This is a genomic window from Nesterenkonia natronophila, assembly GCF_003595215.1.
Classification (GTDB): Bacteria; Actinomycetota; Actinomycetes; order Actinomycetales; family Micrococcaceae; genus Nesterenkonia; species Nesterenkonia natronophila.
Genome location: NZ_QYZP01000001.1, coordinates 457,359 through 687,177 on the forward strand (window position 1 = coordinate 457,359; position 229,819 = coordinate 687,177).

Annotated in this window: 213 protein-coding genes, 4 tRNA genes, 3 pseudogenes and 4 riboswitches (2 of these 224 only partly in view); of the genes and pseudogenes, 128 read left to right on the forward strand and 92 right to left on the reverse strand. The window is 61.6% G+C overall.

What is annotated here, in order from left to right; translation table 11 throughout:
• Both D3250_RS02135 and D3250_RS02140 read right to left on the reverse strand, forming a co-directional pair.
• On the reverse strand, positions 1-350 hold the start of the coding sequence (locus D3250_RS02135; RefSeq protein WP_119901700.1) for a C40 family peptidase. Its footprint begins 2,206 nt before the window's first position; the window shows 350 of its 2,556 coding nt (coding positions 1-350); it begins with the start codon at positions 348-350; its stop codon lies beyond the left edge, outside the window.
• A gap of 400 nt (positions 351-750) precedes the next feature.
• Positions 751-1,116 (reverse strand): metallopeptidase family protein, encoded by a 366-nt coding sequence (locus D3250_RS02140; protein WP_119901701.1) that lies wholly within the window; start codon positions 1,114-1,116, stop codon positions 751-753.
• A 145-nt stretch (positions 1,117-1,261) separates the two neighbouring features.
• Here D3250_RS02140 and D3250_RS02145 point away from each other — a divergent pair.
• From D3250_RS02145 to D3250_RS02175, 7 genes and pseudogenes are all read left to right on the forward strand, one after another.
• Positions 1,262-1,334, forward strand: a tRNA-Glu gene (locus D3250_RS02145).
• An 86-nt stretch (positions 1,335-1,420) separates the two neighbouring features.
• Positions 1,421-1,494 (forward strand) — tRNA-Asp (locus D3250_RS02150).
• A 22-nt stretch (positions 1,495-1,516) separates the two neighbouring features.
• Positions 1,517-1,589 (forward strand) — tRNA-Phe (locus tag D3250_RS02155).
• Between the two features lie 620 nt (positions 1,590-2,209).
• A complete protein-coding gene (locus D3250_RS02160; protein WP_119901702.1) occupies positions 2,210-2,413 on the forward strand; it encodes a hypothetical protein in 204 nt (67 codons plus the stop codon).
• Positions 2,414-2,813: 400 nt separating this feature from the next.
• Positions 2,814-5,132, forward strand: a complete 2,319-nt coding sequence (locus D3250_RS02165) for an alpha/beta fold hydrolase (protein WP_119901703.1) — start codon at positions 2,814-2,816, stop codon at positions 5,130-5,132.
• Positions 5,133-5,535: 403 nt separating this feature from the next.
• Positions 5,536-5,958 (forward strand): annotated as a pseudogene (locus D3250_RS11880) (ISL3 family transposase); the annotation flags it as partial.
• A gap of 263 nt (positions 5,959-6,221) precedes the next feature.
• Positions 6,222-8,624, forward strand: coding sequence for a M64 family metallopeptidase (locus D3250_RS02175; RefSeq protein ID WP_158583042.1), 2,403 nt, complete (start codon positions 6,222-6,224; stop codon positions 8,622-8,624).
• A gap of 656 nt (positions 8,625-9,280) precedes the next feature.
• On the opposite strand, the gene D3250_RS02180 is transcribed toward D3250_RS02175, so the two are convergent.
• Complete coding sequence (locus D3250_RS02180) at positions 9,281-10,051, reverse strand: LamB/YcsF family protein (protein WP_119901705.1); 771 nt, start codon at positions 10,049-10,051, stop codon at positions 9,281-9,283.
• Between the two features lie 246 nt (positions 10,052-10,297).
• Between D3250_RS02180 and D3250_RS02185 the strand changes: the two genes are divergently transcribed.
• On the forward strand, positions 10,298-11,779 hold the full coding sequence (locus D3250_RS02185; protein WP_119901706.1) for an amidase: 1,482 nt from the start codon (positions 10,298-10,300) through the stop codon (positions 11,777-11,779).
• A gap of 331 nt (positions 11,780-12,110) precedes the next feature.
• Here D3250_RS02185 and D3250_RS02190 read toward each other — a convergent pair whose 3' ends face one another.
• Positions 12,111-13,001 carry a DMT family transporter gene (locus D3250_RS02190; RefSeq protein WP_119901707.1) on the reverse strand — a complete coding sequence of 297 codons (891 nt, stop codon included), beginning with the start codon at positions 12,999-13,001 and terminating at the stop codon, positions 12,111-12,113.
• A 322-nt stretch (positions 13,002-13,323) separates the two neighbouring features.
• Between D3250_RS02190 and D3250_RS02195 the strand changes: the two genes are divergently transcribed.
• Positions 13,324-14,838, forward strand: a complete 1,515-nt coding sequence (locus D3250_RS02195) for a DUF1538 domain-containing protein (protein ID WP_119901708.1) — start codon at positions 13,324-13,326, stop codon at positions 14,836-14,838.
• Positions 14,838-15,155, forward strand: coding sequence for a P-II family nitrogen regulator (locus D3250_RS02200; protein WP_119901709.1), 318 nt, complete (start codon positions 14,838-14,840; stop codon positions 15,153-15,155). The genes D3250_RS02195 and D3250_RS02200 overlap by 1 nt, the downstream gene beginning before the upstream one ends.
• A gap of 18 nt (positions 15,156-15,173) precedes the next feature.
• On the opposite strand, the gene D3250_RS02205 is transcribed toward D3250_RS02200, so the two are convergent.
• Entirely contained in the window at positions 15,174-15,977 is an 804-nt protein-coding gene (locus tag D3250_RS02205; RefSeq protein ID WP_119901710.1) for an exodeoxyribonuclease III, read from the reverse strand.
• 27 nt (positions 15,978-16,004) lie between these two features.
• Positions 16,005-16,832 carry an NAD(+) synthase gene (gene nadE, locus D3250_RS02210; protein ID WP_119902248.1) on the reverse strand — a complete coding sequence of 276 codons (828 nt, stop codon included), beginning with the start codon at positions 16,830-16,832 and terminating at the stop codon, positions 16,005-16,007.
• A gap of 98 nt (positions 16,833-16,930) precedes the next feature.
• Here nadE and pyrE point away from each other — a divergent pair, with 98 nt between their 5' ends.
• A complete protein-coding gene (pyrE, locus tag D3250_RS02215; protein WP_119901711.1) occupies positions 16,931-17,530 on the forward strand; it encodes an orotate phosphoribosyltransferase in 600 nt (199 codons plus the stop codon).
• A 24-nt stretch (positions 17,531-17,554) separates the two neighbouring features.
• On the forward strand, positions 17,555-18,190 hold the full coding sequence (locus D3250_RS02220; protein WP_225973087.1) for an MFS transporter: 636 nt from the start codon (positions 17,555-17,557) through the stop codon (positions 18,188-18,190).
• On the opposite strand, the gene D3250_RS02225 is transcribed toward D3250_RS02220, so the two are convergent.
• Positions 18,147-19,328, reverse strand: a complete 1,182-nt coding sequence (locus D3250_RS02225) for a MalY/PatB family protein (protein WP_119901712.1) — start codon at positions 19,326-19,328, stop codon at positions 18,147-18,149. The genes D3250_RS02220 and D3250_RS02225 overlap by 44 nt on opposite strands.
• 61 nt (positions 19,329-19,389) lie before the next feature.
• On the opposite strand from D3250_RS02225, the gene D3250_RS02230 reads away from it, so the two are divergent.
• Complete coding sequence (locus tag D3250_RS02230) at positions 19,390-20,070, forward strand: TrmH family RNA methyltransferase (protein ID WP_119901713.1); 681 nt, start codon at positions 19,390-19,392, stop codon at positions 20,068-20,070.
• Positions 20,071-20,101: 31 nt separating this feature from the next.
• Here D3250_RS02230 and D3250_RS02235 read toward each other — a convergent pair whose 3' ends face one another.
• Positions 20,102-20,398, reverse strand: coding sequence for an MGMT family protein (locus tag D3250_RS02235; RefSeq protein WP_119901714.1), 297 nt, complete (start codon positions 20,396-20,398; stop codon positions 20,102-20,104).
• Between the two features lie 70 nt (positions 20,399-20,468).
• On the opposite strand from D3250_RS02235, the gene D3250_RS02240 reads away from it, so the two are divergent.
• Positions 20,469-21,512 carry a diacylglycerol/lipid kinase family protein gene (locus tag D3250_RS02240; protein ID WP_158583043.1) on the forward strand — a complete coding sequence of 348 codons (1,044 nt, stop codon included), beginning with the start codon at positions 20,469-20,471 and terminating at the stop codon, positions 21,510-21,512.
• Between the two features lie 18 nt (positions 21,513-21,530).
• Here the strand turns inward: D3250_RS02240 and D3250_RS02245 are convergent, their stop codons facing one another.
• Positions 21,531-22,187, reverse strand: a complete 657-nt coding sequence (locus tag D3250_RS02245) for a glutamate racemase (protein WP_119901716.1) — start codon at positions 22,185-22,187, stop codon at positions 21,531-21,533.
• Between the two features lie 186 nt (positions 22,188-22,373).
• Between D3250_RS02245 and D3250_RS02250 the strand changes: the two genes are divergently transcribed.
• The 12 genes from D3250_RS02250 to D3250_RS02310 all read left to right on the forward strand — a co-directional run bounded on the left by D3250_RS02250 (position 22,374) and on the right by D3250_RS02310 (position 33,649).
• Entirely contained in the window at positions 22,374-23,126 is a 753-nt protein-coding gene (locus tag D3250_RS02250) for an AzlC family ABC transporter permease (protein WP_192892545.1), read from the forward strand.
• A complete protein-coding gene (locus D3250_RS02255) occupies positions 23,123-23,434 on the forward strand; it encodes an AzlD domain-containing protein (RefSeq protein WP_119901717.1) in 312 nt (103 codons plus the stop codon). The genes D3250_RS02250 and D3250_RS02255 overlap by 4 nt, the downstream gene beginning before the upstream one ends.
• Positions 23,435-23,681: 247 nt before the next feature.
• Complete coding sequence (gene fbaA / locus D3250_RS02260) at positions 23,682-24,704, forward strand: class II fructose-bisphosphate aldolase (protein ID WP_119901718.1); 1,023 nt, start codon at positions 23,682-23,684, stop codon at positions 24,702-24,704.
• A gap of 29 nt (positions 24,705-24,733) precedes the next feature.
• The gene (locus tag D3250_RS02265) at positions 24,734-25,531 is read left to right on the forward strand and encodes an HAD family hydrolase (protein WP_158583044.1); all 798 of its coding nucleotides are present in this window, start codon (positions 24,734-24,736) and stop codon (positions 25,529-25,531) included.
• A gap of 215 nt (positions 25,532-25,746) precedes the next feature.
• Positions 25,747-26,838: a phosphate/phosphite/phosphonate ABC transporter substrate-binding protein gene (locus D3250_RS02270; RefSeq protein ID WP_119901720.1), complete on the forward strand. Its 1,092-nt coding sequence runs from the start codon at positions 25,747-25,749 to the stop codon at positions 26,836-26,838.
• 93 nt (positions 26,839-26,931) lie between these two features.
• The gene (phnC, locus tag D3250_RS02275; protein WP_119902251.1) at positions 26,932-27,801 is read left to right on the forward strand and encodes a phosphonate ABC transporter ATP-binding protein; all 870 of its coding nucleotides are present in this window, start codon (positions 26,932-26,934) and stop codon (positions 27,799-27,801) included.
• Positions 27,798-28,874: a PhnE/PtxC family ABC transporter permease gene (locus tag D3250_RS02285; protein ID WP_158583045.1), complete on the forward strand. Its 1,077-nt coding sequence runs from the start codon at positions 27,798-27,800 to the stop codon at positions 28,872-28,874. The genes phnC and D3250_RS02285 overlap by 4 nt, the downstream gene beginning before the upstream one ends.
• Positions 28,871-30,052: a phosphonate ABC transporter, permease protein PhnE gene (gene phnE / locus D3250_RS02290; RefSeq protein ID WP_225973088.1), complete on the forward strand. Its 1,182-nt coding sequence runs from the start codon at positions 28,871-28,873 to the stop codon at positions 30,050-30,052. Before D3250_RS02285 ends, phnE begins: the two co-directional genes overlap by 4 nt.
• 44 nt (positions 30,053-30,096) lie before the next feature.
• Positions 30,097-30,522 carry a DUF3151 domain-containing protein gene (locus D3250_RS02295; protein ID WP_119901723.1) on the forward strand — a complete coding sequence of 142 codons (426 nt, stop codon included), beginning with the start codon at positions 30,097-30,099 and terminating at the stop codon, positions 30,520-30,522.
• Positions 30,522-31,175, forward strand: coding sequence for a thymidine kinase (locus tag D3250_RS02300; RefSeq protein WP_119901724.1), 654 nt, complete (start codon positions 30,522-30,524; stop codon positions 31,173-31,175). The genes D3250_RS02295 and D3250_RS02300 overlap by 1 nt, the downstream gene beginning before the upstream one ends.
• Before the next feature lie 257 nt (positions 31,176-31,432).
• Positions 31,433-32,719 carry an adenylosuccinate synthase gene (locus tag D3250_RS02305; protein ID WP_119901725.1) on the forward strand — a complete coding sequence of 429 codons (1,287 nt, stop codon included), beginning with the start codon at positions 31,433-31,435 and terminating at the stop codon, positions 32,717-32,719.
• A 36-nt stretch (positions 32,720-32,755) separates the two neighbouring features.
• Complete coding sequence (locus D3250_RS02310) at positions 32,756-33,649, forward strand: PfkB family carbohydrate kinase (protein WP_119901726.1); 894 nt, start codon at positions 32,756-32,758, stop codon at positions 33,647-33,649.
• A gap of 3 nt (positions 33,650-33,652) precedes the next feature.
• On the opposite strand, the gene D3250_RS02315 is transcribed toward D3250_RS02310, so the two are convergent.
• From D3250_RS02315 to D3250_RS02330, 4 genes are read right to left on the reverse strand one after another with little or no spacing between them, the layout of a single operon-like run.
• Positions 33,653-34,192, reverse strand: a complete 540-nt coding sequence (locus D3250_RS02315; RefSeq protein WP_119901727.1) for a CoA-binding protein — start codon at positions 34,190-34,192, stop codon at positions 33,653-33,655.
• Between the two features lie 4 nt (positions 34,193-34,196).
• Entirely contained in the window at positions 34,197-35,492 is a 1,296-nt protein-coding gene (locus D3250_RS02320) for an O-acetylhomoserine aminocarboxypropyltransferase/cysteine synthase family protein (RefSeq protein WP_119901728.1), read from the reverse strand.
• Positions 35,489-37,591 carry an acetate--CoA ligase gene (locus D3250_RS02325; protein WP_119901729.1) on the reverse strand — a complete coding sequence of 701 codons (2,103 nt, stop codon included), beginning with the start codon at positions 37,589-37,591 and terminating at the stop codon, positions 35,489-35,491. The genes D3250_RS02320 and D3250_RS02325 overlap by 4 nt, the downstream gene beginning before the upstream one ends.
• 6 nt (positions 37,592-37,597) lie before the next feature.
• Complete coding sequence (locus tag D3250_RS02330) at positions 37,598-38,137, reverse strand: flavin reductase family protein (RefSeq protein ID WP_119901730.1); 540 nt, start codon at positions 38,135-38,137, stop codon at positions 37,598-37,600.
• 7 nt (positions 38,138-38,144) lie between these two features.
• Positions 38,145-38,232: riboswitch (SAM riboswitch) on the reverse strand.
• A 135-nt stretch (positions 38,233-38,367) separates the two neighbouring features.
• On the opposite strand from D3250_RS02330, the gene mgrA reads away from it, so the two are divergent.
• Positions 38,368-39,438, forward strand: coding sequence for an L-glyceraldehyde 3-phosphate reductase (mgrA, locus tag D3250_RS02335; protein ID WP_119901731.1), 1,071 nt, complete (start codon positions 38,368-38,370; stop codon positions 39,436-39,438).
• Positions 39,439-39,468: 30 nt separating this feature from the next.
• Here mgrA and D3250_RS02340 read toward each other — a convergent pair whose 3' ends face one another.
• Positions 39,469-40,908 (reverse strand): LLM class flavin-dependent oxidoreductase, encoded by a 1,440-nt coding sequence (locus tag D3250_RS02340; protein ID WP_225973089.1) that lies wholly within the window; start codon positions 40,906-40,908, stop codon positions 39,469-39,471.
• An 83-nt stretch (positions 40,909-40,991) separates the two neighbouring features.
• A riboswitch (SAM riboswitch) is annotated at positions 40,992-41,081 on the reverse strand.
• Between the two features lie 124 nt (positions 41,082-41,205).
• Positions 41,206-41,293: riboswitch (SAM riboswitch) on the forward strand.
• 6 nt (positions 41,294-41,299) lie between these two features.
• Between D3250_RS02340 and D3250_RS02345 the strand changes: the two genes are divergently transcribed.
• The 13 genes from D3250_RS02345 to D3250_RS02405 all read left to right on the forward strand — a co-directional run bounded on the left by D3250_RS02345 (position 41,300) and on the right by D3250_RS02405 (position 54,402).
• Positions 41,300-42,208 (forward strand): methionine ABC transporter ATP-binding protein, encoded by a 909-nt coding sequence (locus tag D3250_RS02345; protein ID WP_119901732.1) that lies wholly within the window; start codon positions 41,300-41,302, stop codon positions 42,206-42,208.
• The gene (locus tag D3250_RS02350; protein WP_119901733.1) at positions 42,208-42,882 is read left to right on the forward strand and encodes a methionine ABC transporter permease; all 675 of its coding nucleotides are present in this window, start codon (positions 42,208-42,210) and stop codon (positions 42,880-42,882) included. The genes D3250_RS02345 and D3250_RS02350 overlap by 1 nt, the downstream gene beginning before the upstream one ends.
• A gap of 43 nt (positions 42,883-42,925) precedes the next feature.
• Entirely contained in the window at positions 42,926-43,810 is an 885-nt protein-coding gene (locus tag D3250_RS02355; protein WP_119901734.1) for a MetQ/NlpA family ABC transporter substrate-binding protein, read from the forward strand.
• 17 nt (positions 43,811-43,827) lie between these two features.
• Positions 43,828-44,703 carry a MetQ/NlpA family ABC transporter substrate-binding protein gene (locus tag D3250_RS02360; RefSeq protein ID WP_225973090.1) on the forward strand — a complete coding sequence of 292 codons (876 nt, stop codon included), beginning with the start codon at positions 43,828-43,830 and terminating at the stop codon, positions 44,701-44,703.
• Positions 44,700-45,935, forward strand: a complete 1,236-nt coding sequence (locus D3250_RS02365; protein WP_225973091.1) for an acyl-CoA dehydrogenase family protein — start codon at positions 44,700-44,702, stop codon at positions 45,933-45,935. The genes D3250_RS02360 and D3250_RS02365 overlap by 4 nt, the downstream gene beginning before the upstream one ends.
• Positions 45,936-46,021: 86 nt before the next feature.
• A riboswitch (SAM riboswitch) is annotated at positions 46,022-46,119 on the forward strand.
• A gap of 63 nt (positions 46,120-46,182) precedes the next feature.
• A complete protein-coding gene (locus tag D3250_RS02370; protein WP_119902254.1) occupies positions 46,183-46,965 on the forward strand; it encodes an ABC transporter ATP-binding protein in 783 nt (260 codons plus the stop codon).
• Between the two features lie 81 nt (positions 46,966-47,046).
• A complete protein-coding gene (locus tag D3250_RS02375; RefSeq protein ID WP_225973092.1) occupies positions 47,047-48,099 on the forward strand; it encodes an aliphatic sulfonate ABC transporter substrate-binding protein in 1,053 nt (350 codons plus the stop codon).
• Positions 48,096-48,899 carry an ABC transporter permease gene (locus D3250_RS02380; protein WP_119901738.1) on the forward strand — a complete coding sequence of 268 codons (804 nt, stop codon included), beginning with the start codon at positions 48,096-48,098 and terminating at the stop codon, positions 48,897-48,899. Before D3250_RS02375 ends, D3250_RS02380 begins: the two co-directional genes overlap by 4 nt.
• 11 nt (positions 48,900-48,910) lie before the next feature.
• Entirely contained in the window at positions 48,911-50,326 is a 1,416-nt protein-coding gene (locus D3250_RS02385) for an LLM class flavin-dependent oxidoreductase (RefSeq protein WP_119901739.1), read from the forward strand.
• 106 nt (positions 50,327-50,432) lie between these two features.
• Positions 50,433-51,149 carry a hypothetical protein gene (locus tag D3250_RS02390; protein WP_119901740.1) on the forward strand — a complete coding sequence of 239 codons (717 nt, stop codon included), beginning with the start codon at positions 50,433-50,435 and terminating at the stop codon, positions 51,147-51,149.
• 16 nt (positions 51,150-51,165) lie between these two features.
• On the forward strand, positions 51,166-52,326 hold the full coding sequence (locus D3250_RS02395; RefSeq protein ID WP_158583046.1) for a hypothetical protein: 1,161 nt from the start codon (positions 51,166-51,168) through the stop codon (positions 52,324-52,326).
• Between the two features lie 218 nt (positions 52,327-52,544).
• The gene (locus D3250_RS12165) at positions 52,545-53,180 is read left to right on the forward strand and encodes a DUF6318 family protein (RefSeq protein ID WP_225973147.1); all 636 of its coding nucleotides are present in this window, start codon (positions 52,545-52,547) and stop codon (positions 53,178-53,180) included.
• Positions 53,181-53,283: 103 nt separating this feature from the next.
• On the forward strand, positions 53,284-54,402 hold the full coding sequence (locus D3250_RS02405) for a PKD domain-containing protein (protein ID WP_147383460.1): 1,119 nt from the start codon (positions 53,284-53,286) through the stop codon (positions 54,400-54,402).
• A 30-nt stretch (positions 54,403-54,432) separates the two neighbouring features.
• On the opposite strand, the gene D3250_RS02410 is transcribed toward D3250_RS02405, so the two are convergent.
• The 6 genes from D3250_RS02410 to dcd form a co-directional block, all read right to left on the reverse strand.
• A complete protein-coding gene (locus tag D3250_RS02410; protein WP_119901744.1) occupies positions 54,433-54,795 on the reverse strand; it encodes a hypothetical protein in 363 nt (120 codons plus the stop codon).
• Between the two features lie 81 nt (positions 54,796-54,876).
• On the reverse strand, positions 54,877-55,011 hold the full coding sequence (locus tag D3250_RS12085; RefSeq protein WP_264080514.1) for a hypothetical protein: 135 nt from the start codon (positions 55,009-55,011) through the stop codon (positions 54,877-54,879).
• A gap of 87 nt (positions 55,012-55,098) precedes the next feature.
• Positions 55,099-56,295, reverse strand: a complete 1,197-nt coding sequence (locus D3250_RS02415) for a CynX/NimT family MFS transporter (protein WP_119901745.1) — start codon at positions 56,293-56,295, stop codon at positions 55,099-55,101.
• A gap of 47 nt (positions 56,296-56,342) precedes the next feature.
• A complete protein-coding gene (locus D3250_RS02420; RefSeq protein ID WP_119901746.1) occupies positions 56,343-58,922 on the reverse strand; it encodes an HAD-IC family P-type ATPase in 2,580 nt (859 codons plus the stop codon).
• Between the two features lie 11 nt (positions 58,923-58,933).
• Positions 58,934-59,983, reverse strand: coding sequence for a hypothetical protein (locus tag D3250_RS02425; protein ID WP_147383461.1), 1,050 nt, complete (start codon positions 59,981-59,983; stop codon positions 58,934-58,936).
• Entirely contained in the window at positions 59,980-60,561 is a 582-nt protein-coding gene (gene dcd, locus D3250_RS02430; RefSeq protein WP_119901748.1) for a dCTP deaminase, read from the reverse strand. Before dcd ends, D3250_RS02425 begins: the two co-directional genes overlap by 4 nt.
• Positions 60,562-60,671: 110 nt before the next feature.
• Here dcd and D3250_RS02435 point away from each other — a divergent pair, with 110 nt between their 5' ends.
• Complete coding sequence (locus D3250_RS02435; RefSeq protein WP_119901749.1) at positions 60,672-61,631, forward strand: AEC family transporter; 960 nt, start codon at positions 60,672-60,674, stop codon at positions 61,629-61,631.
• On the opposite strand, the gene D3250_RS02440 is transcribed toward D3250_RS02435, so the two are convergent.
• Complete coding sequence (locus tag D3250_RS02440) at positions 61,628-63,073, reverse strand: MFS transporter (protein ID WP_119901750.1); 1,446 nt, start codon at positions 63,071-63,073, stop codon at positions 61,628-61,630. The genes D3250_RS02435 and D3250_RS02440 overlap by 4 nt on opposite strands.
• Positions 63,074-63,140: 67 nt before the next feature.
• Here D3250_RS02440 and D3250_RS02445 point away from each other — a divergent pair, with 67 nt between their 5' ends.
• The 7 genes from D3250_RS02445 to D3250_RS11760 are packed head-to-tail and all read left to right on the forward strand — an operon-like array spanning position 63,141 to position 70,188.
• Positions 63,141-66,173, forward strand: a complete 3,033-nt coding sequence (locus D3250_RS02445; protein ID WP_119901751.1) for a Na+/H+ antiporter subunit A — start codon at positions 63,141-63,143, stop codon at positions 66,171-66,173.
• Positions 66,170-66,694 carry a Na(+)/H(+) antiporter subunit C gene (locus tag D3250_RS02450; RefSeq protein ID WP_119901752.1) on the forward strand — a complete coding sequence of 175 codons (525 nt, stop codon included), beginning with the start codon at positions 66,170-66,172 and terminating at the stop codon, positions 66,692-66,694. Before D3250_RS02445 ends, D3250_RS02450 begins: the two co-directional genes overlap by 4 nt.
• A complete protein-coding gene (locus D3250_RS02455) occupies positions 66,694-68,448 on the forward strand; it encodes a Na+/H+ antiporter subunit D (protein ID WP_119901753.1) in 1,755 nt (584 codons plus the stop codon). The genes D3250_RS02450 and D3250_RS02455 overlap by 1 nt, the downstream gene beginning before the upstream one ends.
• Positions 68,448-69,077, forward strand: a complete 630-nt coding sequence (locus D3250_RS02460) for a Na+/H+ antiporter subunit E (protein WP_119901754.1) — start codon at positions 68,448-68,450, stop codon at positions 69,075-69,077. Before D3250_RS02455 ends, D3250_RS02460 begins: the two co-directional genes overlap by 1 nt.
• Positions 69,074-69,625 carry an MrpF/PhaF family protein gene (locus D3250_RS02465; RefSeq protein WP_119901755.1) on the forward strand — a complete coding sequence of 184 codons (552 nt, stop codon included), beginning with the start codon at positions 69,074-69,076 and terminating at the stop codon, positions 69,623-69,625. The genes D3250_RS02460 and D3250_RS02465 overlap by 4 nt, the downstream gene beginning before the upstream one ends.
• Positions 69,622-70,008 carry a monovalent cation/H(+) antiporter subunit G gene (gene mnhG / locus D3250_RS02470; protein ID WP_225973093.1) on the forward strand — a complete coding sequence of 129 codons (387 nt, stop codon included), beginning with the start codon at positions 69,622-69,624 and terminating at the stop codon, positions 70,006-70,008. The genes D3250_RS02465 and mnhG overlap by 4 nt, the downstream gene beginning before the upstream one ends.
• A 9-nt stretch (positions 70,009-70,017) precedes the next feature.
• Complete coding sequence (locus tag D3250_RS11760) at positions 70,018-70,188, forward strand: hypothetical protein (protein ID WP_158583047.1); 171 nt, start codon at positions 70,018-70,020, stop codon at positions 70,186-70,188.
• Positions 70,189-70,190: 2 nt separating this feature from the next.
• On the opposite strand, the gene D3250_RS02475 is transcribed toward D3250_RS11760, so the two are convergent.
• Complete coding sequence (locus D3250_RS02475) at positions 70,191-70,463, reverse strand: DUF4235 domain-containing protein (RefSeq protein ID WP_225973094.1); 273 nt, start codon at positions 70,461-70,463, stop codon at positions 70,191-70,193.
• A 94-nt stretch (positions 70,464-70,557) separates the two neighbouring features.
• Between D3250_RS02475 and D3250_RS02480 the strand changes: the two genes are divergently transcribed.
• On the forward strand, positions 70,558-71,379 hold the full coding sequence (locus D3250_RS02480; protein ID WP_119901756.1) for a carbon-nitrogen hydrolase family protein: 822 nt from the start codon (positions 70,558-70,560) through the stop codon (positions 71,377-71,379).
• A gap of 5 nt (positions 71,380-71,384) precedes the next feature.
• Here the strand turns inward: D3250_RS02480 and D3250_RS02485 are convergent, their stop codons facing one another.
• The 3 genes from D3250_RS02485 to D3250_RS02495 form a co-directional block, all read right to left on the reverse strand.
• Positions 71,385-73,790, reverse strand: coding sequence for an ATP-binding cassette domain-containing protein (locus D3250_RS02485; protein WP_119901757.1), 2,406 nt, complete (start codon positions 73,788-73,790; stop codon positions 71,385-71,387).
• A 1-nt stretch (position 73,791) separates the two neighbouring features.
• Complete coding sequence (locus D3250_RS02490) at positions 73,792-74,436, reverse strand: ECF transporter S component (RefSeq protein WP_119901758.1); 645 nt, start codon at positions 74,434-74,436, stop codon at positions 73,792-73,794.
• A 181-nt stretch (positions 74,437-74,617) separates the two neighbouring features.
• Positions 74,618-75,550 carry an aminotransferase class IV gene (locus D3250_RS02495; RefSeq protein ID WP_119901759.1) on the reverse strand — a complete coding sequence of 311 codons (933 nt, stop codon included), beginning with the start codon at positions 75,548-75,550 and terminating at the stop codon, positions 74,618-74,620.
• Positions 75,551-75,607: 57 nt separating this feature from the next.
• Here D3250_RS02495 and cls point away from each other — a divergent pair, with 57 nt between their 5' ends.
• The gene (gene cls / locus D3250_RS02500) at positions 75,608-77,116 is read left to right on the forward strand and encodes a cardiolipin synthase (RefSeq protein WP_119901760.1); all 1,509 of its coding nucleotides are present in this window, start codon (positions 75,608-75,610) and stop codon (positions 77,114-77,116) included.
• Between the two features lie 48 nt (positions 77,117-77,164).
• The gene (locus D3250_RS02505; protein WP_147383462.1) at positions 77,165-78,046 is read left to right on the forward strand and encodes a hypothetical protein; all 882 of its coding nucleotides are present in this window, start codon (positions 77,165-77,167) and stop codon (positions 78,044-78,046) included.
• Between the two features lie 13 nt (positions 78,047-78,059).
• Here D3250_RS02505 and D3250_RS02510 read toward each other — a convergent pair whose 3' ends face one another.
• Positions 78,060-80,834: an MMPL family transporter gene (locus D3250_RS02510; RefSeq protein ID WP_119901762.1), complete on the reverse strand. Its 2,775-nt coding sequence runs from the start codon at positions 80,832-80,834 to the stop codon at positions 78,060-78,062.
• Between the two features lie 104 nt (positions 80,835-80,938).
• Positions 80,939-81,562: a TetR/AcrR family transcriptional regulator gene (locus D3250_RS02515; RefSeq protein WP_119901763.1), complete on the reverse strand. Its 624-nt coding sequence runs from the start codon at positions 81,560-81,562 to the stop codon at positions 80,939-80,941.
• A 12-nt stretch (positions 81,563-81,574) separates the two neighbouring features.
• Here D3250_RS02515 and D3250_RS02520 point away from each other — a divergent pair, with 12 nt between their 5' ends.
• Both D3250_RS02520 and D3250_RS02525 read left to right on the forward strand, forming a co-directional pair.
• On the forward strand, positions 81,575-82,945 hold the full coding sequence (locus D3250_RS02520; RefSeq protein WP_158583048.1) for an anthranilate synthase component I family protein: 1,371 nt from the start codon (positions 81,575-81,577) through the stop codon (positions 82,943-82,945).
• Between the two features lie 72 nt (positions 82,946-83,017).
• On the forward strand, positions 83,018-85,948 hold the full coding sequence (locus tag D3250_RS02525) for an FAD-binding and (Fe-S)-binding domain-containing protein (protein ID WP_225973095.1): 2,931 nt from the start codon (positions 83,018-83,020) through the stop codon (positions 85,946-85,948).
• Here the strand turns inward: D3250_RS02525 and D3250_RS02530 are convergent.
• From D3250_RS02530 to D3250_RS02540, 3 genes are all read right to left on the reverse strand, one after another.
• Positions 85,900-86,712, reverse strand: a complete 813-nt coding sequence (locus tag D3250_RS02530) for an HAD-IIA family hydrolase (protein WP_119901765.1) — start codon at positions 86,710-86,712, stop codon at positions 85,900-85,902. The genes D3250_RS02525 and D3250_RS02530 overlap by 49 nt on opposite strands.
• A gap of 346 nt (positions 86,713-87,058) precedes the next feature.
• On the reverse strand, positions 87,059-87,415 hold the full coding sequence (locus tag D3250_RS02535) for a non-heme iron oxygenase ferredoxin subunit (RefSeq protein ID WP_119901766.1): 357 nt from the start codon (positions 87,413-87,415) through the stop codon (positions 87,059-87,061).
• A gap of 15 nt (positions 87,416-87,430) precedes the next feature.
• Positions 87,431-87,817 (reverse strand): RNA-binding S4 domain-containing protein, encoded by a 387-nt coding sequence (locus D3250_RS02540; RefSeq protein WP_119901767.1) that lies wholly within the window; start codon positions 87,815-87,817, stop codon positions 87,431-87,433.
• Between the two features lie 746 nt (positions 87,818-88,563).
• Here D3250_RS02540 and D3250_RS12170 point away from each other — a divergent pair.
• Positions 88,564-89,268, forward strand: a pseudogene (locus D3250_RS12170) (M23 family metallopeptidase); the annotation flags it as partial.
• 11 nt (positions 89,269-89,279) lie between these two features.
• Here D3250_RS12170 and D3250_RS11895 read toward each other — a convergent pair.
• The gene (locus D3250_RS11895) at positions 89,280-89,516 is read right to left on the reverse strand and encodes a hypothetical protein (RefSeq protein ID WP_225973161.1); all 237 of its coding nucleotides are present in this window, start codon (positions 89,514-89,516) and stop codon (positions 89,280-89,282) included.
• Between the two features lie 55 nt (positions 89,517-89,571).
• Here D3250_RS11895 and D3250_RS12215 point away from each other — a divergent pair, with 55 nt between their 5' ends.
• Positions 89,572-90,048: a transglycosylase family protein gene (locus tag D3250_RS12215; RefSeq protein WP_438830129.1), complete on the forward strand. Its 477-nt coding sequence runs from the start codon at positions 89,572-89,574 to the stop codon at positions 90,046-90,048.
• On the opposite strand, the gene hisD is transcribed toward D3250_RS12215, so the two are convergent.
• On the reverse strand, positions 90,045-91,352 hold the full coding sequence (gene hisD / locus D3250_RS02550; protein ID WP_119901769.1) for a histidinol dehydrogenase: 1,308 nt from the start codon (positions 91,350-91,352) through the stop codon (positions 90,045-90,047). The two genes, D3250_RS12215 and hisD, sit on opposite strands and share 4 nt — an antisense overlap.
• A gap of 30 nt (positions 91,353-91,382) precedes the next feature.
• Here hisD and D3250_RS02555 point away from each other — a divergent pair, with 30 nt between their 5' ends.
• Positions 91,383-92,861, forward strand: a complete 1,479-nt coding sequence (locus D3250_RS02555; protein WP_158583049.1) for a mechanosensitive ion channel family protein — start codon at positions 91,383-91,385, stop codon at positions 92,859-92,861.
• A gap of 122 nt (positions 92,862-92,983) precedes the next feature.
• A complete protein-coding gene (locus tag D3250_RS02560; RefSeq protein WP_147383464.1) occupies positions 92,984-93,757 on the forward strand; it encodes an AMIN-like domain-containing (lipo)protein in 774 nt (257 codons plus the stop codon).
• A gap of 46 nt (positions 93,758-93,803) precedes the next feature.
• Here the strand turns inward: D3250_RS02560 and D3250_RS02565 are convergent, their stop codons facing one another.
• Complete coding sequence (locus D3250_RS02565) at positions 93,804-94,628, reverse strand: SDR family NAD(P)-dependent oxidoreductase (RefSeq protein ID WP_119901772.1); 825 nt, start codon at positions 94,626-94,628, stop codon at positions 93,804-93,806.
• Positions 94,629-94,717: 89 nt separating this feature from the next.
• Between D3250_RS02565 and D3250_RS02570 the strand changes: the two genes are divergently transcribed.
• Complete coding sequence (locus D3250_RS02570; protein ID WP_119901773.1) at positions 94,718-95,140, forward strand: hypothetical protein; 423 nt, start codon at positions 94,718-94,720, stop codon at positions 95,138-95,140.
• Here D3250_RS02570 and D3250_RS02575 read toward each other — a convergent pair.
• On the reverse strand, positions 95,137-95,925 hold the full coding sequence (locus tag D3250_RS02575) for an MBL fold metallo-hydrolase (protein WP_158583050.1): 789 nt from the start codon (positions 95,923-95,925) through the stop codon (positions 95,137-95,139). The genes D3250_RS02570 and D3250_RS02575 overlap by 4 nt on opposite strands.
• A gap of 73 nt (positions 95,926-95,998) precedes the next feature.
• On the opposite strand from D3250_RS02575, the gene D3250_RS02580 reads away from it, so the two are divergent.
• Together D3250_RS02580 and D3250_RS02585 are read left to right on the forward strand one after the other, a co-directional pair.
• Complete coding sequence (locus D3250_RS02580; RefSeq protein WP_119901775.1) at positions 95,999-97,117, forward strand: glutathione S-transferase family protein; 1,119 nt, start codon at positions 95,999-96,001, stop codon at positions 97,115-97,117.
• An 82-nt stretch (positions 97,118-97,199) separates the two neighbouring features.
• Positions 97,200-97,991: an SGNH/GDSL hydrolase family protein gene (locus D3250_RS02585; protein WP_119901776.1), complete on the forward strand. Its 792-nt coding sequence runs from the start codon at positions 97,200-97,202 to the stop codon at positions 97,989-97,991.
• Between the two features lie 7 nt (positions 97,992-97,998).
• On the opposite strand, the gene D3250_RS02590 is transcribed toward D3250_RS02585, so the two are convergent.
• On the reverse strand, positions 97,999-99,276 hold the full coding sequence (locus D3250_RS02590) for an aspartate aminotransferase family protein (protein WP_119901777.1): 1,278 nt from the start codon (positions 99,274-99,276) through the stop codon (positions 97,999-98,001).
• Between the two features lie 167 nt (positions 99,277-99,443).
• Between D3250_RS02590 and D3250_RS02595 the strand changes: the two genes are divergently transcribed.
• The 7 genes from D3250_RS02595 to trmB all read left to right on the forward strand — a co-directional run bounded on the left by D3250_RS02595 (position 99,444) and on the right by trmB (position 108,245).
• Complete coding sequence (locus tag D3250_RS02595) at positions 99,444-100,919, forward strand: NAD-dependent succinate-semialdehyde dehydrogenase (protein ID WP_119901778.1); 1,476 nt, start codon at positions 99,444-99,446, stop codon at positions 100,917-100,919.
• 279 nt (positions 100,920-101,198) lie between these two features.
• Positions 101,199-103,064: a molecular chaperone DnaK gene (gene dnaK, locus D3250_RS02600; RefSeq protein ID WP_119901779.1), complete on the forward strand. Its 1,866-nt coding sequence runs from the start codon at positions 101,199-101,201 to the stop codon at positions 103,062-103,064.
• A 13-nt stretch (positions 103,065-103,077) separates the two neighbouring features.
• Positions 103,078-103,902 carry a nucleotide exchange factor GrpE gene (locus tag D3250_RS02605; RefSeq protein WP_119901780.1) on the forward strand — a complete coding sequence of 275 codons (825 nt, stop codon included), beginning with the start codon at positions 103,078-103,080 and terminating at the stop codon, positions 103,900-103,902.
• A gap of 54 nt (positions 103,903-103,956) precedes the next feature.
• On the forward strand, positions 103,957-104,916 hold the full coding sequence (locus D3250_RS02610) for a DnaJ C-terminal domain-containing protein (RefSeq protein ID WP_119901781.1): 960 nt from the start codon (positions 103,957-103,959) through the stop codon (positions 104,914-104,916).
• Positions 104,917-104,998: 82 nt separating this feature from the next.
• A complete protein-coding gene (locus D3250_RS02615; RefSeq protein WP_119902258.1) occupies positions 104,999-105,424 on the forward strand; it encodes a heat shock protein transcriptional repressor HspR in 426 nt (141 codons plus the stop codon).
• Positions 105,425-105,474: 50 nt separating this feature from the next.
• Positions 105,475-107,400, forward strand: coding sequence for a penicillin-binding transpeptidase domain-containing protein (locus D3250_RS02620; protein WP_147383465.1), 1,926 nt, complete (start codon positions 105,475-105,477; stop codon positions 107,398-107,400).
• A gap of 11 nt (positions 107,401-107,411) precedes the next feature.
• Positions 107,412-108,245 carry a tRNA (guanosine(46)-N7)-methyltransferase TrmB gene (trmB, locus tag D3250_RS02625; RefSeq protein WP_119901783.1) on the forward strand — a complete coding sequence of 278 codons (834 nt, stop codon included), beginning with the start codon at positions 107,412-107,414 and terminating at the stop codon, positions 108,243-108,245.
• 46 nt (positions 108,246-108,291) lie between these two features.
• Here the strand turns inward: trmB and D3250_RS02630 are convergent, their stop codons facing one another.
• On the reverse strand, positions 108,292-108,615 hold the full coding sequence (locus tag D3250_RS02630) for a winged helix-turn-helix domain-containing protein (protein WP_119901784.1): 324 nt from the start codon (positions 108,613-108,615) through the stop codon (positions 108,292-108,294).
• 204 nt (positions 108,616-108,819) lie between these two features.
• Between D3250_RS02630 and D3250_RS02635 the strand changes: the two genes are divergently transcribed.
• The 7 genes from D3250_RS02635 (at position 108,820) to D3250_RS02665 (ending at position 115,853) form a co-directional block, all read left to right on the forward strand.
• Complete coding sequence (locus D3250_RS02635) at positions 108,820-110,265, forward strand: hypothetical protein (RefSeq protein ID WP_225973096.1); 1,446 nt, start codon at positions 108,820-108,822, stop codon at positions 110,263-110,265.
• Between the two features lie 91 nt (positions 110,266-110,356).
• Entirely contained in the window at positions 110,357-110,578 is a 222-nt protein-coding gene (locus D3250_RS02640; RefSeq protein WP_119902259.1) for a heavy-metal-associated domain-containing protein, read from the forward strand.
• A complete protein-coding gene (locus D3250_RS02645; RefSeq protein WP_264080516.1) occupies positions 110,575-112,881 on the forward strand; it encodes a heavy metal translocating P-type ATPase in 2,307 nt (768 codons plus the stop codon). Before D3250_RS02640 ends, D3250_RS02645 begins: the two co-directional genes overlap by 4 nt.
• A 28-nt stretch (positions 112,882-112,909) precedes the next feature.
• Positions 112,910-113,797, forward strand: a complete 888-nt coding sequence (locus D3250_RS02650; protein WP_147383466.1) for a DMT family transporter — start codon at positions 112,910-112,912, stop codon at positions 113,795-113,797.
• Positions 113,798-113,806: 9 nt separating this feature from the next.
• Positions 113,807-114,310, forward strand: a complete 504-nt coding sequence (locus D3250_RS02655) for an RES domain-containing protein (protein WP_119901787.1) — start codon at positions 113,807-113,809, stop codon at positions 114,308-114,310.
• A 168-nt stretch (positions 114,311-114,478) separates the two neighbouring features.
• Positions 114,479-115,402 carry an EamA family transporter gene (locus tag D3250_RS02660; protein ID WP_119901788.1) on the forward strand — a complete coding sequence of 308 codons (924 nt, stop codon included), beginning with the start codon at positions 114,479-114,481 and terminating at the stop codon, positions 115,400-115,402.
• Between the two features lie 13 nt (positions 115,403-115,415).
• Positions 115,416-115,853, forward strand: coding sequence for an NUDIX hydrolase (locus tag D3250_RS02665; RefSeq protein WP_192892546.1), 438 nt, complete (start codon positions 115,416-115,418; stop codon positions 115,851-115,853).
• Here the strand turns inward: D3250_RS02665 and D3250_RS02670 are convergent.
• Positions 115,846-116,469: a LysE family translocator gene (locus D3250_RS02670; protein ID WP_225973097.1), complete on the reverse strand. Its 624-nt coding sequence runs from the start codon at positions 116,467-116,469 to the stop codon at positions 115,846-115,848. The genes D3250_RS02665 and D3250_RS02670 overlap by 8 nt on opposite strands.
• Before the next feature lie 42 nt (positions 116,470-116,511).
• Entirely contained in the window at positions 116,512-117,915 is a 1,404-nt protein-coding gene (locus D3250_RS02675; protein ID WP_158583051.1) for a GntR family transcriptional regulator, read from the reverse strand.
• 125 nt (positions 117,916-118,040) lie between these two features.
• Between D3250_RS02675 and D3250_RS02680 the strand changes: the two genes are divergently transcribed.
• On the forward strand, positions 118,041-121,580 hold the full coding sequence (locus tag D3250_RS02680; protein WP_119901790.1) for a proline dehydrogenase family protein: 3,540 nt from the start codon (positions 118,041-118,043) through the stop codon (positions 121,578-121,580).
• Positions 121,581-121,593: 13 nt separating this feature from the next.
• On the opposite strand, the gene D3250_RS02685 is transcribed toward D3250_RS02680, so the two are convergent.
• From D3250_RS02685 to D3250_RS02700, 4 genes are all read right to left on the reverse strand, one after another.
• Positions 121,594-122,577 (reverse strand): AraC-like ligand-binding domain-containing protein, encoded by a 984-nt coding sequence (locus tag D3250_RS02685; protein ID WP_119901791.1) that lies wholly within the window; start codon positions 122,575-122,577, stop codon positions 121,594-121,596.
• A 175-nt stretch (positions 122,578-122,752) separates the two neighbouring features.
• Complete coding sequence (locus tag D3250_RS02690; RefSeq protein ID WP_119901792.1) at positions 122,753-124,162, reverse strand: aldehyde dehydrogenase family protein; 1,410 nt, start codon at positions 124,160-124,162, stop codon at positions 122,753-122,755.
• A gap of 108 nt (positions 124,163-124,270) precedes the next feature.
• Complete coding sequence (locus tag D3250_RS02695; protein ID WP_119901793.1) at positions 124,271-124,915, reverse strand: TetR/AcrR family transcriptional regulator; 645 nt, start codon at positions 124,913-124,915, stop codon at positions 124,271-124,273.
• On the reverse strand, positions 124,858-125,367 hold the full coding sequence (locus D3250_RS02700; protein WP_119901794.1) for a hypothetical protein: 510 nt from the start codon (positions 125,365-125,367) through the stop codon (positions 124,858-124,860). Before D3250_RS02700 ends, D3250_RS02695 begins: the two co-directional genes overlap by 58 nt.
• Before the next feature lie 309 nt (positions 125,368-125,676).
• On the opposite strand from D3250_RS02700, the gene D3250_RS02705 reads away from it, so the two are divergent.
• From D3250_RS02705 to D3250_RS02740, 8 genes are all read left to right on the forward strand, one after another.
• Positions 125,677-127,635: a primary-amine oxidase gene (locus D3250_RS02705; RefSeq protein ID WP_119901795.1), complete on the forward strand. Its 1,959-nt coding sequence runs from the start codon at positions 125,677-125,679 to the stop codon at positions 127,633-127,635.
• Positions 127,636-127,814: 179 nt separating this feature from the next.
• The gene (locus D3250_RS02710; protein WP_119901796.1) at positions 127,815-129,296 is read left to right on the forward strand and encodes an APC family permease; all 1,482 of its coding nucleotides are present in this window, start codon (positions 127,815-127,817) and stop codon (positions 129,294-129,296) included.
• A gap of 194 nt (positions 129,297-129,490) precedes the next feature.
• On the forward strand, positions 129,491-130,963 hold the full coding sequence (locus tag D3250_RS02715) for an amidohydrolase (protein ID WP_119901797.1): 1,473 nt from the start codon (positions 129,491-129,493) through the stop codon (positions 130,961-130,963).
• Positions 130,964-131,041: 78 nt separating this feature from the next.
• Complete coding sequence (gene rlmN, locus D3250_RS02720; protein WP_119901798.1) at positions 131,042-132,382, forward strand: 23S rRNA (adenine(2503)-C(2))-methyltransferase RlmN; 1,341 nt, start codon at positions 131,042-131,044, stop codon at positions 132,380-132,382.
• 29 nt (positions 132,383-132,411) lie between these two features.
• Positions 132,412-133,581 (forward strand): pyridoxal phosphate-dependent aminotransferase, encoded by a 1,170-nt coding sequence (locus D3250_RS02725; protein ID WP_119901799.1) that lies wholly within the window; start codon positions 132,412-132,414, stop codon positions 133,579-133,581.
• A 76-nt stretch (positions 133,582-133,657) separates the two neighbouring features.
• A complete protein-coding gene (locus tag D3250_RS02730; protein WP_119902263.1) occupies positions 133,658-134,455 on the forward strand; it encodes an ABC transporter permease in 798 nt (265 codons plus the stop codon).
• 152 nt (positions 134,456-134,607) lie between these two features.
• On the forward strand, positions 134,608-135,429 hold the full coding sequence (locus tag D3250_RS02735; RefSeq protein WP_119901800.1) for a SurA N-terminal domain-containing protein: 822 nt from the start codon (positions 134,608-134,610) through the stop codon (positions 135,427-135,429).
• Positions 135,430-135,479: 50 nt separating this feature from the next.
• The gene (locus D3250_RS02740) at positions 135,480-136,178 is read left to right on the forward strand and encodes a Pr6Pr family membrane protein (RefSeq protein WP_119901801.1); all 699 of its coding nucleotides are present in this window, start codon (positions 135,480-135,482) and stop codon (positions 136,176-136,178) included.
• 30 nt (positions 136,179-136,208) lie between these two features.
• Here D3250_RS02740 and purB read toward each other — a convergent pair whose 3' ends face one another.
• Positions 136,209-137,618: an adenylosuccinate lyase gene (purB, locus tag D3250_RS02745; protein WP_225973098.1), complete on the reverse strand. Its 1,410-nt coding sequence runs from the start codon at positions 137,616-137,618 to the stop codon at positions 136,209-136,211.
• A gap of 205 nt (positions 137,619-137,823) precedes the next feature.
• Between purB and D3250_RS02750 the strand changes: the two genes are divergently transcribed.
• The 3 genes from D3250_RS02750 to D3250_RS02760 are packed head-to-tail and all read left to right on the forward strand — an operon-like array spanning position 137,824 to position 139,862.
• A complete protein-coding gene (locus tag D3250_RS02750; RefSeq protein WP_147383467.1) occupies positions 137,824-138,306 on the forward strand; it encodes a hypothetical protein in 483 nt (160 codons plus the stop codon).
• A 43-nt stretch (positions 138,307-138,349) separates the two neighbouring features.
• A complete protein-coding gene (locus tag D3250_RS02755) occupies positions 138,350-139,171 on the forward strand; it encodes a hypothetical protein (protein WP_119901804.1) in 822 nt (273 codons plus the stop codon).
• A complete protein-coding gene (locus tag D3250_RS02760) occupies positions 139,152-139,862 on the forward strand; it encodes an alpha/beta fold hydrolase (RefSeq protein WP_119901805.1) in 711 nt (236 codons plus the stop codon). The genes D3250_RS02755 and D3250_RS02760 overlap by 20 nt, the downstream gene beginning before the upstream one ends.
• 1 nt (position 139,863) lies before the next feature.
• On the opposite strand, the gene D3250_RS02765 is transcribed toward D3250_RS02760, so the two are convergent.
• On the reverse strand, positions 139,864-140,253 hold the full coding sequence (locus D3250_RS02765; protein WP_119901806.1) for a phage holin family protein: 390 nt from the start codon (positions 140,251-140,253) through the stop codon (positions 139,864-139,866).
• A 15-nt stretch (positions 140,254-140,268) separates the two neighbouring features.
• On the opposite strand from D3250_RS02765, the gene hisC reads away from it, so the two are divergent.
• From hisC to D3250_RS02785, 4 genes are read left to right on the forward strand one after another with little or no spacing between them, the layout of a single operon-like run.
• Positions 140,269-141,402, forward strand: coding sequence for a histidinol-phosphate transaminase (gene hisC / locus D3250_RS02770; RefSeq protein ID WP_119901807.1), 1,134 nt, complete (start codon positions 140,269-140,271; stop codon positions 141,400-141,402).
• 12 nt (positions 141,403-141,414) lie between these two features.
• On the forward strand, positions 141,415-142,572 hold the full coding sequence (locus tag D3250_RS02775) for a thiamine pyrophosphate-dependent enzyme (protein ID WP_119901808.1): 1,158 nt from the start codon (positions 141,415-141,417) through the stop codon (positions 142,570-142,572).
• A 56-nt stretch (positions 142,573-142,628) separates the two neighbouring features.
• Positions 142,629-143,612 (forward strand): alpha-ketoacid dehydrogenase subunit beta, encoded by a 984-nt coding sequence (locus tag D3250_RS02780; RefSeq protein WP_119902264.1) that lies wholly within the window; start codon positions 142,629-142,631, stop codon positions 143,610-143,612.
• The gene (locus D3250_RS02785; RefSeq protein WP_119901809.1) at positions 143,612-145,042 is read left to right on the forward strand and encodes a dihydrolipoamide acetyltransferase family protein; all 1,431 of its coding nucleotides are present in this window, start codon (positions 143,612-143,614) and stop codon (positions 145,040-145,042) included. The genes D3250_RS02780 and D3250_RS02785 overlap by 1 nt, the downstream gene beginning before the upstream one ends.
• Positions 145,043-145,098: 56 nt before the next feature.
• Here the strand turns inward: D3250_RS02785 and D3250_RS02790 are convergent, their stop codons facing one another.
• Entirely contained in the window at positions 145,099-145,788 is a 690-nt protein-coding gene (locus D3250_RS02790; RefSeq protein ID WP_119901810.1) for a GerMN domain-containing protein, read from the reverse strand.
• A gap of 109 nt (positions 145,789-145,897) precedes the next feature.
• On the opposite strand from D3250_RS02790, the gene D3250_RS02795 reads away from it, so the two are divergent.
• The 3 genes from D3250_RS02795 (at position 145,898) to D3250_RS02805 (ending at position 148,793) form a co-directional block, all read left to right on the forward strand.
• The gene (locus D3250_RS02795) at positions 145,898-146,743 is read left to right on the forward strand and encodes an HpcH/HpaI aldolase/citrate lyase family protein (protein WP_119901811.1); all 846 of its coding nucleotides are present in this window, start codon (positions 145,898-145,900) and stop codon (positions 146,741-146,743) included.
• 49 nt (positions 146,744-146,792) lie between these two features.
• Complete coding sequence (locus D3250_RS02800) at positions 146,793-147,896, forward strand: enoyl-CoA hydratase/isomerase family protein (RefSeq protein WP_119901812.1); 1,104 nt, start codon at positions 146,793-146,795, stop codon at positions 147,894-147,896.
• 129 nt (positions 147,897-148,025) lie between these two features.
• Entirely contained in the window at positions 148,026-148,793 is a 768-nt protein-coding gene (locus D3250_RS02805; protein ID WP_119901813.1) for a winged helix-turn-helix transcriptional regulator, read from the forward strand.
• Positions 148,794-148,826: 33 nt separating this feature from the next.
• On the opposite strand, the gene D3250_RS02810 is transcribed toward D3250_RS02805, so the two are convergent.
• From D3250_RS02810 to D3250_RS02825, 4 genes and pseudogenes are all read right to left on the reverse strand, one after another.
• A complete protein-coding gene (locus D3250_RS02810; protein ID WP_158583052.1) occupies positions 148,827-149,942 on the reverse strand; it encodes a hypothetical protein in 1,116 nt (371 codons plus the stop codon).
• A gap of 62 nt (positions 149,943-150,004) precedes the next feature.
• On the reverse strand, positions 150,005-151,009 hold the full coding sequence (locus D3250_RS02815; RefSeq protein ID WP_119901815.1) for an aldo/keto reductase family protein: 1,005 nt from the start codon (positions 151,007-151,009) through the stop codon (positions 150,005-150,007).
• A gap of 89 nt (positions 151,010-151,098) precedes the next feature.
• Positions 151,099-151,230: pseudogene (locus D3250_RS11910) on the reverse strand (IS481 family transposase); the annotation flags it as partial.
• An 18-nt stretch (positions 151,231-151,248) separates the two neighbouring features.
• A complete protein-coding gene (locus tag D3250_RS02825; protein WP_119901817.1) occupies positions 151,249-151,989 on the reverse strand; it encodes an alpha/beta fold hydrolase in 741 nt (246 codons plus the stop codon).
• A 73-nt stretch (positions 151,990-152,062) separates the two neighbouring features.
• On the opposite strand from D3250_RS02825, the gene D3250_RS02830 reads away from it, so the two are divergent.
• The 4 genes from D3250_RS02830 to D3250_RS02845 all read left to right on the forward strand — a co-directional run bounded on the left by D3250_RS02830 (position 152,063) and on the right by D3250_RS02845 (position 155,337).
• Positions 152,063-152,761, forward strand: a complete 699-nt coding sequence (locus D3250_RS02830; protein ID WP_119901818.1) for a helix-turn-helix transcriptional regulator — start codon at positions 152,063-152,065, stop codon at positions 152,759-152,761.
• A gap of 151 nt (positions 152,762-152,912) precedes the next feature.
• Positions 152,913-153,836 (forward strand): DUF4031 domain-containing protein, encoded by a 924-nt coding sequence (locus D3250_RS02835; RefSeq protein WP_119901819.1) that lies wholly within the window; start codon positions 152,913-152,915, stop codon positions 153,834-153,836.
• A gap of 154 nt (positions 153,837-153,990) precedes the next feature.
• Positions 153,991-154,548 carry an acyl-CoA thioesterase gene (locus D3250_RS02840; protein WP_119901820.1) on the forward strand — a complete coding sequence of 186 codons (558 nt, stop codon included), beginning with the start codon at positions 153,991-153,993 and terminating at the stop codon, positions 154,546-154,548.
• A gap of 69 nt (positions 154,549-154,617) precedes the next feature.
• On the forward strand, positions 154,618-155,337 hold the full coding sequence (locus D3250_RS02845) for an MOSC domain-containing protein (RefSeq protein ID WP_119901821.1): 720 nt from the start codon (positions 154,618-154,620) through the stop codon (positions 155,335-155,337).
• Here the strand turns inward: D3250_RS02845 and D3250_RS02850 are convergent.
• From D3250_RS02850 to D3250_RS02870, 5 genes are all read right to left on the reverse strand, one after another.
• Positions 155,329-156,018, reverse strand: coding sequence for a TVP38/TMEM64 family protein (locus tag D3250_RS02850; protein ID WP_119901822.1), 690 nt, complete (start codon positions 156,016-156,018; stop codon positions 155,329-155,331). The two genes, D3250_RS02845 and D3250_RS02850, sit on opposite strands and share 9 nt — an antisense overlap.
• 41 nt (positions 156,019-156,059) lie before the next feature.
• Positions 156,060-156,296, reverse strand: coding sequence for a TM2 domain-containing protein (locus D3250_RS02855; protein WP_119901823.1), 237 nt, complete (start codon positions 156,294-156,296; stop codon positions 156,060-156,062).
• 89 nt (positions 156,297-156,385) lie between these two features.
• The gene (locus tag D3250_RS02860) at positions 156,386-157,075 is read right to left on the reverse strand and encodes a GntR family transcriptional regulator (protein WP_119901824.1); all 690 of its coding nucleotides are present in this window, start codon (positions 157,073-157,075) and stop codon (positions 156,386-156,388) included.
• Positions 157,076-157,137: 62 nt separating this feature from the next.
• Positions 157,138-157,878, reverse strand: coding sequence for a maleate cis-trans isomerase family protein (locus tag D3250_RS02865; protein ID WP_119901825.1), 741 nt, complete (start codon positions 157,876-157,878; stop codon positions 157,138-157,140).
• A complete protein-coding gene (locus tag D3250_RS02870) occupies positions 157,875-158,765 on the reverse strand; it encodes a maleate cis-trans isomerase family protein (RefSeq protein ID WP_158583053.1) in 891 nt (296 codons plus the stop codon). The genes D3250_RS02865 and D3250_RS02870 overlap by 4 nt, the downstream gene beginning before the upstream one ends.
• Before the next feature lie 80 nt (positions 158,766-158,845).
• On the opposite strand from D3250_RS02870, the gene D3250_RS02875 reads away from it, so the two are divergent.
• Genes D3250_RS02875 through D3250_RS02885 form a run of 3 tightly spaced genes read left to right on the forward strand, consistent with a single transcriptional unit; the run spans position 158,846 to position 161,789 of the window.
• Complete coding sequence (locus D3250_RS02875) at positions 158,846-159,847, forward strand: D-2-hydroxyacid dehydrogenase (RefSeq protein ID WP_119901826.1); 1,002 nt, start codon at positions 158,846-158,848, stop codon at positions 159,845-159,847.
• Positions 159,844-161,265 (forward strand): amidase, encoded by a 1,422-nt coding sequence (locus tag D3250_RS02880; RefSeq protein ID WP_119901827.1) that lies wholly within the window; start codon positions 159,844-159,846, stop codon positions 161,263-161,265. The genes D3250_RS02875 and D3250_RS02880 overlap by 4 nt, the downstream gene beginning before the upstream one ends.
• A 2-nt stretch (positions 161,266-161,267) precedes the next feature.
• Positions 161,268-161,789, forward strand: a complete 522-nt coding sequence (locus tag D3250_RS02885) for a DUF3830 family protein (RefSeq protein WP_119901828.1) — start codon at positions 161,268-161,270, stop codon at positions 161,787-161,789.
• Between the two features lie 21 nt (positions 161,790-161,810).
• Here D3250_RS02885 and pstB read toward each other — a convergent pair whose 3' ends face one another.
• The 4 genes from pstB to pstS form a co-directional block, all read right to left on the reverse strand.
• Positions 161,811-162,590, reverse strand: a complete 780-nt coding sequence (gene pstB / locus D3250_RS02890; protein ID WP_119901829.1) for a phosphate ABC transporter ATP-binding protein PstB — start codon at positions 162,588-162,590, stop codon at positions 161,811-161,813.
• A gap of 39 nt (positions 162,591-162,629) precedes the next feature.
• Complete coding sequence (gene pstA / locus D3250_RS02895) at positions 162,630-163,838, reverse strand: phosphate ABC transporter permease PstA (RefSeq protein WP_119901830.1); 1,209 nt, start codon at positions 163,836-163,838, stop codon at positions 162,630-162,632.
• Positions 163,838-164,731, reverse strand: coding sequence for a phosphate ABC transporter permease subunit PstC (gene pstC / locus D3250_RS02900; RefSeq protein WP_192892560.1), 894 nt, complete (start codon positions 164,729-164,731; stop codon positions 163,838-163,840). Before pstC ends, pstA begins: the two co-directional genes overlap by 1 nt.
• Before the next feature lie 248 nt (positions 164,732-164,979).
• Positions 164,980-166,200: a phosphate ABC transporter substrate-binding protein PstS gene (gene pstS / locus D3250_RS02905; protein ID WP_318778939.1), complete on the reverse strand. Its 1,221-nt coding sequence runs from the start codon at positions 166,198-166,200 to the stop codon at positions 164,980-164,982.
• 213 nt (positions 166,201-166,413) lie between these two features.
• Between pstS and D3250_RS02910 the strand changes: the two genes are divergently transcribed.
• The 12 genes from D3250_RS02910 to D3250_RS02965 all read left to right on the forward strand — a co-directional run bounded on the left by D3250_RS02910 (position 166,414) and on the right by D3250_RS02965 (position 177,252).
• Complete coding sequence (locus tag D3250_RS02910) at positions 166,414-167,790, forward strand: FAD-dependent oxidoreductase (RefSeq protein WP_119901832.1); 1,377 nt, start codon at positions 166,414-166,416, stop codon at positions 167,788-167,790.
• Positions 167,791-167,924: 134 nt separating this feature from the next.
• The gene (locus tag D3250_RS02915) at positions 167,925-168,539 is read left to right on the forward strand and encodes a potassium channel family protein (protein ID WP_158583054.1); all 615 of its coding nucleotides are present in this window, start codon (positions 167,925-167,927) and stop codon (positions 168,537-168,539) included.
• 350 nt (positions 168,540-168,889) lie between these two features.
• Positions 168,890-169,126 (forward strand): 50S ribosomal protein L28, encoded by a 237-nt coding sequence (gene rpmB, locus D3250_RS02920; RefSeq protein ID WP_119901834.1) that lies wholly within the window; start codon positions 168,890-168,892, stop codon positions 169,124-169,126.
• Entirely contained in the window at positions 169,126-169,293 is a 168-nt protein-coding gene (gene rpmG, locus D3250_RS02925) for a 50S ribosomal protein L33 (RefSeq protein ID WP_022872124.1), read from the forward strand. Before rpmB ends, rpmG begins: the two co-directional genes overlap by 1 nt.
• A 2-nt stretch (positions 169,294-169,295) precedes the next feature.
• On the forward strand, positions 169,296-169,601 hold the full coding sequence (gene rpsN / locus D3250_RS02930; protein WP_119901835.1) for a 30S ribosomal protein S14: 306 nt from the start codon (positions 169,296-169,298) through the stop codon (positions 169,599-169,601).
• 237 nt (positions 169,602-169,838) lie between these two features.
• Positions 169,839-170,123, forward strand: coding sequence for an HU family DNA-binding protein (locus tag D3250_RS02935; protein WP_119901836.1), 285 nt, complete (start codon positions 169,839-169,841; stop codon positions 170,121-170,123).
• 112 nt (positions 170,124-170,235) lie between these two features.
• The gene (locus D3250_RS02940) at positions 170,236-170,433 is read left to right on the forward strand and encodes a hypothetical protein (protein ID WP_119901837.1); all 198 of its coding nucleotides are present in this window, start codon (positions 170,236-170,238) and stop codon (positions 170,431-170,433) included.
• Entirely contained in the window at positions 170,414-172,486 is a 2,073-nt protein-coding gene (locus tag D3250_RS02945; protein ID WP_225973099.1) for a bifunctional copper resistance protein CopD/cytochrome c oxidase assembly protein, read from the forward strand. The genes D3250_RS02940 and D3250_RS02945 overlap by 20 nt, the downstream gene beginning before the upstream one ends.
• Positions 172,487-172,575: 89 nt before the next feature.
• The gene (locus D3250_RS02950) at positions 172,576-174,522 is read left to right on the forward strand and encodes an NHL domain-containing thioredoxin family protein (RefSeq protein ID WP_119901839.1); all 1,947 of its coding nucleotides are present in this window, start codon (positions 172,576-172,578) and stop codon (positions 174,520-174,522) included.
• Positions 174,523-174,677: 155 nt separating this feature from the next.
• The gene (locus D3250_RS02955; protein WP_119901840.1) at positions 174,678-175,154 is read left to right on the forward strand and encodes a flavodoxin domain-containing protein; all 477 of its coding nucleotides are present in this window, start codon (positions 174,678-174,680) and stop codon (positions 175,152-175,154) included.
• Between the two features lie 12 nt (positions 175,155-175,166).
• Positions 175,167-176,384 carry a cysteine desulfurase-like protein gene (locus D3250_RS02960; RefSeq protein WP_119901841.1) on the forward strand — a complete coding sequence of 406 codons (1,218 nt, stop codon included), beginning with the start codon at positions 175,167-175,169 and terminating at the stop codon, positions 176,382-176,384.
• 13 nt (positions 176,385-176,397) lie between these two features.
• On the forward strand, positions 176,398-177,252 hold the full coding sequence (locus tag D3250_RS02965; RefSeq protein ID WP_225973100.1) for an aldo/keto reductase: 855 nt from the start codon (positions 176,398-176,400) through the stop codon (positions 177,250-177,252).
• Positions 177,253-177,281: 29 nt separating this feature from the next.
• Here the strand turns inward: D3250_RS02965 and purL are convergent, their stop codons facing one another.
• The 4 genes from purL to D3250_RS02985 all read right to left on the reverse strand — a co-directional run bounded on the left by purL (position 177,282) and on the right by D3250_RS02985 (position 180,895).
• Positions 177,282-179,609 carry a phosphoribosylformylglycinamidine synthase subunit PurL gene (gene purL / locus D3250_RS02970; RefSeq protein WP_119901842.1) on the reverse strand — a complete coding sequence of 776 codons (2,328 nt, stop codon included), beginning with the start codon at positions 179,607-179,609 and terminating at the stop codon, positions 177,282-177,284.
• Positions 179,606-180,382, reverse strand: a complete 777-nt coding sequence (gene purQ / locus D3250_RS02975; RefSeq protein ID WP_119901843.1) for a phosphoribosylformylglycinamidine synthase subunit PurQ — start codon at positions 180,380-180,382, stop codon at positions 179,606-179,608. The genes purL and purQ overlap by 4 nt, the downstream gene beginning before the upstream one ends.
• Positions 180,383-180,388: 6 nt before the next feature.
• Positions 180,389-180,643 (reverse strand): phosphoribosylformylglycinamidine synthase subunit PurS, encoded by a 255-nt coding sequence (gene purS, locus D3250_RS02980; protein WP_119901844.1) that lies wholly within the window; start codon positions 180,641-180,643, stop codon positions 180,389-180,391.
• Between the two features lie 78 nt (positions 180,644-180,721).
• Positions 180,722-180,895 carry a ribbon-helix-helix protein, CopG family gene (locus tag D3250_RS02985; RefSeq protein ID WP_119901845.1) on the reverse strand — a complete coding sequence of 58 codons (174 nt, stop codon included), beginning with the start codon at positions 180,893-180,895 and terminating at the stop codon, positions 180,722-180,724.
• A gap of 152 nt (positions 180,896-181,047) precedes the next feature.
• On the opposite strand from D3250_RS02985, the gene D3250_RS02990 reads away from it, so the two are divergent.
• Positions 181,048-181,701 carry an NADPH-dependent F420 reductase gene (locus D3250_RS02990; protein WP_119901846.1) on the forward strand — a complete coding sequence of 218 codons (654 nt, stop codon included), beginning with the start codon at positions 181,048-181,050 and terminating at the stop codon, positions 181,699-181,701.
• On the opposite strand, the gene D3250_RS02995 is transcribed toward D3250_RS02990, so the two are convergent.
• From D3250_RS02995 to D3250_RS03030, 8 genes are all read right to left on the reverse strand, one after another.
• Entirely contained in the window at positions 181,698-182,612 is a 915-nt protein-coding gene (locus tag D3250_RS02995; RefSeq protein ID WP_192892547.1) for a 3-methyladenine DNA glycosylase, read from the reverse strand. The genes D3250_RS02990 and D3250_RS02995 overlap by 4 nt on opposite strands.
• 190 nt (positions 182,613-182,802) lie before the next feature.
• Entirely contained in the window at positions 182,803-184,086 is a 1,284-nt protein-coding gene (locus D3250_RS03000; RefSeq protein WP_119901847.1) for an aspartate kinase, read from the reverse strand.
• 86 nt (positions 184,087-184,172) lie between these two features.
• Complete coding sequence (ehuA, locus tag D3250_RS03005) at positions 184,173-185,006, reverse strand: ectoine/hydroxyectoine ABC transporter ATP-binding protein EhuA (RefSeq protein WP_438830124.1); 834 nt, start codon at positions 185,004-185,006, stop codon at positions 184,173-184,175.
• A complete protein-coding gene (locus D3250_RS03010) occupies positions 184,990-185,667 on the reverse strand; it encodes an amino acid ABC transporter permease (protein ID WP_119902269.1) in 678 nt (225 codons plus the stop codon). Before D3250_RS03010 ends, ehuA begins: the two co-directional genes overlap by 17 nt.
• A 38-nt stretch (positions 185,668-185,705) precedes the next feature.
• Positions 185,706-186,560: an amino acid ABC transporter permease gene (locus D3250_RS03015; RefSeq protein WP_119901848.1), complete on the reverse strand. Its 855-nt coding sequence runs from the start codon at positions 186,558-186,560 to the stop codon at positions 185,706-185,708.
• Between the two features lie 86 nt (positions 186,561-186,646).
• On the reverse strand, positions 186,647-187,627 hold the full coding sequence (locus D3250_RS03020) for a transporter substrate-binding domain-containing protein (RefSeq protein ID WP_158583055.1): 981 nt from the start codon (positions 187,625-187,627) through the stop codon (positions 186,647-186,649).
• A gap of 331 nt (positions 187,628-187,958) precedes the next feature.
• Positions 187,959-188,555 carry a recombination mediator RecR gene (gene recR, locus D3250_RS03025; RefSeq protein ID WP_119901850.1) on the reverse strand — a complete coding sequence of 199 codons (597 nt, stop codon included), beginning with the start codon at positions 188,553-188,555 and terminating at the stop codon, positions 187,959-187,961.
• A gap of 11 nt (positions 188,556-188,566) precedes the next feature.
• Positions 188,567-190,957, reverse strand: a complete 2,391-nt coding sequence (locus D3250_RS03030; RefSeq protein WP_119901851.1) for a DNA polymerase III subunit gamma and tau — start codon at positions 190,955-190,957, stop codon at positions 188,567-188,569.
• 180 nt (positions 190,958-191,137) lie between these two features.
• Between D3250_RS03030 and D3250_RS03035 the strand changes: the two genes are divergently transcribed.
• Positions 191,138-191,632, forward strand: coding sequence for a CinA family protein (locus D3250_RS03035; protein ID WP_119901852.1), 495 nt, complete (start codon positions 191,138-191,140; stop codon positions 191,630-191,632).
• Between the two features lie 100 nt (positions 191,633-191,732).
• Here the strand turns inward: D3250_RS03035 and D3250_RS03040 are convergent.
• A tRNA-Ser gene (locus D3250_RS03040) sits at positions 191,733-191,821 on the reverse strand.
• A gap of 108 nt (positions 191,822-191,929) precedes the next feature.
• On the opposite strand from D3250_RS03040, the gene D3250_RS03045 reads away from it, so the two are divergent.
• The gene (locus tag D3250_RS03045; RefSeq protein ID WP_225973101.1) at positions 191,930-193,732 is read left to right on the forward strand and encodes an FAD/NAD(P)-binding protein; all 1,803 of its coding nucleotides are present in this window, start codon (positions 191,930-191,932) and stop codon (positions 193,730-193,732) included.
• On the opposite strand, the gene D3250_RS03050 is transcribed toward D3250_RS03045, so the two are convergent.
• Both D3250_RS03050 and D3250_RS03055 read right to left on the reverse strand, forming a co-directional pair.
• Entirely contained in the window at positions 193,725-195,119 is a 1,395-nt protein-coding gene (locus D3250_RS03050) for an FAD-binding oxidoreductase (RefSeq protein ID WP_119901854.1), read from the reverse strand. The genes D3250_RS03045 and D3250_RS03050 overlap by 8 nt on opposite strands.
• Positions 195,120-195,152: 33 nt before the next feature.
• Entirely contained in the window at positions 195,153-195,950 is a 798-nt protein-coding gene (locus tag D3250_RS03055; RefSeq protein WP_119901855.1) for a thioesterase family protein, read from the reverse strand.
• Positions 195,951-196,141: 191 nt separating this feature from the next.
• Between D3250_RS03055 and D3250_RS03060 the strand changes: the two genes are divergently transcribed.
• From D3250_RS03060 to D3250_RS03110, 11 genes are all read left to right on the forward strand, one after another.
• Positions 196,142-197,512, forward strand: coding sequence for an MFS transporter (locus tag D3250_RS03060; protein ID WP_119901856.1), 1,371 nt, complete (start codon positions 196,142-196,144; stop codon positions 197,510-197,512).
• Between the two features lie 45 nt (positions 197,513-197,557).
• On the forward strand, positions 197,558-198,625 hold the full coding sequence (locus D3250_RS03065) for an ABC transporter substrate-binding protein (protein WP_119901857.1): 1,068 nt from the start codon (positions 197,558-197,560) through the stop codon (positions 198,623-198,625).
• Positions 198,622-199,566: an ABC transporter permease gene (locus tag D3250_RS03070; RefSeq protein ID WP_119901858.1), complete on the forward strand. Its 945-nt coding sequence runs from the start codon at positions 198,622-198,624 to the stop codon at positions 199,564-199,566. The genes D3250_RS03065 and D3250_RS03070 overlap by 4 nt, the downstream gene beginning before the upstream one ends.
• 3 nt (positions 199,567-199,569) lie before the next feature.
• Positions 199,570-200,361 (forward strand): ABC transporter ATP-binding protein, encoded by a 792-nt coding sequence (locus tag D3250_RS03075; protein WP_119901859.1) that lies wholly within the window; start codon positions 199,570-199,572, stop codon positions 200,359-200,361.
• 169 nt (positions 200,362-200,530) lie between these two features.
• On the forward strand, positions 200,531-202,006 hold the full coding sequence (locus D3250_RS03080) for a fumarylacetoacetate hydrolase family protein (RefSeq protein ID WP_119901860.1): 1,476 nt from the start codon (positions 200,531-200,533) through the stop codon (positions 202,004-202,006).
• A 17-nt stretch (positions 202,007-202,023) separates the two neighbouring features.
• Complete coding sequence (locus D3250_RS03085) at positions 202,024-202,680, forward strand: GntR family transcriptional regulator (RefSeq protein WP_119901861.1); 657 nt, start codon at positions 202,024-202,026, stop codon at positions 202,678-202,680.
• Between the two features lie 31 nt (positions 202,681-202,711).
• A complete protein-coding gene (hpaE, locus tag D3250_RS03090; RefSeq protein WP_119901862.1) occupies positions 202,712-204,217 on the forward strand; it encodes a 5-carboxymethyl-2-hydroxymuconate semialdehyde dehydrogenase in 1,506 nt (501 codons plus the stop codon).
• Between the two features lie 31 nt (positions 204,218-204,248).
• Entirely contained in the window at positions 204,249-205,364 is a 1,116-nt protein-coding gene (gene hpaD / locus D3250_RS03095) for a 3,4-dihydroxyphenylacetate 2,3-dioxygenase (RefSeq protein ID WP_119901863.1), read from the forward strand.
• A 10-nt stretch (positions 205,365-205,374) separates the two neighbouring features.
• Positions 205,375-206,160: a 2-oxo-hept-4-ene-1,7-dioate hydratase gene (gene hpaH, locus D3250_RS03100; RefSeq protein ID WP_119901864.1), complete on the forward strand. Its 786-nt coding sequence runs from the start codon at positions 205,375-205,377 to the stop codon at positions 206,158-206,160.
• Positions 206,145-206,957 (forward strand): HpcH/HpaI aldolase family protein, encoded by an 813-nt coding sequence (locus D3250_RS03105; RefSeq protein WP_119901865.1) that lies wholly within the window; start codon positions 206,145-206,147, stop codon positions 206,955-206,957. Before hpaH ends, D3250_RS03105 begins: the two co-directional genes overlap by 16 nt.
• A 9-nt stretch (positions 206,958-206,966) precedes the next feature.
• Entirely contained in the window at positions 206,967-208,862 is a 1,896-nt protein-coding gene (locus D3250_RS03110) for an FAD-binding monooxygenase (RefSeq protein ID WP_119901866.1), read from the forward strand.
• A gap of 97 nt (positions 208,863-208,959) precedes the next feature.
• On the opposite strand, the gene D3250_RS03115 is transcribed toward D3250_RS03110, so the two are convergent.
• Genes D3250_RS03115 through pdhA form a run of 6 tightly spaced genes read right to left on the reverse strand, consistent with a single transcriptional unit; the run spans position 208,960 to position 215,463 of the window.
• Positions 208,960-209,817 carry a 3-hydroxyacyl-CoA dehydrogenase family protein gene (locus D3250_RS03115; RefSeq protein WP_225973103.1) on the reverse strand — a complete coding sequence of 286 codons (858 nt, stop codon included), beginning with the start codon at positions 209,815-209,817 and terminating at the stop codon, positions 208,960-208,962.
• On the reverse strand, positions 209,814-210,605 hold the full coding sequence (locus tag D3250_RS03120; protein ID WP_119901867.1) for an enoyl-CoA hydratase/isomerase family protein: 792 nt from the start codon (positions 210,603-210,605) through the stop codon (positions 209,814-209,816). Before D3250_RS03120 ends, D3250_RS03115 begins: the two co-directional genes overlap by 4 nt.
• 8 nt (positions 210,606-210,613) lie before the next feature.
• Positions 210,614-211,813: an acetyl-CoA C-acyltransferase gene (locus D3250_RS03125; RefSeq protein WP_119901868.1), complete on the reverse strand. Its 1,200-nt coding sequence runs from the start codon at positions 211,811-211,813 to the stop codon at positions 210,614-210,616.
• Between the two features lie 14 nt (positions 211,814-211,827).
• The gene (locus D3250_RS03130; RefSeq protein WP_119901869.1) at positions 211,828-213,216 is read right to left on the reverse strand and encodes a dihydrolipoamide acetyltransferase family protein; all 1,389 of its coding nucleotides are present in this window, start codon (positions 213,214-213,216) and stop codon (positions 211,828-211,830) included.
• Between the two features lies 1 nt (position 213,217).
• The gene (locus tag D3250_RS03135; protein ID WP_119901870.1) at positions 213,218-214,252 is read right to left on the reverse strand and encodes an alpha-ketoacid dehydrogenase subunit beta; all 1,035 of its coding nucleotides are present in this window, start codon (positions 214,250-214,252) and stop codon (positions 213,218-213,220) included.
• Positions 214,249-215,463, reverse strand: coding sequence for a pyruvate dehydrogenase (acetyl-transferring) E1 component subunit alpha (gene pdhA, locus D3250_RS03140; RefSeq protein WP_119902271.1), 1,215 nt, complete (start codon positions 215,461-215,463; stop codon positions 214,249-214,251). The genes D3250_RS03135 and pdhA overlap by 4 nt, the downstream gene beginning before the upstream one ends.
• 148 nt (positions 215,464-215,611) lie before the next feature.
• On the opposite strand from pdhA, the gene paaZ reads away from it, so the two are divergent.
• Positions 215,612-217,723, forward strand: a complete 2,112-nt coding sequence (paaZ, locus tag D3250_RS03145) for a phenylacetic acid degradation bifunctional protein PaaZ (RefSeq protein WP_119902272.1) — start codon at positions 215,612-215,614, stop codon at positions 217,721-217,723.
• A gap of 67 nt (positions 217,724-217,790) precedes the next feature.
• Here paaZ and D3250_RS03150 read toward each other — a convergent pair whose 3' ends face one another.
• The 11 genes from D3250_RS03150 to D3250_RS03200 all read right to left on the reverse strand — a co-directional run bounded on the left by D3250_RS03150 (position 217,791) and on the right by D3250_RS03200 (position 228,054).
• On the reverse strand, positions 217,791-218,972 hold the full coding sequence (locus D3250_RS03150; protein WP_119901871.1) for an NAD(P)-dependent malic enzyme: 1,182 nt from the start codon (positions 218,970-218,972) through the stop codon (positions 217,791-217,793).
• A 294-nt stretch (positions 218,973-219,266) separates the two neighbouring features.
• Positions 219,267-220,037 (reverse strand): enoyl-CoA hydratase/isomerase family protein, encoded by a 771-nt coding sequence (locus D3250_RS03155; protein WP_119901872.1) that lies wholly within the window; start codon positions 220,035-220,037, stop codon positions 219,267-219,269.
• Between the two features lie 36 nt (positions 220,038-220,073).
• Positions 220,074-221,252 carry a 1,2-phenylacetyl-CoA epoxidase subunit PaaE gene (gene paaE, locus D3250_RS03160; protein ID WP_119901873.1) on the reverse strand — a complete coding sequence of 393 codons (1,179 nt, stop codon included), beginning with the start codon at positions 221,250-221,252 and terminating at the stop codon, positions 220,074-220,076.
• On the reverse strand, positions 221,252-221,788 hold the full coding sequence (paaD, locus tag D3250_RS03165) for a 1,2-phenylacetyl-CoA epoxidase subunit PaaD (protein ID WP_192892548.1): 537 nt from the start codon (positions 221,786-221,788) through the stop codon (positions 221,252-221,254). Before paaD ends, paaE begins: the two co-directional genes overlap by 1 nt.
• Positions 221,789-221,802: 14 nt before the next feature.
• Positions 221,803-222,648: a 1,2-phenylacetyl-CoA epoxidase subunit PaaC gene (gene paaC / locus D3250_RS03170; RefSeq protein ID WP_119901874.1), complete on the reverse strand. Its 846-nt coding sequence runs from the start codon at positions 222,646-222,648 to the stop codon at positions 221,803-221,805.
• Positions 222,645-223,001: a 1,2-phenylacetyl-CoA epoxidase subunit PaaB gene (gene paaB / locus D3250_RS03175; RefSeq protein WP_119901875.1), complete on the reverse strand. Its 357-nt coding sequence runs from the start codon at positions 222,999-223,001 to the stop codon at positions 222,645-222,647. The genes paaC and paaB overlap by 4 nt, the downstream gene beginning before the upstream one ends.
• 43 nt (positions 223,002-223,044) lie before the next feature.
• On the reverse strand, positions 223,045-223,962 hold the full coding sequence (paaA, locus tag D3250_RS03180; protein WP_318778941.1) for a 1,2-phenylacetyl-CoA epoxidase subunit PaaA: 918 nt from the start codon (positions 223,960-223,962) through the stop codon (positions 223,045-223,047).
• A 205-nt stretch (positions 223,963-224,167) separates the two neighbouring features.
• Positions 224,168-224,818, reverse strand: coding sequence for a TetR/AcrR family transcriptional regulator (locus tag D3250_RS03185; RefSeq protein ID WP_119901877.1), 651 nt, complete (start codon positions 224,816-224,818; stop codon positions 224,168-224,170).
• Positions 224,819-224,884: 66 nt separating this feature from the next.
• Positions 224,885-226,276: a phenylacetate--CoA ligase family protein gene (locus D3250_RS03190; protein ID WP_119901878.1), complete on the reverse strand. Its 1,392-nt coding sequence runs from the start codon at positions 226,274-226,276 to the stop codon at positions 224,885-224,887.
• Complete coding sequence (paaI, locus tag D3250_RS03195) at positions 226,273-226,749, reverse strand: hydroxyphenylacetyl-CoA thioesterase PaaI (protein WP_119901879.1); 477 nt, start codon at positions 226,747-226,749, stop codon at positions 226,273-226,275. The genes D3250_RS03190 and paaI overlap by 4 nt, the downstream gene beginning before the upstream one ends.
• 96 nt (positions 226,750-226,845) lie before the next feature.
• Positions 226,846-228,054: an acyl-CoA dehydrogenase family protein gene (locus D3250_RS03200; RefSeq protein ID WP_225973104.1), complete on the reverse strand. Its 1,209-nt coding sequence runs from the start codon at positions 228,052-228,054 to the stop codon at positions 226,846-226,848.
• A 294-nt stretch (positions 228,055-228,348) separates the two neighbouring features.
• Here D3250_RS03200 and D3250_RS03205 point away from each other — a divergent pair, with 294 nt between their 5' ends.
• Positions 228,349-228,855, forward strand: coding sequence for a MarR family winged helix-turn-helix transcriptional regulator (locus tag D3250_RS03205; RefSeq protein ID WP_119901880.1), 507 nt, complete (start codon positions 228,349-228,351; stop codon positions 228,853-228,855).
• Between the two features lie 9 nt (positions 228,856-228,864).
• Here the strand turns inward: D3250_RS03205 and D3250_RS03210 are convergent, their stop codons facing one another.
• A complete protein-coding gene (locus D3250_RS03210) occupies positions 228,865-229,641 on the reverse strand; it encodes an enoyl-CoA hydratase-related protein (RefSeq protein WP_119901881.1) in 777 nt (258 codons plus the stop codon).
• Positions 229,641-229,819: the final stretch of a 3-hydroxyisobutyrate dehydrogenase gene (gene mmsB, locus D3250_RS03215; RefSeq protein WP_119901882.1), read on the reverse strand. Its footprint extends 760 nt past the window's final position; only the last 179 of its 939 coding nucleotides appear in the window; the start codon falls outside the window, past its right edge; its stop codon occupies positions 229,641-229,643. The genes D3250_RS03210 and mmsB overlap by 1 nt, the downstream gene beginning before the upstream one ends.

Genomic DNA, 229,819 nt, shown 5'->3' on the forward strand with positions numbered 1-229,819 from the left:
GCGGCTTCCTGGAGACGAGCCTGGGCCAGCGAGTGCTGGCGCATCAGCTCAAGTTCAAGTTCGTCTGCGCGGTCCACGGCCTGATCAATGCGTCCCACGATATCGACCATCATTCGGTCTCGTGCGTGCTGTGACTCTCTGGCTGTGGAGATATCGTCTGCCGAGGGAACCTCGGGAAGGTCGGTCCGGACCAGAGTCTCGGAGGAGAGGGCTTGGTCGGTGCCCTGTTCGACGATCGAGTCATCGGAAGTACGATCGGCGACCAGGCCGGGCAGGGTGGTTCCGACAAGCGCTGTAGTCACGACGGCGGCGGTGACGGCCGCCGCCGCAAGATTGCGGCGGTGCTTCACGGTAGTTCCTCACTTCTTCTCTTGGGCGCGAGTGCCACGTCAGCCTGCCCCGTCTTGGGAGGGGCGGGTTGTGGATCCGATCCAGACGCGGACGCTCATATCCCGGGACAAGAATTGTCCCTTCGTGTGAACGGCTGAGATGGGAAACGCGTCTGACAAGAACCCTTCGCGGTGCTGCTGGCGTTCACGATAATTGCGAAAAGGTCACGGAAGCAATAGGCCGTGTCGTTTCTGTGACGAAGCTGTGAGGCCATGATCCGCATGTTTACGGGGATCGAGGCTCATAATTCAGCATCCTTCAACCTTCAAGTAGGTTGAAGGTTGAGGCTCCACAACTTCGGCACAGGGTTGTGCTAAGCCGGTTGGAGAGAGCCGTGATCGGGGAACCTGCCGTCCGTTATTAGCCCCAGCCGAGCCGGTGAAGTGTCTCATCTCCGATGCCGAAATGGTGGGCTACCTCATGGATCACCGTGATGGTGACCTGGTCAACGACGTCCTGCCGGGTTTCGCACATCTCCAGGATTGCCTCCTTATAAAGGATGATCCGATCGGGCATCGCCCAGGGTTCGCCACCACGTTCGGTAAGTGGGATTCCTTCATAGAGTCCCAGCAACACGGTCTCGGGGTCCTCCCAAGGTTCGGGTTGGTACTTCTCCTCTGCGAATATGGCGACGTTCTCAATTCTTGCAGCGAGCTCCGCGGGAATCAGGTCCAGGGCATCCGCAACGGCGGCATCGAACTCGTCATCGCTCATCTCCGCGGGCATTGAATCATTCTAGGGGGAAGGAGGCGGGCGAGGGGTCGGAATACTGCCTACTGCCGTCGCAACGAAACTTGCCGCGCTGAGGGATGAGGAACTAGACTCTTACAGGTTCCCCTGAAGGAAGTTGCGACTTGCTCACAGGGTTCGGGCCCCCATCGTCTAGCGGCCTAGGACACCGCCCTTTCACGGCGGCGGCACGGGTTCGAATCCCGTTGGGGGTACTTGCTCCGACACTTTGCAAAGTGGCGGAGTTGGAGAAGCTTTGATAAAGTTTCTCCTCGTGCCGATTCGGCACTGCAACACATAAGGCCCTGTGGCGCAGTTGGTTAGCGCGCCGCCCTGTCACGGCGGAGGTCGCGGGTTCAAGTCCCGTCAGGGTCGCAGGACATCGGTTTTCAGGCTTGGCTCTGTAGCTCAGTTGGTAGAGCGTTCGACTGAAAATCGAAAGGTCACCGGATCGACGCCGGTCGGAGCCACGAAAAGCCGGTGTCTCGGCAATGAAACCCCTGGGAAACCAGGGGTTTCATTCGTTTAACGGCAAAGTCTCGAAAGAGATAAGAGTCGGTAACCCCGAATAAACCTCGCACTTTTGATCAGACTGCCAAGCTGCTCCTGCATGACCTGACCGGCGCGAGTGTGCGTGAGTGTCTGCGCGAGCACGCGGTCGACTTTTTTGTTGGACGGATCTGAGAAATGGCAGCACACGGGGGACTCCTCATCTCAGGGTCGAAGACTCGGCCTGTGCCTGCTGATCCGAGCTGGTTCAGGTGCGCACGTGAGCAGGTCGCTCAGCTATTGTGTGCATCAGGTCGGCTTCTCCCCATCGTTGGTAGTTCCATGCCGGCCAGCCTCTTTACGGGGGCCGCTGTCTCACGGTTCAGTTCTTCGTTGAAGGAGACCATGACACGGGCAACTAGGATCTCCCGGCGCAACCGGTTTTGAGCGTGAGCTGCTCCAGTCACGCGAGGCGCTTCTTGGCTTTTCATCCCACCCTCCTGATCGGACCTATTGTCAGCGATCGGTCAATAGACGTCCAAGTGAAGGGGACTGTTGTCTGAGGCGTTGATGCCTTGCCGTAGCGTGGTGCGAGACTCAGATGCCCATCGACGAGGCGCACGGCAACCTCACGTTCTGCGAAACCCAGGATCGTGATGCGCTCATTCAATGGCTTTGGCGGGAGGCAGCCCCAGAAGGGTATGAGGGGACGCAGTGGCTGTCCGTGGTCTTCTACGAGGATTCTCACTTGAACGTAGTGAATTCGTTGTGCCTCCGTGAGGTACTACTGGGCGCCCCTGAGTAGGCAGCTTTCAGGCTCAGTTTGAAGCTCCTGAATCAGCCTCGTCGATGTCTCTCGTCGAGACTGCAGGAAGACGACATCTTAGAAGTTTCCGACGACGTGCGCCGAATGCGCAGCTCCGGGTCCAAGGCGTCCAGTCGATGCGAAGTTAAGGCGATTTGTTACCAAGAGCCAGAGGATCGAATCAGAAAACTCTGCACCTCGAGTCTGGGGCCTAGCCTCAGCGGCTTTCAGTCGCTGTCATCGCTATCGCAGGGCTAGTGTCCCAGTCGAAGGTCCGGTCAACCGCCGTGCTGTTGCACCGCATCAGCATGTGGATGCATTGGTGATCGGCCGTGGAGGAGTGACTAGTCCGTCTTGGTCGCTGCATACTGAGTTGACGTGCGTGAGAGAGGATCGGCCGATGACTGTCTTACCTCGAACTGCGGTCGTAGTGGTCCACGGAATTGGCGAGCAGAAGCCTCTGGACACTCTGCGCGGTTTCGTGGGTAAGGACGATGGTTCAGAAACCCGTGGTGAGTCGGGGATCATCCGGAAGGACGACTTCGAACATTCATATATAGGGCCTGATCGTTTCACAGGGCGGACGTACTCGCGTCGGATAGTTTTAGACCATACGCACCGACTTCTTGGCACTGCGGGTTTAGATTCGGTGGAAAGCCGCCGTTACAACCGGCTCACGGAGTTCTATGAGTATTACTGGGCGTACCGCTTCCGTGACACCGCTTGGCATCACTTGCCAGGGTTCTTGCTCCGACTGCTGCGGGCCCGGCGTAAGGATTTGCCGGACGGGGCGATGAAGGGCGGGACTGGCCCTCGGACGACATTGATTCGCTGGGGAGTGGCGGGAATCAGCTTAGTAATCTTCGCTGCAAGTACCTTCATTGCCTACGGGGTGACCCCAGGGGCCTCCCGGAACCTCTTGCCGTGGTCTGCAGCGTGGCACCCGTGGGTCCTAGGGGCCGTCGTAATGGCACTTTTTCTGCTTACCTATTGCGCCATGTCCTGGGCGCTTAAGTGTGGTCTCATCACCACCGCACGGTCGGTCGCTGTCGTTCCAATTGCCATATTGACGGGTGCGTCCTCTGGGCCCGTCATCGCCAGGGTGGGTTTCGATCAGGACGAACCCTGGGTGCTCGTATCTTGCATACTTGCGTTTCCCACGATAGCCATCGCTGCAATCCTTTGGCTTGTGTGCCGCCCCAAGGCGAAGCTTCTCGTTTTGGTGGGTGTCGTGGCGGTGGTGGGTGCCGGACTTATTGTGTTTGCTGTGTCACAGACTCCCGGCGGACTCGACTCCATTGTTCAACCTGCGAGGTCAATTCTCGTCGGAGTGTGGGCGGTGGTGCCGTTGATCTTCGGCGGATTCGCCTTGTACACGCTAGGTGACGCTGCACGGTATTTTTCGAATAGCCCCTCTGATGTCGTCGAACGAGAGCATGTGCGCAGCGGGTTGATGGATCTGTTGAGAGCCCTTGAAGAGCGCCGAGACCCGGTGACGGGCAGACACGTGTACGAACGTGTGGTGGTGGTGGGGCATTCACTGGGAAGCGTAATTGCCTACGATGCCCTCACGTCGCTGTGGGCCGAAGTCAACCAATCCATCGATTTTCCCGCCACCGAGGACGAAGCCGACCCCGCTGAGCTTTGGACTGTGGTCGCGAACCTGGAGGGCGCCCAGTACAACGAGTACACCGAGGCCGATGGTCCAAATGGCGCAGAGAGTCTGGATGGTAACGGCCTGTTCAGGAATGCCCCAGGACTTCGCAAGAGGTGGCGAGATGACCAGCGGTCTTTGCAGGCTGCCCTCCGAGCTGAAGAGCGGATCAGTGGTAACACCACTAGTCGCGTGCCAGCCCGTTGGATCGTCAGTGACCTGATAACGGTTGGCTCCCCGTTGGCGCACGCGGAAGTTCTCTTAGCGGACTCGACCGCCGGTCTCTTGACCGCACGCAAGTACCGCCTCCTCCCAATCAACCCCCCTGCACGGCAATGGAACTCGGAGGCGGAAGAAAAAAACCCGTACCGTTATCTAGCCTGGAGAGGGCCCTCCTATAGCACCAGGCTCCATCATGGGGCCCTCTTCGCAGCGACCTCTTGGACAAACTTGTACTTCGAGCATGACCTCATCGGCGGCCCCCTAAGTCAACGCCTCGGCGGTGCCATCGAGGACATAGAGCTACAAGGGGCAAAGGCCGGACTTTGGGGACTGATTCGGGCTAATCCCCATTCGAGCTACTGGCGAGCAAAGAACGACAAGAATGCCCGCGGATCGCTAGAATCACGGCAACAAATGGCCGAAATTATTATCCAAGAATCCCCTGTGTTTCTCGTCACTGGCAAGCCTTCACAACTGGGCGCGTTCCGTGCCAAGTTAGTCGCCAACTTAGACGCATTCACGAGAGACGTGCCGGCTTCCACAGAGTTTTTTGAACTTCGAGTGTTGCGGCAAACCGCTGAGGGATCCCCGACAAGGGCGTGGACGTGGTTGGCACTAGACCCATGGCTCCCTCTGCCCGCGCTGTCTCAGGTGGCCGAGATCGCGCTGAAGCTTCGCCTTCGAGTCACGTTCAGCGATGGTGCGAGCCCGAGTCGCGGCGATGCTTCTGCCGAGTCCCAGGTGACGCCGGAGCCGAGTAATGGCGTTGAAAGGAGCGATGACGGGACCGCTCCGGAGTTCACCGATATCTTTATCGAGCCCGCGGAGCAGCCCACCATCTAGCGCCACTGGGGGCTGATGTCACCGTCGTGCGCTGATCTTCGCCTACTGGCCCTGAGGTTTCGGTCCTCGGAACCACCGATAGGGTGAAGGGGTGCCTCGTCGCCCATTGCCTCAGTCGCCCAGGGAGCAGTCTTGCGCCCTGGGACGACATGAGGCTCAAGCCCGACCTAGGACCGGTGTTCGATGAGTCGCTGCCGATTGTGGCCCTGATTCCCTTCCGCGCTACCTGTTCTGGATACCTTCTTATTGGCGAGCCATTGGGTGCAGACTCGCGGTGCGTCTAATTAACGGGCTCTCTGCAGTTGAAGGTGTAGCAATTGCTGGGAAGTAGCGGTGCGCAGATAGGCATCGAGGCCTTCCGAAGATGGAGTTTCCTCTACTGCTCATCTAGAAAGACCTCGACGTGGCCAAGCCTACTTTCACCACCCCTGACCTCGATAGTTTCTGCCTGGTAGACAGGCTCGGACTGACCGTGACCGGTCAGCGTCTGGAAGGACGCAGAGCCATGTTGGGATGTCGTGTTCGGGAACCTGATCCTCGGCGCCAAGATACCTGCGCCGCAGCTGCACCATGAGCACGACTCTCGCGCCGTGCGGTGCTCTGGGCACTGAAATCACTGGTCATCGACCGCATGTCGATCACGAGGATCACCGCCGGGCTCGGGACTGCTTGGCACACCCTCAACGACCCCGTCCATACTGCCGGCAGGGATCTGTTGATCGAGGACTCGGCACGCTTCAACGGAGTCGAATTCTTGGGCGTTGATGATCACTGCTGGCGTCACACCGGTTGGGGCGGCCACTTCGTCACCGTGATCATCGATCTGGGGCGGACCTTCCCCATCAATAAATCGACGCCTCCTATATATGGACAAGGCTGGGAGTCTTTCGGTAGGGTATGACACCCCAAGCGCCCTGGGGTGATCATTCACCAATACACGCGCGCCGCGGTAGGCCACTCGCTGGGCTGATTTCGGTCCCCGGCGGTTGGTAACCGTTGTCATAGGGGGTTCGCGTCCTCCGAAGGTCGTATCGGTTAGAAATGCGATCATCGCGCAGACCGCCCCGGGTGCCAGACCCGGGAGGTCCGATGTCCACCCAGAGCCAAGACATCCAGTGGTTGAACGGTTTCCTGCACTCGTTGTGGCCGGCGGCCTCCGAGCTTATCGGGGCTGAGTTCACTCATGCGGCAGTCACCGGATTTAATCACCCAGAGGATGATGACGACACAGAGCCGGCCCCAACTCCAGAACCACCGGGACCAGGGCCGGTGCCACCACCGGATCCCGACAACCCATTCCCGAAACTCACCGACCTTGACCCGGTAGAGCAAATCACGCGCACATACCGCAGGATCATGACCCTACCGTTTAGGAAATTGGCGAAGGGCCTTAAGTGGGTCCTGGAGAGCACACTGCGAATGAGCCCGTCGAGCACCTGGGTCGACTTGAGCCGACCACCGGGGGTTCGAGCAGCCGGCCCCGATGCGATTACTGCATACTTTCCGCCCATGAACGCCGATCGCCACCAGTTCCGGACCAGGATCAGCACCCTGGGAAAGGTCGGTGGCGCCCTTGGAATCAGTGTGCGGGTGGATGTGTACCTGCGACTGCGGGCGAAGTTTTCAGCGAATGAGAAACCTGATCCGGAGATCGACGAGCCGCATCTGGATACGAACCGGCGAGGCGAGATCTTTGAGTCGCTGTTGAAGTGGAAGGACGAGGTTGACGGCGAGCTCGCTGACAGCGATTTGCGGGATGAACTTGGCTTCCTCAGTACGGCTCGTTACAACCGGGAGGCAGCGCGAACAGCCACACCGGAACGCCTCGTTCCGACCCGCGAGGTATTGCCTGACGGGATTAACATCGTCTTAGTGCCCGACGGTTTTGATCCAACCGACCTCGATGAGTTCGACGAGTATGTGCAGGCCGCCCGCGACCGCCTGTATCAGCCGGACGAGAAACGAGTAAACGAACCGTTCCACAGTTTTAAGTCCGTGCTGCATCTCTGGGAGCTGCGGCCAGAGCAGAGCCGGGATGGAGATTTTGTCGTCGGCGCACATCGGGACGGTTCAGGGTACAGGGCTAGCCTGGGCAACTTGGCCCGCCTGGCCGCGATCGGCAGGTCGGCCGAACAGGCGGCCTCGGGTACCACAATCCTTGTCTTCATCGCCCACCGAGAAGCTCAACAGTTCGAGGAGGCGCGTGCTGATAGCAGACGTGTACGAGCGATGGCGATGGGCAACGTGGTGCTGTTGCCATTGCGCGGTGACCAAGACGGTGACAAAGACTTAGAAGCGTTCACCAACCTGCTCCTGCATGAACTCGGCCACACCGTGCTGGGTAATCTTGCCGACGAATACGACCAGAACAACGAGGACACATACCGTGGCCAAGAGCGGCTCGCCGCGAATCTGGAGAGCCAACCAGTCCAAGCGGGCGCCCTCGGCAGGGTTGGTGCGGCTTTGAGGTTTCCACGATGGGACCGGTGGATCCGCAATCCCGATCATCTGCCGTCGTGGAACCAGCACCCAATCACCGGCGTCGAGGGCGGAGGGTACTTCGGGCGAGGCATCTGGCGCCCCGCGCAGGATTGTGCAATGAACTCACTGCCGCACGATAACCACATGGCCCAGTTCTGTGCGGTCTGTCGGGAGCAACTGACCCGGACCACGCGCGGACTGCTTGAACCAGGACGTTTCCTTGTCAGGATCGGTGATGCGAGTGGTGAGGCTGAGTTCCGCACCCTCGAACCTGAACGCCGCGGTCGAACCCTGATCACCGAGCAACTCCGGGTCTCTCCTGGGACGACCACCGACATTCAGGTCAGCGTGGTGGCGGGCACTTTGGCCGAGCCGTGGGAGGTCGAGGCGCGTTTGGACGGGGCCGGCAGGCTGCAGAGCCCGCGAGACCGGCGGTTCATCGAGGGCAGACCGACACCACCGCGGGCATGGTCGTTCCAAGCCGAGGCCGGAGACGTGCTGACCATCGAGATCGACTCCGGCTGTCCGTTTACGCCATCAGACGATATGCCGCATTACACAATCGAACTGGACTGCGTCCCGGACCCCGACACTGTGGAGCCACCCGCTAGACCGACCCAGCTCACTGCCACCCAGGTCGGCAACAACCCAGTCGGTACCCAGCAGCAAGCCCGCCTGCGCGCGAGCTCCGCCGACCCGAACGGTCAGGACCTGCGGCTGCTATTCGAGGTGGTTCGCGAGGGGGAACCGTTCTTAGGTCGCAGCACTGAACAGACTGACTGGATCCCGGCTGATCCCACCGGTAAACAGGTGAGCGGCCAAGCCTCGTTCCGTGGACTCGATGGCACTTACCAGATACGAGCCGCGGCTCGGAACCGATCGGGACGGTCCTCCCGATGGTCTGCCCCGGTGAATCTAGTCCTGCACATGACTCCGCCAGATAACGGAGGCGACGGAAACGTGGGGGGCGGGAACGACGGCTCCCGACCCCGTCCACCATTCACTCCGTAAAATCAGCCTCCGCATCAAGTCCTGATCCTCAGTCACGATGCCGGTACTGTATAGAGACGTCGGTTTTACGGGTTCAATTGGGGGAGTACGGTAGGATACTCCCGCGGAAGACGCAGCTGCCCCTGCGATTGAAGCGTTGAACCAGGCCCAGGGTTCCGGGTAGTACTGGTGGGAGCCTGTACCATTCCTTCATCTAGGAAGTGGAAGCCTTCGGCACCGAAGGCATATGGAGACTCTGGTCAGCCTCCAGCATCCGCGTCGTCGGTTCAGGCCTCTCAGGGGATGACTTCCTGACCTTCTCATCCCAACTTTTTGGGACCGCACGACGCGACCAGGAGAACCTTTTCGACCGCAGTTCAGCGGGAGACAATTCTAGAAGTCTCCGAAAGCGGGTCTATACCGCGGCCGAGTTCTGCTGTCGAGCTCCGGCAACGCAACACGGCTAGTGAAGCTACCCCATTTCGCCCAAGGGGCTATCCCGATGACATCGATGCTTCTGTGAACTGCTACGCGTTCAAACCAGCAGGACGACTCACAGTGACCGGGTAGGCCGGTGCGCGCCGCTCCATAGTGGACGTTTGTCACCCCAGACTCGGTGTTCTTTAGAGCTTCGTAGAATGAAGCACAGACGCCCTCCGGTACCTTGCTCGGCTTGTTTATAGATTCGTGGGGTCAAGAGCTCGAATGGTCATTCCTGAGTTCCTGATCGCTGCGGCAACTGCCCGGGCGTTATCCTCTGCGCCGGGTCTGTCAGAGTGTAGGCAGATAGTGTCTGCCTGAATAGGCGTCTCGATTCCGTTAGCAGATCGGACAGCCCCAGCCAGAATCTGGCGGGCACGGTCGGCGCACCATTGAGGGTCCCTGCGCTGGTTTTGAGGATCGATGAGAATGTGGCCCTGGTCGGTGTATTCCAGGTCGGCGAAAGCCTCCGCGGCGACTCTATGACCACGGGTCCGCTGTCGCTCAGCAGTCTGCCCGGCCTCGAGAACTAGGATGAGTTCAGGGTCCATCTCGCCGACCGCATCGGCGACGGCGTCAGCAATGTTGTCGTCCCTTATCATCATTCCGTAGAGACTGCCGTGGGCCTTAACGTGGCGCAGCGGAGCCCCCTGCTGATCAGCGAGGGCCCGCAGTGCCCCAGTTTGGTAAATCACTGCTTGCGCCGCTTCAACAGGGGAAAAAGCCATTTGTCGGCGTCCGAACCCAACGAGATCAGGGAAACCAGGGTGTGATCCAAGCGCGAGTCCATGGTCTTTGGCTAAACGGATTGAATCGCTCATGGTGGCCGGGTCGCCAGCGTGCCAACCGCAGGCGACATTTATTGAAGAGGCCAGCGGAGCCAGGGCCTCGTCGGCACCTAATTGCCACCGGCCCAGGCTCTCCCCGCCGTCGATGTTGAGATCGATGGTTCGGTCGTGCTGGCTCATCGGAGGCTTCCTTCCTTGTCACCCCGAGCATACCTGTGTCCCCTGCAGTCGTCCCCTGGCTCGTGTGGATGTAGAGCTACGGTCTTGGCGCGTACTGCACCGAGCCCTCACCAGGTACTCTGTGTAGAGTGATTTAGGTCATATCCATGGCAGCCAGTCTAGGCGGCCAGTTTGCGCCTTCCGCAAGGCGTCGGTTACTGACCGAGATGTCGTAGGGCGGCACGCCCCTTTAAGGAGATCAAACTGATGTCTGCATCACAATTTTCACTAGACGAGATTTCGATCGCCACGTTGCGTGAGGCGTATTCTTCTAAAGAGCTGACCGTTAGGGCAGTGGTGCAAGACTATCTGAAGCGTATTGACGAGATCGATAAATCGGGGCCCAAGCTCAACTCGATTATCACCACGAACGAGGTTGCCTTGCATCGTGCTGAAGGGCTTGATGAGCACTTGCGGAAGACTGGCGAGCTCGCTGGCCCCCTTCATGGTGTGGTTGTGGTGGTAAAGGACAACATCGACACCGCAGACATGGACACCACCTGTGGCAACGAGGCGCTACTGGGATTCCGGCCCGAGCAGGACGCGGTAGCAGTTGCCCGGTTGCAAGAGGCTGGAGCAATCATCATTGCCAAATCGGCTTTGCCAGACTTCGCGACATCGTGGTGGTCTTACTCTTCAGTCAGCGGAGAGACCAATAACCCCTACAAACTTGATCACGACCCTGGCGGGTCCAGCGCAGGGTCAGCCGCTGCGGTGGCAGCGAACCTGGCAGTGGCTAGTCTAGGCACCGATTGCGGTGGCTCAGTTCGAATTCCAGCTTCCTTCTGCAACTTGGTTGGTATCCGCTCAACCCCCGGGGTCGTGCCACGCTCTGGTACTGGGTTCCTCGTGGCTTTCCAGGACACCGTCGGCCCAATGGCTCGGTCGGTCGAGGACGCTGTCACAGTCTTCGACGTCATCGCCGGGTACGACAAAGGCGACCCATACTCTGTTTCGGCAACCTTGGGTAGCCCCCCCGCTTCATATCGAGAGTCACTGAGCGGCGGTATGCAAGGAGCCCGTATCGGATTGGTTACGAACGCACTCGGTGACGAGGAAGACCCCCGAGGTGCCGCCATGAATGCGCTGACACGTAGGACGGTAGACGATCTAAAGACCGCCGGCGCTGAAATAGTCGAGGTCCAGATCCCCGACCTTATGGAATATCTGGTCGACACTAGCCAATATGTAGCTTGTTCTCGACACGATATCGACCTCTACCTCAAAGAGCGCAAATCACTTAGTCACCTGCGCGTCGCGGACATCGTTGCGGAGGGCAGGTATCACAAGCAATTAGACCTGCTCGAAGCTGTCGTAGAAGGCCCTGAAGAACCGGAGAATGACCCTGACTACACGCGCCGGTATGTAACACGGGATGAGTTCACTAGGGTGATCCTCGACATTATGGCCCAGCATTCGTTGGATGCACTTACCTACCCAGTAACTCGCGTTCCTGCACCTTCGAACAAGGAACGCGATGAGTGGACGGTACTGAGCTTCCCGACGAACACCTTGATCGCCTCACAAGCGCTGCTCCCGTCTATCACAGTGCCAGGCGGTTTCACCGACGAAGGCGTCCCAGCTGGAGTGGAACTCGTGACACGCCCGTACGATGAGGCGACTGGATTCAGGTTGGCAGCGGCACTAGAAGCACAAAACAAGCGACGGCGGGCTCCGGAACTGAGCTGACCCGCAAGCAGTCCACGCTCTCGTTCAGAGTTACCGAAGAACCTGACAGCCCGCAATAACTCTTGATATCGGCTCATTCTTGCTCGAAAGGTCACCGGATCGACGCCGTTCGGAGCCACGAAAAGCCGGTGTCACGGGACTGAAACCCCTGGGAAACCAGGGGTTTCAGTCGTTTAAATGGAGGATCTCTCCGGGGATGGGTACTGGGTCATAAACGTGTTGCTGATTCGGGCGCTATTCTCTTCGAGTCCGCGGTGATGGCTCCAGATACCGGAATACGCTGATTATTCGATACACCATCCGCATTGTCCTGAACGCCCAGATACTTGGGTCATGGTCGTTTCCGTGCCACACGCGTGGTCAAGAGGACTCCGGCGATGACCAGACTTGCACCGGCGATCTGGGCCGCAGCAATGGTCTCGGAGAGGAAGAGAGTGGCACCGATCATTGTGACCACTGGGAGAAAGTTCAGGAAGACCGAAGCCTGGGATGCCCCCAGCACCCGTACTGCCCGGTTGTACAGGAGGAGCGCAATGACGGAGGGAAAGATGCCCAGGTAGGCTAGACCCGCCCAATGGGCCCAGTACCCAAACTCTGGGACTCCCATCACGGTCCACTCCATCGCCACCAGTGGCGCGAGTAACCCCACTGACAATGAAGTCATGACGAGCAGGGTGCCGTATTCGGGGAATAGGTGTATGTATCGCTTGACGGCGATGGAGTACAAAGCCCAGGACACGATTGCGCCGACCATTACGAGGTCTCCGACGTTCCAGCCTCCAAACAGGTGGTCAGTGACGCTGCCCATGACCACCCACAGAGCTCCAATGAATGAGACCAGGACACCGGTCCACTGCACCAAGCGCAAGCGTTCGCGCAGCAACCACGCGCTCAGCAGTGCGGTGGCCACAGGGATGACTGCTTCCAGCACCGAGACGTTGGTAGCGGAAGTGAACTGCAAGGCTGTGTAGATGAAGGTGTTGAAGAAGGTCACACCAGTAATGGTCAGCAGCAGCAGCGGGCCGAGATGCCGGCGAAATGCCGACCTATATCGCCACGCTGACTGCCATCCCAGGGGCAATAGCGCTACCGCGGCGATAAGCACTCGGAAGAATGCCACGGTGATCGGAGGAAGCTCATTGAGCGCGCTGCCAACAAGGATGTTCCCCGAATAGAAAAACACCACAAATAAGCATGCGATATAGGCATGCGTCCTCGTCATTGCGCTCCAACCCTCCATATTCCGGATACCCCAGACTCAGTGAGAGGCAGGGTGGTCGATGAACTTGACCGAGATGGCTCAACCTCGCTGACCCTAGCCCATATTCATTCGCGACGCTGCCGTGGTGCACCCGGTTGTCGCTCTTGATGGCCATCGTCTTCGGCGCCATGCATGGAGATTCGTGTGTCGCATGAACATAGGGAAAGGCATGGCAAGGCGTATGGCCGAAGGTCGCAAAGGCGCAAGAGGCCACATCTGTGGTTGAGCCCCACTTATCCTGGTAGAGCGAGAAGCGAACAGTCGATGTGCAGCAGTTGCGCAGATGGGAGCTGAGGTGAAGCTGCTGCACTCCTTGCGGCGCAGATTTGTCCATGCGCTCAAAGCATTAGCGCCGATTCTGGCCGTAGTAGTCCTCTTCCAGGCCGCGGTCTTCCGGCAAGTTCCTGAGGGTGCCCTCTCCATCCTCTTAGGGCTGCTGGTCGTGGCGGTAGGCATCGCGCTCTTCCTCGAGGGATTAGAGCGCAGCGTCTTTCCTGTGGGGAAGTCCATCACCAACAAATTGGTAAGAACCGCTTCGCTTTGGAAGCTGCTGCCTTTCTGCTTCGGTATCGGGTTCGCCGCGGTCATTGCGGAACCTGCGCTCATCTCGGTCGCAGACCAGGCGGAGCTTGTCAGTTCAGGACGGATCAACAGCCTGATGCTTCGGTTCGTGATCGCACTCAGCGTGGGTGCGGTGATGGTGCTCGGAGCCATACGTGTCTTTGTGGGTTGGCCTCTGCACCGAGTACTTCTGGTCGGCTACGGTGTAGTTCTTGCGCTGACGCTGGTCTCACCTCAGGAGGTCGCCAGCCTCGCCTATGACTCTGGCGGTGTGACCACAAATGTCGTCACCGTGCCACTGATAGCCGCGATCGGTATCGGGATGGCCACTTCGATACGCGGCAGAAGCCGCCTTGCAGACGGGTTTGGGCTCGTAGCGCTGTGCGTCATGGTGCCCATGATCAGCGTGCAGCTCTACGGAATTGTGGTGTACCAGTTTGCTGAGCCGACGGCGCTGACGACGACGGATGCTCAGGGCAGTGAGCTCCAGTGGCTCAATATCGTGGTTGGGTTGATGACCGTGGTCCGCGACGTGTTGCCTGTGATCGCGGTGGTGCTGTTCTTCCAGTACGTGGTGCTGCGCAGGCGACTGGGCAACCCGATCGGGGCCACAGTGGGATTTGTGTTGGTGGTGCTGGGTCTCTACGGTTTCATCATAGGGCTGGACTTCGGACTTCTTCCCATGGGGCGTCAGATGGCAGAGCAGCTCATCGACACAAATCAAGTGCCGCTGGTCATTCTGTTTGGCGTGCTTATCGGGTTCGCCACCACCTTGGCAGAGCCCGCTTTGATGGCTATCGGCGATGAGGCAGAGGAAATCTCCGAGAAACGCCTCCGGTCAAACGTACTTCGTCTCTTAGTGGCCTGCGGCGTCGCTGTAGGTATCGGTATCGGGGTGCTCAGAATCCTCACCGGCGGCTCGTTTGTCGCCGTCATCATAGCCTTGTACCTGCTAGCAATGCTTCTGATGCTTATGGCTCCCAAAGACTTGGTTCCGCTGGCCTTTGACCTGGGAGGTGTGACGACAAGTGAGATCACGGTCCCCCTAATCACGGCCCTGGGCATTGGTCTGGCAGCTGCGGTTCCTGGACGGGATGTGCTGATGGACGGTTTTGGCCTCATCGCCTTTGCTTCCGTAGGGCCGGTGATCGCTGTGCTTAGCTATGCTTGCATTGTGAGACTCACTGCCGTGGGCTCAGGGCCCTCATCAGCCTCCAATCTCCCCCAGGAGTCATAATGGCGCACAGCGTGGTGTTCGTGGTGACGCCCGACGACCAAGAGGAAAGGACGATCACGCTCGTCGAGGACGCAGGGGCCACCGGTGTGACCGCGCTATCGGCTCGAGGTGTCGGCTCTCACGCTCGCCGAACCATTTTCGGAGTGCGCTTCACAGGGGCCCAGTCGCTGCTCATGATGGTGGTGCCGACAGAGAAGGTGGAGTCCCTCATGGACTGCGTCCACGATGTCATCTTCGACGGTGAGGACTCTCACGGAATCTGCTTCTCCGTGCCGGTGGACCAGGTGTCACTTCCCGGGCACTTCGACACCACGTGATCCCCGATAACTGAAATGCTAGGCGAGCTCCATGACGACCGGTGCGTGGTCGCTGGCGCCCTTTCCACGACGCTCGTCCTTATCCACATATGCGTGCTTGACCCTTGCTGCCAGCGCTGGCGAGGCTAAGTGGAAGTCGATACGCATACCTTGGCGCTTCTGGAATCGCAGACTGGTGTACTCCCAGAAGGTATAAACCCCGGGCCCTGGTGTGTGTGGGCGGACCACGTCAGCGAACCCGGCTTCCTCGAACTCCTGAAAGGCTTGCCGCTCGGGCTCAGTGACGTGCGTCAGCTGATTCTTCTCAAAATAATCGATATCCCAGACATCCTCATCCCCTGGGGCGATGTTCCAATCCCCAGCTAGGACGATCTGAGCCTGAGGATCTTCAGCGAGCCAAGACTCTGCGTTCTCGCGGAGGTGACGTAGCCACTGCAGCTTGTAGTCCATATGTTCGTCATCGCGGGCCCTACCGTTGGGGACGTAGAGGCTCCACAAGCGCACCCCGTTGCAGGTAGCACCAATCGCTCGGGCTTCCTGGACCGGATCCGTGCCGTTCTTTCCGAACGCAGGTTGGTTAGGGAAAGTCCGTTCAACATTCTTCAGCCCGACCCGAGAGGCTATCGCCACACCGTTCCACTGGCTGAATCCGAAGTGGGCAACCTCGTAGCCATTCTGCTCGAAAAGCTCCCAGGGGAAGTTGTCATCCCGGCACTTGGTCTCCTGAATAGCCAGGACGTCCACGTCCGACTTCTCCAGCCAGGCCTCCACTCGGTCTGCCCGGGCCCGCATCGAATTCACATTCCATGTCGCGATTCTCACGCGACCAACCTACCAGGACAAGCTCACTCAGCCAGTCTTCCACCAATCGTCCAACAGGCTCACCGGAACTGTGCGTTTGTGCCGCGTGGAGAGGTAGTGGCGTTCGAGGCGCGCGGCGGCGTCGTCGTCGATATGCTGACCTTCAAGGTAGTCGTCAATCTCGTCATAGGTGATACCCAGCTCAGTCTCATCGAGCTGTCCCGGCGTATCGTCCAGCAGGTCCGCGGTGGGCGCCTTGGACCAGATATGTTCATCAACCCCGAGGTGCTGCAGAATCTGCCGGACCTGCCGCTTGTTCAGCGTGAAGTTCGGCAGGATGTCCGCCCCGCCGTCGCCGAACTTCGTGAAGAACCCGGTGACCGACTCCGCAGCGTGATCGGTCCCGATCACCAGAGCGTTGTTCTCGCCTGCCACTGCGTACTGAACTGTCATACGCAGCCGAGCCTTCACGTTGCCGCGGTGATAGTCAGCCAGTCTGTTGCCGAAGGCCTCCCGGTAGGCCACGTCCACGCCAGTGACTGACTTCTCGATATTGAAAGTGTGCACCTGATCAGGGCTGATGAAGTCCAACGCCAGCTGGGCATCATCCTCATCATGCTGGACTCCGTGCGGCAGCCGCATGGCATGGAACCTGGCGTCGGTTCCCCGATTGCGCAGAGTCTCAGCAGCTTGCTGTGCCAGGTAGCCGGCCAGTGTGGAGTCCACCCCGCCGGAGATGCCCAGAACGAATCCCTCAACACCGGCATTCGAGGCGTAGTCGGCGAGGAACTCCACGCGACGGTCGATCTCGTGGGTCGGATCAATGTGTGGTTTGACGCCCAATTCCTCAATAATGACTTTCTGAAGCTCGCGCATACTGGCCAGTCTAGCCAGGGCCATGTCACCGCGAGGTGAACTCAGGCTGGAGATGTCCTTGGAGTTTGGTCTGACGGGGCACCTCAGACACACATAGGATGGGGTCCATGACGCCCTCTTCTTACGCCTCTGCTGCCCAGGAGACTGACCGGGATGTCAGCCGCCTGCGCGAACTCATTGACCACCACGCTGTTGTCCGCGGACGTGTGACGCTCTCCTCCGGCAAAGAAGCCGACTACTACGTGGACCTGCGGCGGATCACGCTGCATCATGAGGCTGCTCCATTGGTGGGCCGTGTGATGCTGAAGATGCTCGACGACGCCGGCATCGACTACTCAGCGGTCGGCGGACTCACCATGGGAGCAGATCCGGTGGGTACAGCGATGCTCCATGCGGCCGCTGCCGATCGGAGGGACCTGGACGCCTTTGTAGTGCGCAAGGCTTCCAAGTCTTATGGAATGGGCCGCCAAGTGGAGGGTCCCAGCGTGGAAGGGCGCAAGGTGGTGGTCCTGGAGGACACGTCCACCACCGGGGGCTCCGCGCTCCAAGCCGTGGAAGGCGTAAGAGCTGCCGGCGGGGACGTGCAAGCGGTAGCAGTGATCGTGGACCGTGACACCGGCGCTAAGGAGAAGATCGAGGCCGATGCGGGAGTGCCCTGCTTCTACGCCTATTCGAAGACAGACCTGGGGCTGGAGTGAGTTCCGAGCGGATTCTGAGCCCGAGTGAATCAGGACCGCCCTGCGCTTCCGGTCATCCTGGCGGGGCTGTGCACCACGCAGATCGTCGCATGGGGAATCCTGTATTACGCGTTCCCCGTTCTCTCAGCACGCATAGCTGAAGACACCGGGTGGACCACCACTTCCGTCACGGTGGCGTACTCCGCGAGTCTGGTGGTCTCCGCGCTGCTAGGCATTCCGGTGGGAAAGATTCTGGATCGGAGTGGTCCACGACTGGTGATGACGGTCGGTTCGGTCCTGAGTGTGCTGGCCCGGCACATGTGGATTTACGGTCTGCTGGCTGTGAGTACGGCGGCCCTTGCGGTGGATGCCACCAACTCGGTGTGGCTGATCATGATTGCCATGGTCGCGGGCGTGGGAAGGGGCATCGCCACCCTGCTGAAGGCCACAGCCGTCCCCGATCGGTGGGGACCACGAGCATATGGGCGGCTGTCTGGAGTGTTCAGCGCCCCGGTGATGCTGGGTGCGGCCGTGGCTCCTGCGTTGGGTGCATGGCTGGCGGAGCTGCTGGGCAGTTGGGAGCTCATGTACCTGGTGTTGGCCGGCATGGGGGCCCTCGCCATGGTGGCGCTGCTGTTCAGCGTTCCAGAGAAGCGCCCAGGCGCTGGACGGCCTCGGTGAGGACCGCTTGGTTGGTGGCGAAATTCAGCCGCGCGCGACGCTCTCCGCCGGTGCCGAAAGCGTGTCCGGGGGTCAGTGCGAGGTTCGCCTCGGAGAGCAAGTGTTTAGCTGGGCCCATCAGCGGGGTCTCGGCTCCACCATTGGGCTCATCGTCAAACCCGTATGCGGAGAAGTCCAACCATGCCAGGTAGGTGGACTCCGGGGGAGAGGCCTTCACCTCAGGTGCGGCCTCGGCCAGAAGGCGCATCAGCAGCGCACGGTTGTCTTCCAACCCGGTGAGTGCGGCGTCGAGCCAGTCCTGACCTTCCGCGTAGGCGGCCGTCTGGGCGATGACTCCGGCATGGCTGGGACCCAGAGTCGTTTCTGGGGCCAGTTCGTTGAGCTCCGGGGCTGCCTCTGCGCCTGCGATCAGCAGTCCGGCTTTCAACCCGGCCAGGTTCCACGCTTTGGAGGCTGACATGACTGAGTAGCCGCGCGGGTCCACCGAGATGTAGGGGGTGAACGTCGCTTCAGAATAGACCAGCGGGGCGTGGATCTCGTCCGCGACGACGCGGACTCCGTAGTCAGCCGAGAGCTGGGCCAGTCGCTCCAGCTCCTTCTTGGTGTGCACCACTCCGGTGGGGTTGTGCGGATTGCAAAGCAGGTAGGCGGCCTGCCCGCCGGTGGTGCGCAGATTGAACGACTCCTCCAGCATGTCGAAGTCCAGTCGGCCGTCGGCGCCTAGGGGGGCCTCCACCACACGCCGCCCGGCGCTGACTGGGTGCGTGAAGAAGGGCGGATAGACCGGAGAGGACACGATCACGGTGTCCCAGAGTTCGCCGACCAGCTTGAGTGCCTCAACCACCCCTGTCATCACATCACGGACGGGACTGACCTGGTCTGCAGTGAGAGTCCAATCCCAACGTTGCTGCGCGAAGTGCAGGAACGCTTCCACATAGGGCGCGGTGTGCGGGTATCCGGTATCACCGAGGTCGATCATTTCCCGCAGCGCGTCCGCCACAGGCTCGGCCAGCGGGGTGTCCATCTCCGCTACCCACAGTGGCAGAACCTCGTCGCCGAAGGCCCGCCACTTCATAGATTTTCGGCGTCTCAGCTGGTCGAGACCCAGGATTTCCAGAGGATTCTGCACATGACCCATGCCATGAGCTTATCGAACTGAGCCCAATCGAGCAGATCCGCCACCGGAGTAGGGTGATCAGGTGGATCAGACCAGCTCAGAAAACGACGAGGCCGCGGGCGCAGGTGCCCGCCCCAATCCTGACATCGAGGGAGCAGAGCGTGAGGTGGGGGTCGGTCCCTGGGAGGGGCCGTGGCCGGAGGATGATCGTTTCGACCCGGAATTTCTCCGTCATGGGGACCGCCGCAATGTGATTGACCCCTACCGTTATTGGAGTCACGAGGCAATCGTGGCGGACTTGGATGCCAAGCGGCACGGCTTCCATGTGGCTATTGAGAACTGGCAGCACGATTTCAATATCGGCACAGTGGTTCGAACCGCTAACGCATTTCTCGCACAGGAAGTGCACATCATCGGCAAGAAGCGGTGGAACCGACGCGGCGCCATGGTGACAGATAAGTATCAGCACATCAGGCACCACGCGACAGTGGATGAGTTCCTGGCGTGGGCAAACACTGCCGGCGTCGTCGTCCTGGGTATTGATCTTTTTCCGGACTCAGTCCCGCTGGAGACATACCCACTGCCGGAGCGGTGTGTGCTGGTCTTCGGCCAGGAGGGCCCCGGGCTCAGTGATCCGATCAGGCGGGCGGCGCATGCGACCCTCTCGATCGCCCAGTTCGGCTCCACCCGTTCCATCAATGCGGGCGTGGCCGCGGGAATCGCAATGCATTCCTGGGTTCGGCAGCACGCCGCACCGCGGTAACCTCATGCGTTCGGGGGGTTCCGGCGAGAGACTATTCGCGATTCGGATCCCATCGATACCGCTTCAGATCGATCCGAAAGTCCACGGCAAGGACCCCTTCAGCGCGCAGACGCTCCAACTGTTCTGTGAGCAGATGTGGTGCCGGGACTCCGTTGGCACGAATGATCCGGTGCCAGGGTAGGTCGAAGCCATCCTCGCGCAGAATCCGTCCTACAATCCGGGGAGTGGCCAGGCCAGCGATTGCGGCAATGTCTCCGTAGGTCGCGACTCTGCCGGGTGGCACCGCGGCTACGAGGTCCCGCACCCGCTCATGAGTCTGTTCGTCCACAACAGCACCATAACGCAGCAAGTAATATCGTCAGACCCAACACATTGAGGGGGCGATTTCGAGTGTGGAGGTGACGAGTTCTGCGGACGGTGCCGGCAGGAGTGCCCGTCGTGTGCTGGTACTGCTGAATCCTGGTACTGGTCGCCAAACCTGGCTGCCGAGCACACTGAAGGACCTTCGTGCGCGCGGCGGCCCCAACCTGGGCTTGGTGGTCCCGGACCCGACTGACCAGGAAGAGCAGCTGCGCGAAGCCAAAGCTGTGGTGGAGCAGGGTGTCGACGCCGTGGTGGTCTTCGGGGGAGATGGAATGGTGGGGCTCGGCGTGAATCTGGTGGCCCAGCGGGAGATCCCGCTTGGAATCGTTCCCACTGGAAGCGGCAATGACTTTGCTCGGGCCGCGGACATCCCGCGGCGGCATGCACATGCGCTCCACCGGGTGCTACAGGCCCTGACACAGCATGAACTTCCGGTCCGGAGGGTCGATGCTATGCGGCTGAAGGTCTCGCGCGCCCGATCGAGCCAATCAGACACCGGCCCCAGCGCCGATTGTATCGAATCGGCCGATGTGCTGGAGCGGAACGACAACCCTGTCCGCGTCCTATGGGTCGCCAACTCGGTGAACATCGGTTTCGACGCGCAGGTCAATCAGCGGGCCAACGCCCAACGCAGGGTACCCCGGAAGTTGCGGTATCTCGTGGCTTTGGCCCAGGAGGTGCCGCAGTTCCGCGCTGTGGAGTTTGTGCTGCAGCTTGACTCCGGTCCGGGAGTGCGCCAGAAGTCTTCCCTTGTCTGCATTCAGAACGGCAGTTCGATCGGTGGAGGCATCCCACTGGCTCCTCGTGCAAGGATTGATGACGGCTGGGCCGAGGTTTCGCACATTGAGCCGCTGAGTCGCGCAGGGATGGTGACGCTTTTTCCGGTGTTGATGCTGCGGATGCATCGCTTGCTGAAGCCCCTAACCACTCGGCAAATCCGTCACGTCCGCGTTGAAGTCCCTCCGCAGGTGCCGGTCTTCGCTGACGGTGAGGAGCTTCACTCCGAACGGTCTTCCGTTGCAGTGGGCACCGTGGTGGAGGCCACGCTCATTCCCGGGGCGGTTCTGATTGTTGACTGAGTCGCGAGTACAGGGCGGTCAGTGACCTCTTATTGCTGAGGTGATGCGGCGGATTTGCGCAGCGATGGCATCAGAGGGCTCCAGCACCGTGACGTGAGAGCCAACAGCGCTTTCTACTTGGAGTTTGATCCAGTGGTAGTGGGTGCAGGCCAGTACCACGACATCCGCAGCCTCACGCTGCACAGCCCTGATGACCGGATCCAGATCCACCTGGTCGGCTCTTCGGGTCTCGATGATCTCGGCCCAGACCGAACAGTCCGGTTCGATTACGGTGATGCCTGCAGTCCAGTCCCGCTTCAAGCGCTGGTACCGCTGGCTAAGAAGGGTCGCTGGAGTTGCGCAGACCACGATTGTCTTCGACGCTGAGAGAGTGCTCGCCGGCTTGACCATGGGCTCCAGGCCTACAAAGGCAGTATTGGGGTAATCGACGCGCAGTCTGTCGATCGCCGCTGCGGTGGCTGTATTGCAGGCCAGGACGATCACTGCGCAGCGGGCGCTGAGCAAAGGTTGAATGGCCTGTTTGGTCAGCCGGTAGACCTCATCCTCCGAACGGCTGCCGTAGGGCACGTTGGGGTGATCGTGGGCGGTGACCACGTGGGCCTGCGGCAGCAGCTCGCGCAGCCTTGCGGCAACGGCCTCTCCGCCGATTCCGGAGTCGAACACACCTACATGCACAGGGGTACGCTAGCGCATCAGGCTGAGGGTCGGGGGGTTCAACCTTTCTGCCGCCGGGCATCCGACCTGAATTCGGCAATGACCGCGCAGTCCAGGTCCATTGAGGGTGTCTTTGTTGGGCATGTTGACCTTCCAGCCTCTTTGTCCGGGAACTTGGTCGGGCAGTATCTTCACTAATATTGCTGTGTGGGCAACGATGAGGAGGCGCTGTTTCGGTCCAGTCCGGCCGCGAAGACCGGGTTGGCGATTGCCGCGGCCATCTCCTTGTACGGCGTTTCGTTCGGCGCACTCTCGGTGGCGTCGGGGCTGACGCTTTGGCAAACCGTTGCGCTGAGCGCACTCATGTTCACTGGCGGTTCGCAGTTCGCGTTCATCGGGGTGGTGACAACGGGCGGGGCCCCGGCGTCGGCCTTTGGTGGTGCGACTCTGTTGAGTCTGCGCAACACCATCTACGCGGTCCAACTCAAGGCGCTGCTCAACCCCCGGGGTTTCAAGAAGTTGGTCGCTGCCCAGCTGACCATTGACGAGACGATGGCGACATCCACTGTGCAGGAAACTGCCGCTGAACAGCGGCGCGGTTTCTGGATCACCGGAATCGCGTGTTACCTCGGGTGGAACGTAGCCACGGTGGTCGGCGCCGTGCTGGGTGACTTCATCGCAGAACCTGAGGCACTGGGGCTCGACGGAGCCGTCGTCGCTGCCTTCTTGGGTCTACTCTGGCCGCGGTTGCGATCGCGTGAACCGTGGGCGCTCGCTGTGTTGGCGGCCCTGATCACCGTGATCATCATGCCTGTGGTGCCCGCAGGTGTACCAATCCTCGTGGCCGCTGCGGTGGCGGTGGGGTGGGGGCTCATTTCAGCTCGCAGGGAGCGCTTCAGCCCCTCGCCGAGGCGGCCCGGACTCCGCAAGTCCGCTGCTTGTGGAAGGAGTCATCGGTGAGTCTTTGGACATGGGTGCTGCTTGCCTGTGCCGTGGCCTACGCCACCAAGCTTGTTGGCTATCTGGTGCCGGGTAGCTGGCTCAGCCACCCGTTGGTGACGCGAATCTCGGGCACGATGACAGTCGCCCTGCTGGCCGCCCTGGTGGCGATGAACACCTTTTCCGAGGGTGCGGGGATTCTGTTCGACGCCCGTATCGGGGCCTTAGCTGCCGCCGCTGCAGCACTGCTCCTGCGCGCTCCTTTCATTGTGGTGGTCATCGCCGGGGCTGCTGCCGCCGCCGGACTGCGCCTGCTCGGGCTGCCGTAACGCAGACGGATGGCCCACGTCGAGGCGGCCGCCCACGTCCGTGGTGCCAGCTGTTGCGCAACCGTGGCATGTTCGATCGTCGCGCCTCAGAGTCGAGGACTCTGACAAGCTGCGCGGCCTGCCATAGGATGGAGGACAGCAGCGCTGCGACCTCACTTCTCCATGTCCGGCGGGCTCATGGCACCGCCCAGAGGGGAGGCCAGCTCGCCGCGCTGCGCCGTCAGACTCAACGTCGAAGGAGCTCAGCGTGGCCATTGCAACCCCTGACAAGTACAACCAAATGATCGACTCGGCCAAATCCGGTGGCTACGCCTACCCAGCGGTCAACGTCACCAGCTCCCAGACACTCAACGCAGCCCTCAAAGGATTTGCTGACGCCGAGTCAGACGGGATCATTCAGGTTTCCACCGGGGGAGCGGCCTACTGGTCGGGTCCCTTCATGAAAGACATGGTGGCTGGTTCGCTCGGTTTCGCCGCCTTCGCCAAGGAGGTCGCGAAGAACTACGGCGTGAATATTGCACTGCACACTGACCACTGCCCGCAGGACAAGCTGAATGACTTTGTCATCCCGCTGATGGAAGCCTCAGAAGCTGAAGTCAAAGCGGGCCGTGACCCAGTTTTCAACTCCCATATGTGGGACGGCTCCGCTGAGACCCTTGAAGAGAATCTCCGCATCGCCGCCGAGCTGCTGCCGCGCAGCGCCGCCGCCAAGCAGATCCTTGAAGTAGAGATCGGCACGGTCGGTGGGGAGGAGGATGGTGTGGAGAATGAGATCAACGAGAAGCTCTACACCACCGTCGACGACGCCATCGCCACCATCGAGGCCCTCGGCCTGGGGGAGAAAGGTCGGTACATCACGGCGCTGACTTTCGGCAATGTGCACGGAGTCTACAAGCCCGGAAACGTGAAGCTGCGTCCTGAGATTCTGAAAGACATTCAGGAGCAGACCTCGGTGAAGTACGGCAAGGAGAATCCCTTCGACCTTGTCTTCCACGGGGGCAGCGGCTCTACCGAGCAGGAGATCTCCGACGCGGTCAGCTACGGGGTCATTAAGATGAACATCGACACCGACACTCAGTACGCCTTCACCCGGCCGGTGGCTGACCACATGCTGAAAAATTATGACGGTGTGCTTAAAGTCGACGGTGAAGTCGGAAACAAGAAGACCTACGATCCGCGCGTTTGGGGCAAAGCCGCCGAGGAGAACATGGCTCACCGTGTGGTCGAAGCGGCGCAGCGTCTCGGTTCGGCCGGCCAATCCATCAAATAACCGGTCGAACTGGAGGCGAGACCTCAGCTGTGACATCGCACAGGCTGCTGCTGCTGGACTTCGACGGCACACTCTGCCTCGGGGACGACCCCGTCTTGGCCTATGCGGAACAGGTCGACGAACTCCTGGAGCAGCGCACCCAGGGCAGCACCCGGGAGCGGACGGTGCGGGAGGCGGTCACGGCCGCCTTCGCACAGAACCTCCTGTTGGTGGAGGATATTCAGTATGACGCCGCTGGCACCCCAGCTGCAGTCAGCACTGACCCGGCCCCGAGTGTCGGTAAGGCGCACCCGGTCAGCTGGCCCCTGCAGGACGGATACCAGCTGGTTCAGCTGTTGGCGACTCAGGCAGGACTGACCAATGAGGACACCGGCCTCGCTTTTCGGCAGGCGCGTCGGAACCTACTCGCAAAAGGCTTGGACAACACAGACGTGCACGCCCCACCCGAAGCTGCCGCCCTACTCAAGGAACTGCGCGGGTCCGGTCTGAGCGCCGTGTTGGCCACGAATGCTCCTGCGGAGGGTTTTGACGTGTGGCTGGAAGCACTGGGTCTGCAGAACAGCTTCGACGCGGTCATCAATTCTGCACAGAAACCGTTCGGTATGCCGCAGACGATTGAACAGGCTCGCCGCGCTGGTCCGCATCCGGTTCCCCAGACTGAAATTCTTTCTGTGGGGGACATCTGGGCCAATGACTTGGCTCATGTGGATGCATTGGGCGGAGCCACCGTACTCATTGATCGGTTCAGCACCGGTCTCGGTGATCCCGACCACCGAGTGTGGAGCTTCGAGCAGTCAGCACCGATCATTTTCCGCTGGGCCGGTTGAAGGCCCTCAAACCGGCTTCCCGGCTGCTGGAGGTTAACTCTGAATGACACCTGCCCGAAAAGCACGCTTTCAGGTTGTGGCCAGGTTCGGCGCAACTTAGAGTGAGGTGAGGCTTCCGGGCACTGCACCCGGAGACTGTTCCGGGCGGGGGCTGGTACGGCTTCGCCTCGGCACCCGCACCCGCACTTTGACTGATCTTCGAAGGAACCACCTACATGCGTATGAACACCAAGTCAGCCTTTGCGCTGGCCAGCGTCTTAACCCTCTCTCTCGCAGCCTGCGCCGGCGACCAGGACGATGTCACCGGCGATGATGACGACGACGATGTCACTGACGTGGATGATGCTGAAAATGGTGCCGACGGAGGCGACGACGGTGATGAGTCAGGTGAAGCTGCCGGTGAGATCGAATCCGTCGACTCCATCACCATTGGTCTGGTACCGGCCACTGACTCCGCTACTGAGGCTGAGGAGGAGAACGCCCAGGCTTTGGCAGAGCAGCTTTCTGAGGAGCTGGACGGCTTCCCCGTCGACATCTTCTTCGCCGACAGCTACCTGGGGGTCATCCAGGGAATGCAGTCAGGAGATGTGCAGCTGTTGATGTCCGGACCGATCGGCATGATTCAGGCCGAGGATGAGGCTGGCGGCACCCCTATCCTCCAGTCGCTGCGCTTTGGCTCCGACACGTATGTGACCCAGTGGTTCACCAATGATCCCGATACCTACTGCTTGGACGACGAACCCGTCGCTGACGAGGACGGCTTCCTGTTCTGCAACGGCATCCTCGACGAAGAGTCCGGTGAACTGGCCGATTACGGTCCCATGGGGGAAGAGGCCCTGGAACTCATTGAAGACGGGACCCCCATTGCCTTCGTGGAAGAAGGCTCCGCTTCCGGATTCTATTTCCCACAGACCCAGCTCAACGAGCTCGGCGTTGAGGTTGACGCCCAGTTTGCGGGAGGCCACGATCAAGCGGTCGAGGCGGTCTACAATGACGAATTCACCATCGGAACCTCCTTCGACGATGCGCGAGGAAACATCGTTGACGACAACCCGGATGTTGGGGAAGAACTTGTGGTCTTCGCCTGGGCGGGGCCAATCCCCAACGACGGCATTGTGGCCTCTGACGAGTTCACCGACGAAGAGCTCGAGCTGCTGGTCGACGCATGGCTGAGTTTCGCTGAGTCCGGTGACCTGGAGGAAGGTGACCCCCTCTATGACGTCTACGAGATCAATGGCCTGGTTCCCGCTGACGAGGAGGCGCTCGACGTCGCGCGCCAGGTCTATAACGACTTCGGCGACCAGTGACCCGGCCCCTGACCTGAGAGGAACTGCCAGCTCTCTGGGGTGGGCCTCCGGGCGCCCCTGGGACCGCACCGCAGAGAGCTGGACTTCGCCACTATGATCAAGTTTGAGAACGTCGACGTCGTCTACCCCAACGGGTTCAGGGGGCTCAACGACATCAACCTGGAAATCCATCAGGGCGAATTCGTGGCCATCATCGGACTCTCAGGGGCCGGAAAATCCACACTGATACGGGCAGTCAACGGACTTGTGCCCTATACCAATGGCACGCTGACCGTCGGTGACACCGTGGTGGACCCCAGGAACAAGTCCAAGCTGCGGAAGCTGCGCTCCAAAGTGGGTATGATCTTCCAGCAGTTCAACAACGTGGGGAGGATCAGTGTTCTCAACAACGTGCTCATCGGGCGCTCGGCCTTCACCCCCACCTGGCGCTCCCTCATCGGGTGGTACGGCAGCCACGACAGAGAAGTGGCCTTCCAGTCCCTGGAACGGGTTGGCATCGTGGAGAAGTCCTATAACCGGGCAGCAGCCCTGTCAGGCGGACAGCAGCAGCGTGTAGCTATCGCCCGAGTGCTGGCCCAAGACCCTGAGGTGATCCTGGCGGATGAACCGGTGGCCTCGCTGGACCCTCCCACGGCACGCAAAGTTCTGGGCGACCTGCGCACCATCCAGCGAGATTTGGGCATCACCTGTGTGGTGAATATGCACCACCTGGACCTCGCGCGAGACTACGCGGACCGGATCATCGGAATGCGCAACGGCGAGGTCGTATTTGACGGGGCAACGCAGGACGCCACGGAGGATGTGATCGCCGATGTTTACCAACGTCCACGCTCAGCCGACGACGCTACCCAAGTACAGGGGGGAGCCGGTTTGAGAGAAGACGCAGAGAATGCAACTGAAGCTGACCTCAACGGCCCCGTGACAGGTTCAGGCAACGACAGTGAGCGCAAGGACATTGCGTGAGCACAGCTGTCTCAAGGCGCTCGACTGCCCCAACACCTGCACAGGAGCGTAACCGCCCGAAGCCTCCCACCCCCCAAATCCCGCCCTACCTGGGTCTTGCAGTCTTGGCCGTTGCTGCCTTCTACTTCTTCTTCTGGACGTGGGAAGGCAACGCTGTCCTGTTCTTCCCACTTGGCGACACCCTCCTGTGGGTGCCTCGCGACCCGATGATCGGTCTGATCCTCATGTTGGTGGCGCTTCTGGTCTGTTGGAAGCTCCGGGTCAGCCCGATGGGAGCCTTCGGGGGTTTGGCGATCATCGCGATCACCTACTGGGCCGGTTCGAACATTCATTTCGTCGACCGCATTACGGAGGTACCTCGTCGGTTGACCGGCGGCAACACCCGTGATCAGCTGGTGGGTTATTTCAACCCAGACTGGACTTATCTCCTCTTTCACAATGTGGCCGGGACCTCCCGACCCATCTGGGGAGAGTGGCTGATCACTCTGTGCATGGCTGTGGTGGCGACAATCATCGGTTGTTTCATCGGGCTGCTGCTGGCCATGCTGGCCTCTCCCGTCTCTAGTCTGAACAGAGGCACCAGCCAGACTGTCAAAGCGATCAACTCGGTCGTGCGTTCCATTCCCGATGTCGGGTGGGCGCTACTGTTCGCCGCCTTTCTCGGCGGCACCGCCTACGGGCTCGGTGCCCTGGCGGCTGTTCTGGCGCTGATCATGTTCAACATCGGCATTGTGGCCAAACTGCTGAGTGAATCAATCGACGCAGTGCAGCCCGGACCGTTGGAGGCCGCCGATGCCGCCGGTGCCAACCTGATTCAGCGGGACCGTGTCGCTGTCCTTCCAGCCGTGATGCCCAGTTTCATCTCCTACAGTCTCTACGTCTTTGAACTCAACATTCGGGCTTCCGCAGCCCTGGGCGTGGTCGGCGTGGCAGGCATCGGGGGAGAGCTCAGTCGACAGATCGGACGTATGTCCCAAGGTTATGAAAACGTCGGAGCCATCCTGTGGGCCCTGGTGTTGGTGGTGCTCATGGTGGACCTGCTGTCGCTGTGGATTCGTAGGAGGCTGCTGTGAGCCACGGGTACAAAGTCGCGGCCGCATTGGTGGGCTCGGTGCTTCTGGCTGCCGGGGGCTTTCTGGTCACCTATTCCCCAGCAGCCGAGTCCTCGGACGTCTTTTCCCGAATGATGTGGGGAACAGTGATCGGGGCTGGCGCATTGGCGGCCGCCCTGGCCATCTATGGCCTGGCCTACTTGGGCACCAGAAAACAGCGAGCGGCAGAGCGGCAGCGCATCGTCGCTGGCCATAAACCGGGAGGCTACACCCCCGACCGCTTGGATATGCGTCCCATTAGGCCCGCCAAATTCTGGTACAACATGGCTCTGATACTCATCGGCGTTGTGTTCGTCTCATCAGCTGCAGGGACAGGCATGACGCTGAGCGCGCTGCTGGAGATGCCGGCCCGGGTCTGGGACTCTTCCCTCCAGATGATCGGCGGTGTGGCCCAGGTACCCGATGAGGACGCCCGGGGGGACTGGTCCTCAGCCTTCGACGCGATGCTCGAATCGGTCGCCATCGCGTGGATCGGAACTCTGGTCGGCGCGATCTTCTCGCTGCCCTGTGGCATCCTCGCCGCCCGGAACCTGACACCGCTCGGGACCTACATCCCTATGCGATTTCTCCTTTCTGTCATCCGTGCCGTGCCAGAGATCGTGTTCGCCGTCGCCATCTTTATACCGCTGCTCGGTGTGGGACCGGCTGAACGAGGTGGAGCCATGGCGGGCGCCTTCGCTCTGGGCATCAGCTCGATCGGAACGCTGTCGAAACTCATTTCGGAGTCTATCGAGGGAGTCGACCAGGGCCCGTTGGAGGCCTCCCGCGCCTCGGGTGCCAGTCATGTGCAGATGATCCGCTGGGCGGTTCTTCCGCAGGTCCTGCCAGAAGTGCTGGCCATCTGGCTGTACCGGTTTGAGGTCAATATCCGAGCCTCCGCCATCCTGGGGGCTCTCGGAGCTGGTGGTATCGGACGACTCATCAGCCCGCCCAATGGGCTCTTCGGTCAGCGACCCTACGACTGGGAAGCCATCGGGATCACCCTGTTTGTGATTATCGCCATCACCATGGTGGTGGATCAGGTTTCCGGGTTCGTTCGGCATCGAGTTATCCACGGCAAGACCGTGAGACGCCGGTCGAGGAGAAGGCCTGAGGCCTCCGCCCCACCAGAGGGACCGCCCAAAGCCGTAGCCGTCTGACCCCATCGCGTGCTCACGGTGCTGCCGCAGTTAGGATGAACCTCATGAGCATTCTCGGCAAGAACCTTATGGAACCGGAACCCACCCTGCTGCCGCCCGAGCCAGAGGTGGTCGAGTCCTTGGCGATGGGTGAGGAACCTGTTGACTTGGCAGCCCAGCACCCTACTTCGTCCTTGGTCTGGGCCCTTTTGGCCGAGGAGGCTCTGGACGCCGGTTATACCGTCGAGGGATACGCCTACGCCAGGGTGGGTTACCACCGCGGACTGGACACGTTACGGGCCAACGGCTGGCGCGGCCAGGGTCCGGTCCCTTGGGAGCACGAACCCAATCGAGGCTTCCTCCGCTCATTGGCCGCTCTGGGGCAGGCGGCTGTGGCCATCGGTGAAAGCGGCGAGGTCGAACGCATCGGCGCGCTGCTCAACGACTGTGATGCCACCGCTGCCGAGAAGATCAGCACCCTGCGGAGCTGATGGCGAAGCTGTACTTCCGTTACGGTGCGATGAACTCTGGCAAGTCCACCGGGCTGCTGCAGGCAGCATTCAACTACGAGGAGCGTAGCCAGCGGGTGCTGGTGGCCAAGCCGGGTGTGGACACAAAGGGAGATGATCAGATCGTCTCTCGCTTGGGAGTCTCCCGCTGTGCTGACTTCCTCATCGCGCCAGAGGCTGAGCTCAGGCCCCTGTACCATCGCCATGCCACAGCGGATCCCACCGGTACTCTGCTGGAAGGGTTGGGCGAGAGCGATTCCCCCACAGCCGCAGCAGAGGTCAAGCCCGTGGCCTGCCTGCTGGTGGATGAGGCACAGTTCCTCACCCCACCTCAGGTGGATGATCTCTTGCGCATCGCGGTTCTGGACGGAGTGCCAGTGCTCGCCTACGGCATCCGCACAGACTTCCGCACGCACGCCTTCCCCGGTTCGGCCCGCCTGATGGACCTTGCCCATGCGCTGGAAGAACTGAAAACCATCTGCAGCTGCGGACAGAAGGCGGTGTTCAACACTCGAAGGCAGGGGGACACTGTGCTCTTCGACGGTGATCAGATTGCCATCGACGGCTCCGATGTCTGGTACGAATCGCTCTGCGCCTCGTGCTACCTGGACCTCTCGGAAGGCAAACTGGGCTAGTTGCTCAGAGCATCACCGGCTGTCTGGCTTTCGCTTCCGGCCCAGGAATGCCTTGAGCATCCGGTACCCCAGCCAGAGCAGAACGACCTTTGGAAGCGCCAGCTTCGTCAGAATCCGCGTTTTGAATGCGATAATAATGAGCTTTTTGATAGCTGAGAACATGCCAAGAACGTTACTCAGGCGTCCTTGGCGCACGCTGGATGGACCGTTGGTAGACTCAGTGAGGCTCAACACCCGCCTCGGAAGGACTCCCGCTCATGCCAGCCATTGTCATTGTCGGTGCCCAGTGGGGTGACGAGGGGAAGGGCAAAGCAACTGACCTGCTCGGTTCCAGGGGGGACTACGTGGTCAAGCCCAACGGCGGCAATAACGCCGGGCACACTGTGGTCGTGGGGGGCGAAAAGTTCGAACTCAAGCTCCTGCCTGCCGGCATCCTGTCTCCCAACGCCACTCCGGTCATCGGCAACGGAGTCGTCGTCAACTTAGAGGCGCTCTTTGAGGAGATCGACGGGCTGGAGGTTCGCGGAGCCGACACCTCCAAATTGAGGATTAGCGCCAACGCACACCTTGTGGCCCCTTACCACCAGACAATGGACAAAGTCACCGAACGCTTCCTGGGCAAGCGCGCCATCGGCACCACCGGCCGCGGAATCGGCCCCACGTACATGGACAAAGTCGGGCGCTTGGGCATCCGAGTCCAGGACATCTTCGATGAGTCCATTCTCCGTCAGAAGATCGAAGGTGCCCTGCGGCAGAAGAACGAGCTGCTGGTGAAGCTCTACAACCGCCGCGACATTACGGTCGACGAGATCGCTGACTACTTCCTGGGCTTCGTCGACCGTCTGCGGCCAATGGTCGTGGACAGCACGATCCTGCTCAACGACGCCCTGGACCGTGGTGAGGTCGTACTGATGGAGGGTGGACAGGCTACTTACCTGGACGTGGACCACGGCACCTACCCATTCGTGACATCATCGAATCCCACCGCAGGTGGTGCCAGTGTCGGTTCAGGTATCGGGCCCACTCGTATCACCCGGTCTGTGGGCATCATCAAGGCGTACACCACCCGGGTAGGGGCGGGTCCGTTTCCCACGGAGCTGTTCGACAGCTGGGGAGAGTTCTTGCAGAAGACCGGTGGTGAGTTCGGAGTGAACACTGGTCGACCGCGCCGGTGCGGTTGGTACGACGCCGTCATGGCCCGGTATGCAGCTCGCATCAATGGGTTTACCGACTTCTTTCTGACCAAGTTGGATGTGCTCACCGGCATCGATCAGATCCCCGTCTGCGTAGCGTACGAAGTGGACGGTGTCCGCTACGATCAGATGCCGATGACGCAGACCTCGTTCCACCATGCCAAACCGATCTTCGAGAACTTTCCCGGCTGGACGGAGGACATCACCGGGGCGCGCACCCTGGAAGACCTCCCGCAGAACGCCCGAAACTATGTGCTCGCTCTGGAGAAGATGTCAGGCGCAACATTCTCCGCTATCGGTGTCGGGCCCGGGCGTGATCAGGTGATCCAGGTTCGCGACCTCATCAACTGAACCTTCGGGATTTCGCAGCAGAAAGGGACGACGCTGATGACGGAAGAGGCTTCGAAACTCTTGGTGTTCGGCTCTGTCAATCAAGACATCGTGCTTCGTGTATCAGAGTTCCCCGAGCCCGGTGAGACCGTCACCGCGCTTACCGTCTCCCGAGCCACCGGAGGCAAAGGCGCTAACCAGGCTGCCGCCGCCGCGCTTCAGGGGACGGTGACCCGCATGATCGGCGCCATCGGAGACGACTCTGGTGGCGCGGAGGCCAGGGCATCTCTGGAATCGGCGGGGGTGGACACTGCTCAGCTGTGGGTGTGCCCTGATGTGGGCACCGGCACCGCGTACATCAATGTGCGCACGGACGGGGAGAACACCATTGTGGTGGAATCCGGGGCCAACGCTGAGCTGAGCGGTCAAACCCCCGGCGATGACGTCTTCGCTGGCGCAGGGTGGCTCCTGCTGAGCCTTGAGGTGCCAGAGGGTGAAGCTCTGCGGTTCGCGGCTCGGGCGAAGGGGCGCGGGGTGAAGGTGGCGCTCAATGCCTCTCCCACACTCGCTGAGCCGCTCACTGAAGGTCTGGTCGACCTGCTGATCGTCAACGAGGTAGAGATCAGCGGCTTAGCCGGATTTGGATGGGAGCAGACTGCAGACCTTGCTACAGCGGTCGGAGTGGATTCGGTGGTCGTCACCCGTGGCGGGGCAGGCGTGCACCTGTACCGGCGGGGACAACCGGTCCTGCACGTCCCGGCTGAGCCAGCGAAGGTCGTGGACACCACCGGGTGCGGTGACGCGTTCGCCGGAGTCATGGTGGCTGCCCTGGCACGAGGCGCTGGGTACCAAGATGCGCTCAGCCAGGCGACGGGCTTCGCCGGCCGTGCAGCTGAGCATCCAGGCGCGATGGCCGCCTACTTCCAGATCTCGCCCACTGCGGGGCAGTGAGCCTCAGCGGTCCACAATCTGGCGCTTGGCGCTGATCACGCCGGTGTCGAAGCCTCCAAGGTGCAAGTTGCCGTGGAACCGGCCGTGCTCAATCTTGATGCACCTGTTCTGCACGGCATTCAGCCCCAAATCCGTTGCACGCTGCATCGCTTCATCAGACTCCAAGCCCAGCTGCACCCAGAGGGTCTTAGCACCGGCGTCAGCAGCCTCTTGGGCCAGCTCAGGCAGGTCCTCCGGTTTGCGGAAGGCGACCACCACATCTGGGGCCTCTGGGAGCTCAGCCAGCGAACCATAACCCGGTTGACCGAACACAGTCTTACCCACCAGACGTGGGTTGACGAAGTACAGCCGGTAGCTGGAGTCGGAGGCGAGGTAGGTCGCCACAAAATAGCTGGCACGGGACGGTTTGTCGCTCATTCCAATGATTGCCACCGAATCGGCGCTGCGCAGCAGCTGCAGTCGCCGGGCCGGACCGGGTTCCTCCCACACCCCGTGCTGGTGCTCGTTTGAAGTGGTCTCAGTGGCTGATGGCGTCGTCGTCATCTCTTCACTCTCCTTTGGTGGCGATCTCCAGGGCCTGATCCAGGTCCCAGATGATGTCTTCAACGTCCTCAAGTCCCACAGAAATCCTGATCAAATCGGCAGGAATTCCGCCAGCCTCCAACTGCGCCTCACTGAGCTGCTGGTGAGTGGTGGAGGCCGGGTGCAGGATGAGCGTGCGAGCATCGCCGACGTTGGCCAGGTGGCTGGCCATCTGCAGCGACTCGATGAACCGGACCCCATTGTCCCGCCCGCCAGCAATCCCGAAGCTGAAGACCGAGCTCACACCGTGCGGCAGCAGCTCCTTGGCCCGCTCATGGTGCCGGTGGCTGGGCAAACCGGAGAACTTCACATAGTCGACCCGTGGATCGGCCTCCAGCCATTCCGCCACTTGTTGAGCATTCTGGGTGTGCTCGGTCATGCGCTGCGGCAGCGTCTCCACACCCTGGATAAGTTGGAACGCGGCCTGCGGTGTCAAGCTCGGTCCGAAGTCGCGCAGCTGCTCGGCCCGCAGCTTGGTGAGGAAACCGTACTCGGCGAAGTTGCCCCACCACGAGAGACCCCCATAGGAGCCCACTGGCTCGGTCATCTGCGGGAACTTGCCGTTGTCCCAAGGGAACCGACCCGATTCCACGACGACGCCGCCCAGGGTGGTGCCGTGCCCGCCCAGGAACTTGGTCACCGAATGGGTCACGATGTCAGCCCCGTGTTCCAGGGGACGGAAGAGGTAAGGAGTGGTCAGCGTCGAATCAACCACCAGTGGTATCCCATGCTTGTGAGCCACTGCAGCCAGTCCCGGAAGGTCCACGACGTCGGAGGAGGGATTAGAGACCACTTCGGTGAAAACCAGTTTGGTGTTCTCCTGCAGCGCATTCTGGAAGTCTTCGGCCTCATCGGAGTTAACGAACGTGGTCTCAATGCCGAATCTGCGCAGTGAGACATCCAGCTGAGTGATGGTTCCGCCGTAGAGCTTGGAGCTGGCCACAATGTGATCGCCCTGCTGGCAGAGTGCCGCAAAGACCAGGAACTCTGCGCTCATGCCTGAGGCGGTCGCGACTGCGCCGATCCCACCCTCAAGGGAGGCCAGCCGCTCCTCGAGGGCAGCCACGGTTGGATTGCCGATGCGCGAGTAAATGTTGCCGTACTTCTGCAGTGCAAAGAGATTAGCGGCGTCGTCGGTGTCCTTGAATACGAAGGAGGTGGACTGGTGGATTGGGACTGCGCGGGTGCCGTAGGTGGCGTCGGGAACTGCACCGGCGTGCAATGCACGGGTGCGGAAACCGAATTGGTGGTCGCTGGTCATACTGATGTGTTCTCCTTCGCGGGTGCGGTTCTGCGAGTCTGACACATCTGTTTGATCTGCGGCACGCAGGGCTCGTTCTGAAGACTTGTGGTGTCACCGAGTGGTTCGCCGTCGTGCAGCTGAGTAAGCAGTCGCCGCATGATCTTCCCAGAGCGGGTCTTGGGCACCTCCGGCACCGGGATCACCGACCGGGGCTTGGCGACTGGGCCGATGGCCTGTCCCACGTGGTTTCGCAGCACGTGCAGCAGCTCTGATTCGGCTGCACTGTCCTGCTGGGTGCGCACGTAGGCCGCTTCGGTGAGCACCACGAACGCCACCGGCGCATGTCCGGAGGTGGCGTCATAGGCGGGAGCCACGCCGGCCTCCACCACATCCGGATGGCTGACCAGTGCGGATTCGATCTCAATGGTTGACAGCAGGTGCCCGGAGACATTGATCGCATCATCAGTCCGGCCCAGAATCCAGATGTCCCCGTCTGCATCGCGCTGCCCGGCGTCCCCGGCGAGGAACCACCCTTCATCGGCGTACTTCTCCCAATAGCTGGAGTAGTAACGCTGCGGATTGCCCCACACGGTGCGTGCCATGGACGGGCCGGTGCGAGTGATCACCACATGTCCCTGTTCCCCAGGAACCGTGGGTGCACCGTGATCGTTGACGACGTCCACTTGCCAACCGGGCATTTCCTGAGCCACGCTGCCGGGCTTGTGGCGAGTCGATTCAGGCCGTGGGCTCAGGACTGCGGACCCGGATTCAGATTGCCACCAGGTGTCGACCAGCGGCAGCGCCGGTTCCCCGTCAGGAGTGCGGGTCTCCCGGCCGATCTGCGTTCGGAGCCAGGTTGCAGCCTCAGGGTTGACAGCCTCGCCGACGGTGCCCGCGACGCGGAGGGAGCTCAGATCGAACTCTGCCGGGACCCCATCGGGGAACCAACCCATGAGGGAGCGCACCAAGGTCGGAGCGGTGTAATAACTGGTGACCCGGTGCTTCTGAATGATGTCAAAGTGCCGCCCGGCGTTTGGGACATTGGGCACGCCTTCGTAGATCACCTGGGTGGCGCCGGCCGCGAGTGGCCCGTATATCTCGTAGGTGTGGGCGGTGACCCAGGCGAGGTCTGCGGTGCACCAGTGAACATCATCTGCCCGACGGTCCGGGTTGGGGTGGGCGAAGAGGCGCAAGTGGCTGAACAACGCGCCTGTTAAATATCCCCCGGTGGTGTGCACCAGGCCTTTGGGCTTACCGGTGGTCCCCGATGTGTACATGATGAACAGGGGGGTTTCGGCGTCAAAGAACTGAGGTCGGTGCTCGGCTGAGGCGTTTCCGACAATGTCGTGCCACCACAAGTCACGACCCAGACCATCGCCGTTGAGGTCAGCATTGCTCCAGCTGACGGCGGAGCCGGTCCGGCGGACCACAAGGACGTGCTCCACTGTGCCTCCGGCCTCAGCAGTGAGACCGTCAACGGCGGCGTCGGCGTTGGACTTCACCGGCACAGCAGAGCCCCGTCGGTATTGGCCGTCGGTGGTGACCAGCAGCTTGGCCCCAGTGTCCTCTATACGGAACTTCAGCGCCTCGGCGGAAAACCCCCCGAAGACGAGCTGATGGACCGCGCCGATGCGGGCACACGCCAAAGTGATCACAATTGTCTCCACCAGCACCGGCAGGTATATCACCACGCGGTCTCCGGCTTCGATTCCGAGGCCTTCCAGAGCGTTAGCGGCCTGACTGACCCGTCGCTTCAGATCCGCGTATGTCACTGACTCCGCATCTCCGGGCTCACCTTCGAAGTGCAGGGCAACCTGATCGCCCCGGCCAGCGGTGATGTGTCTGTCGACGCAGTTCACCGCGGCGTTGAGCCGCCCCCCTTCGAACCAGCGGATTTCAGGTCCGCGGCGCTCCTCCTTCTGCGGCGGAGTCCACGAGTGTGTGGTGTGCCAGGGGGTGTGCCAATCCAACAGGCCGGCAGCCCGGTCCCAAAAGTCGAGTCGTTCGGCTTCAGACGATCGGGTCGTCGGTTCAACCCACTGATGGATATCCGCCGCAGCCGGGCCGGTGGAGGTCCTCAGGACAGACTTGTGCTCACCGGGGGAGAGGTCGCTCATGGACGTTCAGGCCTCGTGAGTGGGTAGTGGTGTGAAGGCACTCTGGTGAAAGACCAGTCCGTTGTGCGCCGGGTCGGCTGTCAGGTCGAGGATCTCAAGCACCACAATGTCGTGATCACCAGCGGTGAACTGGTTGTAGATCCGCGTCTTCAGCCACAGGGGAGTTTCGGTGAGCACTAGGGCTCCGTCCTCGTCAGTTGTGTAATCGACCCCCTTGAAGCGTTGGGTTCTGTCCTTTGAAGCGATCTGTCGGCATAGACCCTGCTGTTCAGCGCCAAGCACCGATACGCCTAGATGGGAGGCCTGGTCACGCAGCAGCGGCCAGGTCCCGGAGGTGTGTTGAACGGCGAAGGTCACCAGCGGTGGTTCCAATGACACTCCCACTGTGAAAGTGGAGGCGACCAGACCTTGAGGGGTCCCTTCAATTTCAGCGCTGATCACGACGATTCCCTGGGGGAATTGCGCGAAGGCGGCTCGGAGCTCCAATGGATCCAGTGATCCGCCTCTCACCGAGCGTCTCGCGAGGGTTGCTGCAGACAAAGTCATGGAAAATCTCCCATCGGACCTGGCGGTAGCACCCGGCAGGTTCCGGGTTGCTGCGGCGTCATTGAGCCAGATCTCTCGGCCGCTCGGGATGGACCCTTTCACCGTACGCCTCCACGCAGCGACCCGGCAAAACATGTGTCATATTTCGAGATCCTCCCTGCCTCGAGTCTGAGCAGAGCCTGTCTCGGTAGAGTAACCACCAGAGATCCCTGCGCTGAGAAGGAGAACCAATGAGACAGTCGGTGGATGTATCCAGGTGGGGGCGAGAAACGCACACACCCTACGCGGCGGCCCATGATCGATATTCGCAATTCAACTACCGGCGCGTCGGTCGCAGCGGCCTGCTGCTGCCGCCGATCTCACTGGGGCTGTGGTGGAACTTTGGTGATGCCACTCCGTTTGCCGATCAGCGGAAAATCATCAGGCACGCCTTCGACTCCGGGATCACGCACTTCGACTTAGCCAATAATTACGGTCCGCCCTATGGGGCCGCCGAGGAGAACTTCGGTCGGGTTCTGGCCAAGGACCTCAGGCCATACCGCGATGAGCTGATTATTTCGTCGAAGTCCGGTTGGGACATGTGGCCCGGTCCCTATGGCAACTACGGCTCTCGCAAATACACGCTCGCCAGTTTGGATGAAGCACTAGGGCGCATGGGCCTGGACTACGTGGACATTTTCTACTCCCATCGTGTCGATCCCGACACCCCTTTGGAAGAGACAATCGGGGCTCTCGATACAGCGGTGCGTTCCGGAAAGGCTCTCTATGTGGGACTGTCTTCCTACTCAGCGGAGCGAACCAGGGAAGCCTCACGTATCGCAAGTGAGCTGGGGACGCCCCTGGTCATTCATCAACCCGCCTACTCACTGCTGAATCGATGGGTCGAAGATGGACTGTTGGATGCTTTGAAGGAGACGGGAATGGGGTCGATCGCCTTCACACCTCTCGCACAGGGGCTGCTGACAGACAAGTACCTTAAAAACCCGGAGGCCAAGCCTTCAGGGGGCCGATCCTCATTGTTGAGTCACCATCTCAGTGAGGACAACCTTGATCGACTGCGTCAGCTCAACGATCTCGCCGCAGCACGAGGCCAGACCTTGGCTCAGTTGGCTATATCGTGGCTGCTGCGCGATGGCGGTGCTACCTCGGTTCTGCTGGGGGCCTCGTCGACTAGTCAGTTGGATGAGAACCTTGCAGCGGTGCAGAACACTGTGTTTGCGCAGGAGGAGTTGGACTCTATTGATGAGATCACGCAGGGCGATACGGGTATCAACATCTGGTCGGTATCCTCGGACCTTTGAGAGAAGATGACTCTGCCCCGCCTCGAACACTCAGCCGTTCAAGACTTCGTCTTTGGGGATCTCGGTCGCGGCCGCAGTGAGGTGCGTGAAAGCTCCGCGATAGGCGGCGGCAGGGTGGGAGTTGGGAAGCCGGTCTGATCCGGTCACCTGAGCTCGGAGACTCGTGGTCGACCTCATCTGCTCAGGCGCTCGCGCGAGACCGCGCTCGCGCAGCAGCGGCAACACATGGTCAATGAACTCGTCGTAGGAGCCTGGGATGGTGGAGTTCATGACATTGATGCCGTCAATACCAGCCTCTTGCCATTGCTTGAGCTCCTCGGTGACCTGCTCCGGGGTCCCTACCACGCGTGTTGACCGAGCCCGAAAGTGCGCCAGATCGCGGAGTGTGACACGGCCATGGGGCGCAATCTTCTTGATCTCCGCGAGGTGACCCTGGGCACCTTCGGTGTGCTCCAGGTCGTCCAAGGGCGTATCGATCGGCAGGTGCCCTACGTCCACGCCGAGACTTCCCGCCGTGTGGGCGATCAGGGCGTGATCGTCAATAGCGTCATCCAGATCGCGGGCTCTCTGCTGGGCTTCGGCCTCTGTGGAACCGATGACAAAGGACAGTCCCTGGATGAACTTGACATCCTCCGGCCTACGGCCGAACTTCGCGGTACGTTCGCGAACGTCCTGAGCGTGGGCGGCAGCAATCTCTCGCCGCGGCGCCATCGAGAAGGTGGCTTCCGCATGGGCTGCAGCCAGTTCCCGGCCACGGTCCGAGGAACCGGCCTGAAACAAGTACGGGGTGCGCTGAGGTGAGGGAGAGGAAAGATGCGGCCCTTCGACCGAATAGCGTTCGCCCCGATGACAGATCTTGGCAACTTTGGCCGGGTCCGCGTGGAGGCCACGCCCGCGCTCATGATCAACGGTCTTGTCCTGGAGGAGAGCCCCGTCCTCCCACGAGCCTTCCCAGAGCTTGTAGCAGACATCGAGGTATTCCTCAGCCCAGGCATACCGGTCGTCGTGCTTGGCAAGGCCACTTGCCCCGAAGTTCTTGTGTGCATTCTCTTGAGCATTAGTCACAACGTTCCATCCCACCCGGCCTCCTGAGAGGTGATCTAAGGTGGAGAGCTGCCGAGCGAAGGTGAACGGGTGGGCTTGGATCACCGAGGAGGTCATGGCCAGTCCGATCCGGTCGGTGACAGCCGCCAGCGCGGATAGCAGCACTAGGGGATCGTTGGACGGTACCTGGAGCCCTCGACGCAGGTGTGAAGCCCAGCCACCTTCATGGTCGCCATAAAGACCGACCACATCTGCGAAGAATGCGATGTCGAAACCTGCATCTTCAAGTTTCCCAACCAGGGAGATCCAGTGGGGGAGCTCATTGAAACGGTGTTGCTGGGCCTCCTCGCGTCGCCATGCGCCACCAATTATGTGGCTGGTGGTGTTCATGAGAAATGCGCTGAGGATGAGGGGCTGGGGGGACAAACTGACCTCCGGGGACTCTGTATGCGGGTAGGGGAAGAGGCTGAATTAACTCACGCTGAGAAAAGGAAAAGAACGTAGATTGTCTCCCATCGTTCCTGGCGGTAGCACCCGTCAAGAACACCGGGTTGCTGCGGCTTCACTGAGCCAGATCTCTCAGCCGCTCGGGATGGTCATCACGAAACAGTACGGCTCCATTGAGGCAAATATCAACCAACGCTCCCCAGCGTTTCCTGAGGTGACGATTTATTAACACGGCTTGACGGGGGAATATGTTCACCACGTAGAGTGCGTTGCTGTACACCATCCAGAGCGACCGAGGGATCTGGCCCGAAGACGTCGCAGCAACCGGCCGCAGGGCAAGGTGCTAACGCCAGAACGATGGAGATAGACCATGATTTCGCTACGCCATGTGTCCACCACGTTTGCTGATCGTAATAAGAAGCCTATTGCGGCAGTCGACGATGTTTCTTTAGAAATCGCAGCAGGAAGTATTCAGGGGATTATCGGCTTCTCTGGTGCAGGAAAATCGACACTTCTGCGAAATATCAATCTGCTCGAAAGGCCCACATCCGGGCAGGTATGGATCGGGAACACTGAGATTACAGAGCTGAATGCAGAAGATCTGCGCCAAGCTCGCCATCAGATCGGCATGATTTTTCAAGGCTTCAACCTGGTCAACAACCTCACAGTTCTGCAGAACGTAGAGCTTTCGCTGAAGTTCGCTGGTGTCAAAGATAGGCAGGATCGTCGCCGTCGAGTAGCCGAGGCGTTGGAGATCGTCGATATCACCGACAAGACCCAGAACTACCCTGCCCAGCTCTCCGGCGGGCAGAAGCAGCGGGTGGCGATCGCAAGGGCGCTGGCCACCAAACCGCAGGTTCTGTTGTGTGATGAGCCCACCTCGGCCCTCGATCCGTTCACCACGGCCAGCGTTCTGCAATACCTGGCGGATATCAATACGGAATTCGGCATCACCGTGGTAGTCGTCACCCATGAGATGGAAGTCATCAAGGCGCTGGCTGACAATATCGCCGTGATGGAAGCCGGCAGCGTCGTCGAGCAGTTCCAAGCCAGTGATCTTCGCCGTGCGGCGTTCTCTCCTAGGACCTCGATCGGAAGATACCTGGTCTCTGACGGCATCAGCGTCCGGCGAGCCGGGCAGCCCGGAACTGGGGAAGGGTTCGATCCCGCCGCGGAAAGTTTCCACGACTATGATCAGAAATTCGAGCCTGCGCGTCATGACACTGCTGAACCACGCGGACACAAGATCTTCGCAGCTGTCGAAGGTGGTCTGCGCTGATGAGTTTCGAAATCCTCCGGGACCGCCTTCCCGAGATCAACCAGGCCATGCTCGAAACCTTCGCCATGATAGGGGTGGCCATCCCGCTGGCTGTGCTGCTCGGGACGCCACTGGGAATCTGGCTCTGGAGTCACGCTCCAGCGGGCCTGAACCCCACACCAAGGTCGCACGCCGTGGTCTCTGCGGTGGTCAACATGGTGCGGTCGTTCCCGTTCCTGATCCTGCTGATCGCCATCATCCCTTTTACCCGCCTCATTGTCGGGACATCGGTGGGCACCGCGGCGGTGATCGTTCCTCTCACGATCAACGCGATTCCCTATTTCGCGCGGTTGGTCGAGCAGAACATCACTCAGTTGGGCACCGGCGCCGTTGAGGCTTCACGTGCCATGGGTGCCACCCGCTGGCAGATCATTGGCAATGTGCTGCTTGTAGACGCCAGGCCCGCCATCATCGGATCCATCACCATCACCACCGTCAGCTTCATCTCCTACTCCGCCATGTCCGGATTGGTCGGCGGCGGTGGTATAGGCGATCTCGCCATCCGCTACGGCTATTACCGGTACGAGACCGAGACCATGGTTGTTGCCTGTGTCCTGATGGTCATTTTGGTGACCGTGGTCCAGTACGGGGGCACTCGCGCCGCCCGCTGGACCGATAAGCGCGTTTCCGCCTGACGCGCCTCCTGTCCTACTTCATCCAGACCAAGAAAGATTCACTATGAACGTTCGACGACGCCTGCTCACTTCCACCGCCGCACTCTCCGGGATTGCGCTTGCCGCCACCGGCTGCGGCTTGGCCGGCCAAGATGGAGAGACCATCAGCATTGTGGTCACCGAATCCGCACCGTTCCAAGAGCCCGCAGAGATCGCCTCTGATCTGCTGGAGGAACAGGGTTATGAGCTTGACATCACCTACGTCACCGATATCAATCAACCCAACCAGGTGGTCAACTCCGGTGAGTATGAGGCCAATTACTTCCAGCACCTGGCATACCTGAACAACTTCAATGGAGCCAATGAGACGGAAGTTGAACCCCTGTTCTCGGTCTACTACGCACCCTCGGGCCTGTTCTCTTTGGAATACGACGACGTCGACGACGTCCCGGATGGGGCTGAGGTGAACCTGCCAGTGGACCCGTCCAATAATGGGCGGGCACTACAGCTGCTTGCCGATGCTGGGCTGATCGAGATAGATGAAGATGTACCGGTCATCGAGCTGACTCAGAATCATGTCACCGAGAATCCCAGAGATCTCCAGTTCGTTGAGACCGACCAGCAGTCTGGAGCGCAGGTGCTTCCAGATGTGGACCTGGGGTTCGCCTTCGTTCGGCTTGTCGCTGAAGCGGGTTACGAGGTGGAGGACACATTGGTCCACTTGGAGGACGGGCGTGACGAGGTCCGGACACCTTTCACTTGCGTGGTCGCCGTCGGGCCTGGCGGAGTGACAGACGAACAGGCAGGGGCCCTCCAGGATGCCTTCCAATCCTCTGAAGTGGAGGAGTGGTTCAACGAATACCAGGGTGGAGTAATCGACTTCGCTGACTTCATCACCTTGGACAACGCTGATGAAATCTGGACCGAATTCACTGAGGGTGACGTATGAGGGAATGGAGCCGAACCATGAGACACACACGTATCTCGCAGGATTGGTTGGCCGCTGCCGCAGCCGGCGCGTCCGCTCTGGCGCTGACAAGCTGTGGACTCATGCCCGGCGGAGGGCAGGGTGAGACGATCAGCATGGTTGTGACCGAGAACGCGCCGTTCCAGGAACCCACCGAGATTGCCAAAGACCTCTTAGAAGAGGACGGGTGGACCTTGGACACCACGTATGTCACCGACATCCTCCAACCGAATTTCACGGTCGACAATGGCGAGTACGACGTCAACTTCTTCCAGAACCTCACCTACCTCTGGCAGTTCAACCAGGACCACGATCTTGACCTCGAACCCCTCTTCTTCATGTTCGAGCAGCCCTCAGGGATCTACTCCAAGGAGTACGACGACCTGGAGGATCTCCCCGACAGGGCTCACATTGCCCTTCCCGTGGATACCGCGAACAACGGTCGAGGCATTCAGCTGCTTGCTCGCGCTGGACTGATCGAGGTCGACCAATCGAAGAATACGTCAGAGCTGAGTGTCAACGACATCACCGCGAACCCCAAAGATCTGGAGTTTGTGGAGGTGGATCAGCAGTCCGTCGGCACGGTCTATGACGACGTCCACGCGGTGTTCGGTTTCGCCAGGCTCTTGGCGGAGGTAGATGTCATGCCGGAGGAAGCACTGATTATCGAGACACAGGATGAGGCGCTGCCGTTCGCTATGACGATCGTCGCCCAGCCGGGGTTCCGGGAGACTGAGCCGGAGAAGTATGACGCATTGCAGAGCGCGTATCATTCCGACGAGGTTCGTCAGTGGTACGGAGAGTACCTCGGTGGTCTGCTGACCCCGGCGTTTGACCGTGACGTGGATGCCGCATGGGAGGAGGCGAACCGATGAAGACAACCGCAGACCAGCACACTCTCCTTCCCGGCGACCTCCTCGAAACCATCGCCAGCGGGGCGGTGGAGCGCGAGCTTCACCGGATTCTGCCCTTTGAGGAGGTCAGACTTCTGGACGAGTGCGGTTTCGGGGCGCTGCGCGTGCCCACCGAACATGGCGGCCCAGGGCTGAGCGTCGAGCAGCTCATTGGCGAGGTCATCGCTCTGGCCCGGGCCGACTCCAACATCGCCCATCTCTACCGGGGCCACTTCGGATTCGTGGAGTCTCTGAGATTTCAACCCCCAGAGATCCAAAAAGCTTGGTATCCGAGGGTGCTGAAGGGGAAGACCGTGGGCAACGCCTCGACGGAAAGGGGTGGCAACGCTCTGGGAACACTGAACACCACTCTCACGGCAGGAGAAGACGGCTGGGTCCTAAATGGTGAGAAGTTTTACTCGACCGGCACTATCTTCTCCGACTACACACGGGTCTCCGCCTCGCAAGAGGATGGCGACAAAGGCCGACGGTTTGCTGTGGTGCCGCGCGATGCTGCCGGCGTGACTGTAGCCGATGATTGGGATGGGTTCGGGCAGAAGCTCACCGGTACTGGCACTACCGTTTTTGAGGATGTGGTGGTCTCCCCGCTGAGCTTGCTGAATCGCTCCTACGGTTCGCATGAGGCAGTCCATGAAGCTGCGTTCTTCCAGCTCTACTTGCTTGCGGTCCAAGTAGGAATCGCCCACGCAGCAGTCCGTGACGCGGCAAACCTATTGCGCAGGCGCACCAGAACGTTCAATACCTCAGCAACGGGTGCAGCCTTCAAGCAAGACCCTTTGATCCAACAGGTAGTCGGTCGCATGTCCGCTAAGGCGTTCGTTGCTCAGGCTGCAGTTGTCGAGGTGGCTAGGATTCACGACCAGGCCCTACGGAGCGGGCTTGCGGCAGGAACACAGAGGGCCAGCCACCGGGGTGAGCTGCCAGCTGACGTCTACTCTGCAGAGATCGCCGTCCAGCAAGCGCAGGTGACAGTGCCGGACCTCGTACTGGCCGTGACCCAAGAACTTTTCCAGACCGTAGGAGCATCTGCAACGCTGCGGTCCAAAGCGCTGGATCGTCACTGGCGCAACGCGCAGACCATCGCTACACATAACCCGATCGTGTTCCGTGCGCGGTCAATTGGCGATTATGAAGTCAATGGAACTCTCCCTGAGGGGCTCAACGCCATCGGTGAATCAGGAGCCTCACGATGACCCAGGAATCTTACGACTTGTGACGCGCTCACCATGGTTTTTTGCGGATCACAGTAATGAACACTTACAGTTGACTTCAGCTGTACAAACCATCCAGAGCGACTGAGGGATCTGGCCCGAAGACGTCGCAGCAACCGGCCGCAGGGCAAGGTGCTAACGCCAGAGCCGATGGGAGTGATGATTTTCCGTGACGTCTGCACCTGCTCTTGAGCACCCGCTGCGCACTACTGTGTCTGATCAGCTCGAGATGCCTCCACCGGTTGTGGCGCCGGAGTCGCTCTCCGTCACCTTCAATGAGGTGGGACGCGCCTTCGGTGGCAGGACCGTTTTGCGCAACGTGACCATGACGGTCACTCCAGGGGAAGTCGTCGCGATCCTGGGCGCATCCGGTTGCGGTAAGTCAACTCTCCTGCGGGCCGTCGGCGGTTTGGATAGTGGGTTCACCGGTAGCCTCCTCATCGGTGATAGCGCTGTTACTCGCTACGACGAACGCACAGCAGTCGGTTTCCAGGAGCCTCGACTGCTTCCCTGGCGCAGCATCCGAAAAAACATTGAGCTTGGACTTCCCAAAGACCTCAGTAAGTCTGAGGGTCAGTCCCGCGTGGACGAGCTTCTGGAGCTTGTCGGTCTCTCCGACCGTGCCCACTTGCGTCCCCGCGAAATCTCAGGCGGGATGGCGCAGCGGGCGTCCCTTGCCCGAGCGCTGGCCCGCCAGCCAGGGGTCCTGTTGCTGGATGAGCCGTTCGGTGCGCTCGACGCACTGACTCGGTTGAAAATGCAAGACCTGCTCCTGGACGTGCACGCCAAGACCGGAACCACCGTGCTCCTGGTAACCCACGATGTCAATGAAGCATTGCAGCTTGCCGACCGCATTCTGCTACTCGGTCGCCATGAGTCGGACCCGGTTGAGGGAGCCGCTGTTAAAGCACTCGTCTCAGTTCCGGGCACCCGGCCTCGGGACCGTGCGGCCACAGACTTGGCGCCTCTGCGCGCTGAGCTGTACGCCGGCCTCGGTGTGGACTCTCGCTGAAACTGTAGGCCGCGCCGCGGCCCCCCTGAAGCCACACTGACTGCTCACTCCTCTGCTCGATTCACCATGAAAGGTCCTCACGTGCCCACTTTTCTCCAGACCAGGCTCAAGTCCGCGATTGCTGCCTCAGCAGCCGCGACGCTCCTAGCCACCGCCGCCTGCGGCGGAGACGATGAGCTGGACACCCTCAACATTGACTTCGCCACCTACAACCCGCTCTCTCTGGTGATGCTGGAGCACGGCTGGCTGGAAGAAGAGCTGGAGGACCATGGTGTGGACGTGGAATGGATGCAGTCCCACGGCTCCAATCGGGCCAATGAGAACCTCCGGGCCGGCAACATTCACATCGGCTCCACGGCAGGCTCGGCTGCGCTTCTGAACCGAGCGGTCGGTGCTGACACTCACACCATCCTCATCGAGTCTCAGCCCGAATGGTCGGCCCTGGTCACCCGGGAGGGTTCGGGCATCGACAGTGCAGACGACCTCGAAGGCGCTACCGTTGCAGCCACCCTCGCGACCGATCCGTTCTTCTTCCTCGCCCGGACTTTGTCTGAACATGGCCTCTCACTTGACGACGTTGAAGTTCAATCTCTTCAACACGCTGACGGACGTCAGGCTCTCGACAACGGTGATGTAGACGCCTGGGCGGGGCTAGACCCCATCATGGCAAGCGCTGAGGTTGATGGCGCGGAACTGGTTTACCGGAATGTCGACTTCAACACATACAGCGTCGTCAACGCCACCGGTGATTTCCTGGAGAACCACCCTGAAATCGCCCAAGTAGTCATCAACGTCTACGAACAGGCGCGTCAGTGGGCGGAGGACAACCCTGAGGAAACAGCCGAGATTCTTGCCGAATACGCAAGCATCGACGGCGACGTCGCGGAGCTCGTGCTGAGCGAGCGGGTCAGCTTCGACATCGATCCAGTCCCCGGCGAAGACCTGCACGCCGCGCTGGAACCCGTCGGGCCCTTCTTTGTGGAGAACGGCGACGTCGATAGCCAGGATGCCGTCGACGAGGCGTTGGAAACGCTCTTCCGGTCAGACTTCGCAGAAGACCGCGAAGCCACTGACGCCCAGGGGACTGAGGACGCCGCCGATGAGGCCACCATTACCGAGGACGAGGATCAATGACCACCACACTCGCAGCACAGGCCGCAGCTCCCGGGCGGGCGAAGTCCCTGCCCGGTGGACGCATACTTCTCGGCGCCGCAGTTCCAGTGTTCATCATCGGGTTGTGGTGGTTGGTCACGGGGCCGCTGGATCTCTTCACCCCCACGCAGCTGCCAGCTCCCCAGAGCGTCCTAGATGCGGGGGTGGGCCTGTTTGAGGGTGGAGCGCTGTTCGCCCACGTGGGTATCTCCGTCCAACGCGTGCTGCTCGGATTCCTCTTTGGCGCAGGAGTCGGCCTCCTGCTTGGTTCACTGCTGGGCCTGTCGAGGATCGCCGACGGCCTGCTCCACCCCACCGTGGGGGCCTTCCGGGCCGTACCTTCCCTGGCCTGGGTCCCGCTCATCCTGCTGTGGGTGGGCATCGGCGAAGACGGCAAAGTGCTGCTGATCGCCATCGGCGCATTCTTCCCCGTCTTCACTTCAGTCCATTCAGCTCTGCGCCATGTCGACCCCCATTTGGTGGAAGCTGGCCGCGCTTTCGGCTACCACGGCACCCGGCTGCTGACCACAGTGCAACTTCCTGCCGTGGTTCCTCCGGTGTTCTCGGGTCTGCGACTGGCGTTGGCCCAGTCCTGGTTGTTCCTGGTCGCCGCTGAGTTACTCGCCTCATCCGAAGGGCTGGGATTCTTGCTGATCGAATCGCAGAACAATGGACGGGTTGACCGGTTGCTGCTGGCAATCGTCCTGCTCGCCATTCTCGGAAAAATTACCGACACCCTGCTCGGCTTCATCGAACGCAAAGCACTGAAGACTTGGGCTTGAGAGAGAAAACTATGAGCTATCCCACAACCCCCTCCGGTCATCGAGAGATCTTATTCAACGCCTTCGACATGAACTGTGTGGTGCACCAGTCCCCGGGACTCTGGCGTCACCCTGAGGACCGAGCCCGAGATTACAACACGCTCGCGTACTGGACCCATATCGCTAGGACGCTGGAGAACGGCCTCTTTGACGGGCTCTTCATCGCCGATGTGCTCGGACCCTATGATGTTTTCGGAGCCAGTCCTGAGGCAGCGCTGCGCTCGGGGGCCCAAATCCCCCTGCAGGACCCCTTCCTGCTGGTCTCCGCCATGGCTGCCGTGACCGAGAACCTCGGCTTCGGCATCACCGCGGGTACCGCCTATGAACACCCCTACGCATTCTCCCGTCGCCTCGGCACATTAGATCACCTGACCGGAGGTCGGGTCGGGTGGAACGTCGTCACCGGATACCTGCCCTCAGCTGCCCAGAACATGGGACAGGAAGACCAGATGGAGCACGACCAGCGCTACGATCACGCTGATGAGTACATGGATGTGGTGTACAAACTGCTGGAAGGTTCATGGGAAGACGACGCGGTGGTCGCAGACAAAGAATCGGGGGTCTTCACCGATCCCACGAAAGTCCACCGCATTGAACACCAAGGCGAATATTTCAAGACCCCTGGGATCGGCGTCGTCGAACCGTCACCGCAACGCATGCCGGTGGTCTATCAGGCAGGTGCCTCCAGCCGAGGACGTGCATTCGCCGGCAAACATGCCGAAGCTGTCTTCATCAACCCGCCGACTAAGGAACTCGCTCAAGCCTCGGTGCAACGGATTCGCCGGGCGGTGGCTGACGCTGGGCGAGACCCCTATGACGTTCGGATCTTCGCCATGCAGACGATTGTTACGGGTCCCGACAGCACCTCAGCGCAAGCCAAATACGATGACCTGACTCGATACGTGGACGCCGAGGGAGGGCTGGTACTGATGTCGGGGTGGATGGGTATTGACCTTTCCCATTTCGACCTCGATCAACCTATCGGCGAGGTCGAGTCAAATGCTATTCAGTCCACCGTCGAAACGTTCCAGAAGGCCTCCGGCCGTGAAGATGAGGTTTGGACGGTGCGGCAGCTGGCGGAGTGGGTCGGTGTCGGAGGCTTCGGCCCGGTCATCATCGGCGATGGGCCCACCGTGGCACAGCAGCTGATCGAGTGGCAGGAAGAGACTGACATTGACGGTTTCAACCTGGCGTACCACATCACTCCGGGCACCTTTGAAGACATTGTGGAGTACGTGGTGCCCGAGCTGCAGGGGCTGGGCCGCTACAAGACCGCATACACCCCGGGAACTCTCAGGAACAAACTCTTCGGCCAAGGGGACCATCTTGCGGAGACTCATCACGGTGCCCGGTTCCAACTCCGGCGGTCACAGTTAACAGGGGGCTGAACCTGCCGAGGCAGGACGCGATACTCAAAGCAGACACCGGCTGGGGAGGACCACCGCAGGCGCATTTGGGGTTTAGAGCCTCGCGTGGGGATATTCTTGAGTGGCTATGCTCCAGCTGCTCAGTCTCCTCGAACCATTGCGCGCCCAACAGGCACAGATAAACGCAACCCGTCCGGATCCCCTGCTCGGGGATTCCCAACTGCTGGCTGCGGCGCTGGCGAGCCGGAGCGTGACTGCCAAACGCATCACCGAAGGCCGGTGGGTCTTCGAATTCCGCGGACACGTCATTGGCGGATTCGCCAATCGAGTGACCACCTTAGTCAGTGCGCACTCGCGCCGACTCCTCGGGGATCCTGCTCAGCTGCGTGCTCACCTGGACCTCATGGAGGTTCCGCACGCCATTGGCGCCGACGACGCCTCCGAGCAGTTCCAGCCCATGCTCCCTATCGAACTGGAGGAGCCTGAAAATGAGCAGGATCATCCGGCTCTCCTCCAGGCCTACTGTGTCGGAAAGTCCGTTGTCAGCATGATCGGAGTGATGCCAGACCCTGAGGGTGGCGGAAGGACTCTGACTATAGACGTCACGGACCGTGTGGATGAGGGCATCTCTCAGCTTGCGGTCAACGGTTTGTGCAGCGTTCCGGGGTTGTTGGCAGGAGCCGTCAACATGCAGGTGAGCTCACTGGACACGGCTGAGGGTGGCGTAGTGATCGGTATTGATGAGACCGCCAGCACGGTTCCTCACCACTATCCAGACCTAGGGCCTGGGCGGGGTGTCGCGGAGGCCGTGGCTGAGCATATTCTTTTTACTGCTGCGCTGTGAGGCTATGGTGAATTCCATGCCAGAGACTTACTTTCCCTCTCCCGGTCAGGGTGTTGGGCGCAGGCAGGCTCCTCCGCCGCCACCGGCTGATGCGCCGAGGAGTGAGCGCGCTACGGTGCAGCTGGGGAAGAATCCGACAGCTACTACTCGTTTCATCGCAGAGCACGTGGAGCCGCAGTACGCGCAGTTGCGGCGCTGGAACTCCACTCTCTCTCACGACGAGCTGCTTCAGCGAGCAGCCCGCCGCAAGCGGATGACCATCAAGAAGATCACCGAGTCGAACCAACTGTTTTTCCTCTCGGGAGTGCTCGTAGGGGGAATGGATGGGGTGATTACGTCCCTGGTCAGCCATCAGGCCAGACGGGTTTCCCGTTCCAAGGCTATGACCAAGCGCTACCTCAGTTCGGCCGAAGTGCCGACTCCTAAGGGCAAGGCGATCAATCCCACTGATTTTGCGCGGGCGGTGAAGTACATGAAGGCCCTGGGCAAGCGTGTGGCAGTGAAACCCTCAGCTGGTCGGGCAGCTAGGGGCATCAGCGTCAATGTCACTAAGGAGTCGGAGCTGCGCACGGCCTGGCAGGCTGCGATGGCTGCCCGCTCGGCCACCTCGGAGTCGCGGTATCTGATTGTGATTGAGGAGTACACTCCGGGACTGGATGTTCGGTGCTATGTGGTTGGTGGGCGTGTCGTGGGTGCGGTGGCCCGACTGCCGCTCTACGTCGTTGGTGACGGGGTCTCCACGGTAGGCAAACTGGCTGACCAGGAGCTTGCCCCTCGCCGACAGAACGAGTATCTGAAGAGCCGCCAGCCCGACGTCAGTGATTCGTTCTTGGCGGCTGTTGGAGTGAGCCGTGAGAGCGTGCTTCCGGAAGGCAAGCTGCAGTATCTGACGTCTATCGCTGACACCGGGCGGGGAGGCGGCATCGCGGTGGATGTGCTGGACCTGCTCAGTGTGGAACTCAAGGACTTGGCGGTGGATGGGTTGTGGGCTATCCCGGGTCTAGGCGCTGCTGCTGTTGACTTGCTGGTTCCGGATTTGGGGACCGCTGAGGGTGCTGTGGTGCTAGAGGTCAACCCTTATGCCAACATCATGCAGTTTCATTACCCCAGTTATGGGGAGCCGCGGAAGATCAACGACGCCGTGATGGAGGAGATCCTCGAACGGGCCTCACGCTAGCCGGTTGGAAGTTTTCCACAGATCCTGGTGAGCGTCTGGTGCCAGGGAGTAAGTCTGGTTAGGCTATGTGGCACAGTCCTTACTTCTTGATGAGGGCTGAGCACGTGTATGGATTCGCGGTGCTGCAGGGGGACTCCGCCGTGCCGCGCAAAGGCGCGAACGGGTGACCAATGGTGATAGAGCTCAGAGTTGTGGGGACCGCTGCGGCTGCAGCGCTGATGACTGCGTTGGCAGGGTGCGCGGAGGGGACAGAGCGGGCTGAGGCTGAAGAGGCCCAACCAACCGTCCTAGAGTCTGCGGCCGATAAGACTGCGGGAAGGGACGTCGAGTCATCTCCGGAAGGTGGGGAAGACGGTCCAGGCGATGGCGCGGCGGAAGCATCGGACCCAACCCCCGTTCCGGCCTCCTCTGAGGGGCCAGCTCAAGACTGGCCTGCTCCCGAACCCCCAGAGGAAATCTACGCACCGACAGAGGAAGGCGCAGAGGCTCTCCTTCAGTATTGGTTCGACGCTCGGCACTATGCCCGAATCACTGGGGAAACTGCGCCCTTGGAAGAAGTCTCCCATGAGGATTGTGAAATGTGCCGAGCGGAACTTGAGTTGGTCCGAGACGTATTTGCCAATGACGGCTGGTACGTAAGTGACAGTGATGTTGTGAAGGACATCCATGTTCGATTGGAATCCTCCAAGATTGCGAGTGGTTTATTTATTTTGAAGGAATCAAAATTTGAGTATTACTGGAACCAAGAAAAACAAGGAATAAGCAGACATAACAAGGTGGGGGCTTACCAATTCAAGTTTAGGTATGTAGGCGACCAATGGCGAGTGATCCATTCAAATAATATCGAACTATAGGTGAACTCGAGTCGTCAACTCGTGGCAGAGGTGTCGTATACGTTGAACGCAGCTGAATTTACATCAGTAGTGTTTAGGTTTAAATGAAGAAGGTTTAGTTATTATGGCTTTCATCACCAACTCTTTATTTATTACTATTCTTAGCGGGATTATTTTGGGTCAGCATGACGACTCCTCAGATGTTGAACCCAGGAGTGACTTAGGTATTAGTTTTGGAGAGCGCGGGATCGCGATGGAACTCGAGACTCGTCACCCGTCGAACGATTTGGAAGAACTGACACGAGTGCCTCGACCTGAAGCATCCCCTAACGAGTCTCGTTCGGGTGCGCCTAGCCGAGACCCTGGTGCCCGAATCAACCAGGAGAGCGGGTCCACCGGCGAGACCTCGCTCTATTGCATGGAAGACGACGGGGAATTGGACACTGACTGTCTCAATTTTGCCGCTGCGCTGACAAACCATGCCACAGGCGGTGAGTGCATTTTAGTTCGGGGGAATGGACAGTTTGGTGCGCCCAGGTGCGCAGAGGAGGCCCCGCCGCCGGCTGCGATAGATCAAGTACTTACAGAAGAAGTGCCCGAGGAGTCCGACTCAGATTGGGAGCTGATCCTCACGCAGATACCCGGCGAAGTGGAACGGGCCTTCTTAAGTCTGCCGATTGATGGTGGCACCGTTTCTTTCGACGAGGAGCTCCTTGGTTTTGGCTATATCAACCAGCACACCAACGTATTTGCCGAGGTCGAGCCCCAAACGTTTAGTGAATCGCTACTTGGGATCGACGTAGACATCCGCGCTATCCCAGTTAATTATCGATTCGACTTCGGCGATGGAACCAGCCGTTCATCTCTTGATCCTGGCGGTCCCACGACTCTATACCTCCCTGAGGAACGTGATATCCCCGCATTGGATGTGGAGACACCGACTTCTCACATTTACCTAGACACAGGGGTCTACCAAGTTGAGGTCACCACTACTTTCATTGGTGAATACCGGCTCCCTGGCGCGGACTGGAGTCCCATCAGCGGCGCTGTCGATATCCCAGCCACCCCGGGGGAAGCGGATATCTGGCGCCCCAGCCACAGACATGTCTCAGGTGCATGCAGGGAAGCGAGGCACTGGGGCTGCTCCGGACCTGTTGAAATCGGGCCAGGCGACCGGCCCCCAAAGGTTTTCGCCGAGGAATACGACAGCAATGGGCGGCACATCGGGTCCCAGCACCCGTAGGCGTGGACAGGGGCCCTGGTTCTTCCAAGACTAGTTGGCGCTACCCGAGTCCTTCTCGTCGGTGAGCTTCTGTGCTTTGTCCTCCACAGTGTCCTCTGCCTCGTCTACGACGTCGGCCATCATCCCCTGGGCCTCGTCAGCTTTGTCTGCGGCCCTTCGCAGAGCCTCTGACGCGGACTTGGCGGCTTTCTTGGCGCTTTCCGCAACCTCGTGCGTGACCCTCGTCGCCGTGTCAGATGCCATGGAGACGAAGTCCTGGACCTCCTCGCGCTCCCAGATCTCCTGCGCCGACTTCTTGGCGTGCTCAGCCCCTTCATCGACCCTGTTCTTGCCCGTTTTTGTGCCGATCAGGTAACCGATGGCTACACCGGCGCCCAGTGAAAGCAGTCCCATAATGTGCTCCTTATCCCTTACTCGCGAATGTCGTTCCGGATCTCCCAACTTAGCGGGACGGTCGTGCCTCTGTCACGGGGTTCATGCCCTTACTCTGCCCTGATACGGCCCTGATTTTTTCGCGGTTGACTCAAAGAAGGTGTTCTCTACGTCGCGCTGTTTGAGTGGCATCCCGGCGTGGCCCAGCAGCTCAGCGTCCACCGTGACGGAGTCCACGTGGGGCAAACCTGCGTATTTGACTGTGGTGCGACAGACCTTCCTGATGCCCTCCGGTCCTACCGTGTCAATCGGCTGAGTCTCCCGTCATTCCACCTGCACGTCCCGGCCGGCGAGGTGGCCCAAAACCCCTTGCGCAAGTGCCACCACCATGGCGCACCAAAGCACCGGCGTCCACGACTCTACTGACTGGTAGAGAGCTCCCGCAAAGACCGGTCCCGCAGCAGCCAACAGATAGCCGACGCCTTGTGCCATCCCTGAGAGTTTCCCCACCTGGCGCGGGCTGCCAGCCCGCAGTGAGATGAACGTCAGCGCTAGGAGCAGCGAACAGCCAGTCGAAGTGCCCGCGCACAGCGCCCAGAGCGGCATGAGCTCAGGTGCTGTGATGATGCCCAACAGAGCCACCAACATAAAAGCGATCACGACCGCAGAGATGCCTCGCTGATCCGGGGTGCGCTGCATGACCTGACCTACGATGAGACTTGCAACCACGCCCGCCGCTTGGAACAGCCCGAGCCAGAGTCCCGCCGAGGCTTCGTTGATTCCGTGTGAGGTTTGGATCGCCGGGAACCACGTGAGCAGGGTATAGAACAAAGTGGACTGAAGGCCGAAGTAGAGCGTCACCTGCCATGCCAGAGCCTGACGCCACAGCGTAGTCGGCAGTCCGCCGCCCGATAAGCGTGGGGCGGAGGTCTTGGGCGCGTCAGACGCCGGCTGCTTCCGCAACGACCAACCGGCAGCAGCCAGCAGGGCGAAGATAGCTGGAACGGCGAAAGCAAGCTCCCATCCCAAGGCGTCGGCCAACGGCACGGCCGCCCCCGAGAACAAAGCAGCCGTACCGACCAGCGCAGCAGTGTACACACCGGTCATCAGCGGAACCTGCTCGGGAAAGTCGCGTTTGACCACCGCAGGAACCAGGACATTACCCACACCAATCCCGGCGGAGAGGATCGCCGTCCCTGTGTACAGCGTGACGGCTTGCGGTATCGCCTCACCACCCGGCACTGAACGCAGCAGCGTGCCCCCAGCGAGGACCAATAGGGAGATCAGAATGGTCCGCTCCAGCCCGAACCGCCTACCCATAACGTGCACGAACGGCGCAACCAGTCCGAAGGCCACGATGGGGACCGCACCCAAGACACCCAGTGACAGCGGGCTCAACCCGGTATCGGAGCCGATACGCTCGATCAGCGGCCCCACCACAGTGATCGCTGGCCGCAGGTTCGCAGTGACTAACAACACGGTCGCCAATAGCACCAGGGTGCTAGAGGCGCGCGAGGACATGCGCTCCACTTTAGATCACCGCTCTCCTCACAAGGTCCGAGCGGAGCTCACCTTGCTGACGCTGGTGTGGCAGGCGAAGCATTGGTGGCACTGGACTTCTCCACCATGGCGGTATACCCGCGGTGCCCTAGTTCCACGAGGCCGCAGCCAAAGAGTGAGGCCACGAACGTGACAGCCAGCAACTCTGCTGTCGGCAGTGCGAAGAGATGATACTGCTGAGAAATGGGTGTCAGCAGCACCAGGCCCAGTACGAGGTACATCGCCCCGATGAGTGTCACCCGGGGACCAGTCATCGGTCGAAGAGCTGTAATGAGGACCCAGAGGCCGACCAGTGTCAAGCAGATGAAGCTGGCAGTCTGAATCTCCGCCGCAGTGTCGCCGAACCTCCGCCCGAAGGCCGAAACCACAATGAGGCTGGTGACGATCGCAACAGCGGGCGGGATGGCGAACAGGGCGGATCGTCTCAAGAACCCACGCCGGTAGCGCTGAGCGCTGGGCATCACCGCCAACACGAACGCGGGCATACCCAACATGATGAAGTCTGCGGTGGAGAACTGTCGGGGCAGGAACGGGAAGTGCCAGAAGGCAACAGCGAAGAAGAGGCCCAGCAGGATGGCATAAGCGGTCTTCGCCAAGAACAGATTGGCCAGCCTCTCTGTGTTGGCGATGACCTTACGGCCTTCCTCCAGCACCGAGGGAAGGCGGGAAAACTTCCCGTCCAACAGCACCATTCGGCTCACAGCTTTGGTCGCCGGAGCGCCGGATCCCATCGCAATCCCTAGGTCTGCCTTCTTCACCGCCAAAGCATCGTTGATTCCGTCACCAGTCATGGCCACCACGTGCCCATTGGCCTGCAGCGCTTCAACCATGGCGGCCTTCTGCTCTGGCGTGACGCGGCCGAAGACCTGGTGAGTCGCCATTGCGGAGCGCAACACCTCAGTATCGGAGGAGAGTGTGGAAGCGTCGATGCCGTCTCCGTCGAACTCCAGGCCCACTTCCCGGGCCACCGCTGCGACAGTCTTGGGATTGTCCCCAGAGATCACTTTGAGACCGACCTGCTGCTCGCGGAAGTACTCCAGGGTGGTGCCGGCGTCGCGGCGGACGTTCTCCTTGAAAGTCACCAGTGCCACCGGCTTCAACTCCGGTGGCAGCGCCTGGCCGCGGCGCAGCGGAATTGTGGTTGCCTCATCCAATGGACCCCTGACGGGAGCGTGCGCCAGCAGCAGGGTGCGCAAGCCCTGGGCGGCGATTCCATCGGTGTGGCGCAGCAACTGCTGGACATCAACATCTGAACTGACCTGTGCGTGCTTCAGAATCTCTGGTGCCCCCAGCACCCAGTGCCCGGCCAGACTGTCTGCGTGATGACCAAAAGTGACAGCAGACCAGCGGCGTACCGAAGAGAACTGTACTGAATACGCGGGACGATGAGCCGGACGAACGGTAAACGGAACAGTGAGTGCAGCGGCGGTCGGGTTCGCAGCCTCATCGTGCCCGAAATGGGCCAGCACCTGCTGCCAGGGCTCGATTGCGTGAGTCGAGTGCACTGGCTGGGGGTCGGTGTTGCGTATCCCTTCAAAGGGTAAACCTGCCGCGTCCAATGAGGTCGAGCCGTGAAAGACGATCGTCCCGTCCGTGAGCGTCCCGGTCTTGTCCAGGCACACAACGTCTACGCGCGCCAGGATCTCCACCGCTGGCTGCTCCTGGATGAGCACCTGATGACGAGCCAATTTCACCGCCGCGACGGCGAAGGCGATAGTGGTCATCAGCGCCAACCCCTGCGGGACCATGGCGGTCACTGACGCGACTGCGGTGACCAGCGCTTCCCGCCACTCCCCAGTGGCCCAGGCTGCCCTCCATCCGCCGTTGGCGAGCATCTGACCGTTGAAGACCAACGCGGTGACGGGGATGAGAATGATGGACAGCCAGAAGGCGATGCGCTCCAGGGCGCGGCGGATCTCAGAATTGATCTTGAGGTACTTCTTAGCTGCCGTGGTGAGTTTGACCGCGTGCGCCCTTTCGCCGACCGCTGTGACGACCACCCTGCCGGAGCCAGCGATCACTGCGGTCCCGGACAGGGCGGGATCACCCCTGCGCTTGGCCACAGGGACGGCCTCACCGGTCAGCATCGACTCATCCAAGTCCATGTCATTGCTTGAGAGGACCACGCCGTCCGCCGGAACTTGGTCACCCCGGCGCAGCTCCACCACATCGTCCAGCACGACCTGCTCACGGTGGATCTGAATGATCATGCCGTCCCGCAGGACCCGGATGCGGTCTTGATGCAGCAGAGCAATGCCATCGAGCTTCCGTTTAGCGCTGTACTCCTGGACAAGCCCGATCACCACGTTTCCCACCGCCGCAATTGCGAACAGCAAGTCCAACCAACGTCCAAGAAGGACAATGATCAGCGCACAGACTCCAATAATGAGATTGAACAGGGTCATCAGGTGGGTGCGAAGAATCTCAGCGATCGATCGCGAAGTCGTACGCGGCTGCACATTGGCCAACCTGAGCTGAAGCCGCTCCGAGACTTGGACGGAGTTCAGGCCCTTGGCTTCGAGGATCGCCGGGTCCGGCGCCGACCGCAGTTCCGCGGGATCGCGGTCTTCGGTCTTTGCTCTAGCCACGGGGCATAAGTCTAAGGCGTTGTTCCGTCGATCGACACCACCAGGTCGTCACCACTGGCACCGACCTGGAAGTCCAGTTCAAACGGAACCTCTGCCGTCTCGCTCACCTGTTCACCGGTGTGGTGGTGGATCGCATCAAAACTGACCTCCGCCACCAAGTCACCATGAGTGACTTCCCAGCTCTCGGCGTCGAAAGTCAAGGTGAACGCCTCAGCCTCAGGAAAGGTCCAGCTGATCGTATCGGGGTCGACCCGATTCGATGTGGTTGTGCCTACCGGGCAGCCAGCCGGCATCAGCACCTGCTGATCGCAGTTCTCGAAGTACGAGCTGAGCTCATCCTGGAAGACGCGGGCAGCTTCCTCGGACGCCTCAAGTTCGAGGGTCACGCGCTCGGCGGACGACTCTTCGTCTTCGTCCGCGGAGGCGACCACATGGGTGGCTGAACCGCTCAGCCACTGAGAATCGATGCTGATCTCTGCCACGGTCGGCACATATGCGGACAACCGGGCCGTCTCTTCATCCAAGTTAACCGGCTCGCCGTTGACCTGAACCTGGCCAATCCCGCCTTGTGGAGCACCTGGGACATCCACTTCGAACCAGGTGATGGCAGAGGACGCTATCTCCCATGTGTCGAAGAATCCCCAGGTGGATCCGGTCCGTGCCAGTGGAAGCTCGGTGCTGTAACTCTGGTCAGCAGCTGTGAAGTCGAGCTCGGCGCCGCCATCTGTCTCTGTGATGTCAGCGGAGTCGATCAGCTCGGCGGAGTGCATGAGCGGTGGGCCGGAGAGTAGTACATTGTCGACTTCTCCGTCTTGGGTGAATTCCGGGACGGAGTGGAAAAGCCCCAGAGCTTCGGAGCCATCTCCAGAACTGAGCGACTCCCAATATGTCTCAGCTGTCGCCTCCGGTGCGTAGAGCTGCTCATTGACCTGCCACACCGCGACCACTGCGGTGACTGCCGCTACCACGAGCGCCACGGCCCAACCGATCACTGGGGCATACCTGACGTCAGTGGTGTCTGCGCGGTGGGATCCACCACTTTGTCGCGAGGACTCGCTCATGTGCTGATGATCGTGCGGTGGAAATTCTCGTGGCTGCGCGATGCGGTGGGTCCGCGCTGCCCTTGGTAGCGCGACTGGTGCGCCGCCGAACCGTAGCCGGTCGAAGCGGGGGAGGAGAGCCGGAAAAAGCACAGCTGTCCAATCTTGGACCCCGGCCACAGTTTGATGGGCAGGGTCGCCATATTGGACAGCTCCAGAGTGACCTGCCCGGTGAAGCCTGGGTCGATGAAACCGGCAGTGGAATGAGTCAGAAGCCCCAAACGCCCCAGGGACGACTTGCCTTCCAGGCGCGCAGCGACGTCGTCCGGAAGGCTCACCACCTCGTAGGTGGCCCCAAGAACGAACTCCCCAGGGTGGAGCACGAAAGGCTCGTCGGGATCAGCCTCCACCAGTCTGGTGAGGTCGTTCTGCTCCACAGACGGGTCTATATGCGCGTACTTGTGGTTGTCGAACAGTCGGAACATGCGCTCCAGCCGCACGTCTACGCTGGAAGGCTGAATCATCTCCTCCTGAAGCGGATCCAGCTGAATGCGACCGGCGTCAATCTCGGCGCGAATATCATTATCGGAAAGCAGCACGGACCCAAATTACCAGCAGTGGCGGAGTCTGGGGCAGGCGTATGGTGGTGCAGGGCCACGTGTGCGGGGCCCTCGACCCTGTTTGATGCCCTGACCGGAGGAGAGTGTGCATGGCGGCAGTGCTGTCCGGATTCGCAGTGGTCTGGCTGATCATTGCGGTGGGGTATCTGCTGGGCCGGATCCAGGTCCTCGGACCCGAGGCGAGGGTCGTGCTTTCCCGCGTGGCGTTCTTCGTGGCCTCGCCCTGTCTGCTCTTCGTCACGATCTCCGAATCGCCCATTCGGGAGGTGCTCGGCCCTCAGTTCGCCGTGGCCGCTGTCAGCGCTTTCGCGATGCTGGGGCTGTTCTTAGTGTTCGGCAAGTTCGTTCTGCGCGGACGTTCGGGGGCTGACCTGGTCATCGGTGGGATGAGCGCCTCTCTGGTCAACTCCGCCAACCTGGGTTTTCCTATTGCAGCCTACGTCCTAGGTGACATTAGTCTCGCTGCGCCGGTCGTGATGTTCCAGCTTGCACTCTATACACCCCTGTATGTGGGCCTCCTCGATCAGCTGACGGCGGGCCGGGGAGACAGAGCACGTGTGCGACCACGTCCCCGCACTGAGGCTCTGCGTCGATTTGTTCAGACTTTGGGCAATCCGATGATCGTTGGCTCTGCCTTGGGGCTGCTCTTCTCGTGGCAGAACTGGAGGCTGCCGGGGCAGATCCACGAATCGGTGGAGCTGTTGGCCGGAGCATCGATCCCCCTGATGCTGTTGGCTTTCGGGTTGTCGCTGGTCGGTTCCCACCCGCTCGACAAAGCATCAGGACGTCGCCGTGATGTGCTGCTCGCAGCCGGAATCAAACTGTTGCTGCACCCGCTGCTGGCCTACGTGATCGCGGCATTCGTCTTCGGCATGGATGGGTTGATGCTCTTGGCGGCCGTGGTCATGGCTTCATTGCCGACCGCGCAGAACGTTCTGGTGGCTGCGGTGCGCTACGGCACCGGGGAGACAATTGCCCGGGACACGGTGCTGGTCACCACTATCTTGGGCATTCCCTCCATGGCCATAGTTGCGCTGCTGTTCACTTAGTGTGCTTTGGAGTGTTCGTGCATCTTAGCCGGCCCGGCGGGATCGCGGACTTTCACCAGCAGCAGCACCAGGCCAAGAGTCAGCACGATGGCGATACCAGGTATTGCCATCACCTGCCCGCCGAAGACAAATATGAGCAGCCCGATCAGTGCGGGTGTCACGAATGAGAAGCCACGGCCGGCCGTGGCGTAGAGGCCGAACAGTTCGCCAGCCCGGGACGGTGGGGCCAGGCGGCCCAGGAAAGCTCGCGAAGAGGCTTGCGCCGGTCCCACAAACAGACACAGCAGCAGGCCGAAGAACCAGAACGCTCCCACCGGGGACAGCGACACCGGACCAAGCTCCCGCGGCTCCACTAGAATCCAAAGGAACAGCGCGATCCCCAGCAGGCTCACCAGACTGAAGGCGATGACCCGCCGAGGCCCGAGGCGGTCATCGAACCAGCCTCCGATGAACGCACCAATTGCAGCCACCACGTTGCCGGCCACTCCAAAGAGCAACACACTGCCGGCGATCTCGGTGAAGGGAATGTCAGCGTCTTCGATCCGGTACACGTGCACACCCAGCACCGCACCCCAGACGAACACTGCTGAAAGTCCATCGCGGTAGATCGCAGAAGCAAGGAGGAACCACAGGGTGTTTCTGTCCTCTCGCCAAAGTCCGGCGATCACCCGAAAAAGCCTGCGGTAGGACTCAGCGACAGAGACGCTGTCCTCCACCTCAAGACTATCCGCGGTCTTCAGGCGAGTCAGCAGCAGCGGCAGAGCGAACAGCAGATGCCAACCGGCGGCCACCAGCGCGACGGCCCGGATGTTGACGGCGTCGTCGCTGCCGATTCCCAGCCAGTCTCCTTCGATCATCGCGACATACACCAGTAGCAGCAGCACGATGCCGCCCAAATACCCTGCACCCCAACCGATCCCCGAGACTCTGCCCATCCGCTGGTGGTCGGAGATGTCGGTGATCATTGCGTTGTAATTAAGATTGGCGAACTCATCGAAGATCCCCATCAGCGCCATCAGGGTGACCCCCAGAAGCAGGTAGCCCTCTTCAGGTCGGACGAAGAAGCACAGAGCGACCATGGTGATCACCATGACGGTGTTCAACGTCAGCCCCAGTCGTCGGCGCCCCGCCTTATCAGTGCGTTGCCCGATCACCGGAGCGGTGAGCGCCACGACGGCGCCGGCTATTGCAGTTGCTACGGCCAAGTACTGCGCGCCGCGGTCTCCGGGGCTGTCGCCTTCAGGGAGAACGGCAGGGTCAAATACCGGTGAGGTGAGATAGGTGCCGAACACAAAGGTCGTCATCACCGCCGAGACCGTGGCGTTGCCCCAGGACCACAGGCTCCATCTTGCAATGATTGATTTGTTCAGCGGCGGCAGCTCGGAAGCCGAGGCGTCCTCACCACGTGGTGTGTGATCAGCAGGCTCTGTGACGCGGCTCATGGGCGAATGCTACTCCCTGCCTGTTAAGATGAGGGGATTCGATACGGATGAAGGGTAGGGTCGGCCTGTGATCATCGTGCTCGCTGTGCTGTTCGCAGTGAGCATCCTGACCCCCGTCCTTTACACCTGGTGGGGACGCCGCACATTCTATGTGCTGGCCGGCGTCCTGGGAGCTGCGTTCCTTTGGACGTTCCGCTACCTGCCTGAAGTGATACCGGCGGAACAGAGCGCCCGAATCGGATCCCCCAACGCACCACCGGCCGAGGTCATCTCATGGATTCCGCAGCTCGGCGTGGAACTGGCCTTCCGCATGGACGCATTGGCCCTGGTGATGTCAATGCTGATCACAGGTGTCGGAGCGGCCGTCATGCTCTACTGCGCCCGGTACTTCCCCCCTGCCGAACGAGGCGCTGGCCCGTTCGCTGCTCAGCTTTTCGCTTTTGCGGCATCCATGCTGGGCCTGGTTCTCTCCGATGACTTGGTGATGCTGTTCATCTTCTGGGAGCTCACCACTGTCCTGTCGTTCCTGCTCATCGGCTACTCCGCCCACCGAATCTTCGCCCGGCGGTCTGCCATCCAAGCCTTGGTGGTAACGACCTTCGGCGGGCTCATCATGCTGGTGGGGCTGCTCTGGATTGGCGAACTCGCCGGGTCATACAGACTCTCCGACATCCTGGCCTCATCCAGTGAACTTAACGGCACCGCAGTAGACGCCGCGATGGTGCTGATCCTCATCGGAGCTGTCTCCAAGTCCGCCCTGGTGCCGTTCCACTTCTGGCTCCCGGCTGCAATGGCCGCACCGACCCCGGTGTCGGCCTACCTACATGCGGCCGCCATGGTGAAGGCCGGGATCTACCTGGTAGCTCGCTTCGCCCCAGGATTCCACGACACCGCCTTCTGGCTCCCGCTTGTGCTCGGACTGGGACTGCTCACGATGCTCATCGGCGCCTACCGGGCGTTGCGGCAGACTGACATCAAACTTGTCCTCGCCTACGGCACAGTCTCCCAACTGGGTTTCCTCATCATGGTCAACGGCCTCGGAACTGAGGATGCGGCGCTGGCCGGAATAGCCATGCTGCTGGCTCACGGGCTGTTCAAGGCTGCGCTCTTCATGGTGGTCGGAATCATTGACCATAAGACAGGAACACGCGATCTCCGAGTCCTTTCAGGCATCGGCGCAGCCCAACGGCCCCTGTTGATCGTCTCGATCATCGCAGTGGCCTCGATGGCGGGCCTGCCTCCGCTGTTCGGATTTGTCGCCAAAGAGGTGGTCTTCGAGTCTTTCTACGGGTATGCCGAGATCCACGGGTTATGGGGTTGGTTGGTTCTCGGTGGCGTCGTGCTCGCCTCCGCGCTGACGGTGGCGTATTCGGCGAGGTTCCTGTGGGGCGCCTTCGCCACTAAACGTCACCCTGCGGAACACCCGGCTGCTGGTGCAGCTCTGCCGCCCACCAAATTCCACGGCAGGCCCGATGCAGTGTTCATTGCGGCCCCGGCGGTGCTGGCTGCTGCCACGGTCGTCTTCGCTATGACTACGCAACCCCTCCAGTATGTGATCGAGCCTTTCGCAAGTATGTTTGAACCGGCTGACCCAGAGGTCGAGCCCACGTACCTGGCACTGTGGCACGGTCTGACCCCGGTGCTTGCGCTATCTGCGCTGACTTGGGCGATAGGGCTGGGGCTGTTCTGGCTGCGCGGCCGCGACGGCAGGTCGCTGCGCGCAATTCCGGCCGCTTTGGATGCTGAGCGGAACTACCGTGCCAGCATCCGCAGCCTTGACGACTTCGCCGCCTGGGTTACGTCCAAGACTCAGCGTGGTTCGTTGGGCTGGTACCTGTTCATCATCATGGCTGTGGCCACCGGTGTTCCCGCAGGGGTGGTCGCTTTCACCGGCCATACAGTCCCCGGTCACATCATCTTGGCTGAGGGTCCGATGCAGTTGGTGCTGGGGGTACTGATCATCGCCGGTGGTCTGGGTGCTGTCTGGGCGCCCAAACGATTCATGGCGGTGCTCATGGTCAGTTTGTGCGGTTGGGGTATCGCCGGACAGTTCGCGCTGCAGGGGGCCCCAGATTTGGCGCTGACTCTGCTGCTGGTGGAGTCCATCATTCTGGTGGTCTTTGTGCTGGCGCTGCGCACCCTTCCTGCCGGGATCTGGACGCAGAATCCCACCCGCTTCAGGCTTGGCCGGGCGCTGCTCGGTGCCGGATTCGGTCTGGTCATCATGATCGCGGCGGCAATCGCCATGGACCGTCGCGTGGCGGAACCGGTCAGCGTGGAGTACCCATGGATGAGCTACGACGTCGGCCACGGGACAAATATCGTCAACGTCACCCTGGTCGATATCCGGGTCTGGGACACCTTCGGCGAAATCACCGTGTTGGCCGCTGCGGCTACTGGAGTGGCCAGCCTGATCTTCGTCAAACGCCGTGATGTGCAGCGCCGGCAGCTTCACGAGGTGCCGACAGGGTCAGTGGGACGGGTGCTTTCTGACAAGGCGCTTTCCCCCAGGCAGGCCAAAGAGATTCAGGTGGCCCGCAGCTTCGCCACTGTGGCACGTGAAGCATGGCTGGTGGCTGGCCGGACCCTGGCACCGGAGCACCGGTCGATCATCTTCGAAGTCGTCACCCGGCTGATGTTCCACGCGATCATCCTGCTGTCGGTCTACCTGCTGTTGGCCGGTCACAACACCCCTGGTGGAGGATTCGCCGGTGGCCTCTTGGCTGGTCTTGCGTTCGTGCTCCGGTACCTGGCGGGGGGCCGCTACGAGCTGGAAGCGGCTATCCCTTTCTCAGCCGGAGCACTGATGGGGTGGGGACTGGCAGTGGCGTGCTTCACTGGCTTGACCCCCCTGATCTTTGGAGGGCAGGCGTTCCAAAGCTTCGTGGTCGATCTCCAGCTGCCCATTCTGGGTGAGCACCACCTGGTCTCATCGGTGCTGTTCGACGTCGGCGTCTACTTGGTAGTCATCGGACTTATTGTTGATGTTCTGCGCAGTCTTGGTTCCGAGATCGACGTCCGCAGCGAGCAGGAGCACCGGCAAGACTCCACATTGGGTCACAGCATTCACTCCCAGACGTCCTTGGGGGTGGCAAGATGACTGTCAACCTCACCCTGCTGGTAGTCATGGGCGCGATGCTGGCAATCGGCATCTACCTGATACTTGAACGCTCGCTGACTCGGGTCCTGCTGGGCATTATTCTGATTTCAAATGGAGTCAACCTACTCATCCTGCAGACTTCCGGCCGCGCTGGGGAGTCCCCCATAGTGCGGGATGGGTTGGACTCCGGTGACTATCTGGACCCGCTGCCTCAAGCTCTCCTGCTGACCGCTATCGTGATCGCGTTCGCGATGGTTGCCCTGCTGCTGGCTCTGATCTACCGCTCCTGGGTCCTCGCACGCCAAGACGAGGTCACCGACGATGAGGAGGACCGTCGAGTAGCCACAACGATCGGCGCCCGCGACCCAGAGGAAGACGACGATGTCAGTACCGAGACTTCCGAGTTCATCGACGCGGTGGACCCGGCTACCGGCACCACTCGCACGGTGAGCCCTGCGGAGCGCAATAGCGAGAGCGACGCTCCGACCATCGAAGATCTCCATCAGGCAGGTGAGAGCTGATGCAGTTCGACGTGGTGGACTTCGTGCCACTGACGGTGCTCATACCGTTCTTCGGCGCCGCATTCGCGTTCGCTTTCTACCGCAACCAGGGGACCCAGAAAGCCATCACCATCGGGGCTCTCATCATCACCGTGATCCTGGAGATCGTGCTGTTATCGGAGGTGTGGCACGGAGGAACACATGCCGTACAGCTCGCCGGTTGGCCGGCACCGTTCGGGATATCTATGGTGATTGATCGGTTTGCCGCTCTTATGCTGGTGGTCTCGTCGATCATCACCCTGGCGGTCTTGCTCTACGCGGTCGGTCAGGGCGCGGCCGAGGAGAGAAACGATTCGGGTCCCGTCTCCATCTTCTACCCGACCTATCTCATTCTGGTGGCTGGGGTCTCCAACGCGTTCCTTGCCGGGGACCTGTTTAACCTCTACGTCGGTTTCGAGATCTTCCTGACCGCGTCCTACGTGCTGCTGACTCTCGGCGGTGGTGAGGCGCGCATCCGCGCCGGTGTGACCTACGTGGTGGTCTCGATCCTGTCCTCCATGCTTTTCCTGATCACCATCGGCCTGATGTACGCAGCCACCGGTACGGTGAACCTGGCTGACCTGGCAGTGAAACTCGCGGAGCTGGACTCCGGGACGCAGCTGATGCTGCATGTGATGCTGCTCGTGGCATTCGGCATTAAGGCCGCGGTGTTCCCCCTAGCGTTCTGGCTCCCTGATTCCTACCCCACCGCGCCAGCACCGGTGACCGCAGTGTTCGCCGGACTGCTGACCAAGGTGGGGATCTATGCCATGATCCGCACCGAAACCCTGTTGTTTCCGGGGGAGCGGATCAACACTGTACTGATGATCGTTGCTGCCCTGACGATGATTGTCGGCATCCTCGGCGCGCTGGCGCAGGCCGATATCAAGCGGATGCTCTCGTTCACCCTGATCAGTCATATCGGGTACCTGGTCTTCGGCCTTGCGCTGAGCAGTGTCATCGGGATGGCTGGAACTATCTACTATGTGGCCCACCACATCACCATTCAGACCACCCTGTTTCTGGTCACCGGGCTCATCGAACGGCGCGCAGGCACCGCCAATGTGGACCGACTGGGCGGGTTGGCGCGTATCTCTCCGGTGCTCGCCGTGCTGTTCTTCTTGCCAGCTATGAACCTTGCAGGAATACCCCCTTTCTCCGGTTTCGTGGGGAAACTTGGCATTATGCAGGGCGGTATCGCGGAGAACACCTGGATCACATGGACTCTGGTCTCCGCCTCGGTGCTCACCACGCTGCTGACGCTGTTGGCCGTCTCCCGCATCTGGGCCCGGGGGTTCTGGCGCAAGGCTGAGGATGTGGAGAATCCCGAACGTATCCTGCTGCAGAAATCGCAGGTGCATGCTCGGGCGGCGAACAAGCGTCTGCTGCCCAGCGCCATGGTGGCACCCACAGCTCTGCTGGTCGCTCTGTCATTGGCCTTCACCGTCTTCGCCGGCCCACTGATGAACTTCTCCCGTGCGGCCGCGCAGGACATGTACGAACGCACTCCCTATCTGGAAGCCGTCCTGGGGGAGGATCGTGTGGAAGGTGTGCGGGAGGAATTGGTGGAGTTCACCACCGGCTATGTGGTCGACTTAGACACCGACGACGATGGGGCCGCCGAATTTGCCCCGGTGCGGACCTCACTGCAACCTGATGTGGAATCTGACGAGCGGGGATCCACCAGCGTCGACGTGGAAGAGCAGGACGACGAAGCTGAAGGAGGGGGTCGCTGATGCGCCGACCCAAGACCCCCCTGATGCTGGAGCTTCCGCTGATACTTTTCCTCGGCGTCTTCTGGATGGCGGTCTGGCAGAGCTTCGAGCTGGGAACCTTCATCATTGGTTTGGTCTACGCCACGATAATTGTTCGGGTTTTCTATCTGCCGCCGCTGCGCGGTACAGGCCGGTTGAACCCGTTCTGGGGTCTGGTCTTCCTGATGCGTTTCCTAGCCAAAATGGTGTTAGCCAGCTTTCAGGTCTCTTGGTTGGCCGTCGTGAAGGGACCGCGGATCAGAAACTCCATTATCGCCATCCAGCTGCGCAGCCACGATGATCTCCTGATCACCCTCACCGGGCACTCCCTGGCTCTGGTGCCGGGCTCTCTGGTGCTCGACGTCGACCGCACAACAGCGACGCTGTATCTGCACGCGCTCAACGTGAGGGATGACCACGCCGCAGAAAAAATCCGGCAGGACGCCTTGCGGACCGAGGCACTGCTGATTCGCACACTGGGCAATCGCTCCGATCTTGCGGTGGTGAAGGCTGAGGCCCGCCTGGGCCGCGTCGCTGGGCTCTCCAAGACCCAGCGAGATACCCCGGTCGCTGCCCCGTCGGCGGAGCCGCGGGAGGAGGAGACATCGTGAGTCTGCTCGACTACGCCTACTGGATCACACAGTTCCTGCTGGCTCTGGGGGTGCTCTGCGCGGTGTACCGCGTATACAAGGGCCCCTCTGTGTTGGATCGGGTGATCAGTGTCGACGTCATTCTGATCATCGTCGGCTCAGTGATGCTGGTTGAGATGGCGTACAGCGGGTCTACCGACTACATACTCTTCGTGGTGGTGACAGCGGTCATTGGGTTCCTGGGTGCCGTGGCCATCGCCCGTTACGTTGCGGTCCGGGAACCTGATTCAGAGGGCCGGGTTCGCCGGGCAGAGGCAGAGGCGAGGGCGATCACAGGGGAGCCAGCTTCTGAACCCGAGACCCCAAGATCTCCATGGGGGACCGGGGCGCAACCCCATGGAGGCACGCTCATTGAGGACGAATCAACCTCCTGGTTCACAGCCTTGGCGCGATCGGGTTTTGTGCCTTCGCGGAGTAAAGATCGTTCCGCCACGACAGATTCGGAGACGACTGAAGAACGTCGCGATCAAGGGTCTGACAACAGCTCTGAACCAGGAGGAGCCAAGTGACGCTCGACACCGTGCTAGACGGAACTGCGGCGCTGTTTCTGGTGGTTGGTGGGCTGATGTCTCTGGCTGCCGGCATCGGACTCGTCCGCTTCCCGGACCTCCATTCCCGGATGCACGCGGCCACTAAACCGCAGGTCCTGGGGCTGCTGATGCTCGTCCTGGCGGCGGCGATCATGTGGCGCTCCTGGTCATGGGTGGCCATAGCGCTGCTGGCCTGGGGGCTCATGATCCTGACCGCGCCTGTAAGCGCCCACGTCGTAGGGCGGGCCGGGTACCGGACCAAGCATATGCGCGCAGACTTGCTCGCCGATGATGAGCTGGCCACTGCAGTTGACCGCGTCTCCCGGCACGGCGGGGTACGCAGGGAAGTCAAAGACGACTAGGGTGGAGACATGATTCTGAAACTCGCCTTCGGAGGCATCGCAATTCTTGCGACCGTGGCTGGCATCGTCGCGATCACGGGTGAGCCCGTCGTTGCTGCGGCCTTCGCTTTCGGCAGTGCGGTGCTTTCCGGCATCAGCCTGGCCTACCTCCTTGGCCGTGACGGAAAGAAGTCGCCCTAGCTTCAGACCTCGGACTTTGCGCCGTAGGACTTGCTGAGTTTGCGGACACTTGCGCGAGCCCCTCGCTGTGAAAGCACCTGCACCGCCGCGCTGACTGCGGCGGAGGTCACGCCAAAGACCAGGGCGCGTTTGATATCAACTGCATCGACCTCGTCATTCTTCGGTGGCTTTTCGCCGGTGATCTGCTCCCAGGCGAAGTCGAAAGCCTTAGAGGCCGCAAAACCGGCCCCCAGTGAAATCGCGACAGTGAGACCCTTCTCCATCAGTTTGTCCATGGTGCAGCTCCTATAGGTGAGGTCAAGAACGGGAAAGCTGAACCCACACTATCGGAGTCGACGGAGCAGGGGCCAGACCCCATAGAGTGAAGCTATGAGAATCGCTGTCGCACAGATCGTCACCGGTGAGGACCCTCAGCAGAATCTGCGGCTCGTTGAGACCTGGACTGCCAAGGCCGCAGAGGCCGGAGCTGAGCTGGTGGTCTTCCCCGAGGCCACCCAGCGTGCCTTCGGGTACTCCTTGGATCCCATCGCGGAGGAGGTGACCGGTCCATGGGCGGATGAGGTGCACAGAATCGGCAGGGAGTACGGCATTGTCATCATTGTGGGAATGTTCACCCCAGGGGAGCCAGCGGCTGAAGATGACCGCCCGCGGGTGAAAAACACCCTTCTGGCGGTCGGCCCCTCCGTTTTCGTCAGTTATGACAAGCTCCACCTCTATGATGCTTTCGGCTTTCAGGAATCGCGAACCGTGGAGCCGGGAGAGCGCGAGGTCCGATTCAGTGCTGCAGGCCTGAAGTTCGGGTTGGCCACCTGTTATGACATCCGGTTCCCCCAGCTCTTCCGCTCCCACGCCGTCAACGGGGCCCATGCCACGATCCTTCCAGCGTCATGGGCTCCTGGGCCCGGCAAAGTCGAACAATGGCGAACTCTGGCCATTGCACGTGCCCTGGACTCCACGCAGTATGTGATCGCCTGCGGCCAGGGTCTGCCCGGCGCCGCGGGTGTGAAAGCTCCGGAGGGGGCGCCCAGTGGGGTGGGCCACTCGCTGATCGTCTCACCCACCGGTGAGATCTTGGCTTCGGCCGGCGACGCGCCGGAGCTGCTGATCGCCGACATAGACTCAGAGACAGTGGAGCGGGCCCGCGAGGTGCTGCCCGTGCTGACGAACGCCCGTCAGGATCTTGGCCTCTGAGGAACCTACATCCACACCAGGTTCCAGGTGTCCGCAATGACCGCAAGAGTGGTCGCTGACCCTGCGACAAACACCCCACCCAGTACGACGCCGCCATCAGCAGTGGTGAACCGCGCCGCGCGCGACCATGTGCGTTCCCCAGCCCCGAAGCCACGTGACTCCATCGTGACCGCCAGACGGGTGGCTATTCGGATGGCCTGCACCAGAAGGCCGAACGCCTGAGAAAAGAAACGCGCGCCAAGTCCACGTGCCCGCCGCGCATGGCCGAGCGTCGTCCAGTGAGCGGCCATCAGCCCCAGCAGGCGCATCCCAGCCAAGGCCCCAAGCACGAAACGGGCGGGCAGCTTCAGCTGTTGGGCCAGTGCATCCGCCAAGTCAGTGGGATCTGTAGTGGAGAAGATCAACACACTCGGCAGCACGATCGCGAAAGCACGGGCTCCCAAAGACAGTCCCATCTCCAGGGAACCGGTCGAAACTGTGGTCACCCCCAGGTCCAGCAGCACCCTTCCTGACTCCTCGGCGGCAATCGCCGCACCCCAGACGGCCATCACAGCGGCGACCGCAAAGATCCAGATTCGCTTCAGAAAGGTCCCCAATCGGATGTTCGCCAGAGGCAGCAGTGCGAAGCTTGCCGCCGCTACCACGGTCGCAGAGACCGGGTCGATGGTGGAGATCAGGGCCAGGGTGATGCAGCATAGAGCAACAAGTTTCGCCAAAGGTCCGCGCTGACCCAGCCAAGAAACGTCCCGTACTGCGGAGAACAGGGGAGTGCTGCTCACCCTGGAATTGCCCGATTCAGGTGCAGGTGACCGGTGAGGTTCTGCGCCGGTGACCTGAAAGGTCCGGGCGCTCAGCGCGCGGAGAAAGTGCTGGTCATGAGTGACCGCAACGACTGTGCCGCCCGAGTCCAAGTGCTCCCTGAGCAGCCCGACGAGCTCCACAAAGGTGTGAGCATCCTGACCGAACGTCGGCTCGTCGAGCATCAGGACCTCAGGCCCGGCGGCCAAGGCCGTCCCCACCGAGAGTCGACGCTTCTCACCCCCGGAGAGGGTAAACGGGTTCACCGCAGCAAGATGGGTCAGACGCAGTCGGTGCAGCAGCTGGCTGACCCGATCCGCCACCTCATGATCTGTGAACAGCGGCTTTTTGGTGCCGGGAATCCTGGCCTGCTCTGCGGAGAGCCGCAGCTCATCTGCGACAGTATGCCGTACGAACTGATGCTCCGGCTCCTGAAAGACGGTGCCGATGCGCGAGGTCAGATCTGCCGAACGCCACTCATGGGGGGAGTCCGCTAACTGGTCACCGTGGCCTCCCTTCAAGAGCGTGCTCGCCGTGATGCTCCCTGCATGAGGAGCCAGCAGCCCGCCGAGAGTCAGGAGAAGGGTGGATTTTCCTGCACCGTTGCGCCCGGTAATACCCGTGGCCACTCCGCTGGAGAGAGTGATATCAACCTCATCGAGCACCGGCTGCGGCGGAAGAGCTTTGCGCCATGACCGACCGGGGCTCTCACGGCTGACAGCAAGCCCCTCTCCGACGAGCAGGGGCAGCACGGCCGACCCCTCGGTGTGGGAGCGCCGATCGGGAGAGACCCAAGTGGGCAGTGAACCCAACGCGTCGTGATGGGGGACCCACAATCCCGCGCTAATCAACTCGGTGCGCAGCGCCTGATCCTGATAGAGGGTGTCTGCCGGAACTCGATGCCGAATGCCACCACCGGGCTCGAGCACCACCAGCGTGTCGACCTCGTCGAGCCAGGCCTCAAGGCGGTGCTCGACCACGATCATGGTGGCACCGGTGGCTTGGGCTGCAGCTAGAACCGAATCACGGACCTGCTCGGCACCCTCGGGGTCGAGATTCGCGGTGGGCTCATCGAGGAGGAGCAGCCCCGGCCGCATAGCCAGGATGCTGGCGAGCGCGAGCCGTTGTTTCTGTCCACCGGAGAGAGCGCCCGTTGAATGATCCAACCTCAAGTGTCCCAGCCCCACCGCCTTCAGCGCGTACCGGCAACGGTCGGGAATCTCCGCTGGAGGCACCGCGAGGTTTTCACAGGCAAAGGCCACATCGTCTCCGATGCGGGAGAGCACCACCTGAGACTCAGGATCCTGCTGCATCAGACCGGCGCGTCCGCGGGCTTGTTCAGGGTGGAGTCCGTCCAGCCGCAACTCTCCGGCGGAATCGGCGTCGTCATCCTGCAGCACTCCGGCGATCGCGTGCAGAAGTGTCGACTTCCCCGCCCCGGAGGCACCTGCCAGGAGGACCTTTTCCCCGGGGGCGATGTCCAGGTTCAGCCCAGCGAAGGCGGGCTGGCTGCGGTCAGCGTGATGGTAACTGAAGTCGGCGGCCGTGACCCTGACTCCCGCGACTGCAGCCTCAGTTGGTGGCTGGGGCTGGTCGGGCGTCGTCGTGCTCATCTCAGGAAGTGGAGGTGGCGGTCGCACGATTCCGAAGGCCGAATGCGGACTCCCGGTGGGCCTTTCGTGACCTCAGCGGTGCCAGCACCCCGGTCGAGGCGAGTCCACGCGTAGCCATCCACGGCAGCACGCCGGCGATCAGGGCTCCGGAGATGGCGAATCCGGCAATGTGGGTCAGGGTGCCGACGGCGTCGTACTGGTAGTAGCTGGCTATCCAGTTTTCGTTGATGCCTCCGGCGAGGCCTGCGGCAGCTCCGGCGAGGACCGCGACGTCGAATGTGAAACGACGGTAGAGGAACAGAAGCAGGATCAGTTCTGCACCGAGTCCCTGCACGAATCCGGAGAGCAGCACACCCAGCCCCCATTGCGAGCCGAGGAGCGCTGACACGGCTGCGGCCACCATTTCGCAGTAGATGGCGGCTCCGGGTTTGCGAATGATGAGCGCGCCCAGCACGGCAGGAAAGAGCCACATTCCGGCCACCAGTGACGCAGTGGGTGGATACACGATGAAGAGCGTACTGACCGCGTGGTAAGAGAGATTCCACCCCCAGAATATGACGCCGGAGGCGACAGCCAGGGTGGATGCCACGACGATGTCGCTGACGGTCCAGCGTTGACGAATGGGTGCAGATGCAGATGTGTTCACAGCGACTTCCTTCGCAGGTTCTAACCTGGGCAGGTTCAAGGGTCTGGGCCGTTAGCCCACTCTCAGCGCCTGTGAGCCGGTGATGGCTCTGCTGCGGACGCTCCCCTGTCGGACGGGTTGGTGTATTCAGTTATCGGGTATTGGGCGCCAGCCTAACACTGGCGGGCCTGCTCCTTCACCCTCACCCGGACTGGGTGAGAAACTCCAGCAGTGCGCTGGTCAGCTCCGCATCGACTGCGACCTCGTGATCGTCGATTCGGCCGATGGGGGAGACGAGTTTCACTGACCCGGTAAGCCATAGAAACTGTGCGGCGTGAAGATCGGCTATGGTGACGGGCCCCGCAGAGGTCTTCCATCCGGCCTGCTCGGCCGCCCGGAAGATTGTGGCTTGAGTGGTGCCGGGCAGAATGCCGGCCTCTGCACTCGGGGTCATCAGCTGGACCTGCCCGTCACTGGTGCGGTGCCCCAGCAGAATGGACGATACCGGACCTTCCAAGACGTACCCGTCTGAAGTGGTGAAGATGACGTCGTCGTGCCCGTGAGCCACCGCCCAGCGCAGTGCCGCCATATTCACCGCATAACTGAGTGTCTTCGCTCCAAGGAGCAGCCAAGGGGCGCGTTCGGAGGCGGTCGAATCGTATCCACGGTCTAGGAGGGTCACGCTGATGGGGCGGCCGCGAGACTTCTTGACCTTCTCCGAGACCGGAGTCAGCAGCGCCCAGTAGGTCCCTGAGTAGGCCGGGTCGTCGCTCGCCGGCTCACCGTCAACACCCCGGGAGGCAGTGATGCGAACGGCGAGCTCATCGGGAAGGCCTCCGCGAGTGCGGAATTCCTCCAGGCCCAGCTCCACTGCCGCTCGCCATGATGCATGAGGAGGAATGGCGATATCTGTGATGGCGGCTGAACGCTGCAGCCGTTCCAGGTGGGCTGAAAACTTCCGGACATGCCCTTGGACGGCCAACATAGTCTCGAAGATCCCGTCGCCGCGCACCGCGCTGAGGTCCGTGACCCGCAGCTGGGGCTGGTGGGGGTCGAAGATGATTCCTTCTGGGTGTTCAGCGTCGATTCGCACGCCGACAGCGTGCAGGGCATCTTCATCAAAGCGTTCAGCCATACGTTCAGCTTATACCCGGCATAGGATTGATTGGATGAAGAGGATCGGGGGTGCTGAATGCTGTGGCCGCTGAGCGGACTGGGCATAGACGGCCTACCGTATTGGATCGTCATCATAGTGGTGGTGATCGAGGTCGGTATCCGAATAGTCGTCCTCGGCATCATTCCGGACAACCGCCGACCCAACACTGCGATGGCATGGCTGTTGGCCATCTTTTTCATACCGATTGTGGCCCTTCCGCTGTTCCTGCTTATTGGCCGGAACAAGCTGTCATCGCGCAGACGGCAGCGGCAAGGAGCCATCAATGAGGCGCTGCTGGAAGCGACCAGCCATTTGCATCTGTCCGACCAGCTGCGTGACTATGATGAGCAGCTCAGCGCCACGGCTACACTGAACCGCAATCTCGGAGCCTTTCCCCTCCAGGAGGGCAACCACATCACACTGATCTCCGGTTACCAGAACTTTTTCATACGGCTGGCCGCGGAGATCGACGGAGCCGAAGAATATGTACACGTCATGTTCTACATCGTCGGTGAGGACCCTGACTACGCAGGACCGGTGCTCGACGCCATGGAGAGAGCGGCTGCCCGAGGTGTCACCGTCAGATTCCTCTTCGACCACTTAGGAACCATGCGGGTGCGCGGTTATGGCAGACTGCGCCGCCGACTCAAGGAAGCATCCCGGAAGTGGCCGCATTTTCAATGGCGCCGGATGCTGCCGATCCAACCCCTGCAGCGACGATTCTCCCGGCTCGATCTGCGAAATCACCGAAAAATCGTAGTAGTCGACTCTCAGGTGGCGTTCACCGGTTCTGGGAACCTTATCGAACCGCACTACCAGCGCCGATCCGCGCAGCGAATGGGGCGCCGCTGGATTGAGATCAATGCGAAGGTCACCGGTCCCGTGGTGACTGGCTTGGACATCGTTTTCGCCTCAGACTGGTATGCCGAAACTGGTGAAAACCTGGGAGCTAAGCTGTTGGTTGACCTGCAGGCCGACGAAGAGGCAGGAGGTGGATCGCTGGTCCAAGTTGTGCCCTCCGGTCCCGGCTTTCCGGAGGAGAACAACCTCCGGCTCTTCAACGACCTCATCTACCAGGCCACCCACCGGCTGATCATCTGCACCCCGTATTTGGTCCCTGACGATTCGCTGCTCTATGCAGTGACCAATGCCGCGCACCGGAATGTGGATGTGATCGTTCTCGTTACCCGCAAGGCAGACCAAATCACCGTCCAACATGCGCAGCAGTCCTACTACCAAGCACTCCTGGAGGCAGGGGTCCGGATTTTCCGATACCCCGAGCCTTACGTGATGCACTCAAAGTTCATGCTCGTAGACGACAACGTGGCAGTTCTGGGGTCCTCCAACATGGACATGCGGTCATTCTCACTGAACCTGGAAGTCACAATGATGATCGTTGACGACGTGAAGGTCATTGAACTGGTCGACATATTCGAGCAATACCGCAGCGTCTCAGACGAGCTTGATCTGGGCGAGTGGGCCGCGAGACCGTGGGGCACACGGTACCTGGACAACGTATTCCGACTCACCTCAGCTCTTCAGTGATTGTCAAGAGGCTGCAAAGTTCTGAAAATTTCCTCTATCCTGGTGCGCGTGCTTTTGCCGATTCTCAGGTCACCTACCCGGAACAGCCCCCGGGGCGTGGTGTCAGTCTTCGCAGTCGCCGCTATCGGCCTTCTCACCGGCTGCGGGGGGTCAAGCCCAAGTGATGCAGAGGTGGAGCAGCAAGGGACCCAGGGGGCTAACGGGGCCACAACCGGAGCGGAAGAACCTGCCACGAGTCAGGAAGATGCGTCTGGGCGTTCGACTCAGAATGGGGAAGAGGACGCGGAGCCCCATGCGCTGACCGACGAAGAAAAGCTCGAGGTTCTGCTCAGTACGGCTGACATGCCTGTCTCGCCAGAGGGTCATTCCACCTACGAGAGTCTCTCCTACTTCCAGGAGAGCATCGCAGTGGAGTACACGCTTTACCAGGAGACCTTCGACGAATCCGAATGCTCTGCGGTGATGGACCGCATCAACATTGACCTCATCGGAGAGGAACCGCAGAGCGGGCTGGCGCACGCCTACACGTTGCCGGCCGAGGAGGGTTCAGACGAGGACTACCGACCACACATCTATGTGTGGGTGCTCAGCTACGACCGCGGGGTCGACACTTCCAGTGTGTGGAACCACGTTCATGAACACTGCACAGGTGGGCAGTTGGCTTCCGGCACTGAAGAGGTGGAGATTGCACCTTTCACCTTGGAGGACAGCGCGGAGCTTCGCACCGACGGTATCTCGATGGTTATTCACCGTGACGGCGAACCGATCGCTTCACCAGCAGCCGTCCGCCACTCCATGACGGTCGATTTCGGCGACAACCTAGTAATGCTCTCTGCCGTGGGTCTGGACGATTCAGAGTTTGCTGAACTGGCCGCCGTCCAGGCTCAGAAGCTGGCCGACCACGCTGAGACGCTCGACGAGGAGGCCTGAGGAGTCGCGATCCTCAGGAGCGGGAAGCTGCCGGGACGGGAGCGTCCTCTGCCGCTCCGGATTCTGATTCCAGAACGCGTTCGAGCTTGGCACCCTCCACATCGACATTGGGAAGGATCGAATCCAGCCACTTCGGCAGCCACCACGAAGCCGGTCCGCACAGGTGCAGCAGCGCCGGCACAAGAAGGAGCCGGACGATGAAGGCATCGAGCAGAACTCCGACCGCCAGGCCCATTCCGATAGCGGCGACCATGGGGTCAGGGGTGAAGATGAACCCTGCGAAGACGCTTGACATGATCAGTGCTGCGGCGACCACTACGGAGCGTCCAGCGTGGAGGCCTTGCCGAACGGCCAGCCGGGGAGCGGACCCGTGGACGTAGGCCTCTCGCATCCCGGAGGCGGTGAACAGCTGATAGTCCATTGCCAAGCCGAACAGGATTCCGATCATGATGACCGGCAGGAAGGTGACGATCGGACCTGGGTTGGAAATGCCGAAGATATCGGACAACCACCCCCATTGGAAGACGGCCACCACGCTGCCCATGGCCGCAGCCACTGAGCCGATAAAGCCGAGTGTGGCGATGATGGGAAGAAGCAAGGAGCGGAAAACCATCACCATCAGCACCAGGGATAACCCCACGACCAACCCCAGGTATAGCGGCATGGCATCGGCGATATGATCCGAGATGTCAATGTTGGCTGCTGTCAGCCCTGCGACGGAAAGCTCAGTTTGCTCCGCGAGGTCACCGGAGAGCACCTCGCCCTCGCGGAACTCGTGCACCAGCTCTTCCACCGATTCGGAGGCTGGCCCGTCTTGCGGGATGACCTGATACACCGCGATCGTCTGCTCATCATTGGCCCCGGCCTGAACGGCGGCATCGATGTGCCGATGCGCACTCAGCTCCTCGGCTAGATCCAACTGCAGATCTTCAGACTCCTCCGCAGAAAGGTCAGGTACCAGATCAGCTACGACGATGAGCGGACCGTTCATGCCTTGACCAAAGGCCTCCTCTGTCGCGGCATAGGCCTGGTAACCGGTCGAATCCTCAGGCTCAGTACTCGCGTCAGGCAGACCCAGGCGCATGGAGAGCGTCGGCACGGCCATAACAGCCAACAGCACCAACGCGCCAGCGGCAATGAGCACGGCCTTTCCGGTGGGCATGGGGGTGGTGATGCGCTGGTGTTCCTGCATGCCGATGTAACGCCGTTCCGGACGCCGCAGGATTCGGTGCCCCACTAGGCTCAGCAGGGCTGGGGTCATCGTCACAGCGATGAGCACAGCGATCGCCACACATGCAGCCGCCACAGTGCCCATCAGGGCGAGAAACGGCAGTCCAGAGACGTTAAGCGCCAACAGGGCGATCACTACCGTCGCTCCTGCGAAGACCACGGCGTTGCCGGCTGTTCCGGTCGCCAAAGCGATGGACTCTCGCAGCGGTGTCCCTGCCTTCATCTGCCTGCGGTGCCGGTGAATGATGAACAGCGAATAGTCGATGCCTACGGCAAGGCCAAGCATGAGACCGAGGATCGGAGTCATCGACATCATCTCCACAACTGCGGAGAGCGACAATGCTCCGGCTACACCAATACCTACGCCGACCACAGCGTTGAGCAGCGGAAGACCGGCGCCCACGAAGGTGCCGAGCATAATGACCAGCACGGCTGCGGCAATCATCAGTCCGATAGCCTCCGCGACGGAGAAGAGGTGGGGAAGCTCCACATTCAGGTCGCCTGAGGGCAAGATCTCCACCCCATCAATATCGGCGGCCATCAGCTCGGCGGAGACCGCCTCCAAATCCTCAGTTCCTACCTGCTCGAGGGGAACCTCGAAAGTGATCACCGCGACCGCGGTGCCCTCGTCTTCAGACACCATGCTCGCGCCTTCCGCAAGCGCTAACGCACGCTCGCCGCGCTCTACCGCCTGCGCCGGATCATCGCCGTCCAGGCTGTCCTCCAGCTGGGCCAGCTCCTCCTCAGCGGCCTCTAGCTCCGCACGCCCCTCATCGAGTTCAGATTCGGCAGCCTCCAGTTCCGCGACACCCTGCTCGGCCTGCTCCACCTGGGCCAGTGCAGCCTGAAGCTGTTCGCGCTCGGCCACCACTTCGGCGCGAGCGCTGTTGAGATCATCTTCCACCGCGGGCCAGTAGCCCCCGGCGAGCGCCTCATCCACCTGCGCGTCGAGCTCTTCGTCTGCTTCATCCAGGGCCGCCAGGCCACCTTCGATCTCCCCGCGCGACTCAGCTAATGCATCCAGGCTCATCCCGCCAGCCGCCAGCCCGTCCTCCAGCTCCTCCCATCCAGCCTCAACCTCCGCGCTAGCCTGCTCCAGCTCTTCGCGGCCCTCATCAATATCCTGACGTGCGTCTGCGACGCTGAAGTCCTCCGGGAGCTCCTCCAATTGCTCGCGGGCCTCTTCCAGCTCCTGACGACCCTCGGCAAGCTCCGTCTCTGTTGCGAAGGGGCTGGTGGTGGACTGGATGATGTCATTCTCTTCAACGTCCCGGAGGAGGTCCTCGGTCGCGTTAATCTGCCCCTCGGTGAAAGGCTCACCGTCGGAGGTGCGGAAGACGGTGTTCGCAGAGCCGCCGGACATTTCTGGCAGTTCTTCAGCCAGTCGGTCTGCTACCCGAGTCGTCTCCAATTCCGGCACACTGATCTGGTCAGTGAGCTGTCCACCGAATCCAGCAAAGGCAGCCACCGCTGCCAGCAGCATCACGAACCAGGCGGCGATGACTGTCTTCGCGCGGCGGGCGGCGATCGTGCCGAGGCGGTAGAGCATCGTGGCCATAAATCAGGGGTCCTTCGAAAGTCAGAAGATCGCGGACAACAGTGCCATCATATATGGAACGTCGCGTCTCGTTATTAGTTTGAATGTTTCAGAGGAAGGTCGCATCAGCGGCGCAGGACGCCCCTCAGCACTATGTCAACCTGTGTTTGCAACCACTGGTGGTCAGGCTTCCCCACTGTCAGCAGTCGGATAATGAAGGGATCCATGATCGCTGAGGCCACGGCGGCCGGGTTGACACCTTCACGCAGTCCACCTGCTGCAGCCTCCTGCCGAATGCGCTCTGTCAGCTCCATGTCATCCCAGACCGAACGCTCCTTGAAGAGTTGTCTGGTCTCCTCACCTCCCGTGACCAAGGCGCCCATCAGGCTCCGAGCCATCACCTCAGTGTCATGCATCTGAGACCTCTCTAGCTCGCAGTCCAGCCACGTCGTGAGGTCCGCGCGCAGGTCTCCGGTATTCGGGACGCGTTCGAAGCTCAACTTCAGTCGTCCGGTCATCAGCGATTCCAAGACCACGGCCGCCTTGTTCTTCCACCAGCGGTATATGGTCTGCTTTCCGACACCCGCCTCAGCTGCGATCCGCTCGACGGTGAGCTCCTCGTAACTCTGCCCCTGGTCATCCAGCAGCCGGGCCACAGCATCGAGAACGGATTGGTGCGCTTCTTCGCTGCGCGGCCGCCCCCGTCGCGAATCTGCCTCAGCTGCCATGAGCACTATGGTACGACTCATAGGATGATCACCATGTCGTCAACTTCGCTCTGGCCTACGGTGAAGCTGCCCGTGGCAGAGGATGCGGCCGCCTTACTTTTCAGCGCCCTTTGGCAGCGTCTGGGTGCACATGTCTGCGCAGCGTTCTTGGACAGCAGCGACCATGCGCGCACTCCAGCTCCAGCACGCAGCCGTTACAGCGTCCTTGCCTTTTCCTCCGCTGAAGGACAGAGCGTCGTCCTCAGCTCTGCTGCGTTCGAATGGTTGGAGCAGAATTGGCCTCATGAGGGCGTGCAGGCAGCCGACGGCGCCAGCTCGTCTGCACCGTTCCAGCTCGGGTGGGTGGGATGGATCGGTTATGAGAACCAAGCCCGCTTCTTCGCTGCGGACCGCGCGGTCGTCGTCGACCACCACCTGGGAACAGCCGAAATTCAGGGTGCGGGAGAGGACAAGGAATGGCAGGACTTGGTTCACTCAGCAGCAGGAGCACTTGACTCCGCTCCTTCTGCTGCGCCGCCGGTTCAGCTGAGGGGCCTCACGGTGCGCGATTCCCGGATGGCATACCTCGCCAAGATTCGCGCCGCGCAGACAGAGATCCGGGATGGGAACTCCTACGAAGTCTGCCTCACCACAGCAGTCAGCGGGCGCTTGCGAGGTAGCCCCTGGGACGCATATTGGGCGTTGCGAGAGCGCAATCGAGCTCCCTTCACGCAGTTTCTGCACTTTCCGGAGGTTCAAGGGCATGATGCCATGGCGATACTGTCCACTTCCCCCGAACGGTTCGCCTCCATCGCTGCCGACGGGAGGATCCGCTCGGAACCTATTAAGGGAACCCGACCCCGCGGTGCCACGGCTGAGGCGGATGTTGCGGCACTGCGGGACTTGCAGAGTCACCCTAAAGATCGGGCGGAGAACGTCATGATTGCCGATCTGGTGCGTAATGACCTCTCAGTCCACGCAGAACCCGGTACCTTGCGCACGGAACGTTTATGCGCGGTGGAGAGTTATCCGACTGTGCATCAAATGGTCTCTACCATCAGTGCGACACTCGAGCCCCACGCGAAGCGTTCCCGGGCACTTGCCGACGCGTTTCCGCCGGGTTCCATGACCGGAGCGCCGAAAACATCCACGATGAACATACTCGCTGAGTTGGAGACCGGCCCCCGGGGGCCCTATTCGGGGGTGGCCGGATGGTTCAGTTCTACAGGGGCCTGTGACCTGTCGGTGCTGATCCGCACAGCAGTGCTGCGGTCGACCAGCAGCGGCGAGGATGCCGATGAATGGAATTTCCATCTCGGCTTGGGTGGTGCCGTCACCGCTGATTCGGATCCAGATGCGGAATGGGAGGAAGTCATTACCAAGTCACGCGGAGTCCTGAACGCCCTGGGAGCAGAGTTTCCGTAGACCCAGGCCGCCCGGTACAGTGCAACTCACACCAGGGTTGCAGATTGTTGACAATGTGGGAGGCCGTTGAAGGTGACTATCACCGCTGATTCCGCCACGACCGCCAGGGGTGACTCCGTGGAGCTTATTGCCGCGCTGCGACGGGCGGGGGTCTCCCGCGTCGACGGTTCAGAGCTGGCTCGGGGCATGTATTCCGCTGATGCCAGCCTCTACCGTGTAGTCCCGCAGGTGGTGGCCCGGCCTCAGCATGTTGACGAGCTTCATGCAGCCCACCAGGTCTCGCGTGAACTTGCTGTCCCGCTGACCCTGCGTGGTGCCGGGACCTCAATTGCAGGCAACGCTGTCGGCGAAGGGATCGTGCTCGACACTCGGGATCTGAAGAAGATCATCGACATCGATCCAGGGTCCCAGACGGCGCGGGTCGAACCCGGTGTGATCCACGCTGACCTGCAGCGAGCCGCAGCACCGCAGGGCCTGCGCTTTGGCCCAGATCCCTCCACCCACTCCCGTTGCACTATCGGGGGGATGATCGGCAACAACGCCTGCGGATCTCGTGCCCTAGGGTACGGCCGCACCGCGGACAACATCGAGGCGGTTGAGGTCCTCTTCGGCAATGGGGAGACAGCTCGGCTTGATTCCGGCTCCGACTCGGCATCGGGCTCCACAGCGGGTCGACTGCTGCAGCTCGCCGAGCAGAACCTGGCCCACATTCGCACCAACTTCGGCCTTTTCGGACGGCAAGTCTCCGGGTACAGCCTGGAGCACCTGCTGCCTGAGAACAGAGGGCGCATTGAACGTTTCTTCGCAGGTACCGAAGGAACTCTCGGGACCATTCTGGAAGCCACCGTGAACCTGGTGCGCGATGACCCACACCGGCGGCTGATGGTGCTGGGGTTCCCTTCCGTTGCCGAAGCCGCCGACGCTGTCCCGAATATCCTGACCGCCGGCTCAGGCCAACTCATCGCCTGTGAGGGCATGGACTCCCGGTTGGTCGCCCTGGTCCGCGGGGCGGGACGGCGCGTCCCCACACTCCCAAGAGGCGAGTCGTGGCTGTTTGTGGAAACAGTCGGTCAGGATGCCCTCGAGATTCTGAACGAAGTCAGAAGTGCCTCCGGTGCGCTGGGATATCGCCTGATTGAAGACTCCGATGAGGCGGCTGCCCTGTGGAGAATCCGTGAGAACGGCGCCGGGTTGGCGGGCATCAGTTTGGCCACCCCGGCCCACTCAGGGTGGGAGGATGCCGCTGTGCCGCCTGAGCACCTCGGTCGATGGATGAGGGAGTTTGAGGCCCTCATGACGGAGTTCGGTCTCCAGGGCTACCCGTATGGCCACTTCGGTGACGGGTGCATCCACTGCCGCATCGATTTCCCCTTCAAGCACGGCGATCCAGGAAGCACCGGTGTCTTCCGGGAGTTCTTAGCAGCCTGCGCAGAACGGCTGGCCGCCTACGGGGGGTCCCTGTCTGGGGAGCACGGTGACGGACGGGTCCGCTCCGAACTGCTGCCGACGATGTACAACGAAACCTCGATGGCCTTGTTTGCGCAGGCGAAAGCCATATGTGACCCCGAAAACCTACTTAACCCGGGGATCATTACCGCCCCTGATGGCCGCTCCATAGCTTCGCAGACCGCGCACCTGAAGCCAACCCAACCTAAACAGGACCTGCCCTGGCCGGGAATGCTCATGACCCATGACTCAGGAGACTTCGGAGCTGCCGCCCATAGATGTTCCGGGGTGGGTCGTTGCGTGGCCCCCAAGACCAACGGCGTGATGTGCCCGTCCTACCTGGCGACCCGAGAAGAGAAGGACTCCACTCGAGGGCGTGCACGAATCCTGCAGGAAGCTATGGACGGAACGCTCATCAAGGGGCTGGCCGATCCCGCGGTACACGAGGCGTTGGACCTCTGCCTGTCCTGTAAGGGCTGTGCCAGTGACTGCCCGGCCGGAGTGGACATGGCTGCCTACAAGGCAGAAGCGCTTTACCAAACCTATGACCGAGACAAGGACGGACAGCCCAAGCGGCGACTGCGGCCGCGCAGTCACTACATCCTGGGTAGGCTTCCGTTCTGGGCAAAGCTCGCCAGCCCGCTGGCGCCGGTGGCCAACGCCACCATGAAACTGCCTCCTGTAGCGGCACTTGCCAAATGGGTCGCCGGCATTGACCAGCGTCGCAGCGTACCGAAGTTCGCCGCGAAGACGTTTCGGCGCGCATCAAGGTCCACCCAGGCAGCGGTCGGCCAGCCCGACGTATGGGTGTGGGCTGACTCCTTCACCAATCACTTCTTTCCGCAATCCGGTCTCGCTGCGCTCGAGTTCCTCCGCGGTCAGGGACTCGATGTGCGGGTCATTGAAAAACGAGGTTGCTGCGGGCTGCCGTGGATCAGCACCGGGCAGCTGGACCAGGCCAAGAAGCTCATCGAGCAGGCTGCGTCCGTTCTGGAGCCCTATGTTACCTCTGGCGTCCCTGTCATCGGATTGGAACCCAGCTGTTTGGCCACGTTGCGCTCTGACGCCGTAGAGCTCTCGCCGGCGCCGGAGGCGCGAACAGTCGCGGACGGAGTGCTGACCTTTGCGGAGCTGGTGAATCGCCTGGTGGATGAGGGGCGCATCGAACTGCCGGACCTCAGCGGAGTCGATGTCGTCGCCCAGCCGCACTGCCACCAGTCGTCGATCATCGGGTGGGATGTGGATGAGGCGCTGCTGAATATGGCCGGAGCCGAGGTGACCAAAGTTGCCGGTTGCTGCGGGTTGGCCGGGAACTTCGGGGTGGAGAAAGGCCACTATGAAGTTTCAGTGGCCGTGGCCGAAACAAATCTCCTCCCAGCGGTGCGCAGGCAGGCTTCAGGTGACGCCAGAGGTAAGCGAAGGGTGGTCTTGGCTGACGGCATGTCATGCCGGATCCAATTGGACGACCTGGCCGATGTGCCAGCCATCCACCTCGCTGAACTGCTGGCTCAGGCTTCCGAGGCGTCGGCAACCAACGGCTCATCCAGAAGCTCATAGACTCCGTCGATGATGCGGTGCGGCCGGAACGGGTATTGGGAAATGCTCGCCTGTGACGATACTCCAGACATGACCAGAATCGTGTGCATACCAGCTTCCATGCCCGCAACGATGTCAGTGTCCATACGGTCTCCAATCATTGCAGTCTGCATAGAGTGAGCACCAAGGTGGTTGAGCGCCGAGCGGAACATCATGGGGTTGGGCTTGCCCACCACATACGGGTCTGACCCAGTAGCTTTGGTGATGAGCGCGGCGATCGCACCGGTGGCCGGTAGGACACCTTCCGGGCTGGGGCCCGTGGCGTCAGGGTTGGTCACAATGAAGCGTGCGCCATCGTTGATCAGACGGACCGCCTTAGTTATGGCCTCGAAGCTGTAGTTGCGAGTCTCGCCGACGACCACGTAGTCCGGGTCTGTCTCGCTCATGATGAAGCCCGCCTCGTGAAGCGCGGTGGTGAGGCCAGCTTCTCCCACCACATAAGTGCTTCCGCTGCCTTGGCTGGCGTCAGCCTGTTGGGCGAGGAATGTGGCAGTGGCCAATGCCGATGTCCAGATCCGATCCTCGGGGACTACAAGACCTGAATGGCGCAAACGGGCTGAGAGATCCCGAGCTGTGTAGATCGAATTGTTGGTCAACACAAGGTGGGGCAGGTCCTGGCGGCGCCATTGCTCCAGAAGCTCGGCGGCACCAGGGAGTGCTTCATGTTCGCGGACTAGTACACCGTCCATGTCGGTCAACCAGCATTCGATGTGCTCAGCGCTCATCTCTCTATCCTAGGCTGACGCGCCCGTAAGGAAGCTTGACGCCCTGATCGTTCCCTGCAACCAATGATGGAGGTTAGCTCTTGGGGCAAGGATGGCCAGCGCCTAATGTCGCTGCGCACGAGAAAGCTCCCCAGGTGGCCGCGTGAGGGGACGCATGATGGCCAACCGGGGAGCTTCAATCACTCGCACCTTGATGAGGTACTAACTAATATAGGGCTCTACCTTAAAGAACCCCCCGGTGTTTGCTGAACATTATCTGTGAGTTTCTCGCGAGATTTCTGCGAAAGCACAGGCTCAGATGTGGTGCCGAGCCCGGGCGAGCGCAGTTGATCGATGAGGGACGCGGTTAGGACGAGGGATCCGCTTCGGGGTGCGGGACCCCAGGGTGCAGAATGAGGTGCCCGCCCTCAACAGTGACCAAGTGCGTCTTCACGGGTTCGAAGGCCGGGGGAGTCTCAGGGACGCCGGTGCGCAAGCAGAAAACTGCGCCATGCATGGGGCACTCCAGCGTCTCATCTTCTACGAAGCCCTCTGACAGTGCCACCGACTCGTGAGAACACTCGTCATCGACGGCGTAGAAGCCCCCGTCTTCGGCGTGAACTACGGCAATGTCACCCGGGGTGCCGGCCTGCTTGGCTGGGACCTGCAATACCTGGCGCTCTGGAAGTTGGTCTGCTGGGCCAAGATCTACACGTTGTGTCATGGGTCTAGCCTAGCGTCACTCGTTCTTGGTGTAGCCTCGCAGCAGCTCGAGCTGACGCCGCTCCCGCTTGGTTGGGCGCCCGGTGCCGCGCTCGCGTCGGGGTAGGCCCACGTCACGCGGCTTAATCTGCTGCGGCGAAAGATCACGATAGGCCCGTTGGGCTACCGGGGCCCCAACGCGCTTGGCATAAGTATGGACAACTTCCAGAATCACCACATGACCCGGCCTGCTGATACTGACCCGTGTGCCCGGCATGATTTTCCCAGCTGGCTTAATGGTTTCACCCTCGATTTTGATCTTTCCGGCACGGCAGGCGCTGGTAGCGGCCGAACGCGTTTTGAACATGCGAACCGACCACAGCCATGCGTCGACTCGCACGGGTGAACGGGGGCCCTCAGTCATGCCACCAGTCTAGACACGAGAAAGCTCCCCGGGTGGCCGCGTGAGGGGACGCATATTGGCCAACCGGGGAGCCTGAATCACTCGCACCTTCAAGAGGCACTATCTAAGTTACGCAGCATTCTGAACGGAATGCCCCATAGCGACTGGATTTTTCCTATGAGTTTTCCACGCTCCTCAGTAACGGTCTGGTCACAATCTGATGGTGTCGGCGTTGGCGCGGCGAATCTCGAGACTTTCGTTGAAAGAGTAAGGAGCTCAGGGGGCAGCGCGCCGGGCGGGGTGTCCTGCGGTAGTGGCATTCCGCCCTTCAAGCTGCGTTGCCCCCTGATCTCATTCTGCAGTTTTGCGAAGCTGACGCGCGCATGAGTTGACGTCACAGGTTCAGCACAGCTTCAAGCTGGGGTCGAACGCCGCCCTGCCGCGGGCTGTGACCAACTTGTTAACCTGGGCGCGAGCTGACCGGGGGACACGCTCTAGAGTTCCCATCGCTAGCTTCCCCACTTGTGGGCGGCCCCGGACACTCCCACCCGCCCCACCGGCCAGGTGGTGCGAGCAAGGAGTCGTGGCATTCGACTAGTGAGGATTTACTCGTGCCCAAAAAACTACCTGCGGCTGCAGTCGGCGCTTTAGCCGCCGGCCTGACGCTGCCATTCACCGCCGCCGCTGCGGACGCGGCGCCCCACTCTCCCCAGTCCCAACCACTGACGGGCACTGCGGCCCAAGGGTCTGCGTTGTCCAACGGGACTGTGATTACTGCCTCTCGCAGCGCTGGACAATTCGTCCAGCCGCTGACGGGCACCTTCACATTCAGCAGCCCGTTCGGACCGCGGTGCAGCCCGAACCCCGGGGCCTCTAGCTACCATCTCGGTCAGGACTTGGTGGCGCCGGAGGGCACGCCGTTCCGATCGATCGCGGCGGGCACCGTCGTCAGTACCCAACACGGCACCGCCAGCCGAGCCGGACACGTTATGGTTCGGCACAACATCGGCGGCAAGACCTACCACTCGAGATATCTGCACGTGTGGAACGGCACTTCTCACGTGCAAGTGGGTGACTCGGTCCGAGCAGGTCAGACCATCGGTCTGGTGGGGAATTCCGGCGTAAGCTCGACGCCGCACTTGCATCTGGAGATCTGGGAAGGGGCCTGGCACTCTGGCACCGCCCTGGACCCGCAGGTTTTCCTTGCAGAGCGAGGAGTGGACATGCGAGCAGCCGCTGCGCGTGAGTTCCTCCCCAGTGTTTGCGGTGACTCATCCGGATCTGGCGGAACGGGTCCCGCTGGCGGTAGTTCCTCGTCGGGTAGTTCTTCTTCTGGTTCTTCGTCGGGGTCGTCGTCTTCTGGTGGTGCGCGGGTGACTTCGGGTGTGAATATGCGTTCGGGTCCGGGTATGAGTCATAGTGTGGCGCGGATGCTCTCGGCGGGGACTTCTGTGGATGTGCTGGATTCCCGTGGGGGTTGGTATCAGGTGCGTGCTGGTGGGAACACCGGGTGGGTGTGGGAGGACTTCCTGGATGTGCGGTCTTCGTCCTCCTCCTCGTCTGGTTCTTCCTCTTCTGGTAGCTCTTCGTCGGGGTCGTCTTCTTCTGGTAGTTCCTCTTCTGGTTCATCGTCGTCGGGGTCGTCGTCGGGTAGTTCTTCGTCTTCGGGTACCTCCGGGTCGGGTGGTTCAGGGAGCCCCTCGGGCAGAACTGGTCCCACCAGCGGGCAGCATGCGCAGAGTTCACATGGTCCCTACAGCTCGGCCTGGGACCGCTTGGCGCAATGTGAGTCTTCAGGAAACTGGTCGATCAACACCGGCAACGGTTACTACGGCGGACTCCAATTCTCCGCGAGCTCGTGGCGTTGGGTCGGTGGCAGCGGACTGCCCCACCAGGCATCGAAGCAGGAGCAGATTGAACGTGCCTACCAGCTCTGGCAGCGGCAGGGCTGGGGTGCTTGGCCGGCGTGCTCACAGCGCTTGGGACTCACCGGCAACCCCGGAGGGTGGGGTGATTCGTACTTCGACGCCCACGCAGTCACTCAGACAAGTTCCGCTTTCACCTCCGCCGATCAATGGCGAGCGAGCTATTCGGTGCCGCTGCGTGAAGGGCCCAGCTCGAGCGCCGACAAACTAGCCCAGATCCCACGCGGGGAGGTGCTGCGCACCGGCGAACGCCGCGGTTCATGGGTACAGGTGGAGCACGACGGTGACCTAGGGTGGGTCAACACCGCGTACGTGATGAGCGTCTAGGAGTACCTCGCCCGCACCGCTTGGCCGTGTGCGGGCAGGTGCTCGGCCTCCGCCAACGCCATGACGTGCTCGGCCACCTGGGCGAGTCCCTGACGTCCATAGCGGATCACCTGCTGAGAGCGCATGAAGCTTGTGACGTTCAGGCCCGATGAATAGCGTGAGGCTCCGCCAGTTGGCAGTACGTGGTTGGACCCTGCGCAGTAGTCGCCGAGCGAAACGGGTGTGTATGCGCCAAGAAAAACGGCCCCCGCATTGTGGATTCGATCGGCGAGAGCGTCGTCGTCGCTGCTCATGATCTCCAGGTGTTCAGCACCGTAGGCGTTGGCCACATCGACCGCGACGTCCATCGAGTCCACGATTAGCACCGCTGACTGCCTTCCGGCCAGGGACTTCCTGATGCGGTCAGCGTGCTTGGCCGCGTCCGCCTGCTCGCGCACCTGCGTCACGACGCGTTCGGCCAGCTCAGGGGAATCAGTGACAAGCACAGCCGCGGCGAGCTCGTCGTGTTCGGCCTGGGAGACCAGGTCCGCGGCAATAAGGTGCGCTGACGCTGTGTTGTCGGCCAACACCATGATTTCTGTAGGCCCGGCCTCCGAGTCGATCCCCACGGTGCCCTGGACCGCGCGTTTAGCTGCGGCAACAAAGACGTTCCCCGGACCGGTGATCAAAGACACGGGTGCCACATCAACATTGCCGTCATTGCCCCCTGCGCCGAAGGCGAACATTCCTACTGCCTGAGCGCCCCCGACGGCGTAGACCTCTTCTACACCCAGCAGGTGCGCCGCGGCAAGGATCGTCGGGTGCGGCCACCCGCCGAAGTCCCGCTGAGGCGGCGAAGCGATTGCCAATTCTGCCACTCCGGCCACTTGGGCGGGCACCACATTCATCACCACTGAGGACGGGTACACCGCCTGGCCGCCGGGCACATAGAGTCCTACCCTCTGCACAGGCACCCATCGATTGGTTACCCGTGAATCAGGGCCCGGCGAGACCTGCGATGCCGCCGGGAGCTGCGCTGAGTGGACCTCCCTGGCGCGCAGGATTAACGCATCCAATGCCTGACGCACTGAAGGATCCAGGTCAGTGAGCGCTCGTGCCAGAATCTTCGGAGGAACCCGCAACGCTTCGGGGCGGACCCCATCGAACTTCTGGGAGAGATCGAGTAGAGCCTCTACTCCTCCGGTCCGGACCTGAGCCAAGATTGGTGTGACTTTCTCCAGAGTCGCGGTGATGTCCTGTTCGGCTCGCGGCAGAGCATCAGCAACATCCAGTGCACGGCCCCGCAGATCGATGGTAGTCAGCATGGACTCTATTGTTCCCTGTCGTGTGGGGAAGTGACCACACATGACGAATCTCGCACACTGGGAGCTGGCCGCCGGGCAACTGAGCGTGCCACAATTTCGGCCATGATCAGCTCCCCCTCTCAGGCAGCGGCCGCGCCCGTGGCCACCCTCACCACGGATGTGGACGAGCACATACCGGAAGAGTTCGAGACGATGGTCTCCGCAGCGGGCCCCTATATGGGAGTCCTCATCGGGGTGAGCTTCTCGGCCCTCGTTGCGCTCATCATCGTCATGGTGGTCTCCACCCTTCTGAAACAGATCTTCCGCCGCAGATCTGTGGTCCGCCGCTCCATCAACCGGACCCGCGCTCCAGGTTTCTGCGTGGTGCTGCTGGCCGGCACCGCGCTCAGTGTTCGCTACGCTGTGGACACGGAGCTGTGGTGGCAGGGCCCAGTCTTTGTGCTTCTGAATATCGCGGTGATCGTCTCCATCGCGTGGTGGGCGCTGCGGGTTGTGAAGATCGTCGAGGCCGTCATTCTGTCCAAGTACATAGGCCAGGGTGAACCCGGTGTGGAAGACCGACGCGGCCGTCGAGTGCAGACCCAGGTCGACTTGATTGGACGTATCCTCGCAGCTGTCATCATCACTGTGGCAGTAGCAGCGGTGCTTCTGCTTAATGAGAGTGTCCGGGGTCTCGGCGCGGGCCTGCTGGCATCAGCAGGCCTCGTCTCCGTGGTGGCCGGCCTTGCGATGCAGTCGACCCTGGCGAATCTCTTCGCTGGGATCCAACTCGCCTTCACCGATTCAATTCGCGTCGGTGACGTAGTGGTCATCGAGGAGAATTTCGGCACCGTCGAAGAAATCACGCTATCCACAGTGGTCATCAAATCGTGGGATGGTCGACGGTTCATATATCCCAGCGCACACTTTGTGGCGACCCCGTTTGAGAACTGGACCCGAGTCGGCACTGAGCTGTTGGGAGTCGTGGAGTTCGATGTCGACTGGAGAGTCCCCACCGAGGCGCTCCGGGGCAGGCTGAAACGCCTGCTGCTCACCACGGACCTCTGGGATGGGCAGACCTCCAATCTGCAGATCACTGAGGCCACAGGGGGTCATGTGCAAGCGCGTGTGGTCGTCTCGGCACGCGATTCCGGGGAGCTTTGGGACCTGCGCTGCCTGATCCGCGAAGACCTGGTCAACTTCCTCCGAGCTGAACACCCCTATGCGGTCTTGACCCGACGCATGCTCATGACCAATGAAGAAGCTTTAGCAGGCGGACCGGAGTCCATCGCCACCGGCCAGGTCAACACCGTCTCAGCGGCTCCGCAGCAGCGCGTCACGGACAAAGGGGCCCAGCACGCCCAGCGGTCGAGCACCGAGCTTCCGCCGAAGGCAGCGGGGCCGTCCACGCAGTTCCCCGTGGAGGAGGGGCTCTTCACCGGATCCATCTCCGCTGTTGAGCGGAATCGTGAGTTCTCCGGGCCCGGCGAGGAAGCCTACCGAGAGCGTAAGGACCGCCAGAAGGACTGATAACAACCCTGCAACACTTCGGTTGCAATGTGGCTACAGTCGTTGATCTGACTGTCGGGTCAGCGCAAGTGCCATTACCGTATGCAGGCAGACCTATGTCAGCCATATGAATGGATCTCCCCGTGGACGACGCACCGCAGAGGACCGTGCCACCTGCCGCTTTCGCCGCAGCACTGGCGGCGTGCCTGCTCGCGGCGGGCTGCACCGGTGACGGGGCCGAGGAGCCCCCGGACGCGCAGGAGGCTGCTGCCACCGTAGAACAGCCACCGCTCGATGAGCCGACCGGCGAACCCCTCCCCACAACCGCAGAGGACCAGGCCGCCACAGTAGAAGGCGAGGAAGAGGAGCTTCCTGAGGCATCAGCCTCTGAGACCCCGGAGGAAAATGCGGAGCAGGGATCGGATAGTGAGCAGGATGTGCTTGACGTCACTGAGTTCTCCGCTGAACCGCTTCAATCATATGGATTCCCCGACTTGCTGACAGAGGTTCCCGAAGATTCACATCTCCTGCTGCAAGAAGTGCGTGTGGGGATCCATGAGGGATATCACCGGATAGTGTTCGACCACGCGGGAGCGGGGGCGCCCGGCTGGTCCGCCGAATACGTAGGTGAAGCGGTGGAACCTGGGTCTGGCTTTCCCATTGAGATGACTTCCGACGCCCTCCTCTACATTGGAGTGGTCGGGTTAGAACCCGGTAACGCAGGCGAAGAGCAGGGGCAGCTTGAAGTGGCAGATTGGATTGACTCGCAGGGCACTGTCTTCTCCGAGGTGGTCACCACATTCGTACATCACGGCACCGCCAGCTATTACGTCGGTCTCGACACTGAGCGTGAGTACCGGGTCTCCGTGTGGGAGCATACGGATGGGCCACGGCTGATTATCGACGTTCTGGTCTGATCCCCGGGGCACGCAGCGGCTTTGGCTGGCCCCCAACGCCCCCTTCTCAGGTTCTCGCGTTAACCGCTGCGGCGCCGGAGGCCTCATTCTCGACCTCGGGACCGGGGAAGTTCGCGCGTCGGTCGGTGGCCCACTGCACTACTGAACCGGGCATGTACTTCAGTCCCGCCGATAGTGCACGGTACTGGGCTGACGGAATGCACACCGCGGCTCCTTGCGCATTGGCGGTCAAGCCCTGGCGAACCACATCCTCAGCGTCCAGCCACATCCACTTCTTGGCCCCGCTGATTGTAATGCCCGAGCGTTCGTGGAACTCCGTCCGGACCAGGCCAGGACACAGTGCCGTCACCGTGACCCCCTCGGGCTTCAGCTGAGCGTGCAACCCTTTGGAGAAGTTCACCACCCATGCCTTGGCTGCCGAATAGGTGCCGGTTGCAGCGAATCCGGCCACCGAAGCGACGTTGATGATTCTCCCAGCGCGTTGGGCCGTCATAGCGCGGGCAGCTGTGTGGCAAAGCTCCATGGGGGTCTGCACATGCAGTCGAAGCAGATCACGCTCATCCTGCAGAGTGGTGTCGAGAAAGCCGCCGGCCAGCCCGTGACCCGCATTGTTAATCAGCAGGTGTACCGGGTAAGCGGGATCAACAAGTCTTTCCTGAACGGCGCCCACCCCATCGTCAGTGGTCAGGTCGGTGACCAATGTCTCGGCGCGAATCCCGTACTGGGCTTCCAACGACTCTGATTGGAGTTCCAGGCGGTGTTCGGTCCGGGCGGCCAGCACCAGGTCATAGCCCTGGGCAGCCAATTGGCGTGCGAAGGCAGCCCCCAATCCTGCTGTGGAGCCGGTGATTACTGCGGTATGGGTTCCCATAGGAATATCGTAGAGGTCCAGGAGTACTGGCAGCGACTAAAACACTCAGCCCAAGTTCAGACGAATGTGGGAATGGCGGAGGAGACACAATGCGGTGGAGCAGACGGGGTGAATGGGGACCGGACCTCTATGGGGGACCCCGACTGCGCCCAGACCAGTGGGCGCCTCTGGAGGCTCGAATTATCGCAGCGGATATTGACGCAGCCGAACGCGCGGTCGAAGAGCTCACCGGTTTTATGGACTTCTTCAGGGAGGACATAGACGGCACCCCCATAGCCGGCGTCACCGATGGACAGTTGGCCGTGACGCATTCTGCCGAGACGGACAGCTTCGGCCGCAAAATGCTGCGGGTGTGGTTCTTTGCCGGCGGTCCCGTGGGACATACCGTGCCGGACGCCTTTGAGCGGCTCCGGAAGGCAGCTAGTTCCCTGGTGGATGAGTTCAACGCCGACGGAATCGAGATACATGAGATCCGTTGGAATGAGCACCCTTACATCAGGCGACCCTTCTAACCGTGCCGGTTGAGGTGGTCTAACTGCGCAGCGGCGATCCGGGTGATGATGCTTGGGTTCAGGCCTGTCCGTTCGCGGTACATCAGTTCTCCGAGCTGCTCGGCCGTCAGCTCACCGTGTTCTTCGAGCAGGGTGCGCGCTTGGTCAAGACGGCCCTGACGGTGGTCCAGGTACGACTCAACCACTGGGCCCAGCCGCTGATGCGCCGGCCCGTGAGCCGGCAGCAGCATGGCGCCGTCGTAGTCGGCTAGCATCTCTAAGGAGTTCAGATAGTCCGTCAGAGTTCCATCAGGGAAGTCCAACATGGTGGTGCCGCGACCGAGCAGTGTGTCACCTGTGAGCATTGCCTGCGCCTCGGGCAGCCAGAAGCACACTGAATCCGAGGTGTGACCGGGGGTGTGCAGGACAGTCAAAGTGGTGCCGCTGCCGGTGATCTGCTCGCGGTCACTCAGCGGGAGTACGGTGCCCTCACCGCCAGGAAGGCAGACATCGGGGTCTGTGCCGCGCACCTCGGCTCCAGTCACGGAAGACAGCAGCTTGGCCGCACCTAGATGGTCCCGGTGGCGGTGAGTGACCAGGATCTGTGCCACGGCTCGTCCAGCCGCGACATCCATGATGCTGCGCACATGTTCCGGATGGCCCTCGGGACCTGGATCCACAACGATCACACTGTCAGCCGCTGGGTCTCCGAGAAGGTAAGTGTGTGTGCCCTCCAGTGTCATCGGGGAGGGGTTGTCACAGGTGACCACTTGCACTGCGGAGGGTAACGGCATCGGTGTCGTCATGCTCCCCAGCTTATGCCCGGAGGCTAGCGCTACGCTGGTCACGACGTGGTTCCACGACGGAAGAGAGCTGAACATGAGTGACCCGCAGAAGAAGTCTGAGCCCGAACACTCCACCAAGGGTGCATATGTCACGGGCGGGGAGTTCACCCGTGACACCAACTACATCGAAGATCGTGTGGTCGCTGATGTGGAGGCAGTGCGGAGGGCTCCGCGGGAAGAATCGTCGAACATCGGTGACCCGCGCATCGCAGGACTCACCGAGAACGCAGAGGCCTGGCCTGTTGAGGCTGGTCGGTACCGACTGGTGGCCGCCCGAGCGTGTCCCTGGGCGCACCGGACCATCATCGTTCGGCGCCTTCTCGGTTTGGAGGAGGCGATCTCGCTAGCAACCCCGGGTCCGGTGCACGATGCGCGCTCGTGGACCTTCGACCTCAGTCCGGACGGACGCGACCCAGTGTTGGGGACTGAGCGGCTGCAGGAGAACTACTTCCAACGATTCCCCAACTATCCCCGTGGAATCACCGTCCCCGCGTTGGTAGATGTCTCATCGGGTGGGGTCGTCACAAACAATTACCCTCAGCTGACGTTCGACTTGTCCACGCAGTGGCAGAAGTACCATCGCTCAGGGGCACCGAATCTGGTGCCCGGTGATCTGGTCGACGACATGCTCCCAGTGATCAAGAGAATCTTCACTGAAATTAACAACGGGGTCTACAGAACTGGGTTTGCCGGGTCCCAAACGGCATATGAAGAAGCCTACGGCCGCTTGTTCGCAGCGTTGGACTGGGCGGAGGAGCGGCTCGCGAACAGCCGGTATCTCATGGGCGATCACATCACTGAACCGGACATTCGTCTGTTCACCACGCTGGTGCGCTTCGATCCGGTGTACCACGGCCACTTCAAGTGCAATCGCAATAAACTGACCGAATTTCCGAATTTGTGGGCCTATGCCCGCGACCTGTTCCAGACTCCGGGCTTCGGCGATACCGTCGACTTTGACCAGATCAAAGACCACTATTACGTGGTGCACGAAGATGTGAACCCAACGCAGATCGTGCCGCTGGGCCCGGACCTGCAGAACTGGGTCTCTCCGCACGGTCGCGAGAAGCTGGGCGGGTCTCCTTTCGGTGCCTCCACTGCGCCCGGCCCACTCTCTGCTGAGGAGACGCCCCCTGGCGCCAACCCGATGTAGAAGCTCTGCACCTGGCTAGAGCAGTTTTGCCCACGCGCGGTACAGTGGCGGAGGTATCGACGTACAGGAGGATTACGGGGTCATGGCAGCACACGATGAGCTCGACGGGCCGTTCGCGAAGCGGTACGTCGCTCTGGGGGACTCATTCACTGAAGGAGTGGGCGACATTGATCCGTCCAGTCCCAATGGAGTGCGCGGTTGGGCGGATCGGGTTGCCGCGCAGCTGATCGAAAATGACGATTCCTGGGGTTACGCCAATTTGGCGATCCGGGGCAAGAAGTTTCAGCAGGTCCTCGATGAGCAGCTCGATGCTGCTATCGCGCTCAGTCCCACACTGGTCACGTTCTACGCAGGGGGGAACGACATCCTGCGCCCGGTGGTCAACCTCGACGGGATCATGGAACGTTATCGGTGGGCCCTTCAGAAACTGGTCGATTCGGGAGCGCGAGTAGTGGTCTTCACCGGCTTCGATTCAGGCAAAGCCCCAATGTTCCGCGCCACCCGCGGCAGAACTGCGATCTACAACGAGTACGTGAGAAAGTTCGTAGAGGACCTGGACCTGGACTTGGTCGATTTCTGGCACATGAAGCAGTTTCAGGACTGGCGATACTGGGACCCGGACAGGATGCACCTCGGCATCGAAGGTCATATTCTCATGGCCAAGGAAGTGCTCAAAGTGCTCGGGGAGAAAGACGGCATAGACGAGCCGGAGCTTCAGGATCCTCCTGTCTCGTCCTTACCCGGGCGGATCTTCGCGGAAGCTGTGTGGACCAAGGATTACTTCTATCCCTGGGTCAAGCGCCGAGTGGCTGGCAGGTCTTCTGGTGACAATATGTCGAACAAATACCCCAAGCTCACCCATCGCATCTGGTGACCCGGAGCTAGCCGAGGACTGAAGCTACAGCGTCTGAGAATATCCCTGCAGCGTCGTGAACCTGCTGCTCAGTCACGACCAACGCGGGAATGAAGCGGACCACCTCAGTCCACGGTCCGCAGGTCAGCAGCAGCAGTCCGCGCTGGGCCGCTGCCTTCTGGACGGCTGCAGCGGTGGCGGCGTCAGGGCGGCCCTCAGAGTCAGCAAACTCCACCCCGATCATCAGTCCCAGTCCCCGGACATCGACGATGTGTGGATAGTCAGCGGCAATCCCGCGCAGCGCTGCTCGCAGCTGCTCACCGCGTGCGTCTGCGTTGGCCACCAGGTTCTCTTCAGCGATGACGTCAAGCGTGGCCAGCGCGGCGGCACACGCCACAGCATTCGCTCCGTAGGTTCCGCCCTGGGATCCTGGCCATGCCTCCTCCATGATCTCGGTGCGCGCGGCAATCCCGGAGATGGGGAAGCCGGAAGCGATGCCTTTGGCGAACATCTGAATGTCCGGGGTGATCGGCGCGTCCTCTCTCCGGAAGTGGTCCAAACCCCAGAACTTGCCGGTTCGGCCGAAGCCGGTCTGCACCTCGTCCACTACGAGCAGTATGCCGTGTCTGTCCGCGCGCTCCCTGAGTCCGGCGAAGAACCTCTCGTTACCCGGAACATAGCCACCCTCGCCTAGCACAGGCTCGATGAGGAACGCTGCGGTGTCGGCGGGGCTCGACTGAGTCTGCAGCACCAGGTCCAGCTGCTGGAGGGCAAAATCGGTGATCTGCTCCTGATCCCAGCCCAGGTTTCGGTACAGCGACGGGTTCGGGAATGGGGAGACGACGACGCCTGACATCAGCGGTGAGAACCCGGCCTTGAACTTGGTGCCGGAAGTTGTCATCGACGCAGCAGCCACGGTGCGTCCGTGGAAACCGCCTTGAAACACGACAATGTTGGGACGCCCCGTAGCTTGACGCGCCAGTCGGAGAGCCGCTTCGGCTGCCTCTGAGCCAGAGTTCGCGAAGAAGAGTGAGTCCAGGCCTGCTGGCAGCACCTCACCTAGCTTCGCGGTGAGCTGCTGCAGCGGCTTGTGCATGATCGTCGTGTACTGGCCGTGAATCAGGTTCCCCACCTGACGCTGAGCAGCCTCGACCACCTTGGGGTGGCAGTGTCCGGTGCTGGTGACGCCGATGCCGGCAGTGAAGTCCAAGTGACGTGTGCCAGCTTCGTCGTAGAGGTAGACCCCTTCTCCGTGGGTTGCCACCACGGGTGTCGCCTGCTTCAACTGCGGGGAGAGGTGAGCCACGGAGTACTCCTTTTCGGATTGTTGACAATCTTTATCCTGGACTAGGCTACCTATCAAAGCACGCAATGTCACAGGGTGCGCAGCCGATGCCGGTGAAGCGCCTTCGGTCACCGCAGCGGTTCATTGTCGGCTGCTGAGTTCATCGTCAAAATTCAGGAGGAAGTTCAATGTCTTCAGCGTCCCAGGAGCGTGAAGCTCGCGTAGTCGATGCCGCGCCGAAGCAGCTCTACATCAACGGCCAGTGGCGGGACGCGCGCCAGGGCCGGGTGCTTGAGGTCCGCGATCCATCGACCGGGAGTCTGCTGTGCACGGTAGCCAATGCCTCGCCTGAGGACGGCCGGGACGCGCTCGAGGCCGCGCAGGCTGCCCAGCAGGGCTTCGCCGCAATGCCTCCTCGTCAGCGTGCCACCATCCTCATGCGAGCCTTCGAGCTGATGCACGAACGCAAAGATGACCTGGCGCTGCTGATGACCCTTGAGATGGGCAAGCCATTAGCTGACGCAGCCGGAGAGGTGGTCTACGCTGCGGAGTTCTTCCGTCATTTCGCCGAGGAGGCCACGCGCATCAGCGGCGGCTACCAGGATGCCCCCACCGGGAACGCACGATTCCTGATTCGGCAGGAGCCGGTGGGGCCATCGCTGCTCATCACCCCCTGGAACTTTCCGCTCGCGATGGGAACCCGAAAGCTTGGTCCCGCTATTGCCGCCGGCTGCACCTCGGTCCTCAAACCGGCCGAGCTGACGCCGCTGTCTATGTTGGCCCTTGCCCAGATCCTCGAAGACGCTGGAGCACCTCCTGGTGTAGTGAACATTGTCGTCACCTCCACCGCGGGCCAAGTGATGGAACCGCTGATCCGCTCAGGAATCGCCCGGAAGCTCTCCTTCACCGGGTCCACCCAAGTGGGCAAGAAGCTGTTGGAGCAGTGCGCTGACAAGGTGCTCCGGACCTCCATGGAGCTCGGTGGGAACGCCGCCTTCGTGGTTTTCGAGGATGCTGACGTGGATAAGGCAGTTGACGGAGCGATGCTGGCGAAGATGCGCAATTCAGGGGAGGCCTGCACTGCGGCCAACCGGATCTTCATTCATCGAAGCGTCCTCCAGGAGTTCTCTGAGAAGCTGGCCCAGCGCATGGGGGAGCTCAAGGTCGGTCGCGGTGTCGACGAGGGTGTCCAGGTAGGGCCCATGGTGGACGCCACTCAGCTGGACAAGGTCAAAGAGCTGGTCGATGACGCGGTGGGGGCCGGTGCCGAGGTTGTCGTCGGCGGCGAGGTTGCTCCCGGCGACGGTTACTTTTACCAGCCCACCGTGCTGCGCGACGTGCCTCGGGAAGCACGTATGTGGACTGAGGAGATCTTCGGCCCAGTAGCGCCGCTGACGCCCTTCGACAGTGAGAAGGAGGTGGTCGACCTGGTCAATGACACTGAGTACGGCCTGGTGAACTACGTATACACCAATGACCTCAACCGGGCGCTGCGGGTGGCTGAAAGCATCGAGTCGGGCATGGTGGGGCTCAATCAGGGGGTCGTCTCGAATCCGGCCGCGCCCTTTGGCGGCATGAAGGAGTCCGGACTGGGCCGCGAGGGCGGAGATACCGGAATCGACGAGTTCCTCGAGACCAAGTACATTGGCATCGCGATGGCCTGAATGAACCTCCGAATCAGGGTCCTGTTGAGGTGTCCGGACACTCTAGGACCCTGATGCCGCAACAGGGTTCTGAAGTCTGGGTGAGAGTGAGGAAACCGCGCGAAAGTGGGCGTGGGAATAGCCGCGCTGGGGTCGTCGTTGGAATGCCTGAAAAGCAAAGTTGAGCGAAGTTGACTCAAGTCGGTTTGACAAGGGTCAGCTCAAGTTCCAGACTTGAGTCGAACTCGCTCAACAGCGAGATGCATTGCTTTCAAGGAAATCCTCACGAAAGGAGCCCGGATGTCCCGCGCAGTCGGAATCGACCTCGGAACCACAAACTCAGTAGTCACCGTCCTCGAAGGCGGAGAGCCCACTGTCATTGCCAACGCTGAAGGCGCCCGCACCACACCCTCAGTCGTGGCCTTCTCCAAGTCCGGCGAAGTGCTCGTCGGTGAAGTGGCACGCCGTCAGGCGGTGTCCAACCCGGACCGCACGATCGCCTCTGTCAAGCGCCACATGGGCACTGACTGGGAGACCGAGGTCGACGGCAAGAAGTACACAGCGCAGGAGATCTCCGCTCGTACACTGATGAAGCTCAAGCACGACGCCGAGTCCTACCTGGGCGAAGACGTCGCCGAAGCCGTCATCACCGTTCCTGCGTACTTCAACGACGCAGAGCGTCAGGCGACCAAAGAGGCCGGTGAGATTGCCGGCCTGAAGGTCTCCCGCATCGTCAACGAGCCGACCGCTGCGGCGCTGGCTTACGGGCTGGAGAAGGGCAAGGAGGACGAGCAGATCCTGGTGTTCGACCTTGGCGGCGGCACCTTCGACGTCTCCCTGCTGGAGGTCGGCAAAGATGAGGACGACTTCTCCACCATCCAGGTGCGCTCCACCGCCGGCGACAACCGGCTCGGCGGTGACGACTGGGACCAGCGCATCATCGATTGGCTAGTCGCCCAGGTCAAGCAGAAGGAAGGCGTTGACCTGTCCAAGGACAAGATCGCCGTCCCCCGCCTGAAAGAGGAAGCGGAGCGCGCCAAGAAAGAGCTCTCCTCCACTTCCACCGCCAACATCAATATTCCCTACGCCACCCAGCATGATGGTTCACCGGTGCACGTCAATGAGACGCTTTCCCGGGCCAAGTTCGAGGATCTCACCTCCGATCTGCTGGACCGGACCAAAAAGCCGTTCAACGATGTCATTCGAGAAGCAGGCATCAAGATCTCCGAGATCGATCACGTGATCTTGGTCGGTGGCTCGACCCGCATGCCCGCTGTCGCCGACCTGGTCAAGCAGTTGGCAGGCAAGGAAGCCAACAAGTCCGTCAATCCGGATGAGGTTGTCGCAGTCGGCGCTGCCCTGCAGGCTGGTGTGCTGGCCGGTGAGCGCAAAGATGTCCTGCTGATCGATGTGACTCCGCTGTCCCTTGGCATCGAGACCAAGGGTGGAGTGATGACCAAGCTCATCGAGCGCAACACCGCGATCCCCACCAAGAAGTCGGAGGTGTTCTCCACAGCTGAGGACAACCAGCCGTCCGTGGCCATTCAGGTTTTCCAGGGCGAGCGCGAATTCACCCGCGACAATAAGCCGCTGGGGACTTTTGAACTGACCGGCATTGCACCGGCGCCGCGCGGAATGCCGCAGATCGAAGTCACCTTCGACATCGACGCCAACGGCATCGTCCACGTTTCCGCGAAGGACAAGGGCACCGATAAGGAACAGTCGATGACCATTACCGGGGGCACCTCCCTGGAGAAGGAAGACATCGACCGCATGGTGGCCGACGCTGAGAAGCACGCGGAAGAGGATAAGAAGCGCAGGGAGGCCGCCGAGCGTCGAAATGCGGCTGAGGCTTCGGCATACTCTGTGGACAAGCTGCTCAAGGAAAACGCCGAGAAGCTGCCTGAGGACGTCAAGAATGAGGTACAGGCCGATGTGGACGCCCTCAAGCAGGCCTTGGAGAACACCGACAATGAGGATGAGGTCAACGCAGCCTATGAGAAGCTGCAGGCTTCCCAGGTCAAGATCGGTGAAGCCCTCTATGCTCAGGGTGCAGAGTCCACCCCTGGTGCCGAGGAGGCACCTGCCGGTGAGGCCGGCGGCGAAGACGAGGACATCGTTGACGCCGAGGTCGTGGACGAGGACGACGACGCCGAGAAGAAGTAAGGAGTCCTAGTCGATGGCCAAGGACAGGTACAACCCTGAAGCGACAGAACCAGCTGAACCTATTCGCTTCACCGACAAGCGTCGGTTCGACCCCGAGACCGGCGAACCCCGCCAGCCGGCTGAGGGCGAAGCCACCGTGGAGGATCGCGAAGCCGCGGCGGCGGACCCCTCAGCGGATCCGCTAGCCGAGGCTGAGCGCATTCTGGCTGACGCTCCGGACGAGTCGCATGAAGCACCGCACGCTCATGAGGAGCCCGCCGGTGAGGACCGCGACCACGAGCCGGCGCTTGAGGGGGCTCCGGAGGTTCTTGAGGACCCCGAGCTTCGCGAAGTGCCCTTGGGTGAGGCGATCGGCGGCGGGGAGACCGAGCCGGCAGAGCGCATTCAAGCCGCCGAGCAAGCACTCGAGGACTCAGGATATGACCGAGAGGCAGAACTGGAGGACGGCCTCCGCCGAGTGCAGGCTGAGTACGTCAACTACCGGCGGCGCGTCGAGCGTGACCGTTCCGTCGAGAAGGAACGCGTCAAAGGTCAGCTCATCTCCGACCTGATGCCTGTCCTCGACGACATCGCCGCGGCCAGGCAGGCCGGGGACCTCGAAGAGGGTCCCTTCGCCCATATCGCTGGTCGCTTGGAGCAGATCCTGACTCATCAGGGTCTCACCCCGGTGGGCGAGGTGGGGGAGGAGTTCGACCCCAACGAGCACGAGGCGATCATGCAACAGCCTCACCAGGAGGTGGAGGCGGACCGGATCGCTATCGTGGTCCGAGCCGGCTACCGCTTCAATGACCGGCTGCTTCGCGCAGCTCAGGTCATCGTGTCCGCAGGTCCAGAATAAGCAGGAGAGAGGAGGGAGACGCCGACCTGAAAAGGTAGGGGGTCACACAGAACCATGGCTTCACAGGATTGGATGAACAAAGACTTCTACAGCATCCTCGGCGTCTCCCAGGACGCGACCGCCGAAGAGGTGAAGAAGGCCTACCGCAAGTTGGCCCGCCTGCATCACCCAGATAAGAATCCGGGCGACGACGCCGCTGAGCAGCGCTTCAAGGACATCTCTGAAGCGCACTCGGTGCTCTCTGACCCGGAGGAGCGGCAGCAGTACGATGCCATCCGGGCAATGGGTTCGGGAGCCCGCTTCTCAGGCAGTCCAGGGGGCAACGGCGGCGGTTTCGAGGACATCTTCGGCGGGCTCTTTGGCCAAGGCGGTTCACCCGGCACTGCCGGAGGACGCTTTGGAGGTGGTTTTGAAGACATCTTCGGCGGCATGGGCGACCGATTCGGCGGACGCTTCGGGGGCGCATCCCCCAAAGGCGGCGACCGGACGGCCAAGACCACGATCTCCTTCAAAGGGGCGGTGCGCGGAACGACTGTTGGGTTACGCGAAGCCTCTGGCAATGTGATTGACGTACGAATACCAGCTGGCATCCGGGAGGGGCAGAAGGTCAGGGTCAAAGGCAAAGGGCAGCAGGGCCCAGGAGGCGCTGGTGACCTGCTCGTGGAGGTCTCAGTGCAGGACCACCCGTTCTTCGAGAGGGACGGAGACCACATCCGCATTCATCTGCCGGTCACCTTCGATGAGGCCGCCTTGGGCGCGACTGCTGAGGTTCCCACAATCCACGGGGAGAAGGTCAAGATTCGAATCCCCGCCGGTTCCAGCACCGGTAAGACTCTGCGGTTGAAGGGACACGGCATTCGCCGAAAGAAAAGCTCCGGGGATATGCGCGTTGTAATCGACGTCGTCGTCCCGCAAGAGTTGAACGAAGAGGCCGAGGCTGCTGTTCGATCCTTCGCTGAGGCAACACGCGGGGTGAACCCCCGGGAAGGCCTGGAGGCTAAGGCCGCGTTGTAATAGGTGAAGGGAGGTGGAACACGTGTCATATGGCAAAGTGCGCATCCGGGAAAACGTTGCTCAGTACGGTGACGACCCGCGAATGCTGACTGCCACACATCGCCACGATCCGCTCTTCGTCATCTCTGTGGCGGCCGAGCTTGCAGATATGCACCCGCAGACTCTTCGCCAATACGATCGGTTAGGACTGGTCACCCCGCGACGTCAGGGCGGGCGGCATCGTCGCTATTCCCCGTACGACATTGAACAGCTGCGACAGATCCAACAGCTGAGCCAAGAGGGGGTCTCGCTCGAGGGCATTCGCAGGGTCATCGCCCTGCAGAATCGCGTCGAGGAGCTCGAAGAGCAGGTCGGTGATCTGCGCCAGGCGCTGCGTCAGGCTCACCGTGAGTCCGGCCGTTCCCGCGTCTTCGCTGTGGGCTCTCGCGGTGACGTGGTTACTGTCGCTCGAGGTCAAAGGCCTCGCCCGAGCGGGCGGGAACTCATTGTCTGGCGATCCTCCAGGTAGTGTTCTGTGCCGGTCCGCGACGTCTCAGTACCAGCCCGTAAACTTAACGGGTGAAAAATTCCAGGTGGGGAGGGGCCCTCGCGGGCAGTGCTGCCTTGATTCTGCTTGCTGGTTGCGGCGGTGAAGAGGAACGGGCAGACATCTCTGGCGCAGCTGAAGCCGCAGCTGAAGCCATCGCCACCGGAGACTTCACAGATGTGCACTTCGGATCCGGTCAGGCGCAGACCCTCGCTGACGCGGTCGAGAACCTGCATGAGCCCTTCGGTGAGCTTTCACCTGAGGTCCGGGTCTCGGAGACTGAGGTGGAGGAGCCGGCGGAGGATTCTGTGCGCCCGCCGCGTGCGGAGGTGACTTTCGAACACCGCTGGGACCTCGAGGAGATCGGTGTCGAGGCAGAGCAGTGGGGGTATTCCACCAAGGCTGACTATGTCTACGACCAAGAGTCGGATACTTGGCTTCTGGAGGGAGACACTGACCTTGTCCTTCCGGACTATGCGGGGCACGAGTCGGTGAGCATCTCCACCACAAATGCAGATCGTGGACGCATCATGGACGGCAGCGGCCGCGCCATAGTCTACAACCGTGAGGTGGTGCGAATCGGGCTCGATAAGTCTCAGCTGGAGTCCGAGGAGAGTCAGGCTGAGGCGGCCACGGAGCTGGCGGACGTCGTGGGGATCGACTCCGGGGGCTATGAAGAGCGAGTGCTCGCCTACGGTGACGAGGCATTCGTCGAAGCCATCGTGGTGCGCACCGACGGCGGGCATGTCACCGCAGCCGACGTTGAGAACATACCGGGTGTTCACCTGGTCTACGATGAGATGCCACTGGCCGAAAGTTCGGACTTCGCCCCCCAGCTGCTGGGCCGGGTGGGAGACGTGACAGCTGAGCATCTGGAGAGCGACCCCGCGCTCAACATTGGCGATACGGTCGGTCTGTCTGGCATCCAGTCAGTCCACGAGTCGACCCTTCGGGGGAGTCCCGGCATCAACATCACGGTAGGGGACGCTGTTTTGTACTCCGTAGATCCCCAGCCTGGCGATGACGTCCACACCGGGATTCTTCCCAGACTCCAAGACCTGGCCCAGGAGATCGTTGATGAGCAGGACGTTACGACAGCTCTGGTAGCCATCCGCCCCTCGGATGGAGCGATCGTCGCCTCCGCCACCCATAACCCAGAGGCTCCTCAGGTCAACACCGCCGTCGAGTCCACCTTCGCTCCCGGCTCTACCTTCAAGATGGTCTCAGCCCTCGCCATGCTTCGTGATGGGCTCTCTCCGAGTTCGAATGTCCCGTGCCCCAACTCCGTCACAGTCCATGGTCAGCAGTTCCACAACGTGTCAGGTTTTCAGGATCAGTACGTCGGCAACATCCCGTTCGACACAGCGGTGGCCGTATCCTGCAACACCACCTTCGCTGCGGCGTGGAACGATGTGACCTCTGCAGACCTCGCTGAGGCCGCCCGCGACTTAGGCATGGACAACGACGTCGGAATCGGTGTCCCGGCGATCAAGGCTCAGGTTCCAGAAGACGCTGATCAGAACCTACATGCGGCCAATCTCTTCGGTCAGGGCACTGTGGAGACCTCAACCCTCGGCATGGCCGCTGCCGCTGCATCGATTGCCGACGGGCGCACTGTGCACCCCTGGCTGGTGGAGCGTGAGGACCACCCGGACAGTGGCAACCTCACGGAGGATGAGGGAGAACAGTTGCGCGAATTGATGCGCGGCACGGTGGACTACGGGACGCTGCGTGACCTTGACCCCATTTCTGGTCCGCATGTGTACGCCAAGACCGGCACGGCAGAAGCGGGGTCGGGAGACGATACCTACTCCCACACCTGGGTCATCGGATCGCAAGCGGACCTGGCGGTGGCGGTGTTCTTGGAGGAGGGGGAGTGGGGTTCCTCGACCAACGGGCCACTTATGCGTGAGTTCCTGGTGGGGGCCCGGGAGATTCTGGCTGACCAGGGGAGCTAAACTCACACCTTATGGCTGAGAAGCATTTCCGCAAACCATTGTCCTTTGTGCGCCGCAGCAACCGCCTCAAACCCAGTTATCAGCGAACATGGGATGCAGCGCTGGGCCGCGAGCTCCTTGATGTCCCGCACGGAGACCGGGATACCTCAGTCGCAGAGGGCTTCAGCATTGATTGGCGCGCCGAGTATGGACGGATTGCCCCGCTGATCCTGGAGATAGGTTCAGGGTCCGGAGAAGCTGTGGCAGCCGCGGCCGCGGCCAACCCGGAAACCGATTTCTTAGCAGTCGAGGTCTACCGCCCGGGAGCAGCTCAACTCGCAGCCCGTCTCCGCAGGGAGGGGCTGACTAACGTGCGGATCGCCTGTCTGGACGCCGTCGAGGTCATGGACAAATTGCTGCCGGACAACATCCTGTCCGAACTCTGGGTCTTCTTTCCCGATCCCTGGCACAAGTCCAAGCACAAAAAACGGCGACTCATCCAAACCTCCTTCGCGGAGAAGGCCACCCGGGTCCTGGCGCCGACCGGCGTCTGGCGCTTGGCTACCGATTGGTCAGATTACGCAGTCCAAATGCGCGAGATCATCGGCTCCTCATCAACGTTCCGGAACCCTCATGTCGGTCAGCGGGCCGGGGAGCACTCTCCTCTGACCAAGGTGCGCATGGGAGATCTCGACGCCGCCAGTCTGGGCAAAGAGACACACCCCATGCCACTGGAGGAAGCCCTCGACACTGAAGGGGGCTGGGCGCCCAGATTCGCGGCAAGAGTGGCCACAGACTTTGAGCAGAAAGCCCTGCATGCTGGCCGGATGATCTTCGACCTCAGTTTCATCCGCCGGCCATCATGACTGCTTACGCTCCGCCCGCGGCCAACGATGTCGTCCGCATCCAGCGTTAGAGGGCCAGCCGGTATCCGCGCTTGACCACAGTCTGCACAGTGTCGGGATTCGGCAGCGACTGACGCAATCGGGAGATCCACATCTCAAGGCCGTGGACGGAGCCGCATTGTGGCAGCACCCACAGGAGGTGTTCACGGGAGATGACTGCTCCCCGAGCTTTGACCAGCGCGCGCATCACTGACATCGGTCCTGGAGCCAGACGGACCGGCTCGGCACCAGGCAGATGAACAACACTGCCGATGATCTCCACCGTGCCGTGCGGCATGCAGACGCAAAGATAGTGGTCGTCCCCCAGTACGTCATCTGCCGGCTCTGCCATTACCGACCTCCTTGCTGATCAGCGTAGGCCTGAGCGGTTACTGGGCTTTATCGGTTGTGTGAACCAAGCATGTCCGACTTCTCACACTGCTGCCTGGGACCCTCCAGACCTCGCATCCACAGTCAGCTCAGAATGTTGCGAACGATTTGCAATTGCTGCAGAGGGTTGTTGATAATAATTCACATGAACATAAAGATGAGCCCCTTGACTTCGCTTGTCCTAATCTCGGCATTGGCGCTTTCCGCATGCGCCGATGAGAACGGAGGCGCCGAGGACCCTGAAGCTGGCGACACAGAGGCCGTTGCAGCTGACGACACCGACAACATTGACGACGACGCCGCCGACGGGGACGCCGAAGATGACGACGAGGCGGAAGAGGCCGAACCGGTTGAGCCTTCTGCTCGAGAGACCCACCAGGCAGGAGGCCCAGAGCCCCGACTAGTGGTCACCTATGACGGTGGCGTGGCGGTCCTGGATGGGGTCAGCACAGAGGTTGTCGGTGAGTTCGATGTCGAAGGCTTTGTGCGAGTGAGCCAAGCTGGCGACGGAAGACATGCGTTCTTGGCGGAGGGGGAGAGCTTTCGGCTCATGGACGTTGGGACGTGGGGGGCACCGCACGGGGACCACAACGACTACTTCACCACCGATCCGCTTCTGACCGACGTGAGTGTGGAGGGTGACACGCCAGCCCGTGTAGTCTCACACGAGGGCGTAGGCACGTTGTTCTTCGACGGATCCGACGAGTACCACTGGTTCGATTTGGAGGATCTCGACGCGGAATCTGAGATCGAGACCGAGTCCGCAAAAAGTGAAGGACAACACGACGGCGTTGCCGTCGTTCTTGAAGACGGTTCCCGCTTCGAAACCCTTAAGGGCAGCTCCGGTGCACGGTTCGTTGACGCTGCTGGCGACGAGGTCGCTCGCAACGAGGATTGCCCGGGAGCTGATGGCGAAGCTGCGGGCCCTGACGGCATGATGGCCATCGGGTGCGAGGACGGAGTGTTGATGTGGGACGGCGACGACTTTGAGAAGCTCGAGACCGGTGAGGATTACTCCCGAATCGGGAATCTCTTCTCAGCCGAAGGCTCCCCCATCTTCTTGGGCGACTACCGCACCGACGAGGACGGTGAGGAGCCGATGACCGAGGTTGCCCTGGTCAACACAGACTCCGGTGAGATCACGACCACGAGCGTGGACTCACCATACAACTTGCGCAATCTGCAGCGCGGTCCTGAAGGTGAAGCGCTGGTGCTAACCGAAGACGGCCAATTGCACATCATCGATGAGGAGACTGGTGAGCACCTGAATCACCTGCAAATCTTGGATGAGTGGACTGAGCCTGAGGACTGGCAGGAGCCGAGTCCTACTATTCGCACCAGTGGAGACTTGCTGTACGTCACTGATCCTGAGGCGCAGCAGATCCACATCGTCGATCTCAGTGAGGGCGAGACACTGGTGACTGGCGATCTGGACTTCATGCCGAACGAATTTGTGGTCATCGACGGTCGCCCCATAGAGGGAGTCTCCGAGGAGTACGACGGTGATCATGGCCACGACGATGAAGAGGGCCACGGCCATGAGGACGATCATGGCCCCGACGAGGACGATGATCACCATCACGAGGATGATCACGACCACCACGATCACTGAGCGGTACTGAGCTCCCCTTTCACAGGTACCCCCAGGCATGTCAAGGTGGCGCTCCGGGAAGATGTCGGGGTCACGCTGTGTTGTGCAGACTATGTCTGAAACGCGCTTATACACAGTGACTGGAATGACCTGCGGCCATTGCGAGGCCGCTGTCCGCAGCGAGCTGACAGAGGTGGTCGGAATAGAGAGCGTCAGCGTCTCGGCTGAGAGTGGGGCGCTGACTGTCGACATAGCTGAAGGTGTGGATCTCGCAGATCAGACCATATATAACGCCGTCGATGAGGCGGGATACTCTGCAGAGCGCGTCCGGTGACCCAAACTCTGCCGCACCCCCGCCCAGAAGACGCCGAGCCAGCACGTATTGAACTGGCCATCGGCGGGATGACGTGTGCCGCCTGCGCGCAGCGGGTCGAGAAGAAACTGAACAAGCTTGATGGCGTCACTGCCAGCGTCAACTACGCCACGGAAAAGGCGTGGGTCAGTGCAGAGAACCTCGCCGATCGTGAAGAGTTTGTAGGTAGACTCATCTCCACAGTCCAGAAGACCGGCTACACAGCCGAGGTCCCGCAAGACGCTGAGGATGAGTCCGGTGAAGATCTCGGCTCCCGAGACCTGAGGGCGTTGCGCACCAGACTGATCATCGCCGGCATACTGACGGTTCCAGTGGTGCTCTGGGCGATGGTCCCGGCAACCCAGTTCGAGTATTGGACCTGGGTTTCGCTCGTGCTGAGTGTTCCCGTGGTGCTCTGGGCAGGTTGGCCATTTCACCGAGCCGCGGCTCTTAATGCCCGTCATGGCACGGCCACCATGGACACTCTTATTTCTTTGGGCACACTGGCTGCTCTGGGTTGGTCTCTCTACGCCCTATTTTTCGGCCATGCCGGGGACCCATCCATGCGACACACATTCACACTCTTCGATGAGCCCTACTGGATGTCAGGGCATTCTATGGGCTCCGCCAATGTCTACTTCGAAGTGGCGACGGCCGTGACGACGTTCTTGCTGCTGGGACGCTACTTCGAAAAACGGTCCAAAGCCTCCGCGGGAGAGGCCCTGCGTTCATTGGCGAATCTAGGCGCCAAGGATGTGGCCCTGCTCAAAGGGGAGCGTGAGGTCAGAATCCCCATCAAGGAGCTGTCGGTCGGCGACGAGTTCATCGTCCGCCCAGGAGAGAAGATCGCCACCGATTCGGTCGTGGTCTCAGGCGCATCGGCGGTCGATATGTCGATGCTGACCGGTGAGTCGGTGCCGGTGGAAGTCGCTGAGGGAGATTCAGTGGTCGGTGCGACCATCAATGCTTCAGGTCAATTGGTTCTCCGTGCCACCAGCATTGGAGCCGATACCCAACTGGCTCAGATGGCGAAACTCGTAGAGGAGGCGCAGTCCGGCAAAGCCGAAGTCCAGAGACTCGCCGACCGAATCTCCGGGGTCTTTGTGCCAGTGGTTCTGCTGGTGACAGTCATCACCTTGGGGGCATGGCTGTTTCTCGGCGCACCAGCGGAGGCGGCGTTCACCGCAGCTGTCGCCGTGCTGATCATTGCCTGCCCCTGCGCACTGGGTCTCGCAACCCCCACCGCCCTTCTTGTAGGTACTGGGCGTGGTGCGCAGCAGGGGATCCTGATCAAAGGCCCGGAGGTGCTTGAAGCTTCCACCGGCATAGATGCCGTAGTGCTGGACAAGACCGGGACCGTCACTACCGGCGCAATGCAACTCACCTCATTGCTGTCCGCCCGTCAATGGGGAGGCGAGTACGAAGACACTGACCTGCTGCGCCTTGCTGGAAGCCTCGAATCTGCCTCTGAGCACCCCGTAGCGCACGCCATCACCAACGCCGCACGCGAAGCACTCGGCTCTCGAAGTGGCTCGCTTCCGCGGCCGCAGGACTTTCGCAGCCACGCGGGAACAGGAGTCTCCGGGGAGGTCGAGGGCCATCATGTGCTCGTCGGTCGACGGCGGCTCATGGAATCCTCCGGGATAAAGCTGCCCAGCGAGGTGCGTGAACTCGTCACAGAGGGGGAGGCTCACGGAAGTACCGCTGTACTCGTGGCGATCGACGGTGAGTTCTCCGGCATTCTCACAGTTTCAGACACGGTGAAAGAGACTTCAGCTGAGGCCCTCGCGGAACTCAGGAGACTGGGTATGGACCCGCTTCTGCTCACCGGCGACAACGAAGGTGCCGCCCGTCGAGTCGCTGAGGAAGTCGGCATCAGCAATGTGGTGTCTGATGCCCTCCCGGAAGACAAGGTGGCCACGATCAAGGGCCTGCAGTCGCAAGGGAAGACTGTGGCCATGATTGGTGATGGTGTCAACGATGCTGCCGCTCTGGCGCAGGCCGATCTGGGCATCGCCATGGGCACTGGCACCGATGTGGCCATCAACGCCGCTGATATCACAGTCATTCGTGGCGATCTGCGCTCTGCGGCTGATGCGGTGCGGCTCTCCCGCCGCACCCTCCGGACCATCCGGGAGAACCTCTTCTGGGCGTTTCTGTACAACACAGCAGCCATACCGCTCGCTGCGGCAGGTCTCCTGAATCCGATGTTGGCAGGGGCGGCGATGGTGTTGTCATCGCTGAGTGTGGTGGCTAACTCTTTGCGCCTGAGGCGTTTCAGGTAGGTGAGCGTCTCCGCTCTACACTGTCCAGGTGATTACTCCTGCACACGGTGTGGTGTTGATGCTGCTGGGCAGTCTGGCAATGGCCAGTTCTGCCTCTATCATCTTCAATCTGGACGCCGAGCCGATGACAGTAGCCGCGTTCCGGTGCCTGTTGGCGGTACCGATGCTGCTGCCCTTTGTCATCTGGGAGATGCGGCGTGTGGACATCCGGCAAGCTTTGCCCCGCGCCACAGTGCTAGGAGCAGTCGTGGGCGGCGTCGCGATTGGCGTCGACTACAGCTTTTACAATACCTCCATCAGCCTGATCGGCCCGGGGTTGGCCACAGTACTGATCAACCTGCAGATTGTGTTCCTGCCGCTGATCGCTTGGCTCATTGAGGGTACTCGGCCCATGAAGCAGCTGGCCGTGATCGTACCCTTCATGGTCACCGGAGTAGCCCTGGCTGCAGGGGCCTTCGGTGACGCAGAGCTCAACCTGTTCGGCGTAGTAGCAGGTCTGATTGCCGGGGCAGGATATGCGACCTACTTGGCGATCATTCGGCGCACGGCCCCTGCGACACTGCGCCCCGCCCCCTTCACGGTTCTGACCATCGTGTGTCTTTCCTCTGGACTTACTGCAGGCGGCGGGGCCCTGGGATCCGGCCGGTTCGAAATGCCGACCCAAGTCCCGGAGTGGTTGTGGCTTCTGGCTTTAGCCTTCGTCGGACAAGTCGTGGTGTACCTGTGTTTCAATATCGCGATGACGGGACTCAACGAAGTTATTGCCAGCACGCTGATGCTGACGGGTCCCATTTTCGCCATCGTTCTTGGGTTCTTGTTCTTCAGAGATGCCCCCACGGCCTGGCAGCTGCTCGGATGTGCCACAATCATCGCGGGTGCCTGGTGGACTGCTGTGGCCCAGCGCCGCACCCGGTAATCTACCCGTATGACGGCAGCGCCGGAGGTGAGGCCACACGGGCAGTACTTGCGTGCCGTGTCGGGGACTTTCTATCGGGCGGTGGACCCACGTCATCTTGGGACGGCACTCGCCGGTTCCCGGCAGCCGGGTCGGTACTCCCCGCCGGGCGCTCCTGCGCTCTACCTCAGTTCGTCCCCTGAGGGGGTGCAGACTGCAATGATCGCCCACGGCGACGCACGAACCCCGGAACTGAACATCATCGAAGTGAGGGTGCACGCCGAGCGCGTATTGGATCTGCGCGACGAGGCATCATGCCGTGCTGCAGGAGTGCGTGTCGACGACGCGATCGCCCCTTGGCAGCAGGCGGCGGCTGAGGGAGGGGACCCTCCGCCGTGGTCAGTCCGCCGGCACCTTGAGGCCCTGGGCTCATACGGAGTGATCGACCCCAGCCGGCGCCGTCCCGGACTATGGCACTTGGCGCTTTTTCGATGGAATGAAGCGGGAACTCCGCAGGCGCGGGTCCAGGGATGAGCCACTTAGCCCGCAGGCCTATGGGACGGTGCTGTTCAGCTGTGGCTCGCGTGGCAAGGCCTACCCCGCGAGCAGCAGCGACCGCGGCGTCGATGATGCTTCCGACCTCGGATATGAGATTCGAGGTTTGTATTTGGGGGACCGGCCGGGTCGTCGGAGAATGCACTCATGAGCAGTTGGATCCAGGGACACCCCGGCCGTGGCTTCTCCCTGATCGCCACGAGCGCGCTCAGCACCCAGACCGGCGCGGCGGTAGGCTCCTTCGCTTTCGGGACTCTGGGGCCGCTGGGAGTTGTTGCGATTCGTCAGATGGCCGCAGCTATTGTGCTGTGTTCGGTCGCCCGGCCCAAACTGCGCCAATTCACCGCGGCCCAATGGAAGCCGGTGGCGCTGCTGGCGTTCTTCTTCGCTGTGATGAATGCTGCACTGTACACAGCCCTGGACCGGGTCGGTCTGGGCACCGCGGTCACCATAGAGTTTTTGGGGCCGTTGGCCGTCGCCGCCTGGTCCTCACGTAGGCGCAGGGATCTCCTAGGTGTGGTACTGGCTCTTCTGGGTGTCATCATGCTCACCCGGCCAAGCCCCACCACAGACTTTCTGGGCATTGCAGTAGCTCTCATCGCCGCGGTGTGCTGGGCCGGCTATATTCTGACCAACCGGGAGGTCGGTAAGAGGGTCCCCGGAGTCCAAGGGACAGCGGCGGCGACGATTCTCTCTTCTCTCGGCATGCTGCCGGTTCTGATACTGATAATTTGGCAGGTTCAACCGCCATGGCAGGCCTACCTGTTCGCCTGTGCCGCGGGCCTGCTCTCCACTGCGATCCCGTATGCCTTGGACCTAGTAGTGTTGCGCTACGTCAGCCCACTGATCTTCGGCGTGGGGATGTCCCTGCATCCGCTGTTCGCCGGGATTATCGGGTTGGTGCTCCTCAGCGAGCAGCTGCCACTGATCGCTTGGTCCGGTATTGTTCTGGTGGTGCTCAGCAATGGGCTCACTCTCACCGGCCCGCGGTCGGCAGTAGGTGCAGCGCCACGCCTGCAGTTCCGCAAAGAGCGCCGCACTTCGCCGCAGCCCGGGGCCCAGTCTCGCTGATAACCTCACAGCCATGGATATTCGCATCTCCGCCTATGCCGTCATCATTGACGCTGAAAACCGTATGTTGCTGCCGCACTGGATGGAGTACGGCTTCGGTTCGGGGTGGACTGTGCCTGGCGGGGGGATCGACCCCGGAGAGGACCCCGCTGACGCGGTGGTTCGCGAGGTGTTCGAGGAATCTGGCTACCGGGTGGACGTGGCTGAGTTGCTGGGAATCGACAATCTGGTGATCCCAGGCGATCGACGGACGCCATCGTCTGGGCGCCGGGGTGTTGCCCTGCAGAACCTGAGGATCGTCTATCGTGCTCACATCACTGGGGGAGAGCTCACGGTCGAGACCGAGGGATCCACCGACGACGTCGCCTGGTTCACGCCGGCTCAAATCAACACCCTAAACCGAGTATCGCTGGTGGACACTGCCCGAAGGATGGCCGGAGTTATCAGCTGATAAGTGGTTGGGCAGACTCCCAGATCTCCACAAACGCGGGGATCAGCGAAGCGACCAGCAGAAGCGCCATCACTATATTGAAGGCGCGCATGTGGGTTGGACTGGAAATAATCCTCCCAGCCCCCACGCCCAGCAGTGCCCAGATCACGGTGCAGGGCGTGCTGAACACTAGAGCGAGCCCGGCGATGACGAGGACTTCCAGGAGGAAGGAGTTCCAGAACCCGGTATAGGTGGAGACCGCCGCCAGCACCAGCGTCCACGCCTTCGGGTTGACGAACTGGAACAGCGCCATCTGCGTGAATCCCGGCGGTCTGCCCTGACCGCGCGTATTCACGTCTGTGGGAGCAGTCGCGATGCGCCAGGCGAGCCAGAGCAGGTACAGCGCTCCGATGGGCCGCAGCACATCCAGTGCCCAGGGCCACTGCGCCAGGACGCCGCCAAGGCCAACTCCCACCAGGATCAGCATGACGGGAAACCCCACATTCACTCCAGCGATGCAGGGAACGGTGCGCCTCAAACCATAGTTGGCACCGGCGGCCATCGCGATGGTGTTATTGGGGCCCGGGGTGCCAGCACCGGCGATGAAGAAGAGAATTATCGGCAGGAAAGTCGTCACTGTGCACAATCTACTTGCTCATCGCGGCGATCTGTTCACCACTCAGCGGGAGAGGCTCTCCCAGAGAGCAGCGTCAAAGGTATCGGGCGCAAGTGCCGACATGTGCCTGACCGCGTTGTCCTGCTTGAGCCGCCATATACGGACTGCCTCCTGAGCCCTACCCTCCATCACCGCAGCCAGGATCCGTCGATCGTCGCTTACCAGACGCTCAGCGGCGGGGGAATAGTCCAATTGCAGTATCGATATAAACATGCGCACCCGTAGAGTCAGTGCGTGGAAACTCCGTGCTGACTGGGTCAGACCGGATGCCTCTGCCAACTCCTGCTGAAAGCGCAGGTCTGCCTCGCCTGCGTCGGTTCTGGAGCCCTGTTTGGCGACCGCATCCAGGGCGCCTAAGGCCAAACGCGCTGGCAGTAGGCGATGCTTGGGTTGGCCGGCGCACGCACGAAGGATGACCATCCCCACGTGGAGTCTGGAGGCGTAAAGATCGATGACATCTGCTCCGGAGAGCTGGGGAATCCGAAACCCCCGCTCGCTGGAGACCAGCAGACCATCGTCAGCGAGTTGTCGCATGCCAGTGCGTATGGTCGCGGGGTCCAAGCCCAGTCGCTCAGACATCGCCGAGACGCTGATGCGGTCACCGGGTGCGAACCCGGAGTCGGTCATCTCTTTGCGCAGTGCGACAGCGATCTGCTCAGTCGCCGACAGCTCCACTCGCGGTAACCACCTGCTGCGCTCGGAACGCCCGGGGGAGGGAAACTCTGCTACCGTGACTCGATTTGAGTCAGAAGCAGGGGCAATTTCTGAGGCAGACTCGTTCCCTCGAACCCAGCGGACCCCATGAAGCCCATGACCCGCACGAACGGCGAGCTGGTGCAGCAGCGTCGAAGGAACAGCTGCAGGAGATCGCTCGCATTCAGTGAGAAGTTGCGACACCCGAGCCAGAAACCTTTCCCAAGGCACCTCACCAGGCACCCACGTGGCTACATAGTCGGTTTCGCTGAGGGGTTCCAACGCGGGCCCTGATGTTCGTTCTGCGGACCACGCTGCGGCTCCGGAGACCCACAGCGCCGCCATCACAGCCGACGCCCGACGCTCGAAGAGGCGAGGGCGGACCGTTGCGCGCGAGCGCACTGGCGCAAAACGAATGCTGATGCGGGGAAACTCCACCCGGAACTCCACCAGGTGGAGGGGGTTGTCACTGCGTAACGACTCAGCATCGGCTGCGGGTGCGCCTGGCCCGCCAGACTCCTCGAGGGTAGCGGGGTAGCGTATGCGTCCAACCGCGCGGGAGGTCAAGCTTTGGCTCAACCCAGTCAGCTCCGCGAGGCTGCGGGTTGAGTAAGCCGGGGTGCCCACCCTGGGGCCGGCGGTCGCCAACACGCTGGCTACGATGTCATCGGCCGTCTCCTGCATTCGGGGCCGGCCACGCGGGGATGCTGCCATACACACCATTGTGACGCACTTCTGACTCAAAAAGAGCAGGTGGCGTCAACTAACTCTTCCGCTGAGGCTGTGTGAGCTCGCACACTGGAGGACAAGCAACCGGGTCACCACCGAAGGAGCGAGCGATGGCAGAGAAGATTCAGACACGTCCAGTCCGCGAAGAGCTGAGCGAGCTCTCTGATGCTGCTGCAGCGAAGGTGCGGAAGTGGATGCAGAAGACCGAAGACTCCAGGGTCAAACCGCATAAGTCTGCCCAACTGCTCTCAGCCGTGCTCTCCCACCCGACGGGATTGGACTTCACGGTCGGATTCGTCGACCGAGTCATCCGAACTGAGGATCCCAAAGCTGCAGCCAAAGCACTCGGTGAACTGGGTGAGCTGGCACCAGAGACGCTCAGTCGACTCGACCGCGCCCAGATTCAGGCTGGCTCTAGGCTGGGCGAACTCCTGCCCCATGTGGTGGTGCCCGCGGCGCGGAAACGGATGCGTTCAATGGTCGGGCATATGGTGGTCGACGCCCGCGACAAGGAGTTTGGGCAGGCCGTCAAACAGATCAAGAAGCAGGGCAACAGGCTCAACATCAACCTGCTGGGGGAAGCCGTGCTCGGGGAGGACGAGGCCAGCAAGCATTTGGACGACACCTACCGCATGCTGCGCCGTCCCGATGTGGACTATGTCTCTATCAAGGTCTCCTCCATTGCCTCACAGATCTCAATGTGGGGATTCGAAGACACCGTAGACTACGTGGTGGAGCGCCTCATCCCGCTCTACAAGGAGGCCGCGGAGGCCCCCGCGGGTTCCAAATTTATCAATCTCGATATGGAGGAGTACGGCGACCTGCGGTTGACCATCGCGGTGTTCAAGCGTCTCCTCTCTGAGCCTGAGATGAAGACCTACGAGGCCGGAATCGTCATTCAGGCCTACCTCCCCGACGCGCTCTCGGCTGTCCAGGAGCTGACGGAGTTCGCAAATGCCCGGGCCGATCAAGGGGGAGCGGGGATCAAGATCCGGTTGGTCAAGGGAGCGAATCTGGCCATGGAGCAGGTCCATGCTGATATCCACGACTGGCCTGTGGTGACTTGCGAGTCCAAAGAAGCCACTGACGCCAACTATAAACGAGTGCTCTACTGGCTGCTCACGGCAGACCGCATGCGGGGCGTGCGCCTGGGCGTCGCAGGTCACAATCTCTTCGACATCGCTTTCGCTCATCTGCTCGGAGCTGAGCGCGGAGTCTCTGAGCGCCTTGAGTTCGAGATGCTGCAGGGCATGGCTGCCGAACAGCAGGGCCCCATCAGCGAAGACGTTGGCCAACTCCTGCTCTACGTTCCAGCGGTGCGGCCGGCCGAATTCGACGTCGCCATCTCCTACTTGGTGCGCCGACTGGAGGAGAACGCCGCCAGCGAGAACTTCATGTCGGGGATCTTCGAATTCTCCCCGGGATCTGAAGTCTTCAAGCGGGAAGAGTGGCGTTTCCGTTCCTCACTGGAGGCCTTGGCAGAGATTCTTGAAGAGCACGACGAGGCGGCTCCTAGCCCGGCCCACACGCAGGACAGGCTCGCTGAAGAGAGCCGCGAACCAGGCGACTACAGCACTGGCATACCTACTTTTGTCAACGAACCTGACACCAACCCGGCCCTGGAGGCTAACCAACGTTGGGCCGAGCAGGTGGTGGCCCGTGCGACGGACGAGTGGCTCGCTAAGCACCCGCAACCACAGCGTCTCAGCGCTGGAGACGTCGATTCCCTGATCTCGGGGATGCGCGAAGCTGCTGCCCTGTGGGCGGCCCGCCCCGCCGCGGAGCGCGCCGCGATCCTCTACCGGGCGGCCGACATTATGGCCGCCCGTCGCGGACACCTTGCCTCCATAGCCGCAGCTGAGGTCGGCAAGGCGGTGGCACAGTCAGATCCGGAGATCTCAGAAGCCATCGACTTCATGCGCTACTACGCACATTCAGCTCTGGCAATCGAAGAGGTGGCCCATGCGGAATTCACCCCCGACAGCCTGGTGATGATTACCCCTCCATGGAATTTTCCGCTGGCGATCCCCGCCGGAGGGACCGTAGCGGCGCTCGCCGCCGGTGCCGCTGTCATCCATAAGCCCTCCAACCCCACTCCGCAGTGTTCTATGGCGATCCTCGAGTGTCTGTGGGACGCCGGGGTGCCCCGCGAGGTGCTGCATGGGATCTACCCCGATGAGCGCGAGACGGGACGGAAGCTGATCTCCCACCAGGGAGTCGACCGGATCATCCTCACCGGCGCCTCGGAAACGGCGGCGATGTTCCGCTCCTGGAAGCCGGAGCTCAATATCAACGCCGAAACCTCCGGCAAGGATGCCATGGTCATCACACCGGCCGCCGACCGCGACTTGGCTGTCGCTGATCTGGTGAACTCCGCCTTCGGTCACGCCGGCCAGAAATGCTCTGCAGCGTCCCTGGGCATTTTGGTCGGCAGCGTCTACACCTCAGACCGTTTCCGGCGCCAGCTGATCGACGCCGCCAAGTCGCTGATCGTAGATTGGCCCCAGAACCTTACCGCCACCGTGGGTCCGCTCACCGAAATGCCCAGCGACAAACTCCACCGGGCGCTGACCACGTTGGAGCCGGGGGAGTCCTGGCTGCTGAAGCCGGAGCAGCTGGATGAGAGTGGCAAGCTCTGGAGCCCGGGCATCAAGACCGGGGTGAAACCAGGGAGCTTCTTCCACCTGACAGAGGTTTTCGGCCCTGTTCTGGGGTTGATGGAGGCCAAGGACCTCGACGAAGCGATCGCGCTGCAGAATCAGGTGGACTTCGGACTCACCGGCGGAATCCACTCGCTGGAGACAGAGGAAGTCGTGCAGTGGCTGGATGAGGTCCAGGTGGGCAACGCTTACGTCAACCGCGGGATCACCGGGGCTATTGTGCAGCGGCAACCCTTCGGGGGTTGGAAAGCCTCCTCGGTGGGACTCGGTTCCAAGGCCGGTGGCCCGAACTACGTGATGCTCTTCGGCACCTGGCGTGATGCTTCCAATGAGGCGATGAGCACCCCCCTCCTGCCCTCACATCCCGCTGTGGACAGCCTCGTAGAGGCGGTGCAGACCAAGCAGTTGCTGGGAGGCAGTGACTTCGACTGGCTGAAGCGTGCCGTCGCTGACGACGCGTTGCACTGGAAGGCAGAGTTCGGGGCGGCCAAAGACCGCACGGGTCTGCATGCGGAGGCAAATATCTTCCGCTATCTCCCCGAGCACGTGCTCCTGCGAGTCAGTCACGACGCTGAGCCGAAGCACGTTCTCCGGGCCGCAGCAGCGGCAGTGACCGCCGGAGCAACAGTCAATGTTTCGGTGGACCCCAAGATCAGTAAGGCGACCAAGAAGGCCGTGAGTGCGATCAGTGATCTCACAGGCAGCAAGTCCAAGGACAGTGACGGGGCATTCGCAGCCAAGCTCGCCGAGGGACGGCATGACGCACCAGAAGGGGGTATTAGGGTGCGGGTGATCGGCACTCTCCCCCAGCGTGTGCGTGAAACAGTCGCTCACCGTCCCGAAGTGGCGCTGTTGAACGACCCTGTGACCGCATCCGGCAGGGTGGAGTTGCGCTACTGGGTGAAGGAGCAGTCAATCTCGATGACCCTTCACCGCTTCGGCAATCCCTCGAAGTCCTTCGGTGATCTTGCAGATCAGCTGAAGCGCTGATGCGCAGGCGAGCTCAGGCCGCGACCAGGTGAGGCTCCTCCTGCAGGTGCGCCCTGCGGTATGCGCTGGGGGATACGCCGTGCTCGGACTTGAACAACCGCGAGAAGTGGGCGGCGTCATGCAGACCCCACCGGCCAGCGATCCATGACACAGGCTTGTCAGCTAAGAGCGGGTCGGTCAGATCACGGCGGATGTGAGCCAAACGCTGACTCCGAATCCACGCGGAAACAGTGTGCTCGTCCTCGGCGAAGAGCGTGTACAGATACCGCACGGAGATGAAGTGGGCTGTGGCGATGGTCGAGGGAGTCAGGGACTCGTCGGAGAGGTTTCGCAGGATGTACTGTCGGATCTGCCAGCTCAGCCTGTGGGAGCTGCCGTGTCCACCTTGGTCCTGGCGGTGAAGCTCTTTGGAAAGCATGGTCACCATCAGATCCAGGGCTGAGTGCACCAGCCGGGAGCCGTATCCGCCGGAGAGCTGATCAAGGTTGCGAATAAGTTCTGTGAAGAACGGGCTGATCATGCGCGCTAAACCCTCTTCAGCGCAGAACCGCACTGCCGTCAACCGTGAGAGTTCGTGTGGACTCAGCTCGACCATCGCCTGAGGAAAGATCATAATCATGGCCCGGCTCGGTTCCGGAAAGCTCAAGGTGTAGGGCCGGTGGGTGTCGTAGACGGCAATGTCCCCTGGGCCGAGCACGGCTGTCCTGCCGTCCTGCTGCAGTTCTGCACGGCCCTCGAGTTGGAGTGACATTTTGTAGAACACCGGCTGGTCTGCGGAAATGAGTTCTGGTGTGCGCCGGACAGTGTGGGGTGCGGTCTGCATTTCGAACAGACCGACCTGGCCCACCGATGTCCGCCTGAACCTTCCTAGGAAAGGTGTTGCGTCGTACTCGGAAATGCTTAGTGGAACTACGGTCTCGGCAATCGCCGTCCGCCACGAGTTGAGGTCTAAGGGGGGCGTCTCAAGAACGGTGCTGTCCTGCCCTGGTGTGTGCAAGGCTCCTCCTGCGAGTTGAGAATATTGAGCGATTGCTCAAAATATTCGGTACTCCAGATTGTGACATGGCACACAGGTTCTGTAAAGGGGTCCAGAGCCCCCCGGACACCACGTCGGCGAGTCAGCTCATAATGCGAATGGGCGTCTGAGGTGACTCGCCGACGGAGGTGGGGCTTCAGCGAGAGATGATGTGCGGCTGGCTGACCTCTTTGAGTCCTTCGACACCGAACTCCAGGCCAAATCCGGATTGGCGGGCTCCTCCGAAGGGCATGCGGGGGTCTACTGCACCGTGTTTGTTGATCCAGGTGGTGCCGGCGATCAGTCGTGCCGCCACACCCTCGGCTCGCTCTGGGTCGGAGGACCACACCGAGGAGCCCAGAGCCTGCTCCAGGGAATTGGCCCATTCGATGGCCTGGTCGAGGTCGCTGTACCGGATGATGGGCAGCGCCGGCCCGAACTGCTCTTCGGTGACAAGCTCGTTGTCCGGGTCGATGTCAGCGATCAGGGTGGTGGGGTAGAAGTGGCCGGTCCTGTCGGGGTCAGGATCCGCTCCGGTGAGAACGCGGGCGCCTGAGTCCACGGCGGCGGTGACCAGGCGATCAACAATCTCCCACTGCGAACTGTTCTGCAGCGGGCCCAGCACGTTGTGCTCTTCGAGGCCCACGCCCATCGGCATCTTATGGGCAATATCCACCAGCGCCTCGCACACTTGATCATAAAGAGCATCGGGTACATAGAGCCGCTTCATTGCCGCGCAGGTCTGCCCGGTATTGATGAACGCTCCCCAGAAAAGGCCTTCCGCGATCGCTTCCGGGTCGGCATCGTCCAATACGATTCCCGCGTCGTTGCCGCCCAGCTCCATGGTCAGGCGCTTGACGGTGTCGGCAGCGTCCTTAATGATGCTCTTGCCGGTCTGGGTGGAACCGGTGAACATGATCTTGTCCACCCCCGGGTGACGGCTCAGCGCCTGTCCTACATCACCACGCCCTGGCACCGCGATCAACACATCCTCCGGAAGCACTGTGTTCAGTACCTCAACAAGGGCCAGTACGCTCAGCGGGGTGTAACCGGAAGGTTTGATCACCACCGTGTTGCCCTGCCGCAGTGAAGGAGCGATCTGCCAGATCGAGATCATCATCGGCCAGTTCCACGGACCTATGGCGCCCACCACGCCCAAAGGCCGCCAGTGGAGGGTCGCCTTGGCTGAGTCGTCATCGACAAGCACCTCCGGCTCCAGACGGAACTGGGCAGTTGCACGAAGCCAGGCCGCGCATGCGCCAACCTCAAATCGGGCATTGGGGCCATTGAGCGGCTTGCCCTGCTCACGGGACAGCAGACGAGCCAGCTCCTCCGCATGCGCCTCGACTGCATCAGCAGCGGCCTCCAAGAACTCAGCTCGCTGAGCGTCACTGCGCCCAGCCCATCCTGGCTGCTGAGCGCGGACGCGCGCCACAGCCTGGTCAAGATCCTCCGGCGATGCCTCCGGGGTGCGCCCCACCAGCTCACCAGTGGCCGGATCGTGAATTTCTCGGCCTCCTTCAGCTGACTCAACGCGGCTCAGCAGATCTATTAGCTGTTCGGTCATGATTCAGGTCCTCCTTGAAAGGGCTGTGATATGTCCCTCTCAGACTGGCTCAGCCCGCGGTGCAATCATTGAACTGTGGCGCACAGTCCTTTGCGCCCGGTGCAGTGTTCAGCGGGGAAGGGAGCCGATCAGTTCGCGGAACCGCCCCGCTGCATGGCCACTTTCCGTCATCCACGGGGCCAAGGTGTGGTGGACCATCTGCCATTGGCGGTGCGGCTGAGCAAGGGGTGTTCGCAGCACATACTCGAGCTGAGCACCCATGCTCAGCGCCAGAATCGTATCGCTGATCACCCCCAGGGGGGCTTCCGGGGTCAGCTCCTCATCACGCACCGCCTGAGTGAGGAGGCGATGAAGCTCGTTGTGCCAGTGGCTGACGATCACTGATTGAATCTCCGCCATATCCGGGTGGGAGGGGACCCGTCCCCAGAAGCTGACCACCACATAGGCCTCGCTCTCAGTGACTGGCGCAGTCGGGATGATTTCCTGAAGCATTTCCGTGAGTGCGCGAAGGCCGCTGAGCCCCTCCAATCTGGCGGCGATTCGATCATTGGTCCGGTGAAACACCTGCTTGAGCGCCTCATGGAGGACTTCATCGAACCCGGAGAAGTAGTGCCACAGCGCACCCGTGGCCACGCCGAGCTCGGCAGCAACTGCCCGAGTTGTGGCAGCGTCTATGCCCTCCCGCGCTGCGATCGTCAGGTAGGTGCTGACAATTTGGGCGCGGCGTTGTTCTCGATCCACTCGTTTGGGCATAGCTGCAATTCTTCCTCACCTGCGGCGGAGAGTGCAGCAACTGCCTGTCGCCGCTTGAGTTGTCTGAACCCCACCGTGCAGAGGAGCACCTCGATGCCAGCTATCACGGTAGCGAGCAGGAATAGTCCGTGCACAGGCAGGGCGAGGCTGACTACATCATGGGTGTGGCCCGGATGGCCTAGGTCGAGCCCACCTGTCTCAGGTGCCCCGGAGGCGTGACTTCCTCCGTAGAGGATGCCCAGGTGCAGCACCACCATCAGAACGTTCATGAATCCCACCGTTACCCACGTTGTGCTGGTCCCGTGGCGCCACAGGTGGCCTGCACACGGCAGACATGCGAGAGCTGCCGCCGCCATTATCAGCCCTACACCCAGGGGCCCGTGGACCAGCATGAGCAGGTGCAGCAATCCCGAGAGGCCGCCGAGCACTGCCGCGAACCGCCGCACCACCATTCACATCACCTCCTGGGCCCATGTCCAGGACCTCTCTGACCACTCTTACTCAGAATCATGGCCCCGTCTTGGCCAGGGGTGCATAACCCTGTGCGATCCTTGCGGGCTGTGCGGTAAGGCGAAACTATGGGCTCCCCATTCGTCTTGTCACGTGAGGGATCAATAACCGTGCATTCCTGCACAAGGGCATCTGTGTCAGATGACTCAGAATTGCTTCAGCATCGCCGGTGAACAGCAGTCCCCGGCACCGACACTTACCGCCGCCGCCCTCACTGGCGCTGACGGTGAGTCTGAGTAGGAGGATCACTTATGGCGCAGACAGATGTGAGCTCACAGGCCAGACACCCACTGGCACCGCTGACCGTGGCAGAGGTGGAGCGCGTGCGCGGAATTGTCAGCCAGGCAGGGCTGCTCAATGACGCAACACGCTTCTCCTACGTCGCCCTCCGCGAACCGGAGAAGAGGGACGTGCTGGCGTGGCAGCCCGGGCAGCGCCTTCCCCGGGAGGTCGGTTTGGTACTGACCGACCTCAGCACTCTGACGCTCTACGACCTGATCGTCGACCTCGACGCTGAGACGATCGTAGATCAGCGTGAGATCGACGCACTCAAAGAGGGCTCTGCCCCAAGTTTTGACGAAGATCTCGTCGACGCGGACCCGATCGTCAAAGCTGACGCCCGGTGGGTGGAGGCGGTCCGCAGGCGCGGCATCACAGACCTGGACAAGGTAGTGATCATTGGCCTCTCTGCTGGAGTCTTCGGCTATGAGGACGAGGTCGGGAAACGCATGGTCCGGGCACTGGCCTTCCGCCAGGACTACCCCACGGACTCAATATGGGCTCACCCCATCGGGGGCATGGTGGCGCATGTGGATTTGACCGAGCGCAAGGTACTGCGGGTGGTGGAGACCGACATCACGCATGTGCCAGAAGAGTCCGGGGACTATCTGGATCCCCAGGTGCGGGGCGAGTACCGAACCAGCATGAAGCCGATCTCAATCACACAGCCCGAAGGGGTGAGCTTCACCTTGGAGGATGGTGTGTTGTCCTGGGAGAAGTGGCAGGTCCGCCTAGGCTTCAATGGGCGCGAAGGTCTCACTCTCCACCAATTGGCTTTCAATGATGCCGGTCGCGAGCGGCCGATTCTGTACCGCGGATCCATCGCAGAGATGGTGGTCAACTACGGCGACCCATCACCGACCAACGCCTGGCAGAACTACTTCGACGTGGGTGAGTACCAGTTCGGTCGGCTGGCCAATGCACTGGAGCTGGGTTGTGACTGCAAAGGTGAGATCACCTATGTCGACGCCGTCGTCGTCGATGATTTCGGCAAGCCAACCACGCTTCCCAACGCCATCTGCATCCACGAGGAGGACTATGGGATTCTCTGGAAGCACTCCGATGATTTCTCCGGCACCAGTGAGGTCCGTCGGCAGCGGCGCCTGGTGATCTCCTTCTTCGTGACAGTTGGTAATTACGACTACGGGTTCTACTGGTACCTCTACTTGGATGGAAAGATCGAACTGGAATGCAAGGCCACAGGCATTGTCTTCACCAACGCCTATCCCGGCGGCGACTACCCGTATTCCACGGAGATAGCCCCCGGCCTCGGCGCGCCGGTGCACCAACATCTGTTCTGCGCCCGCCTGGACATGACCGTTGATGGCACCGCCAACGCCGTTGACGAGATCGACGTCGCCCGCCTTCCCACCAGTGAGGACAACCCCTGGGGCAACGTATTCACCAGAGATATCAAGCGGCTGAGCGAGGAGCGGAACGCTGTGCGTGATGCCAACGGTTCGGTCGGACGCATTTGGCGGGTCAGCAGCACTGACGCCACCAACCGACTGGGCCAGCCAGTCTCATACATTCTCCATCCCGAGGACAGCCCCACCCTGCTGACGGCCGAAGATTCGCCGATTCGGCGCCGTGCAGGATTTGCCGGTCACCACCTGTGGGTCACCCAGTATGACCGGGACGAGCTGTATCCCGCGGGAAGGCTGGTCAATCTCAACCCAGGCTCCGGGGGGCTGCCTGAGTACACCGCTCAGAACCGTTCTGTCGAGGGCGAGGACATCGTGTTGTGGCACACCTTCGGACTGACACACTTCCCTCGGACGGAGGATTGGCCGATCATGCCCGTTGATTACGCGGGATTCACACTGACACCCAATGGTTTCTTCGACCGGAATCCCACACTGGACGTTCCCCCTGAGGCTGCAGCGGAACATTGCTCCTCGTCACAGGATGAAACGGAGTGCAACTGCTGAGCTGAACGGCGACCCAATCGATCTGCGGCCGCGGTGCACCTACTGGGTGCACCGCGGCCGCAGTGCTGATGGTTCCCGCATTCACAAGCGGTGTGCACGTCCCCGCAAGACGCGCAGCTGCCGAGGCAGAAGGATGTGCAGTGTATCCATTCGCACCGCCCCAGCCCTTCAGGAGAGCCATGAGTGAGCAGGCATCACGAACAGTCATTCCACCCAAAGATGAGACCACGCTGGCCAAGCGGTCTCTGGGGGTGCCTGCGCTGGTCTTTCTGATCATCGCGGCCTCGGCGCCCTTGACCGTCCTAGCAGGCGGTGCCACCACCAGTTTTGCGGTCACCGGAGAGATGGGAGTGCCCGTCGGATATGTGGCCCTGGGCATCATCCTCGTCTTCTTTGCCCTCGGATACGGACGAATGAGCACTTTCATTCAGAATGCTGGTGCCTTCTATGCCTATGTCACTGCTGGCCTGGGCACACGCCAAGGAATCGGCGCCGCCTTCCTAGCGCTGGTGACCTATAACGCGATGCAAGTGGGCCTCTACGGAGTCTTCGGCTTCACGGCCTCCTCGATCCTCAACGACCTCGCCGCCGTCGAGGTCCCATGGTGGGTATGCGCGCTCGCAGCGTGGCTGATCATCGCCGTCCTGGGAGTCAACAAGCTCGACTTCTCCGTCAAGGTTCTTGCTGTAATCGTGATTGCCGAGTTCGTAGTGGTCATTGGGGTCAGCTTGCTCTCGTTCGGTGTAGCGCCGGAGGGGATCACCGTCGAGCCGTTCATGCCCGAGCACTGGCTGACCGGAAGCCTCGGAGCGCTGCTCGCGTTCGGAATCGCCGCCTTCATGGGATTCGAATCCGGTGCGATCTACTCGGAGGAGGCCAAGAACCCTGAGCGGTCAGTGGCCAAAGCCACGTACATCGCCGTGGGCCTCATTGCTCTCTTCTACGCCTTCTCCTCCTGGGCCTTCGCGATGGGCGTGGGACCATCGGCCATCGTCCCCCAGGCCCAAGAATGGGGACCGGACCTGATGTTCGTCTTCCTCGACCAGCACATGCCTGTGCTGATCGTCAACCTTGCGGCAGTTCTGTTCCTCACCAGCATCTTGGCGGCGATGATTGCCTTCCACAATGCGGCGGCTCGGTACTTCTTCTCGATGGGACGCGTTCAGGTCCTCCCGCGGCTGCTGGGCGCGACGGGCGCAAAGAACGGTGCACCTGTGGCGGGATCGTTAGCTCAGAGCGTGCTGGGGCTGGTTTTCATCATCGTCTTCGCCATGGCGGGGGCAGGCTCCGACTTCGGGGCTCTCTACCCCGTCATGACCATGTTTCCGTGGCTGACCAACGCCGCAGGTTTCGGCATGGTGCTGCTGCTCTGCATCACCTCCATAGCGATAATGCGCTACTTCAACCGTGAGCCCCAGAGACACCCGGCATTCGTTCGGACACCCGCACCGCTGATCGCGGCAATCGGCTTGGGCATCATCGCGTTGCTGATCATGTTCAACTTCGATGTCATGATTGAATCTGACGGTTTCTCAGCGCTGGTGATAGTTATTCCAGCAGTCATCGCAGGCTCCGGGATAGTGGGAGTGCTGTGGGGGGAGTACCTGCGGCGGAAACAGCCCCAGATCTACGCCGAGGTGAGCACTGCCGACATCGGTTGAAGTGGTTCCCCGCATCCATCGGCAGGCCAACTCCCTGAGCAGCACCCGCGGTACAGTCCGGTTTATGCGCTTCCCCGCCATGGGCCAGTAGGATTTCGGCTGAGGATGCAGCGTATGAGAAGCAGGGAGAGCATGACCAATCAAGAAGCGCCGGAGGCGCTCCACAGTGACGTCGCGAGCCTGCGGGTCGCGCGGTGAGCGCGGTACTGCTGACCGACGTCAGAACTGCCGGTGATGCGCACCCGCGGGATGTACTGGTCCGCAACGGTGAAGTCTCAGCGATCGCACCTGCCGGAGAACTGGCCTCCGAGCGCGGAGTCGATCAGCACGATGCGGCGGGTCGGACCCTGCTGCCTGGCCTCTGGGACCATCATGTGCATTTCACCCAGTGGACCATTCAGCGGCAGCGCCTGGACCTGACAGCGACGGAATCCGCACGCGAGGTCTTGGCGCTGGTGTCCGAAGCTGCGCGTGATGCCAGTGGCCGCAGGAGAGTGGTGGGCTTCGGCTTCCGCGACGGGCTTTGGCCCGAGCCAGCCTCATTGGACGCTCTCGACCAGGCGACAGGTCCGGTCCCGGCAGTTCTGGTCAGTGCCGACCTGCACGCGGTCTGGCTTAACAGTGCAGCGCAGCATGAACTCTGTGTCCGCACCGATGCCTCCGGCACGCTTCGGGAGACCGAGGCCTTTGCCGTCCTGGAGAAGCTCGACTCAACGGCGGACCTCACCAGCGAGGATTACCAACAGTCAGCCGCAGACGCCGCAGCCCACGGTGTGGTGGGAGTGGTGGACTTCGAGAATGACGACAACGCCACGCTCTGGCCCCAGCGTGTGGCATCAGGTGTGAATTCACTGCGAGTTGAGATTTCCGCATGGCCGGACAAGCTCGCCGGCGTCATCGCTCGGGGGCTGAAGACCGGGGACCTTCTCGATCCTCAGGGATTGGTGCGCATGGGGCCACTTAAGGTCATCGTGGACGGGTCACTCAACACTCGGACCGCCTGGTGTTGGGACCCCTACCCGGGCATCCCGACCGGCAGTCCACACAGGTGCGGTGTCGAAGCAGTGCCCGTCTCAGAATTGGCAGATCTGATGACAGACGCGAAGAATGCCGGCATCGTTGCGGCGATTCACGCCATCGGGGACCGTGCGAATACGGAAGTGCTGAACACCTTCGAACAGCTGGGCATGACGGGCACGGTGGAACACGCGCAGCTGCTGCGGGACCAAGACGTCCCGCGGTTTGCCGAACTCGGTCTGACCGCCAGCGTGCAGCCGGAACACGCTATGGATGACCGGGATGTTGCTGATGTGTATTGGGAGGGGAGGACCGGCCGGGCCTTCGCTCTGCAGTCGCTGCATCAGGCCGGGGTCAGACTGCGGCTGGGCTCGGACGCTCCGGTGTCTCCGCTGAACCCCTGGGCTCAGGTCGCTGCTGCCGTGACCCGCAGCCGAGAGGGGCGTGCCCCGTGGCACCCGGAGCAAGCCATCACCGTCCAGACCGCACTTGAGGCCAGCACTCGAGCGGGCCTCAAGGTCGAGCAGGGGGACCTCGCTGATCTGATCCTCGTGGACTATGATCCATTGACCTGCGACCCTTATCTGCTGCGCAGCATGCCGGTCGCAGCGACCATGCTTGCTGGGAGCTTCACCCACTTCGCGCTGTGAGACAACGCGTGCCGCGCCCTGCCTGTCAGGCTGACGCGCAGAGCCCCCTCCTATGTTCCGCGTGGGAGAATAGGCGTGATGTCTGAGAAAAAAGGTGCTGCCACGTCGTCGTCCGCTGACTCCCGCCCGCAAGTGCGCCCCCAAGCCGAGGGCTGGAGCCAGGCGCTGGACGCCGAGGGACGTCCCAAGCTGCAGTTCTCGCAGCCTAAGCGGATCAAGCAGCCACCCAAACATTTCGCTGACCTGACCCTGAAGGAACGTCAGGAGTGGGTCAAGGAGCGGGGCCTGCCCGGTTTCCGCGCAAAGCAGCTCAGCATGCACTACTTCCGGCACTACACTTCAGATTCGGCGCAGATGACGGATCTGCCGGCGGATACCCGGGAGGAGATGGTCGCAGACTTCTTGCCGCCGCTGCTCACCGAAGTTCGCCGGTTAACTACAGACGACGGCGCCACGATCAAGTTTCTCTGGCGGCTGTTCGACGGCGCGCTGGTGGAGTCTGTGCTGATGCGGTACAGGTCTCGCATCACTCTGTGCATCTCAAGTCAGTGCGGCTGCGGTATGAACTGTCCTTTCTGCGCGACCGGACAGAACGGGCTGACCCGAAATATGTCCGCCGCGGAGATCGTGGACCAAATTGTCCAGGCCAACCGAGTCATTGCAGCCGGGGAGTTGGACCAGCCGACGGCACAGGAGCTCGCCGAGGAGTCGGACCACGCAGGTTTGGGGGAGGAGACTGACTTCGCGGACTCCGAACGCCCACCTGCGAAGGCTACACAGGATGGCTCATCGCAGGCGATTCCAGTCGGTCCGCAGCGGGTCTCGAATATTGTGTTCATGGGGATGGGTGAGCCGCTGGCCAACTACCGGCGAGTGATGAACGCTGTGCGGCGAATGATCGACCCCGCTCCTGAAGGGTTGGGCATGAGCGCCCGAGGGATCACCATCTCTACGGTCGGACTGGTGCCGGCGATCAAGAAGCTTGCTGATGAGAACCTCCCCATCACCTTCGCGCTGAGCCTGCACGCTCCGGATGACGAACTGCGTGATGAGCTGATCCCGGTCAATTCTCGGTGGAAGGCTGATGAGGCCATCGACGCCGCCCGCTACTACTACGAGACCACCGGTCGCCGTGTCTCCATTGAGTATGCGCTGATCAAGAACATGAACGACCACCCCTGGCGAGCAGAGCTGCTGGCCAAAAAACTCAATGCCCGCGGCCGGGGGTGGGTGCACGTGAACCCGATCCCGCTGAACCCTACGCCCAATTCGGTCTGGACATCCTCGGAGCCAGCGGCCATGCAGGAGTTCATCGACCGGCTCAATGAATCCGGTGTTCCCACTACGCTGCGGGACACCCGCGGTAAGGAGATCGACGGCGCCTGCGGTCAGCTCGCCGCTGCCGACGAAGAGAGCTGACGGCCTGCCAGCAGACGTAAGCTGGAGGGATGAAACCTTCACGGCGCTCAGAGGTCCCTGGCTTCGAAGTGATGAGCATCCTGGCGGAGATCGAACAACATCGCTCGGCAGGTCGGGACATCATTTCCCTCACCGCCGGTGAGCCCGGTTCCGGCGCGCCGCCTGCAGTCAATGCCGCCGCTGCTCAGGTGCATGCAGCCAATACGGTGCTGAACTACTCGCCGGCCTTCGGCATCGCCCCGCTGCGAGAAGCGCTGGCTGACCACTACCGCAGTTGGTACGGCGCTGAGATTCCCGTGGAGCGGATTGCCGTCACAACGGGATCCTCCGGCGCGTTCATCCTGAGTTTTCTTGCCGCCTTCGATCCAGGGGACCGGGTGGCGCTCGCTCGCCCCGGCTACCCCGCGTATCGGAACATTCTGTCCAGCCTCGGCGTGGAGGTGGTGGATCTGGACTGCGGGCCGGAGGTCAGGTTCCAACCCACGCCGGAGCAGCTGGAGGCTGAGGTCGCCACCAATGGTCCACTGCACGGCCTCATGGTGGCCTCACCGGCGAACCCCACCGGCACCATGGTGGACCGCGACCAGCTCACCGGTCTTGCCCAATGGTGCCGTCTCCACGGAGTCCAGCTGATCTCTGATGAGATCTACCATGGGATTACCTTCGCCCTCCCCGGGGTCAGCGCCACGGAGGTGGACGACGACGCCGTGGTGATTTCCTCATTCTCCAAGTACTGGGGGATGCCCGGGTGGCGGCTGGGATGGATGGTGCTCCCGGAACACCTGGTAGACCCAGTTTCCCGGCTGGCCGGAAACGTGGCGCTGTGCCCGCCCCACGGATCGCAGATCGCTGCGGTGCAGGCGTTCACCGCAGAGTCAATGTCGTTCGCCGGATCCCAGCTGCGCGACTACGCCGCAGCCCGCGCCCTGGTGCTGGATGCGCTGCCCCAGCTGGGGTGGGGGAACGCAGCACCGGCCGACGGCGCCTTTTACGTGTACGCGCATATCGGTGAGCACCTAAAGCACTATGCAGATTCCACCGCGTATGCCAAGGCTCTGCTGCACCAGGCGGCCGTCGCGGTGGTGCCAGGTACTGATTTCGACCCTGTCGACGGCAGCGAATGGGTGCGGCTGAGCCTCGCCCCAGGGTCCGCGGTGGTAGCGGAAGGCTTACGCAGAATCGAGCGCCTGCGTGCATGAGTCTGCGTTTTGAGATCTTCCCGGGCGTCCACGTGATCCGGAGCGCGGATGCCAGCTTCGTGTGGATGAACGACTCTTGAGGACGCTCCCGGCCGGCGCTCCTCCTCGCTGGGTGCTGCTTCCGGCACTGCTCGGAACCCTGTTGATCCTCCTTCCCGTCACTGCTGTGCTCACTCGGCTGGAGTGGGTGGAACTCCCGGTCCTGCTGACCTCCGCAGCTGCGGTGGATGCGCTCACGCTCAGTGTGTGGACCGCGCTCGCGGCCACCTTCACCTGCCTGCTGCTGGGGGTCCCGCTGGCGCTGCTTCTGGCCAACGCTCGATTCCGTGGCCTGGCCGTAGTCCGCTCAGCGGTCCTGCTGCCTTTGGTGCTCCCTCCGGTGGTCGGCGGGCTTGCGCTGCTCTACACCTTCGGCCGGCAGGGCCTGCTAGGCGGCGCATTCGATCTGATGGGGCTGCAGGTGGCTTACTCCAGTCTGGCGGTGGTCCTGGCCCAGACCTTCGTTGCGATGCCGTTTCTGGTAGTCAGCGTGGAGACTGCTGTGCGGGGATTGGACCGTGATGTGCTCGATGCCGCCGCAGTGGACGGTGCCGGGCGCACCGGGATCCTGCGCCACGTCACGGTGCCGCTGATCCTGCCGGGGCTGGTCTCCGGGGCAGTGCTGGCTTTCGCTCGCAGCCTCGGAGAGTTCGGAGCCACGCTCGCCTTCGCTGGCAGCGTCCAGGGTGTCACCCGAACCGTACCGCTGGAGATCTACCTGCAGCGTGAGACAGATCCCGATGCTGCAATCGCGTTGTCAATCCTTCTCATCGGGGTCGCCGTCGTTGTCATTTCCCTGGCCTACGGCCGCCCCGCGCGCCTCGCGGAACGCTGAATGCAGATCAGAATGGTTGGCCGGCCGTAGAGAGGCTCCTCCTCGTCCTTGAGAACACGAGTGTTGAACCACCACCTGGTTACTGCCTGGGTATCGCGTTGTGGCTGGACTGCTACCCTGCGGGCTGGTCCGCAATAAGGAGGTACTGGCCAATGGACATTATGCATGGCAAGAAGTTGGTCACATCAGTGGCCGCAGCTGCGCTGCTCTTCGGGCTCGCAGCCTGTGACAATGACGACGCCGAGGAGCCCGACGACGGTGGGGACGCGGTCGAGCAGTCGGACACCGGCGGTGCCCCCGAAGATGGTGCGGAAGCAGGCGAAGACCCGCAGGAGCCGGAGATGCCTGAGCCTGAGCTTGATGACGTGCCCGACGTCGTAGCAGAAGTCAACGGTGAAGAGATCAGCGGTGACGAGTACAGCACCGCCTATGAGCAGCAGTACATGGAAATGGCCATGCAGGCCCAGATGTCTGGTCAGGAGGTAGATGAGGAGGCGCTGCAGGAGCAGATTCTGGACAGCCTCATCGGAGTCGAGCTGCTGAGCCAGGATGCCGAGGAATCCGGGTATGAGGCGAGCGAGGAGGACGTCGAGCAGGAGCTTGAAGCCCTCGCGGAGCGAAACGATCTAGACACCGTGGAGGAGGTCGTTGAACTCGCAGAGGAGCAGGGCATCAGCGAAGAAGAACTCCGTGAAGAGGTCGCCCAGGAGGCGATGATCAACCAGCTTCTCGAGACTCAAGACGTTGAGGAGCCCTCCGAGGAGGAGATCGAAGAAGCATACGAGGAGCAGGTCGCTCAGCAGGAGGCCATGCAGGAGATGGAAGGTGAGGAAGGCGAAGAGCCCGAGGTGCCGTCCCTTGAGGAGCTGCGACCACAGATCGAGGAGCAGCTTGAGGTGCAGAAGGAAAACGAAGCCATCCTGGCCCGCATCGATGATCTGCGCGAGGACGCCGACGTCGACGTCCACATCTGAGATCCTGCTGCGCACCCCGTGGAATCCACCGCTGAGGGTTAATCTCTCCCGTGACTAATGTGCCAGCGGCTCTTGCGTGGCAGCATTCTGCCGCTGCGCGGAGTGTACATGCTGGCACAGCAGCGCTGTGCGCAGCCGGACTGCTGAGTTCGCTGTATCTCGGATGGACCGCTGACAGTCAGCTGCCTGAGGACGTGGGTTACGCCGGAGGTTTCGCGGCCGGATGGCCGCACCTGCTGAACCAGCCGGCGTACTTCACGTTTCTCTCAGCGCTGTTGGCCTGTGTGACCTCAGCGATGCTGGCCATTCGTACGGATCGGGCCTCGGTGGTCTTCCACACGCTGCGGCTGGCAGGCGTCATCCAGGTGATCATCACGGGGGTGGTGTTTAACCTGCTGCTGCGCACGGACGGCGAACTCGAGGGAGTGTGGCTCTTCAACGACCAGGTGCTGCACCTGGCGGTTCCGGTGCTAGTACCGGTTGTTTGGCTCGTGCTGGGTCCGTACGGCAATGTCAGTCTCCGCGTTGTGGCAGCGTCTACGGTCCTGCCGATGATTTGGTTGGCTGCGACGCTGCTTCGCGGACCCGCACTTGACTGGTATCCCTACATCATTCTGGATGTGCCCGGTAGAGGGTGGTCAGGAGTGGCACCATACATAGTGTCGATTCTGGTGGCGTTCGTCCTCATGGCCGCAGCGATGTGGCTGATCGACCGCAGAGTCGTTGAATGGGCTGCCAATCGCAGCTGATCCGCTCATCGTGGGTGCACAAACTCGTGTTCAACCCACACCATGGTGCTGGGCGAGAGTAGCCGCGAGGCCGGTGTAACCCGACGGGGTGAGGTTTTTCAGCCGCTCCTCAGCCTCGGCCGAAAGGCCCAGATCGGAGACAAACTCTTTGAGCTTCTCCGCGTCCACCCGGCGTCCGCGGGTCAGCTCCTTGAGCCGTTCGTATGGCGTATCCATGCCCTGCACCCCAGCGATAGCCTCAGCGCGCATCACGGTCTGTACGGCCTCGCCGAGGACCTCCCAGTTCGAGTCCAGGTCCGCCGCAATCACCTCGTCGGCCACGTCGAGCTGTCTGAGGCCTTTGGTGACGTTGTTCAGTGCCAGCACCGAGTGTCCCAGAGCGGTGCCGATGTTGCGTTGTCCAGAGGAGTCGGTGAGATCCCGCTGCCAGCGCGATTCCACCAGCGTGGCACCGAGAGAGTCCAACAGCGCATTGGAGATCTCGAGGTTGGCCTCGGCGTTCTCGAATCGGATCGGGTTGACCTTGTGCGGCATGGTGGAGGACCCCGTGGCCCCAGCCACTGGAATCTGACGGAAGAAGCCGATGCTGATGTAGCTCCAGATATCCACACACAATCCGTGCAGAATACGATTGAAGCGCGCTACGTCCGCGTAGAGTTCAGCCTGGTAGTCGTGGGACTCGATCTGGGTCGTCAGTGGGTTGAAGGTCAACCCAAGATGTTCCACAAAAGACGCCGCGAGGTGGGGCCAGTCGGCGCCCGGAGCGGCCGCCAGGTGGGCGGCATAAGTGCCGGTGGCCCCATTCATCTTGCCCAGGTACTCCTGTTCCTCGATCCGTTTCAACTGCCTTGTCAGGCGGTGGACGAACACCGCGATCTCTTTGCCCAGAGTCGTAGGTGTGGCCGGCTGTCCGTGGGTGCGGGAGAGCATTGGGGTCGCGGCGGAGTCATCGACCAGACTCTGAAGACTCTGCAGGGCTTCCCGGGCTGCGGGGTGCCACACCGTGGTCACGGCATCGCGGATCCCCACCGCATAGGCGAGGTTGTTGATGTCCTCAGAGGTGCAGGCGAAGTGCACCAACGGCGCCAGATGTCCCAGGTTCAGGCTGTCCAGGCGGCGAACGATGAAATACTCAACAGCTTTTACATCATGCACCGTCTGCGCCTCGATACCGGCCAGTTCAGCGATCTCCTCCGGGCCGAAGGTCTCGACTATCTGTCTGAGGCCTGTTCGCTGCTCTGCTGTGAGGGTAGGCAACCCGGGCAGAGCCTGTTGCTGACAGAGGTGGATGAACCACTCGACTTCGACATGAACGCGATTGCGGTTCAACGCAGCCTCGGACAGGTGGTCCACAAGTCCGGCAGTGGCTGATCGGTAGCGACCGTCAAGAGGGCCGAGGGCGATGGCAGGTTCAGCAGCGGCAAGAGAAACACGGGTCATGGGCGTCATTCTTCCACGGCTGAAGGCGCAGAGTTATCCCCGAACCCGTACCTGGCCGGTGGACTCGCCACAATGTGCACAAGCCCGCTGAAAGATCAGACATAAGGCGCGGACGCTCCCTATGCTCACCATGGGCCGTCATACCTGAGCCCGACAGCCACAGAGAATCAACCCTGGGAAGACGCCGATGATCGTTCACCCGCACATGACCATTTACCCCTCGACTGTTCCTGCAGAGCTGGAGCGCGCCGCGGAAGCATATGATGCCGCTGCTGAACGGCTCCGCGGGGTGCTCGCCCGGCTTCCGGATTACCTGGCAGACCTGGATCGGGCCAAAGAGGTGAATTGGGACTCCATGACCAGCGATGCCTACCGCTCGGTTCTTTCCCTGTTGCGGGTCCCTGCAGAGGTGATGACTTCGGAGGTGGCTGCACTGGCTGCCGAGGCTGACTCCATCGCGGCAGATCTTCGGTACTACGCACAGCAGGCTCGGAGTCTCATGACACTGCTGAGTCTGGCCAATGGTGTGCCTGCGGGGATGGAGGCGGCCTCAGACACCGCAAGTGAATGGATTGAGGGCCTGTGGCAGGAGTCCCAAGATGCCCTGAACAGCACCGCAGCACGATTCACCGAGTTCATTGAACGGCACGGCGGCATTCCCACTCTGCTCGAACATGGCCGGCGCTGAGCGGTGCCGGTGAGGCAATTTGAGACAAAGGACTTGGGGGAACATGCCAGTGAATCAGACAGGGGACCTCCCGTCAGTGGGTGGGGTCCACGGCAACAACTCCTCTGCGCTGCAGCACTCTGCGCGGCACGGTCCGCGAACAGTGCCTTTTGGCATCCGCACCTCAGGGGGTCCGACTCGGATCAACTTGGAGTGGGAATCGCTGCGGGCGTCCACAGTTCATGTCAATCATGCCGCGGAGACTTTCGTGCAGCTGAGGCAGGAGACGCTCGGCGTCTACAAAGAGTTCGCCGGCAGTGGCTTAGCGCACCTGCACTGGAAAGTTCCTGCCTGGCACGCCCGTCTGGGTGCGTTGGTGGTATCGACCACGTCCACGGAGCAGAGCCTCATGGAGGGAGTCGCAGGGATCGAAGGCGCGCATCAGGCCTACCGAGAAATGGAAACCACGGTCCACCAGTGGTTCCATCTAGGAATCCGTGCGGGCGAGGGGAGCATCGCACTGGAACATCTGGCCCATACCGACGGCGACAAGAGCTTCGTCTATGACTGGTTAGCCACCACGCTGGTCACCGGCGGCGGCCAGAGTGTAGCTCTGTTTCTGAAGAAGTATCCCACCCTGGAGGTCTTGCTCAGCACGGTCATCGCAGCGGAAAAGCGCGCCGGGTTGATGCCTGCGCTGATGGGAGGCAACGAACAAGTCATCACTCCTAGAGGTCGCCCACACCTTCAGTCATCAACCAGATGGGACGCTTGCGGGCCACCTGAAAAACGTTGGCCGAGCGGGGAATCACGGAGACATAGCAATATCAGTCATACCTCGTTCGAATATGGAGCCAGCCTATTCAGTGCACCTGCCAGGACTTGAGGCGGACGGTCCCAATTTCGGGCACGGGCGCAGCCCCCTGAGCCTGATCGACGGCTTGACCAACGACTCCGCCCATATGACCGGCGCGGTCGCGGACGCGCTCGCCGAAGTTGGCGCCCCGAAGGGAGCCGAGGTCTTCATGACGGGCTTCAGCCTCGGAGGGCTGCACGCCACCAATATGGCCAAGAGCAGAGACTTCCAGCAGGAGTACAACCTGCGCGCGGTGACCACAGTGGGCAGCCCCACCAGGAGCGGTCCCACTCGACCGGGGGTGAAAGTGACCCACCTGGAGGATGCTCGGGACCCGGTGCCGCACCTCACAGGTGACCGCCACGAACTCTCCGCCGAGCGGATGGTCATTGAGTACAACCACCAGAACCCCGACAGCGCCGTCGAATCGATCGCCGGCTCAGCGCACACTTGGGAGCACAACCTGGATGGCATCACGCTCATGGAAGACAATGAAGCCGACTGGCTGGACCTCGGGGAGCGGAACCACCTGGACGAATTTCGAGCTCAGCTGAGGTTCGACGCCGAGGTTGAGACATATGTGTTCGAGTCGCACTGGCAACCCATGGACACTCCAGAGCACATAATGCCCTGGCAGGCTGGGGGCGTCAGCGACCTCGACTACCTCGGCGACGCCCTGCAGGACGGAGCTCGAGAGCTCCGTCGTCTGCCCCCGGAATGAGCTAGGCGCGCTGCGGCGACACCAGAAACTGGTTCAGCAGTGCGGAGACCAGTGCGACCACGATCGCGCCCAGCACAGCGTCCCAGAAGAAGCTCTCCACTACGAATTCCACGGGGGTGAACGTGGTCAGCCACGCGGTGAGCATCAGCATGAGTCCATTGATCACAATGGCGAACAGGCCCAAGGTCAGGCAGGTGATGGGCAGCGAAAGTACCGAGACAATCGGCTTGATGACCACATTCACGACACCGAAAACCGCACCGACAATGAGATATGCCAACAGTGGCTCGACGAGGCCGTCACCCCATCCCTCGAGTCGGATTCCGGGGACTAGGAAAGCCGCAACAGCAAGCGCGAGTGCATTCAACAAAATCGCCAGTAGGATTCTCACAGAACGAATCTTCTCATGGCCACTGGACAGCTAGGAATTGCCGTGCACACAACATCCCCCATCGCGCCGCGCGAAGCGGTCGCTGCCCTGCCCGCCTACAGCGCAGGAAAACCGCCGCAAGCTGCGGAGGGCTACACCCCATACAAGCTCTCCTCGAATGAAAACCCACTGGGCCCAGTACCTGCTGCTGCTCAGGCAGTTCGCGATGTCAACACACTTCACCGGTACCCCAACCCAGGGGCAGAAGCGCTGCGCGCAGCCCTGGCCGAACACTTAGACGTCCCGTTGGAAGACATTGTCACCGGCGCCGGAAGTCTCGGTGCTCTGACGCAGCTCATCAGTGCATTCGCCGGCACAGGTAACGATGGCCAGAGGGACGAGGTCATCTACGCTTGGCGCTCCTTCGAGGCTTACCCGATTGTGGTGCGCACAGCCGGCGCGCAGGACGTCCCTGTTCCGGTGATGACCGATGGCAGACACGACTTGGCGGCTATGACTGAGGCGGTGACCGACCGCACCAGGGTCATCCTGCTCTGCACTCCCAACAACCCCACCGGGCCAGCTCTGACTCATGCGGAAGTGACAGCTTTCCTCGAAAGTGTCCCCTCCCATGTGATTGTGGTCATCGACGAGGCCTATCTCGAGTTTGTTCGTTGTGCAGACCCGGTGGACGCGCTAGCCCTCTACCGCGAACACCCGAACGTGGTGGTCCTGCGTACGTTCTCGAAAGCTCACGGGTTGGCAGGGCTTCGGGTGGGCTACGCCATTGGCCAGCCCACGGTCACCGAGCACCTGCGGAAAGTCGCGGTGCCGTTTGCCGTCAGCGCGGTCGCTGAAGCTGCGGCAGTGGCGTCCCTGCAGCACCTAGATAAGGTCCACCAGCGAGTGCAGACCATCGTGCAGGAACGGGAGCGGGTGGTCACCGCTTTGAGCCAGGCCGGATGGACTATTCCCGAAACTCAGGCCAACTTCGTATGGCTCCCGCTGGGCCGAGCGGCTGTCGACTTCGCTCAGGCGGCAGGTGCGCAGGCACTGGCAGTGCGTCCCTTTGACGGAGAAGGAGTTCGAGTCAGCATCGGGGAGCCGGAGGCCAATGACCGTTTCATCGAGTTGTGCAGAACCTACAGCGGCGGCCCTGAACTCGCCTGAAACAATGAGCCCATGGGAGACGTGGATCACATGAGCGGCGTTGAGTTGGCAGATCCAGTCCCGGTGCAGCTACTTGCTGAGGACGGCACGTTCACAGAGCATCCGACCTTCAGCCGATTTATCGAGGGCCTCGACGGCGAGGCTCTCCGTGGGCTGTACCGGCACATGGTGCTTGAGCGTCGGTTCGATACCGAGGCGACATCGTTGCAAAGACAGGGCATGCTAGCGCTGTGGGTGCCGGCGCTGGGCCAGGAAGCGGCGCAGACCGGTGCGATTGCCGCTCTTGACTCCAAGGACCGGGTCTTTCCGACTTACCGGGAACATGCCATGGCACTGTACCGGGGTATCAAACCCGAAGAACTGATGGGCATGTTCCGAGCCACCAGACATACTGGTTGGAACCCGCACACCTACAACTTCAACGGCTATTCGGTGGTACTGGCGTCCCAGGTGATGCATGCCGTCGGTTGGGCGATGGGGATAAAACAGGATGTGGCGACCGGGGCGCTGAAGGAGGGTCGAGCGGAGAATGAAATCGTGCTGGCCTGCCTAGGCGATGGTGCGACCAGCCAGGGGGATGCGCACGAGTCCATGGTGTTTGCCAGCTCCTACGGGCTTCCCGTCCTGTACTTCATCCAGAACAACCACTGGGCGATTTCGGTGCCGCAGCAGACCCAGTCACGAACGCCGTTGGCCCATCGAGCAGCGGGATACGGCTTCGAAGGCATACGGGTGGACGGTAACGACGTGCTGGCCACGTACGCGGTGACGCAGTACATGGCCGAGCAGATGCGTGCTGGAGCCGGGCCGAAACTTGTTGAAGCCGTCACATACCGGATGGGTGCGCACACCACCGCCGATGACCCCACGAAGTATCGAAGCCAGGACGAGCTGGAGGTCTGGAAGCGCAGGGACCCGATCGCGCGCTATCGCACCTGGTTGGAGGCCCAGTCAGTTCTTGACGCCGAGACTGCCCAGGAAGTGGATCAGGAGGCGGCAGAGCTCGCCAAAGACCTGCGAACTGCCGTGCACTCTATGGAGTCCGTGCCCCTCGAGCGGGTCTTCGACACTGTGTATGCCGAGCCGCATCGCCAAGTCGAGGTGGAGAAGGCGTGGTTGAAAGACTATGAAGCAGGCTTCGCTGAGGAGGGGCGGGTGGCTGACCAGTGAGCGCCGAGTCCGCAGCACACACCGAGCAGAAGGAATCTGTGTCCACTCCCACCCAGATGCCGCTGGCCAAAGCCATCAACCGTGCCCTAGCCGACGAACTCACGGCTGACCCAAAGACGCTACTCATCGGCGAAGACATCGGTGCGCTGGGTGGCGTATTCCGGGTGACAGACAAATTGCAGGCCGAGTTTGGTCCAGACCGCATCATCGACTCGCCCTTGGCCGAATCGGGAATCATTGGGTCCTGCATCGGCTTGGCGATGCGCGGGTACCGTCCGGTCGCTGAGATTCAGTTTGACGGTTTCGTGTTTCCAGCGTTCAACCAGATCACCACTCAGCTTGCTAAAATCCATAATCGCACTGATGGGGCAGTGCCTATGCCGGTGACCATCCGATTGCCCTACGGCGGGCACATCGGTTCCATTGAACATCACTCAGAGTCACCTGAGGCACTCTTCGCACACACTGCGGGGCTGCGTATCGTGACCCCATCGAACCCCCACGATGCCTATTGGATGACCCGCCAGGCGATCAACAGCACCGACCCGGTGATTGTGCTCGAGCCCAAGCGCCGCTACTGGCTGAAGGGCACGGTAGACCTCGATACCCCTGCCCCCGACGCCTTTACGGCGCAAGTGCTGCGCAAGGGCACCGATGTCACGCTGGCTACATACGGGCCACTGGTGCCGGTCGCATTGGCAGCTGCTGAAGTGGCAGCCGGCCAGGGCCGCAGTGTGGAAGTTATCGACGTCCGCTCGATCAGTCCACTCGATGATGAGGCCATAGCGCGCTCGGCGGCGAAGACTCAGCGCCTTGTCGTCGCTCATGAAGCCCCGACATTCGGTGGCTTCGGCGCTGAGATAGCCGCGCGGGTCTCCGAGCGGGCCTACCACCGCCTAGCGGCTCCAGTGCTGAGGGTGGGCGGATTCCACATGCCGTACCCGCCCTCCGGGCAGGAACAACGCTACCTGCCAGACATCGATCGCATGCTCGAAGCCTTGGAGCGCAGTTTTGTCTACGCGAGCGAAGGGGGTCGCTGATGAGTCAGACCTTCAACCTGCCTGATGTCGGGGAGGGCCTCACAGAAGCCGAGATAGTCTCGTGGCATGTCTCGACGGGCGATTCCGTCGAGGTCAACGACGTCATCTGTGAGATTGAGACTGCCAAATCACTGGTAGAGCTTCCGGTCCCCTTCTCCGGAACAGTCAAAGAACTCATGGTCCGTGAGGGCGAGACGATCGAAGTCGGTCAGCCGCTGATCCGTATCAGTGCCGCAGATTCCGGTGCAGAGGAGTCTCCGAGCGCGACTGATCTCACAACCGCCGAGCCCCAGACGGGCTCTGCGGCTGCTGAAAGTTCCAACAAAGCACCGGCGGAGGACGAGCAGAAGAGCGCAGGGCGCGCCGAAAACGCCGACGAAGAGCAGAATCAGGCACTGGTGGGTTCAGGGCCGAAAGCCGACGCTCCCAAAGCTCGGGCGCGCACGCGACCAGCGGATCTCGATCTCATCGATATCTCCGATCTTGACCTCCCTCCCGGAAGTGACCAGCCGGCAGGTCGGTCTGTCAGCAGGGCGGGACTCGGAGGTCGTTCGGCCGCCGAGATGGTCCGCGCGGCCACTCCACCAGTCCGGGCTCTGGCCAAGAGGTTCGGATTAGACGTCGCCCAGTTGGTAGGGACCGGGCCAGACGGGCGGATCACCCGCGACGACGTGGAAACCCAGGCTCACCACGCATCTGATCGCGTTTCCGGCACCGAGGCTGTGTCGCTGTACGAGGGGCCCCGAGAAGAGCAGGTTCGAGTCCGCGGCGTGCGGAAGGCTACAGCGCTGAACGTCGCGGCCTCCGCCTCAGAGGTCCCCCACGTGTCAGTGTTCAAGGAAGTGGACGTGACGCGCACCATGGAGCTCCGGTCAGCGCTCCGCAGCGATCCCTCGTATCAGAACCTCAATGTTTCGCCCATGCTTTTCGCTGCCCAAGCGATCATCAGGGCTGCCAGGAAGAACCCCCAGGTTAACGCGACCTGGCATGAGTCCCACTACACGCTGTGCAACTACGTCAACCTCGGCATCGCCGCGGCCACACCTCGAGGTCTGGTAGTTCCCGTTATCCATGACGCTCATGCCTACACCCCGCAGGGACTCGCCGCTGCGATCACTGCGCTGACGTCCGATGCCCGAGAGGGCAAGACCACGCCAGCTCAGATGCAAGGTGGGACGATCTCCATCACCAACATCGGATCGCTCGGACTGGACTTCGGCACACCGATCCTTCCCCCGGGACAGGCTTCCATAGTGGTGCTGGGGGCAGTGCGCACCAAACCCTGGATCGTTGAGGGGCAGGTTGTTCCGCGGCAGATCATGACGGTCGGCGGTTCGTTTGATCATCGCCTCATCGACGGCGACCTCGCCGGAGCCTTTATCTCAGATGTTGCCTCGGTCATGGAAGAACCAGGACTTCTGATCACCTGAACTTCCTCCAGCAGATCACGGAGTCGGCTGCTCAGCAGAACTTTACGACCCCACGCCTAGTCCAAATTCTGGATCGTCAGCGGGCTGGTCTCCTCCAGGCCCAGTTGCGCTGACAGCGGCGCTTCGTCCAAGAGGACTTCGGCTTCAGGCGCGCCGGTGGCCGCCCGGGCGGTCGCCTCGATCTGTTTCAGGATCTGCCACGATTGGCAGATGCTTGTGCTGCCCGCACTGCCGGTGAGACTCACGGTGACAACGTCGCCATCGTGCTCTGCCCCGGTCACCTCCAGGCCGGAAGATGCCAGGGGGTTGAGAAAAGCCGGGTCGCCGTGCTGGGAGGTGTCCATAGCCAGCAGGTACTCCAATGCTGACGTCGTGGGGTCTTCGGTCACTATGGGCACAGTCTGCATCACCGAGATGTAGTCCTGGCAGCCGAACATGTTAGTTCGAGCAACCTGATGACTGTGTGGTTGATCGGGCCGATACTCATCGTCAGACTCATAGATCTCCCAGTCATATCCAGGAGGGCTGACGAGGCCAATTGGAAGGGAGACGGTTTCATCATCGTCGAAAGCTGGTTCTGGCAACGGATCGTCCGGAGGATCCTGCTCTGCGGTGTCCTGGTTCCCTTCTTTCGACTCTGTATCGGATTCATTGTCGGCTGAGTCACCATCACAGGCGGAGACGCCGAGGAGTGCCAGCACCGCGAATGCGGAAACGGCTACGCGCAGGGAAGGACCGGAAGTCATAGCACCAGGATACGAGTCGGCTGGGAAGCAGGCCGAATCCTAAGCAGTTGGAACTATTGGTGGGTCATTGTCTAGGCCCGCTCAGAAGCGTCTCGGGTAGGGTGAGACCATGCCTATCAGGAACCGTCGAGCGGCCGCGCTGCCTGCCAAGCTCTCCCGCTCATGGCTGCTCATTAACTCTGCCAAAGAGGAAGATTTTGCACCGGGGTTGGCCAGTGAAGCCGATTCGGTGATCTTTGATCTTGAGGCCTCCGTCCCGGACGACCTCAAAGCGTCTGCCCGGGACTCGGTGATGAAAGCTCTCAACGGCGGCATGACGGCCTGGGTGCGGATTAGCCCCACGACCAGCCAGCATTGGGAGGATGACGTGGCTGCGCTGTCCAAAGCTGACGGATTGCGCGGAGTCATGTTGGCGGAGACGGAGCGCCCAGATCAGGTGACGTATACAGCAATGCGACTTCGAGCGGGCACGCCGGTCATCGCGCTGGTGGAGTCAGCACTCGGGGTTGAGAACGCTACGCAGATCGCCTCAGCACCCGGCACCTTCCGTCTCGCCTTCGGCACCAATGATTTCCGAAAGGACGTGGGAGTCTCCGCGGACCCAATGGCGCTGGCTTATGCGCGCTCCAGACTCGTGGTCGCTTCTCGTGTCGGCGGCCTGCCCGGTGCTATCGATGGCCCCACTGAAGTGAACGCTGACGAGTCGGCAATCACTCAGGCATGCCAGGTGACTGCCGACATGGGCATGACTGGGAAGTTGTCGCTCAACCGGGCGCAAGTGGAACTGGTCAACCGGGGACTCAGCCCTTCAGAGGATGAGGTAGCTTGGGCTTTGGAGTTGATTGCTGCCCATGAGAGCGGAGCTTCCATCGGGGACGGCTCCTATCTGCCGCGGCTGGCCCGCGCCCAGAAGATCGCGTCCCTGGCTGACTCGTACGGCTTGTGGAACGCTTAGCCTGACGCATCGTTCCGATGCGGTCTGACCAGAGAACAAGGAGGTTCTGATGGGTAGAGAGACCTTTACCGGTGACGTCGCATTTGAGGTGCGGGGCCATTTGGGAATCATCACGCTCAACCGCCCGAAGGCCCTTAACTCTCTGACGGGCCTCATGTGCGAATCAATTAGGGTGCAGTTGGAAGACTGGGCCGATGACGCCGCGGTTGTCCAGGTACTGATCCGTGGAGCAGGAGATCGAGGCCTCTGTGCCGGCGGGGACGTGGCCAGCGTTTATCGAGAGATGATCGAGTTGGAGGAGCAGGACGGCGGGAGGCTACTGCCGGGAGGCACCCCGGGATATCAAGCGGAATTCGCTGCGGAGGCATTCTTCGCCTCTGAGTACGCCATGAATCACTATATTGCGCGGTACCCCAAACCATTCATCGCGCTGATGGACGGTGTAGTACTCGGAGGAGGCGTTGGTGTCTCTGCTCACGGGTCACACCGGATCGTCACCGAGCGCAGCCGAATCGGCATGCCAGAGACTACTATTGGCTTTTCCCCAGACGTGGGCGGCACCTACCTGCTGGGCCGCGCGCCAGGAGAGTTGGGGGTCCACGCCGGACTCACCGGTGTCCACTTGTCGGCAGCTGACGCCATCCACCTAGGGTTGGCGGATTACTCGATGCCCTCCGAATCCATTGACGCAGCAACCCAAGCGCTCACCGTGCAGACGGTCGAAGATGTACTGCCACAATTCGTCCAGGAGCCCGAACGCTCGGCACTGGCCAGTGCCGACTGGGTGAATCAGGCCTATTCGCTGGGCAACCCTGTGGAAGTGGTCAGTGCCTTGGAGGAAATCGGAGACGAGGTGCCGGAGGCGGCAGAGACTGCCCGTACTCTCCGCCAGAAGTCGCCGACAATGGTTCACGTGGCGTTCCGTGCAATCCGTGCGGCGCGGGGTTTGGCTTTGGAAGACGCGCTGAGTCAGGAATACACGATCGCGGTGCATGCGCTCAGGTCTCATGATTTCCGCGAAGGCATCCGGGCCCAACTCATCGACAAAGACCGCTCACCGCGTTGGCGGCCGGAATCACTTGAGTCAGTCGATGATCGGCTGGTGGAGCAGTACTTCACGCCGGTTCCGGCCAGACAGTTGTCCTTTACCTGAACTGGGTCGTGTCCGCTCAAGGGTGCCGTATGCGACGCACGGGGCAGAACCTGGATATGATCTGGGCAGCGACGGTGCAGCTGAACGCGGCACGAAGCGCACTTACTGCCAGGATCTGGGAGGACTCGCATGGAAGGCAGGGATGCACCCGCTCCGTCTGATCCTGTCCAGCCGCTGCACATCAGCTCCCCGGTAATGATTCTTGGCGGACCCTCCCCAGCAAGGAACGAACTTACTCAACGATTACGCAGTCTGGACGTCAAAGTCTTGCAGTCGGCCAGCGCTGCGGAAGCCCGCGAGCTGCATGCCGAAGAGGCACCGAGGCTCTTGGTCGTTGACGCCCGGCTGGCGCGACGAGCGCCGGCACTCGAGGACGCGGTCGACGACCTTCGGTCAGGCAACGACGAGACAGCTGTCCTCGCGTGGTTCGACGCGGACGCACCGCAAGAAGACATCCTGACCCTGTGCCGTCCCGTCGACGACCATATGGTTGGCTCGATTGCAGTGGAAGAATCTCTGCGGCGCCTGCACTTCTTGACGGGTCGACTCCCGGCCCAGCGTGACGGCGAGCGGCTTATCGTGGGCGATCTGGAGCTGAATACCGCCGTCCGAACCGTCACTCGGGCTGGTCGAGACATTGACCTCTCGGATACCGAGTTCCGGCTGCTGCGTCTGCTGATGCGCCACGCCCGAACAGTGCTCCCCAAGTCCCAGATTCTCCAAGAGGTGTGGGAATACGAGTTTGCTGGTCAGGCCAACATTGTGGAGCTTTACATCAGTTATGTTCGGAAAAAGATCGAAGCCGGTATGCCGCGCATGATCCACACGGTCAGGGGTGCCGGTTACGTGCTGCGACCAGCACGACCAGCAGAGAACGAGGAGCAGGCGGGAGCGTAACCCGGGCTGTCTCCTTTGGCGGGCGTTACCGCTTCAGCGAAGCCGACGGGAGGTGAGGAGCATCCCTGCGCCTAAAGCGAGGGTGAGAACGCCCAAGCCAGCAGCGCCGAAGGCCGCGCTGGTCCCGGTGGCGGCTAGGGAGTCATAGTGGTGATCGTCCGTGGCCTCCGGCTCAGGTTCTAGGATGACACTTGGAATAGCCAGTTCAGGCAGATTTGGCATCCCTGGCACGGGCAGCACCAGATCATCTTCTGGTTCCGGTGCGTCCGGAGTGTTCGGTGGTGCTGACGCGGTGGGCTCGTTGGCTGGTGGGTTCTCCGCCTCCGGAGGCGTCTCCTCAGTTGGAGGAATCGCATTGTTCTCTGTGTTCTGCGGTGGAGTGGAGGCCTCCTCCGGGGGTGCAGAGGTGGTGCTGTTCGGCGAGGGTGACGGAGAAGGTGGCAGCGTCTCAGTGGGTGCTGTTGGCGCGGGAGAGTCCGTTCCTCCTGTAGGGGGAGTGACCCGGACCGTCAGCCCTGTCCTCCCGTCGTCGTAATCTGGTGCTCTTGCGATAACTGTGAAGTTATCCTCACCGGATCCTTCGATCGGCGCTTGATACTGCACCTGATTGCCCTCGACGGTAATGGTCCCACCAATCTGTGAGGACGTGGTGCCTAGTGACAGTGTGGCCCCGGCAGGGTCGGTGCTGCAGGTGATGCGTGCACTCTGACCGGCCTCGATGGTGATGTTTGTGCAGTTCACGTCCACTTCAGGACCCTGTGGGGGTGTGGGTGTCGGTGTCGGAGTCGGGGGGGTCGGCGTAGGGGAGAGAGTCGCAGCCTCATCCTCATCCTCATCAAAGGTGCTTCCGCCGTTCTCCTCGAGGTCGTCACCTTCACCCTCGGCGGTATCGTCGCCGACTTCATCCTCTTCGCCCTGGGGGTCATCTGTTACTTCGTCATCATTGACCTGGGGGTCTTCTGTCCCCTCGGTGGGGGAGGGGGTTGGACTTGTCTCCTCGTCAGCTTCGGAGAAGGTCTGCGTTTCCTCAGGCCCCTCGGTCGCCAGGGCAACCCCGGCGGAGGACAGCATGAGCCCAGCGGTGAGCGCGAGGGCAGAAAAAATGCGCACGGGAAACCTGACGGGTCCCCCTGACGATCCGGAAAGCACAGAGCCAAGTCTAGGGCATACCTCGCTCCGTCCAGGTCAGCGGAGTGTCCGGTCAATCAGGCTCAGGTGAGCCGCTCTTCAGGGGAGGTGGTCAGAGCTGGGTCGTCCTGAGCGAGGTGACCAACGACCGCATCGATTGATTCCATGGCGGCGGAGTCCAGCTGCACACCTGCGGCAGCGACGTTTGAGGCAATTTGGTCCGGTCGCGAGGCGCCGACCAATGCTGAGGCCACATTGGGGTTCTGCAGCACCCACGCAATGGCCAGCTGCGCCAGAGTCAGTCTGTGGTCCTCAGCAATGGGCTTGAGCTTCTGAACAGCCTCGAGGATGTCTTCGTTGAGGTACCTTTCGATGAAGCGCGCGCCACCGTCGGCATCGGAAGCGCGGGAACCTTCCGGAAACGGCTTGCCCGGCAAGTACTTGCCCGTGAGGACGCCCTGGGCGATAGGCGACCAGACGATCTGACTGATGCCGAGTTCCTCAGAGGCTGGCACCACCTCGGGTTCGATGACGCGCCACAGCATGTTGTACTGCGGCTGATTGGAGATCAGTTGGAAGCCCAGGTCCTTCGCCAGAGCGTGTCCTGCGCGAAGCTGGTCTGCGGTCCATTCCGAAACGCCGATGTACAAAGCTTTCCCTGATCGCACCACGTCAGCGAAGGCCTGCATCGTCTCTTCCAGCGGTGTTTCATAGTCAAAGCGGTGCGCCTGGTAGAGATCCACATAGTCAGTGCCCAACCGCTCCAGCGAACCGTTGATGGACTCCATGATGTGTTTGCGGGACAGGCCGGTGTCGTTGGGCCCCTTGGGGCCGGTGGGGAAGTACACCTTGGTGAATATTTCCAGGGATTCCCGCCGCTGGCCGCGCAGAGCGTCACCCAGCACCTGCTCCGCGACAGTGTTGGCGTAAACGTCGGCAGTGTCGAATGTGGTGATCCCGACGTCTAGGGCAGCGTGTACACAGTCTGTGGCGACGTCGTTCTCTATCTGTGATCCGTGCGTCAACCAGTTGCCGTAGGTGATCTCTGAAATCTTCAGTCCGCTGTCGCCCAAGTATCGAAAGTCCATGTCGTCACCCTATCGGTGCGAGGTGATGAGGACCATAAAATCGAATCTGAGAGGTTGAGGTGTTGGGTCCTGTTGGTCTCCCAAGCGTGGTGGTTACGCTTGGCCTTGCCGTTCGTCGTTGGGCGATGCGGAGGGGTGCGCTTGAACTTAGGTTCAATTTCGGCGCATGCGTTTCGCCACAAATGTGACCGGTAGGCACCCTTGTTGTCTGAGAGGCACCTTCAGGTTGCATGTGCAGTTCAGCTGGTTCGCGAGGCCACAGATTGAATGGTCTTAGCGAGGTCGCTGGCGCGGCTCCACATCGGCCAATGGCCCGTCGGGAGGTCAATGACCTCGAGGTTTTCGAGGTTCGCGACTTCGGCGAACATGGGATGCCCTCCTCGGGCCATATCCATCACTTGCGTGCCCGGGATCGAACAGCAGACCATGGTGGTCGGGACCTTATTACGGGCCTCGTTTCTGAGCTCGACAGTCTGGCGAAGCACGGGTCCAGGCTCAGGGACTGCCTTGGCGCGGAAACGCTCAAGAACCTCTGCGCTCAGACCGTCGAGGCTCGCCTGCTGTGCGAGGACATCAAAGGGTGGGAGTGGAAGCTCCGTCACTTCTTCCGGGAGGTCTGAGGCGAAGGCGCTGCCTGTCGCCATCGGGCCGGAGTCGACCCACACCACCCGATGAACGAGTTCGGGGCGGCGGTCGAGAACGAGGCTGACGGGCGCGTTGGCTCCACTATGAGCGACGAGTGTCGCGGGCTGGTCCTTGGAGACATCGAGTCGAGTGAGGACGTCTCCGATCGTCTCGGCTTGATCCTCGAGGGTCCTGGTCGAACGCCCAGGGTCGTTTGGGTCGAGTCCAGGCAGCGTGATCGCGATTGCGCGAGAGTCGTCGGTGTCCAACTGTTCCAGGACTTCATCCCACGCCCAAGCTCCCAGCCAGTGGCCGGCAATGAGAATGATGGCGGGACTGTTGTTCAGAGTTGTCATGTCTCCACCTTCGTGCACGCTCAGGACAGGTGTATGTCACTATCTATGTCATGAATGTGAAAGGTACTGATCGGTGAAGCGAGCGGAACGCCTTCATGCCCTGTCCGAAATGCTGCGCCGTAACGGATCGCGGGGTCACTCTGCTGAACGGCTTGCTAGAGAGTTTGGCGTCTCCGTGCGCACAGTCAAGCGAGACCTCGATGCGCTCCAGCGCAGCGGCGCGCCCATATGGTCGCGCCCAGGCCCCGGTGGCGGCTACGGTTTGGCGGTCGGTGCGTCCTTGCCTCCCGTGAGCCTGTCCGCAGCGCAGGCTGTGGGGCTCATGGCTGCCGCGTCCGCGGCACCAGATGCCCCCTACTCCGATCTGGCAGCAGCAGGGATCCAGAAAATCTTGGACGTTCTAGATCCCCGCACTCGAACACGAGCCGAGGATTTGGCCCGGCGCGTCTGGGTCAACGCGCACCCCGCCGCTTCGCGCGCGATCAGGTCGGCACTGGAAGAGGCGATGGCCGAGCAGTGGGTCGTTCGCATTCGCTACACATCGGGGTCCGGAACCACGACCGTCCGCGACGTCGAGCCCGTGCTGTTTGCCTCCACGAACGACCAGTGGCACCTCGTTGGATGGTGCCGAGTGCGCGATGCGATGCGATGGTTCGCAGTGTCGCGCATCACAGGAGCCAGCGTCACCAAGACGGCTTGCGGAGATCACACCATCCAAGAGGTCGGAAAGCCCCCAGCCAACGCCAGACCGGTCCACGGGCGGGGCGAGTGAGCCCCTGAACCCGCCCACTGTCTCTTGGTTGTTCGGTGATCTCGAGCGTCGCGCAGGATCGGATTCCACCACACGATTCCGTCCAATGCTTAAGCGGCCGGTGCGCGCAACCTTTCGGAGTCCACCGAATGCTGCTTTGTAGCCTGTACATATGGGGATCTTTATCGACCCGCCGGCATGGCCGGCGCACGGGACATTGTTCTCACACGTGGTCTCAGATGTCTCGCTGAGAGAACTGCACATGTTCGCAAACACCGCAGCAATCAGTGAGCGGGCCTTCGACCGCGACCATTATGACGTCCCGGCTCACCGGTTTGAGGACCTCGTCCAGCTGGGTGCCGAGCCGGTCAGTGGCCATCAGCTGGCGCGCATCTTGGCTGCCTCCGGACTCAGGGTGAAGGCGCGGGACCGCCCTGAGAAACTGCGCAGCGGTCTGCTGCGTCGCTGGCGGAAACTCGGAGAGATGACCGGGAGCGACGCCGCCCGAGACGCCTGGGATGCGGTAGGCCAAGAGGTGTTGAACCGCTGGAGCGAGCCTCATCGTCACTACCATGCATTGCCTCACCTCCTATCAGTGCTCCGGGTGAGCAGCATGCTGGAAGAAGCCGGTGAGCTGCGCGGATCTGCGAGCCGGTCAGTGCCGCTGGCTGCCTGGTTCCATGATGCGGTCTATGAAGGCAAAGCTGGTGAAGACGAGGAGAAGTCGGCACAGCTGGCTCAGCAGCAGCTCGACCGCCTCCTTGCTGATGCTGAGGTCGAGGAGGTCGGTCGGCTGATCAGACTCACCGCCACGCATTCGCCGCAGGAGGGCGACACAGCAGGAGCGGTTCTCACCGACGCGGATTTGGAAGTCCTGGGCCGTCCCTCTCATGAATATCTCCGCTATGTCTCACAAGTGCGAGCCGACTATGCGCACGTCGACGACCAGGACTTCGCCCAGGGACGTGCAGCGGTACTGCGCAGCCTGCTTTCAGTCCCGCGGCTGTTCCACACCCGGACCGGGTACGAGCGTTGGGAGGCTCCGGCCCGGAGCAATCTCGAGACAGAGCTGAATGAACTCCAACGGACAGAATAGTTAGATCTTTGTGGCCCAACAGGTCAGCTGAACTCACACGAGGGACCAGATATTCGGGGTGCCATTGGCTGCAGATCTGCAAATGAGGGTCTCCCGGTCGTTCTGACAAAGCTCGCGTGCAGTACCCATTCCTACTGCGTAGTAACCTAGCAGCATGCATGTGATCTTCCGTACCTTACTGATACTGCTCAAGTCACGACGTCGCCCCCGAATCACGCCCTGGGAAGCTTCTGAGATCACTTTGCGCGCGCTGCCTACTGACGTCGACATTCTGATGCACATCAACAATGGCCAGTATTTCAGCTTGTTCGACTTAGGCCGGTACGACATGATGGTGCGCTCCGGGCTCTGGGCTGGTGCCAAGAAACGAGGGTGGCACCCGGTGGTGCAGGCCGAGCAGATCACCTTCCGCAAATCAGTCAACTTCTGGACCAAATTCCAGATCCACACCAAATTCATTGGGGTGGACGATCGCTGTTTCTACATAGAGCACCGCGTGGTGGTGGACGGGGAAATCTACGTTCGTGCTCACGTGGCTGGACGGCTGATCGGCAAGAGCGGTCCAGTGCCCATTGCCGAGATCCTGGACATGGCGTCCGAGACCGGTCATCCAGTACCGGAGAACTTTCAGGTCAGTGAGGATCTCCATGCCTGGCGTCAAGACTTCGCCCTTCCTGCCTCCCGAAAGCCGGCACCCCACACAGGCTTCTGAGGCTCATCGTCATGAGGTGAGTGGTTGGCTGACCGTGCGCCTGGGCCACGGGCTGGCTAGTCTTGAGCTATGGAGCTCACCATCACCGGAATCCGCCGGTACCCCGTGAAGGCAATGGGCGGTGAATCCTTAGACATAGTGACCCTGGACCACCGCGGTCTGCTGGGGGACCGCTGGTATGCGGTGATGGACCAGGACGGAAGACTTGCCTCTGGCAAAGACGGCAGCCGGTTCCGGCGGTTCGACGCCGTCTTCGACTACGCTGCCCACACTCATGGCGATTCTGTCTGGGTCGTGGGGCCTGAGGGCACCTGGCAAGTCGGACAGCCGGAACTCGATGATGAGCTCTCTCGAGTTTTCGGGGTCCCGGTGGAGGTGAAGCCTGAAGCAGATGTGCCCCATTATGACGGGGGAGCGGTCTCCCTTATTGGAAGCGCGACCCTGGAGTGGATGGCCCAGCAGTGGGGCATCAATGCTGATCCGCGGCGCCTGCGCGCAAACCTGGTGCTTGAGACTCAGGAGCCTTTTGTTGAGGAGACGTGGGTCGGCCAGGAGTTGGAAATCGACACCCCCCTGGGTCCGAATGTTCGTTTGGTGGTCGAGCGCAGGATTCCGCGCTGCCGCACCGTTGATCTCGATCAGGATGGGGCTAGTGCAGAGGGACGCATGCTCAAGCTGCTGGGTAGACACCGTGAGCTCTGCGCCGCTGTCTACGCCCGGGTTGCGGGGCCCGGCACTATTTCCGAGGGTGACTCAGTGTGGGTCACGAAGCCCACGGTTTCAATCTGATGAGGGCCGACGGGTCCGACGCCAGTTGCGATAAGCCAGCACCGTGAGGATGGCGACGGCTGCCCAGCCGACAGCGACGATTCCACCAGTCAGGACAGATGGGTCGGCAATGAACGCGCCGACCGCCACCAATGAAAACTGGCCCGGGATGCAGGAGGCCAGGCTCGCCAGCACATAAGGGGTGTGCCTGACCCCAAAAGCTCCGCTGCCGTAGTTAACCGGCCAGTAGGGGATTCCTGGGACTAGCCGCAGCGTAGCCACGGCGTAGAACCCAGAGTCTCGCAGATGCTGCTCCACCGTCGCGCGATGCCGGCCCAGCAGCTTTCGCATGGTCTGTTTTCCCAGAGCGCGGGCCACCCAGTACGCTGCCCAGCAGCCCAGCATCACCCCCACTACCGACAAGATGGTCCCGGTGACCACGTCAAAGAGCAGTCCGCCTGCTACCGCCATGATCGTCACAGGAATTGGCGTCGTCGCCACGAGTGCGTATAGCCCCACGAACGCGATCCATCCCGCCCACCCCACCGCTTCGATGTTCTGCTGCAGCTCGTGCACAGGGGGAAGCTCGACGTTGAAGGCCACCCATAGGAGTCCGAGCACCACCAGGCCTAAGGCCATATTGCGCAGGACCGAGACCCATCGCTCCTGATCGTCCACCGGCTCTCCCAGCTCACGTGTCATGAGGGCAAGCTCACGGCAAGAGCTGAGGGGCTCGACGGCATCTACCGCATGCCCAGCGCCCGCTTGCGATTCACCTGCAGGGTGGCCCGCCTGATGGTGAAGAGCGAGATGATGGTGCCGACGTAGAAGAAGCCGATCGTGACCAGAAACAAGATGCCCTTAATGTATTTTCCGAGGTAGAAGTACTGCAGACCAGCCACGAAGAAGAATCCGAGGATAGTCAGTACCAGTGCGAGACCCGGGTCCTTCTGGGGGCCGTCGAATGCGCGGGAAGCCATAGGTTCAGTGTACTCAAAGGCGGTGATCTCCCTCGATTTCAGCCGAAAGCCCCTCCAGCAGACTCCTGAGGCTCAACTCGGTCAAGCTCTCACACAGTGGTTGCAGTACCTGCGCTTCGACTCCCCGGTACCAGCCGGTCCAGTGCCTCCTGCATGTGCTCCTCGATGGCCTCAACCAGCGACTCCGAATCGCCCGCAGCAATTGCCTCGGCAATTCTCTGGTGTTCTGCCACCTGGTCCTCTGGGTCTCGATACGTCCCCTGAAGGGCTGTCAGACACATTCGAGTCTCCACCATGAGGGTCTGATGCATCCGCTGGAGGCGCGCGCTGCCGGCGCCGCCGACCAATACCTCGTGAAAGCGGAGGTCGGCATCAGACAGCTGCGCTAATGCACCTTCTTCAGCTGCCCGCTGCATCGCCTCATACGCAGTTCTGAGCTCGGCGACGGCCTGCTGCTGCCCTTTCCGGATGATGGTGCGCCCAGCGGCCGTTTCAATAGCAATGCGGGCGGCGTAGAGGTCACGGATCTCATGCTCATCGAGTTCCTTGACAAACAGTCCGCGGTTCGGCTCCGCGCGTACCAGGCCTTCCTGCACAAGGCGCTGGGTGGCCTCACGCAGTGGACCGCGACTGACCCCGAACTCGGCCGCCAGAATCGCCTCCGAGAGTTGGGCACCCGGCCGGAGTCTGCCGTACATGATCGCCTCACGCAGCTGTCGGGTAATGAGCCCGGCGGTGGACTCGCGGTTGACCCGTTTGAACGACTGGGGGCTGGACATTCACGCTCCGATCCATGGATTGTTGACAATCCATTCTAGGTGCGCCGGGAGTCTGTGGCGTCTCACGGGCTGAAAAGTGAACCCAGTGCCGGCAGCTGAGGTCGTTTTACCCCTGCGATTCGCATCCCTTCCCAGATCGTGACCTGGTTGGCCGTCAAGACCGGTTTGCCCAGCGTCTGCTCCAGTTCATCGATCCACTGCAAGGAGTGCATCGCTGTGTCAGGCACGACCATTGCCTGTGCCGCGGGGAGATCCACGCTGCGAATCATCGCGAAAAGCTCCTTGCGGGCCATTTGGCCAACGGCAGCCGCAGTGAATACACCCTGGGACTGAAAGTTGACGACTTCGATGCCGCCTTCGAGCAGGAATTCTCGAAAGTGCGCGGCAAGCTCATGAGGATACGACGCCGCCACAGCCACCTCTTGCGCACCCAGCTCTTCGATCGCGCGGACAAACGCCAAAGAGGTTGATGACACGGGCAGTCCCGTGGCAGTGGCCAACCTTTGTGCCTGTTCGCGGGCGCCTTCCCAACCGTAGACGAAGCTGCCGGAGGTGCAGGCCCACATCACGGAGTCCACGTGGTGCTCTGCAAGGAGCCGTTCAGCGCCCTCCACCAGACGAGGGTGGGAGCCGGTTTCCAACAGTGCCTGCGGGGTGTGCTCGTCCACCCCTATTGTGGTGATGGTGACCGGCAGCCGCACAGGCGGGGTGCCGTCGTGGAGGAGACTGGCTTCATAGGCGGGATAGTCGTCTTCAGCTGCGTGGCCGGGGTAAAGGATGCCGACCGTGACCGATGTGCTCATGCTGGAGCGACTCCTTCCCGAGTGGCTTCCGGAGTGTGCTCTGGCTTGGAGTTGAGACAGGCGCGCAGAGCGGCGCCAGGACCGAAGTAGTCGCGGTCCGCCCGGCGCAGCGCGGCCCAGATGGTGGTCTGGTTCGCAGAGAGAACCGGTTTGCCAAGGTCCTGTTCCAGCTGATCGAGAATCTCATAGGTTGGAAGGTTGGTGCAGGCGATCAGTACAGCCTCGGCCTCGGGGGTGTCGGCGCGCCGAACAAGGTCATAGGTCGTCTGCCAGGGGACGGTCCAGATGCGCCCAGCCAGTCCCAGATGTGCTGCATGGACCAGCTTCACCCCGGCTTCTGCGAAGAACTGCCCGAAGAGCTCTACGATTGCCGTGTCATAGGGGGTAGCGGCTGCGATGGAGCTCAATCCCAGGGCGTGGACCGCCTCCAACAGAGCCCCTGAAGTCGTGACCGCGCTGGGAGTTCGTACGGGGGCGGGATCAGGGCACTCTTCAGGGTAGGAATCCGCCGCCTCCAGCTTTCGCATCGCTGTCGTCGAGGCCTTTCTTCCAGCCTCGGAGATCGTATGGGCCAGTCGACGCTCCCCGACGACGCCTCGTACGAAGCTGCCGGAAGTGCACCCATAGATGTACCCATCGGGATCAGTGGCTGAGACAGAGCGCACTGCCTTGCGGATGACTTCACGGCGAGAAATTGCGCGGGCCTGCTCGACGGTGACCGTCAGCGGCTCGAAGGGTGTGCGCGTGAACAGGAGGTCCAACTGGTCGAATCCGAAACTGTCCCGGGAGAATTGCCGGAGCTCACGGTCTAAGGCCATGTCGTAAGGCACCACAGCACCGATCGGGACAGCGAGTGGAGATGAGTTGGAGGGGTGTGCCGATGTCATAGATACCCCTTGCATGACGGCGAGATTCAGCTCTGCAGGATTGTTGACAATCTGCAGATTCAGTTTCTAATGTAGCACCCATGTCAGAGTCCCGTCAGGTCATCACCGTACTCCGCCCCGCCGACCCGGAATCCCCGCACTCTATTCCACCGGGACTCGACCAGATTTCGGACAGTGCCGAAGTACGCCTGACTGATGCCGAGCACATTGCTGGGGACATCGCAGGATCAGACGCCCTCTTCCTCTGGGATTTTTTCTCCGGGGCGCTGCAGGAGGCCTGGCCCGCCGCGGACCGTTTGAAGTGGATTCATGTGGCAGCAGCAGGTGTGGACACGCTGCTTTTCGACGAGCTGCGCGCTTCTGACGTGACGGTGACCAACTCACAAGGCATTTTCGACCGTCCGATCGCAGAGTGGGTACTCGGCGCGATCCTGGCAGAGGCCAAAGACTTCCACGGAAACTTCCGACTCAAGACTACGAAGACCTGGGACCATCGGGAGACGACCCGAGTACAAGGGGCCACCGCGATTGTGATCGGCACCGGCGCTATCGGTCGCGAGATCGCCCGACTGCTCACCTCCGTAGGCGTCAATGTGACCGGAGCTGGGCGTACTGCACGTGAGAATGATGAGGATTTCGGCGTCGTGGTCGCCTCTGAAGACCTGGAGGAGCACGTTGGCGGTTACGACATCATTGTCAACGCGGCACCGCTGACTGCAGCGACTGTCGGGCTGATAGGAGCGACGACCCTTGCTGCAGTGAAGCCCGGCGCGCACCTGATCAATATTGGTCGTGGCGCCTCAGTCGACGAGAACGCACTGATCACCGCCCTCCGTGAGGGGCCCTTGGGATTCGCTTCGTTGGACGTGTTCGAAGAAGAACCACTACCTCAGGACTCCGCTCTGTGGGAGTTGGAGAACGTGATGATTGCGTCCCATATGTCAGGCGACGTTCACGGCTGGCGTGACTCCCTGGCCGAGCTGTTTATCGACAACGCTCAACGATGGTTGGATGGAAAGAGCTTGTTCAACGTGGTGGACAAGGACAGGGGATACGTCCCAGGAAAGAGGAGCGCATCATGACCGATCTGGCTGAACTGACCGCCGCCGAACTGCTGGAGGGTTATGCTGCTGGCAGTTTCACACCAGTAGACGCCACTGAGGCGGCGTTGGATCGGATCGAGGCTCACAACACCGCCCTCAATGCCTTTGTGCTGGTGGACCGCAAATCGGCGCTCGCCTCAGCTGAGGCGTCAGCCAAACGGTGGCAGGCTGGAGAGACTCTGGGAACCGGTGATGGGGTCCCGACCTCCATCAAGGACATGTTCATCACCGCAGGATGGCCTACTCTGCGGGGGTCGACCCTCATTGACGATGCCGGCCCATGGGATGCCGATGCCCCCTGCGTGGCCCGGCTCCGTGAGAATGGTGCGGTGCTGCTGGGCAAAGTCTCCACGCCAGAGTTCGCGTGGAAGGGCACTACGGACAGTCAACGATTCGGCGCCACTGGCAACCCCTGGGACCCCGCCACCACAGCGGGCGGATCCTCCGGAGGGTCCTCAGCGGCAGTGGGTGCCGGAATGGGCCCTTGGTCAGTGGGAACTGACGCAGGAGGTTCAGTCAGAATTCCCGCAGCCTTCACCGGCACTGTGGCATTGAAGCCGACGTTTGGCATGGTGCCGATGTTCCCCGCTTCGCCGTTTGGGACTCTGGCCCATGCCGGACCAATGACTCGCAGTGTGGGGGATGCGGCTTTGCTGATGGACATCGTCACAGGCTTCGACTCGCGGGACTGGTCCGCGCTTCCTACCCCCACCACGCCGTTTACCGAAGGGCTCGAAGACGGCATCGAGGGACTTCGCATTGCATTCTCGCCGACTCTCGGATTTGGAAAGAACGCTCCGGAGGTAGAGCGATTGGCGCGTGAAGCTGTCACGGTGCTCGAGTCTCTGGGCGCAGTTGTCGAGGAGGTCGACCCGGGATTTGCCGACCCCGTGGAACCCTTCCACGTCCTGTGGTTCACCGGCGCCGCAAAGGTGGTCGCTGCCTACGGGCCAGGCGCCCTGGCCAAAGTGGACCCGGGTCTGCGGGCAGGAATTGAGCAGTACGCCGACGCCTCCGCGCAGGACTATCTTGACGCGACCGCTGTGCGTATGGACCTGGGAGTGCATATGGGCGCCTTCCACCAGCAGTATGATCTTCTGGTGACGCCGACCATGCCGATCACTGCTTTCGACCGCACCCGCCAGGCCCCCGACGGTTGGGGATCGGACCTGTGGACCTCCTGGACCCCCTACACCTACCCGTTCAACATGACTCAGCAGCCCGCAGCCTCGGTGCCGTGTGGGGTGTCCGACGATGGGTTACCGGTCGGTCTGCAGTTCGTGGCCGCCCGCACTCAGGATCGGCTGGTGCTGCGGGCCGCCAGAGCGTATGAGAAGGGCTCAGGGGAGAAGTTCACCCGTCCCGCCTCAGTGCCGGCGAAGCAAGGAACTGCCTGAGCGTGGCCAGGTACATCACAGTCACGTTGGAAAAACGCGGGGTGATATGCCTGGCCAGACTGCTCGACGATGCCGCTCCCCGCACCTGTGCGGCGGTGTGGGACGCCCTACCGCAGTCCGGTCAGGTCTACCACGGCAAATACGCGCGCAATGAGATCTATCACCTTGTGGAGGCCTTCGCCGCCCAAGAGCCGGGCAAGGAGAACACCACGGTGACGCCCATACCTGGGGATCTCTGCTATTTCGCCTTCGACTCAGATGACTTGGGCAACCCCGCCTACGGTTACGACGCCGGTGCCGATGTCCGTGCTGATCAACCCACGGCTGCTAAGCCGATCATCGATCTCGCGGTGTTCTACGGACGCAATAATCTGCTCATCAACGGTGATCAAGGCTGGATTCCCGGCAATGTTTTCGCCACCATCGTCGAGGGTCTAGACGAGCTTGCCGAAGCTTGTCAGTCCATCTGGATGGACGGCGCGCGGGGGGAGACCCTGACCTTCGCCCGCTCACACGCCGACTGAGCCTCCGATGCTGAGACCCGGTCATCCGAACTGGCCGGACACATACCGCTCGGTTTGTTGGTTGCTTGGATTGTTGAAGATCGTTGATGTGTCCGCGTATTCGATCAGCTTGCCGGGTTTGCCCGTGCCGGCGATGTTGAAGAACGCGGTTTTCTGGCTCACTCGTGCTGCCTGCTGCATGTTGTGAGTGACGATAGCGATCGTGTACTCCTGCTGAAGCTCAGAGATCAGGTCTTCGATCGCGAGGGTGGAGATCGGGTCGAGTGCGGAGCACGGCTCATCCATGAGAATGACCTCAGGCTTCACGGCTACGGTCCGGGCGATGCACAGGCGTTGCTGCTGACCTCCCGAGAGACCAGAGCCTGGTTTACCCAGGCGGTCCTTAACTTCGTTCCACAGATTCGCTCCTCGCAAAGCATCCTCAACGATGTCGTCAGCCTGTGACTTAGACATCCGCGAACCGTTGAGCTTGTAGCCGGCGAGAACATTCTCCCGGATACTCATGGTCGGAAAAGGGTTGGGACGCTGGAAAACCATACCGACCATTGAGCGCACAGTCACCGGGTCAACGCCGGGGCCGTAGATATTGTCGTCGTCCAGCAGCAGCTGCCCTTCGACTCGGGCTCCGGGGAGAACCTCATGCATACGATTGAGGCTCCTCAGGAGCGTCGTCTTTCCACACCCGGATGGCCCGATGAACGCCGTGACCGAACGTGGGGCGATGTTGATGTTGACTTCTTGGACTGCGAGAAAATCCCCATAGTAAACGTTAAGGTCCTTGGCGGTGATGCTCTTGGACATAGCTTAAACTCACTCTTCCTTCTGGTTCTTTTGAGTTTGTCAGCGGCCAGTCTTCTTGGGAGCGAAGATAGTGGCGATAAGGCGTGCCGTCAGGTTCAGGCCCATAACGATGATGATGAGCACCAGTGCCGCGGCCCACGCCCGCTGGTGAGAAGGGTCTGAAAAGTTCGGTGATGTTGGATTCTGGAACTGCCTGAAGATGTATACCGGCAGTGCCGTCATCCACCCTTGAAACAGGTTCCAGTTGTTACTGACCACGAAACCGGCCGTCACCAGTATCGGCGCCGTTTCGCCAATAACGCGAGCGATGGCCAGTGTCACACCGGCTGCGATTCCAGAGATTGCGGTGGGGATGACGACCTTAAGAATGGTTCGCCATTTGCGCACTCCCAGTGCGTAGGACGCCTCCCGCAATTCGTTGGGAACCACGCGGAGCATCTCTTCAGTGGTGCGAACGACGACCGGGATCATGAGCACAGACAGGGCGATGGCGGCGGTGATGCCCATGGTGGAACGGGTTGGCACAGGAAGTCCCAGACTGTTTCCCACTCCCAGGAACCATGCCATGGCAGCCGCGCCGAAGAGGCCCGCCACGATGGAAGGAATGCCGGTCATCACGTCTACGAAGAGCGTAATCGCTCGGGACAAGGTGCCGCCCCGCGCATACTCCACCAGGTAGATGGACGTCATCAGCCCAATGGGCACAGAGATGGACGTCGCCGTCAGGGTGATCAGAAGTGAACCTACTAGGGCGTGGCGGATACCACCCAGCACGGGTTCACCCTCTTCTTGACTTCGCTGATCCGTTGTTCCGTCAACCCCCTGCATGTCTGAGGCGAGGAATCCCGATTCCAGAAGTCCAGGAATCCCGGTCGAGGTGACCGACCAAATGACGGAGACTAAGGGAAGAAGCGCGATGACAAAAGCCAAGTACACCAAGTTCGCCCACATCTTGTCTGTGGCTTGGCGACGGTTGACCTTGACTCGTGTCACGCAGTAACTGATGACGAGGTAGAGAACCGCAGTCAGCACTAACCACAGCGCCAAGTTGAAGGAGATCAGGGCACTCAACGCCGCTCCCAGCACCGCCGCGATTGCAAGTACTACGAGACTTGTCCACCATGGCACACGGTTCTGAGCCAATGACGCGGGGCGGAGCAGGGGCGAGGGCTCTCTGGCCTGCTGCCGCGGCGGTTCGGCGGTTCCATCGACTACTGCGAGAGTTGGCTGCTGCTGTGTCTGGGTCATCAGTTGGCTCCAGAGAATTCTTTGTGACGGTTGACGATCCAGCGTGCTGTCATATTCACAATGAGGGTGATGATGAAGAGGACCAGTCCGATGGCGATCAGTTGAGCTTGGCGCTCGGACCCTGGAGGAGCCTCAGGGAAGCCGAGTGCGATCTCCGCCGGGATGGTGCTGTTGCCGGATGAGATGAGGGATGCTGACAGCAAGCCGGGTGAGAGCACAAGTGCCACGGCCATCGTCTCTCCGAGAGCTCGCCCGAGGCCCAACATCACACCCGAGATGATGCCGGCTCGGGCGAAGGGGAAGACCGCCATCATGATCATTTCCCAGCGTGTTGCTCCCAGGGCCAAAGCGGCCTCTTCGTGGAGTTTGGGTGTTTGAATGAAAATCTCTCGGCAGACTGAGGTAATGATGGGCAGAATCATCACCCCCAGGACTACTCCCGCGGTGAAGATGGTCCGACCTGTTTGTGAGGGAGCGCCCGCGAAAAGCGGAATGAACCCGAGGTTTTGGTGGAGCCAGCCATATACGGGCACAAGCGCGGGTCCCAGGAAGCTCATCCCCCAGGCTCCGTAGACCACGGAAGGTATCGCCGCGAGCAGATCAATCAGGTATCCAATGGACTTGCTCAGTCGGGGCGGAGCGAAGTGCGAAACGAAGAGGGCCACACCCACCGCCACCGGCGTCGCCAGCACCAGGGCGATCAGCGAAGCAATAAGTGTGCCGACCACCAACGGGTAGGCGTACTCGAGGAACTGCTCAAGAATGAGTCCCTCCTCTTCACGGTACACCGCCCCCACAGAATTGAAGCTGAGGAATATGGCAACGAATGAGAGCGTGACAAGGATTGCCGCCCCGGCGAGGAGCGCAACCCCGGAGAAGACTCTGTCCCCCATGACACCGCCGGAGTCGGAAGTGGTCAGTGGGTTGGTAGCGGGTTCTTGGCGGCCGGACTGGTCTGTCGGCTTAACTGGGGGATGAGACGCGCCAGAGCGGGTCATGGGGACTCCCTGCCTCGGTATGTATGCGTGTGGTAGTCAAGAACACTGGCCTGATGTGGATCAGGATCGTCAGAACCGCAGAGGCTGCGCTCCTTTGGACTCGGTGTCCACTGGGTCCCCATGTGATGAACTGAGTGACGCGTTCATTCAGCGACAGTGATTTCAGAGATCGCTTCCATAGCATTGCTGCGCAGCTCCTCTGACATCGGAGCGTTCCCCGCAGCGGATTCAGCGGTCTGCTGTCGATCTTCGGAGACCAGATACTCGGCGAATCCGATCGCAAGGTCTGTTGTCTCCTGGTCTGGATACTCATTGCAGAAAATGTTGTATGCGGCGAGCACGATCGGGTAAGCGCCTTCTTCTTCAGTATCGCGGTCGAGCTCGACTGCCATGTTGTTCGGTGCCTGGCCCTCAATTGGAGTGGATGCGGCTACCGCCTGCGATGCGGCTTCGGCATTGTGTTCAACGTAATCGTTGCCGACCCAAACTGCCACAGAGTTGAGTCCACCAATCTGCGAAGCATCTGCGTACGTAATGGCACCATCGGTCTGGGATGTCAGGTCGACGACACCGGAGTTCTGCTGTGCAGACTCAGCAGAGATGTCCGCAGGCCACGCGTCACTGGCTTCCCACTCCCACGTGCCTGCGGCGGCCTCCAAATACTCAGTGAAATTATCTGTGGTGCCGGAGTCGTCAGCGCGGTGAACAACAGTGATGGGAGTGCCCGGCAGGTCGATGCCTTCATTGTGCTCTGCAATGGCTGCGTCGTCCCATGTGGTGATGTCGCCGGAGAAGATACTGCCGATGGTGTCAGCATCGAGGTCAAGGGTGTCGTCAATGCCCTCGACATTGAACGCGACGGCAATGGGAGAGATGTACGCAGGAATGTGAAAGGCGCCGTCTGGACCGCAGATATCCTTGGATTGCTCCCATTCTTCGTCATCCATGGCTGAGTCTGACCCGGCCCAGTCATATTCGCCGCCAAGGAAGCCGTCGCGTCCGGCACCGGACCCTACTGAGGCGTAGTTGACCTGCGCCTCAGGTGCTACAGAAGCAAAGCCGTTCGTCCACGCCGTCATGGCTGCCTCCTGAGATGATGCACCGCCTCCCACCAGTGTTCCCTGCACCGCGCTGGTATCGGCGGCGCCATTGGCCTTGCCGTTGTCGTTGCCATCGTCGTTATCTGAGCCTGGGTTGTTAGCCTCTCCGCAAGCCACGAGTGCCAACGATGCGGCCGATAGGATGGCCGCTGCGCGGCCGAAACGTTCTAACTTCACTGTGTCCCTCTCTGAGGATTTTTCGTCAGCGCTGTCGGCAGAGACGCCGCGCTGCAAACTGCTGTGGCTCATGAGGCTCTCACGCACGGAGTCACTCCTCATGGCGGAGCCGAGTGTCACGCTAAGGAGGGCAAGTGACAAGAAGTTGCTATGTGAGTGAACTGAGAGTGAACAGCAGAAGGCAAGAACCTTCGGTCCCTGGAAAGTTGCCCGCGACCAACCCGTGTAAATACATTGATATTCTTCGATGAATACCGCAGACTGGCATACATCGAAATGCGTCAATGAATGGAGCAGCTGATGGGCCACAGCACGCGCACTGACGAGGAACTTCCGGTGATTGTGATCGGCGCCGGACCGGTAGGCCTGGCTGCCGCGGCCCACCTGCTGGAGCACGGCATAGAGCCGCTGGTCCTGGAAGCTGGCGACCAGCCCGGATCCGCCGTCGCCGCCTGGGGACACATCAAGCTCTTTTCGCCGTGGAGATACAATATCGACGCCGCCTGCCGCCGACTCCTTGACGCTGCAGGGTGGAGTGCTCCGAGCCCCACCAAACTGCCAACGGGTCATCAGTTGGTCGAGGAGTACCTCCAACCGCTGGTGCGCAACACCGTTCTGGCGCAGAAGATCCAGTTCGGAGCGCTGGTCACTGGGATAAGCCGGGGTGGCAGGGACAAGACACACGCTGCTGCCCGTCGGGGAGCCCCGTACCAAGTGCGAGTAGACACTCGCGGCGCATCCGCCGACCTACATGCTCGGGTAGTGATAGATGCCTCCGGGACGTGGTTACAGCCGAACCCGATGGGGGCAGCCGGTCTGCCTGCACTCGGGGAGAAGGATCCTTCCGTAGAACAGCATCTCCTTGGGGCACTGCCTGATGTGCTCGGCACCGCTCGTCCGCGGGTGGGCGGCAAGCGGGTCCTGGTTGTCGGGGCCGGGCACAGCGCCACCAACACGCTGCTCAACCTTGCGGCACTGAAACGGGAGGAGAAGCACACCGAGATCCTGTGGGCGATTCGCGGCGAGAGCGCGGATCGCAGCTTCGGCGGCGGGGTCAGCGATGGGCTGCCGGAGCGGGGCGCGCTGGGTCAAAGACTGCGCCGGTTGGTTGAAGCTGGACATATCCAGGTGATGACCTCCGCCTCCGTGCAGCGCTTATGCGCCGCGGAGCCAGATGGAGTCACGGTGCAGTTCACAGATGGGCGAGCGGTCACGGTCAGCGAGGTGGCGGCTGCCACGGGATTTCGGCCCGATCTTGAGGTGCTTCGGGAACTGCGCCTGGACCTGGATCCCGGTGTGGAGTCTCCGACTCAGTTGGCGCCGCTCATTGATCCGGAGTTCCATTCCTGCGGTACCGTTCCGGCGCACGGGGTTGAGGTGCTCACCCACCCTGAAGACGACTTCTTCGTAGCTGGGATGAAGTCTTACGGACGAGCGCCCACTTTCCTGCTGGCCACCGGATACGAGCAGGTTCGCTCCATCGCTGCGCATCTAGCGGGAAGCGACCCCACTCCCATCGATCTTCACCTGCCTGAGACCGGGGTTTGCAACGCCGGCGACCCGGACCACGCTGAGGATCCGCACGCGCTCGCTGTCGCGACCAGCGACGCCCCGGGAGCAGAACCGGCGATGATCGGTGTGTCCACGGGCCTGCAGCACGGCCGCAGCGGGCAATGAAAGGCCGCATTTGGGCCCCCAGGTGAAGTGCTCCAGTGGTGTTCACCTCTGATCGCTCCGGCTACTGTAAGCAAATGAAGGTATGGAACAATCGATCAGCCTTTGTGCGGTGGACCAAGTTTACTGAGTGGCCGATGGCATTCGTCGCCCTGGCATTTCTCGGGGTCTACTCCTATGTGGTGATAGGTGACCTGCGTCAGACGCAGATTGAATGGCCCTTCCGGGTGATGAACGCAGTGTGGGTTCTGTTCGCCGTGGACTACGTCGTCTCGCTCATCCTTGTTCCCTACACCAAGAAGTGGTTCTTCACTCATCTGCACGAACTGGCCATAGTGCTCCTGCCAGCGCTGAGGCCCCTGCGCCTGCTGAGGCTGGTCACGGCGCTGGGAGTCCTGCAGCGTTCGGCTGGTACTGCGCTGCGAGGAAAAGTCATACTCTACGTGGCATTTACCTCCCTGCTTCTGATGATCATGGCCTCCCTCGCCGTGCTTGACGCTGAGCAGAACGCTCCCGGGGCCAACATCGTGAGTTTCGGCGACGCTCTGTGGTGGTCTGCTGTCACCGTGACCAGCGTCGGTTACGGAGACTTCTACCCGATTACGGGTCTCGGACGCGGCATCGCTGTGATCCTGATGGCCTGCGGACTCGTGCTACTGGGGACCGTCACCGCCACGCTGGCCAGCTGGTTAGTAGAGAGACTCGAGCAGAAGGTCGGGGCGACGCGCGACGACGCAAGCGACTCTGGCTAGCAAGCGACCCGAGCCCCGCGGCTCAAGACATGGATGATCTGCAGGCCAGCGGAGAGGCGGGTGTTAGGGACCGTATAGTGCGTGGATTGTGAGATTGCGAGCTTGCCGGGTTCTGCGTATCATTGTTCTTCGTCTGCTTGGCTGAGTTGCGCCTTTTCACAGGGTGCAGCGCCGGAAACAGTTCAAGCGCCGCCTAAACTTTGCACCGTCCACGCGGTCTCCGCGTGTCCGTAGGCAACTTCGGTTGGATCTCACCCAGCCTGGTCGTCCTCGTACCGGTGTCAGTGAAACGGTCCGCACCAGTGGGCCTTCAAACAGCATCTACGTACAGAAACTCAAGAGGAGTGATCATGGCAGCACGTTGCCAGGTGACGGGAGTGGGGCCGCAGTTCGGCAACCAAATCTCGCACTCGCACCGCCGCACCAAGCGCCGGTTCGACCCAAATATCCAGCGGAAGACCTACTGGGTTCCTTCGCTGGGCCGCAAGGTGACCCTGAACCTGTCGGTCAAGGGCATCAAGACCATTGACGTGCGCGGTATCGACGCGGTCGTCGCCGATATGTTGAAGCGAGGTGAGAAGCTCTAATGGCAAAGGACAAGGACGTACGTCCCATCATCAAGCTGAAGTCGACTGCCGGTACGGGCTTCACCTACGTGACTCGCAAGAACCGCCGCAACAACCCTGACCGCATTGTGCTGAAGAAGTACGATCCGGTTGTCCGTAAGCACGTCGACTTCCGAGAGGAGCGCTGATCATGGCCAAGACCTCCAAGATCGTAAAGAACGAAAAGCGTAAGGTCATCGTCGAGCGCTACGCCGAGAAGCGTGCTCAGTTGAAGAAGACTCTCGTAGACCCCAAGGCCTCTGACGAGGACCGCGAGGCTGCTCGTGTGGGCCTGCAGAAGCTCCCGCGTGATGCGTCCCCCATCCGTGTGCGTAACCGCGACGCAATCGATGGTCGCCCCCGCGGCACCTTCCAGAAGTTCGGAATCTCCCGTATTCGGTTCCGCGATATGGCGCACCGCGGTGAGCTGCCCGGAATCACCAAGAGCTCCTGGTAATCGGCAATAACTGAACAACGAAAAAGGCGGGGTCTTCCTGAGGGAGGCCCCGCCTTTCCGTATGCCAACACGTGAAACTCCTGGAAACACGCTGTTAAAACGCTGTTTAATGCCCAGTTCGGGGCCTGGCGTGGTAAGTTGCCAAACTGAAAGCCCTAATACGGCCGCAGATCCGCAGAATGACGCGGAAGTTCGGCCTCACGGGACAGGAACAAATCAGTCCAGGAGGACAAACACATGGCACTGAACCGTAGCGAGCTCGTTGCAGCAGTCGCAGAGAAGTCCGGCAACTCCCAGGCGGCCGTCAACGGCGTGCTGGATTCCGTCTTCGAGGTCTTCACTGAGCAGGTCTCCAAGGGCGAGAAGGTCTCCATCCCCGGCTGGCTGTCTGTGGAGCGCACAGAGCGCGCCGCACGCACCGGCAGGAACCCGCAGACCGGCGAGAGCATTGAGATCCCCGCCGGCTATTCTGTGAAGCTCTCCGCAGGATCCAAGCTGAAAGCCGCTGCCACGGGCAAGTGAGCTCAAGCTTGATCCCGTGTGCGGCTTCCTGAGCTGCGCCACCCGGTGACCCCCGTCTCACTCGAGAGACCGGGGGTCACCGGCGTTTTCGACAACTTGTAGAATTTCTTCTATGTCATTGTTCCGCCTATCGCAGTTGCTTGCTCAGCCAGACATTGAGACCGACGCCCCCAGCTGGGCACCCATCCTCTTCGCAGGTGGCGCGTTTATCGTTGTCAGTCTCGTGCTGATTCTCATGTGGAAGAAACTCCGACAGTCCGAGCAGTGGCGCGGCGATGAGGGGCCACGGGATGACTCCGATCGGCGCTGAGCGAAGGGTCTGGGCCGCACCGCTGCCCCTGACCGCCGCGGCCATCTCCGCAGGATTAATCGCCCTCATAGTGGCAGGCCTCGGCACCGGTATTGGGCAGGGTGGTGCCATCTCGGACCCGGGACCGATCACCCGGTGGGGGCTGCCCGCTGCACGCTACACTCACCACCTCGCCATGGCCACGACGGTGGCTGCCGCAATACTGGCGACCGTCGCCATCCCCTTCCGCACCGGGCCGCGCAACAGACAGGACCGACAAGCGGGCCAAGAACACCCGCTCTATACCCGCACTATGCAGATCGCTATGGCGGCTTCAGTGGTGTGGACAATCGCGGCCATCGCAGTTCTGGTGCTTACTTTCTCCTCCCTTGCAGGACTGCCCGTCTCCACGGATCAAGGATTCTCTGAGGGATTCTTTGACTACACACTGAATATCGCCACAGGCCAGGCCTGGCTGACCATCGTGCTCATCGCGGGACTGTGTGCCACCCTGCTAGCGGCCGTTCGCCAGCCGGCGGGAGTCGGGTTCCTAGCAGTACTGGGTCTCAGCGCAATCGTGCCGATGGCTATGGTGGGTCACTCAGCCTCCGGCGATGATCACACCGCAGCAGTCAATTCTCTGGGTCTGCACCTCTTGGGAGTGGTGGTGTGGGTCGGTGGGCTCATGGTACTTGCGCTGCTGGCGCCGCAGATCGCCCACACCGCACGAAACCTCAGCGCACGTGATCAGGGGGGTCCGGAGATACTCGAGACCCTGCTGCGGCGCTATTCAGTGCTAGCCGGCCTGGCACTGGTCACGGTCGCTGCGTCCGGCGTGATTAACGCCGATCTCCGGGTTTCGGGTCTCGATCAACTGCTGGGCACTGACTACGGGCGAATGCTTGCGGTCAAGACCGCCGCCACATTAGCGCTGGCCGGCATCGGCTTCGCCCACAGGCGGTGGATCATTCCACGTGTCCTCAGCTCTTCCCGCCTTCTGTGGCAACTGATCATTGTCGAGCTCGTCCTGATGAGCACTGTGATCGGGATCAGCGCCGTATTAGGCCGCACACCACCTCCGGTGCCGCAGGACCTTCCCCCCGACGCCACCCCAGCCCGGATCCTGACGGGCTACGACCTGCCGCCCGAACCGGAGCTGAGCAACTTCTTCACTCTCTGGCGCCCAGATTGGCTGTGGATTGCCATCGTGCTGTTCCTCGGCATCTGGTACATACGGGCGGTGCTCCAGGTTCGGTCCCGCGGAATCAGTTGGCCGATAATGCGGGCAGTCTCCTGGCTGCTCGGCCTGGCCGTGCTCCTGTGGGTCACCTCTGGCGGGCCAGCCGTCTACGGGATGGTCACCTTCTCCGGGCACATGATTCAGCACATGACCCTGACCATGGTCGCTCCGATCTTCCTGGTCATGGGGTCCCCCGTCACGTTGGCTATGCGCGCACTCCCGGTGCGCAGGGACGGGACCAGAGGTCCCCGGGAATGGATCCTATGGTTGGTGCACTCCACGTGGTCGAAGATCATCACTCACCCGATCGTCGCCGCAGTGAACTTCGCTGGCTCCATCCTGCTGTTCTACTACACGCCGATATTCGGGCTCTCGCTGGAATTTCACCTGGGTCATATCCTCATGACCGTCCACTTCCTCCTTACTGGCTACATCTTTGCGCTCGTGCTCATCGGACGGGACCCGCTTCCTGCACGCCCGCCCCACTTCGCACGGGTGATCATACTGCTCGCCACCATGGTCTTCCACGCTTTCTTCGCTGTCGCGCTGATGTCCACGGAGCAGCTGATCCAGCCGGACTGGTTTGGCAACATGGGTCATGGTTGGTTCCCCGCGATTGAGGACCAACACAGGGGCACCGAGTTGATGTGGGGCCTCGGTGAAGTCCCAGCCGTCGTGATGGGGGTCATCGTCTGTATCCAGTGGGCCAAAGATGACCGCCGGGAGACCAAGCGGTTGGACCGAGAAGCCGAACGCACCGGAGACGCCGAGCTGGAGGCCTACAACGAGATGTTTGAACAGATGTCCGAGAAGGGCCCTGTTCCGCGCAGTTAACACTGAGTCATGGATGGAACAGAACAGTTGCGCGATTGGTTGACTCAACTGATAGAGACGCTCCTGAGATTCCCAGAAGGAAACACCGCATGACAGAGACGATCCGGCGGACCAGCCGTGTGCGCGCATCCGAGCTGCTGGGCCGAAACTGGCTCAACACCGGCGGAAAACAGCTCAGTCTTGAGCAGCTGCGCGGGAAGATCATCATTTTGGATTTCTGGACCTTCTGCTGCATCAACTGTCTGCACGTGCTGGATGAACTCCGCCCGCTGGAGGATCAGTACTCAGACGTTCTGGTCACTGTAGGTGTCCACTCGCCCAAGTTCGAGCACGAGGCCGATCCTGACGCCTTGGCCGCCGCGGTGGAGCGTTACGAGATTGAACACCCTGTACTCGATGACCCGGAGCTGATCACCTGGCAGGCCTATTCAGCGCGCGCTTGGCCCACGCTTGTGGTGGTGGACCCAGAAGGCTACATCGCCGCGTCTCTCTCCGGCGAAGGCCATGTGGCTGGCCTGTCCTCACTGTTGGACGAACTGATCGCCGAACACGAGGATAAGGGCACACTGCACCGCGGTGACGGGCCCTACGTGGCCCCTGAGCCGGTCTCGCGCACTTTGCGGTTCCCCGCCAAGGCGATACCGCTCAACCGTACTCTCAACGGCTCAGCAGAGGGCTTCCTCGTCGCCGACACCGGACATCACAGAGTCGTGCAGTTGGGCCCTGACCTGGAGACCGTCGTTCAAGCCTGGGGCTCTGGCGGGAAGGGCCACACCGACGGACCCGCGGAGACTGCTCAGTTCAACGAACCCCAGGGAATCTCCCTCCTGCCCGAGAAAATCGCTGACCAGGTCGGATACGACATCGTGGTCGCTGATACGGTCAACCACAGGTTGCGCGGCATCAACGCATCCACCGGGGAAGTGAGCACCCTCGCCGGCAACGGGGTCCAGCGACTCCTCGACGCCGAACGCACACGCACCACCCAGGTCGTGGGATCCTTGGGTACCCGGCCACTGAAGATCTCGCTCTCCTCTCCGTGGGACGTCCTCTGGTCGGACAACCTGGGCAGCGTCGTGGTGGCCATGGCAGGAACCCATCAGCTGTTCACCTTCGACCCGGTCACCAGCGAACTTGCCGTCTACGCCGGCACCGGACTGGAAGGACTGGTAGATGGGGAAGCGGAGGAGGCCTGGTTCGCTCAAACTTCAGGTCTCACAGAAGACTCTCTCGGAGATCTCTGGATCGCGGACTCCGAAACCTCCGCACTGCGAGTTCTCCGCACATCCGTCAGCAGTGCGGCTCCCGCGGTGGAGACCCTCATCGGGGAAGGGCTGTACGACTTCGGCTTCCGCGACGGAGAACCCGCTCAGGCGCGCATGCAGCACCCTTTGGGCGTCACCGCCCTCCCGGATGGCTCCGTTTTGGTCGCAGACACCTACAACGGCGCGATCCGCAGGTACAAAGCCGAGCACACCGCCCCCGACGGCACCACTGTCCCCGCAGAGGTCTCCACCGTGGCTCGCGGTCTCAAGGAACCTTCAGACGTCCTGCTGGATGCCGATGGCAACACGCTGCTTGTGGTGGAGACCAACGCCCACCAGCTGATCCGGATCGCCGTGCCTGATGAGTACCTCACCGTTGACGAAGGGGCTACCCAGACGCAACGTCCCCTCACCCCAGTGAAAGCTGGAGAGTTCGGGCTCAGCGTCAGTTTCCAGGCCCCGACCGGGCAGAAGCTCGATTACCGGTGGGGCGACCCCACTCAGCTGCAGGTGTCCTCCACCCCCGCCGATCTCATAACCTCCGGAGCGGGGGCCACCGAGGGTCTCTACCGCACCCTGCAGCTGAATGCCGACATCACCGAAGGTGTTCTGCACATCACCGCACGAGCAGCAGCCTGTGACGGCGATCCCGGGGAGGACATTCCCATGCACGCCGCCTGCCACCTCTACCAGCAGGACTGGGGAATCCCAGTGGTACTCGACGATGTCGGCGACCAGGAGCTCAACCTGGACCTGCGAGGTCTGAAGTAGCGGGGCGAACAACTGGGAACCCCGTCCCCGGGTGATCAAAATGACAACGAACAGCCAGCAGAAATCTCTCAGCTACTCCTGAGCCGGCAGAATTGGATAAGCTCAGTCACATACCTTCGACACCCACGGCATAATGGCGAAAGGCGCGTGAGCATATGACCACTATGGTCGTCGTCGCGAGCAAGCACGGCTCCACCGCGGAGATTGGCGAGCGAATCGCTGCTGTCCTCTCCGCCCGAGGAGTGAAGGCCCACGTCAAAGACGTCGGTGAGGCCGCGAAGTGGCTCTACGAAACAGACAACGTGGTGGTCGGGATCCCGGTCTACCGGCAAAAGCTCATGAACGAGGGTGTGCTCTTCTTGGAGGCGAACCGCACTGAGCTGACGGGCAAGCCGCTCTTTCTGTTCGCCGTCGGGGGTGGGCCTACCTTAGACCCGAAACTGGTGAACCAGCTGAAACAGTTCCCCCACCGCGAAGTCACCTACTTCCGCGGAGCAATGGACGAGTCGAAGATGAGCTTCTTCGAGAAGCTTCAGCTCAAGGTGGCTAAGGCCCCACGTGAGGCAGACCTCCGGGACTGGCCCGCTATCGAGGACTGGGCTGAGGGTCTGCTCGCCTACGGCGTCAACTGAACCTTGCGGCCAATGGTTGGACTCGACGCGGATCGGCTGCGCACTCACTTTCCAGCTCTAGAGTCGGGAGTCGCGTTCTTCGACGCACCAGGCGGGACCCAAACCCCGCGCCAGGTCGGCGAAGCGATCGCCGAAACTCTCACTGCACCGCTGTCCAATCGGGGCCTCCAATCCGTTTCGGAGATGAATGCGGAACGGGTCGTGCGCGACTTTCGCCACGCTTTTGCTGACCTTCTGGCCGCGGACCCTCAGGGGCTCGTCTACGGGCGCAGCGCCACCCAACTCACCTACGACTTCTCCCGTCACCTGTCAAAGCACTGGGGTCCTGACGATGAAGTGGTCGTGACACGGCTGGATCATGATTCCAATGTCCGGCCGTGGGTGCAGGCCGCTGAACGCACTGGTGCGCGACTGCGGTGGATCGACGTGGACCCTGAGACGGCTGAGCTTGACACCTCTGCTCTCGACTCCGTCCTCACAACGGCCACTCGGGTGGTCGCGGTCACGGCAGCTTCAAACCTCGTAGGCACCATTCCTGATGTGGCCGCCTTGGCTGAGGCCGCCCACAGCGTCGGCGCCCTGGTGTATGTGGATGGAGTGCACTACACCGCGCACCATCATGTGGACATCTCCGAGCTTGGCGCTGATTTCTTTGTGTGCTCACCGTACAAGTTCCTCGGGCCGCACTGTGCCCTCCTGGCAGCGGCACCGGAGCTGCTGGAATCCATCACACCGGATAAGCTCGTGCCCTCCCCGGATGATGTGCCGGAACGCTTCGAGCTCGGCACCCTTCCCTATGAAACGATGGCCGGTGCCACCGCCGCCGTCGACTTCATTGCCGGCTTGGGCTCGGGCTCTGGGGACCGGCGCGAGCTCCTGAGAAACGCCCACCACCTGATCAGCACACACGAACAGGCACTCGCTGCGAGGATCCTGCAGACTCTGGAGCAGGATCTGCATGGCAGCGTGACGGTGCACTCGGCAGCAGCGAACCGTACTCCCACGCTGTTCCTCAGTTTTCCCGGCAGGCGCTCGCAAGACGTCTCCGCAGCGCTCCACCGTGCGGGCGTTCACGCACCTGCAGGCTCCTTCTACGCCTACGAGACCTTCCGCCGGCTCGGCATCGACGACCAGGGTGGTCTGCGCCTCGGGATGGCTCCCTACACCACCGACGACGACGTCGACCGCCTACTAGAGGCCCTCACCTCAGCGGTTTCTGCAGCTACCTGAAGGAGACACCACTATGCCAGATGGTGACACCGCTGCCGTGGAGACACGGATGCTCAACGATGGCACCACGCTGCCAGCCATTGGTCTCGGCACGTACACGCTGCGCGGACAGGCTGGCGCTGGAGCCATCACCACCGCAATCGAATCCGGGTATCGACTGTTGGACTCTGCGTACAACTATGAGAACGAAGGTGCGGTGGGCGCAGGCATTGCCGCTGCCGCAGCTGATCGTGACCAGCTGCGGGTCACCACGAAACTGCCTGGTCGGTACCACGAACGGCTGCAGGCCGTCGCTGCTGTTGAGGAGTCGCTCTTCCGCGCCGGGCTGGATTACTTCGACCTCTGCCTGATTCACTGGCCCAATCCCAAACAAGGGAAGTACGTGGAGGCTTGGGAGACGCTCATTGAGCTGCGGGAGCGGGGACTGCTGCGATCCATCGGGGTCAGCAACTTCCTGGGCGAGCATCTGGAGACACTGCAGCAGGAGACAGGCGTGCTGCCCAGCGTCAATCAGCTCGAAATTCATCCGTGGTTCCCCCAGGCGGCTGCGATCAGCGAGAACCGCGAATTGGGTATCGCCGTGCAGGCGTGGAGCCCTGTGGGTCGTCAGACGGATCTGAAGCGTCAGCCTGTTATTGCTCAGGTCGCAGCCGAAGTGGGTCGAAGCGAGGTGCAGACTCTGCTTCGCTGGCATATTCAGCGTGGAACGATCCCCATCCCAAAGTCTGCTGATCCCCAGCGCCAGCGCGAGAACCTGGAGGTCTTCGACTTCACGCTGACGGCGGATCAAGTGGATCGTATCTCGTCACTGGGCCGCCCAAACGGCCGACTGAAGAACCAGGACCCTGCCGTGTACGAGGAGTTCTGACCATCCGGCATGCCGGACAGAGCTGCAGGCTACGCTGCGGCGCCGCCGAATCTCGAAGGAATCACGGAACTCCACGCTTCTTTGAGCTCATCCAGGCCGATTCCGAAGCTGCCGTCCTGGAACGCGCCGGCCACCTCGATGCCACCGGATTCGGCGTCCACCACGCCTAGACGCAGCGCTGGGAACCCACGAGCGGTAGTCATATCAGTGAACCTCAGCTCTTCCGAACGGGGCAGCGAAACTAGGACACGTGCCTGTGACTCACTGAATAGGGCCGTGAACGGATCGACACCATCACGCTCGCACAGCTCGTGCAGCGACGTCCGAGACCCTACTCCGAAGCGCAGGCTCATCTCCGCCAGCGCAGCAGCGAGTCCACCCTCAGAGAGGTCATGGGCTGCGTCGATCATCCCGTCCCGCGAAGCGTTGATCAGGATTTCGCCGAGCGTCTTCTCTGCTATCAAGTCCACTGCAGGAGGCTGGCCGCCCAGATGCCCACGCATCCGTGCATACTCGGAACCGTCGAGTTCATCGCGGGTGGTGCCCAGCAGATAGATGGCCTGGCCATCGGCCCAGCGCTGAAAGCCGGAGGGTGTGCGCCTGGAGACGTCGTCGAACTTGCCGAGCACTCCGACGACCGGCGTGGGGTGGATTGCCCGCCCTGCGGTCTGGTTGTACAGACTCACATTCCCTCCGGTGACCGGAATGCCGAGCTCCATGCACGCGTCGGCAAGGCCGCGCACAGCTTCTGCGAACTGCCACATGATGTCCGGATCTTCGGGCGAGCCGAAGTTCAGACAGTCACTGACAGCCAGCGGCACCGCCCCAGCAGTTGCCACATTCCGGTAGGACTCGGCCAACGCCAATTGAGCACCCCGGTAAGGGTCCAGGTAGGCATAACGATCATTGCAGTCAGTAGCCAGCCCGATACCCAGGCCGGTGCGATCGTCTACGCGGATCACGCCGGCGTCATCGGGCTGTGACAGGGCAGTATTGCCTCCGACGAAGCGGTCGAACTGGTCGGTGACCCAGGACTTGTCAGCCATATTAGGGCTCGACATCAGCTCCACGACCGCCTGCCCCAGGTCCTCTGCCGAAGCGGGGAGATCCCCACCGGCCGCTGAGGACCGGAAAGTATCGGTCTGTAGGCGGTCTTGCCATTCTGGGCGGTGGTAGGGGCGGTCATACACCGGGCCGTCGTGGGCCACGGTACGTGGGTCGACGTCCACAATAGTGTCGCCGTCCCACTCGATGATGAGCCGGCCAGTGTCGGTGACCTCGCCCAGCCAGGAGTGTTCCACACCCCACTTATCCATGACAGCTTCAAAGTTTGCGGCGTTCTCCGGGGTGACGACCGCCATCATGCGTTCCTGGGACTCTGACATGAGGATCTCACCAGGGGTGAGGGACGGGTCGCGCAGCAGCACATTGGTCAGCTCTACGTGCATCCCGCCTTCCCCGTTGGAGGCCAGCTCTGAGGTGGCACAGCTGATGCCTGCCGCGCCGAGATCCTGGATGCCTTCCACCAGATTGTTATGGAAGAGCTCCAGACAGCACTCAATGAGCACCTTCTCCGCAAAGGGGTCACCCACCTGAACTGCGGGGCGCTTGGAAGGTTTGGTGTCGTCGAAGGACTCTGAGGCGAGCACGGAGGCGCCACCAATACCGTCACCGCCGGTCCGGGCGCCGAAGAGCACCACTTTGTTGCCCACCCCGGAGGCATTGGCCAGCCGCAGGTCTTCGTGCTTGAGCACACCCACAGCCAGCGCGTTGACCAGCGGGTTCTGCTGGTACACGGAATCGAAGACGACCTCACCTCCGACGTTCGGCAGGCCCAGTGAGTTCCCATAGCCGCCGATGCCGGCCACCACGCCCGGCAGCACACGTTGGGTGTCGGGGTGGTCGATGTCGCCGAAGCGCAGCGGGTCCATCACGCCCACCGGTCGCGCACCCATTGAGATGATGTCGCGGACGATCCCGCCGATGCCCGTGGCCGCACCCTGGTAGGGCTCCACATAGCTGGGGTGGTTATGAGACTCGATCTTGAACGTCACGGCCCAACCGTCGCCGAGATCGGTGACTCCGGCGTTCTCCCCGATGCCGACCATCAGGTCCTTCTGCATCTCCTCGGTGACCTTCTCGCCAAACTGGCGCAGGTGCACCTTGGAGGACTTGTACGAGCAGTGCTCGGACCACATCACCGAGTACATCGCCAGCTCGGCTGCGGTGGGCCGTCGGCCGAGAATCTCGAGAATCCGAGCATATTCGTCCTGTTTCAGGCCGAGCTCGGCCCAGGGCAGTTCCGTTTCGGGAGTGTCGGCGGCGTTCGTCACCGTGTCAATGTTGAAGTCGTTCACGCATTTCCCCCTGTCAGTGACGAGACCACGGAGGTGAAGATCGTCAGTCCATCAGTTCCTTCGCGCAGCCCGGTGGCGTCGTTGGGTCCGTAACCGGCTTCCACCGCGTGTTCGGGATGCGGCATAAGCCCCACCACATTCCCCCGCTCATTGGTCACCCCGGCAATATCATTGCGTGAGCCGTTGGGAGACTCGCCCACGTAGCGAAAGACCACTCTTCCCTGATCCTCCAAGGTGCTCAGCGTGGCGTCGTCGACTACGTACTGTCCGTCCTGGTTCTTCATGGGCACCGTGATGAGCTCATCCTGAGTGAACTGTGAGGTCCAGGCCGTTCCCGTGTTTTCCACGCGCAGCACCTGGTCGCGGCAGATGAACTTGAGGTGATCGTTCTTGATCATCGAGCCCGGCAACAGGTGGGCCTCGGTAAGGATCTGGAATCCGTTGCAGATGCCCAGCACTGGGAGCGGGGAGGCAGTGGTCGCCTCGGCCTCGACAATGATGGTGTTCATCACAGGCGCAAACCGGGCGATGGCTCCGGCGCGCAGATAGTCACCGTAGCTGAAGCCACCGGGAAGGATGACGGCGTCGACCTCGTGGAGTGAATCGTCAGCGTGCCAGAGCGACACTGGAGTCCCTCCGCCGAGCCGGACGGCGCGAGCGGCGTCACGATCATCAAGGGTCCCCGGGAAGGTCACCACTCCGATGCGGGCGTCGGTCAGTGGGGCAGTCTCGGGCATCGTGTGATCACCGATGAGAGGAGTATCAGCGCTCATGTGCAATTACAGGTCCTCTGCCACCGTCACGGAGACCACATCTTCGATCACCGGGTTTGAGAGCATCTCTGCTGCGGCAGTTCGAGCCGATTCGAGAAGCTCCTCGGTGACTTCGCCGTCAACGCTCAGTTCGAACCGCTTGCCCTGGCGCACGCCGGAGAACCCGGTGAATCCGCGGTGGGGGAGTGCATTGGCGATGGCCTTGCCCTGTGGATCGAGGATCTCAGGCTTGGGCATGACCTCGACGAGGATCGTAGGCACGTGTGTCTCCTGTGGCTGTACTTAAGTATGGATCGGTCACAATCTTACCTGGGAGTGCGATGGGACCGCCGCCAGGTACTACTCTTCGCTGTCCTGAGTGCTGGGTGCGGCGTCGCGCTTTCGCAGGTGCTCACCCAGGGCCCGTTCTACGTAGGCGGACAGCGAGGTTCCCTCATCGATGCAGCGGTGCTTCACGGCCCGAACCAGCTCAGGGGGTAGGTACACGTTGAACTGCGTCTTCCTCTCCACCATGCAAGAATGCTAGCAAACTAAACATCGCTGTGCGAGGAGCCTGAATGAGTGACAGCTGCCACAGTCGGAGCGCCTCGGGAAGAGGAGCAGGCGCTGCAGTGTTGCACCCACTGATAGTTCAAATTTGAAGCACGTGACGGAGGGTTACCTTCATGACCAATCAGCTCAGCATAGGCATCCTGGGGGCCGGTCGCGTCGGCACAGCCATTGGCCGGCAAGCCATCCGCGCCGGACATGAGGTGCGAATCGCCACCGGGAAGCCGGCGGACCAGATTCAGCTGCTGACTGAGGTCATCGTCCCCGGGGCCCAGGCGGTGGAGCGAGAAGACCTCCGGGGCTCAGACATCATCATCGTCGCGGTGCCGCTGCACAAGTACCGCAGCATCGACACTGAGGTGCTGGCAGGGCATGTGGTCATCGACACCATGAACTACTGGTCCCCGGTCGACGGCGTGCTGAAGGAGTTTGAGTCCGGCCCCTCCACCTCTGAAGTCATCGCCGATTTCTTCGGAGACGTGCAGCTGGTAAAGACGCTGAATCACATAGGCTACGGCGATCTAGAAGTGGATGCTCATCCCGCAGGTGTCCCCGAACGTCGGGCGCTTGCGTTGGCCGCTGATGACGACGACGCCAAACAGTTGGTGGCCGCATTCATCGACTCACTGGGTTACGACGCCGTGGACGCGGGACCGCTTGCGGCCGGGCAGGCGCTGGAGAACGGTACTGATATCTTCAACGGTCGCCACACTGCCGGACAGATGCGAGCTCTGCTGGACCAGTGTCAGCGCGTTCTGACCAACGTCTAAGCAGCAGGGGCACTGACAGGCAGCTGATCCAGTACTTCGACCAGCCTGTTGCGCAAGCGTTGTGACTCGCGGGAGAACTCCTGCTGAGCTCGGACGTATTCCGCTCGGCCGGCCGGTTCCTCGATCGCCACCGGCTCGTATCCCCAGTCCCGCAAATCGTATGGGGAGGCGCGCATGTCCAGTTCGCGGATACGCCACGCTAACTCGAAGCAGTCCAGAAGCAGGTCGCTGCTGACCGCCGGGATGAGCTTGTAGGCCCACTTGTAGAGGTCCATATTGGCATGCAGACATCCTGGCTGCTCCATCTGGAGTTGGTTCTCTCGACGGGGCTCCAATGTGTTGCGGGGCTTGGCTGAGGGAGTGTAGAACCTGAAGGCATCAAAGTGACTGCAGGTGAGTTTCAACGACTCGACGACCTCATCCGTACCCTCGGCTCCCAGACGCAGCGGCACATGGTCGTGGCGCTGCCCGTGCTGGCGGGAACGGTAGACCATAGCCCACTCATGCAGTCCGAAACATCCGAGCTGAGCTGGTCGGGCCGCAGTGGCATTCAACAGGCTCCGGGCGAAGCTGATGATGGAGGCCCGTTCAGAGCTGAAGCGTTCAGCATCAACAGTGACTCCACCGGCGCAGGTGCCGTCATCCACAGTGGTGTAGAAGCGCCAACCGGATTGAGGGGAGTTTCCGGCGCTTTTCAGCACGGCCCCTGTCCCCGGGTGCCAACGCGCAAGCTGGCCCGGCTTGAAGGAGTAGTAGGTGAAGAGAAAGTCCTCCACCGGGTGCTGCTTCCCGGCCGGGCGCCTCGTGAGGAACCCCTCCGTATAGCGACTCACGGCCTGGTGATGGCTGGCGGCACGGTGTTGGTGCTCCTCCGGTGAGAGCACCCTCGGCACCACGGTGGGGACAGACATAGCTCCCAAAGAATACCGGCCCTGGACGGCGATCATGATCGGGAGACGTTCAGGGTCAACACGCGAAGCCGCTCGCCAGCTGAACTCGGGCTGGGCTTTCGCTACAATGGTGCCGCTGACTCGCGCCTTTGACTCAGGGCGGCAGACATCGACATCGGAAGTCTGCCGCCCTGAGTTGTCGGAATACCGGTCAGCGACCGGTGCCGGCGTAAACCTTTGCCTCTTCGTCCGAGTCCAAATCGAATGCAGTGTGGATAGCCTGTACAGCCTGCTCCAGCAGTTCCACGTCCGTTATGACTGAGACTCGAATCTCCGAGGTAGAGATCAGTCCGATGTTGATGCCGGCATCTCGAAGGGCCGTGAAGAACCGCGCGGAGACACCTGGGTGATTGCGCATGCCGCCTCCGATCAGTGACACCTTGCCCACCTGAGGAACGAAGTCCAGGCTCTGGAAGCCGATGGTGTCCTTGTGTTCCAGCAGGATGCGTTGGGCTTTGTCTCCGTCAGCGCCGGGAAGGGTGAAGGAGATGTTGGTGGTCTGAGTCTCCATGGAGACATCCTGGACGATCATGTCGATGTTGATGCCGGCTTCAGCGATGTGATTGAAGATCTCAGCAGCTTTGCCCGGCACATCGGGGACCCCGGTGATCGTCAGCTTGCCTTCAGTGTCATCGTGAGAGACGCCAGAGATAATGGGCTGTTCCAAGGGTTCGCCTTCCTTAATGCTGACTTTTTTCGATTCGTCGGGGATGACCCAGGTGCCTTCCTTCTGGGAGAAGGACGAGCGCACATGCAATTTGACGCCGAAGCGCCGAGCGTACTCCACGCTGCGCAGGTGCAGCACTTTGGTGCCGGCAGCGGCCATCTCCAACATATCCTCGCTGGAGATGGAGTCGATCTTCCGGGCGGTGGAAACCACGCGGGGGTCGGCGGTGAAAACACCATCGACGTCAGTGTAGATCTCGCACACGTCCGCGCCGAGTGCCGCAGCGAGGGCCACCGCGGTGGTGTCGGATCCTCCGCGCCCCATGGTGGTGATGTCTTTGGACTCTCGGCTCATCCCCTGGAATCCCGCTACGATTCCCACATGCCCGGTATCGACTGCCTCCTGCACGCGCAGTGGAGAGACCTCTATGATCCGCGCTTTGCCGTGGATGGCGTCGGTGATCATGCCCGCCTGGGAACCGGTGAAGGATTGCGCTGTCTCACCCAGTTCGTGGATTGCCATGGCGAGTAGGGCCATTGACATACGTTCGCCGGACGAGAGCAGGATGTCCATCTCACGAAGCGGCGGCTTCGCAGAGATGGCATCAGCTAGATCCAGCAGGTCATCTGTGGTGTCACCCATAGCTGAGACCACCACGACTACCTGGTTGCCGGCGTGCTTGGTCTCGACGATCCGCCGGGCGACACGTTTGATCGATTCGGCGTCCTGCACGGACGATCCACCATATTTCTGGACTATCAGACTCATAGAGGTACTTGCTCACTCCCGGTGAGGTTGGTTGGTGTGTGTTTGTCACCAGTTTAGGTGCTGACAGGCGTTCGGTGCAGGCACCCTCAGTGACCCAGCACCGCGGAGAGAAACTTCCGGGTGCGTTCCTGCTCTGGGTTGGTGAAGATCTTATCCGGGGGCCCCTCCTCAACGACGTGGCCGCCGTCGAACATCATCACCTTGTGGCTGACGTCTCGAGCGAAACCCATCTCATGGGTCACGATGAGCATGGTCACGTTGGTCGTGTCAGCGACTTGGCGCAAGATGTTCAATACATCATCGACGACTTCAGGGTCCAGCGCGGAGGTGACCTCATCGAGCAGGAGAATCTCCGGGTCCATGGCCAGGGCGCGCGCGATCGCCACACGCTGCTGCTGCCCGCCGGAGAGGCTGCTCGGGTGGGCATCGGCCTTGTCCGGCAGGCCCACCTGGTCGAGCAGGGAATGCGCCTTGGCGATCGCATCTTTCTTGGTCTGACCCAGCACGTGAATCGGCGCCTCGATGATGTTTTCCAACACCGTCATATTGGGGAAGAGATTGAACTGCTGGAAGACCATGCCGATCCGAGTGCGCAGTTTTTTCTGCTCCTTCTTCGACACCGGGACCCGCTTGCCGTCCCGGTTCTCGTGGGTCAGTGGTTCACCATCAATGTAGATGTAGCCGCCGGTGAGCTCCTCCAGCGTCATGACCAGTCGCAGAATGGTCGTCTTGCCGGAGCCTGAAGGGCCGATGAGGGTGACGCGCTCGCCTTGAGCGACCTGGAAGTTGAGGTCCTTGAGGACCACATTGCTCCCAAAGCTCTTCTCGACGTCGACGAACTCGATCACCGGAGTGTCAGGCGGCGAGGACGACGCCGCAGCTTCAGTGTCGATCCCGGCAGCATCAGTGGGCGTAGGCAAGACGCTTCTCCAATCGGTTGATGAGAACGGCGGTGGGGTAACTTGCCGCCAGGAACAGCAGTCCGGCGATCGTGTAGACCTCTGTTGTGCGGAACACGGGGGCGCCCCGCTCTCCAGCGACTGTGACCATCTCCGCAACGCCGATGACCAGGAGGAAAGGGGTGTCTTTGAACATCGAGATGGCGTAATTTCCCAGGGAGGGCACAGTCGAGCGCAGAGCTTGGGGGATCACTACTTTGCGCCAGATGCGGCCAGCCGACATGGACAGTGCAGTGGTGGCCTCCCACTGACCTTTGGGAACAGATTCGATGCCAGCGCGGTAGACCTCCGACATATAAGTCGCGTAGTGAACTCCGAAGACGATGATGCCGATGGTGAGGGCGTCCATCCAGACGAAGGCCCAGAAGACGAAGATCAGCTGGACAACTATGGGAGTCATCCGGATGAAGTTAGCGACCCAGCGCACCACCCACGCGAGGGGCTTTGGGAGCACCATGATGAGAATGGCAATGACCAGGCCCAGCACGGCGGCTACGAGAGAGCCGATGACTGTGACCAGGAGTGTCACCTCCACGAAGGCCATGAAGATGTCGGGAAAAGCATCGAAAGCGAAATCCCAATCCCAGAAGGGGCTCTGACGAATCTCCTCTTCGTCGACCATCGAGGGGTCGTCGATCTCAGCCGCATGGATTCGGGTCTTCACCGTCGCACACCTCCTTCTGTTTTAGCAGATGCGGAGTCCGGGCCGGCAGGGTCTTGAGGAGGATCAGTGACCGTCACAGCTGAGCCTTCGGCCATTACAGCTTTGGGTGCGGGGGAGAGGATCTCGCGCAGGGAAGGTCCTCGTCCCAGTTTGTGCTTGGCGCGTGCTTCGAGGGTCTGCATAATGACGGTGAGTATCAGCGCGAGAATGAAGTAGACGACCAGTCCAATGAAGGCATGGGAGAACCAAATGTCCGTCGGTCGACGAAGCTGGTTCAGCTCAGCGGTGAAGTCACTTACAAACGGCATGATGTAGGCGATGGCGCTGCCTTTGAGCAGGTGTACCCAGAGGTTGGCCAATGACGGCAGCATCAGCGCCCAGGCCTGCGGGAAGATGATGCGGCGCATCTTGTGCGACCAGGACATTGACAGGGCAGTGGTGGCCTCCCACTGCCCGGAGGACACCGTGGTCAGTGAGGCGCGCACCGCCTCTGCACCATAGGCGCCGTAGTTCAGTCCCAGGGCGATCACCCCCAGGAGAAAGGTGTTGTAGACCAGGTCCCGGAACGGCAGATCTGGGTTTCGCATCCAGATCTGCGGCAAGACGAACATCAGCCAGAAGAGCAGCACGACCAGTGAGACGCCGCGGAAGAACTCAATGAGAATTCGCGCTGGTATACGCAACCAGCGGTTAGGGCTGCCGGCCAGCAGACCAAGTGTCACAGCGATCACAAAAGCGAGGAGCCCACCGAACAGTGTGAGTTGGACGGTGGTCCACAGTCCAGCCAGCAGTCGGTCAGACCAGTTGATCGCCACTTCGAAGTACTGCGGCCAGTCTTCGAAGAATTCCATAGTCTTTCCCCTCGGTCAGCGGTGCGGTGACAGAGGTTGCGGTCGGCCCCTCAGGCGCCGACCGCAACCACAGGGCGACTCATAGCTCAGTCGTCAAGGTACTGCTCAGTCAGCTCTTCCGGATCCTCTTCGCACAGTTCCTGTGCTGTCAGGCCGCTGGGTGGCATCTCATCTTCCGTGAAGCCGAACTCGCTGACGAGTTCGAGATATTCACCGGAGTCCATGAGCTCTGCGAGTTCCTCATTGAAATCATCGATCAGATCTTGGGCATCAAGGCGGAAGGCATGAGCACCTACTGACAGCTCGTGGGCAAAGGAATCGGTCACCTCGAGACCGTCAGCGTCGCCGGCCATGGCCTCCAGCGAGATCGCAGTCAGCGCGAACACGTCGGCTCGGCCACCGTCGACGAAGTCGATGCCGTCGGCGGCACTGTCGACAGTGTTATGGTCCACGCCGACCTCGTCCATCCAGGTCGATTCGACTGCGCCGCTGAGTGCGACGACATCCAGGTCAGCATCCAGCAGGTCCTCAAAGTTCTCCACTCCGGCGGGATTCCCCTCCTCAACCAGGAATGCTGTGGTGTACACCAGCTCTGGCTCGCCGAAGGCCGCCTCGGCGCAGCGGTCAGCATTGATGGACATGCCAGCCGAGACCACGTCCCAGTGTCCAGCGCCCAGTCCAGGGATCAAGCTGTCCCAGTTGGGCTCTTCTTCGAACTCGACCTCGTAACCCAGACGCTCGACGAAGATCTCCTCAGCGACTGCAATGGTGGCGCCGGTCGGCTCGCCGGTCTCCTCATCGATCCAGGAGTAGGGCTCTTCGCCGAATAGTGAGATTGTCAGGGTCTCACCGTTGGCATCAGCGCCCGCATCAGAGTCGTCCTCAGCATCGTCTTCCGCACCGGTGTCGTCATCGGTATCGGCAGTATCGCCGTTCTCCTCCGCTGCGCCATTGGCATCGTCCGGCTCGTCGCCGTTTTCGTCGCCGTTTTCGCCGCAGGCGGTCAGAACAAGTAGCGCAGCAGCGGAGAGGGCTCCGGCGCGCATTGTGGAAGATTTGAAGCTCATCAGTTGGTACCTCAGTTTCTTCGGGTCGGGTGAGCGAGAAGGTGCCCGTGCAACCTTGCGGTTGTTGACAATCCTACGACTGCATTCAGGGAACATCTACCCCTACGCTAAGGATTTACTAAGGTTTTACAAAACGAATCTCCGGCAGGCGATGCGCATTTCGGGTGATCACGAGTTTTCGCACCGCGGTTTTGCGACTACAATCCCCAGCCCAAAATCCGCGTGTTGCTTAGCAACCACGGCCGGTGCATCAGAGAAGCAAGGTGGTCAGAGGGGCGCCAGATCACAAGTCGATAAAAATTCCATAGGGTGCCAAAGTCACGGTCCACGCTCAGCCTACGGAGGTGCGCCCTTCAAAGGCGCGGCCGAGAGTGACGTCATCGGCGTATTCCAAATCTCCTCCCACGGGCAACCCGGATGCCAGCCGGGTGATGCGAATGCCAAGGGACCCGAGCATGCGGACCAAGTATGTGGCGGTCGCCTCACCCTCCAGGTTGGGATCGGTGGCGATGATCACTTCCTGAATGGACTCATCGGAGAGTCGATTCAACAGCTGCCGAATGTGCAGCTGATCGGGCCCCACACCAGCAATCGGGTTGATAGCTCCACCCAGCACGTGGTACCTGCCTCGGAAGCTGCGAGTGCGTTCGATCGCCATGACGTCTTTGGACTCCTCCACTACACACAAAGCGGAAGAGTCGCGTCGTGTGTCCTGGCAGATCCGGCAGCGGGACTCTTCAGAGACGTTGAAACACACCTCGCAGAATTGGACCTTTTCCTTGACGGTGCGGATTGCTTCGGCGAGTCGCTGCATATCATCAGGGTCGGCTTCGAGGATGTGGAAAGCCACCCGCTGGGCTGACTTTGGGCCGATGCCAGGTAGGCGACCGAGCTCGTCGATCAGGTCTTGGACTGCGCCTTCATACACAATCCACCAGTCTACGGCTCATCCAGGCGGCGTTCTTCAATGAGCACGCCATCGAGGATCCGTTCAATGGCTTTCCGGCCGAACACTCCGGAATGTTCCAGTTCGGCATCGTCGTCGCTTGCGACATCTTCCGTGACGGCCGAGGGGGATTGAGCCTCTGCCCAATCTGGTGGAGGGGTGGTGTCGTAGAGCTCCTCTGCCGGTTCTCCAGATGGTGCCCAGGCGCTGACGGCCTGACGGGAGGCAAGCCGGTGGCGGATCTCGGCGCCTGCGCCGTTGGACGCAGAGCGGGCAGCCGGAGCGGTTTGCTCCCGGTTCTCTTCTGCTGCTGAGGCGGAGGGGGCAGGGGGCCCGGCACGGCGTGCGAAGGCCGGAACTACGGGCTTGTCTGGTACTCGCCGAGCTGGAGGGGCGGGTGGTGTCTCGGCGCCAGCTCGGCTCGTAGGCGGAGCGTCCTGGTGAGGGAGCGGAGCGTAACCGGATTCGGGCGGTGGGAGATCCGGCGGTTCTTCGGTCGGAGGGATCCACCCGTCATCGGGAGGGACCGGTGTGGTGTCAGATTCAGCCTCGCGGATTGAGGTTTGGGGGCTGCGCGGGGGGTGCGGTGTGGAGCGCGGTGGCGCCGGGGGTTCCGGGGCTGGCTCTCGAGTGGACTCGGCCGGAGCTGGCGCTGCAGTCCGGCCCTCAGCTTTTGGGAGAGGCCCACCGCCAGGGGGTTGAGAGCGAGCCTGGGGTTCCGCGGCTTGGCCGCCAAGGGTGAAACGCACCTGGATGCCGACTACTTCTTGGACCGCACCGGCCAGAGCTTGTTCGCCGCCACGATTGGTGAAGGTATTCCGTGCCCCGTCGTTGCTGAAGGCTAGAGCAAGGATCTGACCATCGAATCCGCTGACCTGCACATTGCCTTTGATCAGCATCCAAAGGACGCGGGATCGGGACTTCATGGCCTCGACAACATCCGGCCAGGCCTGCTGCATGCGTGCGGTTTGTCCCGCGGCTGCCGGAGCGGAGCTTGGTTGAGCTGAAGACTGAGATGGTTCGTGCTCAGGTGAGCCGTGGGCGGCCCTTGGCTGGGTTGGTGGTGGTTGGGGTGGTGACGTGGGGTGACCCGCCTGGGACTGTGCGTCTGCAGAGGCCTGTTCACTCAGCTGGGCTGATGCCGCAGCGGCTGGGGTCGCTGCTTCAGGTGGATGCCCGCTGGCAGGTGCTTCACCTGGAGGCGTGGTGCCCGCCCCGGAGGTGAAGTCCATGCGGCGTTCCAGCCGTTCCAGTCGCGCGGCGATGCTCGCCTGTCCTGAGTCGGCGTGCGGCAGCAGCAGCCGCGCCATCAGCAGTTCAAGGTGCAGCCTGGGGCTGGTTGCGCCGACCATTTCGGTCAGCGCGGTGGCGGTGATATCGGCGGCGCGGGTGAGTTCGGCGGCGCCGATGCTGCCGACCTGGTTCTGCATGATACGGATCTGGTCCTCCGGGACCCCGCGGAGGATGGCTTGAGGCGATTCGGGCACGGACTTGACGATGATCAGATCTCGCAGCCGCTCCAGCAGGTCCTCTACGAACCGGCGTGGGTCCTGGCCGGACTGCACCACGCGGTCCACCACTTGGAAGGCCTGGGCCCCATCCAGAGCGGAGACGGCGTCCACCACTTGGTCCAACAGGGCAGCGTGGGTGAAGCCCAGCAGGGCGACGGCGCGGTCATAGTCCAACCCCCGGGATTCGGCCCCTGCGATGAGCTGATCGAGCACGCTGAGAGTGTCGCGCACGGAGCCGCCTCCTGCGCGCAGCACCAGTTGAAGCACACCGGGGGCGACCTCTACGTTCTCCGCTGTGCAGAGCCGCTCAAGATACTCCAGAAGCGGCTCGGGTGGAACGAGCCGGAAAGGATAATGGTGAGTCCGCGACCTGATCGTGCCGATGACTTTGTCCGGCTCGGTTGTCGCGAAGATGAACTTAATGTGCTCCGGTGGCTCTTCCACAATTTTGAGCAGCGCGTTGAAACCCGCGGCGGTGACCATGTGAGCCTCATCGATGATGAAGATTTTGTAGCGGTCGCGCACCGGCGCGAAAGTGGCCCGTTCGCGCAGGTCGCGAGCGTCGTCGACCCCCCCGTGCGAGGCGGCATCGATCTCAATGACATCGAGCGAGCCGGGGCCTCCGGAGGCCAGGTCACGGCATGACTCACATGTCCCGCACGGCTGCCCCGTAGGGCCTTCAGCGCAGTTCAGGCAGCGGGCCAGAATTCGCGCAGAGGTAGTCTTTCCGCATCCTCGTGGGCCGGAGAATAAGTAGGCGTGTGAGACCGCATCTTTGCCCAGCGCTGTGACTAGCGGAGCTGTGACGTGTTCCTGCCCGATGACGTCAGTGAAGGTATCAGGACGGTAGCGGCGGTACAGGGCAGTGCTCACGGACTAGACCTTACCGTGCACCCCGGAGACGAGGCGACGTGGCACCGCAGCAGGCTTGACTGGTCCGGATCAGCTGGTGATTCACGATTTTCGAGGTTCGGCCCAGGATGGGGCCTGACCATTGAACTCTGTGCAGAACCTGGCACGAGTTCGCAACTAGCCGTAGATAGGGGAGCGGATATGACTGACCCAGCAACGATAGAAGAGCAAGCCGAAGAGGTGGCTGCGGAGATCGGCGAGATTGTGGCCCAGAAAGGGGTAACGGTCGCGGTCGCAGAGTCGCTGACCGGCGGCAAGCTCGTCAATCAGCTGGCGGCGGCCAAAGGATCGGGTCAGTGGTTAGCTGGGGGAGCGGTTGCGTATCAGTCGTCCGCTAAGCACCGCGTGCTGGGTGTGCCTGAGGGACCGGTGATATCCGAGGAGGCCGTGGTCGGAATGGTGCAAGGCGTGACCGCCCTCTTCGGAGCCGACGTGGGCGTGGCAGCCAGTGGAGCGGGCGGACCCGATGGGCAGGAGGGGCAGTCTCCGGGGACCACATGGTTGGCCGCAGAAGCCCGGGGCAGCGTAGAAACGGAGCTTCACCATTTCTCCGGCGAACCGCTCGATATCTTGGCGCAGACTCAGTTGTGCGCTCTGCAGCTGTTGAGATCGGCTTTGCTCAGACACACTCCCTGAGCAGTGGTCCCTGGGAGGTTTGGGATCGCAGAGCACTGAACTACGAAAGATCAATCCCCGTCTGACTGGGTGATCACCCTTGTCAGACGGGGATTCTCGGCGGAGGCGGGGGGATTTGAACCCCCGATCCCCGGTTAAGGGGATCCTTCATTAGCAGTGAAGTCCGTTCGGCCGCTCCGGCACGCCTCCTGGGCGCGTCAGGTGCGAAATTCGCTCGTGACGCGACTACCAAGGTTAGCGGCCATGGGCTTACAGAGCAAAGTAGCTGCTCTCTCGACACGCTGTAATGTGGAGCTGGTGAGCAATCAGCACGAGTATGTGATCGCTGTGGTCGGAGCCGGACCTCGAGGCACCTCATTTCTAGAACGACTCTTGGCTCAGGTGGAGCGTTGCAGCCCTGGTCAGCGCCGCGGGCTCAAGGTGATGGTCTTTGATCCTGCTCCGCACGGAGCAGGCCGGGTGTGGAATCCTGAACAGTCCTCCCTGTACCTGATGAACACGCCCGCAGCGTTCCCCACCGCTGCACCGTCGGGGGGCACACGGCGCAGCCTTCCGCCGTCGTCGTGCTCCATCAGCTTTCTGGAGTTCTGCGCCCCCGGCGGGTTCGACGACGACGCTGCCTCCTATCCGACGCGAAGCCAGTACGGAACCTACCTGGCCTGGCTCAACAAAGAGGTCTCCGCCCATCTGCGTGGCCGCGGAGTTGTGGTGCAGCACATCTCGGCAGAAGTGACCGCCCTCATCCCACAGGCCGACCGGTACCTGCTCAGGACGGCAGGGGGCGAGCATGCAGCCGACGCGGTGGTGCTCGCACTGGGACATCTGGAGACAGAATTGTCTTCAGGACCCGCACACCTGGCCGCGCAGGCTGATAAACACGGGTTGCACTATCAGGGGCCCGCGATCCCGACTGAGGTGGACTACAGCACATTCGGCGCGGGCCAGAATGTCTTGGTGCGGGGTCTTGGACTCAACTTCTTCGACCTGATGATCGAAGTCACCGCCGGACGCGGGGGGCAATTCAGATTGAACCAGGACCCCACACCCGGGCGGCGTTTCACCTACGAACCCTCTGGAGCAGAGCCCCGCCTGATCGCTGGCTCGCGACGCGGCACGCCCTATCGCGCGAAGACGCTGGCGCCAGGATTCGTTCCTTCAGGGATCGAATTGGCGCACCTGACTCCGCGGGCCATTGACGAGCTCCTCGCGGAGCACACCGAGCTGGACTTCGCCGCCCACCTTTGGCCGTTGATCGAAAAGGACATCAGATCGACCTGTGCGAGCTTCGGCGGACCGGCAGATTTCGACGTCACGAGCTGTGCCAGACCCTTCCAGCATCGCAGCTGGACCTCCCCGCAGGAGTATCAGCACACCCTCGTGAAGTGGCTCGAAGATGATGCCGAGGCCTCGACAGCAGGTGCGGACTCACCGGAGAAGATGGCCATCAACGCCCTGCATGCGGCTCGCCTGGAGGTCAAGAAACTGGTTGCGGACCGGCGAATTCGCATGGCGTCGGTGCTTCGGGACATCGAGGGATGGTTCGAGCCACTGGTGGAGGGACTGGCATCCGGTCCTCCACTCCAGAGGATCGAGGAACTGGCTGCTCTTTCCCGTGCCGGCCTTGTGGAGTTCCTGGGACCAGAACCGGTCTACGGGGTGGACAGCACGAACGGGGCGTTTATCGCTGACTCGGCTGCGGTCCAAGGCGCTCGCTACCATGCTGCATACATGATCGAGGCGATGATGCCTCCCAACCGCATCACCCAGGCTCAGTCCCAGCTGGTTCGAGGGATGCTCGCCGACGGTCTGGCGGCTCCAGCCATCGTCGAGTCTGGAGGGCAGGCTCATGTGCACAAAGGGTTCAATGTCACCGAGGCGCCACATCGGCTGATTCACTCCGACGGCACCGCAGGTCACATCTATGTACTGGGACTGCAGCTGTCCTCCGTTCAGTGGGGGACAGCTATCGCCGCCGAAGCTGGCGGGGACATCCAAGGCTCGGCCCGCGCCTTGGCAGATGCCGATGCCGCTGCCGCAAGTGTGCTCCAGACGCTCACTCCGGATGCCGCTCTGCCGAATCTCGCCCCGGTTCTCAGCTAGCCGCAAGCACCTTCCCTGGGTTCAGGATCCCTCGGGGATCCAGCGAAGCCTTGATGGTCCGCATCGTTTGCAGAGCTGTGGCATGCTCCATGGCCATCGCGCTGACTTTGCCGAGCCCCACGCCGTGTTCACCGGTGCAGGTCCCGCCCGCTGCCAGGGCTCGCTCCACCAGTCGCGCGTTGAGCTCCTCGGCCTGCTCGCGGGCCCGTTCATCCCCGGGTGGCAGCAGAATTGCCACGTGGAAATTACCGTCGCCTACGTGACCCACGATGGGTGCCACCAATCCGCTGGCGGCAATATCCTTCTGAGTTGCCAAAATGCATGCTGGCAACCGGGAGATTGGCACACACACATCGGTGGGCAGGGGAGCCGAACCTGGGACCAGCGCCAACGCAGCGGGAAGGGCATCATGGCGCGCCTGCCACAGGCGGGAAGATTCGGCAGGGTCGCTGGTGGAGGCGTGCTCGGCGGCCTCGAACTGCGCAGCAAGACCGGCGAACCGGGCATACTGGCTCTCGACCTCGGTGCGATCTCCCACAAACTCGACCATGAGAGTTTCTGTCACTGGTGCGGTGTAGCCGGTATACCGGGCGAGCGCGTCCACCGTCACACGGTCCAGCAACTCCACACGCGTCAGGCGCAGCGATGACCGGAGGGCCTTCACGACCAGCTCAACCGCATGCTGGAGCGACGGGCATGACCAGACGCCCATCTTCGTGGATGCAGGGATCGGATGAAGTGTGAGCGTTGCCTCGGTGATTACGCCCAGTGTCCCCTCAGAGCCCACGAACAGGTGCGTGAGGTCGTACCCGGCGGAAGTCTTCTTAGTGGTTGAGCCGGTGGTGATCACCGAGCCGTCGGCCAGCACCACGGTCAGGGCTAGGACATTCTCCTTCATGGTCCCGTAATGGACGGCAGTGGTTCCGCTGGCCGACGTCGCCGCCATTCCGCCCACGGTCGCGTCCACCCCCGGGCCGGCTGCGAACTGTAGATGATGCTCCGGCAGGGCCGCATTGAGTGCAGACTTCATCACTCCCGCCTCCACGGTGGCGTAGAGATCATCGGCGGCGACGGTCAGAACCCGGTTCATCGCGGAAACATCGAGACAGATGCTGTCGGCAGTGGTGTTCGCGCCACCTTCCAACCCGGTGCCGGACCCCCGCGGCACCACAGGTGTGTGATGCTCATGGCAGATCCGCAGGGCGGCAGAGACATCCGCCGTGCTCGCCGCCTCCACCACTGCCAAAGGAGGGGCCCAGTCGTGATGGGAACGATCGTGAGCCCTGTTCTGGAGCAGCTCACCATCAGTGGAAACCCTGCTGCCCAGTGCTGCTTTCAACTCATCCAGCACGGATGAGCCGGACTCAGTGCACGGGGGGATGGTCATGGAAGCGTTTTCTCCTCTATCGCGGCGCCGGATTCAGGAAGCGGACGGCATGCGCCTGATGGTGAGTGACTGCGTAAGCACTCCTACTGGCCCTTCAAGGTCGTGCAGAAGCGTATGGGTCAGACCCACCCCGCGGGACCCGATGAAAGCGGTGACATCTAACCCGACCCATTCTCCGCCGGGCTGACGGAAGAAGGAGACCGTGGAATCCACATTGGGATATGCAGCAGCGTCCGGATCCACTGCCAGGGTGAGGCCGTTGGCGACGTCGATCAGGCCCAGGTATCGGGCAAAATCACTGCTGGCTTCGCCCTCAACGAGCGGCACCTGCGTCCGCAACCACGCCTGCGCTCTGCCTGGCGCGGGGGAGCGGCGGCGTCCCTCGAGTGAGGCGATGAAGTCTCCCGGCCAGACGTCAGCCGCATCCCAGTGTGCGAACTCCTCTGGGCCGGGAAGACGCTCCACGGGCATGAGCGCCATGTCAGAGGTATTGGCATCCACCAGCGACCAAGCACGCATTACCGCTATAGTGCGGCCGGCGTGAGTGACGGTGACCTCGCTCAGTTCGATGGTCCGCCCGGGGCGCGAAAGGTCAACCGTGACGGTCATATCGCCGATCGGCACTGTCCCGAAGATGTCGAAGCTCAGCCGCGCCAGCTGAAGGGGCTTCTCAGGAGCCTGGCTGCGCTCAAGAACGTGCGCCATGAGCCCCATCACCGGTGCGATGTGCTGCTGCTCGGGGTCCCAGGCGCCGGCAGTGGCACGGCTGGCGCGGTACTGGTCATTTCCCAGAGCGGAGAAGTATGCCGATGGGATCGAGCGCGTGGTCATTGGGCCCCTAGCTGGCGAACGAGAGTGACGAATCACACCAAAGTATCAGCACGCCAATCATTTACCTACCGAATGGTCGGTAAATCTGTTACAGTTTTCGCCAGGTGACTTGAGTCACAGCAGAATCTGGAGGGGCGTCATCGGCAGATACGCCGCTCGTTACCGCACCAACATGCGCCAATGGAGGCACAATGACGCAGCAGGCCTACCTCAGTAAAGAGGGCCACAGTGTGACACGTGAGGAGAAGAGGGTCCTCGCCGGAACGCTGGTAGGGACCACGATCGAGTGGTACGACTTCTTCATCTACGCTCAGGCGGCAGGATTCGTCCTAGCCGTTCTCTACTTCGAGCCGCTCGGAGAGGAATCCGACACGCTTGCTCAGCTCGTTGCGTGGGCATCTGTCGGCATTTCCTTCCTTTTCCGGCCTCTGGGCGCTGTCCTCGCCGGTTGGCTCGGCGACCAGTTCGGGCGAAAACTCGTTCTGTTCATCACGTTGACGGGTATGGGCGGGGCGACGGTCCTCATTGGTCTGCTTCCCACCTACGCCGCCTGGGGGCTGGCTGCCCCGATTCTGCTGATAGTGCTGAGGATCATTCAGGGTCTCTCGGCCGGAGGTGAATGGGGAGGCGCTGCGTTGCTCGCGGTCGAGCATGCCCCCCGTCACAAGCGCGGACTGTTCGGTATGTTCCCCCAGATCGGCGTGCCGCTGGGCATGCTGCTGGCGACCGGCTTCATGTTTGGGCTCAATGCCGTGCTCACCGAGGAACAGTTCCTCGAATGGGGTTGGCGCGTGCCGTTCCTGTTCTCCTTCGTACTGATCCTCGTTGCCTTCTTCATCCGGTGGAAGGTTGAGGAGTCCCCGGTCTTTAAGGAGATGAAGGAGCGTAAGGAGGAATCTTCCGCACCGCTGAAGGAACTGGTCACCACACACAAGAAGTACACCTTCCTGGCCGCACTGATCTTCGCAGCGAACAATGCCGCCGGCTACCTGGTCATCGCATTTTTCGCCGCTTATGGTGCGGCAGAACTGGGCATGTCCCGCACAGAGACCCTGATCGCATCGCTGATCGGCGGTGTCGGTTGGTTCATCTTCACCATGCTCGGAGGCTGGATCTCGGACCGCATCGGACGCGTGCGCACCTTCCAGATCGGTTACGCCATCATCATTGTGTGGGCCGTGCCGATGTGGTTCCTGCTGGACACCGCATCGCTGCCCCTGTTCGCTCTGGCCATCTTCGTCCTCACCATCGGGCTGGGCCCATCCTACGGCCCGCAGTCAGCCCTCTACGCTGAGATGTTCCCAGTAGCCATCCGCTTCTCAGGAGTCTCTATCGGCTACGCACTGGGTTCGATCATCGGCGGCGCTTTCGCTGCTACGATCGCTCAAGCGATCCTTGACACCACCGGCCAATCATGGCTGATCGGCGTCTATATCGGCGGCCTGGCGGTGGTGTCGTTCATTGCGGTGTCCATGGTCCCCAAGAAGCTCCAAGGCATCAATCTCCAAGACGACGAGGATCGCGAGGAACTCGAAGTCAAGACCCTGCTGAAAGTCCACTAGCCGCACCACTCCACGCACGATCAAGCACTCTCCAAGAAGGAAACCATGATGAACAGAACACCAGCGGTGCGCATTGCTGCCACCGCGGCAGCTGCAGCACTGATGCTGACCGCATGCAACGACAACGACAACGGCAACGGTGACGCCGAGGGCAACGGTGAGGGGGGCGAGGCTGCAGAGAGCTATTCGATCGGCATCACCCAGATCGTGTCCCACCCTGCCCTCGACTCAGCCCGGGAAGGATTCAAGAGCGCATTCGATGACGCCGGGATCGATGTCGAGTGGGACGAGCAGAACGCACAGGGTGAACAGGCGACGGCTTCCAACATCGCCGGCACCTTTGCCACCGGGGACTTCGACTTGGTTCACGCGATTGCGACCCCCACGTCGCAGGCGGCAGCCCAGCAGATCAACGATCTGCCCATCGTGTTCTCCTCGGTGACCGACCCGGAAGAAGCCGGATTGGTTGATTCCTGGGAGGAGCCGGGCGGCAACATCACAGGTGCCTCGGATATGAATCCTGTCTCTGAGCAGCTGGAGCTTCTGCAGGAGATCCTGCCCGATGCTGAAACTGTGGGCGTGGTCTACTCCTCCGGTGAGACCAATTCCCAGGTCCAGGTGGAGATGCTTCAGGAGGCTGCTGATGAGCTCGGCCTGGAGGTCCAGGAGTCGACGATCTCAGCCTCGTCAGAGGTGCAGCAGGGGGTTGAGTCCCTCGATGTGGACGCGATCTACGTGCCCACCGACAACGCTGTGGTTTCAGCACTTGAGGCTGTTATCCAGTACGGCCAAGACAATGACGTGCCGATCATCGCCGCTGAGGCAGACTCGGTTATCCGCGGAGCTGTAGCTACCTACGGCATCGACTACGAACAGTTGGGCTACCAGGCTGGCGAGATGGCCATCCGCATCCTCGTTGACGGTGAGGACCCGGCTTCAATGCCTGTAGAGACGCAGTCGGACCTGGAACTCACTGTCAATCCGGACGCTGCCGAGGCGATGAACGTCGAATTTCCAGACGATGTCCTCGATCGCGCCGACGTGGTAGTTGGAGAAGATGTCGAGGCCGAGGACCCAGCTGACGCCGGTGAGGATGACGAAGAAGACGAATGATCACTGCGCTTGAACTAGGCCTGATCTACGCGATCGTAGCCCTCGGGGTCTACCTGACATTCCGGATCCTCAATTTTCCGGATCTGACGGTCGATGGTTCCTTCACCTCGGGGGCTGCGACTGCGGCAATTCTCATCATCAATGGCGTCAACCCCTTTCTGGCCAGCGGCGCCGCCTTCGTGGTGGGCACACTGGCCGGGCTGATCACCGGTCTGCTTCACACCAAGGGCAACATCAATGGCCTCTTGGCCGGAATCCTCACCATGATCGGGCTCTACTCGATCAACCTCCGCATCATGGGTGGGGCGAACATTCCGCTGCTGGGGGAGGAGACCACGATCTCCTTGCTGCGGCAGATCGCCGGCAGCGGGTGGACTTCGGTGCTGGTGCTGGTCGCTGTGGCGCTGGTGTTCAAGGTCCTCATTGACTGGTTCTTGCACACCGATGCTGGGCTGGCCCTGCAGGCGACCGGCGACAACGAGCAGATGATCCGCTCCTTCGCTGTGTCCACCGACCGGATGAAGATCATCGGACTGATGCTCTCCAACGGCCTGGTGGGGCTTGCCGGAGCAGTGGTCGCTCAGCACCAGGGCTTCGCCGACATTGGGATGGGCATCGGTCTGATCCTGGTGGGACTGGCCTCGGTGATCGTCGGGCAGGCAATCTTCGGCACCCGGCTCGTTATCCAGGCCACGATGGCTGTGGTACTGGGTGCGGTCATCTACCGACTTGCCATTCAGTTCGCGCTCAATGCGGGACTGAATCCCAACGACATGAAGCTGATGTCCGCACTGTTGGTGATCGCAGCTCTGCTGCTGCCCCAGTGGAACGGGTTCCGGAAGTTTGCGGCGCGGCGGAAGAAGGGTCGTTCTGCACTGCAGGCAGCAGCTGAAGCCACTCTCACCAAGGACGCAAACCTCAATGGGAAGAAGGTGAGCTGAGTCATGCTCAATGTCACAGACGTGTATAAGACCTTCTTCCCGGGGACGGTGAACGAGCGCAAGGCACTTGTGAACGTCAACCTGACGCTCGCCCCAGGTGACTTTGTCACGGTGATCGGCTCCAACGGTGCTGGAAAGTCCACGGTCCTCAACACGGTGGCAGGGCGCATCAGCCAGGATGAGGGAGTGGTGTCGCTGGATGGCCGCGATGTCTCCAAGCTGAAGGAGCATCAGCGCGCCGCACAAGTAGGACGGGTCTTTCAGGACCCCATGGCTGGGACGAGTCCCAACCTCACCATCGAGGAGAACCTGTCCTTGGCAGACAAGCGCGGACAGGCCCGCGGGCTGGGGTTCGGAGTCACGCGAGCCAAGCGCGAACGGTTCGCTGAAGCGCTGACCGTACTCGAGCTGGGTTTGGAGAGTCGACTGAAGACGAAAGTCGGCCTGCTCTCCGGTGGTCAACGGCAGGCTCTGAGCCTGCTGATGGCCACCTTCTCGCAGCCGAAGATTCTTCTGTTGGACGAGCACACCGCCGCGCTTGACCCCCAGAGGGCAGAACTCGTGACTCGATTGACCAGGAAAGTGGTGGAGGAGCAGGGGTTGACCACTTTGATGGTCACCCACAACATGGCGCAGGCTCTGGAAGTCGGTAACCGCCTCATCATGATGCATGAGGGTCGCATCATTCTGGACGTATCGGAAGAGGAAAAGTCCAAGCTTGCTCCAGGTGATCTTCTGGCAGAGTTCGCCAAGATCAAAGGTGCCGCGCTGGACGATAAGACGATGCTCCAATAAGAATGTGCACTTGTTGAACGCATGAAGTGCACGGGAAGAGGCCGGTGGCTGCACCACAGCAGCCACCGGCCTCTCTCATGAGCTCAGCTAGTGAATTAGTCGCGCGTTGTCGTCATATCCTAAATCATATATGATCAAGATGTAGTGCTCATCACAATCAAGGGATCCCATGTTCACTGAAGCAGAGGCACAGGAAGGCGCGTTACCCGCGCAGCCGGGGAAAATCGTCGCGGTCCACATCAGCTACGAATCGCGCGCAGCAGAACGGGGAAGGCGACCCAAAGCGCCCTCCTACTTCCTTAAACCCGCCAGCTCCGTTGCTGTCTCCGGCAGTGCCGTGGAAAGGCCCCAAGGAACCGAGCTGCTTGCGTTCGAGGGGGAAATCGCCTTGGTCATGGGGGCCGCCGCCCGTCAAGTTTCGGTAGAGCACGCCTGGACGCATGTCGGATCGATCACCGCCGGCAACGATTGGGGTCTCTACGACCTTCGAGGGGCTGACAAAGGCTCCAATGTGCGCAACAAGGGGCGCGACAACTACACGCCTCTGGGGCCGGGCCTCATAGCTGCTGAGAAGGTCGATCCCTCCTCGCTGAGACTGCGCACGTGGAAGAACGGCCAACTGGTCCAAGAGGACACCACCGACAAGCTCATTTTCCCTTTCGCGCAGCTCATTGCGGACCTCTCGCAGCATCTGACTCTCCACCCTGGGGATGTGATTCTCACCGGTACTCCCGCGGGTGCGTCCGTGGCGCAGCCCGGTGACACAGTCGAAGTCGAAGTTGACGTTCCCGATGCCGGATTGAGCAGCGGGCGGCTCATCTCCACCGTTGTGGAAGGCGCAGACACCTTCAATGTGGAACTGGGCTCTGTGCCCACGGTGAACGATGTGCAGCGTGAAGAGGCCTGGGGCTCACGGGAGGCTGCCGGACTGCCAGCCTCCGCTAAATCTGCATTGAACGCTCAATTGAAGGCGAAGCTCAAAGAAGCTCCCGTCGCCGGACTGTCCCAGGAGATGCGGAAGCGCGGACTCAACAATGTCACCATAGACGGAGTCGGTCCCACCCGCCCTGGCAGCAAGATGGTCGGCATCGCCAAGACTCTGCGTTTTGTCCCTAACCGGGAGGACCTGTTCAAGTCGCACGGCGGCGGTTTCAACGCCCAGAAGCACGCGTTCGACAACGTCGGTGAGGATGAGGTCATCGTCATCGAGGCCCGCGGCGAGTCCGGATCGGGCACGCTCGGCGACATTCTGGCCCTTCGTGCCGCGGCCCGGGGTGCCGCTGGCGTCGTCACAGACGGGGGTGTTCGCGACTACACCACCGTGGCCGGCATCGACCTGCCCGTCTACTCCCGCGGAGCCCACCCAGCAGTCCTGGGTCGCAAACACGTGCCGTGGGACACCGACCTGACCATCGCCTGCGGAGGAGCCACCGTCCAACCTGGAGACTTCATCGTCGCCGACGACGACGGCGTCATCGTTCTTCCCCCAGCCCTTGCGGAGGAGGTGGCTGATGCCGCCCTGGCCAAGGAAGCCGAAGACGCTTGGGTGGCCGAGCAGGTCAAAGCAGGTCATCCGATCGAAGAAGTTTTCCCCATGAACAAGCAGTGGCGAGCACGCTACGAAACCGAAAAGACACAAGGCTGACGGCCGTGGTGGGGAAGATGCCGGAGTCTGCGAGCAAATCCCAGCGCACTTACGAATGGATACGTGAACGAATCATTGCCCGGGATTTCAATCCCGGTTACCGATTGGTACTCAGCACGATCGCTGCAGAGCTGGCGGTCAGCACGGTGCCGGTGAGAGAAGCTATTCGCCGTCTGGAGGCCGAGGGACTGGTCGAGTTCGAACGCAATGTGGGCGCGCGCGTGGCCATGGTTCAGGAGACCGAATACGTCGAGGCCATGCAGACCCTCGGGGTCCTGGAAGGGGCAGCGACAGTCCTGTCTCTGCCGCACCTGACCGAACAGGACATTGCGACAGCCCAGTCCGTGAACGACCAGATGCGGACTGTGCTGGAAAACTTCGATCCCACCGTTTTCACAATGCTGAATGAAAAATTTCACCGAATTCTCTACGCACGTTGTCCCAACTCCTACCTCGGCAGCCTGGTGGACCGGGGTTGGAGCACGATGGCGGGACTGCGAAGTTCCACCTTCAGCTTCGTGCCGGGCCGGGCGCCTCGTTCAGTCGAGGAGCATGACGAAATTCTGCGGCTCCTAAGGCAGAACGCCGAGCCCACCGCAATCGAAATGAAGGTTCGTCACCACAAGTGGCGCACCGTTGAGGCCTTCCGCGAACAAGGCCACAGAACCCTCTGACCAATCATCACACGCAAGGAGCATGACAGCCATGGCCCAGTACGAAACGCACACACCGGCAGAGCTGCCGGAGCTCATCAGGCACTACATCGACGGAGAATTCGTCGACTCAGCAGACGGCACAACCTTCGATGTCATCAACCCGGTCACCAACGAGACCTATATCCAGGCATCAGCCGGCCAGAAAGAGGACGTTGACCGTGCGGTACAGGTAGCCAAACGCACCTTCCAGGAGGGCAGTTGGTCCCAGGCGCTTCCCCGGGAACGTTCCAAAGTGCTGCACCGAATCGCTGACCTGGTGGAAACTCGGGGCGACCGACTTGCCGAGCTGGAGTCCTTCGACACCGGCCTACCCATCACCCAGGCACTGGGCCAGGCCCGCCGAGCAGCGGAGAACTTCCGCTTCTTTGCCGACTTGATCGTCGCCATCGCTGACGACACCTACAAGGTTCCCGGCCGCCAGATCAACTACGTCAATCGCAAGCCGATCGGTGTTGCCGGTCTGATCACCCCCTGGAACACGCCCTTCATGCTCGAGAGCTGGAAACTCGGACCAGCGCTCGCCACCGGTAATTCGGTGGTGCTCAAGCCTGCCGAATTCACACCACTCTCTGCCGGACTCTGGGCCGGAATCTTCGAAGAGGCTGGGCTGCCCCGCGGCGTTTTCAACCTGGTCAACGGCATCGGAGAGGAAGCCGGTGACGCCCTGGTTAAGCACCCGGAGGTCCCGCTGATCTCATTCACCGGGGAGTCCAGCACCGGCCAGCTGATCTTCGCCAACTCCGCGCCTTATCTCAAGGGCCTGTCTATGGAACTGGGTGGAAAGTCCCCGGCCATCGTCTTTGCTGACGCTGACCTTGAAGCGGCCATCAATGCGACGATCTTCGGAGTATTCTCGCTCAACGGCGAACGCTGCACGGCGGGCTCGCGCATCTTGGTTGAGCGGAGCATCTACGACGAATTCGTGGAACGATATGCAGCTCAGGCCAAGCGCGTCAAAGTCGGTCTGCCCCACGAGCCCACCACCGAGGTCGGTGCCCTGGTTCATCCCGAGCACTTCGAGAAGGTAATGAGCTACGTGGAAAAGGGCAAGTCTGAGGGCAGGCTGGTGGCCGGAGGCGACCGGCCTGAAGGCTATGAAACGGGCAACTTCATCACCCCCACTGTGTTCGCCGACGTGGCGCCCGATGCAAGTATCTTCCAGGAAGAGATCTTCGGCCCGGTCGTCGCAATCACGCCCTTCGACACTGAAGACGAAGCACTGGAATTGGCGAACAACACCAAGTACGGTCTGGCAGCCTACGTGTGGACCAACGACCTGAAACGCTCCCACAACTTCGCCCAGGCAGTAGAGGCGGGCATGGTGTGGCTGAACTCCAATAATGTCCGAGATCTCCGCACCCCCTTCGGTGGGGTCAAGGCCTCCGGTCTAGGTCATGAGGGCGGGTACCGCTCGATCGACTTCTACACCGATCAGCAGGCAATTCACATCAACCTCGGCGAGGTCCACAACCCCGTCTTCGGAAAAGCTGACTGACAATGTCCCACTCCGCACTGACAGAGCAAGGATGCCTGACATGACTGACCCCACTGCTGCAACTATCCCCACGCCGAAATCCCCTGCACCCGACGTTCTCCGCTGCGCCTACATGGAGTTGGTGGTCACCGACCTGAAGCGTTCCCGAGACTTCTACGTAGACGTGTTGGACCTGGTGGTCACTCACGAGGATGAGGATGCAATCTACCTGCGTTCCATGGAGGAGTTCATCCACCACAATTTGGTCCTGCGCCAAGGAGAGGCCGCCGCCGTGGCAGCCTTCTCCTATCGGGTGCGCAGTCCCGAGGAACTGGACAAGGCCGAAGCGTTCTACACCGAGCTGGGCTGCCCGGTACGGAGGGAGAAGAACGGCTTCGTCAAAGGCATCGGAGACTCCGTTCGCGTCCAAGACCCTCTGGGATTCCCTTACGAGTTCTTCTACGACGTCGAACACGTCGAACGGCTGGCGTGGCGTTACGATCTCTACTCACCAGGGGCACTGGTGCGATTGGACCACTTCAACCAGGTCACCCCGGATGTGCCGAAAGCGGTGGGGTACATGGAGGATCTCGGCTTCCGCGTCACCGAAGACATTCAAGATGCGGCCGGCACGACCTACGCCGCGTGGATGCGGCGCAAGCCTACAGTGCATGACACCGCTATGACCGGCGGGGCGGGGCCGCGCATGCACCACGTAGCCTTCGCCACCCACGAGAAGCACAACATCTTGGCCATCTGCGACAAGCTCGGAGCGCTGCGGCTTTCGGACCGTATTGAGCGGGGCCCGGGACGTCACGGAGTCTCCAACGCGTTCTACCTCTATCTGCGGGACCCGGACGGACACCGTATTGAGATCTACACTCAGGACTACTACACCGGGGACCCGGACAATCCGGTGGTCACCTGGGACGTCCACGACAATCAGCGCCGCGACTGGTGGGGCAACCCCGTAGTGCCCTCGTGGTACACCGAGGCCTCAACGGTGCTGGACCTCGACGGTCAGCCGGTGTCCACCACAGAACGAACCGACGACTCCGAAATGGACGTCACAATCGGAGCCGACGGCTTCTCCTACACCCGCAAGGATGACGAGGAGTCCCTCCCCGAGTGGAAACAGGGCGAGTACAAACTCGGCCACCAGCTGTAGAGGAGAGACCATGCTGAGCCAAGAGACCATCACATCGATCGCCGACGAACTGGCCCAGGCGGAGAAGGACCGCGCCACGGTTCCGCTGCTGACCGCCCGCCACACAGAGATGACCGTTGAAGACTCCTACGCGGTGCAGAATGAATGGCGCCGCCGTGGCATCGAAGCCGGCCGGCGTCCGGTGGGTCGCAAGATCGGCCTGACATCCAAAGTCATGCAGGCCGCCACCGGCATCACGGAACCCGACTACGGAGCTATCTTCGCCGATATGGTCTACGAGAACGGCTCCGTCATCGACCACAGCAGATTTTCTAATGTCCGCATTGAGGTGGAGTTGGCCTTTGTGCTCGGCAAAGAGCTCACAGGCCCGGACGTGACGGTCTTCGACGTGATGGACGCCACCGACTATGTCATTCCCGCTCTGGAGATCCTCTCCTCCCGCATTGAGATGAGGAACAGAACGATCGTGGACACCATCAGTGACAACGCTGCCATGGGCGCCATGGTCTACGGCGGAAACCCGCTCAAACCGCATGATGTGGACCTGCGATGGGTCTCGGCTCTGCTCTACCGCAACGAAACGATTGAAGAGTCCGGTGTGGCCGCAGCGGTGCTGAACCATCCGGCCAACGGTGTGGCGTGGCTGGCCAATAAGCTCGCCACTCATGGTGACTCGCTCTCCGCAGGAGAGATCATCCTCGCAGGCTCCTTCACCCGGCCCATGTGGGTGGAACCCGGAGACACCGTGCTCTGCGACTACGGACAGATGGGAACAGTGACATGCCGCTTCAGCTGAATCCCACATTCGGCCACGAGCTCTCCCAGGCTCAGCGCACCCTCTACGGCGGGTGGGTCAGCTCCGGCTCGGCGGTCGCCGCCGAGATCATGGCCGGATCCGGTTTGGACATGCTGCTCATCGACATGGAGCATGCTCCCAACGGGCTGGAATCTGTGCTTGCCCAGCTGCACGCCGCTTCCGGGTACCCGCTCTCAGTCATGGTGCGCGTGCCCGCTGGTGAGCCGGTCATCATCAAACAAGTCCTAGATCTGGGTGTGCAGAACATCATGGTCCCCATGGTCTCCACTGCCGAGCAGGCTGAGCAGATCGCGGCCATGGCCCAGTACCCTCCCCATGGGATCAGGGGAGTCGGCAGTGCGCTGGCGCGCTCAGGGCGCTGGAACCGGGTGCCGAACTATGTGAATGAGGCGGCTGATCATGTCTCAGTGTTCGTGCAGATAGAAACTGAGCAAGGTCTGGCGAATACTGCGGAGATCGCTGCCGTGGAAGGCATCGCCGGCATTCTGCTCGGACCAAGTGACCTGGCGGCTTCTATGGGGCTGATCGGTCAGCAGACACACCCGGATGTAGTCTCCGCGGTCAAGACCGCCTTCGCGCAGATTGACGCCGCCGGGAAACCCGCAGGCGTCAATGCCTTCGATCCAGCGGCAGCCCGTGATTATGCCGCCTCCGGCGCACGATGGGTCCTCGTCGGAGCCGACGTGGTCCTCATCGCCCGCGGATCAGAGAAGCTTGCCGCGGACTTCATCCACCACCCAACGACTTCGGCGGCCGAACTGCCGTCCAGCAACTGAGGAGTTTTCATGCAGTTCCACCACCATGGTTACGTGTCCACAGATCCGCGGCTTCAACCTGTTGCCGGAATCGGCAAGGACCGTCCGGCTGAGTTGCCGGACCAGATGGATGTACTCATCGTCGGCAGCGGCCCCGCCGGCATGATCGCCGCCGCTCAACTCGCCCAGTACCCCGATGTGCACACTCGGATCATTGAACGCCGACCCGGTCGGCTGGAAGTCGGTCAGGCCGACGGTATCCAAGCGCGCAGCGTCGAGACCTTCCAAGCATTCGGTTTCGCCGGACGGCTCATCAGCGAGGCCTACCACCTCACGGAGATGGCATTCTGGAAGCCCGACACAGAGAACCCCACCAACATTGTTCGGACTGCGCAGAAAGTCGATGATCCGCAGGGCGTCTCGGAGTTCCCGCACCTGATCGTCAATCAGGCGCGAATTTTGGACTACTTTGCGGAGTTTATGGCCAATTCTCCCAGCCGCATGACTCCCGACTATGGCATCGAGTTCCTGGATCTCAAAGTCACCGACGAGGGCGAGTATCCCGTGGAGGTCCGGGTGCGCCACACAGCCGCTGAAAGGGAGGGCGAAGAGCGCACCATCCGGGCCAAGTACGTACTCGGAGCCGATGGCGCCCGCAGCGGCGTGCGCACCGCGATCGGTCGCACCCTGGAGGGGAAGCAGGCCAATCATGCCTGGGGCGTGATGGACGTGCTGGCGCGCACCGACTTCCCCGACATTCGGCTCAAGTGCGCCATCCAATCGCACTCCGGTGGCTCCATCCTGCTCATTCCGCGCGAAGGCGGCCATCTGTTCCGTATGTACGTTGACCTCGGTGAGGTGAGCTCGGAGCGGGCCCGGGAAATCCGCAAGACCACTGTCGAAGAGATCGTCGAGAAGGCCAACTCCATCCTCCACCCCTACACCGTCGATGTCAGACATGTGGCGTGGAACAGCGTCTACGAGGTGGGCCACCGCCTGACCGACAAGTTCGACGACGTCCCAGCAGAGCTCACCGGCGAGCGCACCCCCCGGGTCTTCATCGCCGGAGACGCCTGCCACACTCACAGCGCAAAGGCAGGGCAGGGGATGAACGTGTCCATGCAGGACGGCTTCAACCTCGGATGGAAGCTCGGGCAGGTGGTGACCGGCCGCAGTCCCGAGTCGCTGCTGGCGACCTACTCTGAAGAGCGTCAGGTGGTGGCCCAGAACCTCATCGACTTCGACCGCGAATGGTCGACGATGATGGCCAAGCGACCCGAAGAGTTCGACGATCCTGCGGAGCTCGAAGAGTTCTACGACAAGACCTTCGAGTTCCCAGCAGGCTTCATGACCGAGTACGAGCCATCCATGATTACCGGACACGCTGAGCATCAGGAACTGGCTGCAGGCTTCACCGTGGGCAAGCGCTTCAAGTCGGAGCGAGTGGTGCGGGTCTGTGACACTAACCCGCTGCACTTAGGGCACCAGGCGGAGGCTGATGGGCGCTGGCGCATCTATGCCTTCGCTGACCAACCACCGGCTGGGCAGCCCTCCGCGCTCACCGACTGGGCAGCGTGGATGGCCGAGTCGTCCGAATCTCCAGTGCGCAGGTACACGCCCCACGGCGCGGATGAGAGCTCCCTCTTCGATATCAAGGCGGTGTATCAGCAGCGGCACACCGAGTTCGAAGTGGTGGACGCGCCGGGAATCTTCCTGCCAGAGGTGGGTCCCTACCGCGTCACGGATCGCAACAACGTCTTCGGCGTGGATCCGGAGCACGACATCTTCGATCAGCGCAGCATCAGCCGCAATGGCGCCGTTGTGGTGGTGCGCCCGGATCAGTATGTGGCGCATGTCCTCCCGCTGACCGCCACCCAGGAGCTCGCAGAGTTCTTCGCCGGAATCTTCACAGAGGTCGAACGCTGAACCTGCCCATTGGCGTCTGACCCCGCCTTCTCGGTTTTACCACTCGCTGTACAAGAGGGTGAGCCCGAGAAGGCGGGGTCAGACGTATTGGTGAAGCCTAGTCGTAGGAGTAGAAGCCTTTGCCGGTCTTCCGCCCCAGCTCGCCGCGGGCCACCATGTCGCGCATGAGCTGCGGAGGGGAGAACCGCTCACCCAGCGTCGAATGTAGGTATTCTGCGATGCCCAGGCGCACATCCAGGCCCACAATGTCAGTCAGCGCAAGCGGGCCGATGGGGTACTTGTACCCCAGGACCATCGCGTTGTCGATGTCCTCTGCCGAGGCCACCCCTTCCTCCACCATGCGGATCGCTTCGAGACCAATGGCCACTCCGAGCCGTGAAGATGCGAACCCTGGTGCGTCGTTGACCACGACCGGGGTCTTACCCAGCGACTCCACCCAGCCAGGGGCCAGTGCGGCCAGTTCGCTGTTCGTCCGCTCACCACACACCACTTCTACGAGCTTTGAGGCGGGCACCGGGTTGAAGAAGTGCAGCCCGCAGAACCGGTCCGGGCGATGCAGTGTCTCGCTCAGCTCGGTGATTGACATGGAGGAGGTGTTGCTGGCCAGCCAGGCTGTGTCTCCGAGCTGGGATTCGACACGCTGCAGGGAGGAGACTTTGAGATCCCATTGCTCGGGCACGGCCTCAATCACCAGGGAGCAGTCTGCGAACGCCGCGAAGTCGGTCGAAACCTGCAGCACGTCAGCCCAGTGCTCTAAGTCTCCGCTGATCTTGCCTCGCTCCAGACTGGAGCGCAGGTCACTATGGATGCGTTCCGCGGCGGCTTGGGCGGCGTCGTCGTTGACCTCCACCACGGTCACCCGCCGCGCACCTGCCACGATGAAGGCGTGCGCAATGCCGGAGCCCATTCGCCCGCCTCCCAGTACGCCGACCTGCTGGGGAACTGCGTCCGTCACTGTGCTGCCTCCTTGTGGCGTGGTGTCTTCTTGCGGTCGAGGAATGCCTGCATTCGATCAAACTTCGCCTGCGATTCGAAGAGGATGGCCTGCGCAAGGTCATCCACATAAGGGTGAGCCTCGCGCGGCATGGCGAAGACGCGCTTGGCCACGTGGACAGCCAGCGGATCCTGCTTGGCAATGCGATCGGCCAGTGCATCTGCAGCCTCGAGCAGTTCGGTCGGCTCGTGCACTGAGGTCACCAACCCGAACTGCAGAGCCTCCTCGGCGCTGAGGACTCGCCCAGCAAACAGGATCTCCTTTGCCAGCGACTCTCCGGTGAGCTCTTTCAGCCTCCAGAGCGCGCCAGCCGCGGGAATAATGCCTAACTGAGTCTCAGGCTGCCCCACTTTGACTCTCGTGGTGGCCACCCTGAAATCGGCCGCCCAGGCCAGTTCCGCGCCTCCACCGAGGGCGTACCCGTCCAGTGCGGCGATCACCGGCATGGGGAGTTTCGCCAGCCGGTCGAAGACCGCAGAGTTGATCCCACGCAGCGCATCGGCGCGTCTGCGTTCACGCAGCTGACCGATATCCGCTCCGGAGGCGAAGATTCCCTTGCCTTCGATCTCGGTCCCGGAGAGGATCAGAACCTTTGGGTGACTCTCCAGGTGGGAGCAGAGTGAATGCAGCTCAGCGACCATCGCGGAGTCGATGGCATTGCGTACCTCGGGCCGGTCCAGCCGGGCATGAATGCGGTCATCAGTCTCCGTGACGCGCAGTGTCGTGAAATCGGCAGTGTGCCAATCCATATGCGGCATCACACCCTTTCGATGAGCATGGCGGAACCTTGGCCGACTCCCACACACATAGTGGCCAGACCGCGACGCAGACCATCATCCTCCAAACGGCGCAGCAGGGTGAGCACCAGACGGGATCCGGAGGAGCCCAGCGGGTGTCCCAGCGCGATTGCGCCGCCGTCAGTGTTGACGATCCCCTGATCCAACCCCAACCGACGCACGCAGGCCAGGGATTGGCTGGCGAATGCTTCGTTCAGCTCCACCGCGTCCAGGTCGTCGATGCTCCAGCCGGTGCGCTCAAGCACCTTCTGCGTGGCAGGGACCGGGCCAATACCCATAATCTCGGGGGGCACTCCGGCGTTTGCGGAGCCGACGACGCGGGCCCGGGGCTGCAGGCCGTATTTCTCCACGGCCGCTGCCGAGGCAACGAGGACGGCTGAGGCGCCATCGTTGAGTGAGGAGGAGTTCCCAGCAGTGACGACGCTGCCGCCGGCCACGACCGGACGCAGGCCGGAGAGGATATCCAATGTGGTCTCCGGGCGGGGGCCTTCATCCTGAGTCACCGTGGTGGTTTTCCCCCGGCGGCCCGGCACCTCCACCGGTGTGATTTCCCGGGTCAGGCGCCCCGCTTCGGTGGCTGCCACGGCACGCTGATGCGACCGCAGTGCGAACTCATCGGCGTCCTCCCGGGATATTTCATCCACCCTGGCGACCTCCTCTGCCGTCTCCGGCATGGAGAACGTCCGCTTGGGGTGCTCCAGATGCTTGGCGTTCACGAACCGCCACCCAATGGAGGAGTCCACCACCTCGCCGGGACGGCCGAAAGCCTTCTCCGGTTTCGCCATGACCCAAGGTGCTCGCGACATGGACTCCACGCCGCCGGCCACCACGAGGTCGGCGGCACCTGCAGCGATCATCTGCTGCGCCTGAGCAATGGCAGAGAGTCCCGAGGCACAGAGCCGGTTCACGGTAATGCCTGGCACAGTGTCCTCGAAACCGGCCAAGAGCCACGCCATACGAGCGACGTTGCGGTTCTCCTCACCTGCGCCATTGGAATTGCCGAGGATCACCTCGTCCACCTCAGCCGAGGGCACTTTGGAATCCTTCACTACTTGTCGGATGACCAGGGCAGCGAGATCATCGGGGCGCACAGTGGAGAGCGCGCCACCGTAGCGGCCCACCGGTGTGCGCGTTCCAGATACGAGAAAAGCATCAGTCACAGTGTTGTTCTCCTTTAGAAGTCGGCTAGGGCCACAGCTGGGTTCTCCAAGCAGCTCGCCACGTACCCGAGGAAGCCGCCCGCAGCGCCACCGTCACAGACCCGGTGGTCGAAGGCCAGTGTCAGCGTTGTGATCTTGCGCACTGCAATCTCACCATTGACGACCCACGGCCGGTCCAGGGTGCGGCCGATACCGAGGATGCCCGCTTCTGGGTGGTTGATAATCGGGGTTGCGCCATCGGAGCCGAAGACCCCGTAGTTGTTCACTGTGAACGTCCCCCCGGAGAGCTCCTTGCCTCCGAGCCCGCCTTCTCGGGCAGCCTCGGCCATGCGCCGGATCTCGTGGTGCAAGTTCTGCGCAGAGTGCTGCTCAGCGTGCCGGATGACCGGAACCACCAACCCGGCCTCAGTCTGAGCGGCGAAGCCCAGATTGACCCCCTCGAAGTGGATGATCTCCTGGTCGTTTCCAGTGTCCACAACGCGGGAGTTCAGCTCCGGGTACTTCTGCAGCCCCGCCACCACGAACCGACTCAAGAAGGCCAGTATTGACGGAGCCACGTGGCCGGCATCCTTCAACTGCTGCCGCATCCCGGTCAGCTGGGTGACATCTACGTCCTGCCAGACCGTGGCCTCGGGGATCTCGGTCCGCGACTGTGACATCTTATTCGCGATTGCTCTGCGCATCCCGGTCATCGGGACCCGCTGACGGATGTGAAGGCCCGTCGGTGAATCGTGATCGGCCTCCGGAGAGGCCTCACCCGATCGACCCGACAGTGTCTTCAGATCGGCAGCGGACTGCCCCTGGGTGCTTTGGTCCACTGCCGTACGAATGTCGCGGCGCATGATTAGACCGTCGGGCCCGGATCCGTTCACAGAACCAAGGTCCAGCCCGAGCTCTCGTGCCATCTTCCGAACCAGAGGGGACGATACCCGCGGGGCTTTGGTCTGTTCCACGGCAGGAGCAGGGGTCGGAGCTTTGCGGCCACCGTCTCGCTTACGACGGCGCCGGCGCCCGTTGGTGCTGGCTGAGGTGCCGTAGCCGATCAGCACATTGCCGGAGCCCTCCTCAGCCTCCGCATTCTCAGGCACGGCAGTTCCGGCGCGCTCCTCCTCCCGGTAGGACAGTGCGCCAGCCTCCGAGGGGCTGACTGTTCCGTTGGAGCCGTCCTCACTGGTCGTCACCGTGATCAGCGGTTTGCCGACCTCTAGCGTTTCGCCTACTGCGCCGTGAAGTGTGTGGACAGTTCCGGCATAGGGGGAGGGGACTTCGATCGCCGACTTGGCGGTCTCTACCTCGGCGATTGCCTGGTCGACCTGCACATCCTCCCCTTCGGCAACCAGCCAGCTGAGCAGTGTTGCCTCAGTAAGCCCTTCGCCGAGATCAGGCAGATTGAACGTAGTCATCTCAGTCCTCCCACTGCAGCTCGTCGAGGGCGTCCAGAATTCGATTCACATCCGGCAGATGGTGTTCCTCGAGCTTGGGCGCGGGATAAGGAATGTCGAAACCGGTGACGCGCAGCACAGGGGAGGCCAGGGAGTGGAAACACCGCTCTTGGATGCGTGCGGTGATCTCGCTCGCCACTGAGACGAATCCCTGTGCCTCTGCCACAACAACGGCTCGCCCGGTCTTCTCCACGGTGCGCACCAGCGCAACCTCATCAAACGGGACGACGCTGCGCATATCCAGCACTTCCGCGCTGATCCCGTCTTCTGCGGCGGCTTCGGCTGCCTTGACCGCCGTTGACACGGAGGGACCGTAGGAGATGATCGACACGTCTGTACCCTCGCGCACGACCACCGCCTGGCCCTGCGCGCCGACCAGCCGAGAACTCTCGGTGCCGGACTCATAGGCTTCGCGGAGTGTGGAGAGGTCGTCGTCCGCCTTAGACCAATAGAGCTTCTTCGGTTCGAAGAAGACCACCGGGTCTTCGGTGTCGATGGCTTCGCGGAGCATCAGATAGGCATCGGCCACCGTGGCCGGAGTGAAGACCTTCAAACCAGCGGTGTGCGCGTAGTACGCCTCAGATGAGTCACAGTGATGCTCCACACCGCCTACACCCCCGCCGTAGGGGATGCGGATGACCATGGGAAGCCGGACGCGTCCCCGGGTCCGATTGGCCATCTTCGCGATGTGGCTGAAGACCTGCTCCAAAGCGGGATACGCGAAGGCGTCGAACTGCATCTCGATGACCGGACGCATGCCGTTGATGGCCATCCCAACTGCTGTGCCCGCGATCCCGGATTCAGCCAGGGGAGTGTCGAAGCAGCGGTTCGTGCCGAAGCGTTTGGTCAGACCGTCGGTGATTCGGAAGACGCCACCCAGGGTGCCCACATCCTCACCGAAGACAACCACCGACTCGTCGGCCTCCATGGCATCGGACATTGCGGTGTTCAGCGCTGAGGCAAAAGTGGCGGTGCTTGTAGCTGTTGCGGTGCTCATCGCTGGGTCCCCTCTGAAGTTGCGGTGCGCTGGAGTTCGTCGTCGAGCTGGGCGCGTTGGGCCAACAGCTGCGCGGTGGGCTCGGCGTAGACGTGGTCGAAGATCTCCAGCGGATTCTCTGCGGGGTCCGCGGTCATGGCCTGACGCAGTGAGCTGGCCACCTTCTCAGCGGCCTCGGTGATCTCGGCAGCGGCGTCGTCGTTGAGGATTCCCTCCGAGGTGAGGTACCGCTGCATCCGCACTAGGGGGTCTTTTCGCTTCCACTGCTCGACCTCTTCGCGATCCCGGTAGCGAGTCTCGTCGTCGGCATTGGTGTGGGCCTGCATGCGGTACGTGACAGCTTCCACCAGCAGCGGCATGGAGTTCTCGCGCGCCAGGTGAACTGCGCGACGCAGCGTGGCGAGCACGGCCACCATGTCATTGCCGTCGACCTGCTCACCTGCCATGCCGTAGCCGATGGCTTTGTGCGCCAGCGACGGTGCGACTGACTGACTGGAGAGCGGGACGGATATTGCGTAGCCGTTGTTCTGCACGAAGAAGACCACCGGGACCTCGAAGACGGCTGCGAAGTTCAGTGCCTCGTGAAAGTCCCCCTCACTGGTGGCGCCGTCGCCGCACATTGCGAGCACCACTGTGTCCTCGCCGCGCAGCTTGGCGGCGTGGGCGACTCCGACTGCATGCAGCAGTTGGGTGGTCAGCGGGGTGGACATTGAGCCCACCCGGTGTTCCTTGGGGTCGTACCCGCAGTGCCAGTCGCCGCGGAAGGAGACCATGACATCCAGCGGGTCTACTCCCCGGGAGATCACTGAGACCGTGTCCCGGTAGGTGGGGAACATCCAGTCGCCCGGCTCCAGGCACAGGGCTGCACCCACTTGGCAGGCCTCCTGGCCGTGCGAAGACGGATAGACCGCCAATCTGCCTTGTCGGACCAGAGCGTAGTTCTGGTCATTGATCCGGCGTCCGGCGACCAGGGCGGCGTAGGCCTTCAGCAGCACCTCAGCCTCGGGAATAGGGTACTCGTGGCCGGGCCCAGTGCCCTGCTCGTCGCTGGGAACCAGGGCCCCCTCGGGGTCCAGCATCTGGATCTGCTGCTGTGCCGGCAGCATGTACTGCTCTGGCGTAATGCCGAAGCTCCGACTTGCCTCAAAAATTCGGGAACCCTGCTCAGCCTTTGCGTGGCTAGGATCCGACGTCGTCACGGGATCGTCCATGATCACCCTCTCTGGATGGATGCGGAATTGGCGCATGCCATATGTGATACCTGTCACGCTAGTGTATCGTAAATACTGACCGATTGGTCGGTAACATCATATGAGACCAATGAAAGCCCGCAATCCGACCGTGGAGTTGAGGACGCTGATGACCGTCGAAACAACACCTGCCCGTGCCCCTGAGGAAATTCTGCCCAGCTTCGTCGCCGGCTCCTGGTGGACCCCCGAGCAACCGGAGAAAATGGCTGACATTCGCGATGCCGCCACCGGTGATTTGGTCTGCCGAGTCTCGACAAGCGGCCTGGAGACCTCGCGAGCCGTCGACTTTGCCCGCAATGAGGGCCAGCGCGCGCTCGGCGAGCTGACGTTTCACCAGCGCGCACTGCGGCTGAAGCAGCTGGCACTGCATCTGGGTGAGAACAAGGAGCTTCTTTACGAGCTCTCCGATAAGACCGGGGCCACGCGCAAGGACCACTTGGTGGATGTCGACGGCGGCATTGGGACGCTGTTCGCCTATTCCTCGAAGGCGCGGAAGGAACTACCCAACTCCAACGTGATCATCGACGGCGACGTCGAGCAGCTCTCCCGCGACGGCAGCTTCATCGGAGAGCACATCTACACCCGGCTGACCGGCGCGGCAGTCCAGATCAACGCGTTCAACTTCCCCGTCTGGGGAATGTTGGAGAAGCTGGCCCCAAGCCTCATAGCGGGCGTCCCCACCATTGTGAAGCCCGCCAGCCAGACTGCCTATGTCACCGAAGCCTGTGTCCGTCTCATGGTGGACTCCGGTCTGCTTCCGGAAGGATCACTGCAGTTGATTTCGGGTTCAGCCCGGGACCTTCTGGACCACCTGGACTACCGTGACCACGTGGCCTTCACCGGCTCCGCAGGGACCGCTCAGCTGCTGCGAGCCCATCCAAATGTCCAATATGAGGGGGTGCGCTTCACTGCGGAGACGGATTCGCTGAACTCAGCGATTCTGGCTCCCGACGCCGGACCTGGCACTCCCGAGTTCGAAGCCTTCATCAAAGCCGTGGTCCAGGAGATGACCGTCAAAGCGGGTCAGAAGTGCACCGCCATCCGCCGCACGATCGTCCCCAGTGAGCACGTTGACGCCGTAGTTGAGGCCCTGCGAGGTCGGGTTGAAGCCCGTGCTGTCCTGGGTGATCCGCGCGACGCGCGGACCACAGTCGGGGCATTGGCGTCGAAGGACCAGCAGACAGAGGTCTCTCATGCCGTCCAGCGTCTGATGGATGCCGGGGGAGAGGTCTGCTTCGGGGGCCCGGATGCCTCGACGGGCAGCGCCGACGCCGACGCCGGGGCCTTTTACCCGGTGACGACCCTCAAGTTCAACAATGCCCGCACTCCTGAGGTGCACCAGGTCGAGGCCTTCGGGCCGGTCACCTCCGTTCTCGGGTACACCGATATCGACGACGCCGTGGAGCTGGCAGCACTCGGCGGCGGTTCGCTGGTGGCGACCGTGTGCACGCACGATCCGCTCATCGCTGCAGAATTCGTGCGGGGCATCGGGTCGCACCACGGCCGAGTGCATCTGCTGGACCGCGACGACGCAAAGACCTCCACAGGCCACGGTTCGCCGCTGCCACATCTGGTTCACGGCGGACCCGGGCGGGCCGGCGGAGGGGAGGAGCTGGGCGGTATGCGCGGGGTGAAGCATCACATGCAGCGGACGGCCATCCAGGGAACCCCCGATCTGCTGACCGGCATCACCGGAGTCTGGCACCGTGGAGCCGCCGCGCGCACGGCGACGACCGAAGCAGTCGCTGAGGGAAAGGCGACACACCCCTTCCGCAAGTCGCTGTCTGAGCTGCGCATCGGTGATCAGTTCGCCTCCGGGCTGCGGGAAGTGCGACTCGCGGACATCGACGCCTTCGCAGAGTCCACAGGAGACACCTTCTACGCCCACACCAATGAGGAAGCTGCCACCGCCAACCCGTTCTTTCCGCGGCGCGTGGCTCACGGCTACCTTCTGGTGTCCTGGGCAGCCGGGCTCTTCGTCGAGCCTGCGCCGGGTCCGGTCCTGGCCAACACGGGCCTCGAGAACCTCAGCTTCATCACACCGGTGACCTACGATGACTCGATCCGAGTGACCCTGACTGCCAAGCAGATCACCCCGCGGGAAACCGACGACTATGGCGAGGTCCGGTGGGACACCGTGCTGCACAACCAGCACGATGAGATCGTCGCGACCTATGACGTGCTCACTCGGGTAGCGAAGGAGACCCCCGCCTGGGTCTGAGCCAGACGGCATTGGGGGCTGGTCGTAGACCCACAGGCCCACAACCAGCCCCCAACGCCGGGCGAGCCTAGACGCCTGCTGCTGCGTCCTGCTGGGCGGCGCTCATGACCGCCTGGGCCACCCCTGCCGCAACACGCGCGTCCAATGGCGAGGGGACGATGTAGTCGGATCGGAGGTCATCGCCGACGGCATCGGCGATCGCAGTGGCCGCCGCAACCTTCATTGCTGGTGTGATCTTCCGAGCCCCGGAGTCCAGCGCACCGCGGAAGATGCCGGGGAACGCCAGGACGTTGTTGATCTGGTTGGGGAAGTCGGAGCGTCCGGTGGCAACCACTGCAGCGTGGCGCGCGGCAACGTCGGGAGAGACTTCCGGGTCAGGGTTGGACAAGGCGAAGATGATCGCGTCGTCGGCCATGCCCGCCACAGCCTCCTCCGGCACCGAGGATGACGACACGCCGATGAAGACGTCTGCTCCCTGAAGGGCTTCAGTGATCCCACCGGCAGTCTTGGACCGGTTCGTCTTCTCGGCGACCCGGGCCTTGGTGTCGTTAAGTCCCGTGCGGTCGCTGTGGATAGTGCCTTGAGAGTCAGTCAGCGTGATGTCCCTAATGCCGGCCTCAAGAAGAATCTCGGTCACCGCGATTCCAGCTGCGCCAGCGCCTGCGATCACCACGTGCGTGTCGGCGAAGTTCCGTCCCGTGAGCCTGACGGCGTTGGTCAGGGCGGCGAGGACCACCACAGCTGTGCCGTGCTGATCATCGTGCATCACCGGGCAGTCGAGGGCCTCGATGAGTTTCTGCTCAAGTTCGAAGCAGCGTGGAGCAACTACATCTTCAAGGTTGACTGCGCCGAAGCTGGGCCGCAGGCGCACCATGGTCTCCACGATCTCATCCACGTCAGTCGTGTTGATGACCAGTGGGATGGAGTTGAGTCCGCCGAATTCGCGGAACAGAGCTGATTTTCCCTCCATCACGGGCAGGGATGCGGCCGGTCCGATGTCCCCCAGGCCCAGCACCGCCGTGCCGTCCGAGAGTACGACCACCAATCGTGAGGCCCACGTATGGGTGGCGTGCATCCCCGGGTCATCGTGGATGGCTCGGGAGACTTGCGCGACGCCTGGCGTGTAGGCGATGGACAACGCCCTTTTCGAATCCAGCGGCATGGCGGTCTCAACGGTCAGCTTGCCGCCCTCGTGGGCAGCGAAAACCTCGTCGTCGGTGATTGGTTTGGTCGCACGGGTGTCCGTCATGAGAAGGTCTCTCCTTGAAAGTAACTGTTCAGGTCGACACGGCGCATCGCGGGTCCCGCGGGAGCTCCCACACTTCAGTGGGTGGGCAGATCGCTCCAGCCGTGCGCTGCCGTGGGTGCCGAGATCATCGGTTCTCCACGCCGTCGCAGTGGTCAGTACTTTCTTTAGACCGTCCTTCAGAGACTAGTCGGATCTGGCGGCCGGATTGGGGATTGCGACTCAGGATTTCACTAAGTGGACACCCATCGAGTGCGTCCTCGTTCACGGGGCGGGTGATCCAGGCCGGGGAAGCTGCTACTGCCCTCTGAAGGTAGGAGTTCGCTTCTGCTGGAATGCGGCGAAGCCCTCAATGTAGTCATCAGATGCGCACAGGGCGGCCTGTGAGCGGTTCTCCTCGGTGAGCGAATCCCACAGGCCGATACGCTGATCCCTGATCTGCGCCACCAGCTTCTTGGACTCGCGAAAGGCAAGTGTCGCGCCCTGAGCCGCTGCATGCGCCTTCTCCCGGGCAAAGGAGACTAGTGTCTCAGCGGGCACAGCTCGTGAGAACAGTCCAGACGTGACTGCTTCCTGGCCGGACATCAGCTCTGCGGTATAGATCAGGTCCAGGGTCCGGTGGGCGCCGAGACGCTCCACGAACAGCGCATGCCCGCCGGAGTCCAAGGTGGCACCCAAAGAAGCAAAAGGGGAGCCGATCTTGGCATTCTCAGCTACGTAGACCACATCGGTGGCGATCGCCAGCCCTAAACCCACCCCCAGACATGCGCCATGGACTGCCGCAAAAGTGGGGGCTGGGAACTGCGCCATGCTCTGCAGAAGGGGAGTGACCTTTTCTCCCAGGTACCCCAGGACGTCGTCACTCTGAGGATCTACAGCCGAGATGTCTCTGCCTGCGCAGAAGCCGCGGCCCTCACCGCGCAGCAGCAGGGCCCGGACGCCCGCCTGCTCGGCCTCCTGGTACGCAGCGTCGAGGCCGACCAAGGCCTCCTCGTTCAGTGAGTTGAGTTTCTGCGGGGCGTTGAGCACGATTTCCGCGTAGTCACCTTCAATGGCCAGGTCAATCATCTTCTGCTCCCTCACTGAGTGGCGTGGGCCTTCTGGTCAGGCGTCGTAATCGACCACAAGGTGGTCCGAGGTCGGTCGGGTCTGGCATGTGAGGACGAACCCGCGCTCGATCTCATCAGATTCCAATGCGTAGTTCTCCTGCATCTCGAAATCACCTGAGACCACTTTTGCCCGGCATGTACCGCAGACACCCCCTGCGCAGGCGAACGGGACGTCGGAGCGCTGACGCAATGCGGCGTTGAGGACTGTCTCTCCGGAGCCGGCCGGTGAGTCCACCTGGCCGGTGAGGCCGTCGAGGGTGAACTCAATGCGCCGGGTGGGTCCTCCCGCCTCTTCCTGAACCCGGCGACCCTGCTGACCCGCAGGGCGGTCCGGACGGCCGGTGGAGAACAGCTCGAACCTGACATTCTCTGTCGGCACCTCTCGGGCCGCGAGCTCGTCACGAACCAGCTGCACCAGTTCGAAGGGCCCGCAGAGGAACCATTCATCTGCCTGTTCCGGAAGAAGAACGTGGTCCAGCAGAGCGGTGAGCTTCTCGCTGTCGATCCGACCGGTCAGCAGCGGGTTCAGTCGCTGTTCGCGAGAGAGCACGTGATGCACGGCAAAACGTGAGGGGTACCGGTCCTTCAGATCACCGAGCTCCTCAGCAAACATCACGTCGGCGGCGGAGCGGTTGGCGTAGACCAGCTCGAAGGTAGTTTCGGGGGAGGCTCGCAGCACAGACCTCGCGATCGCCATGATTGGTGTGATCCCGGAACCTGCGGCGAACGCCACCAGTCGTGGGCTGGTGTGCCGCGACACTGCATCTTCCGCGAGCTCGTCAGGGTGATTCATGGAGGTCAAGGCGGTCTTGGAGATGAATGCCCCGGAGGGGTTCATCACTTCAAGAGTGTCACCGGGGGCGAGGTGCTCGTTCGCCCATGTGGAGAAGACTCCGCCGATGTCACGCTTGACCGCTACGCGTATCTCTCCTGGGACCGGCTCTGTGCATATGGAGTAGGAGCGCCGAACCTCGTGACCGTCAATCTCGGTGCGCAGCGCCACGTACTGGCCGGGGGCGTAGTCGAAGTCATTTTCCAGGTGTTCTGGGACTTCGAAAGTGACCTCCACGGAGTCCGCGGTGAGTCGTCGGACTTCCTGCACACGAAGCGGAGCGAACGTTGCGCGGCGTCTGGCAGAGGTGGCTGCGTCGGTGGTGGGGCTTTCGAGAGTCATTACAGCACCTTGAAGTAGTCGAAGGGTTCCAAACAGCTGCGGCACTGGTACAAGGCCTTGCACGCGGTGGAGCCGAAGCGTGCCAGCTCCTTAGTCTGCAGAGAATCGCAGCGCGGACATTTGACACTGAGTCCCACGGAGACCGGACCTCCGCGCACCGGCGCGTTGCCGCTGGGCGGGGTGATGCCGTACTCGCGCAGCTTCCGCTTACCCTCCTCGCTCATCCAGTCTGTGGTCCAGGAGGGAGTCAGCACGGTGTCTACGCGAACGTTCTCATAACCGGCCGCCCGCACTGCCGCGGCGACATCCGTGGTGATGGTCTCCATGGCCGGGCAGCCTGAGTAGGTGGGAGTGATGACGACGACGCCGCCGCTCTCCGTGGCCGCGGCAGCGCGCAGAATGCCGAGATCAGCGATGCTCAGCACCGGAATCTCTGGATCAGCCACCTGCGCCGCTGCATCCCATACCGCAGCGTGGGCAGGATCCTCGGGCCGGATGCCGTCTGGGGTCAGCGGATGATCCGCCACTGTGCTCATCAGGGTTCCTCCGTTCACCACGTGGCGCCGGGGTGTTGGCGGGCCAGGACCTGCATCTCAGCAAGGATGAACCCCCGGTGCTCGGAGAAGCGTCCGCTTCGGTCGGCGCCCAGAGCACCTTTAGCGTCGGGCACACGAAGCCCGGCCTGTTCGATGATGGCGGTCAACCGGGTCAGCACGTTCTCACGCAGCGATGAAGGCAGCACCGCGATGTCGTTCTTCGACAACTCCGCAGTGGGTTCCACATCAGCGAAGAGCTCCTCAAGGTAGGGCCAGACCGCCTCCAGGCCGTTCTGCATGCGACGGCTCGACTCCTCCGTGCCTCCGCCGAGTCGGAGCAGCCACTGAGCGGCGTGGTCCTGGTGGTAGTCCACCTCCTTCAGTGCCTTGTCTGCGATGGCTGACAATGTGCTGTCGGCAGAGTGGATCAATCGCTGATACAACTCATGAGTGTAGAAACTGAAGAGCAGCTGCCGCGCGATCGTTTGGGCGAAGTCGCCGTTCTCCTGCTCGACCAGACGGCAGGAGCGGAACTCCTCCTCGGAGCGGAAATACGCCAGATCGTCCTCGCTCTTGCCCCATGCGGACCCGGCGTAGGTGAGCAGGAAACGAGCGTGCCCGAGCAGGTCCAAAGCAATGTTCCCCAGGGCAATGTCTTCCTCGAGCTCCGGAGCGCGGGAGATCCAGTGGCCCAGGCGCTGAGCCAAGATCAGGCAATCGTCTCCCAGCAGCAGCGCGTAGCGTGCAGTTTCCTCCGGGGCGGGCGTGCTGCTGGCTCCCAACCCTTCTGGAGTGATGGCATCACCGACCGAGATGCGAGTGGCGGAGTCCTGGGAGGTGAAGTCAGCTGCGCTGTTCATAGGTGCGGCACCCCCTCGGACTGGGTGTAGTAAGTGGCGTGACGGTAGGCCTTGCCCTTGGCGGACTCGAAGTATCCGCCCTTGGAGTCTGGGTCCGAGGCGACGACTTGTGCCGCGGGGATGACCCAGATGGAGGTTCCCTCGTTGCGCCGGGTATAGAGGTCCCGCGCGTTGCGAAGGGCCATCGCTGCATCAGGTGCGTGCAGCGAGCCCGCGTGCACGTGGGAGAGACCGCGAGAGGACCGGACAAAGACCTCCCAAAGTGGCCAGACGCTGTGGTCAGCCGGGTCCTCAGTGACCACCCCGCCTTCTGGGACTTCGTCGGCAGACGCGTTGGAATCAGTCTGTGCCATGATTTGGGCCTTTCTTACCGAAAAGAGGGATTCGGGGGGGGGGTTAGGCGCTGAGCAGTGCGCTGCCGCGGGTGGCATCGGCCTGTTTGGCGGCATAGGCCGCCGCCGCTTCACGCACCCAGGCGCCATTGTCGCGGGCGGCTCGATAGTGAGCCAGTCGTTGGTGGTTCAACGGCCCGTTGCCTTTGACGACGCTGAAGAACTCATCCCAGTCCAGATCTGCATAGTCATAGTGGCCTCGCTCCTCGTTCCACTTCAGTTCTGGGTCCGGAAGCGTGAGCCCCAGGGCCTCCGCCTGCGGGACGATCATGTCGACGAAGCGCTGGCGCAGATCATCATTGGAGAAACGCTTGATGTTCCAAGCCATGGACTGCTGAGAGTTCGGCGAGTCACCGTCCGGTGGGCCGAACATCTGCAGCGCTGGGCCGTAAGTGCGGTCTACCGCATCTTGGGCCATCTGCTTCTGCTCTTCGGTGCCGTGGGAGAGGGTGTACAGGATTTCCCAGCCCTGCCTTTGGTGGAAAGACTCTTCTTTGCACACGCGGACCATCGCTCGTCCGTAGGGGCCGTAAGACGCCCGGCACAGCGGTACCTGGTTGGTGATCGCAGCACCGTCCACCAGCCAGCCGATAGCTCCGACGTCAGCCCACGTGCGCGCTGGATAGTTGAAGATCGAGGAGTACTTGGCTTTGCCGGTGTAGAGCTGCTGGTACATCTCGTCGCGAGAAGTCCCCAGGGTCTCAGCCGCCGAGTAGAGGTAGAGACCGTGGCCGGCCTCATCCTGCACCTTTGCCATAAGAACGGACTTTCGCTTCAGCGAGGGCGCTCGCGAAATCCAATTGCCCTCCGGCTGCATGCCGATGATCTCGGAGTGGGCGTGCTGCGAGACCTGGCGCACAAGAGTCTTCCGGTACTGCTCCGGCATCCAGTCTCGGGGTTCGACGCGCTTATCCTCCTCCATGAGCTGCTGAAAGTGCTCCCAGCCCACGCGGGCGTCGTCGGCAGCTTCATGTGCGTCCTGCGTGATCGGCTGGTTGGGGGAGTCAACTGCTCGCAGTTCTGGCTTCTTGATGGACATTGCGGAACCTCCTGAATTACTGACCGTTCGTTCAGTATATACCAGAATAGGTGTGACGTACAACACCTAACCTGATGCAGCGGTCAACTCAGCGGTCGTTGCTCCGCAATCCGCTCAGCAAGAGGTGGACCACGGCGTCCGCTACAGGGGCTGAGGAGTCTGCTCGCTCCGGCCGGTACCAGTCCACTATCGAGTTGACCATGCCCATAGCCAGCCGGGAGGCGGTGCGAGCATCAATATCTCCGCGCAGGTCCCCGTCAGCCTGCGCCTGACCGATGAGCGCGGCGATCCGTCGGGTGATTTCACGCCGTCTGGCCAGCGCCGCGGTCTCCAGCTCGGAGTTCCCGCGCAGTCTGAGCAGCAACGTCACGTAGGGCAGCGACCGGGTGAGAACGTTGACAGATTCTCTGATGATCGTCTCCAGCTCCACCACCGCCGGAGTGTGGAGCGCCTCGGCCTCGGCCACCACCCGCTCCAATTCGCTCAGCGAGTGAGTCAGTGCGGCATCAAGAATCTCTTCCTTGGAATTGACGTGGTGATAGATGGCCGACTTGGAGATGCCCAGCTCCTGAGCCAATACACCCATGGATGTTGCCTCATAGCCGCGGTGGTTGAAGACTTCGACGCATACCCGCACCAGAGTCTCCCGGTCGTAGCCCGGGCGACCGCGCCTACTGGAGGTCCGGGGGCGCTCCAATGGTTCTCTGGCACTCGCCTGGCGACGTTGGTCCGGTGACATGAGTCCTGCGGGCTCCCGTGAGTAGTCGCTGGGTGGTGGGTTATCAGAGTATCCCGTGAAAGGAGCTCATCGAGGACGCCGGTCATAGATCCGGCGCAACTTACCGGAGGATCGGGCGAGAGTCTCCGGTTCCGCGACCCTTACCTGGCAGCTGGACCCGACCTTGACCTTGATTTGGCGGCCCAGCTCCGCTCCGGCGGACTCTGCCTCCTCACGGCTCATCTCTGGCCGCCGCTCGATGTGCACGGTCATCTGATCCATGGAGTCCGGGCGAGTCAGCTCCAGCTGAAAATGCGGGGAGAGCCCCTCGATGCCCAGAGCGATCTCCTCAATTTGGGTCGGGAAGAGGTTGACCCCCCGAAGAATGATCATGTCGTCGCTGCGGCCAGTGATGCGCCCCATACGGCGGTGTCCAGGACGGTCGGTGCCTGGAGCCAGGCGAGTGAGATCGTGAGTGCGGTACCGGATGACCGGCAGTGCCTCTTTCGTGAGGGTGGTGAAGACCAGTTCGCCATGGTGTCCCGTTGGGAGCACCTTCTCGGTCATCGGGTCAATGATCTCGGGCCTGAACTGATCCTCCCAGATGGTGGAGCCATCTTTGCGTTCTGAAGATTCTCCGGCTACTCCCGGCCCCATCACCTCGGACAGGCCATAGATGTCACACGCCGTAATGCCCCACGCGGTTTCGATCTCGCGGCGCATCTCTTCGGTCCAGGGCTCTGCTCCGAGCACTCCGATCTCCAATGAGGTGGCACGCGGGTCCAGCCCCTTGCTGCGGAATGCATCGGCCAGCGCCAGAAGGTAGGTGGGCGTGCAAAGGATGACCCGGGGCATGAAGTCTTGAATCAGCTGGATCTGCTTCTCCGTCTGTCCGCCGGACATGGGAATCACGGTGCAGCCGAGTTTCTCTATGCCGTAGTGCGCTCCGAGGCCGCCGGTGAAGAGGCCATAGCCGTAGGCATTGTGGACGATGTCGCCGGGCTGGACTCCAGAAAAGCGAAGGCAGCGGGCCAGCAGGGAGGCCCAGCGACTTATGTCTCCCTCGGTGTAGCCCACCACAGTCGGTTTGCCAGTGGTGCCAGAGGATGCGTGAATCCGGCGAACCTGATCCATGGGCACAGCAAAAGACTTGAAGGGGTAGGCATTGCGCAGGAACTCTTTGTCAGTCAGCGGGAACTTGGCCAGATCCTCGAGAGTCTGCAGATCAGAGGGCTTCACGCCGTGGGCATCATAGAGGTCGCGGTAAGCGCTGATGTTGTCATAGGCATGGGACACGGTGGCCTTTAGCCGGGTGAGTTGGATTGCCTCGATCTCCTGCCGGGTCAGCAGCTCCTCAGCATCCGGCTCGCGCGGCGCGGTGGGTGCGTGCTCCGTCGCTGCGATTGCCTCGGCCACGGCGTTGGTCGGTGCGGGTGCGGCTGGGACGCCGCTGCCCTCAGGGGCACTGGTGATGCTCATCGTGATCCACCTTCTTGCGGGAACGGAATGGTCCGGGAACGGCCTCGGAAGACGGCGATCGTTTCGCTCTTGCGAGTGATGACGACGTCGTAGACCCCACTGCGTCCGGCCTGGGCCACCGGATGGGCCTCTGCCGTCAGAACGTCTCCTACTCGTGCCGCCTTGAGAAAGGTGATGTCGGCACCGGCGGCGACGGTCACGGTGTCAGCGTCGCCGTCTGGGTGGTTGCACGCCATCGCGAAGCACGTATCGGCCAGGGTGAAGATCATGCCGCCGTGGACGATGTCGAAGCCATTTGTCATCTCGGGGCGAACCGTCATCTGGATCTTGGAGTGGCCCTCATCAGCGATAAGCACCTCTGCGCCGAGCCACTGAGTGCACTGGTCCGACTCGAGCATTCGGTGTTGGGGGCCGGCTGTGGAGACGGGCGCGCCGTCACGAGTTGCGGGAGAGGCCGTATGGGCGTCGGTCATGGGTGCTCCTGGTGTCACTACTGACAATTACAGACCAATCGGTCAGTAAGTCAACCTAAGCAGTGACTCGGTGTGATGTCAAGCACACGATCCGCGTCAGGCGAAGGCGGAAACCCCCGTCAGGTCTCTTCCGGCAATCAGCATATTGATGCCGTGACTGCCCTCATAGGTGAAGATGGCGTCAATGTCACCGGCGATCTTGGCGACCTCATGGGTACTGAGAATGCCGTTGCCGCCGAGCACATCGCGCGCAGAGGCGGCAGACTCGCGGGCAATGCGGGTCAGTGTGGCCTTGGCAAGGCTGGCTCGCAGCATGGTAAGTCGACCTTCTTCCTGCAGGCGGGTCAGTTCGCCCATAAATGCCGTCGACACCGCCAGATTCCCCGCCATGGTGGCCAATGCAACCTGTATCAGTTGGAATGAGGCCAATGGCTTGCCGAACTGCTCTCTGGTGACGGCATAGCTGCGGGCAATGTCGAACAGTGCTTGCTGAGCCCCGACCGCCTGCCACCCCACCCAGGCTCGCGAGCCGCGCAGTCCCTCGCTTGTGGCTGCGAAACTGGTGGCTTTGGGCATCAACGCAGATTCCGGCACGGAGAGGTCCAGCTCCACCTCAGCGTTCTGCATGATGCGAAGGCCAGTCTTGTGCGTGATTTTCTGGGCTTGGTACCCCGGCGTGTCAGTGGGCACGAGGAATCCTTTGATCTGGTGATCAGCCGTATCCCGGGCCCACACCACTGCGACGTCCGCCACCGTGCCTAGCCCGATCCAGCGCTTAGAGCCACGAATCCGCCAGTGGCCACCCTCCAGGGTGGCCGAAGTTGCCAACCCCCCAGCTATATCGGATCCATGGTCTGGCTCGGTGAGGCAGAATGCACCCAGTGTGGTGAGGCGTTTCAGCCCAGGGAGCCATCTCTCCCTCTGCTCGGACGAGCCCAGGGTGTTGATCGTGCCGACAATGAGCTCATTGTGGATGCCGATGATCGAGGATAAAGAGACATCGGCGCGCGCAAGCGCCGCATGGGCTAAGCCTTGGAACAGCTGTGACGAACCGTCCGTAAAGAGCTCCCCGAGCCCCAGATCTCCCAGCCGGTGGAGCATTTCCACCGGCAATGCTTCCTGGTTCCACGGCTCAACGCTCTGTTGGCGAATGTTTTCCTGAACGTACGTTTCAATCTCGTGCAGACGCCCGAACTCTGCGGCGCTGAGGTGGCGCGCCAGCTCCAGAAGATCTGGGTGATTGTTGCTCGACTGGGCTGTCTTAGCTTTCGCCGATGTGTGGGTGGCCCGTGGGGGCATGGTCATCTCCGTTCTCCAACGAGTTCGTGGGTGAAGGACCCGCGCGGCGCTGCGCGTTGGGGGGTTTACCAACTATAGGACTTCCAAGTATATTCGATGAGTGATCACCATCACATCTTTTTCAGATAGCGCTGCAACACACTGAGGGGACACGAGCGCGGCCGAGAAGGTCGACTGAAGGTGCAGGCGTCGAGAACCGCGAAGAGATTCGGGGCGTGCAGCCGACACTCAGCCGGAATAACCCGATGATGACTCCATAGAATGGTCCAGATCCCTCAGTCCTGATAAGGAGGCCTGCACATGCACCCGCCGATGGCCAAAGACCCGATCGCCGAGGTCCAGAAGAACTGGCAGCGGCACGGGTGGGTTTCGGCGGCAGCCCCGGCGGCGACCGTCACCGCCATCATGCGTACCCAGCAGATTCTGCTGGGCAGGGCTCAGGAAATACTCAAGCCGTTCGACCTGACGTTCGCCCGCTACGAGGTGATCTCGCTGCTGAGCTTCTCGCGGGAGAAGCGTATGCCCATGAACAAGGCCAGTCAGCTCCTTCAGGTGCATCCCACATCGATCACCAATGCGGTGGACCGGTTGGAGGCAGCAGGTTTGGTGGAACGCCAGCCGCACGATTCCGACCGCCGAGCCATTCTGCTGGTGCTCACCCAGGAGGGCAAACGCATCGCCGAGCAAGCCACCGAGGTGTTGAACACCGAGCTGTTTGAGCAGACGGGCTTCACCACGGAGGAGATTGAGGATCTCAATCGGATCTTGGCGAACTTTCGCGAGCGCGCGGGAGACTTCACCCGCTGAGGAGCATTCTCAGCGGTGTGTCCACTCAGGGCCGCGCTTCTCCGCGAAGGCGCTCATTCCCTCGGCTTGGTCCGCAAGGGCAAACAGTGAGTGGAAGAGCCTGCGCTCCAGCCGGATTCCCTGCTGAAGAGTGGTCTCAAACGACGCCGCCACGGCCTCTTTTGCCATCTGCGCGGCAGGCTTGGACTTGGCTGCGATGAGCTCGGCGACTTCCTCCGCCACGGGGTTGGCCTGCTCGTCGGGAACCACTCGGGAGACCAGACCGATCCGTTCGGCCTCCTCTGCTCCAATGTGCCGTCCGGTGAGCACCATGTCCATGGCCTTGGCTTTGCCCACAGATCGAGTGAGACGCTGGGAACCGCCCATGCCGGGGATCACCCCGAGGTTGATTTCAGGCTGGCCAAATTTGGCGCTCTCTCCGGCAACGATGATGTCGGCCATCATGGCTAGTTCGCATCCGCCGCCCAGTGCATATCCCTTCACGGCAGCCACAATCGGGATGCGCAGCTCTGTAAGGTCCTCCCACCGACGGAACCAGTCGGAGGCGTACATGCTGGGGTAGTCCTGGTGGGCCATCTCCTTGATGTCGGCGCCGGCGGCGAAGGCCTTGTCGGAGCCTAGGATCAGGATCGATCCGATATCCGGATCAGCGTCGAAGGCGACCGCTGCGGAGACCACTTCCTCCATCAGCGTTTGATTGAGCGCGTTGAGCGCCTTGGGCCGATCCAGCTGGATTTTGCCGACTCGGCCTTCGGTGGAGACGACGATGGTTGTGTGTTCGGTCATTACTGCGCTCCTTTGTGTGCTGAATTGTCTCGGATGCTGGTGATGATTGCTGAGAAATCCTTGTGGGCGCCGTCGCCGACGGCAAATTCGCTGTAGATCGCTGCGGCCAGTCGGCCCAGTTTGGCGTCGACCCCCTGTTCGTCCAACGCGTTGGTGGCCAGACCCAGATCCTTGGCCA

What these genes read in the sequence shown, in the direction of transcription:
- D3250_RS02140 (WP_119901701.1), bottom strand. Translation starts at nt 1,116, where the DNA reads ATGCCCGCGGAGATGAGCGATGACGAGTTCGATGCCGCCGTTGCGGAT.
- D3250_RS02160 (WP_119901702.1), top strand. Translation starts at nt 2,210, where the DNA reads ATGCCCATCGACGAGGCGCACGGCAACCTCACGTTCTGCGAAACCCAG.
- D3250_RS02165 (WP_119901703.1), top strand. Translation starts at nt 2,814, where the DNA reads ATGACTGTCTTACCTCGAACTGCGGTCGTAGTGGTCCACGGAATTGGC.
- D3250_RS02175 (WP_158583042.1), top strand. Translation starts at nt 6,222, where the DNA reads ATGTCCACCCAGAGCCAAGACATCCAGTGGTTGAACGGTTTCCTGCAC.
- D3250_RS02180 (WP_119901705.1), bottom strand. Translation starts at nt 10,051, where the DNA reads ATGAGCCAGCACGACCGAACCATCGATCTCAACATCGACGGCGGGGAG.
- D3250_RS02185 (WP_119901706.1), top strand. Translation starts at nt 10,298, where the DNA reads ATGTCTGCATCACAATTTTCACTAGACGAGATTTCGATCGCCACGTTG.
- D3250_RS02190 (WP_119901707.1), bottom strand. Translation starts at nt 13,001, where the DNA reads ATGACGAGGACGCATGCCTATATCGCATGCTTATTTGTGGTGTTTTTC.
- D3250_RS02195 (WP_119901708.1), top strand. Translation starts at nt 13,324, where the DNA reads ATGGGAGCTGAGGTGAAGCTGCTGCACTCCTTGCGGCGCAGATTTGTC.
- D3250_RS02200 (WP_119901709.1), top strand. Translation starts at nt 14,838, where the DNA reads ATGGCGCACAGCGTGGTGTTCGTGGTGACGCCCGACGACCAAGAGGAA.
- nadE (WP_119902248.1), bottom strand. Translation starts at nt 16,832, where the DNA reads ATGCGCGAGCTTCAGAAAGTCATTATTGAGGAATTGGGCGTCAAACCA.
- pyrE (WP_119901711.1), top strand. Translation starts at nt 16,931, where the DNA reads ATGGGGTCCATGACGCCCTCTTCTTACGCCTCTGCTGCCCAGGAGACT.
- D3250_RS02225 (WP_119901712.1), bottom strand. Translation starts at nt 19,328, where the DNA reads ATGGGTCATGTGCAGAATCCTCTGGAAATCCTGGGTCTCGACCAGCTG.
- D3250_RS02270 (WP_119901720.1), top strand. Translation starts at nt 25,747, where the DNA reads ATGCGTATGAACACCAAGTCAGCCTTTGCGCTGGCCAGCGTCTTAACC.
- phnC (WP_119902251.1), top strand. Translation starts at nt 26,932, where the DNA reads ATGATCAAGTTTGAGAACGTCGACGTCGTCTACCCCAACGGGTTCAGG.
- D3250_RS02295 (WP_119901723.1), top strand. Translation starts at nt 30,097, where the DNA reads ATGAGCATTCTCGGCAAGAACCTTATGGAACCGGAACCCACCCTGCTG.
- D3250_RS02300 (WP_119901724.1), top strand. Translation starts at nt 30,522, where the DNA reads ATGGCGAAGCTGTACTTCCGTTACGGTGCGATGAACTCTGGCAAGTCC.
- D3250_RS02305 (WP_119901725.1), top strand. Translation starts at nt 31,433, where the DNA reads ATGCCAGCCATTGTCATTGTCGGTGCCCAGTGGGGTGACGAGGGGAAG.
- D3250_RS02310 (WP_119901726.1), top strand. Translation starts at nt 32,756, where the DNA reads ATGACGGAAGAGGCTTCGAAACTCTTGGTGTTCGGCTCTGTCAATCAA.
- D3250_RS02315 (WP_119901727.1), bottom strand. Translation starts at nt 34,192, where the DNA reads ATGACGACGACGCCATCAGCCACTGAGACCACTTCAAACGAGCACCAG.
- D3250_RS02320 (WP_119901728.1), bottom strand. Translation starts at nt 35,492, where the DNA reads ATGACCAGCGACCACCAATTCGGTTTCCGCACCCGTGCATTGCACGCC.
- D3250_RS02325 (WP_119901729.1), bottom strand. Translation starts at nt 37,591, where the DNA reads ATGAGCGACCTCTCCCCCGGTGAGCACAAGTCTGTCCTGAGGACCTCC.
- D3250_RS02330 (WP_119901730.1), bottom strand. Translation starts at nt 38,137, where the DNA reads ATGACTTTGTCTGCAGCAACCCTCGCGAGACGCTCGGTGAGAGGCGGA.
- mgrA (WP_119901731.1), top strand. Translation starts at nt 38,368, where the DNA reads ATGAGACAGTCGGTGGATGTATCCAGGTGGGGGCGAGAAACGCACACA.
- D3250_RS02345 (WP_119901732.1), top strand. Translation starts at nt 41,300, where the DNA reads ATGATTTCGCTACGCCATGTGTCCACCACGTTTGCTGATCGTAATAAG.
- D3250_RS02350 (WP_119901733.1), top strand. Translation starts at nt 42,208, where the DNA reads ATGAGTTTCGAAATCCTCCGGGACCGCCTTCCCGAGATCAACCAGGCC.
- D3250_RS02355 (WP_119901734.1), top strand. Translation starts at nt 42,926, where the DNA reads ATGAACGTTCGACGACGCCTGCTCACTTCCACCGCCGCACTCTCCGGG.
- D3250_RS02360 (WP_225973090.1), top strand. Translation starts at nt 43,828, where the DNA reads ATGAGACACACACGTATCTCGCAGGATTGGTTGGCCGCTGCCGCAGCC.
- D3250_RS02365 (WP_225973091.1), top strand. Translation starts at nt 44,700, where the DNA reads ATGAAGACAACCGCAGACCAGCACACTCTCCTTCCCGGCGACCTCCTC.
- D3250_RS02370 (WP_119902254.1), top strand. Translation starts at nt 46,183, where the DNA reads ATGCCTCCACCGGTTGTGGCGCCGGAGTCGCTCTCCGTCACCTTCAAT.
- D3250_RS02380 (WP_119901738.1), top strand. Translation starts at nt 48,096, where the DNA reads ATGACCACCACACTCGCAGCACAGGCCGCAGCTCCCGGGCGGGCGAAG.
- D3250_RS02385 (WP_119901739.1), top strand. Translation starts at nt 48,911, where the DNA reads ATGAGCTATCCCACAACCCCCTCCGGTCATCGAGAGATCTTATTCAAC.
- D3250_RS02390 (WP_119901740.1), top strand. Translation starts at nt 50,433, where the DNA reads ATGCTCCAGCTGCTCAGTCTCCTCGAACCATTGCGCGCCCAACAGGCA.
- D3250_RS02395 (WP_158583046.1), top strand. Translation starts at nt 51,166, where the DNA reads ATGCCAGAGACTTACTTTCCCTCTCCCGGTCAGGGTGTTGGGCGCAGG.
- D3250_RS12165 (WP_225973147.1), top strand. Translation starts at nt 52,545, where the DNA reads ATGACTGCGTTGGCAGGGTGCGCGGAGGGGACAGAGCGGGCTGAGGCT.
- D3250_RS02405 (WP_147383460.1), top strand. Translation starts at nt 53,284, where the DNA reads ATGGCTTTCATCACCAACTCTTTATTTATTACTATTCTTAGCGGGATT.
- D3250_RS02410 (WP_119901744.1), bottom strand. Translation starts at nt 54,795, where the DNA reads ATGGGACTGCTTTCACTGGGCGCCGGTGTAGCCATCGGTTACCTGATC.
- D3250_RS02415 (WP_119901745.1), bottom strand. Translation starts at nt 56,295, where the DNA reads ATGTCCTCGCGCGCCTCTAGCACCCTGGTGCTATTGGCGACCGTGTTG.
- D3250_RS02425 (WP_147383461.1), bottom strand. Translation starts at nt 59,983, where the DNA reads ATGAGCGAGTCCTCGCGACAAAGTGGTGGATCCCACCGCGCAGACACC.
- D3250_RS02435 (WP_119901749.1), top strand. Translation starts at nt 60,672, where the DNA reads ATGGCGGCAGTGCTGTCCGGATTCGCAGTGGTCTGGCTGATCATTGCG.
- D3250_RS02440 (WP_119901750.1), bottom strand. Translation starts at nt 63,073, where the DNA reads ATGAGCCGCGTCACAGAGCCTGCTGATCACACACCACGTGGTGAGGAC.
- D3250_RS02450 (WP_119901752.1), top strand. Translation starts at nt 66,170, where the DNA reads ATGACTGTCAACCTCACCCTGCTGGTAGTCATGGGCGCGATGCTGGCA.
- D3250_RS02455 (WP_119901753.1), top strand. Translation starts at nt 66,694, where the DNA reads ATGCAGTTCGACGTGGTGGACTTCGTGCCACTGACGGTGCTCATACCG.
- D3250_RS02460 (WP_119901754.1), top strand. Translation starts at nt 68,448, where the DNA reads ATGCGCCGACCCAAGACCCCCCTGATGCTGGAGCTTCCGCTGATACTT.
- D3250_RS11760 (WP_158583047.1), top strand. Translation starts at nt 70,018, where the DNA reads ATGATTCTGAAACTCGCCTTCGGAGGCATCGCAATTCTTGCGACCGTG.
- D3250_RS02475 (WP_225973094.1), bottom strand. Translation starts at nt 70,463, where the DNA reads ATGGACAAACTGATGGAGAAGGGTCTCACTGTCGCGATTTCACTGGGG.
- D3250_RS02480 (WP_119901756.1), top strand. Translation starts at nt 70,558, where the DNA reads ATGAGAATCGCTGTCGCACAGATCGTCACCGGTGAGGACCCTCAGCAG.
- D3250_RS02485 (WP_119901757.1), bottom strand. Translation starts at nt 73,790, where the DNA reads ATGAGCACGACGACGCCCGACCAGCCCCAGCCACCAACTGAGGCTGCA.
- D3250_RS02495 (WP_119901759.1), bottom strand. Translation starts at nt 75,550, where the DNA reads ATGGCTGAACGCTTTGATGAAGATGCCCTGCACGCTGTCGGCGTGCGA.
- cls (WP_119901760.1), top strand. Translation starts at nt 75,608, where the DNA reads ATGCTGTGGCCGCTGAGCGGACTGGGCATAGACGGCCTACCGTATTGG.
- D3250_RS02510 (WP_119901762.1), bottom strand. Translation starts at nt 80,834, where the DNA reads ATGGCCACGATGCTCTACCGCCTCGGCACGATCGCCGCCCGCCGCGCG.
- D3250_RS02515 (WP_119901763.1), bottom strand. Translation starts at nt 81,562, where the DNA reads ATGAGTCGTACCATAGTGCTCATGGCAGCTGAGGCAGATTCGCGACGG.
- D3250_RS02520 (WP_158583048.1), top strand. Translation starts at nt 81,575, where the DNA reads ATGTCGTCAACTTCGCTCTGGCCTACGGTGAAGCTGCCCGTGGCAGAG.
- D3250_RS02530 (WP_119901765.1), bottom strand. Translation starts at nt 86,712, where the DNA reads ATGAGCGCTGAGCACATCGAATGCTGGTTGACCGACATGGACGGTGTA.
- D3250_RS02535 (WP_119901766.1), bottom strand. Translation starts at nt 87,415, where the DNA reads ATGACACAACGTGTAGATCTTGGCCCAGCAGACCAACTTCCAGAGCGC.
- D3250_RS02540 (WP_119901767.1), bottom strand. Translation starts at nt 87,817, where the DNA reads ATGACTGAGGGCCCCCGTTCACCCGTGCGAGTCGACGCATGGCTGTGG.
- hisD (WP_119901769.1), bottom strand. Translation starts at nt 91,352, where the DNA reads ATGCTGACTACCATCGATCTGCGGGGCCGTGCACTGGATGTTGCTGAT.
- D3250_RS02565 (WP_119901772.1), bottom strand. Translation starts at nt 94,628, where the DNA reads ATGGGAACCCATACCGCAGTAATCACCGGCTCCACAGCAGGATTGGGG.
- D3250_RS02570 (WP_119901773.1), top strand. Translation starts at nt 94,718, where the DNA reads ATGCGGTGGAGCAGACGGGGTGAATGGGGACCGGACCTCTATGGGGGA.
- D3250_RS02575 (WP_158583050.1), bottom strand. Translation starts at nt 95,925, where the DNA reads ATGACGACACCGATGCCGTTACCCTCCGCAGTGCAAGTGGTCACCTGT.
- D3250_RS02580 (WP_119901775.1), top strand. Translation starts at nt 95,999, where the DNA reads ATGAGTGACCCGCAGAAGAAGTCTGAGCCCGAACACTCCACCAAGGGT.
- D3250_RS02585 (WP_119901776.1), top strand. Translation starts at nt 97,200, where the DNA reads ATGGCAGCACACGATGAGCTCGACGGGCCGTTCGCGAAGCGGTACGTC.
- D3250_RS02595 (WP_119901778.1), top strand. Translation starts at nt 99,444, where the DNA reads ATGTCTTCAGCGTCCCAGGAGCGTGAAGCTCGCGTAGTCGATGCCGCG.
- dnaK (WP_119901779.1), top strand. Translation starts at nt 101,199, where the DNA reads ATGTCCCGCGCAGTCGGAATCGACCTCGGAACCACAAACTCAGTAGTC.
- D3250_RS02605 (WP_119901780.1), top strand. Translation starts at nt 103,078, where the DNA reads ATGGCCAAGGACAGGTACAACCCTGAAGCGACAGAACCAGCTGAACCT.
- D3250_RS02610 (WP_119901781.1), top strand. Translation starts at nt 103,957, where the DNA reads ATGGCTTCACAGGATTGGATGAACAAAGACTTCTACAGCATCCTCGGC.
- D3250_RS02615 (WP_119902258.1), top strand. Translation starts at nt 104,999, where the DNA reads ATGCTGACTGCCACACATCGCCACGATCCGCTCTTCGTCATCTCTGTG.
- trmB (WP_119901783.1), top strand. Translation starts at nt 107,412, where the DNA reads ATGGCTGAGAAGCATTTCCGCAAACCATTGTCCTTTGTGCGCCGCAGC.
- D3250_RS02630 (WP_119901784.1), bottom strand. Translation starts at nt 108,615, where the DNA reads ATGGCAGAGCCGGCAGATGACGTACTGGGGGACGACCACTATCTTTGC.
- D3250_RS02640 (WP_119902259.1), top strand. Translation starts at nt 110,357, where the DNA reads ATGTCTGAAACGCGCTTATACACAGTGACTGGAATGACCTGCGGCCAT.
- D3250_RS02655 (WP_119901787.1), top strand. Translation starts at nt 113,807, where the DNA reads ATGACGGCAGCGCCGGAGGTGAGGCCACACGGGCAGTACTTGCGTGCC.
- D3250_RS02660 (WP_119901788.1), top strand. Translation starts at nt 114,479, where the DNA reads ATGAGCAGTTGGATCCAGGGACACCCCGGCCGTGGCTTCTCCCTGATC.
- D3250_RS02665 (WP_192892546.1), top strand. Translation starts at nt 115,416, where the DNA reads ATGGATATTCGCATCTCCGCCTATGCCGTCATCATTGACGCTGAAAAC.
- D3250_RS02675 (WP_158583051.1), bottom strand. Translation starts at nt 117,915, where the DNA reads ATGGCAGCATCCCCGCGTGGCCGGCCCCGAATGCAGGAGACGGCCGAT.
- D3250_RS02680 (WP_119901790.1), top strand. Translation starts at nt 118,041, where the DNA reads ATGGCAGAGAAGATTCAGACACGTCCAGTCCGCGAAGAGCTGAGCGAG.
- D3250_RS02690 (WP_119901792.1), bottom strand. Translation starts at nt 124,162, where the DNA reads ATGACCGAACAGCTAATAGATCTGCTGAGCCGCGTTGAGTCAGCTGAA.
- D3250_RS02695 (WP_119901793.1), bottom strand. Translation starts at nt 124,915, where the DNA reads ATGCCCAAACGAGTGGATCGAGAACAACGCCGCGCCCAAATTGTCAGC.
- D3250_RS02700 (WP_119901794.1), bottom strand. Translation starts at nt 125,367, where the DNA reads ATGGTGGTGCGGCGGTTCGCGGCAGTGCTCGGCGGCCTCTCGGGATTG.
- D3250_RS02705 (WP_119901795.1), top strand. Translation starts at nt 125,677, where the DNA reads ATGGCGCAGACAGATGTGAGCTCACAGGCCAGACACCCACTGGCACCG.
- D3250_RS02710 (WP_119901796.1), top strand. Translation starts at nt 127,815, where the DNA reads ATGAGTGAGCAGGCATCACGAACAGTCATTCCACCCAAAGATGAGACC.
- rlmN (WP_119901798.1), top strand. Translation starts at nt 131,042, where the DNA reads ATGTCTGAGAAAAAAGGTGCTGCCACGTCGTCGTCCGCTGACTCCCGC.
- D3250_RS02725 (WP_119901799.1), top strand. Translation starts at nt 132,412, where the DNA reads ATGAAACCTTCACGGCGCTCAGAGGTCCCTGGCTTCGAAGTGATGAGC.
- D3250_RS02735 (WP_119901800.1), top strand. Translation starts at nt 134,608, where the DNA reads ATGGACATTATGCATGGCAAGAAGTTGGTCACATCAGTGGCCGCAGCT.
- purB (WP_225973098.1), bottom strand. Translation starts at nt 137,618, where the DNA reads ATGACCCGTGTTTCTCTTGCCGCTGCTGAACCTGCCATCGCCCTCGGC.
- D3250_RS02750 (WP_147383467.1), top strand. Translation starts at nt 137,824, where the DNA reads ATGACCATTTACCCCTCGACTGTTCCTGCAGAGCTGGAGCGCGCCGCG.
- D3250_RS02755 (WP_119901804.1), top strand. Translation starts at nt 138,350, where the DNA reads ATGCCAGTGAATCAGACAGGGGACCTCCCGTCAGTGGGTGGGGTCCAC.
- hisC (WP_119901807.1), top strand. Translation starts at nt 140,269, where the DNA reads ATGGCCACTGGACAGCTAGGAATTGCCGTGCACACAACATCCCCCATC.
- D3250_RS02775 (WP_119901808.1), top strand. Translation starts at nt 141,415, where the DNA reads ATGGGAGACGTGGATCACATGAGCGGCGTTGAGTTGGCAGATCCAGTC.
- D3250_RS02780 (WP_119902264.1), top strand. Translation starts at nt 142,629, where the DNA reads ATGCCGCTGGCCAAAGCCATCAACCGTGCCCTAGCCGACGAACTCACG.
- D3250_RS02785 (WP_119901809.1), top strand. Translation starts at nt 143,612, where the DNA reads ATGAGTCAGACCTTCAACCTGCCTGATGTCGGGGAGGGCCTCACAGAA.
- D3250_RS02790 (WP_119901810.1), bottom strand. Translation starts at nt 145,788, where the DNA reads ATGACTTCCGGTCCTTCCCTGCGCGTAGCCGTTTCCGCATTCGCGGTG.
- D3250_RS02795 (WP_119901811.1), top strand. Translation starts at nt 145,898, where the DNA reads ATGCCTATCAGGAACCGTCGAGCGGCCGCGCTGCCTGCCAAGCTCTCC.
- D3250_RS02800 (WP_119901812.1), top strand. Translation starts at nt 146,793, where the DNA reads ATGGGTAGAGAGACCTTTACCGGTGACGTCGCATTTGAGGTGCGGGGC.
- D3250_RS02805 (WP_119901813.1), top strand. Translation starts at nt 148,026, where the DNA reads ATGGAAGGCAGGGATGCACCCGCTCCGTCTGATCCTGTCCAGCCGCTG.
- D3250_RS02815 (WP_119901815.1), bottom strand. Translation starts at nt 151,009, where the DNA reads ATGGACTTTCGATACTTGGGCGACAGCGGACTGAAGATTTCAGAGATC.
- D3250_RS02825 (WP_119901817.1), bottom strand. Translation starts at nt 151,989, where the DNA reads ATGACAACTCTGAACAACAGTCCCGCCATCATTCTCATTGCCGGCCAC.
- D3250_RS02835 (WP_119901819.1), top strand. Translation starts at nt 152,913, where the DNA reads ATGGGGATCTTTATCGACCCGCCGGCATGGCCGGCGCACGGGACATTG.
- D3250_RS02840 (WP_119901820.1), top strand. Translation starts at nt 153,991, where the DNA reads ATGCATGTGATCTTCCGTACCTTACTGATACTGCTCAAGTCACGACGT.
- D3250_RS02845 (WP_119901821.1), top strand. Translation starts at nt 154,618, where the DNA reads ATGGAGCTCACCATCACCGGAATCCGCCGGTACCCCGTGAAGGCAATG.
- D3250_RS02850 (WP_119901822.1), bottom strand. Translation starts at nt 156,018, where the DNA reads ATGACACGTGAGCTGGGAGAGCCGGTGGACGATCAGGAGCGATGGGTC.
- D3250_RS02855 (WP_119901823.1), bottom strand. Translation starts at nt 156,296, where the DNA reads ATGGCTTCCCGCGCATTCGACGGCCCCCAGAAGGACCCGGGTCTCGCA.
- D3250_RS02860 (WP_119901824.1), bottom strand. Translation starts at nt 157,075, where the DNA reads ATGTCCAGCCCCCAGTCGTTCAAACGGGTCAACCGCGAGTCCACCGCC.
- D3250_RS02865 (WP_119901825.1), bottom strand. Translation starts at nt 157,878, where the DNA reads ATGAGCACATCGGTCACGGTCGGCATCCTTTACCCCGGCCACGCAGCT.
- D3250_RS02870 (WP_158583053.1), bottom strand. Translation starts at nt 158,765, where the DNA reads ATGACATCGGCACACCCCTCCAACTCATCTCCACTCGCTGTCCCGATC.
- D3250_RS02875 (WP_119901826.1), top strand. Translation starts at nt 158,846, where the DNA reads ATGTCAGAGTCCCGTCAGGTCATCACCGTACTCCGCCCCGCCGACCCG.
- D3250_RS02880 (WP_119901827.1), top strand. Translation starts at nt 159,844, where the DNA reads ATGACCGATCTGGCTGAACTGACCGCCGCCGAACTGCTGGAGGGTTAT.
- pstB (WP_119901829.1), bottom strand. Translation starts at nt 162,590, where the DNA reads ATGTCCAAGAGCATCACCGCCAAGGACCTTAACGTTTACTATGGGGAT.
- pstA (WP_119901830.1), bottom strand. Translation starts at nt 163,838, where the DNA reads ATGACCCAGACACAGCAGCAGCCAACTCTCGCAGTAGTCGATGGAACC.
- pstC (WP_192892560.1), bottom strand. Translation starts at nt 164,731, where the DNA reads ATGGGGGACAGAGTCTTCTCCGGGGTTGCGCTCCTCGCCGGGGCGGCA.
- D3250_RS02910 (WP_119901832.1), top strand. Translation starts at nt 166,414, where the DNA reads ATGGGCCACAGCACGCGCACTGACGAGGAACTTCCGGTGATTGTGATC.
- D3250_RS02915 (WP_158583054.1), top strand. Translation starts at nt 167,925, where the DNA reads ATGGCATTCGTCGCCCTGGCATTTCTCGGGGTCTACTCCTATGTGGTG.
- rpmB (WP_119901834.1), top strand. Translation starts at nt 168,890, where the DNA reads ATGGCAGCACGTTGCCAGGTGACGGGAGTGGGGCCGCAGTTCGGCAAC.
- rpmG (WP_022872124.1), top strand. Translation starts at nt 169,126, where the DNA reads ATGGCAAAGGACAAGGACGTACGTCCCATCATCAAGCTGAAGTCGACT.
- rpsN (WP_119901835.1), top strand. Translation starts at nt 169,296, where the DNA reads ATGGCCAAGACCTCCAAGATCGTAAAGAACGAAAAGCGTAAGGTCATC.
- D3250_RS02935 (WP_119901836.1), top strand. Translation starts at nt 169,839, where the DNA reads ATGGCACTGAACCGTAGCGAGCTCGTTGCAGCAGTCGCAGAGAAGTCC.
- D3250_RS02940 (WP_119901837.1), top strand. Translation starts at nt 170,236, where the DNA reads ATGTCATTGTTCCGCCTATCGCAGTTGCTTGCTCAGCCAGACATTGAG.
- D3250_RS02945 (WP_225973099.1), top strand. Translation starts at nt 170,414, where the DNA reads ATGACTCCGATCGGCGCTGAGCGAAGGGTCTGGGCCGCACCGCTGCCC.
- D3250_RS02950 (WP_119901839.1), top strand. Translation starts at nt 172,576, where the DNA reads ATGACAGAGACGATCCGGCGGACCAGCCGTGTGCGCGCATCCGAGCTG.
- D3250_RS02955 (WP_119901840.1), top strand. Translation starts at nt 174,678, where the DNA reads ATGACCACTATGGTCGTCGTCGCGAGCAAGCACGGCTCCACCGCGGAG.
- D3250_RS02960 (WP_119901841.1), top strand. Translation starts at nt 175,167, where the DNA reads ATGGTTGGACTCGACGCGGATCGGCTGCGCACTCACTTTCCAGCTCTA.
- D3250_RS02965 (WP_225973100.1), top strand. Translation starts at nt 176,398, where the DNA reads ATGCCAGATGGTGACACCGCTGCCGTGGAGACACGGATGCTCAACGAT.
- purQ (WP_119901843.1), bottom strand. Translation starts at nt 180,382, where the DNA reads ATGAGCGCTGATACTCCTCTCATCGGTGATCACACGATGCCCGAGACT.
- D3250_RS02985 (WP_119901845.1), bottom strand. Translation starts at nt 180,895, where the DNA reads ATGGTGGAGAGGAAGACGCAGTTCAACGTGTACCTACCCCCTGAGCTG.
- D3250_RS02990 (WP_119901846.1), top strand. Translation starts at nt 181,048, where the DNA reads ATGACCAATCAGCTCAGCATAGGCATCCTGGGGGCCGGTCGCGTCGGC.
- D3250_RS02995 (WP_192892547.1), bottom strand. Translation starts at nt 182,612, where the DNA reads ATGTCTGTCCCCACCGTGGTGCCGAGGGTGCTCTCACCGGAGGAGCAC.
- D3250_RS03000 (WP_119901847.1), bottom strand. Translation starts at nt 184,086, where the DNA reads ATGAGTCTGATAGTCCAGAAATATGGTGGATCGTCCGTGCAGGACGCC.
- D3250_RS03010 (WP_119902269.1), bottom strand. Translation starts at nt 185,667, where the DNA reads ATGGTCGACGAAGAGGAGATTCGTCAGAGCCCCTTCTGGGATTGGGAT.
- D3250_RS03015 (WP_119901848.1), bottom strand. Translation starts at nt 186,560, where the DNA reads ATGGAATTCTTCGAAGACTGGCCGCAGTACTTCGAAGTGGCGATCAAC.
- D3250_RS03020 (WP_158583055.1), bottom strand. Translation starts at nt 187,627, where the DNA reads ATGAGCTTCAAATCTTCCACAATGCGCGCCGGAGCCCTCTCCGCTGCT.
- D3250_RS03035 (WP_119901852.1), top strand. Translation starts at nt 191,138, where the DNA reads ATGACTGACCCAGCAACGATAGAAGAGCAAGCCGAAGAGGTGGCTGCG.
- D3250_RS03050 (WP_119901854.1), bottom strand. Translation starts at nt 195,119, where the DNA reads ATGACCATCCCCCCGTGCACTGAGTCCGGCTCATCCGTGCTGGATGAG.
- D3250_RS03055 (WP_119901855.1), bottom strand. Translation starts at nt 195,950, where the DNA reads ATGACCACGCGCTCGATCCCATCGGCATACTTCTCCGCTCTGGGAAAT.
- D3250_RS03060 (WP_119901856.1), top strand. Translation starts at nt 196,142, where the DNA reads ATGACGCAGCAGGCCTACCTCAGTAAAGAGGGCCACAGTGTGACACGT.
- D3250_RS03065 (WP_119901857.1), top strand. Translation starts at nt 197,558, where the DNA reads ATGATGAACAGAACACCAGCGGTGCGCATTGCTGCCACCGCGGCAGCT.
- D3250_RS03070 (WP_119901858.1), top strand. Translation starts at nt 198,622, where the DNA reads ATGATCACTGCGCTTGAACTAGGCCTGATCTACGCGATCGTAGCCCTC.
- D3250_RS03075 (WP_119901859.1), top strand. Translation starts at nt 199,570, where the DNA reads ATGCTCAATGTCACAGACGTGTATAAGACCTTCTTCCCGGGGACGGTG.
- D3250_RS03080 (WP_119901860.1), top strand. Translation starts at nt 200,531, where the DNA reads ATGTTCACTGAAGCAGAGGCACAGGAAGGCGCGTTACCCGCGCAGCCG.
- D3250_RS03085 (WP_119901861.1), top strand. Translation starts at nt 202,024, where the DNA reads ATGCCGGAGTCTGCGAGCAAATCCCAGCGCACTTACGAATGGATACGT.
- hpaE (WP_119901862.1), top strand. Translation starts at nt 202,712, where the DNA reads ATGGCCCAGTACGAAACGCACACACCGGCAGAGCTGCCGGAGCTCATC.
- hpaD (WP_119901863.1), top strand. Translation starts at nt 204,249, where the DNA reads ATGCCTGACATGACTGACCCCACTGCTGCAACTATCCCCACGCCGAAA.
- hpaH (WP_119901864.1), top strand. Translation starts at nt 205,375, where the DNA reads ATGCTGAGCCAAGAGACCATCACATCGATCGCCGACGAACTGGCCCAG.
- D3250_RS03105 (WP_119901865.1), top strand. Translation starts at nt 206,145, where the DNA reads ATGCCGCTTCAGCTGAATCCCACATTCGGCCACGAGCTCTCCCAGGCT.
- D3250_RS03110 (WP_119901866.1), top strand. Translation starts at nt 206,967, where the DNA reads ATGCAGTTCCACCACCATGGTTACGTGTCCACAGATCCGCGGCTTCAA.
- D3250_RS03120 (WP_119901867.1), bottom strand. Translation starts at nt 210,605, where the DNA reads ATGGATTGGCACACTGCCGATTTCACGACACTGCGCGTCACGGAGACT.
- D3250_RS03130 (WP_119901869.1), bottom strand. Translation starts at nt 213,216, where the DNA reads ATGACTACGTTCAATCTGCCTGATCTCGGCGAAGGGCTTACTGAGGCA.
- D3250_RS03135 (WP_119901870.1), bottom strand. Translation starts at nt 214,252, where the DNA reads ATGAGCACCGCAACAGCTACAAGCACCGCCACTTTTGCCTCAGCGCTG.
- pdhA (WP_119902271.1), bottom strand. Translation starts at nt 215,463, where the DNA reads ATGGACGATCCCGTGACGACGTCGGATCCTAGCCACGCAAAGGCTGAG.
- paaZ (WP_119902272.1), top strand. Translation starts at nt 215,612, where the DNA reads ATGACCGTCGAAACAACACCTGCCCGTGCCCCTGAGGAAATTCTGCCC.
- D3250_RS03150 (WP_119901871.1), bottom strand. Translation starts at nt 218,972, where the DNA reads ATGACGGACACCCGTGCGACCAAACCAATCACCGACGACGAGGTTTTC.
- D3250_RS03155 (WP_119901872.1), bottom strand. Translation starts at nt 220,037, where the DNA reads ATGATTGACCTGGCCATTGAAGGTGACTACGCGGAAATCGTGCTCAAC.
- paaE (WP_119901873.1), bottom strand. Translation starts at nt 221,252, where the DNA reads ATGACTCTCGAAAGCCCCACCACCGACGCAGCCACCTCTGCCAGACGC.
- paaD (WP_192892548.1), bottom strand. Translation starts at nt 221,788, where the DNA reads ATGAGCACAGTGGCGGATCATCCGCTGACCCCAGACGGCATCCGGCCC.
- paaC (WP_119901874.1), bottom strand. Translation starts at nt 222,648, where the DNA reads ATGAACAGCGCAGCTGACTTCACCTCCCAGGACTCCGCCACTCGCATC.
- paaB (WP_119901875.1), bottom strand. Translation starts at nt 223,001, where the DNA reads ATGGCACAGACTGATTCCAACGCGTCTGCCGACGAAGTCCCAGAAGGC.
- paaA (WP_318778941.1), bottom strand. Translation starts at nt 223,962, where the DNA reads ATGGAGGAGGATAAGCGCGTCGAACCCCGAGACTGGATGCCGGAGCAG.
- D3250_RS03185 (WP_119901877.1), bottom strand. Translation starts at nt 224,818, where the DNA reads ATGTCACCGGACCAACGTCGCCAGGCGAGTGCCAGAGAACCATTGGAG.
- D3250_RS03190 (WP_119901878.1), bottom strand. Translation starts at nt 226,276, where the DNA reads ATGAGCATCACCAGTGCCCCTGAGGGCAGCGGCGTCCCAGCCGCACCC.
- paaI (WP_119901879.1), bottom strand. Translation starts at nt 226,749, where the DNA reads ATGACCGACGCCCATACGGCCTCTCCCGCAACTCGTGACGGCGCGCCC.
- D3250_RS03200 (WP_225973104.1), bottom strand. Translation starts at nt 228,054, where the DNA reads ATGACCATGCCCCCACGGGCCACCCACACATCGGCGAAAGCTAAGACA.
- D3250_RS03205 (WP_119901880.1), top strand. Translation starts at nt 228,349, where the DNA reads ATGCACCCGCCGATGGCCAAAGACCCGATCGCCGAGGTCCAGAAGAAC.
- D3250_RS03210 (WP_119901881.1), bottom strand. Translation starts at nt 229,641, where the DNA reads ATGACCGAACACACAACCATCGTCGTCTCCACCGAAGGCCGAGTCGGC.